181 protein-coding genes, 2 tRNA genes and 1 pseudogene (1 of these 184 running past the window's edge) are annotated in these 174669 nt (G+C 53.6%); 105 read left to right on the plus strand and 79 right to left on the minus strand.

The genetic code is table 11. From position 1 onward, the window contains the following. The 3 genes in view from fliM to AC8GFP_RS07915 are tightly spaced (at most 25 nt apart) and all read right to left on the minus strand, a layout consistent with a single transcriptional unit that may run on beyond the window. Positions 1-92: the beginning of a flagellar motor switch protein FliM gene (gene fliM, locus AC8GFP_RS07905; RefSeq protein ID WP_506611961.1), read on the minus strand. The gene continues 907 nt to the left of window position 1, outside the view; only the first 92 of its 999 coding nucleotides appear in the window; its start codon is at positions 90-92; its stop codon lies beyond the left edge, outside the window. Positions 93-97: 5 nt separating this feature from the next. Further along, positions 98-679: a flagellar basal body-associated FliL family protein gene (locus AC8GFP_RS07910; protein ID WP_506611963.1), complete on the minus strand. Its 582-nt coding sequence runs from the start codon at positions 677-679 to the stop codon at positions 98-100. Positions 680-704: 25 nt separating this feature from the next. Then, entirely contained in the window at positions 705-2348 is a 1644-nt protein-coding gene (locus AC8GFP_RS07915) for a flagellar hook-length control protein FliK (protein ID WP_506611965.1), read from the minus strand. Between the two features lie 226 nt (positions 2349-2574). On the opposite strand from AC8GFP_RS07915, the gene flhA reads away from it, so the two are divergent. From flhA to AC8GFP_RS07955, 8 genes are all read left to right on the plus strand, one after another. Next, on the plus strand, positions 2575-4680 hold the full coding sequence (flhA, locus tag AC8GFP_RS07920; protein ID WP_506611967.1) for a flagellar biosynthesis protein FlhA: 2106 nt from the start codon (positions 2575-2577) through the stop codon (positions 4678-4680). Between the two features lie 31 nt (positions 4681-4711). Further along, the gene (locus tag AC8GFP_RS07925) at positions 4712-6136 is read left to right on the plus strand and encodes a hypothetical protein (RefSeq protein ID WP_506611968.1); all 1425 of its coding nucleotides are present in this window, start codon (positions 4712-4714) and stop codon (positions 6134-6136) included. Continuing rightward, complete coding sequence (locus AC8GFP_RS07930) at positions 6129-6956, plus strand: MinD/ParA family protein (protein WP_506611971.1); 828 nt, start codon at positions 6129-6131, stop codon at positions 6954-6956. The genes AC8GFP_RS07925 and AC8GFP_RS07930 overlap by 8 nt, the downstream gene beginning before the upstream one ends. Beyond that, positions 6953-7705, plus strand: coding sequence for an RNA polymerase sigma factor FliA (gene fliA / locus AC8GFP_RS07935; RefSeq protein ID WP_506611972.1), 753 nt, complete (start codon positions 6953-6955; stop codon positions 7703-7705). Before AC8GFP_RS07930 ends, fliA begins: the two co-directional genes overlap by 4 nt. Continuing rightward, positions 7702-8523, plus strand: coding sequence for a hypothetical protein (locus AC8GFP_RS07940; protein ID WP_506611974.1), 822 nt, complete (start codon positions 7702-7704; stop codon positions 8521-8523). Before fliA ends, AC8GFP_RS07940 begins: the two co-directional genes overlap by 4 nt. Positions 8524-8614: 91 nt before the next feature. Beyond that, on the plus strand, positions 8615-9034 hold the full coding sequence (gene fliS, locus AC8GFP_RS07945) for a flagellar export chaperone FliS (RefSeq protein WP_506611976.1): 420 nt from the start codon (positions 8615-8617) through the stop codon (positions 9032-9034). 104 nt (positions 9035-9138) lie between these two features. After that, entirely contained in the window at positions 9139-9999 is an 861-nt protein-coding gene (locus AC8GFP_RS07950) for a motility-associated protein (protein WP_506611978.1), read from the plus strand. A gap of 2 nt (positions 10000-10001) precedes the next feature. Then, entirely contained in the window at positions 10002-11105 is a 1104-nt protein-coding gene (locus AC8GFP_RS07955) for a flagellar motor protein MotB (RefSeq protein WP_506611981.1), read from the plus strand. A 35-nt stretch (positions 11106-11140) separates the two neighbouring features. On the opposite strand, the gene AC8GFP_RS07960 is transcribed toward AC8GFP_RS07955, so the two are convergent. After that, positions 11141-12274 carry a sigma-54 interaction domain-containing protein gene (locus AC8GFP_RS07960; RefSeq protein WP_506611983.1) on the minus strand — a complete coding sequence of 378 codons (1134 nt, stop codon included), beginning with the start codon at positions 12272-12274 and terminating at the stop codon, positions 11141-11143. Between the two features lie 176 nt (positions 12275-12450). Here AC8GFP_RS07960 and AC8GFP_RS07965 point away from each other — a divergent pair, with 176 nt between their 5' ends. Genes AC8GFP_RS07965 through AC8GFP_RS07985 form a run of 5 tightly spaced genes read left to right on the plus strand, consistent with a single transcriptional unit; the run spans position 12451 to position 16233 of the window. Beyond that, the gene (locus AC8GFP_RS07965; protein ID WP_506611985.1) at positions 12451-12996 is read left to right on the plus strand and encodes an LPP20 family lipoprotein; all 546 of its coding nucleotides are present in this window, start codon (positions 12451-12453) and stop codon (positions 12994-12996) included. A gap of 26 nt (positions 12997-13022) precedes the next feature. Further along, positions 13023-14075, plus strand: coding sequence for a hypothetical protein (locus AC8GFP_RS07970; protein ID WP_506611987.1), 1053 nt, complete (start codon positions 13023-13025; stop codon positions 14073-14075). A gap of 17 nt (positions 14076-14092) precedes the next feature. Continuing rightward, the gene (locus AC8GFP_RS07975) at positions 14093-14737 is read left to right on the plus strand and encodes a type IV pilus assembly protein FimV (protein WP_506611989.1); all 645 of its coding nucleotides are present in this window, start codon (positions 14093-14095) and stop codon (positions 14735-14737) included. A 38-nt stretch (positions 14738-14775) separates the two neighbouring features. Further along, positions 14776-15903, plus strand: coding sequence for a hypothetical protein (locus AC8GFP_RS07980; RefSeq protein WP_506611990.1), 1128 nt, complete (start codon positions 14776-14778; stop codon positions 15901-15903). A gap of 12 nt (positions 15904-15915) precedes the next feature. After that, positions 15916-16233 carry an EscU/YscU/HrcU family type III secretion system export apparatus switch protein gene (locus AC8GFP_RS07985; protein ID WP_506611992.1) on the plus strand — a complete coding sequence of 106 codons (318 nt, stop codon included), beginning with the start codon at positions 15916-15918 and terminating at the stop codon, positions 16231-16233. On the opposite strand, the gene AC8GFP_RS07990 is transcribed toward AC8GFP_RS07985, so the two are convergent. From AC8GFP_RS07990 to flgA, 3 genes are all read right to left on the minus strand, one after another. Beyond that, the gene (locus AC8GFP_RS07990) at positions 16210-16632 is read right to left on the minus strand and encodes a hypothetical protein (RefSeq protein WP_506611995.1); all 423 of its coding nucleotides are present in this window, start codon (positions 16630-16632) and stop codon (positions 16210-16212) included. The genes AC8GFP_RS07985 and AC8GFP_RS07990 overlap by 24 nt on opposite strands. 8 nt (positions 16633-16640) lie before the next feature. Then, on the minus strand, positions 16641-16958 hold the full coding sequence (gene flgM / locus AC8GFP_RS07995; protein WP_506611997.1) for a flagellar biosynthesis anti-sigma factor FlgM: 318 nt from the start codon (positions 16956-16958) through the stop codon (positions 16641-16643). Between the two features lie 134 nt (positions 16959-17092). Beyond that, positions 17093-17977 carry a flagellar basal body P-ring formation chaperone FlgA gene (gene flgA, locus AC8GFP_RS08000; RefSeq protein ID WP_506611999.1) on the minus strand — a complete coding sequence of 295 codons (885 nt, stop codon included), beginning with the start codon at positions 17975-17977 and terminating at the stop codon, positions 17093-17095. A gap of 82 nt (positions 17978-18059) precedes the next feature. Here flgA and AC8GFP_RS08005 point away from each other — a divergent pair, with 82 nt between their 5' ends. The 13 genes from AC8GFP_RS08005 to fliD all read left to right on the plus strand — a co-directional run bounded on the left by AC8GFP_RS08005 (position 18060) and on the right by fliD (position 35220). Next, positions 18060-19121, plus strand: coding sequence for a LysM peptidoglycan-binding domain-containing protein (locus AC8GFP_RS08005; RefSeq protein ID WP_506612001.1), 1062 nt, complete (start codon positions 18060-18062; stop codon positions 19119-19121). Between the two features lie 183 nt (positions 19122-19304). Further along, on the plus strand, positions 19305-19688 hold the full coding sequence (flgB, locus tag AC8GFP_RS08010) for a flagellar basal body rod protein FlgB (RefSeq protein WP_506612004.1): 384 nt from the start codon (positions 19305-19307) through the stop codon (positions 19686-19688). Positions 19689-19691: 3 nt separating this feature from the next. Then, on the plus strand, positions 19692-20120 hold the full coding sequence (gene flgC, locus AC8GFP_RS08015) for a flagellar basal body rod protein FlgC (RefSeq protein ID WP_506612006.1): 429 nt from the start codon (positions 19692-19694) through the stop codon (positions 20118-20120). 19 nt (positions 20121-20139) lie between these two features. Further along, positions 20140-20838, plus strand: a complete 699-nt coding sequence (locus AC8GFP_RS08020) for a flagellar hook assembly protein FlgD (protein ID WP_506612008.1) — start codon at positions 20140-20142, stop codon at positions 20836-20838. 38 nt (positions 20839-20876) lie between these two features. Next, positions 20877-25079, plus strand: coding sequence for a flagellar hook-basal body complex protein (locus AC8GFP_RS08025; protein ID WP_506612010.1), 4203 nt, complete (start codon positions 20877-20879; stop codon positions 25077-25079). A gap of 22 nt (positions 25080-25101) precedes the next feature. Then, positions 25102-25866 carry a flagellar basal body rod C-terminal domain-containing protein gene (locus AC8GFP_RS08030; RefSeq protein ID WP_506612013.1) on the plus strand — a complete coding sequence of 255 codons (765 nt, stop codon included), beginning with the start codon at positions 25102-25104 and terminating at the stop codon, positions 25864-25866. A 48-nt stretch (positions 25867-25914) separates the two neighbouring features. Further along, on the plus strand, positions 25915-26700 hold the full coding sequence (gene flgG, locus AC8GFP_RS08035; protein WP_506612015.1) for a flagellar basal-body rod protein FlgG: 786 nt from the start codon (positions 25915-25917) through the stop codon (positions 26698-26700). 15 nt (positions 26701-26715) lie between these two features. Beyond that, positions 26716-27402 carry a flagellar basal body L-ring protein FlgH gene (locus tag AC8GFP_RS08040; RefSeq protein WP_506612017.1) on the plus strand — a complete coding sequence of 229 codons (687 nt, stop codon included), beginning with the start codon at positions 26716-26718 and terminating at the stop codon, positions 27400-27402. A 16-nt stretch (positions 27403-27418) separates the two neighbouring features. Then, positions 27419-28552 carry a flagellar basal body P-ring protein FlgI gene (locus AC8GFP_RS08045; protein WP_506612019.1) on the plus strand — a complete coding sequence of 378 codons (1134 nt, stop codon included), beginning with the start codon at positions 27419-27421 and terminating at the stop codon, positions 28550-28552. Between the two features lie 6 nt (positions 28553-28558). Then, a complete protein-coding gene (locus AC8GFP_RS08050; RefSeq protein WP_506612021.1) occupies positions 28559-29077 on the plus strand; it encodes a rod-binding protein in 519 nt (172 codons plus the stop codon). Beyond that, on the plus strand, positions 29074-32139 hold the full coding sequence (gene flgK / locus AC8GFP_RS08055; protein WP_506612023.1) for a flagellar hook-associated protein FlgK: 3066 nt from the start codon (positions 29074-29076) through the stop codon (positions 32137-32139). Before AC8GFP_RS08050 ends, flgK begins: the two co-directional genes overlap by 4 nt. Positions 32140-32154: 15 nt before the next feature. Continuing rightward, positions 32155-33084, plus strand: a complete 930-nt coding sequence (flgL, locus tag AC8GFP_RS08060) for a flagellar hook-associated protein FlgL (RefSeq protein WP_506612025.1) — start codon at positions 32155-32157, stop codon at positions 33082-33084. Positions 33085-33141: 57 nt separating this feature from the next. Further along, on the plus strand, positions 33142-35220 hold the full coding sequence (gene fliD / locus AC8GFP_RS08065) for a flagellar filament capping protein FliD (RefSeq protein ID WP_506612027.1): 2079 nt from the start codon (positions 33142-33144) through the stop codon (positions 35218-35220). Positions 35221-35225: 5 nt separating this feature from the next. Here the strand turns inward: fliD and AC8GFP_RS08070 are convergent, their stop codons facing one another. Both AC8GFP_RS08070 and AC8GFP_RS08075 read right to left on the minus strand, forming a co-directional pair. Beyond that, positions 35226-35444 carry a hypothetical protein gene (locus AC8GFP_RS08070; protein WP_506612029.1) on the minus strand — a complete coding sequence of 73 codons (219 nt, stop codon included), beginning with the start codon at positions 35442-35444 and terminating at the stop codon, positions 35226-35228. A gap of 95 nt (positions 35445-35539) precedes the next feature. Continuing rightward, positions 35540-37603, minus strand: coding sequence for a flagellin N-terminal helical domain-containing protein (locus AC8GFP_RS08075; protein ID WP_506612031.1), 2064 nt, complete (start codon positions 37601-37603; stop codon positions 35540-35542). 324 nt (positions 37604-37927) lie between these two features. Here AC8GFP_RS08075 and AC8GFP_RS08080 point away from each other — a divergent pair, with 324 nt between their 5' ends. The 3 genes from AC8GFP_RS08080 to AC8GFP_RS08090 all read left to right on the plus strand — a co-directional run bounded on the left by AC8GFP_RS08080 (position 37928) and on the right by AC8GFP_RS08090 (position 42141). After that, positions 37928-38284, plus strand: a complete 357-nt coding sequence (locus tag AC8GFP_RS08080) for a flagellar protein FlaG (protein WP_506612033.1) — start codon at positions 37928-37930, stop codon at positions 38282-38284. 106 nt (positions 38285-38390) lie between these two features. Then, positions 38391-40484 (plus strand): flagellin N-terminal helical domain-containing protein, encoded by a 2094-nt coding sequence (locus tag AC8GFP_RS08085; RefSeq protein ID WP_506612035.1) that lies wholly within the window; start codon positions 38391-38393, stop codon positions 40482-40484. A 55-nt stretch (positions 40485-40539) separates the two neighbouring features. Next, on the plus strand, positions 40540-42141 hold the full coding sequence (locus AC8GFP_RS08090) for a tetratricopeptide repeat protein (protein WP_506612037.1): 1602 nt from the start codon (positions 40540-40542) through the stop codon (positions 42139-42141). Here AC8GFP_RS08090 and AC8GFP_RS08095 read toward each other — a convergent pair. The 4 genes from AC8GFP_RS08095 to pseB are packed head-to-tail and all read right to left on the minus strand — an operon-like array spanning position 42134 to position 46034. Beyond that, entirely contained in the window at positions 42134-43438 is a 1305-nt protein-coding gene (locus AC8GFP_RS08095) for an aminotransferase class III-fold pyridoxal phosphate-dependent enzyme (protein ID WP_506612039.1), read from the minus strand. The two genes, AC8GFP_RS08090 and AC8GFP_RS08095, sit on opposite strands and share 8 nt — an antisense overlap. Positions 43439-43474: 36 nt before the next feature. Further along, the gene (locus AC8GFP_RS08100) at positions 43475-44347 is read right to left on the minus strand and encodes an aldo/keto reductase (RefSeq protein WP_506612041.1); all 873 of its coding nucleotides are present in this window, start codon (positions 44345-44347) and stop codon (positions 43475-43477) included. A gap of 2 nt (positions 44348-44349) precedes the next feature. Then, the gene (locus tag AC8GFP_RS08105) at positions 44350-44997 is read right to left on the minus strand and encodes a class I SAM-dependent methyltransferase (protein WP_506612043.1); all 648 of its coding nucleotides are present in this window, start codon (positions 44995-44997) and stop codon (positions 44350-44352) included. 8 nt (positions 44998-45005) lie between these two features. Further along, a complete protein-coding gene (gene pseB, locus AC8GFP_RS08110) occupies positions 45006-46034 on the minus strand; it encodes a UDP-N-acetylglucosamine 4,6-dehydratase (inverting) (RefSeq protein WP_506612045.1) in 1029 nt (342 codons plus the stop codon). Between the two features lie 140 nt (positions 46035-46174). On the opposite strand from pseB, the gene pseC reads away from it, so the two are divergent. From pseC to AC8GFP_RS08150, 8 genes are read left to right on the plus strand one after another with little or no spacing between them, the layout of a single operon-like run. Continuing rightward, positions 46175-47383: a UDP-4-amino-4,6-dideoxy-N-acetyl-beta-L-altrosamine transaminase gene (gene pseC / locus AC8GFP_RS08115; RefSeq protein WP_506612047.1), complete on the plus strand. Its 1209-nt coding sequence runs from the start codon at positions 46175-46177 to the stop codon at positions 47381-47383. Continuing rightward, positions 47380-48066 carry a pseudaminic acid cytidylyltransferase gene (gene pseF / locus AC8GFP_RS08120; protein ID WP_506612049.1) on the plus strand — a complete coding sequence of 229 codons (687 nt, stop codon included), beginning with the start codon at positions 47380-47382 and terminating at the stop codon, positions 48064-48066. The genes pseC and pseF overlap by 4 nt, the downstream gene beginning before the upstream one ends. 5 nt (positions 48067-48071) lie before the next feature. Further along, on the plus strand, positions 48072-49790 hold the full coding sequence (pseG, locus tag AC8GFP_RS08125) for a UDP-2,4-diacetamido-2,4,6-trideoxy-beta-L-altropyranose hydrolase (protein WP_506612051.1): 1719 nt from the start codon (positions 48072-48074) through the stop codon (positions 49788-49790). A gap of 10 nt (positions 49791-49800) precedes the next feature. Next, positions 49801-50838, plus strand: coding sequence for a pseudaminic acid synthase (pseI, locus tag AC8GFP_RS08130; RefSeq protein ID WP_506612053.1), 1038 nt, complete (start codon positions 49801-49803; stop codon positions 50836-50838). Next, the gene (locus AC8GFP_RS08135) at positions 50838-51854 is read left to right on the plus strand and encodes a Gfo/Idh/MocA family protein (RefSeq protein ID WP_506612055.1); all 1017 of its coding nucleotides are present in this window, start codon (positions 50838-50840) and stop codon (positions 51852-51854) included. The genes pseI and AC8GFP_RS08135 overlap by 1 nt, the downstream gene beginning before the upstream one ends. After that, positions 51851-53134 carry a DegT/DnrJ/EryC1/StrS family aminotransferase gene (locus tag AC8GFP_RS08140; protein ID WP_506612057.1) on the plus strand — a complete coding sequence of 428 codons (1284 nt, stop codon included), beginning with the start codon at positions 51851-51853 and terminating at the stop codon, positions 53132-53134. The genes AC8GFP_RS08135 and AC8GFP_RS08140 overlap by 4 nt, the downstream gene beginning before the upstream one ends. Further along, positions 53127-53681 (plus strand): GNAT family N-acetyltransferase, encoded by a 555-nt coding sequence (locus tag AC8GFP_RS08145; protein WP_506612059.1) that lies wholly within the window; start codon positions 53127-53129, stop codon positions 53679-53681. Before AC8GFP_RS08140 ends, AC8GFP_RS08145 begins: the two co-directional genes overlap by 8 nt. A 2-nt stretch (positions 53682-53683) precedes the next feature. Continuing rightward, on the plus strand, positions 53684-54601 hold the full coding sequence (locus AC8GFP_RS08150) for a hypothetical protein (RefSeq protein WP_506612061.1): 918 nt from the start codon (positions 53684-53686) through the stop codon (positions 54599-54601). Between the two features lie 15 nt (positions 54602-54616). Here AC8GFP_RS08150 and AC8GFP_RS08155 read toward each other — a convergent pair whose 3' ends face one another. Then, positions 54617-55855, minus strand: coding sequence for a type II toxin-antitoxin system HipA family toxin (locus AC8GFP_RS08155; protein WP_506612063.1), 1239 nt, complete (start codon positions 55853-55855; stop codon positions 54617-54619). Next, on the minus strand, positions 55852-56142 hold the full coding sequence (locus tag AC8GFP_RS08160) for a helix-turn-helix domain-containing protein (RefSeq protein WP_506612065.1): 291 nt from the start codon (positions 56140-56142) through the stop codon (positions 55852-55854). Before AC8GFP_RS08160 ends, AC8GFP_RS08155 begins: the two co-directional genes overlap by 4 nt. Before the next feature lie 246 nt (positions 56143-56388). Here AC8GFP_RS08160 and AC8GFP_RS08165 point away from each other — a divergent pair, with 246 nt between their 5' ends. The 12 genes from AC8GFP_RS08165 to AC8GFP_RS08220 all read left to right on the plus strand — a co-directional run bounded on the left by AC8GFP_RS08165 (position 56389) and on the right by AC8GFP_RS08220 (position 70427). Beyond that, positions 56389-56853: a tetratricopeptide repeat protein gene (locus AC8GFP_RS08165; protein ID WP_506612067.1), complete on the plus strand. Its 465-nt coding sequence runs from the start codon at positions 56389-56391 to the stop codon at positions 56851-56853. Continuing rightward, the gene (locus tag AC8GFP_RS08170; protein WP_506612068.1) at positions 56816-57043 is read left to right on the plus strand and encodes a hypothetical protein; all 228 of its coding nucleotides are present in this window, start codon (positions 56816-56818) and stop codon (positions 57041-57043) included. Before AC8GFP_RS08165 ends, AC8GFP_RS08170 begins: the two co-directional genes overlap by 38 nt. After that, the gene (locus tag AC8GFP_RS08175) at positions 57044-61360 is read left to right on the plus strand and encodes a flagellin N-terminal helical domain-containing protein (RefSeq protein ID WP_506612070.1); all 4317 of its coding nucleotides are present in this window, start codon (positions 57044-57046) and stop codon (positions 61358-61360) included. Between the two features lie 6 nt (positions 61361-61366). Further along, positions 61367-61615, plus strand: a complete 249-nt coding sequence (locus AC8GFP_RS08180; RefSeq protein WP_506612072.1) for a hypothetical protein — start codon at positions 61367-61369, stop codon at positions 61613-61615. 194 nt (positions 61616-61809) lie between these two features. After that, positions 61810-63258 (plus strand): sigma-54 interaction domain-containing protein, encoded by a 1449-nt coding sequence (locus AC8GFP_RS08185; protein WP_506612074.1) that lies wholly within the window; start codon positions 61810-61812, stop codon positions 63256-63258. A 16-nt stretch (positions 63259-63274) separates the two neighbouring features. Next, the gene (gene fliE / locus AC8GFP_RS08190; RefSeq protein WP_506612076.1) at positions 63275-63637 is read left to right on the plus strand and encodes a flagellar hook-basal body complex protein FliE; all 363 of its coding nucleotides are present in this window, start codon (positions 63275-63277) and stop codon (positions 63635-63637) included. Between the two features lie 16 nt (positions 63638-63653). Then, positions 63654-65774: a flagellar basal-body MS-ring/collar protein FliF gene (gene fliF, locus AC8GFP_RS08195; protein ID WP_506612078.1), complete on the plus strand. Its 2121-nt coding sequence runs from the start codon at positions 63654-63656 to the stop codon at positions 65772-65774. Positions 65775-65801: 27 nt separating this feature from the next. Next, positions 65802-66839: a flagellar motor switch protein FliG gene (fliG, locus tag AC8GFP_RS08200; RefSeq protein WP_506612080.1), complete on the plus strand. Its 1038-nt coding sequence runs from the start codon at positions 65802-65804 to the stop codon at positions 66837-66839. Next, positions 66832-68016 carry a FliH/SctL family protein gene (locus AC8GFP_RS08205; protein WP_506612082.1) on the plus strand — a complete coding sequence of 395 codons (1185 nt, stop codon included), beginning with the start codon at positions 66832-66834 and terminating at the stop codon, positions 68014-68016. Before fliG ends, AC8GFP_RS08205 begins: the two co-directional genes overlap by 8 nt. Beyond that, entirely contained in the window at positions 68009-68650 is a 642-nt protein-coding gene (locus AC8GFP_RS08210) for a hypothetical protein (RefSeq protein WP_506612084.1), read from the plus strand. Before AC8GFP_RS08205 ends, AC8GFP_RS08210 begins: the two co-directional genes overlap by 8 nt. Then, positions 68650-69969, plus strand: coding sequence for a FliI/YscN family ATPase (locus AC8GFP_RS08215; RefSeq protein ID WP_506612086.1), 1320 nt, complete (start codon positions 68650-68652; stop codon positions 69967-69969). Before AC8GFP_RS08210 ends, AC8GFP_RS08215 begins: the two co-directional genes overlap by 1 nt. A gap of 17 nt (positions 69970-69986) precedes the next feature. Continuing rightward, the gene (locus AC8GFP_RS08220) at positions 69987-70427 is read left to right on the plus strand and encodes a flagellar export protein FliJ (RefSeq protein WP_506612088.1); all 441 of its coding nucleotides are present in this window, start codon (positions 69987-69989) and stop codon (positions 70425-70427) included. On the opposite strand, the gene AC8GFP_RS08225 is transcribed toward AC8GFP_RS08220, so the two are convergent. Both AC8GFP_RS08225 and AC8GFP_RS08230 read right to left on the minus strand, forming a co-directional pair. Next, the gene (locus AC8GFP_RS08225; protein WP_506612090.1) at positions 70417-71235 is read right to left on the minus strand and encodes a hypothetical protein; all 819 of its coding nucleotides are present in this window, start codon (positions 71233-71235) and stop codon (positions 70417-70419) included. The genes AC8GFP_RS08220 and AC8GFP_RS08225 overlap by 11 nt on opposite strands. After that, positions 71219-71632: a surface-adhesin E family protein gene (locus AC8GFP_RS08230; RefSeq protein ID WP_506612092.1), complete on the minus strand. Its 414-nt coding sequence runs from the start codon at positions 71630-71632 to the stop codon at positions 71219-71221. The genes AC8GFP_RS08225 and AC8GFP_RS08230 overlap by 17 nt, the downstream gene beginning before the upstream one ends. 68 nt (positions 71633-71700) lie before the next feature. Between AC8GFP_RS08230 and AC8GFP_RS08235 the strand changes: the two genes are divergently transcribed. The 8 genes from AC8GFP_RS08235 to AC8GFP_RS08270 all read left to right on the plus strand — a co-directional run bounded on the left by AC8GFP_RS08235 (position 71701) and on the right by AC8GFP_RS08270 (position 78154). Further along, positions 71701-71961 (plus strand): flagellar biosynthetic protein FliO, encoded by a 261-nt coding sequence (locus AC8GFP_RS08235; protein WP_506612094.1) that lies wholly within the window; start codon positions 71701-71703, stop codon positions 71959-71961. A 22-nt stretch (positions 71962-71983) separates the two neighbouring features. Beyond that, the gene (fliP, locus tag AC8GFP_RS08240; protein WP_506612095.1) at positions 71984-72700 is read left to right on the plus strand and encodes a flagellar type III secretion system pore protein FliP; all 717 of its coding nucleotides are present in this window, start codon (positions 71984-71986) and stop codon (positions 72698-72700) included. A gap of 9 nt (positions 72701-72709) precedes the next feature. Beyond that, complete coding sequence (gene fliQ / locus AC8GFP_RS08245; protein WP_506612097.1) at positions 72710-72979, plus strand: flagellar biosynthesis protein FliQ; 270 nt, start codon at positions 72710-72712, stop codon at positions 72977-72979. Between the two features lie 3 nt (positions 72980-72982). After that, positions 72983-73753 (plus strand): flagellar biosynthetic protein FliR, encoded by a 771-nt coding sequence (gene fliR, locus AC8GFP_RS08250; RefSeq protein ID WP_506612099.1) that lies wholly within the window; start codon positions 72983-72985, stop codon positions 73751-73753. Between the two features lie 4 nt (positions 73754-73757). Then, entirely contained in the window at positions 73758-74903 is a 1146-nt protein-coding gene (flhB, locus tag AC8GFP_RS08255; RefSeq protein WP_506612101.1) for a flagellar biosynthesis protein FlhB, read from the plus strand. Positions 74904-74920: 17 nt separating this feature from the next. Beyond that, the gene (locus AC8GFP_RS08260) at positions 74921-76375 is read left to right on the plus strand and encodes an SPOR domain-containing protein (RefSeq protein WP_506612103.1); all 1455 of its coding nucleotides are present in this window, start codon (positions 74921-74923) and stop codon (positions 76373-76375) included. A 61-nt stretch (positions 76376-76436) separates the two neighbouring features. Beyond that, on the plus strand, positions 76437-76940 hold the full coding sequence (locus AC8GFP_RS08265) for a hypothetical protein (RefSeq protein WP_506612105.1): 504 nt from the start codon (positions 76437-76439) through the stop codon (positions 76938-76940). Between the two features lie 11 nt (positions 76941-76951). Next, on the plus strand, positions 76952-78154 hold the full coding sequence (locus tag AC8GFP_RS08270) for a hypothetical protein (RefSeq protein WP_506612107.1): 1203 nt from the start codon (positions 76952-76954) through the stop codon (positions 78152-78154). 5 nt (positions 78155-78159) lie between these two features. Here the strand turns inward: AC8GFP_RS08270 and AC8GFP_RS08275 are convergent, their stop codons facing one another. Genes AC8GFP_RS08275 through AC8GFP_RS08285 form a run of 3 tightly spaced genes read right to left on the minus strand, consistent with a single transcriptional unit; the run spans position 78160 to position 81296 of the window. Further along, positions 78160-79782, minus strand: coding sequence for an FMN-binding glutamate synthase family protein (locus AC8GFP_RS08275; RefSeq protein WP_506612109.1), 1623 nt, complete (start codon positions 79780-79782; stop codon positions 78160-78162). 38 nt (positions 79783-79820) lie between these two features. After that, complete coding sequence (locus AC8GFP_RS08280; protein ID WP_506612111.1) at positions 79821-80354, minus strand: hypothetical protein; 534 nt, start codon at positions 80352-80354, stop codon at positions 79821-79823. A 15-nt stretch (positions 80355-80369) separates the two neighbouring features. Further along, entirely contained in the window at positions 80370-81296 is a 927-nt protein-coding gene (locus AC8GFP_RS08285; protein ID WP_506612112.1) for a ParA family protein, read from the minus strand. A gap of 220 nt (positions 81297-81516) precedes the next feature. Between AC8GFP_RS08285 and AC8GFP_RS08290 the strand changes: the two genes are divergently transcribed. Next, positions 81517-81936 carry an RNA-binding S4 domain-containing protein gene (locus AC8GFP_RS08290; protein WP_506612114.1) on the plus strand — a complete coding sequence of 140 codons (420 nt, stop codon included), beginning with the start codon at positions 81517-81519 and terminating at the stop codon, positions 81934-81936. A 15-nt stretch (positions 81937-81951) separates the two neighbouring features. Beyond that, entirely contained in the window at positions 81952-84522 is a 2571-nt protein-coding gene (locus AC8GFP_RS08295; protein ID WP_506612116.1) for an ABC transporter permease, read from the plus strand. A 46-nt stretch (positions 84523-84568) separates the two neighbouring features. On the opposite strand, the gene AC8GFP_RS08300 is transcribed toward AC8GFP_RS08295, so the two are convergent. Both AC8GFP_RS08300 and radC read right to left on the minus strand, forming a co-directional pair. Beyond that, on the minus strand, positions 84569-85207 hold the full coding sequence (locus AC8GFP_RS08300) for a Smr/MutS family protein (RefSeq protein ID WP_506612117.1): 639 nt from the start codon (positions 85205-85207) through the stop codon (positions 84569-84571). Positions 85208-85244: 37 nt separating this feature from the next. Continuing rightward, positions 85245-85922, minus strand: a complete 678-nt coding sequence (gene radC, locus AC8GFP_RS08305; protein ID WP_506612119.1) for a RadC family protein — start codon at positions 85920-85922, stop codon at positions 85245-85247. Positions 85923-86059: 137 nt separating this feature from the next. Between radC and AC8GFP_RS08310 the strand changes: the two genes are divergently transcribed. The 5 genes from AC8GFP_RS08310 (at position 86060) to AC8GFP_RS08330 (ending at position 89665) form a co-directional block, all read left to right on the plus strand. After that, entirely contained in the window at positions 86060-86509 is a 450-nt protein-coding gene (locus AC8GFP_RS08310) for an FKBP-type peptidyl-prolyl cis-trans isomerase (RefSeq protein ID WP_506612121.1), read from the plus strand. Next, positions 86509-87453, plus strand: a complete 945-nt coding sequence (gene ispH / locus AC8GFP_RS08315) for a 4-hydroxy-3-methylbut-2-enyl diphosphate reductase (RefSeq protein ID WP_506612123.1) — start codon at positions 86509-86511, stop codon at positions 87451-87453. Before AC8GFP_RS08310 ends, ispH begins: the two co-directional genes overlap by 1 nt. Positions 87454-87473: 20 nt before the next feature. Continuing rightward, positions 87474-88787: a serine--tRNA ligase gene (gene serS / locus AC8GFP_RS08320; RefSeq protein ID WP_506612125.1), complete on the plus strand. Its 1314-nt coding sequence runs from the start codon at positions 87474-87476 to the stop codon at positions 88785-88787. A gap of 28 nt (positions 88788-88815) precedes the next feature. Continuing rightward, positions 88816-88907, plus strand: a tRNA-Ser gene (locus AC8GFP_RS08325). A 164-nt stretch (positions 88908-89071) separates the two neighbouring features. Beyond that, the gene (locus tag AC8GFP_RS08330; protein ID WP_506612127.1) at positions 89072-89665 is read left to right on the plus strand and encodes a hypothetical protein; all 594 of its coding nucleotides are present in this window, start codon (positions 89072-89074) and stop codon (positions 89663-89665) included. Between the two features lie 129 nt (positions 89666-89794). Here the strand turns inward: AC8GFP_RS08330 and AC8GFP_RS08335 are convergent, their stop codons facing one another. Beyond that, entirely contained in the window at positions 89795-90076 is a 282-nt protein-coding gene (locus tag AC8GFP_RS08335) for a helix-turn-helix domain-containing protein (protein ID WP_506612129.1), read from the minus strand. A gap of 319 nt (positions 90077-90395) precedes the next feature. On the opposite strand from AC8GFP_RS08335, the gene AC8GFP_RS08340 reads away from it, so the two are divergent. Next, entirely contained in the window at positions 90396-90605 is a 210-nt protein-coding gene (locus tag AC8GFP_RS08340; RefSeq protein ID WP_506612132.1) for a hypothetical protein, read from the plus strand. 2 nt (positions 90606-90607) lie between these two features. On the opposite strand, the gene AC8GFP_RS08345 is transcribed toward AC8GFP_RS08340, so the two are convergent. The 11 genes from AC8GFP_RS08345 to AC8GFP_RS08395 form a co-directional block, all read right to left on the minus strand. Continuing rightward, entirely contained in the window at positions 90608-91033 is a 426-nt protein-coding gene (locus tag AC8GFP_RS08345; RefSeq protein WP_506612134.1) for a hypothetical protein, read from the minus strand. A gap of 41 nt (positions 91034-91074) precedes the next feature. After that, positions 91075-92025 carry a ParB N-terminal domain-containing protein gene (locus AC8GFP_RS08350; RefSeq protein WP_506612136.1) on the minus strand — a complete coding sequence of 317 codons (951 nt, stop codon included), beginning with the start codon at positions 92023-92025 and terminating at the stop codon, positions 91075-91077. A gap of 102 nt (positions 92026-92127) precedes the next feature. Further along, entirely contained in the window at positions 92128-92655 is a 528-nt protein-coding gene (locus AC8GFP_RS08355; RefSeq protein ID WP_506612138.1) for a hypothetical protein, read from the minus strand. Further along, on the minus strand, positions 92652-92858 hold the full coding sequence (locus tag AC8GFP_RS08360) for a helix-turn-helix transcriptional regulator (protein WP_506612140.1): 207 nt from the start codon (positions 92856-92858) through the stop codon (positions 92652-92654). Before AC8GFP_RS08360 ends, AC8GFP_RS08355 begins: the two co-directional genes overlap by 4 nt. 130 nt (positions 92859-92988) lie before the next feature. Next, the gene (locus tag AC8GFP_RS08365; RefSeq protein ID WP_506612142.1) at positions 92989-93456 is read right to left on the minus strand and encodes a hypothetical protein; all 468 of its coding nucleotides are present in this window, start codon (positions 93454-93456) and stop codon (positions 92989-92991) included. Beyond that, positions 93453-94763 carry a tyrosine-type recombinase/integrase gene (locus tag AC8GFP_RS08370; RefSeq protein ID WP_506612144.1) on the minus strand — a complete coding sequence of 437 codons (1311 nt, stop codon included), beginning with the start codon at positions 94761-94763 and terminating at the stop codon, positions 93453-93455. Before AC8GFP_RS08370 ends, AC8GFP_RS08365 begins: the two co-directional genes overlap by 4 nt. 395 nt (positions 94764-95158) lie before the next feature. Continuing rightward, entirely contained in the window at positions 95159-95644 is a 486-nt protein-coding gene (locus tag AC8GFP_RS08375) for a DUF6194 family protein (RefSeq protein ID WP_506612146.1), read from the minus strand. 83 nt (positions 95645-95727) lie between these two features. Next, positions 95728-96816, minus strand: coding sequence for an alpha/beta hydrolase family protein (locus AC8GFP_RS08380; protein ID WP_506612148.1), 1089 nt, complete (start codon positions 96814-96816; stop codon positions 95728-95730). Next, positions 96813-97022, minus strand: coding sequence for a hypothetical protein (locus AC8GFP_RS08385; RefSeq protein WP_506612150.1), 210 nt, complete (start codon positions 97020-97022; stop codon positions 96813-96815). Before AC8GFP_RS08385 ends, AC8GFP_RS08380 begins: the two co-directional genes overlap by 4 nt. 70 nt (positions 97023-97092) lie before the next feature. Beyond that, on the minus strand, positions 97093-97908 hold the full coding sequence (locus tag AC8GFP_RS08390) for an SDR family NAD(P)-dependent oxidoreductase (protein WP_506612152.1): 816 nt from the start codon (positions 97906-97908) through the stop codon (positions 97093-97095). Between the two features lie 111 nt (positions 97909-98019). After that, complete coding sequence (locus AC8GFP_RS08395; protein WP_506612154.1) at positions 98020-98484, minus strand: DUF2141 domain-containing protein; 465 nt, start codon at positions 98482-98484, stop codon at positions 98020-98022. A 96-nt stretch (positions 98485-98580) separates the two neighbouring features. Between AC8GFP_RS08395 and AC8GFP_RS08400 the strand changes: the two genes are divergently transcribed. The 5 genes and pseudogenes from AC8GFP_RS08400 to AC8GFP_RS08420 all read left to right on the plus strand — a co-directional run bounded on the left by AC8GFP_RS08400 (position 98581) and on the right by AC8GFP_RS08420 (position 100818). Continuing rightward, complete coding sequence (locus AC8GFP_RS08400; protein ID WP_506612156.1) at positions 98581-99258, plus strand: TetR/AcrR family transcriptional regulator; 678 nt, start codon at positions 98581-98583, stop codon at positions 99256-99258. A 3-nt stretch (positions 99259-99261) separates the two neighbouring features. Then, a complete protein-coding gene (locus tag AC8GFP_RS08405) occupies positions 99262-99870 on the plus strand; it encodes a glutathione S-transferase family protein (RefSeq protein ID WP_506612158.1) in 609 nt (202 codons plus the stop codon). Positions 99871-100015: 145 nt separating this feature from the next. After that, a pseudogene (locus AC8GFP_RS08410) lies at positions 100016-100129 on the plus strand (glucose 1-dehydrogenase); the annotation flags it as partial. 5 nt (positions 100130-100134) lie between these two features. After that, positions 100135-100503 carry an NAD(P)H-binding protein gene (locus tag AC8GFP_RS08415; protein WP_506612160.1) on the plus strand — a complete coding sequence of 123 codons (369 nt, stop codon included), beginning with the start codon at positions 100135-100137 and terminating at the stop codon, positions 100501-100503. 9 nt (positions 100504-100512) lie between these two features. Then, positions 100513-100818 (plus strand): HigA family addiction module antitoxin, encoded by a 306-nt coding sequence (locus AC8GFP_RS08420; RefSeq protein ID WP_506612162.1) that lies wholly within the window; start codon positions 100513-100515, stop codon positions 100816-100818. Position 100819: 1 nt separating this feature from the next. On the opposite strand, the gene AC8GFP_RS08425 is transcribed toward AC8GFP_RS08420, so the two are convergent. The 4 genes from AC8GFP_RS08425 to AC8GFP_RS08440 form a co-directional block, all read right to left on the minus strand. Next, positions 100820-101281, minus strand: coding sequence for a hypothetical protein (locus tag AC8GFP_RS08425; RefSeq protein ID WP_506612164.1), 462 nt, complete (start codon positions 101279-101281; stop codon positions 100820-100822). Next, positions 101278-101946, minus strand: a complete 669-nt coding sequence (locus AC8GFP_RS08430; protein WP_506612166.1) for an SOS response-associated peptidase — start codon at positions 101944-101946, stop codon at positions 101278-101280. Before AC8GFP_RS08430 ends, AC8GFP_RS08425 begins: the two co-directional genes overlap by 4 nt. A gap of 40 nt (positions 101947-101986) precedes the next feature. Next, a complete protein-coding gene (locus AC8GFP_RS08435) occupies positions 101987-102133 on the minus strand; it encodes a hypothetical protein (protein WP_506612168.1) in 147 nt (48 codons plus the stop codon). A 288-nt stretch (positions 102134-102421) separates the two neighbouring features. Then, complete coding sequence (locus AC8GFP_RS08440; RefSeq protein WP_506612170.1) at positions 102422-103273, minus strand: MipA/OmpV family protein; 852 nt, start codon at positions 103271-103273, stop codon at positions 102422-102424. Between the two features lie 292 nt (positions 103274-103565). Here AC8GFP_RS08440 and AC8GFP_RS08445 point away from each other — a divergent pair, with 292 nt between their 5' ends. Further along, on the plus strand, positions 103566-105359 hold the full coding sequence (locus AC8GFP_RS08445; RefSeq protein ID WP_506612172.1) for an NAD(P)/FAD-dependent oxidoreductase: 1794 nt from the start codon (positions 103566-103568) through the stop codon (positions 105357-105359). 44 nt (positions 105360-105403) lie between these two features. Here AC8GFP_RS08445 and AC8GFP_RS08450 read toward each other — a convergent pair whose 3' ends face one another. Further along, positions 105404-105673 (minus strand): hypothetical protein, encoded by a 270-nt coding sequence (locus tag AC8GFP_RS08450; RefSeq protein ID WP_506612174.1) that lies wholly within the window; start codon positions 105671-105673, stop codon positions 105404-105406. Positions 105674-105759: 86 nt separating this feature from the next. Next, positions 105760-106221 (minus strand): SixA phosphatase family protein, encoded by a 462-nt coding sequence (locus AC8GFP_RS08455; RefSeq protein ID WP_506612176.1) that lies wholly within the window; start codon positions 106219-106221, stop codon positions 105760-105762. Positions 106222-106375: 154 nt separating this feature from the next. On the opposite strand from AC8GFP_RS08455, the gene AC8GFP_RS08460 reads away from it, so the two are divergent. Beyond that, positions 106376-107695: a UDP-glucose dehydrogenase family protein gene (locus tag AC8GFP_RS08460; protein WP_506612178.1), complete on the plus strand. Its 1320-nt coding sequence runs from the start codon at positions 106376-106378 to the stop codon at positions 107693-107695. Positions 107696-107722: 27 nt separating this feature from the next. Here the strand turns inward: AC8GFP_RS08460 and ppk2 are convergent, their stop codons facing one another. Together ppk2 and AC8GFP_RS08470 are read right to left on the minus strand one after the other, a co-directional pair. Then, complete coding sequence (ppk2, locus tag AC8GFP_RS08465) at positions 107723-108640, minus strand: polyphosphate kinase 2 (protein ID WP_506612180.1); 918 nt, start codon at positions 108638-108640, stop codon at positions 107723-107725. 29 nt (positions 108641-108669) lie between these two features. After that, a complete protein-coding gene (locus AC8GFP_RS08470; RefSeq protein ID WP_506612182.1) occupies positions 108670-109896 on the minus strand; it encodes a glycosyltransferase family 4 protein in 1227 nt (408 codons plus the stop codon). 110 nt (positions 109897-110006) lie between these two features. On the opposite strand from AC8GFP_RS08470, the gene AC8GFP_RS08475 reads away from it, so the two are divergent. Next, on the plus strand, positions 110007-110618 hold the full coding sequence (locus tag AC8GFP_RS08475; RefSeq protein WP_506612184.1) for a hypothetical protein: 612 nt from the start codon (positions 110007-110009) through the stop codon (positions 110616-110618). On the opposite strand, the gene AC8GFP_RS08480 is transcribed toward AC8GFP_RS08475, so the two are convergent. Further along, a complete protein-coding gene (locus AC8GFP_RS08480) occupies positions 110615-112285 on the minus strand; it encodes an aminotransferase class III-fold pyridoxal phosphate-dependent enzyme (RefSeq protein WP_506612186.1) in 1671 nt (556 codons plus the stop codon). The genes AC8GFP_RS08475 and AC8GFP_RS08480 overlap by 4 nt on opposite strands. 51 nt (positions 112286-112336) lie before the next feature. Between AC8GFP_RS08480 and asd the strand changes: the two genes are divergently transcribed. Then, positions 112337-113206 carry an archaetidylserine decarboxylase gene (gene asd, locus AC8GFP_RS08485; protein WP_506612188.1) on the plus strand — a complete coding sequence of 290 codons (870 nt, stop codon included), beginning with the start codon at positions 112337-112339 and terminating at the stop codon, positions 113204-113206. Here asd and lplT read toward each other — a convergent pair. After that, positions 113193-114443 carry a lysophospholipid transporter LplT gene (lplT, locus tag AC8GFP_RS08490; protein WP_506612190.1) on the minus strand — a complete coding sequence of 417 codons (1251 nt, stop codon included), beginning with the start codon at positions 114441-114443 and terminating at the stop codon, positions 113193-113195. The genes asd and lplT overlap by 14 nt on opposite strands. Positions 114444-114448: 5 nt before the next feature. Further along, the gene (locus AC8GFP_RS08495; protein ID WP_506612192.1) at positions 114449-115318 is read right to left on the minus strand and encodes a UDP-2,3-diacylglucosamine diphosphatase; all 870 of its coding nucleotides are present in this window, start codon (positions 115316-115318) and stop codon (positions 114449-114451) included. 95 nt (positions 115319-115413) lie between these two features. On the opposite strand from AC8GFP_RS08495, the gene AC8GFP_RS08500 reads away from it, so the two are divergent. From AC8GFP_RS08500 to AC8GFP_RS08510, 3 genes are all read left to right on the plus strand, one after another. Beyond that, entirely contained in the window at positions 115414-116205 is a 792-nt protein-coding gene (locus AC8GFP_RS08500) for a hydroxyacylglutathione hydrolase (protein WP_506612194.1), read from the plus strand. A gap of 76 nt (positions 116206-116281) precedes the next feature. Next, positions 116282-117196, plus strand: coding sequence for a sensor histidine kinase (locus tag AC8GFP_RS08505; protein ID WP_506612196.1), 915 nt, complete (start codon positions 116282-116284; stop codon positions 117194-117196). Further along, positions 117193-117837, plus strand: coding sequence for a response regulator transcription factor (locus tag AC8GFP_RS08510; protein WP_506612198.1), 645 nt, complete (start codon positions 117193-117195; stop codon positions 117835-117837). Before AC8GFP_RS08505 ends, AC8GFP_RS08510 begins: the two co-directional genes overlap by 4 nt. A gap of 82 nt (positions 117838-117919) precedes the next feature. Here the strand turns inward: AC8GFP_RS08510 and AC8GFP_RS08515 are convergent, their stop codons facing one another. Beyond that, positions 117920-120271: a TonB-dependent receptor gene (locus AC8GFP_RS08515; RefSeq protein WP_506612200.1), complete on the minus strand. Its 2352-nt coding sequence runs from the start codon at positions 120269-120271 to the stop codon at positions 117920-117922. A gap of 266 nt (positions 120272-120537) precedes the next feature. On the opposite strand from AC8GFP_RS08515, the gene AC8GFP_RS08520 reads away from it, so the two are divergent. Both AC8GFP_RS08520 and AC8GFP_RS08525 read left to right on the plus strand, forming a co-directional pair. Then, positions 120538-120999, plus strand: a complete 462-nt coding sequence (locus AC8GFP_RS08520; RefSeq protein ID WP_506612202.1) for a (2Fe-2S)-binding protein — start codon at positions 120538-120540, stop codon at positions 120997-120999. 21 nt (positions 121000-121020) lie between these two features. Then, complete coding sequence (locus AC8GFP_RS08525; RefSeq protein WP_506612203.1) at positions 121021-123159, plus strand: xanthine dehydrogenase family protein molybdopterin-binding subunit; 2139 nt, start codon at positions 121021-121023, stop codon at positions 123157-123159. A 205-nt stretch (positions 123160-123364) separates the two neighbouring features. On the opposite strand, the gene AC8GFP_RS08530 is transcribed toward AC8GFP_RS08525, so the two are convergent. The 7 genes from AC8GFP_RS08530 to AC8GFP_RS08560 all read right to left on the minus strand — a co-directional run bounded on the left by AC8GFP_RS08530 (position 123365) and on the right by AC8GFP_RS08560 (position 129523). Then, positions 123365-124513 carry a transporter substrate-binding domain-containing protein gene (locus AC8GFP_RS08530; RefSeq protein WP_506612205.1) on the minus strand — a complete coding sequence of 383 codons (1149 nt, stop codon included), beginning with the start codon at positions 124511-124513 and terminating at the stop codon, positions 123365-123367. A gap of 193 nt (positions 124514-124706) precedes the next feature. Then, on the minus strand, positions 124707-126383 hold the full coding sequence (locus tag AC8GFP_RS08535; protein WP_506612207.1) for a PQQ-dependent dehydrogenase, methanol/ethanol family: 1677 nt from the start codon (positions 126381-126383) through the stop codon (positions 124707-124709). Between the two features lie 209 nt (positions 126384-126592). Next, positions 126593-127309 (minus strand): hypothetical protein, encoded by a 717-nt coding sequence (locus tag AC8GFP_RS08540; protein WP_506612209.1) that lies wholly within the window; start codon positions 127307-127309, stop codon positions 126593-126595. A 2-nt stretch (positions 127310-127311) separates the two neighbouring features. Next, positions 127312-127809: a hypothetical protein gene (locus AC8GFP_RS08545; RefSeq protein WP_506612211.1), complete on the minus strand. Its 498-nt coding sequence runs from the start codon at positions 127807-127809 to the stop codon at positions 127312-127314. 1 nt (position 127810) lies between these two features. Then, positions 127811-128440 (minus strand): DUF2135 domain-containing protein, encoded by a 630-nt coding sequence (locus AC8GFP_RS08550; protein ID WP_506612212.1) that lies wholly within the window; start codon positions 128438-128440, stop codon positions 127811-127813. 15 nt (positions 128441-128455) lie between these two features. Then, positions 128456-129136, minus strand: coding sequence for a hypothetical protein (locus AC8GFP_RS08555; protein WP_506612214.1), 681 nt, complete (start codon positions 129134-129136; stop codon positions 128456-128458). A gap of 132 nt (positions 129137-129268) precedes the next feature. Next, positions 129269-129523: a hypothetical protein gene (locus tag AC8GFP_RS08560; RefSeq protein WP_506612331.1), complete on the minus strand. Its 255-nt coding sequence runs from the start codon at positions 129521-129523 to the stop codon at positions 129269-129271. Between AC8GFP_RS08560 and AC8GFP_RS08565 the strand changes: the two genes are divergently transcribed. The 3 genes from AC8GFP_RS08565 (at position 129501) to AC8GFP_RS08575 (ending at position 133045) form a co-directional block, all read left to right on the plus strand. Beyond that, a complete protein-coding gene (locus AC8GFP_RS08565) occupies positions 129501-131468 on the plus strand; it encodes a TonB-dependent receptor family protein (RefSeq protein WP_506612317.1) in 1968 nt (655 codons plus the stop codon). The two genes, AC8GFP_RS08560 and AC8GFP_RS08565, sit on opposite strands and share 23 nt — an antisense overlap. A gap of 96 nt (positions 131469-131564) precedes the next feature. After that, complete coding sequence (locus AC8GFP_RS08570; protein WP_506612216.1) at positions 131565-132515, plus strand: beta-propeller fold lactonase family protein; 951 nt, start codon at positions 131565-131567, stop codon at positions 132513-132515. After that, entirely contained in the window at positions 132512-133045 is a 534-nt protein-coding gene (locus AC8GFP_RS08575; RefSeq protein WP_506612218.1) for a cytochrome b, read from the plus strand. Before AC8GFP_RS08570 ends, AC8GFP_RS08575 begins: the two co-directional genes overlap by 4 nt. 69 nt (positions 133046-133114) lie before the next feature. Here the strand turns inward: AC8GFP_RS08575 and AC8GFP_RS08580 are convergent, their stop codons facing one another. After that, entirely contained in the window at positions 133115-134752 is a 1638-nt protein-coding gene (locus AC8GFP_RS08580; RefSeq protein ID WP_506612319.1) for a rhodanese homology domain-containing protein, read from the minus strand. Between the two features lie 866 nt (positions 134753-135618). Between AC8GFP_RS08580 and AC8GFP_RS08585 the strand changes: the two genes are divergently transcribed. Further along, a complete protein-coding gene (locus tag AC8GFP_RS08585; RefSeq protein WP_506612220.1) occupies positions 135619-136464 on the plus strand; it encodes a shikimate dehydrogenase in 846 nt (281 codons plus the stop codon). 3 nt (positions 136465-136467) lie between these two features. Here AC8GFP_RS08585 and soxA read toward each other — a convergent pair whose 3' ends face one another. The 7 genes from soxA to AC8GFP_RS08620 form a co-directional block, all read right to left on the minus strand. After that, complete coding sequence (gene soxA, locus AC8GFP_RS08590) at positions 136468-137253, minus strand: sulfur oxidation c-type cytochrome SoxA (protein WP_506612222.1); 786 nt, start codon at positions 137251-137253, stop codon at positions 136468-136470. Continuing rightward, on the minus strand, positions 137250-137600 hold the full coding sequence (locus tag AC8GFP_RS08595; protein WP_506612224.1) for a thiosulfate oxidation carrier complex protein SoxZ: 351 nt from the start codon (positions 137598-137600) through the stop codon (positions 137250-137252). The genes soxA and AC8GFP_RS08595 overlap by 4 nt, the downstream gene beginning before the upstream one ends. After that, positions 137597-138124: a thiosulfate oxidation carrier protein SoxY gene (locus AC8GFP_RS08600; RefSeq protein WP_506612226.1), complete on the minus strand. Its 528-nt coding sequence runs from the start codon at positions 138122-138124 to the stop codon at positions 137597-137599. The genes AC8GFP_RS08595 and AC8GFP_RS08600 overlap by 4 nt, the downstream gene beginning before the upstream one ends. Positions 138125-138133: 9 nt before the next feature. Continuing rightward, on the minus strand, positions 138134-138472 hold the full coding sequence (gene soxX, locus AC8GFP_RS08605) for a sulfur oxidation c-type cytochrome SoxX (RefSeq protein WP_506612227.1): 339 nt from the start codon (positions 138470-138472) through the stop codon (positions 138134-138136). 70 nt (positions 138473-138542) lie between these two features. Continuing rightward, the gene (gene lipP1, locus AC8GFP_RS08610; protein WP_506612229.1) at positions 138543-139466 is read right to left on the minus strand and encodes a LipP1 family hormone-sensitive lipase; all 924 of its coding nucleotides are present in this window, start codon (positions 139464-139466) and stop codon (positions 138543-138545) included. 8 nt (positions 139467-139474) lie between these two features. After that, positions 139475-140299: a metal-dependent hydrolase gene (locus AC8GFP_RS08615; protein WP_506612231.1), complete on the minus strand. Its 825-nt coding sequence runs from the start codon at positions 140297-140299 to the stop codon at positions 139475-139477. Between the two features lie 4 nt (positions 140300-140303). Continuing rightward, the gene (locus AC8GFP_RS08620) at positions 140304-140741 is read right to left on the minus strand and encodes a hypothetical protein (protein WP_506612233.1); all 438 of its coding nucleotides are present in this window, start codon (positions 140739-140741) and stop codon (positions 140304-140306) included. Positions 140742-140880: 139 nt separating this feature from the next. Between AC8GFP_RS08620 and AC8GFP_RS08625 the strand changes: the two genes are divergently transcribed. Beyond that, complete coding sequence (locus tag AC8GFP_RS08625) at positions 140881-141414, plus strand: pentapeptide repeat-containing protein (protein WP_506612234.1); 534 nt, start codon at positions 140881-140883, stop codon at positions 141412-141414. Between the two features lie 6 nt (positions 141415-141420). Here AC8GFP_RS08625 and AC8GFP_RS08630 read toward each other — a convergent pair whose 3' ends face one another. From AC8GFP_RS08630 to AC8GFP_RS08650, 5 genes are all read right to left on the minus strand, one after another. Then, positions 141421-141690, minus strand: coding sequence for a helix-turn-helix domain-containing protein (locus tag AC8GFP_RS08630; protein ID WP_506612236.1), 270 nt, complete (start codon positions 141688-141690; stop codon positions 141421-141423). A gap of 28 nt (positions 141691-141718) precedes the next feature. Further along, the gene (locus tag AC8GFP_RS08635; RefSeq protein WP_506612238.1) at positions 141719-141907 is read right to left on the minus strand and encodes a type II toxin-antitoxin system RelE/ParE family toxin; all 189 of its coding nucleotides are present in this window, start codon (positions 141905-141907) and stop codon (positions 141719-141721) included. 177 nt (positions 141908-142084) lie between these two features. Next, complete coding sequence (locus AC8GFP_RS08640; RefSeq protein ID WP_506612240.1) at positions 142085-142840, minus strand: TerC family protein; 756 nt, start codon at positions 142838-142840, stop codon at positions 142085-142087. A gap of 15 nt (positions 142841-142855) precedes the next feature. After that, positions 142856-143515 carry a phosphatase PAP2 family protein gene (locus tag AC8GFP_RS08645; protein ID WP_506612243.1) on the minus strand — a complete coding sequence of 220 codons (660 nt, stop codon included), beginning with the start codon at positions 143513-143515 and terminating at the stop codon, positions 142856-142858. Positions 143516-143547: 32 nt separating this feature from the next. After that, positions 143548-144354, minus strand: a complete 807-nt coding sequence (locus AC8GFP_RS08650; protein WP_506612245.1) for a phosphatase PAP2 family protein — start codon at positions 144352-144354, stop codon at positions 143548-143550. Positions 144355-144454: 100 nt separating this feature from the next. Between AC8GFP_RS08650 and AC8GFP_RS08655 the strand changes: the two genes are divergently transcribed. Next, positions 144455-144874, plus strand: coding sequence for an SET domain-containing protein-lysine N-methyltransferase (locus tag AC8GFP_RS08655; protein ID WP_506612247.1), 420 nt, complete (start codon positions 144455-144457; stop codon positions 144872-144874). A gap of 56 nt (positions 144875-144930) precedes the next feature. Here AC8GFP_RS08655 and AC8GFP_RS08660 read toward each other — a convergent pair whose 3' ends face one another. The 5 genes from AC8GFP_RS08660 to AC8GFP_RS08680 form a co-directional block, all read right to left on the minus strand. Beyond that, the gene (locus AC8GFP_RS08660; RefSeq protein ID WP_506612248.1) at positions 144931-145842 is read right to left on the minus strand and encodes a hypothetical protein; all 912 of its coding nucleotides are present in this window, start codon (positions 145840-145842) and stop codon (positions 144931-144933) included. Continuing rightward, positions 145839-146159 (minus strand): hypothetical protein, encoded by a 321-nt coding sequence (locus tag AC8GFP_RS08665; protein WP_506612249.1) that lies wholly within the window; start codon positions 146157-146159, stop codon positions 145839-145841. Before AC8GFP_RS08665 ends, AC8GFP_RS08660 begins: the two co-directional genes overlap by 4 nt. Before the next feature lie 280 nt (positions 146160-146439). Continuing rightward, positions 146440-147600: an efflux RND transporter periplasmic adaptor subunit gene (locus AC8GFP_RS08670; protein ID WP_506612251.1), complete on the minus strand. Its 1161-nt coding sequence runs from the start codon at positions 147598-147600 to the stop codon at positions 146440-146442. Beyond that, on the minus strand, positions 147593-150787 hold the full coding sequence (locus AC8GFP_RS08675; RefSeq protein WP_506612321.1) for an efflux RND transporter permease subunit: 3195 nt from the start codon (positions 150785-150787) through the stop codon (positions 147593-147595). Before AC8GFP_RS08675 ends, AC8GFP_RS08670 begins: the two co-directional genes overlap by 8 nt. Positions 150788-150872: 85 nt before the next feature. Beyond that, positions 150873-151835, minus strand: coding sequence for a PaaX family transcriptional regulator (locus AC8GFP_RS08680; RefSeq protein ID WP_506612252.1), 963 nt, complete (start codon positions 151833-151835; stop codon positions 150873-150875). Between the two features lie 107 nt (positions 151836-151942). Here AC8GFP_RS08680 and paaA point away from each other — a divergent pair, with 107 nt between their 5' ends. The 7 genes from paaA to AC8GFP_RS08715 all read left to right on the plus strand — a co-directional run bounded on the left by paaA (position 151943) and on the right by AC8GFP_RS08715 (position 158924). Continuing rightward, positions 151943-152977, plus strand: a complete 1035-nt coding sequence (gene paaA, locus AC8GFP_RS08685) for a 1,2-phenylacetyl-CoA epoxidase subunit PaaA (RefSeq protein WP_506612254.1) — start codon at positions 151943-151945, stop codon at positions 152975-152977. 17 nt (positions 152978-152994) lie between these two features. Next, the gene (gene paaB, locus AC8GFP_RS08690; protein WP_506612323.1) at positions 152995-153276 is read left to right on the plus strand and encodes a 1,2-phenylacetyl-CoA epoxidase subunit PaaB; all 282 of its coding nucleotides are present in this window, start codon (positions 152995-152997) and stop codon (positions 153274-153276) included. Between the two features lie 5 nt (positions 153277-153281). Further along, positions 153282-154070 carry a 1,2-phenylacetyl-CoA epoxidase subunit PaaC gene (gene paaC / locus AC8GFP_RS08695; RefSeq protein WP_506612325.1) on the plus strand — a complete coding sequence of 263 codons (789 nt, stop codon included), beginning with the start codon at positions 153282-153284 and terminating at the stop codon, positions 154068-154070. 14 nt (positions 154071-154084) lie between these two features. Further along, a complete protein-coding gene (paaD, locus tag AC8GFP_RS08700) occupies positions 154085-154687 on the plus strand; it encodes a 1,2-phenylacetyl-CoA epoxidase subunit PaaD (protein ID WP_506612327.1) in 603 nt (200 codons plus the stop codon). Between the two features lies 1 nt (position 154688). After that, positions 154689-155777, plus strand: coding sequence for a 1,2-phenylacetyl-CoA epoxidase subunit PaaE (gene paaE / locus AC8GFP_RS08705; protein WP_506612255.1), 1089 nt, complete (start codon positions 154689-154691; stop codon positions 155775-155777). Between the two features lie 12 nt (positions 155778-155789). Then, the gene (gene paaZ, locus AC8GFP_RS08710; protein ID WP_506612257.1) at positions 155790-157835 is read left to right on the plus strand and encodes a phenylacetic acid degradation bifunctional protein PaaZ; all 2046 of its coding nucleotides are present in this window, start codon (positions 155790-155792) and stop codon (positions 157833-157835) included. 129 nt (positions 157836-157964) lie between these two features. Beyond that, positions 157965-158924, plus strand: coding sequence for a hypothetical protein (locus AC8GFP_RS08715; RefSeq protein WP_506612259.1), 960 nt, complete (start codon positions 157965-157967; stop codon positions 158922-158924). A gap of 6 nt (positions 158925-158930) precedes the next feature. Here the strand turns inward: AC8GFP_RS08715 and AC8GFP_RS08720 are convergent, their stop codons facing one another. The 5 genes from AC8GFP_RS08720 to relB form a co-directional block, all read right to left on the minus strand. Further along, complete coding sequence (locus AC8GFP_RS08720) at positions 158931-159506, minus strand: TMEM165/GDT1 family protein (protein WP_506612329.1); 576 nt, start codon at positions 159504-159506, stop codon at positions 158931-158933. 108 nt (positions 159507-159614) lie between these two features. After that, positions 159615-159691 (minus strand) — tRNA-Met (locus AC8GFP_RS08725). Positions 159692-159918: 227 nt separating this feature from the next. Then, positions 159919-160386, minus strand: a complete 468-nt coding sequence (locus AC8GFP_RS08730) for a hypothetical protein (RefSeq protein ID WP_506612261.1) — start codon at positions 160384-160386, stop codon at positions 159919-159921. Positions 160387-160780: 394 nt separating this feature from the next. Beyond that, complete coding sequence (locus AC8GFP_RS08735) at positions 160781-161053, minus strand: type II toxin-antitoxin system RelE family toxin (RefSeq protein WP_506612263.1); 273 nt, start codon at positions 161051-161053, stop codon at positions 160781-160783. Continuing rightward, positions 161037-161261 (minus strand): type II toxin-antitoxin system RelB family antitoxin, encoded by a 225-nt coding sequence (gene relB, locus AC8GFP_RS08740; protein ID WP_506612265.1) that lies wholly within the window; start codon positions 161259-161261, stop codon positions 161037-161039. The genes AC8GFP_RS08735 and relB overlap by 17 nt, the downstream gene beginning before the upstream one ends. A 286-nt stretch (positions 161262-161547) precedes the next feature. Between relB and AC8GFP_RS08745 the strand changes: the two genes are divergently transcribed. Both AC8GFP_RS08745 and AC8GFP_RS08750 read left to right on the plus strand, forming a co-directional pair. Next, a complete protein-coding gene (locus AC8GFP_RS08745; protein WP_506612266.1) occupies positions 161548-161907 on the plus strand; it encodes a MerR family transcriptional regulator in 360 nt (119 codons plus the stop codon). Beyond that, positions 161904-162308 carry a PaaI family thioesterase gene (locus tag AC8GFP_RS08750; protein ID WP_506612268.1) on the plus strand — a complete coding sequence of 135 codons (405 nt, stop codon included), beginning with the start codon at positions 161904-161906 and terminating at the stop codon, positions 162306-162308. The genes AC8GFP_RS08745 and AC8GFP_RS08750 overlap by 4 nt, the downstream gene beginning before the upstream one ends. Positions 162309-162336: 28 nt before the next feature. Here the strand turns inward: AC8GFP_RS08750 and AC8GFP_RS08755 are convergent, their stop codons facing one another. Beyond that, positions 162337-162948, minus strand: a complete 612-nt coding sequence (locus AC8GFP_RS08755; RefSeq protein ID WP_506612270.1) for an outer membrane beta-barrel protein — start codon at positions 162946-162948, stop codon at positions 162337-162339. A gap of 363 nt (positions 162949-163311) precedes the next feature. On the opposite strand from AC8GFP_RS08755, the gene AC8GFP_RS08760 reads away from it, so the two are divergent. From AC8GFP_RS08760 to AC8GFP_RS08785, 6 genes are all read left to right on the plus strand, one after another. Further along, positions 163312-163779: a DUF4188 domain-containing protein gene (locus tag AC8GFP_RS08760; RefSeq protein WP_506612272.1), complete on the plus strand. Its 468-nt coding sequence runs from the start codon at positions 163312-163314 to the stop codon at positions 163777-163779. Positions 163780-163994: 215 nt separating this feature from the next. Next, positions 163995-165041 carry a DMT family transporter gene (locus AC8GFP_RS08765; RefSeq protein ID WP_506612274.1) on the plus strand — a complete coding sequence of 349 codons (1047 nt, stop codon included), beginning with the start codon at positions 163995-163997 and terminating at the stop codon, positions 165039-165041. Between the two features lie 22 nt (positions 165042-165063). Further along, positions 165064-165432, plus strand: coding sequence for a hypothetical protein (locus AC8GFP_RS08770; RefSeq protein WP_506612276.1), 369 nt, complete (start codon positions 165064-165066; stop codon positions 165430-165432). 55 nt (positions 165433-165487) lie between these two features. After that, the gene (locus AC8GFP_RS08775) at positions 165488-166273 is read left to right on the plus strand and encodes a HupE/UreJ family protein (RefSeq protein WP_506612278.1); all 786 of its coding nucleotides are present in this window, start codon (positions 165488-165490) and stop codon (positions 166271-166273) included. Between the two features lie 15 nt (positions 166274-166288). Next, positions 166289-166639, plus strand: a complete 351-nt coding sequence (locus tag AC8GFP_RS08780; protein WP_506612280.1) for a DUF6488 family protein — start codon at positions 166289-166291, stop codon at positions 166637-166639. Between the two features lie 510 nt (positions 166640-167149). Beyond that, on the plus strand, positions 167150-167650 hold the full coding sequence (locus AC8GFP_RS08785; protein WP_506612282.1) for a DUF6803 family protein: 501 nt from the start codon (positions 167150-167152) through the stop codon (positions 167648-167650). Positions 167651-168294: 644 nt separating this feature from the next. On the opposite strand, the gene AC8GFP_RS08790 is transcribed toward AC8GFP_RS08785, so the two are convergent. Then, positions 168295-168732, minus strand: coding sequence for a DUF6641 family protein (locus AC8GFP_RS08790; protein ID WP_506612284.1), 438 nt, complete (start codon positions 168730-168732; stop codon positions 168295-168297). Between the two features lie 888 nt (positions 168733-169620). Here AC8GFP_RS08790 and AC8GFP_RS08795 point away from each other — a divergent pair. Further along, positions 169621-170556 (plus strand): tyrosine-type recombinase/integrase, encoded by a 936-nt coding sequence (locus AC8GFP_RS08795; RefSeq protein ID WP_506612285.1) that lies wholly within the window; start codon positions 169621-169623, stop codon positions 170554-170556. A gap of 147 nt (positions 170557-170703) precedes the next feature. On the opposite strand, the gene AC8GFP_RS08800 is transcribed toward AC8GFP_RS08795, so the two are convergent. After that, the gene (locus AC8GFP_RS08800; protein ID WP_506612287.1) at positions 170704-171546 is read right to left on the minus strand and encodes a hypothetical protein; all 843 of its coding nucleotides are present in this window, start codon (positions 171544-171546) and stop codon (positions 170704-170706) included. 203 nt (positions 171547-171749) lie between these two features. Here AC8GFP_RS08800 and AC8GFP_RS08805 point away from each other — a divergent pair, with 203 nt between their 5' ends. The 4 genes from AC8GFP_RS08805 to AC8GFP_RS08820 all read left to right on the plus strand — a co-directional run. Then, positions 171750-172580, plus strand: a complete 831-nt coding sequence (locus AC8GFP_RS08805; RefSeq protein WP_506612289.1) for a hypothetical protein — start codon at positions 171750-171752, stop codon at positions 172578-172580. A 123-nt stretch (positions 172581-172703) separates the two neighbouring features. Beyond that, the gene (locus tag AC8GFP_RS08810; RefSeq protein ID WP_506612291.1) at positions 172704-173453 is read left to right on the plus strand and encodes a hypothetical protein; all 750 of its coding nucleotides are present in this window, start codon (positions 172704-172706) and stop codon (positions 173451-173453) included. 2 nt (positions 173454-173455) lie between these two features. Beyond that, entirely contained in the window at positions 173456-174037 is a 582-nt protein-coding gene (locus tag AC8GFP_RS08815) for a hypothetical protein (RefSeq protein ID WP_506612293.1), read from the plus strand. A 377-nt stretch (positions 174038-174414) separates the two neighbouring features. After that, on the plus strand, positions 174415-174669 hold a 255-nt coding region (locus AC8GFP_RS08820; protein ID WP_506611397.1), incomplete at its 3' end, for a transposase.

Below are 174669 nucleotides of genomic sequence, written 5' to 3' on the forward strand. Positions count from 1 at the left end.
AAGCCCGTGTCCGTTTCGATGGAGCCGTCTTTCAGCCCTTCAGACAGGGCCGCCAGCTCTTCATCGCTGAGTAAATTTTGACGTGTTGCCATGTGCCTTACTGCATCACAAACGAAGTGAACATGACTTCTTCAATGCCACCGAAGTCTTCGTATTCTTCAAGCATGGCATTCATCACATCTTTGAGCCTGAGCGCCAGTTCCTTGCGGAACTCGGGCTTGGTTGTTTCAGCTTCGGTGGTTTGACGCATCACATCCAACATCGCCGAGCGCAGTGCAAACTCGTGTTTTTTGATGTTGTCAAACACGCGGGTGTCGTAGTGGGTCATGACGGCCATTTGCACCACCATGACTTTTTTCGAGCCGGTGATGTTGGTCATCAGTTCTTTGTCGATCTGAAAATAGTTTTTCTCAAAACGCGTGGCTTCGGGGGCTTCTTTTTTCAGCTTGGCAGGCGCTTCGTCTTTGGCCTTGGTGGCCGCAGCTTCAAGCTCTTCCAATTTGTCCATCGCGGCCAGTTCGGCTTTTTTCTCGTAAAAACCCGAGAAGTACAAAGTGCCAAAAGCCACCGACACCATGACCACTATTGCGCCAACGACGGCGCCCAGGATCAAGAGAATCGGTTTTTTCTTTTTCGGCTCTTCCGTGCCTTCTTCTGGTGCTGCTGCTTCTGTTGCCATGGGGTACTCCTGTTTCTCTCAGTGTTCAAGCGTAAGTGTCAAATTGCAAACTGTTGCTGTGCCTTGGTCTGACCGACCCAAGGGCTTCGGTCACCGAATCGCCTTCCAGTTTGGCATGATTGTCGCCGCCTTGGCGACTGTTGCCAGATTGACCAGATGCTTGGCCTTGTTGTTGACCTTGTCCTACCAAAACGGATGCATTGTTCATGCCAAGTTGACCTAAAGCTTCTTTCAAGCGTTGGCTGCCGTTTTGAATCAGTTCTTGTGTCAGGCTGGTGTCGGCATTGAACTGTGCGGTCAATTTGCCATCGCGCATCTCCAACTGCACATCAACCAAGCCCAAACTGGCGGGTTTCAAGGCAAATTTCATTTTCCATTCGCCAGCATTGAGTTTTTCATGCATGCGGCCTGCCAGTTCAGTGGCCAGTTTTTCGCTCAGCTTGTCAAAGGTTTGGGCCATGTCGGGGTTGTTGACAAAAGCGGCTGCTGCTTTGCTGGCGGCATTGGCGCTGGCTGAAGAGCCTGAGCTGCCTGAGCCCAAGCCATGGCTGTCTGCGCTGGTGTCCAGTGCGTTCAGTGCATCAAATTCAGTTTTCAGTGTTTCGATGTCTTCGGCCCGCAGTTGGGTGTCCATCATCGACAACACCGCCAAGGTGCTGACCGGTGCTGCTGTGGCAGCCATGACATTGGCTGGCGATGTGCCGGTTGCCACCTGCATGTTCAAGATGTCCACGGTTTTGATGGCGTTGGCCACTTGGTCCTGCGCATCCAATGGCATCTCTACTTTCATCGCTTGAAAGTCAGCGGTGGATACGGCAACTTGGGTCAGCGCTTGCTGGGGCAGTTGAGGCGATTGGGTTGCAAGGGCTGTCAGCTCCAGCGGCTTGGCTGGGGCGCTCACGGTGGGCAGGCCGCTCATGGCCAGCATTTGCTGGGTAGAAACAGCCGGTGCGGACTGCGCATTGGCTTGAACGGATGGGCCAAACAAGGCCTGTACCTGTTCAGGGTCCAAGCCCATCGCCAAAGCGAAATCACTCAGGCTTTTCTCATCCGGCGGGGTGTTCGCCACGGTGATGATATGGATGCTGGAACTCAGCGGAATGGTGGTCAATTCTTCAGTGATGACCGCCTGTTCTGCGCCAGGCTCCGTTGCCGCCAAGACGGCTTGCTCAGTCAAACCTGTGTCGGTTGCTGCCAATGGGTTGCTGTGGGCGTCTGTGGGGCCCGTATCTTGCGTGTCTATAGAAATGGCTGCTGATTCGGCGTTGGCCTCCTCGGTTGCCGCACGTTGATGGCTTTGTGCCTCTTGACGCGCACTGGCATCGCTTCGTGCTTTGGCATGCCGCTGGCTGGCATCCTCGGATTGGACGTTGCTGCGGTCAGCGGCCGCTTTGTCTTGCTGCCGATCTGCGGCTTTATCTTGCTGCCGATCGGCTGCAACGGCATGCCGATCTGCCGGCGGCAAGGCTTTGGGCAAAGGGGCAGCGGCAATCTCTTGCCGCTGGTTGTTTTTCAGGGCGCGCACTTGGTGGCGCAAAAAGGCTGCAAAGTCCTCGCCCGACAAAGTGCCTGCAGGCAGGCGCAATGCGGCTGTACCAGAGGGGCTGACCTCGGGTGCGGTGTTGGCAGCGGCCTGATTCAGGCCTGTGTTCAAGGCAGATAAGTTCATATCCGTTGTGTGCTTCCCATTAAAGACAGGCTACTTAAGCAATTTCCGTGACAGGTCAAGCCTTGCCGCTGACCTGGTCATTGGAACGCTGGCAGGCCATCCAAACCTTGGGGGTTGAGGCCTCCACAGATTCAAACTGGCACATCCATTGCTTGATCATTCTGACGGCGCTGAAAAGCGCATTGATTTGAAACCTTAACGTAACAAAAAACGCGACAAAACAACCATGAGCACCTTAACCCTGTCAACGATTCGACAGAACTTGGCAAAGTTTGACTACACCGGCCTGGGCATTCCAGTCCTGGTGTTGTTGATCATGGCCATGTTGGTGCTGCCTTTATCGCCCGTTTTATTGGACTTTTTGTTTACTTTCAACATCGTGATCAGCTTGGTGATCATCATGATTGCCATTGGAACCCGCAAACCTCTGGAGTTTTCGTCTTTCCCAACGGTGTTGTTGTTTGCCACCATGTTGCGCTTGGCCTTGAACGTGGCCTCAACCCGGATCATCTTGGTCGATGGCCACACCGGTCATGAAGCAGCTGGCAAGGTGGTGGCCGCCTTTGGCGAGTTTGTGATCGCTGGTAACTATGTGGTGGGCTTCATCATCTTTGCTATTTTGATGATCATCAACTTCATCGTGGTGACCAAGGGTGCAGGCCGCGTCTCTGAAGTGAACGCTCGTTTCACCTTGGACGCCATGCCTGGCAAACAAATGTCCATCGATGCCGATTTGAATGCGGGTGTGATTGACCAGCCCACGGCCAAAAAGCGCCGCGAAGAGCTCTCACAAGAATCCGATTTCTTTGGCGCCATGGACGGTGCCTCTAAGTTTGTCAGTGGTGATGCCATTGCAGGTTTGCTGATTCTGCTGATCAACTTGGTCGGCGGATTGGCCATTGGCGTGGTGCAACACGACTTGTCTGTCACTGAAGCAGGCAAGATTTACACCCTGCTCACCATTGGTGACGGACTGGTGTCGCAAATTCCGGCACTGTTGCTGTCGTTGGCCACCGCCATCATCGTCACCCGCGTCACCACTTCCGAGTCCATTTCCGAGCAAGCGGGCACCCAGCTTGCCAATCCATCCGCCTTGTTCATATCGGCCATCATCTTGACCATTCTGGGCTTGGTGCCCGGCATGCCCTATTTGATGTTCATCACCTTGGCCGCTGCTACTGCCGGTCTGGGCCTGATGGTGATTCGCAGTGAAGTGGAAGAAGAAGCCACCCAAGAAGCGGTGGCACAAGCCGCAGCCACCTCCGAGGCCACCAAAGATCTGGACTGGGACGATGTGGACCAAGTCGATTTGATTGGTTTAGAGATTGGCTACGGCTTGATTCCGTTGGTCAACCAAGACACTGGCGGCGAATTGATGAGCCGCGTCAAAGGCGTGCGTAAAAAATTGTCGGCCGAGTTGGGCTTTTTGGTTCAGCCCGTTCGCATTCGCGACGACTTGAACATCGATCCGGACTCCTACAACATCGTGCTCAAGGGCGTGGTGCGGGGCAAAGGCGAAATCAAAGTGGGTCGTGAATTGGCCATCAACCCCGGCCAGGTGTATGGTGAGTTGCAAGGCATCCCCACCCGCGAACCAGCCTTTGGACTGGAAGCCGTCTGGATTGAATCCTCACAACGCGATGTGGCCCGCACCTTGGGTTACACCGTGGTGGACGCCAGCACGGCGATTGCCACCCACTTGAACAAAGTGCTGCGCGAAAACTCGGCCGACTTGCTCAGCCACGATGAAGTGCAACAACTGTTGGACAAACTGTCGGCCAAATCACCCAAGCTCGTAGAAGAGTTGGTGCCTGGCAAATTGGCCTTGGGCATCGTGACCCGCGTGTTGCAACAGTTGTTGGGCGAGGGTGTCTCGATTCGCGACATGCGCTCCATCGTTGAAACCCTCACCGAAGCCAGCGCCCGCAGCACCGACCCTGAGCAACTGGCCGCTTATGTGCGCCCCAAATTAGGCCGCATGATCATGCAAAGCTTGGTGGACGAGTCCAGCAATTTGTCGGTCATGACCTTGGAGCCGGGTTTAGAGCAACTGCTGCACAACGTGTTGCAGCAAAGCCAACCGGGCCAACCGGTGGTGCTGGAACCCAGCTTGGCAGAAAACTTGTTCAATGCTTTGCGCGTCGGCGCACGTGAAATGGAAGAAGAGGGCCATGCTGCCGTGTTGGTGGTGTCGCCCTTGATTCGCGGTTGGTTGTCTAAAGCGGTGCGTTTTCGCGTCAGCGATTTGACCGTGCTGTCGTACAGCGAAATTCCAGATGACCAAGCCGTCAAGGTGATTCACACTGTGAACGCCATGAACCGCAACGGATAACCACAACAATTTTTGACCTGCGAGAAACAACATGGAACTCAAACGAATCATTGCACGCGATACACGTGCCGCCAATCAAAAAGCGGTGGCCCTGTATGGTCCCGACGTGCTCGTCATCTCCAGCAGCAAGGTGCGCGGTCAAACCGAATTGATTGTGGCGGTCGACGTTCCCCCCATCAGCCTAGAGGCAGCGGTGGCTGAAGCGTTTGTGCCCACCGAGAAAAAATATGCGCTGCCCAAAGAAAGCAGCACCGATGAAATCGTCATCAGCAAAACCACCGCCAGCTTTGGTGAGGTGATGGAAGAGACGATGACGCGTCAAAAACGCTCGGGCCAAGACAAAACCAGCCTGCCAGAAGGCTTTGTGTCTGCCGCTGTTTTGAAATCCAAAGCCAAAGCCGAGTCGGCGCCAGAGGCCGCCTCCATTGAAGTCAAGCATGCCCCTGCCCCCGTCGCAGTGGACCCTGTGGCTGTTCAGGCGGCGCAAGAAGAGCGGGACAGCTTGCGTGGGCGTGAAATTGTGGAACTGGTGCGCGAGGAACTCGCCAGCTTGCGCAAAGAATTCAAGCTCAGCCAGCAAATGGCTTGGCAAGGTGCTGGACTCTCACGCAGCTTGCATCCCTTGCGCAATGCTTTGCAAGATGCCGCCATTCCGGTGGCCTTGCGGGCCTTGTTGATTGACAGCATTCAGAGTTTTGAAGATGTAGAGCCCGCCATCGAGGAAATTCGCCGCCAATTGGTGCATTCAATGCAGCACAGCAGCGTGGGTGTGCCAGAGTCAGGTTTGCACGTGTTGGCGGGGCCATCAGGTGCCGGCAAGTCTTTGATGGTGGCGCGTTTGGCCCAACATGCCAGCGTGAACTTGGGCGCCGAGCAAGTGGCGGTCATCAGCTACAGCGATCAGCGTGCAGGTGCTTGGAACCAAACCCAGTTGTTGAGCGCACAGTCGGGCGTGGATTGTTTCCGCGCCACCAATGCCACCACCTTGAAACTGTTGTTGGAAGAACATGGCCAACGCAAGTTCATCATCATTGACACCCCTGGTGTTCAAATGATCGAACGTGTGGCTGAAATCTCCAACATCTCGGCTGCCGCCCAATTCCATGTGGTGATTCCAGCCGATGCCTCGCAATCTTCTTTGCGCCGCTTGCTCTCGACGCCACAGATACAGTGGCAAAGCCTGATGATCAGCAAAATGGACGAGTCCACCCAACCGTGGTCCCTCATTCAAGTGCTGACCGAAGGCCATGTGGGCGTGAGTGCTGCCAGCAGAGGCGAACGCCTGGGTGAATGGAGCCGTCAACTGCAAATGGATGAACTGGTGAACTTGGCGCTGCACAACCTGTCTTTGGGTGCCGGCGACGCGGCCCACGAAGACATGCGCAGCACCATGGCCATGACTTCAGCCAGAATCACCCGATTGGCATCCCAACAAGCAGGGGCACTGAATGACTAAACACAAAACCACCGAAGTGATCGGTATCGCCAGTGGCAAGGGCGGCGTGGGTAAAACCACGGTGTCCATCAACCTGGCGGTGGCGCTGGCGCAGCGCGGTCACGACGTGATGTTGTTCGACGCCGACTTGGGCCTGGCCAATGCCCAGATTGCCCTGGGCGCCCGCGCCGAATACAACCTCAGTCATTTCTTGGCGGGCCAAAAAACCTTGGCCGAAATCACCTTGAAAACACGACAAGGCATTCAACTCATACCCGGTGCTTCGGGCATGCAAGAGTTGGCAGCGCTCAGCCAAGTGCAAGCGGCCAGCATCGTGCAAGCCTTCAGCGACCTGAGCAAAGACATTGATTACCTGATTGTCGATGTGGCCGCCGGAATTTCTCCCTCCGTACTGGCTTTCTTGGGTGCATGCCAGCGCCGCTTCATCGTGGTGCAAGACGATCCGTCGTCCATTGCCGATGCTTACGGCACCATCAAGGTGTTGTCCCAAGAGATGCAACTGGATGAAATTTATTTGCTGCCCAACATGGTCGACACCCAAACCCAGGGCTGGAAGCTGTATCAACGCTTGAACGATGTGTGCGTGCGGTTTCTCAACGAATCCATCCATTACCTGACCGCCATCGAGCGGGATGAAATGGTTTTGACCGCTTTGAAGAAATACCAATCCGTCATGGAGTTGGCCCCTGGCACTGCAGCCGCACGTGACTTTCGCCGTCTGGCGGAGTTGTGTACCCAGCTTAGACCGATTGACCACCCCTCCGGTGGCTTGCAATTTTTCATGGAGCGGTTGCTGCAAAGCAAATCGGATGAAGCATGAGAACACTTTCACCCATCAAGATGTACCAACAAGCCCGCCCCCAAGGCGAAGAGTTGGTGTTGGCCCATCTGGGCTTGGTCAAGCGGGTGGCCCTGCATTTGAAAGCCCGGGTTCCAGCCTACATGGAATTGGATGAACTCATTCAAGTGGGCATGATGGGTTTGCTGGAAGCCTCGCGTGTGTTTGATGCCAGCAAAGGCGTGGATTTTGAAAACTTCGCGCACAGCCGTGTGCGCGGTGCCATGCTCGACGAAGTCCGTCGACTGTCATTCTTGCCACGTTCGGCGGTGGCATTCAACAAATCCCACAACGAAACCTTGCATGCTTTGTCCTCCGAGTTGGGCCGTGCGCCCACCCAGACTGAAATGGCCGAGTACATGGGCAAAGATTTGGAAGATTTTCAAAAAGAGCGTGGCAAAGCCCGCCGTTTTGAAACTTATTCGCTTGAAGTCGTCACTGAAGAAGTGATGAGCATTGCCGATGATGCCTCCAGACAACCGGATGTGATGGTGGAAGAGGCCGAGTTCATGCAGGCGGTCACCGATGCGATTGCCGACTTGCCCGAGCGCGAACAGTTGGTGATGCAACTCTATTACGTGGAAGAGTTGAATTTAAAAGAGATCGGCGAGGTCTTGGAAGTCAGCGAGTCCCGCATCAGTCAAATTTTGTCCTCGGTGGTCAAGAAATTGCGCGGACAGCTGCAAGTCGAACGTGAGCCCGTGTCCAAACCAAGCAGGAGGGTTGCATGAGTAGCTTTTTCCAACTTTTCATGGCCTGGGGCCTGTTGTTGGTCTTTGTCTTGGTGCTCTATGTGGTTGACAAAGTCAATGTCATTTACGCGGGTTATGCCAGTCCTGATCTGCCCAAAACCTATAACGATGGTTTGTTTGGCGAACTCAGCGGCAAGACCCTTTGGGACGCCATGAGTGGCTTGCCCGTGCCGGGCATGGACGCCAAAACCGTCACCAACTTGAAGCCGCATTACGAGCCCGTGCTGCGTCAGCACATCGAACAAGTGTTCATGGAAGGCTACACGCATAGCCGCGCCGGAACTGCTGGTGTGCCCACCAACAACCGCATCATCCCCACACCGCGCGGCTCTTTGGAGTCTTGGTTGCCGATGCACCATTTGGCCAGCATTTACCAAGCGGGCGTGGACTTTGCCGCCAAAAATCCGGATGAAGAATTGCGCATTCAACAGTCTTTGGATCAAGTCACCTCCATGATTTACGCGCGATTGGGCTTGGACCTGACAGAAGCTTACTCAGCCACCTTGATGCTTCATACCGACGAGGATGAGGCTGACAGTGCATTGCCACCATCGGAAGAGGCTTTGGCTGTTGCGCCAGTTGCATTGCCGCCGGTGGCACCAGTTGCGCAACCAGTCGCTCAACCAGTCGCTCAACCAGTCGCAGCACCTGTGGCCACAGTCAGCGCGCCTATGGCTGCCGTCGCCGAACCATTGCCAGAACCTTCGGCACTGCAACCGGATTTATCGGCGCTGCAAAACGCTCAGCCGGTCATGAGTTCAGCCGCTGCCGATGAAAACAAAGCGGTTCCTGCTTAAAACAACATTGACAAACATGGTCTGCTCTCAAGTTCAAGCGCATCACGCCGAATCAATCAGGGTCAACGATTAATTTCAGGAGCCTTTGATCATGCGAGCCAACCACCGAGCCATTGAAAGCTATGGACAAGTCAAAGTCAGCACCGGCGCTTCACAAGCGAACAACGTCGAGCTGATTCAAATGCTGTTTGATGGTTTGATTGAAAGTTTGTCAACCGCCAAGGGTCATATTCAACACAACAATGTCAGCGAAAAATCAAAAGCCATTGCCCGCGCCAGCCGCATTGTGTTGGGTCTGCAAGGTGCCTTGGACTTTGAAAAGGGTGGCGATTTGGCCGCCAACTTGAATGAACTTTATAACTACGTGACACGCCGTTTGTTGCACGTAAATGCACGCAACGATTTGCAGGCCTTGGAAGAAATCCATAGCCTGATGATGGAAATTCGCAGCGCATGGGAAACTGTGCCAGCCTTGATCCCACGGCCTGCAGTTGTTGCAGCCGTCAACTGAAGTTCTAGACACCAAAGGGTCTATTGATTCGGTTACGCTTGTGGGATAGATAGAAAGCATGGGGCCTCCTCGGACGCCACATGCTTTAACACTTGGAGTAGAAAATGGGAGCAGTAGGTCTAGTCGTTTTGTTCGCTTGCGTCTTTGGCGTGTACATCGTCCACGGCGGCGATATGGCCCCCATTATTGCAGCGGCTCCCTTCGAATTTATCTCCATTTTCGGTGCGGCCGTTGGTGCGGCCCTCATTGGCAACAGCAAGGCAGGTGTCGGCACTGGTTTTGCAGCAGCGGGCAAGGTTTTCAAAGGCCCCAAGTACCACAAAGAAGATTACTTGGCGATTATTTTGGTGGTCTCCAAAATATTGAAAACGCTCAAGGCCGAAGGTGCTGTGGCCCTCGAGCCGCACATCGAAAACCCCGAGTCCAGCGCCATCTTCGCGGAATACCCGCCCATCTTGCAAGACCATGCCCTGCTTGACATGATTTGCGACACCATCCGTTTGATGGTGGTGTCCTCTGGCAACTTGAGTCCTTATGCGGTGGAAGATGTGATGACTGCTTCCATCAAAAACCACCAACACCATGAAGGCATGAATGCCACGTTCTGGGCCTCTATGGAGGGCGCTTTGCCTGCCTTGGGCATTGTGGCTTGCGTGTTGGGTGTGGTGAAAACCATGGGTGCGATTGACCAACCACCTCCTGTGCTGGGCGCACTGATTGGTTCAGCCCTGGTCGGTACCTTCATGGGCGTGTTGTTGGCCTACGGTATTGCAGGTCCTTTTGCCATTCGCATTGCCCAGGTGGTTGAAGAAGACGGTGAAATTTTCAAGTGCGTGCAGCAACTCATCGTGGCCAACTTGCATGGTCACCCCATGCCCTTGGTGATTGAGGCAGCCCGATCGGTGATCAACCACCACAACAAACCATCCTTTGGTGAAATTTTTGACGGCATGCGAGGCAAGTAACCATGGCTGAGGAACAAGCCGCCAAGGAAGACCCTGCTGCTGCTGCAGCTGCAGCTGGCGCCGATGCTGCGCCGGATGCGCCACCAGACGCACCCCCTCCGGCTGAAGGGGCCCCGCCTGCGGCTGAAGGTCTTGCGCCGGTCATCATCATCAAGAAAATTGAAGATGGCCATGGCGGCGCCCACGGTGGCGCTTGGAAAATTGCGCTGGCCGACATGATGACCGCCATGATGGCGTTCTTCTTGTTGATGTGGCTGTTGGGCGCGTCCAATGCCGACCAACGCAAAAGCATTGCCGACTATTTCAAACCCACTTCGCACAGTTTGGTGCCCGTTGGTCAATTGGCTGGCTCCAACGGTGTCTTGGGTGGTCGCTCCATCATCGACCCCGATGCCTTTCCCTATGCAGCGCGTCAAACCGGTTTGCTTGAGCGTTTGACGCCCAAATCCGAAGGCGGCCCCAACCCCGACACCGACCCCGGCCCTGAAAATGAAAACGAGGCCAATGACCCATCCAAAGGCGGCAAAGGCGAAGGCCTGGGCTCCGGCGAGGGCGGTCAAGGCGAGGGTGGTAGCGACCCCGACAAATTGAGCAAAGCCGAGCGCAAAGCCATTGCAGAGCAGCAAGACAAAGAAAACTTTGAAAAACTCGAGCAAGAAATCAAAGAGAAATTGTCAGAGAACAAAAAGTTTGAATCGCTGAAAGACAAAGTGGCCATCAGCCGTGACCAAGAAGGCTTGCGCATCGAGATCATCGATAACGCCGACTTTGCGATGTTCCCAAGTGGCAATGCTGGCATGCAAGGCAAAGCGGCAGCGTTGATCAGCGAGGTTGCGGCTTCGTTGGCAGACATGCCCAACAAAGTGGCCATTCGTGGACACACCGATGCCGTGCCTTTCCAAAATCAGCAAGGTCGCAACAACTGGTCCTTGTCGGCAGAGCGGGCGGAAGCCACACGTCAAATTTTGCAAAGAAACGGTATCAAGGAAGAGCGCTTCAAGCGGATTGAAGGGGTTGCCGACACCGATCCGTTCAATCCCAAAGATAAATTTGACCCGCGCAACCGCCGCATGAGCATCACGGTGCTCAATCAAGAGACCAAGTAAGCGAAGAATCGGCCGGTTCTAATTTCTGACCAGGATCAGGCGGTACGCAGTTCGTATTTGTTGATCTTTTCAATCAACGTGGTGCGTTGCAAGTTCAGCAGTTTGGCTGTGCGAGAGACATTGCCTTGTGAGCGCTCCAAGGCCTGTTCAATGATGTTGCGCTCTATTTCAGCCAGGCGGTCCTTCAAAGAAATGCCTTCTGGTGGCAAATGCGGCATACCTTGCGCGAGCATGATGATGCTCTCGATCTCATTGTCTTGCGGCTCGGGTTGGTTGGGCAACAAGTCTTCAGACATCCCACCAGCGTGCGCCATTTCAGCCAACACCTCTGGCGGTGGCGTCATCTCTTGCGGAAACACCACGGGACCACTGCGGGCCAACATCTCGGCTTGAACTGGCACCAAACCTTTGGGCAATAAGTTGGCCGGAATGGCACGCAAGTCGAGCATTTGACCGGCGTACAAAGTGCTGAAGCGGTCCATCAAATTGCACAACTCGCGCACATTGCCCGGCCAGGGGTAGGCCACCAAGGCGTCTAAAAAATCGGGTGAAAAGCGAACCGCTTGGCCTTTGGGGAGTTTGTAGTGCTCGGCATAAAAGCGCAGCAGCTCGGCGATGTCTTCGGGTCGCTCGCGCAATGGGGGGGTGACCACGGGCAACACGTTAAGCCGATAGTACAAGTCCTCGCGGAATCTGCCGGCTTGAATTTCCGCTTCTAAATCACGGTGTGTGGCGGCAATGACACGAACATCGATGGGTATTTGACGGGTCGAGCCCACTGGGTCGATCACCCGCTCTTGCAGCACCCGCAACAACTTGACCTGCATGTCCAAGGACATGTCGCCAATTTCATCCAAAAAGATGGTGCCACCATGGGCCAACTCGAAGCGACCGATGCGATCGGCAACTGCGCCTGTGAAAGAACCTTTGCGGTGGCCGAAAAGTTCACTTTCGAGTAATTCTTTGGGGATGGCAGAGCAATTAATGGGTACGAAAGTGCCGCCTACGCGGTCGGATTGCTCATGCAAAGAACGCGCGAGCAACTCTTTGCCCGTGCCGCTTTCACCGGTGATCAGCACCGTGGCGTTGGAGTTGGAAATGGTGGTCACCAAACGACGCAATGCGTTGGCGATCGGACTCGAACCAATGAAAAAGGAAGGCGAATTCATGCTTGGGTCATTGTCGCCGAAGGGCTTGAATCGGCAAGCCGTCAAAAGTATTCGACTGCACAGGTCTATGGGCTTAAAGAAGTTGGTGCAGTGGTCGATTCTTCGCATGTACCCCATGAAGCACAGCTTGTTTGGATGAGCCGGGCAAGCATGCTTCACATCGAGAGGAAATCACCATGATTCAACGTTTTGTTTTGACCGCCCTGGCCCTGGGCTCACTGACCGCCTGCGAGGCGATGCGACCCTATGCCGCCGCACCGGCTCCTGTTGTTGCCGTGGCTGCGCCTTCGACCGCCAGCATCAACAAGGCGGCACCCAGCAATGCGCCTGAACCTGCGCCAGCGTCCATGATCACCCCGATGATGGACAAGCGTGAAACCTATGTGGCCACCGGCTATGCCGTCATCAGCGTGCAAAACCATAAAAATCCCGCACAGCAACGCCTGTTGGCCATTCGCGCCTCCAAATTGGACGCCTACCGCGCCCTGACCGAACAGGTCTATGGCCAGCAATTGGATGCCAACACCACCGTGGCAGACATGACGGTGATGAACGACACCTTTCGCACCCGTGTGGAAGGCGTGATTTATGGTGCCCAACTCGTGAGCATCACGCCCGTGGGTGATGACACCTATGAAACCACCATGTCCTTGGATCGCAATGCCGTGCAGGACTTGCGCATGTTGTACCTGACACAGATTGCCACACGCGCTTCACGTTGATGTGTTTGATTGAAAGTTGCTGCATCATGTTCAAGCGCTCAAGTTGGTATGGTTTGTTGTTAGGCGTCGCCCTGGCGGGTGTCAGCCTGAGTGCGCAAGCAGACCCCATGAGTGCGGAAGACCGCTTGGAAGCGATTCGCCAGTCCTTGCTGCAGCATTCCATGAAAGGCCCCACTGAAGTTCGGTCGGCGGCTTTCATTGACGGCTCTGGCGTGTTGCGTGAAGCCAGCAGTTTTGTAACAGGCATGGAGGTGCGCGGCATTCGCGTCTTGGCTTATGGTCGCGACATGGATGATGTGCAAATGGACAGCAAGCCCTTGCCCATGGGCGGCTGCAAAACACCGACCAAAGCGGGTGCTTGGCATCAAATGAGCTGGCAATTGCGTTATGCGCCCCAACTGCCGGTGGCCTTTCAATTTGAAGCGCAACAAGTTGCTCAGTCGATCAAACAACAAGCATTCAGGGTGTCCCAACAGTCGAGCCTGTGGCGCTTGATGGATCGGCAATCACCAGCCGACAGTTACGAGCAATTGTTGGTGGGGCAGGGTGAGCAACATGTTCCATGGCAGCTCATCGTCAGCATTTCGCCCAGCATGGCTGCAGGTTTGCCCCGTGTCAGTGCTTACGATGTGCGTTGGGAATTGCGCAGCAAAGCCCAAGGTGCAAGCTTGTTTGTGGGCGAACAAAAAATCAACATCGACCAACCCCGGCAAGTGCCCATTTCGTCCAAGCCCTTGTCAGCCGTGGTGCTGGCACAAGTGCAAGCCGCCGTGGTCGGTTTTGTGCAAGGCATGGAGCGGGAGTTGTCATGCCGGGTGCCGCAATTTGATGTGCTGAAACTGCGCAGCGATACGGTACGCATTGCGGGTGGCGCCGCCAGTGGCCTCAAAGTAGGCGCTCAGATGGTGTTGACGGACCGGCAGCAGTTGCCTTCTCGCGCTTTGGAACCCAAAGCGTTCGACAGTTTGGCCATGGCCGAAGTGGTCCAAGTCAGCGATTTCTATGCAGAATTGAAAATCAAAACTGCTCACAAAATGTCCGGTCATGGCCACTGGGTGGCCATCCCGCACACACCCTGAATTTCCGAGGAGTCACCATGAAGATCCAACCCGCCCGTTTTGCTGTTTCCTTGGCGTTGCTGCAAGCTTTGACCCTTGCTGCTTGGGCGCAAGAGCCGTCCAAGCAACCGCCTTTGGAGATGCCCAAAGCCTTGACCCAACTCGACACCCTCAAACCCGAGCCAAGCAAAGCAGAAACCGCCAAAATGCCTGCCGAGGACAAAGACAAGCCCAAAGCGATGGCGGCCAAAAAACCCAAGGTCGAAAACGCAGTCAATCCCATGGCAGACCTGGTGGTCATGGCCGAAATGGGTCAGTACAAAGTCAAGGCAGGTGACACGCTGGACCGCGTCATTCAAAAGTTTTATGCCAGCACACCGTTGCGCAGCGATGTTTTGCGCAACGCCTTGGTGCAAAACAACCCGCAAGCCTTCGTCAAAGGCAATCCCAAGACCTTGCTTGCAGGTGCCCAACTGATGTTGCCCGAACCGGCTGAACTGATCAAAAAAATCATGCCTTCGTTGCTGACAGACAGCGCCTCCGCCATGGCCGCAGCAAACACTGCCAACACGGCAACCGTCACGGCTGCCAATGTGTTGCCACATGGCGGTGCTGCAGCTCACCAAGCAGGGCACAATCCGGGACCTGAGATCAACAAGCGCAACTGGGTGCGTTACCCCTGATTTAGCGTTGCTTGTGGCGGCGCCAAAGGACTCCTTTCATGATCGGTGCCGAAATTGTCTCCGCCGCCAATCGGGTCACGCCCATCCACCCAGAGACGCGTCCCATGTGGGTGCAAACCCAAGTGGCGCAACAACTGGGTTTGCGCGATGGACAAGTCGTGCAAGCCATGGTCGAGGTGCGCGACAAACGGGTTCGGCTTTGGGTCAAAGATTTCTTTTTTGAACTGCCCAATGGCTGGGTGCTCAAAGACGGTGACAAGCCTTTTTTAAGAGCCAGCCATTCACCCGCTGGATGGGGCTTTTTGATCCAGTCCTATCCGCCTGGACAAACCTCCAGTGCATCGCCAGCGTCTGCCAGCTTTGGTTTGAAGAACATGGATTGGCAGGGCATAGAGCCCCGCAATGCCACCACCTTGGGCATGTTGTTGACGCAGCCCACGGGCTTTGCAAGCGTTGCGAAATTGCTCAATGACATGAGCCTGGGTTTGTGGGGACGCCAAACCGAGTTGAATGGCATGGTCTATCGACTGCTGCAGCAGCGCATGTTCATGGCGCAGATCAATCCCAGCATGCTCAAGAAAGCCGTCATGGGCCAAGCCCGCAGCATCGAAAACATGCTTTTGAATGCGCAAGCGCCGGTAGATGACCCCAAAACCATCATGAAGCAGATCTTGGCCTTGATGCAACAAGGCACGCTTGAAGGCGTTGATCAAGAGCAAGGCAGAGAACTGGAGCAGGCCATCCGCGAGATCGAGTCGGCCCAAGCGCAAAGCGCACAAAAGTCATTGGGCGGGGAACTGTCTTTGCATGTCTTGTTGCCCTTCGTGGACGCCGAGCCTGTTGAACTGCATTTCCAACGACCCGCCCGCAAGCCGGGACAGGAGGAACCCCCGCTCAGCGTTGACATCCATTCGCGCAGTCGATTGCTCGGCGAGATTTGGCTCAACACCCTGATCTCCAAATCAACCAGTGTGGATTTGGTCATGTGGGCGTTGCGGGCTGATGTGGCCGCTGTGGCCAGGCAACGCTCCGGTGAACTGGGCTTGGAGTTGGGAGCCGCTGGTTTGAATTTGCAGTCTTTTCAAATCTTCAATGCGCCACGCCCGCTGGTGCGTGCCAGTGAAGTCTCGGGCACCCGCGGCTCGGTCATCGATGCACGAGCCTGACAAACCATGCCCATGAAAACACCTTTAGAAGCCGTCGCCCTGGAATATGGGCATTTGAAAACACCGAAAGTCGTTGCCAAGGGCCAGTCCGAGCTGGCGCTGCGCATCATCAACGAGGCCAAAAAACAAGGGATTTATGTCGCCGAAGACCCGCAATTGTTGGCCTTGCTCAGCAAGCTGGATGTGGGCGATGAAATCACGCAAGACATGTACACCGCGGTGGCGGTGATTTTGTCGTGGGTGTATTGGCTCAAGGGCATGCAGCCCGGCGATGAAAAGCAAGCGGGCGGCACAGCGCCCACCGCGTCAAGCTTCGGTAAAGCCTCTTAAGCGACGCAGTCGCTTGATTTGACCCAGGCGGTCGTAGACCTCCACCGGGCTGGTGGGGTCGTTCACATTCAAACTCTCGAGGGCGCCACGGATGGCGTCGAGTTTGCGCAGGATGAGGATTTCATTGCGGCGGTGCATGTCGCGGCAGCTCATCATGCGGGTGCGAAATTCATTCCAGTGCGGTCCCAATTTGTCGGCGTCATCCGGTTGCTGCACGCCGGTGAGGCGGCCCAATTCGCTCAGCAGGTGGTTTTTTTCACCCAGTAGCAGCTCGAACTGATCCAAGTCTTGAACCTTGAGCGCATTGAACTCGTGTTCAAGCACTTCTTCCAAACGATCGACCAAGCCATGGGCTTGTTCCACAGATTCGGGGGTATCCAAAACAGTCGTTGACGTCATGGCTCAGTTCAACCTTGGATCATTTTTTCCAGGGACACAAAATTCTCGGCAATTTGACGAGGATTGACCGGGTAGTTGCCGCTTTGAATGGCGGCCTTGATGGCATCCACTTTGGCGCGGTCAAAACCAGGTTGGTCATCGATGCGTTGCTTCACATTGCTGAGGTTCACGGAATCGGCTCCTTGAGGCTTGGCGGGGGCTTTGGCCTCGATCGGCTGCTCGGGTTTGCTGGCAACCGGTTTTTTATCCAGTTTGTCCAGGGTTGTGCGATTGGCTGCCACAGAGTGGGCCACACGGGATTGAGAGGAAGAGATGGGATCTGCCATGATGGGTCCTTTAATGACTGAGCACTGGTCGCAATTTTCTTTGCGTTATCGTCAGTATCGACCCCAAGTCTTGAGACTTGAGGGCTTTACCGGAAAAAATTTCAAACTTTAAATGAATCATTTTGAATTCATTCTCACAAACCGCGTGCCATGTTCACACCTGTGACCACAGCTGTCAAAGATCGACCGGATTCCGGGTTTTTCAAGCGGATTTGATCACCTAACAGCCCATCTTGTTGGGCCTCGGCTTTCACGGTGATGACAAAACCTTTGCCTTCGCCCACAGCCACCGTCACTTGCTGACCGCGCTTGACCATGGTGGTGGGTTTCAAGTCTTGTAATTTCAGCGGTGTGTTGGCGGGCAAATCACGCAACAACTCGGTGTTGACCAATTCACGCTCGTCATTGACATAGCGTGTTTCATGGGCCGCCACACTTTGCTCGACCGGCTTGAACATGCCAGGTTGCATGGTCGTGCCACGTTTGAGGGATTGGGTGGATACCCACACCAAGCGGGTGACGCTGTTGTTGGCGCCGCCGGTGGCCAGCTGCGCGCCGATGCCAGAGCGGACTTGCACCATGACGAAATGCTGCCAAACAGGTTGGGCGCAACGCGCACGCACGCTTTGTTTGTTGCCAAACGGTTGGTCAAACAAGATGACCTCGGTGCATGCTGAGAATTTGATGCGGCTGTCCATCGGCACGATGTTCACCAGCGGCGCGTCAACTTTGTAGTTGTCGATCACGAATTGCTTGGCACCTTGCTCAATCGCGCTCCAAGCCGGGTTGGCTGGCGTGCTTTGGGCCCAAGCTGCACCCCAGGCACTGGCCATCAGCAAGCCAAAGGCCACCAGTTTCTTGAAACCAGTTTGTTGCATTCTTTTTGAAGTTCGGCACAGCATTTGCAAGATGTTCTCCAAGGGTGTGGATGTTTTGACGTTTTGAGCGTCATGCCCATACCCGATGCAACTTTGATGCCAACCCTTTTTGACCACCACCGAGCGCAAAATGAACTTCAATATTGATCCAAAGGCACTCGTCAAAACCACATTTGTACATCCAAATGACAGTAACGTTGTTGCGCGTTCTCAAACTGGCAGCATGCCTGCACGCGTGGGCTTTGCCCAAACCTTGGCGCAGTTGCAACACAAGCCTGGTGTCAATTCCTCGACGATTTTGAATCCCAAGGTGCCCAGCTTGGCGGTGCAAGACGGCGACACCCTCAGCAGCATTGTGAAAAACCACATGGAGGCCCTGGGTCGCCCGGTCGACAACGCCCAGGCGTTGCGTTTGTCGCAAGACTTGGCCAAAGCCAACGGCATCAGCAACCCAGACCGCATTTTCCCAGGTCAACGCCTGAACATGAGTGCTTTGAATGAATTCATGGCTGCAGAAGCAACTCAAAAGTTAGCAAAAGCACCGCCAGCGGCCCACTCTGCCTTGGCCATGAATTCAGCCGCACAAGCGCGCAACCTGAACCTGTCACGTCCATCTTTGGCCACGGGGCAACACCCCGTGCTTGAAAAAACCTTGGACCGGGCCGTGGCCAAGGGGTTCATACCGCCCCAAGAACGCCAGTTGGTGTTTGAAAAGATTGTCAGCATGTCACGCACCTATCAGTTTGCGCCCGACGACTTTGCCCGCATGACCTTGATGGAAAGCGATGGCATGAACCCCAAGGCCACCAACAACCGTTGTCACGGCATCATCCAATTCTGTGATGGCCCAGACCGTGGCGCAGCCAGTGCAGGCTTTGGCCACAACCCCAAGGCCATCTTGGGCCACAGCGTTTTGCAGCAACTCGACATGGTGGGCAAGTATTTCGATGAGACGGGTTTGCGGCGCATGGGCCCCACCAGCTTGGACGACCTGTACCTGACGGTGCTCACGCCTGCAGCGCGCAACATCAAATCCCCGGACGCGAACTTGAACATCGCGGGCACACAAGCCAAGCAGTTGTATGTCAACCGCGATAAAAGCGCACCCATTACCCGCAACTCGATCATGCAAGGGCTTTACCAAAATGCCATTGAACGTTTGAGCAAGCATGAGCATGCGCAAACCTTGGCACAGGCTAAAAACAGCCAAGCCCCGCAAGAGGCCTCTCAACGCGCTCAGGCGCTGCGCGTGAGCGCTTATTTGAACCAAGACTATTTGCGCTAAGCGGCAAAGCTTTGCCGATGGACCGAGCTGGCGGACATGTTTTGCCGCTGAGTTCAGTTTGAGCGCGGTGCTAAGTATTCAGTCCTTGGTGGCACACAAATTGCAAGTATCGACCGCAGGCTCCACAACTTGAGAGCTTGGTGTCGTGAAAACGGCGATTTCTACCAACCGAGGAGGTGTGTCATGAACTTATTTGCTGGAGCATTTGGCATTCACGAGCGAGCCCTCGGCGTGCGCAGTCAACGCTTGGAGGTGTTGTCTCGCAACATTGCCAATGCCGACACGCCCAATTACAAAGCGGAAGAGCTGGACTTCAAAGCCATGCTCAAGGAAACCACCCGCGAATATTTATCAGCCACGAATGCCAAGCATTACGCGGCGATCGAAGAGCAACCCGATAACGGACAACGCTACCGCGTGCCTTTCAACAGCTCTTTTGATGGCAACACCGTCGAGATCAATGTGGAACAAGCCCAGTTCGGTCAAGCCGCAGCTGACTATCAGACCACCTTGAACTTCCTGGAAAACCGCATCAGCGGCATCCGCAAAGCCTTGAAAGGGGAATAACCGATGAGAACCCTTGACAGCGTATTTGGTATTGCAGGCACCGCGCTGAATGCGCAAACCGTGCGCCTCAATACCACCGCCTCCAACTTGGCCAATGCCACCACTGTTGCGAAATCCGAGGGCGAAGCCTTTCGTGCTAAGCGCACCGTGTTCAAGGCCTTGGTGAAAGAAGAAATGACCAACGCCGGTTTTCAATACCAAGGTGGCGTGAAAGTGGACCAGGTGGTGGACGACCCCACACCGATTCGCAGCATTTACGACCCCGGCAACCCGTCTGCCGACGAGAACGGCTATGTGTATTTGTCCAACGTGAACGAAATGCAAGAGATGGTCGAAATGATGGCCGCTTCACGTTCCTACCAAAACAATGTGGAAGTGGTGAACACCGCTCGTCAATTGATGATGCGCACCATTGAAATCACCAAATCCTGATACCTGAAAGCAGATTGACATGGCCACAGCATCCCCCGCCAGAGCGCCTTTGCCCAACGGCATCGTCAGCTACGAAGACTACATCGCCAAAAACAAAGTCAAAGCACCGTCCAACACCATGGACCAAGGCGCATTTCTGACCTTGTTCACCACCCAACTGAAAAACCAAAACCCTTTGGACCCCGTGAAAAACGAGGCCTTTGTGGCGCAGCTGGCGCAGTTCTCGCAACTTGAAGCCACCACGGCGATGAAAAACAGCATGGAGGCCATGGCGCAAAGCCTGCAGGGCGACAAGATGTTGGCTGGTGCCTCCATGATTGGCCGCAAAGTGGCCGTGCCCAACGGTCCCTTGGTGCTCTTGGGCGGTCAGCCTATTGATGCGACCGTGGACTTGCCCACCGGCGCTGATGGCGTGCAAATGCAAATCTTGAACGACAAAGGCCAAGTGGTGCGCAAACAAATTTTCGGCGCACAAATGGCCGGTGCCATGAAATTGTCATGGGATGGCATGAACGATGGCGGCGCTGCCATGCCCGATGGCACTTACAGCATGCAAGTGCTCATCAGTGCGCAGGGCAAAGCCATGCAACCCGTGGTCAACACCTTGTCCACAGTGCGCAGTGTCAGCAATGCCGGTACAGGTGACAACACCTGGCTGTTGGAAGTCGATGGCGGCAAGAGCGTCAGCCTCACCGATGTCAAACGCATCGCTTATTGATACAGCAGCAGAACGAAATTCAACGGAGCAACTAGACCATGTCCTTTTTTACCTCACTCACCGGTTTGAATGCAGCCACTGCACAGCTGGGCGTCACGTCCAACAACATTGCCAACGCGAGTACCGTTGGCTTCAAACGCAGTCGTGCCGACTTTGGCGACATTTTTGCCACCTCGCCTTTGCAAAAAGCGACATCCACGATTGGTCAGGGTGTGTCTTTGAAGCGCGTGACCCAAGAGTTTGGGCAGGGCAATATGAACTTCTCGTCCAACACCTTGGACTTGGCTATTTCAGGCGATGGTTTCTTTCCTTTGAAATCAGCCGACGGCTTTCAAGACATCTTCACGCGAAACGGCTCGTTCATGATGAACGACCAATACAACGTGGTGAACTCGGCGGGACAGCGTTTGATGGCGGCGTCGGTTGACTCGACCGGTAAAGCCAACTTGAACGACTTGAACGTGTTGACGATTCCGCAAAAAACCACCGGCATGGCCAAAGAAACGTCCTTGGTGCAACTGGGTCTGAACTTTCCTGCTGATGCGCAGGTGGTGACGCAATCTTTCAACCGAAACGACCCCGCGTCCTACAACAAGAGCACTGCGCTCACCGTGTATGACAAGGGTGGCAATGGTTACTTGGCCACGGTGTACTACGCCAAAACACAGAACGCGAGTCAGGCCGACCCCAACAACAAATGGCAAACCTATGTGTATGTGGGTGAAACGTTGGTGGCTGCTGCCTTGCAACAGGCCACCGATCCGGCCAGCGGCGAAAAAATGTATGTCAACAAATACGGCCAGCTCAAACCTGAGAGCGAAGTGGGCGACTTGCTGGTCAACGCCAAAACCCAAAAATTCTCCTTGAACCAGCTGACCGATCAACGCGCTTCCGAGCCTGCCACGGTGCAAGGCGGCAAAGCGCCCCGTTTGAGCACCTTGGAAGGCATTGATTTCAGCACCCTGCAACCCAGTCAGTTGAAAGACTTGTTTGAGATTGACGTGGATGGCAGCGGCACCCCTTTGAGCGTGGGATTGGACCATTTGGCGGGCACGCCGTTGCGCTTGTCGGGCACTGAAATCGCCAAGGAATTCACCAATGTCTTGAATCGTAAATTTGGTGACGAGCGCTTTTTCAACTTTGCCGGTCAACAAACGTTTCAAGTGACCGCCAGCAATGCCGATGGCACTTTGACACAAAACCGCACCATTCAATTGGATGCGGATGACATGACCTACGAGCAAGTGGTCAACAAAATCAACAGCCAGCTCAGCGGTAGCAGCAATGTTTTGTCGAACGTGGCTTTCAGTGCATCCCCTTCACCCGGTGAGTTCAAGGGCTACACCATGACGATTGATGGGCAGGTTGTTTCGAATCAGATTGACTTGGGCACCACGCTCAGCACCAAACCGATGGAAGACTTGGCCACCAAGTTGCAAAGCCGTATCCAGTTGGACTTGCAACAACGCTTGGGGTACACGCCTGAAGCCGCTGGCAAAGTCACGGTGAATGTGCAAAACGGCAATGAGGTGCGTGTCACCGATGCTGGCGGCGCCGAGATTTCCAACTTCGTGCTGCGCAGCATCAGCACGGGCGCACAGAATCTGATTGAGAACCAAAAATCTTTGAATGGTGTGACCTTGACTGAAATTGGCGACTACACCTCGCTGACCATGACCTTGGACGGCGACCCGATCACGGTCGACCTGAGCGATTCCGACCCCAGCGACTTGGATGTCTTCGCCCAAGAATTGCAAGACAAGGCCCAAGCCAAGTTGGTGGAAATGGGTTGGTCCACGTTTGAAGCGGCCCAGGTCACGATTGCCACGGATCCCAATCTGGCAGGTCACTTGATTGTGAAAGATGTGGGTGGCCACCAAATCAACGCCTTGGCGCTGACAGCCAAAACAGGCTTGACAGGGCCAACAGTGACCAGCAACGAGTCCAAAACAACCCTTGCCAGCATTGAATTTGCTGAAGAACCGATTGACAGTGAACCCCTGCTGAGCCATTTCAAGAGCATCACTTTTGCCATCAATGATGGCACCACGGAAACAGACACCATCACCTTGGACAGCAGCAAATTTCCAAGCTTGACCGGCATTGATCCTGCACCCAGCTATGCCACCTTCGATCCAACCAACGCTGACCACTTGGATTTGTTTGCCGCAGACATTCAAACAGCGGTTCGTGCTGCCTCCACCAAAGGCGCAGCCGTCAGCATCACCTGGGATCGCAACACCAATGCCTTGGTGGCGAAAGAGCCCAGTGGCAAGTTCATCAGTGCGCTGACTTTGGAAGCCAACACCACCACCGTCGGTGGCAGCACCGGCTACCCCAGCCTGATCAAAGGCGGCGCTGTGGTTCAGCAAGACATGGTGCAAGACGCCGATGGCAACATCCTCACACCCAGTTCATACACCTTGTCGAATGTCTCGTTCCCCTTGGGCACCACGCCAACCGGCAGAGAGTTCAAGTCCTTTGACATGACCTTGGATGATGGCACCACCTTGAGCAGCGTGAGCTTGGGTGAATTGACCTTGTCCAGCATCCCGATCAACGATTTGGCGAACCGGCTGCAAGAAAAAATCCGCAGCACCTTGCAAGACACCGACCCCACGGTTTATACCGATGAGCGTGTGGCCAAAATCACCGTCAGCGTGATCAACGGCAAAGACCTCAAGATCATTGACAGCAGCGGCACCAACATCACCAATTTCAGCTTGACAGCCGATGCCACCACGGCCTCGAAAGTCTCCACGGGCTCACGGAATTTCTTGATCGAGGCACTGCCTGCAGACAACATGGTCACGGCCAGTTACGACCCCGTGTCGCAGCAGTTCAGCTTTGTGCCCGTGTTGGGCAACTCGATCACCTTGTCGGGCCTGAACAACCAGTTGGGCATCACCACCCCCATTACCCAAGAGGTTGGCAGCGATGGCCTGACTTTGTCGGGTTCACCTTCGATCACCAACAACTACATCCGTCCGTTGAAATTGCAGCGTTACGGCATGAAGGTCGAATACGACACGGTGAACGAACGCTTCATTTTCAAATCTGGCACAACCGGCGACACCTCCAGCATCAAAATCGGCAACCCCAGCACCTATGCTTCAGAACGCTTGGGCTTGGCTGCTGATGGCGACTACGAAGTCAAACCTTCCACCTTGGCTGTTCGCGGCATCTATTCTGAACCTGCGGTCATGAATGGCTCGCCATTGGGCATCAACGCCAACAACAACTTCAGCGTCAACCTGACCAACAACAAATTCGTAGTCTCGGTCGATGATGTCAAGGGCACGGTGTATTTGGAACCGAAAGAAACCTACACGATCGATAGTTTTGTGCAGGCTTTGCAAAACGGCATCAACCGCTTGGCCGGGCCGTCTGATCAACCTGGTTTGACCGGTTCGATGGTTTCAGGTGTGCGCGTGTCTTATGACACCAGCACCAACAGCTTGAAATTCACCACCGGCACAGCCTCCACCAATTCTTTTATCAAGGTTTCAGGCGACAGCCAGTGGGGCTTGGCCAACGTGGATGGCGGCCGTGGCAACACATCAAGCTGGATCAAACCAACGCAGTACACACAAACCGTCAATGGCGTGGCCGTGGCCATGTACATCGACGAGTTTGGCAAGGAAACCTTCAGCCCAGATGGCTTCAAGAACCTGCCCGAATGGTCGCCGATCTTCTTGGAAAAAGGCGAATTGACCTTTGACACCGGCGGTAACTTGGTCTCGCCCAAGCAGGGTTCGCAGTTGGACACGGTGTACCTGCCTGATGGTAAGGGTGCTTTGACCATCAACATCAACTATTCCAAATCAACCCAGTTCTCTTCACCCTACGCGGTGTTGTCACAGTCGCAAGACGGTGCGCCTGAAGGTGACTTGGTGGGCTTGTCGGTGGGTGACGATGGTTTGGTCAACGCGTCTTACTCCAACGGTGCCCAAAAATCATTGGGCAAGGTGGTCTTGGTCAACTTCTCCAACCCGACGGGTTTGCGCCAGATTGGTGACACCAGCTACTACAAATCAGCCACATCCGGTGCGGCCAAGTACGGCGAAGCCGGTTCAGCCGGTTTCGGTACGGTGCGCTCCGGTGCCACCGAGCGTGCCAACGTCGACTTGACGCAAGAGTTGGTGGACTTGATCACGGAGCAGCGGAACTTCCAGGCCAATGCCAAGGCGATTGAGACCAGCACCACCATGACCCAATCCATTATCCAAATCAGAGCGTAAAGCTCCTCCTTAGAGAATCGACATGGATCGTCTAGCCTTTAATGCATCTGCCGCCATCACTGAAATGCGATTGGCTCGTCAAAACCTGGCCAATGACATGGCCAATATTGCAACCAACGGTTTCAAGCGCTCTTACGAGGTGTCGATGAAGGCCTTCAAGGCCGAGGGCGAGGGTTTTGACTCTAATTTCCAACCGCAAGCAGCCCATTTGGACTTCATCAAGATGACACCCGGGCCGTTGATGGCCACGGGCCGCGATCTGGACATCATGATGAACGACCAAACCGTCTTGGGCGTGCGCTCGCCCAATGGTGAACTGGCTTTCACCCGTCGTGGCGACTTGCACCTGTCAATAAATGGTGAGTTGCAGACCGGCAACGGCCATCCGGTGATGGGTGAGGGCAACACGCCCATCACGATCCCGCCTGGCTCCAAAGTCGAGATTGCCCAAGATGGCGGTGTTTATGCCACCGATACGAGTCAACCTGGCGTACAACAAGCCGAATTGGTTGCTACTTTGTTACTCAGAGATGCCAGTCAAACCCTGATGACACGCCGCGAAGACGGCCTGTTCAAAGTGCACGATAAACCGACAGGCTCGGATTTTGCTACTGGTCCTGTACGGACATCAGTGACCGCGCAAGCGCTGGAAGGCAGCAATGTCAATCCAGCCGATGTGATGGTGAAACTGATTGAGCAGTCCCGCATGTTTGAACAACAGGTGCGCATGGTCAAGACCAGTCATGACAACGATCAGTCTGGCGCTTCCATGATGAAGCTGAGTTGAGCCACAGCAGGCGGTGATTTTTTGATGAATTGAAACAGAGGTGAATTGATGGATGCAGCATTGTGGGTAGCCAAGACCGGCTTGGACGCGCAGCAAACGCGCATGAACGTCATCTCCAACAACTTGGCCAACGTCAGCACCACGGGCTTCAAGCGTGATCGCGCGGTGTTCGAGGACTTACTTTACCAAAACATCCGCCAAGCGGGTGGTCAAACCACGGCCAATACCCAATCACCAACGGGTTTGATGCTGGGCACAGGTACCAAAGTGGTGGCCACTGAGAAGCTGCATATTCAAGGCAATTTGATCAACAGTCAAAACCCTTTGGACGTGGCCATCATGGGCGACGGCTTTTTTCAAATCCAGCAACAAGACGGCACCATCGCGTACACACGTGACGGCGCTTTCAAACTGACCGGCACCGGCCAGTTGGTCACCTCCACTGGTTTCTTCTTGGAACCGCAAATCACCATTCCAGGCAATGCTTCTTCACTCACCGTTGGCCGTGATGGCACGGTGTCGGTTGAGCTGGTCGCTGGCGGTGGTCAGCAGGTGCTGGGCCAAATTCAGATCGCCAAGTTCGTCAACCCAAGTGGCTTGAAGCCGCTGGGCAACAACTTGTTGGCCGCCACGGCCTCCAGCGGACCGGTGCAGTTGCTGCAACCCGGCACGGTGGGTGCAGGTGTGTTGAACCAAGGCTCGTTGGAAGCCTCCAACGTGAATGTGGTGGAAGAAATGGTCAACATGATCGAGACCCAACGCGCCTACGAAATCAATTCCAAGTCGATCGAATCGGTCGATGGCATGTTGAAGTATTTGAACCAAAACCTCTAATTCATTGAGACTGCCATGAAAAAATCTTTCTTGATCTTGTTCGTTCTGTTGGGCTTGCAAGCTTGTGCCAACAACCCCAACCCCGTGATGGCGCCGCTCACACCGTCGCCCGACTTTGCGCCGGTTTACCCTCTGGCCAATGAGCAATCACGCCCAGCCACCGGCGGCATTTATGGCAACCGTCAAAGCGATGCCTGGTTTGGTCGCGGTCGCAATTACCAAGTTGGCGATTTGGTCACCGTGCTTTTGAACGAGTCGACCCAAGCCGCCCGCAGCCAAAAAACAGATGTCAGCCGTGAAGCTTCGAACACGGCAGTACCCGCAGGCGTGGCTGCACGTGTTGAAAAAGCCATTCCCCTGTTGAGTGGCATCAATTTGAACGAATCGACAACGGCCAGCAGTGGCCAAGGCTCCGCCGACCAAAAAGCCAGCTTGAGTGGATCGGTCACGGTCACCGTGATTGAAATTTTGGCCAACGGCAATTTGGTGGTGCGTGGCGAAAAGAAACTCGGCTTGTCAGAAGGCACGGAAGTGATTCAGGTGTCAGGCGTGATTCGTCCCCAAGACATTGGACCCAATGGCACGGTGCAATCCTTGCGCTTGGCCAATGCCCAAATTTCCTACCGTGGTTCTGGTGAATTGGCCGCAGCCAGCAAACCAGGCTGGGGTACCTCAGGCCTGCTGAAATTCTGGCCTTTCTAACCCTGGACAAGTGCACATGACAACCCCTCGTTTCAAAACTGTCTTGATGGCCTTGGCATTCGCCACGGCCATGCCTGCTTGGGCCGACCGCGTGAAAGACCTGGCCACCGTGGCAGCTCAGCGCTCCAACCAATTGATTGGTTTTGGTTTGGTGGTCGGTTTGCAAGGCACGGGTGACGATGCCTCGGTGCCGTTCACCACGCAAAGCATGAAAGCCATGCTGGCGCAAATGGGGGTCCGCATTGACGGCCCTTTGTCGGACTTTGAACAAGCCGCTTCTGCCAGTCGAATCGATATCAAAAACGCGGCTGCCGTGATGGTGACCGCAGATTTGCCGGGCTTTGCCAAGCCAGGGCAGCGTATTGATGTGAATGTGTCGGCGATTGGCAAGGCCACGAATTTGCGCGGCGGCAATTTGATTCTCACGGCCATGCGCGGCGTGGATGGCGAAATTTACGCGCTGGCGCAAGGTGCACTCACGGCCACGGGCATCGACGCGGCAGCAGCCGGTTCGAAAGTGGCGATTGGTGTGCCCACAGCAGGTCGCATTCCCAGTGGCGCGATTGTCGAGCGCATGGTGGAAACACCTTTTGAAAAATCTGAATTTCTGGTGCTGAACCTGCGCGACAACGATTTCTCCACCAGCAGCGCCATTGTTTCAGCGATCAATTCAAAATTTGGTCCAGACGTGGCGCAAGCTGTTGATGGCACATCGATATCGGTACGAGCACCTGAAAACTTGAATCAACGTGTGGCCTTCATGGGCATGTTGGAAAACATCGAGGTCACACCGGCTGAGCCGAATGCTCGCGTGGTCATCAATTCGCGCACCGGCACGGTGGTGATCAACCGCGCCGTGCGTGTCACAGCAGCTGCCGTGTCACACGGCACGATTTCAGTGGCCATCACGGCCACCAACGAGGTGTCGCAACCCAATCCCTTGTCGCAAGGTCAAACGGTCGAAGTGCAAAACGCCGACATTGCGGTAACCGAGCCGAAGAACCCGATGTTCTTGTTCAAACCAGGGGTGGACTTGCGTGACATCGTCGACGCGGTCAACCAAGTCGGTGCCAGTCCCTCGGCCTTGATTGCCATCTTGGAAGCTTTGAAAAGCTCCGGCAGCTTGCGGGCTGAACTCGTCATCATCTAAACCACCATGAGCGACTACATCAACACCAGCAGCGCGAGGTCCTACACGGACTTTTCGGCGCTGGGCGAATTGCGCGGCAAAGCCCAGCGCAATGAAGCCGGTGCTTTGCGTGAGTCGGCCGAACAGTTCGAAGCCTTGTTCATTCAAATGATGCTCAAGTCGATGCGAGACGCCTCGAATGTCATGAAAAGTGACATGTTTCAGTCGAATGCTTTGGAAACATTCCAAGGCATGTACGACAAAGAAATTTCCATGCAAATGGCCAAGCGCAACGCCTTGGGCTTTGCCGATGTGGTGGTCAAGCAAATGACGGCCAACCAAGCCACACCCAGCACCGCCGACATGTTGGCCGTGCGCGAAGGCAGCAAGTCCTTGATTCCTGCCGGTATGCCATTGCACAAGCCGGTGTTGCCCATCAGTTTGCAACCCAAGGTGCAAGACGCCATGGCCTTGCCCAAACAAATCATCAAACCCTTGCCCATCCACAACAGCATTCAGTTGCCATCCACCAGGAGTGAGCCATGAGTGCCATGTTGGGCATCAGCAGTACAGCCGTTGCTGCTTATCAACGTGCCTTGGGCACGGTCAGTAACAACATTGCCAACGTGAGCACCGAAGGGTATTCGCGTCAAACATCCACGCTGCAACAAAGCGCACCGTCCAAGCAAGCCAATATGTACTTGGGCACGGGCGTGCTGTTCACCGCTGTCAAGCGGGCTTTCGACACCTTTGCCGAAAGCAACCTGCGCAACAGCAACACCGACTTGGCCACACAAGAGCCCTTGGTGAACTATTCGCAACGGGTGATGGACATCATGGGTGACAAGAGCGTGGGCCTGAGCTCCGCGCTGGATACGTTTTTTGATGCCGCACGCAGTTTGTCAGTTGATCCAGCATCCACGGTCATGCGCACCAGCTTCATCCGCTCCAGCGAAGGCGTGGGTTCGCGTTTTGCCGAGTTGGCAGGCCAATTGAATTTGGTGTCAACGGAAACCCGCCAAGCCTTGGAGAGTGCGGCAGGCCAAATGAACACCCTGACCGAGCAACTGTCCTTGGTCAATCAACAGCTCACCAAATCCCCCACGCTCGAAGGGCAGTCTTCCGAGTTGCTGGACCGCCGTGATTTGTTGCTGCGGCAAATTTCAGAGTTCTCGCGCATCAAAACCAGCTTCACCAACAACGGCATCGTGTCGGTCAGTTTGGGCAACACCATGAAGCAAAGCTTGGTGGTGGACGGCTTGAAATCGCGTCCGATTGGTTTTGATCCGAATTCGGTCAGTCAATTGGACATGGTGATCGACCCTTACGGCAACACCGAGCCTTTGTCGGGTGCCAGCGGGGGTGAAATTGGCGGCTTGAACACGTTCATCAGCCAAGTGCTGGAACCCGCGCAAAAAAGCCTGGATTTTTTGGCGCAAACCTTTGTCAATGAAGTCAACACCATCCAGCGCGGTGGCATTGACGGTTATGGCCAAATTGGCGTGGATTTGCTGCGCATCGACCCCAATGCCGCATCAGCATCACTGGGCATCCGCGTGCTGTTGCAAGACCCGATGCGCGTGACCACTGGTGGCTTGTTCCGCGTCAGCGAGAACACCAACAACGCCAGCGATGTGCGGGCGCGGGTCAGTTTCGTGCCTTCAGAGATGCCGCTTGGCATCAGCAATCTGAATTTGATTGACAACCCCTTTACCAACAATCCGGTTGGTATTGAAGTGGGTGGTGGGCGCTTGTTTGCACCTGTCACGACCATTGCCACTGGCATCACGGAGCCCACGATTTACCTGGACAACGTCAAGCCAGGACAGCATTTGCAGTTGCTCACACGCGATGGTCGTCACCTGATTGGCACCAGTTTGTCGGAGGATGAGAAGTTCCAGATGTTGAATACCGACAACGGTTTCAACCCGGCACTGACCTACAGCGACGCCTACATGAACATGTCGGGCGAAAAGGGCTACTTGGACACCAATGTGTTTTATGGCACCAAGGCCAGTGTGTTGTATGAGCAGCAGTTCGACAAACTCGGTCAGCCCGACGATCCCACACCCGTGCCAGCTCAATTGGTCAGCAAACGCGTCGTGCCTATCGCTTCATCGACTGAATTGGTGGTGATCCCCAAAGGCGCGATCAAACTCAATGACATGGCTTTGGGCGAGTTGAAACTTGATGCCGATCAAACATTGGGCCCACAACAAGTTGCAGACTGGTTGAATGCGGGAGTTGACAGCAACCCCAGTTTCACCTCGGACAAGTCGTTATTACAAGCGTCCATGTCGGCCGCGGACTTGACCTTGAAGGTGCGCAACACGGATTTCTTTCCAGACGAAGGCGGTGTGATTCGCATCGGCGAGGAGCAAATTTATTTCACCGGCAAAGAGACAGATACCAACGGCAAAAAAACCATACTCACCGGCTTGATTCGGGGCTTCAATGGCACCAAAGCAGCCGCACACCTTGAGGCTGCGGATGTGCATGCCAATGACTTGAAGCATGCGGAAATTTTCAATGAAATCCGCTTGCCTTCGGCCTCACTTGATTTCCACAAAGAACTCACCATCAACGGTGTGGTGATTGGCAAGCTGCCTGTGGGCGCCAAGTTCCCCGCGCAATACAAAGACCTGCTGACTTTTGTGCAAGCCATTCAAATCAAGAGTGAAGCCACCGGCGTGACCGCGCGGTTGGCTGACAACGGTGACTTGATTTTAGAAAACGTGCTGGGTAAAGAGGGCGAATCGATTGAAATCGGCCCGTTGGACTCAGGCGGCAAGTCGTCCAACGCCCTGAGTTTGAACATCAGCGAAGGGTCGGAAAAGTTCCATGGCATGGTGCGCATGACGCGCCGCTTGGGTGACCCGACCAAGTCCGATATTCGACTGTCATTTGGCGAGTACGGCCCCGTCGATGCGCGTCAAACGGGCACACCCTTTGACCTCAGCTTGCTCGGCTTCAGAACCGCTGCCTACATTGAAGGCAAAGTGCCGGATGACTTGCTGGTGTTTGTCACCGGTCAAGGCAAAGCCACGATTGCCGCCAGCTTTGATGGCGAACCGATCGACCCCAAAGACAAACTGCGGGCGCAAAACCTGCAAATCAAATTCATCGAGCCCGACCGTTACGTCATCATGGATGGCAAAACCAACACCGAGTTGGTGAACCGCCGTTATGACAATACCGTTTTAGACCCGGTCATCAACTACCAGGGCTTGGCCATCAAGTTTTCACGCGCCCCCGATGTCGGCGATGTGTTCCAAGTGGATGGCAACAACGACGGTATTGGCAACAACGAAAACATGTTGGTCATGGCGGATTTGTCCCAACGAAAAATTGTGGGCAACAAAACCTTGGCAGAGAGTTACATCGATCAAGTCAATGACGTGGGCAATGCCGCGCAGCAAGCCCGCATCACGCAACAAGCCTTGACCGTGGTGAACGACCAAGCCAAAAGCGCACGTGACAAAGTTTCCGGTGTGAATTTGGATGACGAAGCAGCAGATTTGATTCGTTTTCAACAAGCCTACCAAGCGGCTGCCAAGGCGCTGCAAATTTCTGGTCAATTGTTTGATTCCATTGTGCAAATACGCTGATAAAGAGAGTTCCCCATGGTCATGAAAGTTTCTACCAGCATGTTTTTTGACAAGGCCAGCACCCAGCTGGGCAATGTCCAAGGCAGCTTGGCCAAAACCCAAGAACAGCTCTCGACTGGCAAGCAAATTACCAAGCCCAGCGACGAACCCGACAAAGCCTCGTTGGTGACGCGCTTGGAGTCTGAAATCGCCCGCCAAAAAAGCTACCAAGGCAACATCAAGTCGATGGAAACCCGCTTGTTGGGCGAAGAAACGGCTTTGAAGAACACCAGTGAAGTGATGTTTCGCATGAAAGAGTTGGCCGTCCAAGCCGCCAACGACACCTTGAGTGCCGCCGACCGCAAAACCATCTCGCTTGAATTGCATGAGTTGCGCAATCAAATTTTGAGCTTGGCCAATTCGCAAGACTCGAATGGCAATTACTTTTTTGCGGGCAGCCGTGTCAGCCAAGTGCCCTTTGGCCCAGATGCCAAGGGCGTGATTGTTTACAAGGGTGACCAAACCCGCATGGTGGTGGCCGTGGGCGACAACCGGCGCATGAACCTGAACATTCCCGGTTCCGATGCCTTTGGCAATGTGGTGCGCAGCGATGGCAAAGGCGGGCGGGTTGGTGTGGGTTTTTTCCAAGCCTTGAGTGACCTGATTGAAGCCGTCAAGGGCAGCAACCGGGTGGGCATCCAGCAAGGCATGGCCGAGATTGACCATTTGCAGCAAGGCATCAGTGACGCCGAAGCCCAAGTGGGCACCGACTTGAACGTGGTGGATTCGCAAAACAATGTGCTGGATGAAATCACACTGCGCCTGAAAACCACCATGTCCGACATCCAAGACTTGGACTACACCGAAGCCATCACCAAGATGAACAAGGACCAACTGGCCTTGGAAGCCGCGCAAAGCAGCTTTGCCAAGATTTCCAAACTCAGCTTGTTCAACTACATCAATTGATCAGCTCAAGTTTTCCTCCATTGATCCGATTCATTTGACGATTACCCCCTAAAGTCCATGGCCACCTCCGCAGTCAGCTCCAGCACCTCCACCGCCGCCACCACCGCGGCGGATGTGGCCGCTGCCAACAAGGCCAATGCGCAAAAAATCCTCACGTCTTTGAGCGCAGGCTCGGGCGTGGACGTGGCCTCGTTGGCGCAGAACTTGGTGAACGCCGAGAAGGTGCCGCAAGAGAACGCGATCAACGCGAAGATTGCCAAGAACGACAGCAAAGTCAGCGGCTTGTCGGCCGTCATGTTCATGATGTCCGAGCTCAAAACCGCGATGTCGGCTTTGAAAGACAAGGACAATTTCAATTCGCTGACCTTGGCCAATACCAACACCAGTGCGGTGAATGTGGTGGCCAGCACCTCAGCGGCGGCGGGCGACCATCAAATCGTGGTCAATGCCATTTCGCAAGCACAACGTAGTGTCAGTGGTTCATCGGCCTTGGCCACCACCTCTTTGAATGGCGGCAACAGTTTCGCGCTCACCCTGACGGGCAACAACACGGCCAGCGTGGGCACCACCATGTCCTATGGCACCTACACCGCTGCCATCACCGCGCCATCGTTTGGCACGGTGCCCTCGGTGAATGATTTCAAAAATTTTGCGGTCGTAGTGGACGGCAAAACCTTCAACATCACACCCACACCTGCAGCTGCCACCCTCAACGACCTGGCGATTGATTTGCAAAAGCAATTGCGTGTCCAGGACGGCAGCGCAGATTTGAGTGTGGTGTATGACGGCACCAGCATCAACATCACCTCGGCCACCAGCACGCGCGTGGTGTCCAACCCCGCTTTGTCCAAGTCCACCGTGGTGAATTTGGACAATGGTGCGAATGTGGGCATCGTGACCGACAGCACCATCACCGGTGCCAGCTTTGGCACGGTGCCCTCGGTCAACGACTTCAGCGCCTTCAACATCACCATTGGTGGCACGGTGCGCAGCATCTACCCGGCCCCCACCACGGCCAGCATGAGTGACTTGGCCGCCAACATCCAGTCGCAATTGCGCGCCTTGGACAGCACCAATGATATTTCGGTCACCTACAGCAGCAGCACTGGTTTGCAAGTCACCTCTGCTTCGGGCAAAACCCTGACCGGCATGGGCTTGGTCAAGAAAACATTTGACGACACGCCTGCGGGCGTGGTGGCCGCCATCAATGCATCCAACCGAGGTTACAAAGCCCAGTTGGTGAACGACGGCAGTGCCAATCCTTTCAAAGTCATGATCACCGGGGCCAATGGGGCCACTGAAGGTTTCAGCATCAGCAGTGATGATGCAAACGGCGTTTTTGGCGCGGGTTTCACCGTGCCCACGGGTTCGGCGGCAGCCGATGCCAGCGTCACCGTCAATGGCCTGACCTACACCCGCAAATCCAACACCATCACCGACATCGTGCCGGGCCTGACGCTGAACCTGAAAGCTGTCAGCACCACGCCCGCCAGCATCACCATGTCGCGCGATACCGCCGACCTGAAGGCCAAACTGACCGCCTTGGTGGTGGCTTACAACGACTTTGACAACATCATCAAAGAGACCACAAACCCCAAGTCGACGCTGGAAACCTACGGCACAACCTTGGTGGGCGACAGCACGGTGCGCATGGTGCGCTCGCAAATGCGCTCTTTGATTTTCAGCAACTCCAGCACCCCAGGCACCACCTACAAGTCGATGAGCCAACTCGGTTTCAGCTTGGACCAAACCGGCGTGTTGAGCCTGGATGAAGCCAAGTTGGATGCAGCATTGTTGAATGGCGTGGACGATATTGCCAAGATGTTCACCGGGGGCTACAACAAACTCAGCCCTTACACTAACTTGCCAGCCGGTATTGCAGGCGATGCGGTGCGCAAGCTGACGAATTTCTTGGCACCAACCGGCGTGTTGCTGACCAAGAGCGAGAACGCCAACACCGAGAACACCAAATACCGCGAGCGCTTAACCAAGCTTCAACTGCGCATGGATGCTTTGTTGGCCCGCTATCAAAAACAATTTGCCGCGATGGACAGCTTGGTGGGCAGCGTCAACAGCCAGAAGACCAGCTTGAAGTCCACCTTTGAAGGCATGATGGCCACCTACACCAACAAATAAGGCGTTTATTTCACGCGAATGATGCGCCAGCCGTGGTCCATTTTGCGAAAAACAAATTTGCGAGGCAGTTTGCGGGTGCGCAAAAAGTAATACGACAGCGCCCGCAAGCTGTGGGCTTTCTTCATGTCTTCACAAAAAATGCTGTCACCCACATCCAGGTTTTCAATGGTGAGGATGTTGCTGGTGAGTGCCAGCTGATTTAGTTCCAGTCGTTCGATGATCATGTGCGTCTGCCCAAGGGTGTCCCTTGGCAGAATCGGCACGACGCTTCAGTACTTGAGCCAGCTCTTGCTTATTTTTCTGCAAGAACCCTAAAGGTTTAAGAAATGTACTGTTTCAGCAAATAAGCAACCATGTCTTGTGAAATATTGGCCTGCGCCAGCATGGCCAAGGCCCCGTTTTGCTTGGTTTGCGCCACGGCCAAGGCCGTGGTTTCAGCTGCCAAGTCGTAGTCCATGATGTTGCCGTAGGCGGTGCTGGCGTTGGTGCTGAGGTTGCTCACATAGTCGGACTGGTAGCCCATGCGGTTGATTTGCGCACCCACAATGGCTTGGTAAGCCGACACCATGTCAATGGCATCAGCCAAGGTGGTGAGGGCGTTGCTGCCACCTGTGGCGGTGGAAATATTGAGGTCCGACACTTTGTAGTCGCCGGTGGTACCACCGTAAGTGCCTTCTCTGAAACCAATCGTCTGCAAGCTTGTGTTGCCGTTGGTGCCGGCAGCAATAGTGAAGGTCGAGTCCGAGGTCAGGGTGACGGTTGAACGGTACGTGGCCGCTGCGGCCGCTGTGGTGGCGGTGATGCCTGAAATACCAATGGTGGCGCCCACACCCTCGGTGGTGGCGATGGAAATATTGCGACCATCTGCCGCCGTCAAGGTCACGCCACTGCCGTTGTTGCTGGCGGTCACGCCAGTTTGCCCGGTGTAGGTGTTGAGCAAAGACACCACACCAGCGATGCTGGTGAATGAGCCACCAGCAATGGTTTTGCCATTCAAATAAATATTGGTAGCGGTGCCAGCCACAAAGCCCGTGCCCACCACCACGTTCGGGTTCACTGTGGCGGTCACACCAGTCAGAGTGGTTTGTCGGTTGATGGCGGCTGCCAAAGCAATCCCGCTGGCCACTTTGGTCGACGAGGTGGCAGTGGCGTCAGAGGCGGTGTCGTCTGATGAAAAACTCGCGCCAATCGCATAACCGTTGATGCTCATGTCGCCAGCGGTGATGGCCGTGGGCGCAGCAGTTGACACGCCCAAGTTTTTGCTGGCCACCTGGGCCACATTGGCCGAGTAGGTGCCCAAAGCCAAGTCGGCATTGGCCAAGGTGCCGTTGCTGGTGATGACGATGTTGCTTTGGTTCAGGCTGCGCAAGCTGTAAGTGCCTGCATAGGTGCCTTGAGCAGCCACGCCAGTGTTGGCAGCGGTCAGCGTGGTGTAGGACACGGTGATGTTGCGGCCATCGCTGGCGGTCAGGCTCACACCCAAGGCTGTGCTGAAGTTGTCCACGGCGGTCACGCCAGTTTGGCTGCTGTTGTTGTTGATAGCGGTCACCACGGCGGCGCGGTTGGTGGCGTAGTCGGTACCTGACAGCGTCACAGCAATCGCAGTGCCATTGATGGTGATGCTGCCCGTGGCGGCAGCTAAAGACGTCATGGTTGTGCCGCCCACGTTCGTGGTGCCCACGGTAGCCACCACATTGGTATCCCCCGAGACCAAATTGATGGCGGCTGCTTTGGCAATCGCACTGCCTGAGGCGAATAAATACGAGGCGCTGTCATAACTGGCTAATGATGTACCGACAGTTTTGCCGTTGATCACCAAGTCACCCGAGGCCAATGCTGTGGTGGAGGCACCCAAGGAGGTCAGGGCCAAGGCGTCCCCCGTACCCAAGGCCGAGGACAGCACCGAACCAAAGGTGAGGGTGGTGGTGTCACCTGCGTTGATGCCAGATTGCACGGTGAGTGTGGGCGTATCGCCATTCAGCAGGGAGGTGCCGTTGTAATAGGCGTTGTTGGCAATCGAATCGATGTCGGTCATGTAGGACGCAAACAGGGTTTGGTTGCTGGCCAAGGTAGCGCTGTTGGTGGAACTGGCGCTGGAGGTGGCCAGTGTTTTCATGGCCGACAGCAGGGTTTGAATCTCCTCCAGGGCCACATCCGCCACATTGACCGCAGAGATGCCATCGTTGATGTTGTCCACCGCTTTGGCGTAGGACGCAATCTTGGCAGCCCACTTGTTGGCAATGCCCAAGCCCACCGGATCGTCCTTGGCGCTGTTGACTTGCAACTGCGTACTGATGCGGGTGCTGGCCTGTGTATAGGCGTTGCTGGCCGTCTTGTAAGCCCCGGATGCAATCAATGCATTGATGTTGGTGTTGATGATCATGGCAAGACCTACCTGGTTGTGCAGCAAGAGCGGCAAGAATTTGCCGCTTTAGCGTTCTAGGCTAAGCCCTGGCCAGAAAAACTTGAGGGGGCTTTGCACTCTTTACACATTTGCCGCACCCAAAATAGATTCTTTTGAATTCAAAAAATCAGGTAATGAAAAAAAAGAACAGTCCATAAACCCATGAAAGCTCAAGCTTGGGCGATGCAAGCCGATTCATAGCTCGCTAGAAAAGCTTTTTACACAAAGCTCAAGTTTGCGCACTTCGTGCCGATATACAGGGTCATGGATAAGAGTCATTCGGCTCTTTCAGAAAGGCCCATCATGGTTTCACCAATCAATTCAGTTGCCAGCGCACCGCCCCAGGTGGTGAGTCGGCCTGCCCCCAGTGCGTCTCCTTCCGCAGCACCAGAGGCGGTTCAAGCCAAGTCCCATGTGCCAGTGGACATGGAGCGCATGAAACAAAACTTGGAAGTGACCATTGGTCGCTTGAACGAGCAAATGCGCGACGGTGGCCGCAATGTCACCTTCGCCATGGACGAGGCCTTGGGCCGACCCATTGTGGTGGTCCGCAAGGAAGACACCGGTGAAGTGATTCGCCAAATACCCAATGAAGTGATCGTGAAGGTTGCGCACAACATTGAAGCCCTCAAGGGCATGCTGATGAACAAAAAGATTTGATTTGTCAAATTTTTATTAAAGGTTTTTTTATTTACGCCGAATCATCAGCTATCAGGACAAGTTGTCTTGAAATGTTTCGGTCAATCCATCTTCAAGGAGTAACACCATGTCAGTGATCAATACCAACGTGAAAGCACTTGTCGCCCAAGAGTCCATGCGTTCCAGCAACCTGAGCATGAGCCAGGCCATGGAGCGTTTGTCTACAGGCAGCAAAATCAACAGCGCCAAAGACGATGCCGCCGGTTTGGCCATCACCAACCGCATGACTTCGCAAATTCGCGGCATGGCCAAGGCCATCGGCAACGTCAATGACGCTATCTCTATGTCTCAAACCGCTGAAGGCGCCATTGGCAACGTGGGCGACATTCTGCAACGCATGCGCGAACTGGCTGTGCAAGCTGGCACCGGCACCCTGAACGACAGCGATCGTTCTTCACTCCAATTGGAAGTTTCACAACTGAAGCAACAAATTGACGACATCGCATCCAAGACCAACCACAACAACATCAAGTTATTGGACGGTACCGCCCAAAACGTGGTGATTCAGACCGGTGTGAATTCTGGCGACACCATGAAAATTGGTTTTGAATCTATGCTAACAAAAGATATAGGCATGGGTGACCGTGCAAGTTTATCTTCAATTGGCGGACTTGCCGCTACAAGAACCGCTTTTAGTGAAAGCGATTTGTATTTGAATGGCGTTGCTGTAGGTGCTTCTGTAGCAATTGACGATCCTGCAACTGCCTCAGCTGCAAGTGCAACTGCAAAAGTAGCTGCTATCAATCGAGTTGCCCATTTAAGTGGTGTCTATGCAAAGGTAGATCAGACAGTTGCTGCTGGCACAACAATGGTTGCTGCTGCCTTAGCAACTGGAGGAGTTACTATTAATGATGTTGCATCTGATGCTTTTTCAACAACGGCAGATGCTTCAGCGTCACGAAAAATGGTCGTCGATGCTATCAACGCAAAAACAGGGCAGCACGGCGTAACTGCCGTTGACACAGGCGATATCAATACTGGCATTACGCTAATTGCAAAGGATGGAAGAAACATTACGGTTGCATTTACTGGAGCAGCAACATCTGCAGCAACTGGTGTCTTAGCGCAAACTAGTGCAGTTGGAAGCTATAGTCTCTATACTTTGGATGGACGTGATATCAATATTGATACTGGTAGCGGACCTAATTCAATGCAAGCTGCAAGTGGTTTGATTGCTGGAACCTATAAATCAAATATTGCTCAAACAGTCTCCGCTGCGCGAGACAGAACATTGGTAGCTGCTCCATCGGCAAGTAATATTGGCTTGCTGGATGGCAGCGCAATGATCATCAACGACATTGCTATAGGCGCTGCACTGATCACTGACGATACATCCTCTGACACTACTGCAGCCGGATCAACCAGATCGTCCAGTGCCATTGCCATTGCAGCCGCAATCAATCGATCTTCTGCCAAAACAGGTGTTACTGCATCCGCAGTTCCCAATATCGTACGGGGCGAAGGGTTTACTGCGGCAACTGCAGTAACTCTCAACATTAACAATGTTTCTATTGCAGCTACTGCTGTTACACGCGATGGAGTTATTGATGCAATCAATGACTATTCTGCCAAAACTGGTGTGACAGCCTCGGCTTGGGGAACCGGAATTCAATTAACAGCAGCCGATGGTCGCAACATAGCTGTGGCAGTTACAGCAGGCACAGTTGCTAATGCTGGCTTGACTGGAATAACATCTGCTGTAACAGCTGCAGCTGCAGTAGTGTTTACATCTCAAGTAAAATTAAGTTCAGATAATAGCTTTAACGTGCGTGCTGGATCGACTGGTGCTGCTAACTTAGCCCTACTTGGATTTACCCAAGGTACTTTCGGGGGAACTGACAATGGTTTGAAAGTCAATCAACTTGATGTGTCAACCATCTCAGGTGCAACACAAGCAATCACAGCAATTGATGCAGCCATCAACTCTGCGTCTGCTGCCCAAGCTAAGTCAGGTGCAATCAACAACCGTTTGGATTCCATCATTAACAACTTGACTGAAGGATCAAAAAATATGCAGGCTTCACGCAGCCGCATCTTGGATACTGATTACGCTACTGAAACCACCAACTTGGCCAAGCAGCAGATCATTCAACAGGCTGCAACTGCAATGTTGGCTCAAGCTAACCAATCTTCTCAATCCATTCTCTCTTTGCTGAAATAATAGATTGAGTTAGCATGTAAGGGATGCATGGCCATATGCCATGCATCCCTTTTTTATGTCCATCAATAAACAACTGTTAAAAGCTCAAAAATACTTAAGAACTGGCTCTTATATCAAAGCCATTGAAATACTGAATAAGTATTTAAAGACAAGTCCTGAAGAAATATCTGCTCTCATGCTAAGAGGTGAAGCATTTCTTCGAGGAGAACAATTCGAATCAGCATTGACAGATTATGCAAAAGTTATTGAGAGAGATAATAAAAATATTCTTGCTCTCAACAATTTTAGTATAGCTCTTATAAGATGTAATAAATATAATGATGCTAAAGAAATAATTGCTTATGTTCATGAATTAGACCCTAATAATTTTCCGGCATACATTAACTCAGGTAATATTCATCAAGCGCTAGGTGAATATAAAGAAGCTATTAATTCGGCTATGAGCGCTGTCCAGCAAGATCCCAAATCTTCGCTTGCGTATGTGAATTTAGGAAGCGCCCTGGGCGGAATTAGATTATTCCAGGAGGCAAAGCAAGCGTTTTTGATGGCTAATTTTTATGATCCAAAAAATATTTACATAAAAATAAATTTAGCCCAAATTGAGGAAAAACTTGGAAATATCAAAGACGCCAAATTGATGTACGAGCAAATTCTCCAATTGAATTATTTAACTCCTCTGGAATCTAATTTAGTAAAATATTATCTTTCTTATATTTATCTTGCTCTTGGACAGCTTAAACAAGGATGGGATTTTTATGAATATGGATTTTCAAAATTATTACCTCCGGATGCATGTAGATCAAGACGAGTATTTTCTCAACCTGCGTGGACCGGGAATGCAGATGAAAGAAAACCGATATTGGTTTGGCGAGAGCAAGGTGTAGGGGACGAGATTTTATTCAGCACATGCTTAGGCGATATGCATGATTTAAATTTGAATATTATTTTAGAGTGTGATCCTAGATTAGTTGCTATCTATCAAAGAACTTACCCAAAGTTTAGGGTTCGCAAAGAATCAATGAACACTGACTTTACGCCACAATTCGATGACTTCGATTATCAAATTGCAATAGGATCTTTGCCAAGGTATTTCAGAAGAAATATTGGAAATTTTGACACAAAACCTTATTTGTGGAAGCCATTACCTGAATCCGTTTCTCTTGTGAAGGTGAGATTAGCCCCATACAAGCACAAAATTCTTATTGGAATATGTTGGCGAAGCGCCAAATTATCCATAGAACGTAATTTAAACTATACAGCTCTTCAGGATTGGACTAGTCTACTCAGTAATCCAAATTATCAGTTTGTCAATCTTTTGCATGGAGATTGTGAAGCTGAAATAAATGCAATAGAAAATTCATTAAATATTCAAATTCTAAGATGGAGCGATATCAATTTAAAAGATGATTTAGAAACCGTACTTGCGCTAACGAGTGAATTAGATTGCGTTGTTTCAATTGGCTCTGCAGTGAGTGTGATTGCAGCATCTGCTGGCGTAAATACCTTGGTGTTGCTACAAAGATCTTGGGTATTACTAGGAAATTCAGAAAATTATCCTTGGTATCCAAATGTTAGAGCATTTACTGTTGAGGTGAATGAGCATGTAGGAATCAATATTAAAAGTCTGGATTCATACATCGTTAAAAAGTCTAATTGAGTCTTTTGAATCCACTCTGACAAATAGGACTATGCAATAACTTCATTGGATCAAAACCATCTTCGCATTGTTTGATAAGTACAAAAATTCTATCTAGATGATTCATATAAGTGTCAATGATTTTTGGTGAGTGATCAATACATGCATAGATTGAATTACTAGCCAAAAATCCCTTAGCCAGCATTTCTTGAGTTATCAATGTTTTATAGATTAAGTTATTTGAGCTTACAAATGAAAACCCAGTAAGTGCAGGTAGTCCCCAATGAGAAATTTTTATCGAATGCTTATCAGCAAGTTCTTGCCAACCTGATCTAATAAGTTTTCCAGTCTCAGTCACTTTAGTCCAAGATTCTAAGCGCTCCATGATTTCAAGCGTTTTAAGTGCGGCTGAGGGTCCAATTCTCTCTGTCCAAAAAGTACTGCTGATAAAAGTGGATTGTGCTGAATCCATAACTTCCCGTTTGCCAATAACTGCAGTAATTCCATAGCCATTGCCAAGTGCCTTACCAAAAATGGCTATATCTGGTTCTACATCATACTTTTTATGCAAACCTCCAAAAGTTTCGCGGAATCCAGAAGTGCATTCATCAAATACAAGAACTATGCCTTTAGAAGTAGCTAGATTTCGTACTTTCTTCAAGAAATCATTTTCAGGACCAGTATTTCTAGACACTTCCATTTTGATAACACCAATTTCTTGGGTATTCACCAGATCATTGAGTTGATCAAAATTATTATAATCAAAAGGTAAGACTGTATTTAATAATCCTCTAGGCACACCTTTAGGTGATAAACCTGGCAATAAATGTCCGTCTAAATTTGACTCATGATTTAAATTTGCTGAAAGATACCAGTCGTGCCATCCATGGTATCCACAAATTGCAACTTTATCTCTTCCACTTGCAGCTCTAGCTATTCGAATTGCGATTGCATTTGCTTCACCACCAGACCTTGCAAATTTAACCATATCTGCCCATGGATGAATTTCAATTAATTTTTCAGCAAGATAGACTTCCTCGGGACAATTTAAAGTGGACATATTTCCGTTTGAAACTACATATTGAACAGCAGCATCAACTTCAGGATGTCCATAACCCAATATATTGGTGCCTACGCCCATGAGACTCATATCTATATATTCACGTCCATCCAGATCCCAAACTTTACATCCTTTTGCTTTGCTAAAATAAGCAGGCCAAATATCAGGTAAAAACATTTCTGACTTTTTAGAAAGAAGCATGTTTCCACCCGGAATGAGTGTTTTTGCTTTCCTCCAAAGATCTTGTCCTGAATTCATTATTTCACCTTTTAAGGAGTGTAAAAAATTATTTTATTAAAATGAAAACCATTTTGATGGGTTAATTAAATCAAGATCTTCACATTCAATATCTGGGTATGATTGAATGTTTTTATCATTAAAGGCGGCCTGATTAATTTCAATTAATTGTTCTGTATTCTCAATGCCAACAACAACTCGATCTATCTCTGCAAAAGATAATGGAAACTGAATAGCAGATTGTAAAAGCGATACTGAATTATTTGAGCACCACTTCGAGGCTTCATTCCACAACGGATTCCATTTTGAAAATTGAGTAGGTCGATTACACTCATTCATCAATAGAAGACCTTGTAAGAATACAGATCTTGTATGCACTTCATATTTTTCATCTTTGAGACGATTTAAAAAACCTGTATTTAAAAGACGTCTATCAATTAAGTTAAAGGGTGATTGAATCAAGTCAAACTTGTATAAATCCAAGATTTTTTCAAGTGTATCAAATGAATTTATTGATATTCCGATTTTCAAAATCTTACCAGAATCCTTTAGAGTTCGTAAAGCATTATAGATTAATGGCCCATTGATTCCCAATAAGTCTTCAGGAGAATGGAGCAATAACCCATATATATTTGAAACTTTTAATCTTTGCAATGAAGATTGAAAATGATTGAAAACCCATGATTTTATGTCGTCAAATTGACTTGGAAGCTTAGGAATTTTAGTGATAATTTTAAAATTTGATAGATTATTTTGTCCAAGTTTACTTTCACTATCCTTATAATTGATTGCAGTATCTAAAGTATCAATGCCAAATTTAGCGGCAGTTTTTAAAATAGATATTATTTCTTCCGGCGATACTATTCCCGATTGGTTTGAGATGCCATACTTCATTCCAAACTGAACAGTACCCAGTGCAATTTTATTCATAATTAAAAACTTGAATTTTTTCTAATAGTAGATATTGATATCCAGTTATTTTTAATGTCATTATAACTATGCTGTTCATGATCAATGATTTTATGATTAGTGCATTCATAGAAAGGATGCCATGTGAAAATAGAACGATAATCCATTTTAAAAGTCTTCAAGCCTTCTAAATGATGATAATCATTAGAGGTAAAATTTGAGTTGTAAAAATCTTGAATTATTATCCATCCTGGATTTTTGCAAACTCTATCAGCTTCTGCTGCAATTTTAAATAAGTCATCTCTATCACACAAGTACAAGCAAAAGCCGAATACTATGATATCAAATGAATTTCTATCAAAGGGTAACAAGTCGGCAGTTCCTTGCCTCACTTGTAATCCATTACTCATTGCAACTTCAACTGCTTGTTTTGACGGTTCGATGCCATAACATGTTGCATTTGTATTTTTCTGTAACCAATCTAAACGATATCCATTTCCGCATCCTATTTCCAGAATATTTAATTGTCTATTAACTTCAATTTTCTGAATTGATAATAACTCTTGAATGATCAAATCCTTTTCAAGCATTTTATTTTTTAAAATCACTTGATTCCTTAGATGCCATGCATCACCTTCAGTTTCTAAAAATATTTGTTTTTGTTTAATCATTTTAAAATTTATACAGGCTCAAATTCTGGATTCATGTGCATCTTGATCAGCGATCTGATTTGCGCAACGCTTAAAAAATCTGGATTACTTCCCGATTCATAAGCAAACCCTGTAGGCACAGGTCGCGCTTTCAAAGCCTGCAAGTATTCATTCATTTTGTGCTGAATGCCTGCACCCAAAATGGCGTAATAACCGCCCAGGTCAATCGTGTTCGGACTGTCGCTGCTGGTGATCATTTCTTCGTGAAGCTTTTCACCCGGGCGAATACCGACAATCTCTTGTTTGCAATTGGGTCCAATGGCTTCAGCCACATCGCCAATGCGGTAGGAAGGAATTTTCGGTACCAAAATTTCGCCACCCAAGGCATGCTCCAAAGCCCAAAAAACCATTTCCACGCCTTCTTCCAACGGAATATTAAAACGCGTCATGGCCGAATCGGTGATCGGCAAAACGCCAGTTTTGGCTTTGTTCATGAAAAAGGGAATCACCGAGCCCCTTGAGCCCATCACGTTCCCATAGCGCACCACCGAAAACCGCAAATCGCGTTCGCCTTTGAAATTGTTGGCCGCAATGAACAGCTTGTCGCTACAAAGTTTTGTAGCGCCATACAAATTGATGGGGGCGGCAGCTTTGTCGGTGGACAAGGCCACCACGCGGCGCACGCCTTTGTCCAGGCAAGCCTCAATCACGTTTTGAGCGCCCATTACATTGGTTTTGATGAACTCGAAGGGGTTGTACTCCGCGGCTGGCACTTGCTTCAAAGCAGCGGCATGCACCACGGTGTCAATGCCTTCCATGGCGCGGGCCAAGCGGCCAGGGTCGCGCACATCGCCAATAAAGAAACGCAGGGCAGGGTATTTGTCCTGGGGAAATTCTTGCTGCATTTCAAACTGTTTCAGCTCGTCGCGGCTGTACACCACCAAGCGTTTGATCTTGGGGCAATGGTCCAGCACCGATTTGACAAAGGCTTTGCCAAAAGAGCCCGTGCCCCCGGTGATCAAAATAGATTGGTCGCAAATATCCACTGACTGATGCATGGCGAAACCGCCGGAAAGCCGACGTCCATAAGGAAAGATGAACTGATAAAGCAGAAGTCATGCCATCTGCCTTGTGCTGGTATGCAAATTGCATCGACTTTGTCAGTGCCGGTAATTTGACGGCGTTCTTTGGATACATCATGAGCCAAGCAAACATCATTCCTTACGGCAGGCAAGCCATCTCTGAAGCTGATATTCAGGCGGTGGTGGATGTTCTGCGCTCGGACTTTCTGACCCAAGGACCGGTGGTGCCTGCTTTCGAGCAAGCGGTGGCAAGTTATTGCCACGCTCGGCATGGTGTTGCCACATCGAACGCCACAGCCGCTCTGCACATAGCTTGCTTGGCGCTGGGTTTGGGCCCGGGCGATTGGCTGTGGACCAGCCCCATCACCTTCGTGGCATCGGCCAACTGTGGTTTGTACTGTGGTGCTCAGGTGGATTTTGTGGATATTGACCCGCTTACCTTCAACATGAGTCCAGTGGCTCTAGAGAAAAAACTCGTTGCCGCCAAACTACAAGGCAAGCTGCCCAAATTGGTGGTGCCCGTGCACATGTGCGGCCAGCCCTGCGACATGGCGGCCATCCATGCGCTGTCTTTGAAGTTTGGATTCAAGATCATTGAAGACGCCTCTCACGCCATTGGCGCCAAGCACCAAGGCGAGCCCGTGGGCAATTGCCGCTATTCAGACATCACGGTGTTCAGCTTTCACCCAGTGAAGATCATCACCACAGCAGAAGGTGGACTGGCAGTGACGAACCACGACGCATTGGCACAGAAGATGAATCTTTTGCGCAGCCACGGGATCAGCAGCACGCCCATTGACATGGCCCCCCGCCCTACAGACGAGATTTGGAATTACCAACAGATTGACTTGGGCTTCAACTACCGCATGACCGAAATGCAAGCGGCATTGGGTTTGAGCCAGTTGCAAAAGTTAGATGAGTTTGTATCTACCAGACAAGCCATTGCCCGCTATTACGACCATGCATTGTCGGGTGTGGAGATTCAAACCCCTTGGCAGCACCCCGATACGCTTTCAAGCTTTCATCTGTACCCGATTCAAGTCACCGCCACATCAGGCATCAGCCAACAAGCGCTTTACCAGGCACTGACCGAGGCCGGTGTGAAGGTGAACCTTCATTACATCCCTGTGTATTTGCAACCCTACTACGCGCGTCTGGGCTTCAAGCACGGCTACTGTCCGCATGCTGAAGACTATTTCAAGTCGAGCATGAGCATTCCGGTGTATGCCAGCATGACCGAAGCGCAACAACAACGGGTGGTCGATTTGATTCAAAGCCTGTGCCATGCCAAGGTGGTCAAGCGCGTGGCGGGAGCTGCGGTATGAACATCGCCATCATTCCTGCACGCGGCGGCAGCAAACGCATTCCGCGCAAAAACATCAAGGCGTTCTGTGGTCAGCCCATGATCGCTTATGCCATCAAAGCAGCCCAAGCTTCAGGCTTGTTCGCGCGTGTGGTTGTGTCAACCGATGATTCAGAAATTCAAAGCATTGCCAACAGCTTGGGTGCTGAAACACCGTTCATCAGACCCGCTGAACTGGCCAACGATTTCACGGCCACCGTGCCTGTGGTGGCACATGCCATACAAGCCTGTGAAGCTTTGGGTTGGCAGTTTGAAAATGTCTGTTGCATTTATCCTGGTGTGCCCTTCATTGAGGTCAATGACTTGACAGGGGCGTTTGCAAAATTGATGGAGGGTGAATCAGATTATTGTTTTCCGGTGACAGAATTTCCAGTTCCAGTTCAGCAAGCTTTAAGAAAGCAAAATAATGGACAAATGCAATTAATTTCGCCTGAGAATGAATTAATGCGTACCCAAGACTTGGAAGTTACTTACTTTGATGCGGGCCAGTTTTACTGGGGCAGAAAAAATGCTTGGCTGACCAATAACCGTATCCTCAGCAAAGGCGTGGGCTATGAGATTCCCAGTTGGCGCGTGGTCGATATTGACACCCCGGCAGATTGGGAGCGCGCTGAACGTCTGGCAGCCAGCTTGAAAGCGTATTGACCACCATGAAGCCGTTGCGCATTGTTTTCAGGACAGATGCCAATCAGCAGATTGGTACCGGCCATTTCATGCGCTGCTTGACCTTGGCTGATGAAATAAGCCGAAGTGCTGCTGACATTAGCTTTGTGTCCAGAGCATTGCCACTGCATTTGAAGCAGATGCTGACAGAGCGTCGTTTCGATTGCATTGCATTGCCGGAAACCGAAGATACGCAAGAAACAGATGAATTGCCACATGCGGCATGGCTGGGAACCAGCCAAGTGAAAGATGCCGATCAAACCATGTCAGCGCTGGGCGCAGGCTCCTGGGATTGGCTGGTGGTGGACCACTACGCCTTAGACCATCGGTTTGAAAAACCTCTTCGTGCAGTGTGTCAACACGTCATGGTCATCGACGATTTGGCTGACCGCGTGCACGACTGCGATGTATTGCTGGATCAAAATTTTTACCAAGACCAAGCATTGCGATACCTTGACAAAGTGCCAGCGCATTGCCGTCTCTTGCTGGGTCCGAGTTTTGCACTGCTGCGTCCTGAATTCAAAGCCATGCGGGAGAAGGTGCAAATCAGAACCGGCAAGGTGAACAACATCTTGGTGTTTTTTGGCGGGGTGGATGCAGACAACCTCACGGGCCAGGTGTTGGACGTCCTCATCAAATTGAACTTGGGTGTTCAAGTGAATGTGGTGATAGGCCAGCAGCACCCGCAAAAAGAAAACATTCATCAATTGTGTGAACAACACAGCTACAACTGCCATGTTCAAACCAATCAAATGGCCAGCCTAATGGCAGAGGCAGATTTGGCCATCGGTGCGGGTGGATCAAGTCATTGGGAAAGGTGTTGCTTAGGCCTACCGTCTATTGCTGTGGCGACTGCTGCAAATCAAATACCAATTACAGACGCTTTAAGTCAATTAGGGGGGTGCTTATCTTTAGGAGAAATTCAAAACACAACTTTGAAAAAAATAAAGGAAAGTTTGTTGTTTTTCCTTGAATCCTCCGTGGAGTGTGAAAAATATTCAAAGTCTGCGTTTAAGTTGGTTGATGGAAATGGTGTGCTTAGAGTCTCTCAAGAATTAATGAATCGAATGAAAATTGATATATTGATTTCCGATCCAGATCATCCAATCATGAGCTATTTGAAAAATTTTAAATCAAGGCAAGCAAAAATAAACATTGTGCATTCCTCGCAAGATTTGACCGGCGGATTTATTTTGTTTCTGATTTCTTGCACTGAAATTTTGCGTTCAGAGATAACAAAAAAATACAAGCATTCATTAGTTCTTCATGCTAGTGATTTGCCAAAAGGACGAGGTTGGTCACCACACGTATGGAATGTATTGGAGGGAAATAACCTACTGACATTAAGTTTGATTGAAGCGCATGAAAAAGTTGATCAAGGACCAATTTGGCTGAAGGAGCACATTGCACTTGAAGGTCATGAGTTATTTGATGAAATCAATGACAAATTATTTCAAGCTGAAATAAAATTGATGGCTGAGGCAATTGATAAAGCCAATGTCATTGCCCCAAAAAGTCAAACTGATGTTGCAAGTAACTACTATCCTAAAAGAACACCAGATGACAGTAGGTTGAACATTAATCAAAGTTTAATTGATCAATTCAACTTGTTGAGGATTTCTGATAAGGATAGATATCCTGCGTTTTTCGAGCATCTTGGCCATAAATATATTGTGAAAATTGAAAAGGCTGATAATGCATCTTAATGATCGTTTTATGATATTTGACCGAATGGTCGGAAATTCTCATCCACCATTTGTGATTGCTGAAATGTCCGGCAACCACAACCAGTCGCTCGAGCGTGCGCTGGAAATCGTCGAGGCCGCTGCTAAAACCGGGGCCCATGCGCTAAAGATTCAAACCTACACGCCCGACACCATGACCTTGGATCTGGACGAGCGTGAGTTTCACATCAGCGACCCGAAAAGCCTGTGGGCGGGTACATCGCTTTACAAGTTGTATGGCCAAGCCTTCACACCGTGGGAATGGCATGAAGCCATTTTCAAACGCGCCAAAGAACTGGACATCATCGCTTTCAGCACCCCGTTTGATGCCACATCTGTGGACTTTCTCGAGTCCCTGGATGTGCCTTGCTACAAGATCGCTTCCTTTGAAAACACCGACCTGCCTTTGATCCGCAAAGTGGCCGCCACCGGCAAGCCCATGATCATCTCCACCGGCATGGCCAATATTGCTGAACTCGACGACACGGTGCGTGCCGCCCGTCAAGCCGGATGCCAAGATCTGGTGCTGTTGAAATGCACTAGCACTTACCCAGCCACCGCAGACAACACCAACATCTTGACCATTCCCCATATGCGTGAATTGTTTGGCTGTGAGGTGGGCTTGTCAGACCACACCATGGGTGTGGGGGTCTCTGTGGCCAGCGTGGCCTTGGGGGCCACCGTGATTGAAAAACATTTCACACTCAACCGCGCCGATGGAGGTGTGGACAGCAGTTTCTCCATGGAACCGGCCGAAATGGCGCAGTTGGTGGTGGAAACAGAACGTGCATGGCAAGCTTTGGGCCGGGTGGCCTATGGGCCGACAGCAGCCGAAGAAAAATCCATTGTCTTTAGACGCTCGCTGTATGTGGTGAAAGACCTGCAAGCGGGTGAGAAGTTGACGGCAGACAATGTCCGCGCCATTCGCCCAGGCTTGGGTTTGCCCACCAAATACCTCGAGCAGGTGTTGGGAAAAACTGTGAGGCAATCTGTGGCACGCGGCACGGCGCTCAGCTGGGACATGATGTGATGAGCACCAAGTTCAAAGTCTTGCTCATCGGCTGCGGCAACATGGCCGGCGGCTACGACCTGCTTCAGCCAGAAGATGCAATGCCTTTGGCCCATGCCAAGGCATTTGCAAAACACGGTGGTTTTGCTGTGTCGGCTTGTGTAGATCCAGATGCCGCCAAACGTGCTGCCTTTCAACAGCGCTGGCAAGTGCCCGCTGGCTTTGCCAGTGTGCAAGAAGTGGCAGCAGCGGGTGGTCAATTCGACGTGATCAGTATTTGCTCGCCCACGCATGCCCATGCTGCAGATATTCAATCGGCCTTGGCGCTGAAGCCCAAACTGATCTTTTGTGAAAAACCCGTCACGTCCCAGCTGCAAAAAAGCCAACACGCGGTACAAGCCTGTGCAGACCAGCACGTGTTGCTGGTGGTGAACTACAGCAGACGGTGGGCGCCGCAAGTGGCCCAGCTCAAGACCGAGTTGGCCCAAGGCCACTGGGGCGCTGTGCGGTCTGTGTCTGCGGTGTACAACAAAGGAATTCTGAACAACGGTAGCCACATGATGGATTTGTTGTTGGCCTTGTTTGGGCCTTTGCACATTGCCAGCGTGGGTCAAGCTGTGGATGATTTCTTTTCTGATGACCCAACGATAGACGTTACTTTGCTTAACGAGCAGGGCTTACCCATTCAGCTGAATGTGGCCCACGCGCAAGACTATGCGTTGTTTGAAATGCAGATCGTGACCGAAAAGGGCGTGATCACCATGGAAGACGGTGGCGCACGTTGGCGCTTTCGCACAGCTTCACCCAGCGCCCAACTGCCGGGCTACAACTTCTTAAACCACGGTGAATGGCTCGCGCCCCAAGGTTCACCTGCTTTGCAAAACGCCGTGGCCAACCTGCACGATGCCTTGACACAAGGCGCTGCGTTGGCTTGTACCGGCCATCATGCTTTACAAGCGCAAAGCTTGTGTGAACAAATTCAACTACAGGCTGTGGCCAAGTGGCCTCAACCCCAAGACAAACGAGAAGCCGCATGAACTCCAAACTGGCCCTGCTTGGTGGTCCCGCCACCATCACCCAAAGCTTCAAGCACTACAACCCGATTGGTGAGGAGGAAGTGCAGGCCGCCAAAGAAGTGATTGAAAGCGGTGTCCTATCTCAGTTCATTGGTGCATGGCACCCCGACTTTTTGGGCGGGCCGAAAGTGAAAGAGTTTGAAGCCTTGTGCGCCAAGCACTTTGGTGTCAAGCACGCTATCACGGTCAACTCTTGGACCAGTGGGCTGATTGCCGCTGTCGGTGCCATTGGCATTCAACCCGGCGACGAAGTGATCGTGCCGCCTTGGACCATGTGCGCCAGTGCCACGGCCATCTTGCACTGGAACGCCATTCCGGTGTTCGCTGACATTGACCCGCAGACCTATTGCATCAGCCCGGCATCCATTGAAGCCAACATCACGCCCTACACCAAGGCCATCATGGCAGTGGATATTTTTGGGCAGTCGGCCGACATGGAAGCCATCATGGCGATTGCCAAACGCCATGGTTTGAAAGTAATTTCAGACACAGCCCAAGCACCTGGTGCGCTTTACAAAGGCCAGCACGCCGGTACCTTGGCCGATGTGGGCGGCTTCAGTTTGAACTACCACAAGCACATCCACACGGGCGAGGGCGGCATCTTGGTCACCAACGATGATGAGATTGCGCAACGCCTGCAACTGATTCGCAACCATGCCGAAGCCGTGGTGCAAGGCATGGGCATGACCGACCTGACCAACATGGTGGGCTACAACTTTCGATTGGGTGAAATTGAATGCGCCATGGGCATCAGCCAACTCAAAAAGCTGGGGCATTTTGTCGATGGTCGCCAGCATGTGGCCGATCGTTTCAACCAAGCACTGTCAAGCCTGCCCGGTTTGACCACGCCCTATGTGATGCCTGACAGCACCCATGTTTATTACGTGTACCCCATGTTGCTGGACACGGCCCGCTTGGGCGTGAAACGCGAGACCTTGATCCAGGCTTTGCAAGCTGAAGGTGTTACTGGCTTGGGTGGCGGCTACCAAAACGTCCACCTGTTGCCCATGTTTCAAAAGAAAATTGCATATGGTTCACATGGTTTTCCTTGGACCTCGGACATTTGCAAACGCGAGGTGAGCTATGCCAAAGGCATTTGTCCTGTGGCCGAACAATTCCACGACGAAAGCTACATGGGCTTTGCCATGTGCCTGCACGACTTGCGTGACGCCGATGTGGATTTGATTGCGCAAGCGTTTCACAAAGTGTGGAACAACTTGTCGAAACTTGAACATGTCTGATTTGAAAGTTTCCTTGCCGCAGGTGCTGGAAAGTGAGCGATTGCGCATGCGGGCTTTCACACCTGAGGATATTCAAGCCAACTATGTGGCTTGGCTGAACGACCCTCAAGTTGTGCAGTTCAGCAACCAACGATTTCTAAAGCACACAACGTCCTCCTGTCGTCATTATTTGGACAGCTTTACAAATACTGCCAATCGATTTTTAGCCATTGAAGACAAGCTGACCCAAGCGTTGATAGGCACCCTCACCATGTACATCAACCCACACCATCAAACGGCTGATGTGGGCATCCTGATTGGCAACACAAACCATTGGGGCAAAGGGTATGGCTACGAAGCTTTTGCCTTGGCAGTGGAGTCGTTGCTGAAGACCAAGTTGCGCAAAGTCACTGCGGGCGCCATGGCTTGCAATCTGGGCATGGTCAAAGTGATGGAAAAGTGCGGCATGACACTGGAAGCCACCCGAAAAGCACACGAAATGTTGGACGGACAAGCCGTCGACCTTTTGTATTTCGCTAAGTTTTCAAAGTCATTTGAAGGCCCCTAAGCTTGTCTCAATCCATTCCACTGCCCACCACGCTGCTGTCTCCCGTTGCTGTGGTTTGTCACGATGCCGGTGCAGCGCACTTGGTGTTGGCGTGGTTGAGGCATTGGTCTGAAGCGGGTCTTTTGGACCACCACCATTTCAAGATGGTCTTGCAAGGTCCCGCTGAAAAAGCGTGGTATCACCATCCTGTGCCATTGCCGCATGTGGTGTTGCACAACTCTTTGAACGCCATCGAGGGTTGTCACTGTGTCCTCACCGGCACCGGTTGGGCCAGCAACCTCGAACACCAAGCCCGGCAAACAGCGCAATCCTTGGGCATTCAAAGCATCGCTGTCATCGACCACTGGGTTAACTATGCGATGCGCTTTGAACGCGATGGTGTGGTGGTTTTGCCCACGCAAATATGGGTGGCTGATGAGGCCGCTGCACGCTTGGCCCAAGCGCAGTTTGAAGGTGTGCCCGTTTTAGAGCTGCCCAATGTTTATTTGCAGCAATTGGTGCAGCACATTCCGCCAGTGCCTGCGGGTTGCCGCCACCTGCTGTTCGTGTTGGAGCCGGTGCGCAACGACTGGGGCAGGGGCGTGCAGGGTGAGTTTCAAGCCCTGGATTTTTTAGTGCAGCATTTGGCGCAAGTAGTGGGCCACGGTCCCGTGCAGATCACACTGCGGCCTCATCCTTCAGACCCGCCAGACAAATACACCGCCTGGATACAAGCGCAGGGGTCTTTAGATATCCAATTAGACCAGCAGATGGATTTGAATCAATCCATTGCACAAGCCCGCTGGGTGGTGGGCGTGGAGTCCTTCGCTTTGGTGGTGGCCGCTGCCGCTGGGCGGGAAACCTTCAGCGCTTTGCCGCCGTGGGCGCATCGTTGCCGCCTGCCCATTCAGGGCTTGGTTCATATGCAAGATTTGGTCTGAGTTTCAGGTGCGCATTCACCGCCTGATGAAGGCTCGAGCCGTTAATTCAATATCAGCCTTTGCAATCCCAGTGTGGCTTGCTAATTCTCTCCAACAACTGGTGACTTCCAACACCTCATCCACCACTTGTTGCGCAAGAGATGCAGTCAGCCCATAAAAACCTGCTGTCGCCAAGACTGTTTCAATTTGGGGCAAGTGATCCGTCGCATCAATATTCAAAACATGGTCAGCCTTGTCCGAACTTGGATTGACATCAAAGGCCGGTGCCAAACGCCAGCCAGTGGCCGCCAATACAAAGCCGTGGTTGCGCAGATGGTCATCTCTATTGCCAACCGCCACATTGAATACAACGCGTCGAAATAGCTGGGCCAAGTCTTTGGCTGAATGAGCGCCATCACTTTGCGTTCGAAGAAATTGGGCCATTTCCAAGTAACTGCTGCCTTCACTTTGGTCTTTTTTCAGCAGTGTCATGGCCGAGGCATAAAACCGCCTCTTGCCGCCTGCTCGGTCAAAGCGCTTCGTGCAGAAAGTGTGAAAGTCGTTATTCAAGCGCAGTAGTCGGGCCTCAGGCACATCAATACCCGCTTTTGTCGCCATTTGATGCGTGACGAACTCCCACGCGCCCACATCCCGGTCATCGTCACGCGCTGGAAATTTGGCGATCCATAAAGAGCCATCTTTTTCTGTGAAGTTGGCTTTTGGCCTGGCCCCGCCAAGGGATGCGCCTGGTGCAACCAACACCGACAACCATTTACGCAGGGCATCCAAATCATCAATCTGGCGATGACTGAGTTGATAAGCGACCGCTTCCAGATCTCTCAGAGTAGACATTGGCGGTGCAGCCAAGACGTCATTGCTCAAAAATTCTGGCGTTCCAGGAATTCGGATGCGCAAGCCACCTTGGCGTGTCAGGTCTTGAACGCCTAAAAAGTAGTCCCAACCATAAAGCGTGCGTGCATTTCTTTGTTCATCTTTCGCTTGAAGCGCCTCACGACGCTTCATCAAGGTTTGGCCCCAGCGGTCAGGCGATGAATCTAAAAAAATGCCGAAGTTGCCAAGTTCAGGCTTTGGGAAAAAGGGTGCATCATCCAGTGATAAATCTGGATCTAAAGCAAAGGCGCTGGGTTGATCTAGCCAATCGCGGTTGTAATGAAAACGAATTTGCCCTCTGTCGTGGCCCAGTGTGCCAACAAGGCATGGTTCGGCCAAGTCGCAATCCAGCCAGACTTCAAGCAAGTTTGTGTGCAGGCTCATCGTCGCAAATCCAAATCTTGCAGTTTTCGGCCCAACCTATCGTCTGCAGCCAAATGTCGAATATCACCATCCAATCCCAGTACAGCCAAAACGCGCACATAGGTGCCAAGCGTGGCCCCCGCATCACCTTTCTCAACCTTGTAAAGCGATGTTCTGGAAATCCCTGCACGCTGGGCCACCACCATGCTGCTCAGTTTGCGGCGCAATCGGGCAAGCTTGAGCCGCTCACCCAGTTCGGAGAGATTTTGTTGTTCTTGTGGGTAGACCACGGGCGGCTTCTTTGGCATAAAGCTATTATGGACAATAAATTGAATAAATGTCCATAATAGAGATAAAAATAGAATCTAACTCGTGGTGTGAGATGATAATTTTGAGTCCCCCAACCCCCACCGGCAAACCCCTGCACCCATGCAAAACCACCCTAAGTCCTTGATTTACATAAAGTAAATACTGGCACTACTCTTGCTTCATCGGATGCATCTGCCGCTTCTTAACCGCTGTGGCCATTTTTCCGACACCAACAGGAGTTTTTCATGTCTCTCATCCAAGAATTGTTGAACCAAGCCCAAGTGGGCGGCTTTTTGCAAACCGAACACATCAAGCGTTTCACCCCCGGTGAGATCCGCGAAGCCATCCAGTCGTTGGTGGCCACCGAGCAATTGGATTTGGCCTACGCCTTGGGCGCCGCCGGCATGAGCATTCATCCCCACAGCGAAGACATGCTGGCCATCAACGGCTTGCTGGCCCTGATTCAGCAAGACTGGGACATGGCGGTGGAAATGCTGCAAGAACTCATGGACATCCAAGGGGACAACACCCAGCCCTTCACGTATGTGATGTTGGTGCGCGCACTGCGCTGCAACCTGGACCCTGCAAAAGCATTGCAAGTCGCCCGCAAAGGCCTCAAGGCCTACCCCGAGCAGCTTGAACTCGTGGCTGAAAGTCTTTCTTTGGAAGACTATGCCGACCTGGTGGGCGAAAGCTCGCAAATCCAATAAGAAAGTACCTGCGGCAATGCGGCAATTCCTTTCCTCTGATGCAACAAATGTTGCCACTGCGGCAACAAACAGCGGCAAAACAGTTGAAAACACAGGCTTTTTTCAAATTCAAAGAATGAAATTGAAATTGGCACAAGGATTGCTTAATCAGTTGCATAGCATTATTGACCTCACTGGTCAGGAGAAGTAAATGGCAGTCATCAACACCAACGTCAAGGCACTGTTTTCGCAAGCGGCGCTCAAGTCGACTGAGCGCAGTCAAACTATTGCGATGCAACAGTTGTCGACCGGTAAACGGATCAATTCCGCCCGTGACGATGCCGCTGGCATGGCCATCTCAACGCGCATGACGCACCAGATTCGCAGTTTGAATCAGGCCGTGCGCAATGCGGGTGACGCCATTTCCCTGATTCAAACCGCTGAGGGCGCGACCAACGAAATCACGGACATGATGCAACGCATGCGTGAGTTGGCCATCCAGGCAGTCAACGACACCAATGAAAATGCTCAGCGCAGTTACTTGGATTTGGAATTCCAGCAACTCAAGCAGCAGATTGTTCAAATTGCAGAAGCGACTGAATGGAACGGTTTTCCTGTGCTCAGCGGGTCTGCTGGAGAACGTGTGGGCGAGATGCCTTTGTTCAAAGTCACCTCGGAAAATCAATTTGGCACGGTTTTCATCGACCCCACCACCTCACGCACGGTTGGCGGAAGTGATGCAGGAGAACGCCAAACCATCACACTCAGCAGCACCAACACCACATTCGCCAGCGGCACCATCAAAGTCGGCGGCGTCGATGTGGTGATTGATGCCACAGTGCAAAACACCACCGATCTGATTGCCGCCAAAATTCAGCAAACACTCAGCAACAACAGCGCTTTCAATTCCTCCTCTGGCCGTTCAGTTTCGGTGGTTGGCAGTGTCATCACGGTGACCTACGCAGCCGGTGAGGGCGACGTGTCAGCCATTTCCACCGATTTCAGCGCCATTACGGCCGCGTCTGGTCTCGCCATGGCCGTGGCCAGCACACGAGATGCTTTGGCCAGTGGTGTCGAACAGTTCAAAGACAACGGCGCTTTCCTTAAAAGTGGCGCTCTGAGCATGAACGTCAACACCTCGGGCGCGGTGACCGCATCGTTCCTGACTGAAAAGGGCGAAACAATCAACATGTCCGGTGTGTTCAACAACACAGCGGTGAATGAAACCTCCGCCGTCACCTTCAACGCCATGACAGCGGGTCAAACCATCACCTTGGGTGGCCTGACCTACACGGCCGGCTCAACAGGTGCAACGGCCGCCGAAGTGGCCACAGACTTTGCCTCGCGTGCCAATGGCTATGCAGGCACAGGCGGCACAGGGCCTGCCAAAGGAACTTTCAGCGGTACCCTGAGTGGCTTTGCCTCGGGTGCCGTGTCAACCAGTACCACGGTCACTTTCACAAGTGCCACCACAGGCACCAACGTCACCAATTTGTCCGTCACAGGCTCAGGTGCATTGCCCACGGTCGTGGTGACCAATGGTGCACCAGCCAGTTCCGTCACATTCATCAAAACAAGTGGCTCGAACGCGCAAGTGATCTCGGACGACATGGTCTATGAGTTCAAGAAGTCAGATGGCACGGCTGTGAGTTTGAATGGCCGCGCGTTTGAATACCATGTGGATGTTGCAGGCAGCATTCCTTCATTGCGAGCTGGCGATTTGAAAATCAACGGCATTGATATTGGCGCCTCTTATGCCACCGACGATTCGGTCTCGCCTGCCAACAATGCGGCCGGCAGTGCCATCGCCAAGGCCGCTGCCATCAACCGAAAAGCTGTTTCCACCGGGGTGACCCGTGGTGAAACACAATCCTTGACCTTCAGTGGCACACCCTCACCCGGGACCGTGATGGTCGCAGGTGTGAGCGTCTCACTGGATGCCATGGACACCACGTCGGCCTCTGCTACAGCCAAAATTGCTGCTGCTTTGCAAGCCAGCCCTTTGTTTGGCGAGCCGACAGGACGCATGGTGACCTACATCCCAGGCAATTCCTCGCTCACCATCACTTACGCTGCGGCCGAAGGCAATGTGGCGCCCACCAATGTGCAAATGGGTTCGACCAATCTGGTGGGTTTGGTCGACACCATCGGTGAATACTTTGTGGCCAATGAGGGCACAGGCGTGTTTGCCAAGGTGAATGAAAACATGATGAGCGGTGCGGCCATGTCAGGCACCTCGGTGCTCAATGGGGTGGTGTTTGTCAATGGCTTCGCCAGCGCCAACATCACCACGGTCTTGAACAACCCGCGTGAAACCCGCATGGCTGTGGCCAAGGCGATCAACCTCATCAGTGACAAGACCGGCGTCAAAGCCATTGACACTGGCTCAGATACCAAGGGCATCACTTTGTTGGCTGCCGATGGCCGCAACATCGAGGTGAGCTTTGAAACATCGGCCAATGCCGAAGACTTTGGCGCACGCATCGGTATGCGCCAAGGTGTGCAGTCCAGCACGATTTCGTTGCAATCGAAAATCCCAACTCCCGTGGTCTTGACCTCCGACAGCACCGGTGACATCACCCGAGCCGGCTTGGTGCAAGGTAACTTCACCCGCAACCAAGCCGTTGCCAACACGGTGGTGCGTCCCATTGTGAATCCAGCTGTCGCGCAAGTTGACAGCGTCACTTTCACGACCAACCCCACAGCCGGTGATATTTATTACGTCACAGTCAACGGCACCACGTTTGAATACACCGCAGTCACAGGTGCAACCAATTTAACCCCGCAAAAGGTGCGTGATGAATTGATCACCAAGATCAACGCCAACACCGACTTGACCGTGACGGCCAAGGCAGGGCGCAACATAGGTGAAATTTTGTTGGAGTCGGACACCCCGGGCACCAGCTTCACCTTGTCGGTGTCCAAGAGCAGCGGTGCGACAAGCACCGTGTCCACGGTCAATGTGGTTGAAAACGCCAAGGCCGACTTCAAACCCTTGGGCAAAGACGACCTGATGATCAACGGTGTGAAAATCCGTCCCACCACCAGTGCGGATGACGAGTTTTCAGATTCACCCGCTACCAGCAATGATCGCAGTGCCAGTGCCATCGCCATTGCCAACGCCATCAACGCTCAAACCCCCATCACCGCCGTTCGCGCTCAGGCCAAAGGCCCTGAGATCAAAGGCTCGGTCACCCAAACCAGCTTGCCAGTGCTGGCCACACCCACGCTGCAGTCCTTGTATTTGAATGGCGTCGAGGTGCAAGTCGAGTTCGTGCAAAACGAAACCGGCACGGCCAGACGCACCAAGGTGGTTGAGGCCATCAATCAGCGCTCTGGGCAACATGGCGTGACCGCCACAGACAACGGCAACGGTGTCAGCTTGGTTTCTGACGGCCGCAACACGTCGGTGTGGTTCAACTCGAACGTCAAAGACTTGTCGGCCGCCAATTTCGGTTTGGACCAAGGCGGTGCGGTCAAGCAAGTCTCACGCATCAACATCGCAGGCACAGTGGCCGTCACCGATTCCGCATCCGTCGTGATCAATGGCGTCACCATCACTTCTGCCAATGCCTCGGCTACAACCGCAGCCTCATTGGCAACTGCTTTAGAGACCGCCATCAATGCAGCCATCACGGCAGGCACCATCAAAAATGTGAGTGTTTCCCGCACCGCTGGCGTGCTGGACATCACCTCCAGCGTGGCTGGTTCGCCCTTCGAACTGCTTGGTGCAAAGGTCATCAACAGTTCGGTTGCCACCGCTGCCACCATGGCTTTGGACACCGTCACTGCCAATGATTTTGGCAACACCCAGATCACCGGTATTCGTGACGCCACCGCCACCAGCACCACCGCACGCACGCTTTACGGCACGGTCAGCATGATTGCGCAAGCTCCGCAAATGCCTGGCTTGCCCGTGCCCATCGGCGCCCCCCCTTCAGAGCTGGAGAAACTCCTTCGCGCCAATGGCAAACCGTTTGTCGTGAGCGCCGGTGACGACGGTTTTGGGGTCAACAGCAATTTCTCTGTGCTGGGCTTTCAAGAAGGCACTTTTGGCGGCCGTTCCAGCTCCGACATGGATCCCCCCAAAGTCGGGCGACTGGCTTTCCAAGTCGGCGCATCTTCCAACCAGCTGATCACGATTGATTTGGCTGACTTTGGCAAGGGTGGTCCCATCACCGGTGAGATCACGGGCGACGTCGATTTGAATGTCGAGTCCCGCTCGGTGCGCATCAACACCCGCGAAGGTGCCAGTGCGGTGCTGTCCAAATTGGATGCCGCCATGGACCAAGTCAATGCCACCCGCGCCACCATGGGTGCGGTGATGAACCGCCTAGAACATGTCATCAGCAATTTGTCCAACGTGTCCATGAACATGTCTGCGTCACGCAGCCAAATCGAAGATGCCGACTACGCTTCTGCATCCACCGAATTGGCGAAGAACCAGATCATGCAGCAAGCAGGCACAGCGGTGCTGGCCCAAGCCAACACCAGCCAACAGTCTGTGCTGAAGCTCTTGGGTGGTTGATGAACCATGGGGGCTGAACCGTCCATCAAATCGCCCGACTGCTGGCAATGCAGACACTTTGCCATCAGTTGGGACACGCGCAACCCCTACAGTTGCAAGTTGATGGGCTTTAAAAGCCGCATGATTCCTTCTTTCGAGGTGTTTCGCGCCGATGGCCACCCTTGCCGTGGTTTCATGGCCAAAGTCATACCGATGCAAAACCTCACGGTTGTCGATAGGCCTAAAACCGTCAGTCGGCTCTCAAAATACGTTTGAATCGGGTTGTTTCGATCTGTCGAAATGCCGACTTCATCCCTCTTAAGTACCGATTTATGGGTTAAATACCCTCTTAATATCGGTTAAAAGTACTCAATAAATAAGCTGGCACATGCATTGCTTATCAACCACACCTTTGTTACTGGTTGATCAATGTGAAACCTACCACTGTTAACGCCCTTCAAGCCGTCTGGTTGGACCCTTTCAGTCCACTGGGTGAGTCCGAGCGAACTCAGCTGAGTGCTTATGGCATTGAACTCAATGCCATCAACACCCTGGGCGACCTGACCTTGGCCTTGCGTCGCGCCCATGTGCTGGTGATCCGTTTGGGTGACAGCGCAGAACTGCTGCGTGAAGTGCAAACCCTGATCGGCCAGCTCGGCTTCAATGTCCCTGTGGTCTGCCGCGTCGAGCGTCGCCGCATGGAAGTGGCGGTGGACGCCATGCGTTACGGCGCTTTGCATGTGCTGCCAACCGACGAGTGGAGCGAAGATGCTTGGCGCTTGGCCACCGAAAGCCTGAATACTGACAAGAACAAACCCCGCAGTTATGTGTTCGTGGACCCGATCAGCCAACACCTGTTGGCCCTGGCCCAACGCGTGGCGCAAACCGAAGTCACGGCTTTGTTGGTTGGCCCCACCGGAGCCGGTAAAGAAGTCTTGGCCCGCGTGCTGCACGAATCCTCCAACCGCGCCAAAGGCCCATTCGTGGCCTTGAACTGCGCGGCCTTGCCCGAACACCTGATTGAAGACATGTTGTTCGGCCATGAAAAAGGCGCGTTCACGGGCGCCCACAAAGACCACAAAGGCTTGTTTGAACAAGCCCATGGCGGCACCGTGTTTCTGGATGAAATTGGCGAGATGCCGATTCACTTGCAAGCCAAGTTGTTGCGCGTGTTGCAAGAGAAAAAACTCAACCGTTTGGGTGGCGAAGCCTCCATCGATTTGGATGTGCGGGTGATTGCCGCCACCAACAAAGATTTGCGCCAAGCCATCGAAGCGCGTGAATTCCGCGAAGACCTGTACTTTCGCATCAGCACCTTCCGCCTGCGCATCCAGCCTTTGCGCGAACGCCCAGGCGACGTCATTCCTTTGGTGTTGCAGTCTTTGTCGCGCCATGCAAAAGGCAACGTGCCTTTGAGCCTGAGCGCCGATGCGCAAGTGCTGCTGCAGCAGTACCCTTGGCCGGGCAATGTGCGTGAACTTGAAAACGTGGTGCAACGCGCCGTGGTTTTGTGCAATGGCCGTGTTGTGACACCGGCGCACCTGATGTTCGATGAAACCCAAGGCGACGCCGATTTTGAATACGCCGCGTCTGCAGCCCTGCCAGCATCGATGTCGTCGCCGTCCAGCCCTGTGGCTGACAGCCTGGCCGTGCCGGTGGAACCAACCGCATTGTGCGAATTTGCCACGCCTTCTGCCGACAGCTTCACCGTGCCAATGCACAGCGAAGTCCATCTCAACCCGCCAGCTGATTTGTTTTCAGCGGTGAAGGCCAGCGAACACCAAGTCATTTTGGCTGCCATTCAAGCCAGCGACAGCCGCGTCGAAGCCGCCAAAAAATTAGGCATCAGCCCCCGCACCCTGCGCTACAAGTTGGCGCAGTTGCGCGAACGTGGCATGGACATGGCCATTGCGGCTTGATTGAGGAGCAACGACCATGATCGACAGCATTTCTGGCAACAGCGTCAACTCGATGATGGAGACCATCCGCGCCTACCAGCAAAAAGCCGCTGGTGGTGTAGACCAACTGAAGATTCAGGCGCCTCAGGTTCAAGACCTGCAAGCGCCCAAGGTCGAACTGCCCAATTTCACCGAGTCGGTGAAGAACCTGCTCGACAAAGTCAATGAAACACAAGTCAAGTCCAGCAATTTACAAGAAGCCTACCAACGAGGCGAAGACGTGCCCCTGACCGATGTGGTCTTGGGCATGCAGAAATCCTCCCTGGCGTTTGAAGCGACCTTGCAGGTCCGCAACAAAGTGCTGCGGGCGTATGAAGAAATCATGAACATGCCGGTTTAACTTTTAAGAGAACACCATGGCCACCGCAAGCGCAACACTCAATACCCCTGCCGGTCTCAGCAACAACGCTGTCACCACCACAGACTCGGACAACGCACCGCGCTCCAGCAGCAATGCCATGGTGCCGCGCCCCGTTGGCAACTCTGCATTGACCGACCCCATGGGCATGATCCGCGACATGGTGCGTCAGCCCTCGGTGCGCAAAGTCTTGCCCATCATCGTCATCTTGATGGTGGTGGCCGCATTTGGCTTGGCCTCCATGTCGATGAAAACGCCGCCCATGCGAGCGCTCACGATGATGCTGCCAGAAGCCGACAAACAACTCGCCATCGAGACCTTGAAAACCGGCAATTTCGCGCCTGAGATTGACAACAACACCGGTCAAATCATGGTGCCCGCTGACAAGTACCAAGAAGCCCGCATGCTGTTGGCTTCCAAAGGTTTGCCCCGCACCGAAGTGCAGGGCATGGAAACCTTGAAAGACATGCCTGCCATGACCACCAGTCAGTTCATGGAACAAGTTCGCTACAACAATGCGATGGAGCAAGAGCTGGCCAAAACCATCTCGCAAATCGCCGGTATCCGCAGTGCCCGGGTGCACTTGGCTGCCCCCAAACAAAGCGTCTTCGTGCGTGACCGCGTGCCCACCAAGGCCTCGGTCATCATCACACGCGCCCCTGGCAAGCAAGTGTCTTCCGCCAATGTGCAAGCCATCATCTCTTTGGTGGCTTCCAGCGTTCCTTACCTCGCGCCAGAAAACGTGTCGGTGGTGGACAACTTCGGCACCTTGATGAACGACATGCTGGGTGAGGCCCCACTGGGTTTGACTGGCGCACAGCTGCAGCAAAAGCAGCAAATGGAAGACCTCTACCGCACCCGCTTGGTGCAACTCTTGGCCCCCATTGTTGGTGAGGCCAATGTGAGCGCCCAAGTGAGTTTGCAACTCGATTTCACGCAAGAAGAAATCACCACAGAAGACTTCGACCAAGCTGACAAGGGTCCCAAAACCCGTTCGGAGTTGTATGTGGAAGACCGCAACACTTTCAAGGATGCGATCGGTATTCCAGGCTCGCTCTCCAACACCCCACCGAACCCACCGCAAAACCCTGCGGCCACTGACGCCACACCGGCTGACCCGAACAAGGGCGTGAGTGAAAAAGGCGTGCAAGTGGTGGCCCGCAGCACCAAGAACTATGAGTTGGACCGTGCCGTGCGCCACACCAAGAGCGCCATGGGCAATATTCAAAAACTGGGCGTTGGTGTGCTGATCAACGAGCGCCCAATTCCACCTGGCACCAAAGTGGATCCACCAGCTGATGGCGCGCCTGCACCCACCACCATCCCCTACACCCAAGAAGAACTCGACCGTTTGAACCAATTGGTGCGTGGCGCCGTGGGCTTCAATGACCAACGTGGCGACATCGTCACCGTGGTGGCCACCCGATTCGAGACACCTGCGGACCCGGATGCTGTGCCTTGGTACAAAGACGAAGCCTTGGCCTCCTTGGTCAACAGCGGTGTGATTGCGGTCTTGTTCCTGTTGTTCGTGCTGTTTGTGGTGCGACCCATGATTCAGAAAATGATGAAGCCCGAGGTCGACCCAGCTGCTTTGGCCGCCGCCGCCTTGGCCGCTGCATCCGCCGAAGCCGCCACCGCCGAGAAGATCCGTGCCGAGCGCATAGCGGCTGCCGAAGCCGAGGCCGCTGCCCGTGTGGTGGCCGAACGTGCCGCCCGTGAAGAAGCTGAAGAAAAAGCCCGCCGTGAAGCCGAAGCGATTGCCGAAGCCGAGAGACTGGCCGCTGAGGAACTGGCCCGTGAGGCGAAAATGGCTGAAGAGGCCGCTGCTGCCGAATCCACCAAAATGGCCGAGGAAGAGGCGGCCCGCGAAGCCGAACGCCTGGCCGCCATGGAGCTGCAAGCTGAAGGCGGCGGTGAGGAAGTGCAACTGGAAGAAGGCGAATCGCTGGACGACCTCAAAGCACGCATGGGCAAACTCAAACCGAAGAAACAATCGATCCCTTCTGATTTGCTCAACAATGCCAACTCTTACGATGACAAAGTCGCCTTGATTCGCATGATCGTGTCCGACAACTCTGGCCGCGTTGCCAGCGTGATGCGCGGCATGATTGAATCTTGATGACATCCAAGCGACCAAGGACAACAAATGGCTGACAACGACACCATCCAATGGACCCCCGAGCTGCGTGCCGAAATGGACGCCATGACCTCCACCCAACGCGCTGCCGTGCTGATGCTGCTGCTGGGTGAAGAGCAAGCCGCAGAAATTGTGAAATACCTCAGTCCCAAGGAAGTGCAAGCGCTGGGTGCGGCCATGGTGCAAGCCTCGAGCTTGTCGCAAAACGCGGTGAACGTGGTGCTCGACCAGTTCGTCGACATGCTGAAAAAACAAAACAGCGTGGGCCTGGGCGGCTCCGACTATGTAGACCGCGTCATGCGTTTGGCGCTGGGCGAAGACAAAGCCAACTCGGTGTTGAACCGCATCATGCCGGGACAAGGCACCAAAGGCTTGGACATCCTCAGCTGGATGGACCCACGTTCCATCGCCGAGATGATTCGCACCGAACACCCGCAAGTGATTGCCATCATTTTGTCCATCTTGGACACCAATGTGGCCGCCGATGTCTTGGTGTATTTGCCCCCCGAGGTGCGCCCCGAAGCGATTCAGCGTGTGGCCGCCATGGACACGGTGCAGCCCTCGGCCATGGCTGAACTCGAGCAAATCATGAAGCAACAGTTTGCCAAGAGTTCGTCCTCCAAGTCGTCCAGTTTCGGTGGTATCAAGGCGGCTGCGGCCATCATGAACAAAACCAAAACCGATTTGGAGCGCTCGGTCATGGATGGTTTGGAAGAAATCGATGTCGACTTGATGATGAAGATTCAAGATCAGATGTTCACCTTCGACAACCTGGTCACCGTGGACAACAAAGGCATTCAAGTGCTCATGCGCAATGTCGAACCTGATCAACTCATGGTGGCGCTCAAAGGCGCACCCGATGAAGTGTTGGCGCGGTTCTTGGACAACATGTCCGAACGTGCCCGTGGCATGTTCAAAGACGACATGGACGCCCGTGGTCCGGTGCGTGTGGCCGATGTGGAAGACGCACAGAAGAAGATCATGCGCTTGGCTCGCAAGTTGTCAGATACCGGCGAATTGATCTTGGGCGGAGCCGACTTTGTTTAACCTTGACCCCAAGCCAACTGCGCCCCGCCATTGGCTGGACGACACTTGGCTCAATTCTTCCTCGCGTCCGATTCAAAACTTCGGCGAGTTCGATTGGGACCAGGTGCCCAAGATGGACTACACCAAGGCTTTGTTTCGGCAACTCGCCACACCTGAAAGTGCCAAGGTGTTTGACGATGCGCAAGACTTTGTGCTGGAAACATTTGGCAAGCTGCCCAAGATTGCGGTCACAAGCGACGAAGAAATCGTCATCGACGCCAAGCTGTTGGAAGACGTCCCGCTCAGCCTGGAAGAAGTTGCGCCCGCGCCTCGCCCCCCCTTGCCCTTGCCCGAACTGGCAAACCCCGCATGGCTGCAAACGCCTGAGAGTTTTTGGTCGCCACCCGAGGCCGACACCTTGGCTGGGTTGCCGTTTGATGCCAACGCCGCCCCTGAATTGGACTCGGCTGCATTGGCTGCTGCGCGTGAAGCCTCGCAAGCGCAAGGCCATGCCGAAGGCCTGCAACTGGGCCTGAGCCAAGGCCATGAACAAGGCTTGGCCGAAGGCTTGAAGGCGGGCCATGCCCAAGCGATTGAAGACGCCAAAGCGCAAGCCCGCGCAGACATGCAAGCAGCCTTGGATGCGGCCAAAGCGCAGGCCAGCGAAACCTTGAATGAACAACTCAAGGTCTTGCAAACTTTGAATGAAAAACTCACCAGTTTCAGTGACAACCCCAACGCCTTGTTCGAGCCGGTCAAACGCTTGGCGGTGCACATCAGCGAGCAACTGGTGCTGGCTGAATTGAATTTGTCTGGCCAAGCCATCGAGCGTTTGGTGCAACGCTGTTTGGATGAACTTGACATGCATGGCCAGTCGCCCATCGTGATCGAACTCAATCCGCAAGACAAAGCCCGCTTGCAAGACATCAATGCCGAGGTGTTGAAAAACATGCAACTGCTGGCTGTGCCCAGTTTGCACCCTGGCAGTGTGCGCTTGGTGGTCAATGACACCCAAATTGAAGACCTGATCGAACACAGGTTGCAAACCATGGCCAACCGCTTGCTGAACCAGCCGGAACTGTGGCGCGAGCAATCCGCCTTCTTCCGTCAACCTTTGGCGCAACGCGATGGTCAAGTCGAAGATGTGCCACAACGCATGATGTATGACGAGCCGCCCCACGAGGATGACCATGATTGATTTCGCCAATATCGCCTTCCGAACCGTGATGAGCTTGGCCTTTTTGGCCTTTGTCGTGCGTCCCCTGCTCATGTCCATGGTGCGCAAAGAGCCCAACACCTTGGAGCTGGAAGAAATGGCCCAGCTGGCCGTGAACTCTGCCTTCAAATCACAGTTCAACAGCTACTACGCTTCGCGCCCGCAAAAACTGCCAGCACCTGAAAAGCTGGTGATTGATGTGCAGGCCACGCCTGTTGGTGAAGTCGATCAAGCGCACACGCCCTTGGTGCCCCTCACAGAAGAAGAACTGGCCGCCTTGGCGCAATTTGATGTGGATGAGGCTGAACGGGTGCGGGGCCACGAAGAAGAGATGGCACGCCGCGCCACACTGGCTGCTGAAGAAGCAGCCCGCAAAGCGGATGAAGCGGCTCAGCGCTTGGCCTTGGAAGCAGCTGGCGATGAAGACGAAGAAGAAGACGAAGGCCTCAAGAAGATGCGCGACAGCATGAAGAAAGAGAAGAAGAAACCCACCATTCCGGCCGAGCTGCTGGCGGGCAACAGCTACGAAGACAAGCTGATGATCGTGCGTTTGGTGACCGAGCAAGAACAAAACCGGGTGGCCAATGCCATTCGTTCGATGATTCAAATCCAATGATGGATTTCGCTGCCGACATCGAAGCCACCCTGCCCGATTTGCGCACACCTCAGCCGCAGCGCAGCGGCACCTTGGTGCGCCTGGTGGGCATGACCTTGGAAGCCCGAGGCGTCATGGCACCCTTGGGTGCTTGCTGCGAAGTGGTCGGTCAAACCGGCCACCGGGTTGAAGCCGAGGTGGTCGGCTTCAACGACAAAGTCTTGTTCCTCATGCCCTTCACCGAGCCCACCGGTGTCGGTCCAGGCGACATGGTGCGTGTGCTCAGCCATTCATCGCTGGTCAAACTCGGGCCCGAACTCTTGGGGCGGGTGATTGACGGCCGTTGCCAACCCTTGGACGGCAAGCCCGACCCGGGTTGCAAAGAACTCCTCAGCCTGTTGGGCCGCCCGATCAACCCGATGGAGCGCGGACCCATCAACAAAATTTTGGACGTGGGTGTCAAAGCCATCAACGGCGTGTTGACGCTGGGACGCGGTCAGCGCTTGGGGCTGGTGGCTGGTTCAGGCGTGGGCAAAAGTGTGCTCTTGGGCATGTTGACCCGCTTCACCAAAGCCGATGTGGTGGTGATTGGTCTGATTGGCGAACGTGGCCGCGAGGTGCAAGCCTTCATCCAAGAGTCTTTGGGTGAAGAAGGCTTGGCCAAATCGGTGGTGGTGGCCGCACCGGCCAATGTGTCACCCGTGTTGCGTTTGAAAGCCACGCACCTCACCCATGTGATTGCCGAGTATTTCCGCGACCAAGGCAAAGACGTGCTGATGCTGTGCGACAGCCTGACCCGCGTGGCCCATGCGCAGCGCGAAATTGGGTTGGCGATTGGCGAGCCGCCCACCGCCAAAGGCTATCCGCCATCGGTTTTCGCTTTGCTGCCGAATTTGATTGAACGCGGTGGTGTCGGGCGTCATGGCCACGGCTCCATCACCGCCATCTACACCGTGTTGGCCGAAGGCGATGACGCCGCCGATCCGATTGTTGACATCGCCCGCGCCTCGTTGGATGGCCAAGTCATGTTGTCGCGCAAACTGGCCGACTCGGCGCATTACCCCGCCATCGATTTGACCGGTTCTATTTCGCGCTTGATGCAATCGCTGCTCAGCAATGAGGATATGAAGTCGGCCAATAAATTACGCCGCCTCTGGTCCATCTACCAACAAAACGTCGACTTGGTGCAAGTAGGCGCTTATGAAAGCGGTTCCAACCCCGAGTTGGATGAGGCCATTCGCTTGAACGACCGCATCGTGAGTTTTTTGCGCCAAGACATGCACATCAGCCAAGACTATGAAACCACGCGACAGCAGTTGCGTGAGTTGCTCAGCCAATGACACGGAAGACCTGACCCATGAAACCCCGCAGTTGTTGGTCTGTGCTGGTGAAAAAAGCCAAAGACGATGAAGAGCTGGCGCAGCAAGCGCAAGTCGAAGCCCGCAAACGGGTCGAGCATTTGCAAGCCAGTCGCCAGCGCATGGACGACTTGTTGAACGATTACAAACGCCGCGCTTTGGAAAACCAAAGCAAGTTGCACAGCATGGCGGACGCCACCAACAACCGGCAATTCATGTTGCATTTGCAAGAACTGGTGAACCGGGTGGACAAAGACCTGGTGGCTGCCTTGGCCGCTTACGATCGCGCCAAAATGGCCTTGCTGCAAGCCACACATCAGCGCATGAAAATGGAAACCATGCAAGACAAAGATTTGGAAGTGGTGCAGCAGTGGCAGCGCAAACGCGAGCAAAAAGAAATGGACACCTTGGGGCTGACGCTCTACAACCTCAAGGCTTGACCCACGCGGCTTGCAGCCAGTGCCAGTAGTGCGGCTTGAAGGCCCAAGGGATCATGGTGCAGCTTGTGTTCACGGCAAACACCGTTTGGGTGGCGTGGTCATGCCAAACCCCCTTGGCATTCAATCGGCCCAGCACCGCTTGGGCTGCATCGGCATGGTCCATCACCACAGCATCCAACCTGACTTGGGCTTGCTCCTGCGGCAAGTCATCCAACCGCGTCCAGGTCACGGGATGGTAAGACGGCACGGGCAAGTCGGCGTCGATCGGGCCTGAATACACATCATGCAAACTGCCCCAGGCCCGGCCCTTGAGCATGGATTTGAGCTGGGCCAGTTGACGCTCGGCCATGTCCTCATCGCCCAAGCGAAACCCCACCTGACCCAAGACATTGTCAAACCACAAGCAGGCCTGGGGGTGGGTTTTCAAAAGAGCGGGCAAATGGGCAATCGCATCCTTGCGGTGGTAGTGCACCGCCATGCCTGCAGCTTTGAGCGCACGGCCGTGCCGCAGTCCAAACAGCAAGGGCACCAAGGGGTCGATGTCATACACATCAATCCGCTTGAAGCGCAGCAACCAAGGGGTGGGCAGCATCCATCCCGCGCTGCAACCGATCAGCAGCAATTCGGTTTGCGTGGGTTGAACCTGCGCTAAAAATTGGGCGATCAGTTCACGCGTGGGCATCCAACGCTGCAAGGAACGAACGGCATGCACATGCCAATTCAGGCCACCGGTGCCACCGGCATTGGCCAAGTCGCGCAGCCAAACCGACAAGCCGCCAAGCTGAGGCAAGTCAATGTTGCGGTTCACAAAGCGACTTCATGATGTTGAACACGGGCGAATTCGGCGGCGGTGCACGCCATTGGTCAAACACGCCTTCTCTGGAGAGCTGTTCGCCGGTCAGCTTGGGACCACTGTAAAAAGCCAAGGACCGGGTGCGCACTTGCCGGTTGCTGCAATTCATCTCTATCAATGCCTTGGTGGACCAATAGGGTTTGCCCAAGCTGTTGCGCTGGACCTTGCGGTAATCAAGCATCGTCCAAACCGTGACCAGATCGGCTTGGCGCGCAATCGAGCTGCGGTCAATCCCGTACTCGACATCGTCCGACAGGCCGGTGGCGGTCCAGTTGGCTGCAAGCACCGGGGTGGCACCGAGTGTGATCAGCAGCCAAAACTGCCATTTCACCAATTTCACAAAAAATTCCATTTTTCAATCTCGCGCGATAGATAATGCAGCTCATGCCAAACTATGACTGGGCTCAGTACTCTCTCAGTATGACACTCGTCTTGTTGCTGTTGGCGGCGGTCCTGTGGTGGCTGTCGCGTCGCAACAAGGGCTTTCTCCTCCCCGCAGCGCAGCGTCGCATCCAAATTCTAGAGGCCTATCCCATGGGGTTGCGGCACAAGCTGCTTTTGGTGCAAGTCGATTCCCAGCGCTTGCTGCTGTCGGTCACTTCCAACGACATTCAAACACTGCATGCTTGGCTTGCAGATCCCCCTCCTCAAGAAGAACAGGGTGCTCAACGTGCGCAATAAATACTTTTGGTTGCCTGTCCTCATGCTGCTGGCATTTTGGCTGCCCGACCTGGCTATGGCCCAAGGCTTGCCCATGGTCACGGTCAACAGTGGCAAAGGCGGACAGCAATACAGCCTGACCCTGCAACTGCTGGGGCTCATGACGGTGCTCACGCTGCTGCCGTCCTTGTTGCTGATGATGACTTCTTTTGTGCGCATCATCATCGTGCTGTCCATCCTGCGACAAGCTTTGGGCACGGGTCAAACACCGCCCAACACCGTGCTGGTGGGCTTGGCCTTGTTCCTCACCTTTTTCATCATGACACCGGTGTTTGACGAGGTTTACACCAATGCGATTGCGCCGTACATGAACGGCACCATGCCTTTTGAGCGAGCCTTGGCCACCGCCGAGGTGCCGGTGCGCAACTTCATGATGTTGCAAACCCGCGAAGACGACATTGCCATGTTCATGCAAATTGCCCAGCGCAAAGAAATCGCCAGTGCGGATGAAGTGCCTTTCACCACCTTGGTGCCTGCCTTTCTCACCTCGGAGTTGAAAAGCGCCTTCATGATTGGCTTCATGGTTTACATCCCGTTTGTGGTGATCGACCTGATCGTGGCCAGCGTGTTGATGTCCATGGGCATGATGATGCTCTCACCCATGATCATCTCCATGCCCTTCAAGCTGATGTTGTTTGTGTTGGTCGATGGCTGGACCCTGCTCATGGGTTCACTGGCATCGAGCTTTATCTTCAAATAAGGAGTCCAGATGGATACCGCCATGGTGGTTGATTTGGCGCGACAAGCGCTGTGGATAACGATGTTGATTTCGGCCCCCATGTTGCTGGTGGCTTTGGGGGTGGGTTTGATCATTGGTATTTTTCAAGCTGCCACCTCCATCAACGAACAAACCCTGAGCTTCATCCCCAAGCTATTGGCCTTGGGCCTCACCGCTGCGGTGTTTGGCGGCTGGATGATCAATTCCTTGGTGGACTACACCAAGGTGTTGTATGGCCGCATCCCCGGGCTGTTTGGTTGAGCCATGAACATTGAGATGCTGAATTTGCTGGACAGGTTTTACGCCCTGATCTGGCCCATGCTTCGCATCTCGGCTTTTTTGGCGTTTGCGTCCATTTTTTCCATCCGCGCGGTCAATCTGCGCATCCGCATTGCCATTGGATTGGTGTTGACCATTTTTCTTTCCATGCAACTGGAAGTGCCCAAGATTGACCCGGCCACCGCCGAGGGCTTGAAAGAAATTTTCAACCAACTCTTCATTGGTTTTGCCATGGCCTTGCTGATGCAATTGGCGACAGCGGGCATTGTCTTGGCCGGTCAAGCGGTGTCGGGCTCGATGGGCTTGTCCATGGCCAACATGATCGACCCCACCTTGGGCAACGTGCCCGTGGTGTCGCAGTTTTTCACCATCATCGGCACCTTGGTGTTCTTGTCCATCGGTGGCCACCTGATCGTGTTTGCCGTCTTGTTGGAGTCCTTCACCTTGTTCCCGATTGGGAAAAGCCTGATGACCCAAGACGTGCTGGGCAAGATGACAGCCTGGGGCGCCATGATGTTTGTCTCGGCCTTGCTCATCTCACTGCCGGTGGTCATCACGCTGCTGTTTGTGAACATTGGTGTGGGCTTTGTCACCCGCGCCGCCCCCAGTTTGCAGTTGTTCTCGGTGGGCTTGCCCGCTATTTTGTTGTCGGGCTTTGTCATTTTGTGGATGGCCGTGCCCAGCATCATCAACCGCATCAGTTGGCTGTGGGTGCAAACCTTCAGCCAAATGCGTGGCATGTTGATCGGAGGCTAGCAGCATGGCTGACGACTCCTCAGAACGGACCGAAGAACCGACGGAGCAACGGCTGAGAAAGGCCCGTGAAGAAGGGCAGGTGGCGCGTTCGGTCGAGTTGTCCACGGCCGCCATCTTGGTGGCGGCCACTTTGTTTTTCAGCTTGTCGGGCAGTTATTTGTTTCACCGACTCGGCGCTTTGTTCATCAACCAATTGCAATTCGACCGCAAAGTGATGGACAAAGCCGAACTGCTGCCAGCGATTTTTTTCCAGTCGATCATCGATGGCTTTGTGATGATCTTGCCCATCATGGTGTTGTTGGCGGTGGTGGCCTTGCTGTCGACCGTGATGAGCGGGGGTTTGATTTTTTCACCCAAGATGATGCTGCCCAAATTCAGCAAGCTCGATCCGATGGCGGGCTTGGCGCGGATGTTCGGCTTGAAGGCACTGATTGAATTGTGCAAAACCTTTCTCAAGTTTTTGGTCATCAGTCTCATCTTGTGGATGGCCATCACCAACAACATTGAAGACCTGGTGACACTCAACCGCATGGACTTGGGCACGGCCATCAGCCATGCTGGCACCATGATTTTGGACGCCTGTTTTTGGATGAGCATGGGCTTGGTCGTCATCGCCATCGCCGACGTGCCCTTGCAGCACTACCAGGTGAACAAAAAACTCAAGATGACGCGCCAGGAAATCAAGGACGAGATGAAAAACGCCGAGGGTCGTCCCGAGGTGAAAGCCACCATCCGCCGTCGGCAACGCGAGATGGCCAACAACCGCATGATGGACAACGTGAAAGATGCCGATGTCGTCATCACCAACCCACAGCATTTCGCCGTTGCCCTGAGCTACGACCCCAACTCTGACGGCGCACCGACCCTGGTGGCCAAGGGTACTGACGAATTGGCCAAGCGCATTCGCGAACGCGCCAAAGAAAACAATGTCTATATTTTTGAGGCCCCCGATCTGGCCCGTGCCCTGTACTTCACCACCAAACTTGACCACCCCATCCATGAAGGCCTCTACCATGTGGTGGCGCAAGTCATTGCCTATGTGTTCAGCTTGAATCAAAGCTACGCGCCAGGTGAGGGCTTGGTCAAGCCGACACTGCGCATCCCTGACAATATGCGCTATGACGAAAATGGTTTTCTTTTCCAGCAATGACGCGATGACGGTATGCCATGAGTGACTTCTACCAAAGCCCTGCGGACAAACTGCGCTTTGAAATCTTGCTCAAGTCGCTGCGCGAGGGGCGATTGAACCTGGCCATCTTGGGCGAAGACGAGGTGGCCTTGGCGCATTACGGTCGGCGCATTTTTCAGCACTTGCGCGAGCAGGGCGAGGAGCATGTCGAGCTGTGGACCTCGGCCGACTCGGACAAATTGGTCGATCGCTTCAACGACATCTTGTCGCAAATGACCTTGGACCAGGCGCTGGACAAAACCAACAAGTCCATCCCCAAGCGCTACATGATCTTCCCCGACACGCAAGGCATCCAAGACTTTGAATTGCAATTGCTGGCGCGTTTGGTCAATGGCTTTCCAGCCAGCAACATCAACCTGATTTTGCTGATCAACAGTGGCAGCTATTACGAGAAAAAACTCTCGGCCTTTGGCAAGAACCTGCTGCAATGGGTGTTGGAGTCGGAGGAGCCGCAAGCGCCTGCGCCGTCCAATGCACAAGCCCACAAGCCCTTGGCCAACGCCAATTTCACCTTGCCCCCGGCCCCCGCCAAGCCGCTGGAAATTGGCGATTTGCTGCCTCCGGCTGACCACTTGGACTTGTCCAGCGACCCGGTGATGGGTGCGGTGGTGCCCGGCGCTGGCGACGGGCCCAGTGGCGAAGAACTCGCCCAAGCCTGGGAAGCGCCTGCCAAAAAGGGCATCGGCGGCAAAATCGCTGGGGCGATGTTGGCGGCTTTGTTGCTGAGCTTTGGCGCCTTGGGCTACATCTACCATGAGGAAGTGTTGGCGGAATGGGTCAAGTTGCAAACCTATTTGGCCGGTCCCAGCAAATCGCCGCCCTTGTCCACCTTGCCCGTGGTCGCGCCCACTCCACCGCCATCCACTGTTGGCATGTCTTCGAGCAACACCCCCACGCCTTTGAAGCCAGCGGATGCCGTGAGCACCGACAAAGGCGAAGCGGTGGTCGCCCCTGTTGTGGCGCCTGTTGCTGCCCCCAAGCCGCCCGATGTCAGCACCGACAAAGCGGTTGTCACAGCGGCAGAAAAAGGACCCGATCCATCCGCAGACAAACCGACTGAGAAACCGACTGTGAAGGCGGCAGAAAAAGCCGCCGAAAAACCTGCAGAGAAAGCGGCAGAAAAAGCCGCGAATTCAAGCCGGCAAGCCGACGATATTGCTTGGATCAAACAGCTGCAAGATGACGCTTGGGTGATGCAGCATGGCGCGTTTGACAGCTTGGCCGAAGCCCGCACTTTTCAATCCAGTGCCTTGGGCTACAAGGCGGGGCAGGTGTTTTTCACCCAGCGCAAGGGCAGCAAACCTTATTTCATTTTGATCACTGGGCCTTATGCTGAAAAAGCCCAAGCCGAAAACCTGATGCGGCAAAACCCGCCTTTGGCCAAAGCTTGGCTGCGGTCTGCCAAGTCGTTAAAGATTCAGTTTCAGGATTAAGCTTCCTTCAATTGATCAAGATGTCCTTTAAAGGGTCGATTCCAATGCTTGGAGAAACACCATGAGCCAAGACCCCCCTTTTTCAGATGATCCCTTGCCCGGCTTGGAGCCCCAAGCCAAGACCCCTGGCGCGGCCACCGGCGCCAGTGACGATGCTGTGCCTGCATGGGAGGAAGCGTCACTGCACGACCCGGATCTGAAGCCCCAAAGCAGCTATGGCCGTTCGGACCCTGCTTCCATGGCCGCGGTGCAAACCGCCGAGCTGGCCCATCCTGAGTTGCGTCAGGCCCAGACCGATGCTTTGGGTGCGCCTGATTTGCGCCCCAGCCCAGGTCACAGCTTGCAGGACTTCAGCCAAGCGACCCCCGGTCCAGCACCAGCGGGCGCAAATTTATCCAATGTTGACCCGCATTTAGCCCATTTGACTCAAGTTGGACTGGTTGCCGCCGATCAATGGGAGGAGCAAATCAAGCCCCGGATTGACCAATTGCACTCGGACATCGACTTGGTGAACGAGCAACTGGATCAGCTGGACAAAGCCAAACGAAAAATCAAGAAATCCTGAGGACCCAGACCATGGCGCAAGACAAGCAAACAGCAGAAGCCTCCGATGACGGCGACTTCCTGCCCGAGCCGCCTGCGCCCATGGTGGTAGAGGAGTCGGGTGACGCCTTGGCCGAAGGCATCGAGGCCCTGCAAGCCCAAAGCTTGGACTCCACAGAGGTGTCTCGTCAATTGGAAGACCTGACCGGCGTCGTGCTCAGCTCTGCCGAGGTATCCACCCGCTCGGCCGAGGTGGCTGCCAACATCAGCCACGAAATGCGCGAGGTGATGAAGATTGTCACTTCTGCCAACGACCGCAACATCCTGCATTCACGCGTCATCCTGATTGGCCTGTTGGCCTTTTTGATGATCGCCGTGGGCACCTTCTTTGCCATCTCCACCCGCTTGCAACAAAACATCCGCCAGTTGGACGCCTTGTCTTTGGCTGTGGGCAAGCGCGTGGTCGAGCTCGATGCCACCTTGGCCACCTTTGGTGACGCCACCCGTGGTTTGGGTGACACCACCGAAAAGCTCGACAGCATGGAAGAGCGTCAAATCAAATTGAACGAGACAGTGGAAGTCAAGCTCGAGGACATGGGCAAGTTGTTCACCAAACTGCCTGAGCAAATTTCTGGGCAGGTCAATGGCCAGTCTGAAAAAGCGTTGGACGCCAAGCTGCTGGCCTTGAACAAGAGCATTCAAGCCTTGGAAGCCAAGGTTCAAACCCTGGCCAACAAACCTGCACCTGCAGCACCTGCGTCAGTCAACAACCAAAAAGAAGTTTTGGCTGAAATTCAAAAGCTGAAGAAAGACTTGGAAGCGGCCAATGCGAACGCCGCCAAGGCGGCCAAAGAAGCCAGCAAAGAAGCGGCCAAAGAACGCGATAAAGCAGGCGAGTACAAGCAACCCCCGCTGCTGTTGCCGGGAGCCGAGAAACCTCCAGCCCCCAAACCGGACCCCAAAGCGGCCGCTGCCAAAGCCAAAGCGGCGGCGGATGCCAAAGCTGCAGCGGAAGCCAAAGCGGCTGCTGAAGCCAAAGCGGCAGCGGATGCCAAAGCTGCAGCGGATGCCAAAGCCTTGGCGGCTGCCAAAGCCGCTGCCGATGCTGCTCGCGCGGCCGCTGAGGCCAGAGCCGCTGCCGAGGCCAGAGCTGCTGCCCAACCGCCGGCCTTGCCACCACGCGCCGCGCCGAAAGAAGACCGGGTCATTTACCCCCGACCTGCCAGCGAAAACTGAGGTTTTCAGCCCAGCGAAAAGGTTTCAGGGCTGGCCTTGGTCCAATAAGTTTTGAACGGCTCGGGCAGCTTGCCCAAGGTTTCTTTCAACAACACCCCTTTGCCCAAGCTTGGATAGACATCGGCCAGCGTTTGGGTGTCGGTGTTGTTGACGCGGCGCTGGATGTGATCGAGTTTCAAGTCTTGCGGCGAATGCAAGCCCGCCGATTGCAACAACTCTTGCAATGCAATCAAAGTATTTTGTTGAAAGTGCATCACGCGCTCGGCCTTGCTGGGCACCACCAGCGCGATTTGCCGTTGCGGGTCTTGGGTGGTCACGCCGGTGGGGCATTCGCCGGTGTGGCAGGTCTGGGCTTGAATGCAGCCCAAGGCGAACATGAAGCCACGTGCGCTGTTGCACCAATCGGCGCCAAGGGCCAAGGTGCGGGCCATGTCAAAGCTGCTGATGATTTTGCCGCTGGCGCCAAGGCGAATTTGATCCCGTAAGCCCACCCCCACCAAGGTGTTGTGGACCAAGCGCAAACCATCTTTCATCGGCATGCCCATGTTGTCAGACAACTCCAGCGGGGCGGCACCAGTGCCGCCTTCGGCACCGTCCACCACGATGAAGTCGGGCAGTATCTTGGTGGCCAACATGGCCTTGACGATGGCGAAGAATTCCCAGGGGTGGCCAATGCAGAGTTTGAAACCCACCGGTTTGAACTGGCTGAGTTCGCGCAGCGCCTGTACAAATTCCAACAACTCGATCGGGTTGCCAAAACTGCTGTGGGCTGCTGGTGACACGCAATCGGCACCCAGAGGCACGCCGCGTGCCTCGGCGATTTCTGGCGTGACTTTCGCCGCAGGCAAGACACCACCGTGGCCAGGTTTGGCACCTTGGCTGAGCTTGATCTCGATCATCTTCACTTGGGGAAGACGTGCGTTGTCCACAAAATGACTCGGGCTGAATTTGCCCTCGTCGTCGCGGCAACCGAAATAGCCCGAACCAATTTCCCAAATCAAATCGCCGCCGTGGATGCGGTGGTAGCGCGAGATGGATCCTTCACCGGTGTCGTGGGCGAAGCCCCCCTTTTGAGCGCCCTGGTTCAACGCCATGATGGCATTTGCACTGAGTGCGCCAAAACTCATGGCCGACACATTCAACAAGCTGATGTCATAGGGCTGCGTGCAAGCCGAGGTGCCGACTTTCACGCGAAAGTTGTGGTCGGCAATGACGCTGGGCGCCATCGAATGGTTGAGCCATTCGCGGCCATTGCTGTCGAGGTCTTGCAAGGTGCCAAAGGGTCTTTTGTCCGATTGACCTTTGGCGCGGGCATACACCAGGCTGCGCTGTGCACGGGAAAAGGGCGCAGCTTCGTTGTCGGATTCGATGAAATACTGGCGAATTTCTGGCCGGATGAATTCCAGCAAAAAACGCATGTGGCCAAGGATCGGGTAGTTGCGCAACACCGCATGGTGCTGTTGCAGCAAGTCGTGCACACCGATGGCGCTGAGGGCGGCAAACAACAAAAACCACAGCAAGCCTTGGCCGGAAGCCAGCAAGACCAGCAAGGTGAAAACCAGCCCACCCAAGGCCAAGAAAAACGTGGTGTAGCGAACTGGAAATTGAATCTTGCTGAGGTCGGGCATGGACGAGGTCTCCTGTTTGGCCGGACCTCTCGCGGAGGTCAGGTGGGCGTGTTGCGCAGCTTGGACGACAGCCGCGCTTGTGCCAGCGAGGATACTTCAGCCCGAAGACGGGCCATGGACAGCTGCTGATCCGAGGCGCGTTGGATTTCTTGCAGGTCCTGCAAGATGGTGTTGCGCAGTTTGTCCAGCTCTTCGTCAATCGAAGACAGACGGCGGCGCAACTCGCGTTGCTGGCTCATGCGCTGACTCAGCACGTTGACGCTGGTGGCAATGATTTTCCAGTTGTGCGCCAACTCGTCTTGTGGCGGTTGGTTCAATTGCTCAAACAACTCGCCCAGCAAAGGGTCTTGCAACACTTCTTCTGGCTTGGGCTGTGCATCTTCACGCACAGCGTCGGCCAAGGCTTGCAAAGATTGCGCGTGCTGCTGCGACTGTTGCTCATCAAACGGCGGCTGAGACATGGTTTGCATGTCGCTGGCATGTTGCTCGGTGAAGTTGTGCACCGAGGCCCAGCCCATGCCGGGGTCGTATTGCTTCAAGCCCTTGAAGGCCAAGAAATTTTCTTCAGACATGGTGGTCATCCTGGCTTAGAGCTTGGCCGAACTGCCACGGGCCAGGCGCTTGAGGAATTCAGGAATGCCCATTTGCGCCAGCGAACGTGAATTGACAACGGCTTCGTTGTCCTCGGCGATTTTGCGTTGGCGGTACCGGCCCAACACGGAGAATTGTGAACCGCTGCCGACGGTGTCGAGCACGCTGGATTTGCTGGGTGTGAGCGGCACGCGGTGGCTGCTGCTGTCGCGCTCGGTGAGCTTGACCGGCACGGGCTGGCGCGGCTGGTTGGCCTGCGCCATGCGGATTTCACGCGCGGCGCAAATCGCTTCGCCAAACTCGCGGAAAGACTCACCGCCCATGTCACGCGCGTCCATCAGGTAGCCGCGCTCGAACAAATCACGCGCCGACTGCGCTTCCAAGATGGGCGGGGCCAGCATGAAGCTCACGGGGAAGCGCTGCTTGGTGAACACGTCCGAGTTGAGTTGTTCATTCAGCACGCGGGTCGGGCAGACCACCAGCATCGGGCGGCGTGCCGTGGCCGAGTCGAACACCCAACGGTTGCGACTCAAGAAGCCGGAGGTGGCGGCCAATTCAATTTCGGACACCGAGGTGGGCACCAGCACCATGTCGAATTCAAACATCAACTCGCCGGCCAAAGAATCGGACCACGTGAGGTCACAGACCAAGATGTCGCATTCGCTGGCAGCGCGGCGCATTTGCAAACGCGCTTCGAAGATGGGGCGGTTGCCGCCTTGGTCCACTGGCAAAGACAGGTGCTGCACCACCGCGCCCACATTGGGGGCTTGGTTCAGCCAGGTGCTGGAGGAGCCGTGCGGGTCCCAGTCAATCAAAGTCACCCCCAGTCCAAGGGTGCGGCTCAGGTAAGCCACCAAATTGGCGGACAAGGTGCTCTTGCCAACGCCACCTTTTTGACTGGTGACCAAAATTTTGAAAGCCATCTTCTGCTCCTGAAAATGCAGCGGTGTCGAGTCTCTTGGCTTCTGGCGAACCCAGAAACCAATCGAAGAAAATCTCGTAAGGGGGGATGGATATTAGCTTTTTTGCCGTAGGTGTCAAATCTGACAGAAACTCATATGTTGTTTTACGGCGACTTGGCCACGCAGGGTTTTGTCCCGAAGCGGGAACTGCATACTTAAAAGTTAAGCCAAAATGGCCGCAATGGATAAATTGCGCATCGACAAATGGCTGTGGGCGGCTCGGTTTTACAAAACCCGCTCCTTGGCCACAGATGAAATCAACAAAGGCCGTATCGCGGTCAACGACCAGGTGGTCAAGCCCGCGCGGGAGCTGAAAGTGGGTGACAGCGTGGCCATGCGGCGCGAAGGCCAGGTGCGTACCGTGCTGGTTCAGGCGCTCAGCGATGTGCGCGGCCCAGCGCCCAAGGCCCAGCTGCTTTATGCCGAAACCCCCGACAGCTTGCAAGCCCGCGAGGCCTTTTCGCAGCAGCGCCGCTTCGCCCGTGAGCCTGCGCAAAGCATTGAACATGGTCGTCCCACCAAGCGGGATCGCCGCGACTTGCAAGAGGTGCGCCACGGTTGGAATGACCGCTGGAGCGCATCCCTGGACCCGTCATCTTGATTTGAAAGCAGCTGTATGAAACTCTTGGCGATGGCTTGGCGTGCGTTGTGGCGTGATGCCCGCGCGGGTGAATTGCGTTTGTTGTGGGTGGCGGTCAGTCTGGGGGTGGCCGCGCTCACCTCGGTGGGCTATTTGGCCGATCGGATTGAAGGTGGTTTGCAGCGCGACGCCCGCCAACTCTTGGGCGGGGATGCTGTCTTGGCCAGCGACCACCCGCTTGCACCGGAGGTCACCACCAAGATCCAGGCCTTGGGTTTGCAATCTGCGGCCACCTTGAGCTTTCCCACCATGGCGCGAAGCAGCGAAGACCAAGGCGGCAACAGCCGCTTGGTGGCGCTCAAAGTGGTGTCCGACGGTTACCCGCTGCGCGGGCGTTTGCAAATCCTGCCACCTGCGGATGCCCCGGTGCCCAAGGCCGCGCTCGAGCCCGCCTTGAACAATGGCACGCCCTACGACCGGCCCGGCATGACCACCGACCGGTTGCCGCAACAGGGCGAGGTGTGGGCCGAACCGGCCTTGCTGGAAGCTTTGGAAGTCAAGCCGGGTGATGACTTGCAGCTTGGTGAGCGCACGCTGCGCATCACCGAAGTGCTGATGGGTGAGCCGGATCGGGGTGCCGGTTTCATGAACTTTGCGCCACGCGTCATGATGAACCAAGCCGACCTTGAAGCCACCCAGCTGGTGCAACCGGCCAGCCGGCTCAACTGGCGCTTGGCCGTGGTGGGCCAGCCGCGCCAAGTGGCCGCCTTCACCCAATGGGCCGAGGTCTATGTCAAGCAGCCAGAGGTTCGCGGGGTGCGCTTGGAGACCTTGGACGCCGGGCGGCCTGAGATGCGCCAAACCCTGGACCGCGCCGAGAAGTTTTTGCACCTGGTGGCCTTGTTGGCCGCGCTCTTGAGTGCGGTGGCGGTGGCCTTGGCGGCGCGGGGTTTTGCGGCGCGGCATTTGGACGACTGCGCCATGCTGCGGGTCTTGGGTCAAAGTCAGCGCGAGATTTTGAGCGTGTATGTGTTGGAGTTCTTCACGGTCGGCATCTTGGCCAGTTTGCTCGGACTGGTGCTGGGCTACAGCCTGCACCAGGTGTTTGTTCATTTGCTGGCGGGGTTGGTCGATACGGCCTTGCCTGCACCCAGCTGGCAGCCGTTTTGGCAAGGCTTGGGTGCGGGCCTGACTTTGTTGTTGGCGTTTGGTTTGCCCCCCATCTTGCAACTGGCCCAGGTGCCTGCGCTGCGCGTGATTCGGCGCGACTTGGGTCCGATTCGCCCTGCCTCTTTGGCGGTCATGGGCTTGGGCTTGATTGGCTTTGGCATTTTGTTGTTGTCGGCCAGCCGCGATCTGTGGCTGGGGCTGATGGTGGTCGGCGGCTTTGCGGGTGCGGCGCTGGTGTTTGCTGGCATGGCCTGGCTGGCAGTTTGGGCATTGCGCCAAAGTGTGGCCTTGTCACAAGTGCCGACTTGGTTGCGCATGGCCACCAGGCAAATCAGCTCGCGCCCGGGCTACACCGTGGTGCAAGTGAGCGCTTTGTCGGTGGGGCTGCTGGCGCTCATGCTGTTGGTGCTGTTGCGCACCGACTTGGTCGACAGCTGGCGCAATGCCACACCGGCCGATGCGCCCAACCGCTTTGTCATCAATATCCAACCCGACCAATCGGCCGATTTCTTGCAGCACCTGAACGACGCTGGTGTGGCCAAGCTGGACTGGTACCCGATGATTCGCGGGCGCTTGATCGCGGTCAATGGTCAATTGGTGAGCCCCGACAGTTACACCGAGGACCGGGCACAACGCTTGGTAGACCGCGAATTCAACATCTCGCATTCGGCCAGTGCGCCCGCGCACAACCAAATCTTGCAAGGCCAATGGACGCCGGAAGAGCCCAACGCCATCAGCATGGAAGAGGGTATTGCCAAAACCCTGAACCTGAAATTGGGCGACATGGTGCGGTTTGAGATTTCCGGCCAGCCCTACGACGCCAAGATCACCTCGGTGCGGCGTGTCGATTGGACCTCGATGCGCGCCAATTTCTTTGCCATCTACCCGGTGTCCAAGATTCCAGATGTGCCCATGACCTACATCGCCGCTTACCGTGCGCCCACCCAAACCGGCTTTGACAATGGCTTGGTCAACCGTTTCCCCAACATCACCAATGTGGACATGGGCGCCACCATCAACCAGGTGCAAAAAGTGCTGGGCCAGGTGATTGGCGCGGTCGAGTTTTTGTTTGGCTTCACCCTGGCAGCGGGCCTGGTGGTGCTGTTGGCAGCGGTCACGGCCACACGTGAAGAACGCGCCCGCGAGTACGCGGTGCTGCGGGCCTTGGGTGCGGGCAACCAGCTGCTGCGGCAGGTGCAAACCGCCGAGTTGCTGGGTGTGGGGGCGTTGTCAGGCGCCTTGGCGGCGGTGGTGGCCATGGCCATGGGCTGGGGCTTGGCCCGTTATGTGTTTGAGTTCAGTTGGCAGGCCTCGCCGTGGGTGCTGTTGCTGGGTATCGCGGTGGGTGCGGTGCTGGCTTGGGGCGCGGGCTGGTGGGGACTGCGCGAGGTGCTGCGCCGACCGGTGGTGCAGACTTTGCGGCAGGCGGCGCAATGACCAATTGGGGTCAGATTCCAATTAATTAATTGGAATCTGACCCCAATTAGCTGAGCAAGACCACCAAGGCCCCGGCGCCGCCCTCCGAGCCCTTGGCTTGGACGAAGGCGAGCACCTCGTTTTTCTGCACCAGCCAGCGCTGCACCTTGGACTTCAAGACCGGGGTTTTGCCAGGCGAGCCCAAGCCCTTGCCGTGCACCACCCGCACACAGCGCCATCCGCGTTTGTGGGCATCGCGGATGAACTGCCCCAGCGCTTCTCGCGCCTCGTCGCTGCGCAGCCCGTGCAAATCAATTTGCCCCTGCAAACTCCAATGCCCTTTGCGCAGTTTTTGCGTCACATCGGTGCCGATGCCGCTGCGCCGGTAGCTGAGCTCGTCGTCGGTGTCGAGCAGGGTGGAGACGTCAAAGTCGTCGCTGAGGCTTTCGCGCAGCACGTTGTCGTCATCCAGCATTTGCTGCAAGGCCAGGGGTTTGGCGGGCTCGCCGGACAAGGACACGCGGGGCGCATGCGAGAGCGGCTTGACCGCGCCCACGGCCCGCTTGAACAAATGGCGCTCGGCCTGGGCGGCTTTCTCAAGGCGCTCGCGCTCCGCTTTCTCGGCGGCGGCCCGAGCGGCGTCGGCTTCCAACTGGGCTTTGATGGCCGCCAAGTCTTTCAAGCTGCGGGCCTTCACCACAGCCATGCCCTCCACGCGGCCAAGTCGTTCAGGCGGGCAGCTTTCACCACGGGCTCTGCTCCGCCATCGACCAGGTTTGCCCTTGGCCAACGATGATGTGGTCCAGCACTTTCACGTCCACCATGCCCAAGGCGGCTTGCAAGCTGCGGGTGAGGGTGGTGTCAGCGCTGGACGGGCGCACCAAACCGCTGGGGTGGTTGTGGCTGAAGATGACCGCCGACGCGCCCACTTCCAGGGCCAACTTGACCACTTCGCGCGGGTACACCGAGGTTTGGTTGATCGTGCCCTTGAACATTTCGGCAAAGCGCAGCAAGCGGTTTTGCCCATCGAGGAACAGCACGGCGAACACCTCGTGGTCTCGCGTGCCCAACTGCAGTTGCAGGAAATGCTGCACCGTGTCGGGGTTGCCCATGGCGTCGCGCTGCCGCATTTTTTGCAACTGCACCCGGCGCGACAACTCCAGCACGGCCATCAGTTGCGCTCGCCGCGCCGAGCCGCCCAAGCCTTTGCGGGTTTGCAAGGCTGCCGAGGGCGCTTGCAGCAAACCGGCCAAGCCATCGAACTGATCGAGCAGGGACTGCGCCAGTTGCAACACGTTTTGCCCGGGCAGGCCGCTGCCCAACATGACGGCCAGCAACTCGGCGTCGGTCAGCGCCTGGCTGCCCATGGCAAGCAGTTTTTCGCGCGGGCGGGTTTGTTTGGGGATGTCGAGCAAGTGCATGGCGACCAACGAAGGGGATGAATCAAATGAACTGGGTGCAATGATCGCTGTTTCTGGCGGTCGTTTTGGTGTTCTGTCACCCGCTTTTTGGTGATCCTTGGCCCTTTCTACAATAGAACCAGTTTACAAAGCAGCGCATGACAGCCCCCAACACGATCCAACCTGGTTCATTCCTCACCTTGCATTACCGCTTGAGCGGGCCGCAGGGCGACATCATCAACACCTTTGGTGGGCCGCCTGCCACTTTGTCCTTGGGCAATGCCGAGTTGTCACCGGCCATCGAAGCGCGTTTGCTGGGCTTGGCCGAGGGCGCACACACCACCTTGCAGTTGGCCGCAGGTGAGGCTTTTGGCGAGCGCAACCCCGAGATGCTGCAATGGGTGCCGCGCCAAGTGTTGGCCAAATTTGGCGAGCCCGATGCGGTGTACCAAGTGGGCGAGGTGCTGGCCTTTTCAGCGCCTGAGAACACTGGCAATTACGCCGGTGCCGTTTGCCAAGTGGCTGATGACGCCGTCTTGTTCGATTTCAACCATCCATTAGCGGGCCACGCGGTCAGCATGGAAGTTCAAGTAATAGGCGTGCTCTGATGACGATGCAACCCAACTCCGAAATCATCATGGCCGAGCCGCGCGGTTTTTGCGCGGGCGTGGACCGCGCCATCGACATCGTCGAACATGCGTTGCAAAAATTTGGCTCACCCATTTATGTGCGCCACGAAATCGTGCACAACACCCATGTGGTGGACGACCTGCGCTCGCGCGGTGCCATCTTCATCGAAGACCTGAACGACGTACCCGAAGGCGCCACCTTGGTGTTCAGCGCCCACGGCGTGCCCAAAGAGGTCGAGTATGAGGCCGAGCGTCGCGGCTTTCGCGTGTTTGACGCCACCTGTCCGCTGGTCACCAAGGTGCATGTGGAAGTGGCCAAGCTGCACAAAGAAGGCTACGAGTTCATCATGATTGGCCACAAAGGCCACCCCGAAGTGGAAGGCACCATGGGCCAGCTGCCCTCGGGCATCCATTTGGTGGAAGACGCCGACGACGTGTTGAAAGTGCAACCCACACAAACCAAAAAACTGGCCGTGGTGACGCAAACCACCCTGAGTGTGGACGATGCGGCGCACATCATGGCGGCGGTGAAAGCGCGTTTCCCGCAAGTGCGCGAACCCAAGCAGCAAGACATTTGCTACGCCACCCAAAACCGCCAAGACGCCATCAAGCTGCTCAGCCCGCAGGTGGATGTGGTCATCGTGGTGGGCAGCCCCACCAGTTCCAACAGCAACCGCTTGCGCGATGTGGCCGCCAAGTACGGCACCCCCAGTTACATGGTGGACCACGCCGGTGAATTGCAAGCCGAGTGGTTGGCCGGTGCCAGCAAGATTGGCCTGACCGCCGGTGCGTCTGCGCCCGATGTGTTGGTGCAGCAAGTGGTGAGCCGCTTGCGCGAGCTCGGCGCTGTGTCGGTGCGCACCCTCGATGGTGTGCAAGAAACTGTGAAATTTCCGCTGCCCAAAGGGCTGCGCCACGATTGATTTTTTGAAGACTTTTTCTCATGCTTGACATCACCCTTCTTCGCCGCGATTTGCCCCAAGTGCTGGCGCGTTTGCAAAGCCGCAAAAACCCGCAAGTGTTTTTGAACGAAGCCGCGTTCACCGCCCTCGAGAACGAACGCAAAACATTGCAAACCCGCACCGAGGAATTGCAGGCCCAGCGCAACAGCTTGTCCAAGCAAATTGGCATGCTCAAGGGCAAGGGCGAATCCGCCGACGCGGTGATGGCCGAAGTGGGCCAACTCAAAACCGAACTCGATGCCTCTGCTGTGCGTTTGGACGTGTTGCAAACCGAGTTGCAAAACCTGTTGCTGGCCGTGCCTAATTTGCCGCAAGAAGGCGTGCCCATTGGCGCGGATGAACATGGGAATGTGGAGTTGCGCCGCTGGAGCCCCAGTGGCACCGAGCCCACGCCTTTGGGCTTTGAGGCCAAAGACCATGTGGCGCTGGGCGAACCGCTGGGCTTGGATTTCGAGATGGGCGTCAAGCTCTCGGGCTCGCGCTTCACCGTGATGAAGGGGCCCATGGCCCGCCTGCACCGGGCGCTGGCGCAGTTCATGTTGGATGTGCAAACCCAAGAGCACGGTTACACCGAGTGCTACACGCCCTACATCGTCAACCTTGACAGTTTGCGTGGCACAGGCCAACTGCCCAAGTTTGAAGAAGATTTGTTCGCCGCGAAAAAAGGCGGGCAAGACGGCGAGAGCGACGGCCAAGCGCTGTACTTGATTCCCACCAGCGAAGTGCCCTTGACCAACATGGTGCGCGACACCGTGGTCCCTGAGGGCGATTTGCCCATCAAGCTGACCGCACACACGCCGTGTTTCCGTTCGGAAGCGGGCAGCCATGGCCGCGACACGCGCGGCATGATTCGCCAGCACCAGTTTGACAAAGTGGAGATGGTGCAAATCGTGCACCCCGAGAAAAGCAACGAGGCGCTGGAAGAGATGACACGCCACGCCGAAGCCATTTTGCAAAAGCTGGGCTTGCCCTACCGCGTGATGGCGCTGTGCACCGGCGACATGGGTTTTGGTGCAGCCCGCACCCACGACTTGGAAGTGTGGCTGCCCGCGCAAAACACCTACCGCGAGATCAGCTCGGTGTCCAATTGCGAAGCGTTTCAATCACGCCGCATGCAAGCGCGTTTTAAAAATGCGCAAGGCAAAAACGAATTGGTGCACACCTTGAACGGCTCGGGCTTGGCCGTGGGCCGCACCCTGGTGGCGGTGCTGGAAAACTACCAACAAGCCGACGGCAGTGTGCGCGTGCCTGATGCACTGCAAGCCTACATGGGTGGCTTGAAAGTGCTGACTTAGAATTCTTTTTGTATTTTCAGCAAGACCCGGAAAGATGGCAGAGTGGTCGAATGCACCGGATTCGAAATCCGGCGTACAGGTTTACCTGTACCGAGGGTTCGAATCCCTCTCTTTCCGCCAGCAAGTCAATGTTTATGGCTCTCTCAAGGTTTTTTTGTAACTGGCATACCATAAAACATATCAATATATTACTTCATGCGCTTAGAACAAATGCTATCTCTTGCGTATTTCAACAACGGAATCTGGCTTGCTTTGCCAATAGATCTCCAAATCATCCATCTTTGATGGATAAAGAACCACGGGATAAGATGCCCAAAAATAAAAGGGACATCAATATGAGTAGGATTTCAGCATGCTTCATTTCGTTTGGAATACTGTTCCTTATGACTGCCTGTTCGAGCACAAATACAAGCTTGAGGGCAAAGGAAAAACAATATAGTCAGGAGCAAATCAATGAGTCTTTCAACACACTCACCAGATGCACGGATTTAGCTAAGAATGCAAAAATCAAAGCTAACTGTTTTTTGGACTTCTATTACCGAACGGACGAAATACTGATTGACTCAGATCCTGACAAGGTACCGTCGTTAAACGCGGCTAGAAAATTTTATACGCTGTATACCAATATCGCAATTGGGAAAACTGATCAACGTTTAGAGTCAAGCGAGGTACTGAAAGTTACGACGGAATTGAAAGCTGAATTGAGTCGATCAAGGGAAGATGCAAGACGTCAATCAAATATGGAATTTGCCGCAGATCAACAACGAAGAATGCAGATGATGCAAGAAGCCGCAAGGCTTCTGAGTACACCGCAGCCTAAAACTTTGACTTGTAATCCACAACCAAATGGGGTTGGTACATATTGTGTTGAAAATTAAACCCAACTTAACCCCGAATAAATCTACTGCTGATACATACTGACCTAATGTCTCGAGTCATGACCGATTTTTCTTGATACGTTCTCAATACTATCTCTGTAACTCAAGGGATAGCAAGCACAAGACCTTTCAATTCATTAATCCAACAGCACGGTCAACAAGAGTGCCCGGAGAGACTGATAAAGCTTTGGCAAGTCGCAGTATTAAAACCAAATTCGGAATGTGCTCGCCCCGCTCAATCTTGCCCATATGCGAGCGTTCAACCATAGCTGCACTAGCAAGTTCTTCTTGAGATAGCCCAGCTTGTAGCCGCATCTCACGAACTGCTGAACCAAATGCAAGTGCTGGTGCTGGATCAAAAGATTTGGCACCTTTAGGTCTACCTGCTGACGGTTTTCGCTTCTCCTGCATTGACAGGAGCTTCTCAAGATGAGAGACTTTAAACCACGTTAAATTTAACCCTTTATCTATGAAGCCAGATACTCTTCATCTGAATGTAAATCACAGTGAAATTGATTCATGGATTACTCAGCGACAACTCATTGATAGATTTAAAGTTGTATTTTTTTATTCACTAACTTTGATTGTTATGTTCGGCTGTAGCACTGGAACGAAATCTCTGCACGTCGAACATTGTCTAAGAACAACAGAGAAAGCTTCAGGCGCTAGGTGGAGATGCCTGGACAATGCACGCGTCAAAGATCAACATGATCGTGTAAGAGAGCGGCAGATGGCTGAAATGGAAGAACTGAGGGACACTTGTGATAAATATGGATTCAAACGGGGTACAACTGAGTTTTCAAATTGTTTACAGCAAGCAGCATCACAGAAAAAGATGGATGATGCATTAATGATGCAAGCGAATGAACTCAATAGACAAAATCAAGAACGGCAGATGAGAAAAACCCAGTGTTACGCTTCTGGAAGACTGGACTGCTAGAGCTATTTCCCTATCGAATTTTGTGATGAACCCACCACAGAATGACTTGTTAGCCGAGATTCGGATTGTTTCTTAATCTTTATAGCTTGAAGGATTTCATCAAATATACCTAGATTATTTTGGTTTGCAAATGGATGCATGTCATTACCACCAACTTGCATGCGCATCAATTTAGGAACGTGAAATTCCAAGAGAGATTGAAACATATCAAATGCCTTGGCAGGATTAGGCTTAACAAGGTACTCGAAGGACTCTGAGCCATCCTTCGCTCGTCTAACTACAGTTACACCGTCCGCTACAGCATCAATCCATTTGGAAAGCTTGTGACTGTTCCCTTCCAGAAGTTGGCAAATAGCCTCACGGGTGTCGGATGTAACCTTGTTTGGTGTGCCAGCTCGCCTTCCGCCAGTCTTATATCCGTGCGCCATGTAATTCTCTAACTTTGTCTACTTTTGAAATCCTTAAAACTTTATACGTTTGGTCTCAATGAATCAGTAAATTTTTCCCGTTCCATGACCTCTTTGGTTAGAGCGATATGACCTCGCGAAGCTGTTAAATCTTTCAATTGTTTTGAAAGCCTATCGTTCTTTAGCTGCTCCTTCTTACAAAGTCTAATTGCCTCATTTTTCTCATGCATAAGCCCATGCAGTCGAACCCCCAATTGAGCATTAAGGTAGTTGAGGCGTTTGACCTCTTCATGCGCGGTAGATAAAGCGTCATCAGACTCTAACAACTTGTACATCAACTCTTGGTCAGCCTGAAATGCAAGTTCGTTAGCCTTTAGCTCTTCCTCATCAGGGACTGCATCAAGACATAAATTCTCAGGTGAGTTTGGGTGATGTGCCCCATTTTGTTCATGTTCAAATTCATTAGTCGTAGTAATCGGATTAGTAACTTCATAATTGATTCTCTTCAACGCAGAGCGATCTCTTGCTTCCTGCTGCCTTTTTTTTGCTTCTGGATCGCGGAGACTTTGGATAAAAGGAGCTGACAAGCCGCAAAATTTGGACATTTGGTAATTGCTCCAACCTTGAAATGCTGGGTGCTCAAGTACTTTTAATCCAATTGCTCGTTTAGTTATGAGGCTGCGCCGCACTCCGTGAGTTCCATTTGCCGCCAATGCTAAAAGTTGAGCATCAGCTTGTGATCCTGAAATGAAACTGACATTCATATACAAATACCCAAGTTGCTTGAATGCTGCTAGTCGGTGAAAGCCATCTGTTAACCAATAGAACTCTCCATCGAATACAGCTTCAATCGGAGGAAATTCGGCACTGTCCTTCATTGCATCCAAGTACTCCTGTACAACCACATTGTCAATACTCGTGCGGTACTGAGTGCCTCCATCAGTTCGTATTAAATTTATTGCAATCTCCTCAACTTTACGAGGTGATTTGTTGATTTCTTCAATCGAAGCCATTCCACTTTCCTTTCAAATGTTGTTTCACCATAGGTATATGAATCAAGGGACTCAATGACCCTTGTTTCCAGCCACCCAACCGACCCATAAGGCCCCGCTGGATCAGTTCTTAGGGCACACGGCGGAAAATGTCACTTGATCAATCAACCCTTCAAAACCGTGGTCGACCATGTATCCAAGCCATCCCTCGTCACGATATGGCTTGATTTCAAACTGTTGACCCAACCCCTTGGTTGTTCGAGCCATTTCATTCAAGATTAGATTGAATGATTTGTGAGACATGTCAGGAGGCTTTTGAAGGGCCAAATGAGCGTGGGGATGATTCCCGTATGGCCCATTGCCCAAAAAAGCAACTGAAGCGATCCTGAAGCCTTTGCGCTTTTGTCCGTGTTTGTAGATCCGTCGATTGATTCGGTTAAGAAAGAGGCGGCATCGACGGGCAACTTCTGGCTTGCTGATTCCATGGACGCTTTTTGGGCGTTGCATGGTCAGTGTGACAGCATGAGTCCAGTTAGCTAATCCAGAAAGCCATCTTAATTTTTGAGAGCGCTGTTTGAAACTTGATGAGGGTTCGAAAACCGGGCATTGCAAATTTTCCAGATGGTGGTGGATGGTGCTCGGTACATTCATTTCTGAGACCTTGAGGCTTCAGCTTCAGCAAGCCACACATCAATCTCAATACACTTCCAAGCCAATATTGAATTACCAAGTTTGACTGGTTTTGGGAACGCCCCCTTCTTCACCAACCGCCAAATCGTTGATGTTGAAAATGGGAGGTAACCGGGTTTTCCGGGCTTGGTTGCGAGTTGGTTTAGACGGATGTAATGTTGCATGTGAAATCACCACTGAGCAGAAAGAATCAGTACTCTGCCAGTGAATAAATTCAACGACGAAAAATTACACCCCAACCTGTAAAAAAACCCTGTAATAAATCCTATTCGAATTAATTTACTTTCTAAAAGTTCATCTTTCGTTGGAGTCCAGTGCTTTGTAATATTGGACACGCAGAGCTTCACTTTGATTCGGTATGCCGCCAAGAAGCAAAAGCCATGGCTCCTTATTCGCAAGTATTTTGCAAGCGTAGTTGACTCCGTGTGATGGGTCAGTGGGGATAACGATTTGATCGACTGACTTCCGCAGAAGGATTCTGTTTTGCTTTGTCCATTTCATTTTTCTTCCGACTGATTTGGGTTCTGGATAGTGCAATTGTGCAAGTTTGAGCGAAAGGTAAAACCACATGTTTGGCTCGTCATCAAGTCCAAATGCGTGCGCCAAAGCTCTGAGCTTTAATTTTTCTAACTCTCTACGAGCGAACTGTTCAGTTGAATATTCGAGCGCAGTGTTTGCCAGTGCAGTGCTGATCGGCTCTCTACTGAATTGAATTTGCGATTTACCATTTTCATCGCGGTTCATATCAATCAAATCTGTCATAACTGCTTCCTTCTGATGCTCGTCACATTTCCAGTGCTGTCGCGGTTTGCAATATTCAAATACGTTGCCCATTCATTCATCAATTGCCGTCGCTTTTCCAAAAGGTCAGTCCTTTCATAAGCTTTTTTAACGGAATCACTGACTGTGTGACCAGAGGCGATCTTTCGCATGTCATCAGGATAATTCGTGAGATCAGCCGCCCAGTCCCGGAATGTGCTTCTAAAACCATGCGGCACAGCAACAACTGGTAATTCACCTCGTTGAAGCATTCCTCGCATAAGTTGGCTCAGAGCCATATCTGAAAGTGATTTGCCAGTTGGACTTGCAAAAACAATATTTGTTCCAACCATTAATGGTAGCGACTTCAAAAGCTTTATCGCCTGTTGTTGGAGCGGAACCCTGTGTTCTTGTCGTGCCTTAGTGTGTTCAGCTGGAATAACCCAAAGCTTCCTATCCAGATCGAATTCAGACCATTCAGCCATCCTGACTGAACCCGAACGAACGGCAGTAAGTATCAAGAACTCCAGAGCTTTGGCACTAATACTATCGTTTTTGCGCAGATTGAGCATGAAATCCCCCATCATTACGTAAGGTACGGCAGGGTGGTGCTCAACCTTTTGCAGTCGCTTGGGGGAGGGTAGTTGTGTGTCGAGGTAACCTGTCCACTGTGCGGGGTTGTTTCCATTTCGATACTCATTGACTGTTGCGAAATCCAAAACGGTTTTGATGCGCCCCAGTAGTCTCTTCGCGGTTTCGGTTTTAACAAACCACATCTTTCCTGTCTGACCGTCTGCTGTAGTGGTTTCCTGTTCCAAAACGTTTTTCACGTCTCGCATGGCAATGTCTGAGACCAGCATATTTCCGATCAAAGGGTAAGCGTAGGCTTCAAGGGTGGCAGGCCACTGCTTTCGGTGTTTGTCGTTGGTGTAGTCACTGGCATGCGCTTCCATATAAGCGACGGCGCATTCGCGAAAGGTTTTGTTCTTTGAGGCCGCCAAAAGCAATGCACTGCGCTCTGCACGCTTTTTGGTCTTGAGATTCACCCCTTGTTTGGCCTCCACGACCAACTTCTTGGCATGCTCACGTGCTTCGGAAAGTGAAACCTGCGGGTATGGGCCAAGCCCAATGGGTTGACGCTGATCACCAACCTTGACACGCAAGATCCAAGATCTGGGAATTTGTGCGCCTTCCTTGGCAGGGTTACGCACCTGTAGCAGCAGTCCAGCTACGCCACCAACTGCGTGCCAACCAACTCGAGTAATGCGTCTGACTTGAAGATCGGTGAGAGGTTTGGCTATTTTCGGCATTTCATCCTACATACCAATAAATGTGACATTGAATGGTAGCAGTTGCCAATGATTGGAGCAAGCTTTTTAGGCTGAACCCTTGTGAATATTGGATTTATGACGGAAATTGGCCATGATTAAAATAATTTTATGGCGGCCTCTCTTTCCGCCAAGCAAAGTTTCTTCAAATCTTCAATCTTTCAACCGCAGCCGACAAGCTGTTGATCTGATTGACTTTTCCTCAGTCAGCCCCTGACCAGAGGTTGAAGAAAGTCCCGTCACATCGGGTCTTAAGCGCGATTGAGACGCTGTTCTGCTCAGAGCCCCCTACCGAGCGAGTTCGAAAAAAAGCCATTTGGAACGATCGATTACTCGATTTTTCTGTAACCCCCTTTTGCCGTACTGCCGAGAAAAAGTCAGGAGCTTTTGCTGGAAGAACAAGTCAGCGTGCCTGTACTTGTTCGGTTGATGAATTTGGCAACAGCCAGGCCGTATGCCTCTAAGAGCAAGGGCTTGACGTCCTCGAATGTGGTGGCGCTCGGGTTGAGGACAGCAACCCAGGACATCCAGCCATAAACCGGATGAGGAAACAATCGATCAAGCGACGCGAAATCGTGTCCCGTATCGACGACTCCTCCGGCATGAGGTCGGGATGGCTGCTGTCCAAATAAAGATCGATACGTCAACTTGGAAATACCGATGTTCAAGCGAAAAACTTCGGATCGATCCAGGTTGGACGCCCGGTCGTTTGGGCCATTTTTCTCCTTGATTGTTACAAAGTAGATACCTCGTAGGAGTTTTCGATGGGGGTTGTAAAAGAAGGAGGTCTCGCCCCAGGCCTTAACAATGTGAATATCAGCGAAGGCGCTCTCGATGTACTCGGTGATTGAAACAACATCCATAGGGTTTTCAAGCCATTTGCATGGTTATTTTGAGCAAGGAATCAAGTTGCACGATCATCTATAGCAAGATCAGTCGCCATCCGTCACTTCCACTGCGAGTGCATCGACGTGTCCCGGCTTGTGAACCGATCCAGGAGATCTTGGTGACGATAGGCCCATTGAGATAGGCCTTGCTGCACCGAATTGACATCTGACTGCGCAGCAGGATATGCCCCCAGTGCTGGCTGATCAGTCATACTTTCCGTGCGAAGCGGTGGATGACCAAGGTACAGCGAGCGACGTAAAAAGATCGTGCAAAGTTCCTTGGTAGCGGCTTTTATTCGAGCACTGGTCTCGGGTCCGCTGCGCGTGGTTCGGTCGGTGAATATGCTGTGACCACCTGTGTTGTACACCACCAGTGTTCTCTGAGATTGGGCCATGGCGTCAAAGATGGCGATCCGGTCTTCGACCGTACTTCGGTAGCCGGGCAGGTTGATGGTGTCCTCGAGACTGGTGATGTGCAGCGTTGGCAAGCTCACTGTGCCAAGCACCTGACGCGCAGGACCCTGTCCGATCAATGGCGGTGCCGAAATGAGGATGGCGGCCTTGATCCGTCTGTCCCTGAGGTCGGCCAAGTTTGGATTGCCGGTAGTCACCTGCGCGCCGGCAACCAGCATGGCCGTGTTCGCCCCATAGGAGTGACCGGCAACTGCGATGCTTGAGGTATTGAACAACGGACCCTGATCGAAGGAGAGGATATGGTTCAGGACAAAACGCAAATCCAGTACCCTGGCCAGTGCTTCGGACTCGTGCGCCGCTGCCTGTAGGCGTTGTAGAAGTTCAAACGGGTTACCTCGCCACACACTGTTGTCACTGCCGACATGTTGCGGATGCAGGCTGGCCATGCCGGCATTGGACCAATGGCGGGCGAGGTAGCTGTAGCCCATGCGCGAGCCGCCCAGGCCGTGCGAGAAGACGATCAAAGGAACCGGGTGTTCAGGTCTGGCCTGTTGGGGGAGGTAAAGGCGTGAGGGGACGGGCCTTTGTCTAACGGTGTCAAACAGTTCCAGGTCCAGGATGCGATGACCCTGTGCAGGAGATGCCATTGCCCCAACTGCAGGAGTTGTTGCTGCGAGGCCGACTGCACCGGTCGCAAAACCCAGAGAACGGGTGAGGAATTCGCGGCGTTTCATGGGATCTTATTTTCGGCTGCACGCCTGGCCAGCCAAGGTCGGATCCACATGAGCAGGCCCGCACCGGCCACCGTTGGAAACACGCCCCACTGAATGATGGCTACAAATGTTGCATGCTCCCGCAAGGGGCTGGCATACACGAAGGCACCCAGGACAGGCGTGGTTGCCAGATGCAAATTGCGAAGCAGGCGATGAGACAGTTTCATGGCAAACACCTGGTAAATTGATTCATCCCTGTAAGCGGATTGGATAGGCGGCGAGATGAGGAAAGTGAGATCAAGTCAAGCTGGACTTCACGGGTACTGGCCGCAGCATGCGCTTGGAGATTGCAGCGACCATCGTCCGGGGTGCAAGACGGTTGCCCAAAATCATGAGTCTGTTGGTCGTGCCAACGACGTGCGTCAAACCGCCACGAACCATCAGATCAACGCCTGCTTGCGCAACTTTACGAGGATCGGTACGACCCTCTAGGCGAAAAAAATGACCCCTATCGATTTGCTGAGGGTCAACGTTATTGAAAAAAGCCGTATCGGTAGGCCCAGGAGCAAGGCAGCTCACACTGACGCCGAAGTCTTCCATTTCTTTCGCAAGCGCCTCGGAAAAATTCAGAACGAATGCCTTCGATGCGCCGTAGGCCGCAAAATAGGGTGTTGGCTGGAAAGCCGCCGTTGAGGCGACGTTCAGAATGCGGCCTGCTCTTCGCTGTTTCATTTTTGCGCCGAATATTTGGCAAAGCTCGGCAACCGTCACCACATTCAGTTGTAGCATTTGCCTGAGTTTTTCGGGTTCAAGATTGACATGCTCATCTAGAAGGCCAAACCCGGCGTTGTTGATCAGGATATCGATCTGAAACTGCTGTGAATCGCAGTATCCAACCAAGTGATTTGCAGCTCGTGGCAAGCTGAGATCAAGCGCATGAACAACAATGTCTGCGCCAGTTTTTTGCCTAAGTTCAGTGGCGATTTCTTCCAACCTATCGTTACTTCGACTGACCATTATCAGGCGATATTTTTGTGCAGCGAGTATTCGTGCCATTTCTAGACCGATGCCGCTACTAGCGCCGGTCAGCAAGATAGTCTTTGGATGTTTCATATGCACTCTCAAAAAGTTGGTTAGGCTGAACAATTTTGAAATTTGTTTTTCTATGCATCGATGTTTCTATATACAAACAACATTTTTTCGACCTGGTTTATTTTTTGAAATTTAGTATCTGAGGTTTACTTGTAGTGTTTTGCTCTCATTTGCACCAAATGTAAAAATCGATTCATTCCACTTTGGTTCTGAAAGGGCGTATGTTTTATTGTTCGAGACACCATACCCTTCGCTCGGGACACCAACAAAGTTCTTATCAAGTTTTCCGTTGCCGTTCTCGTCGTGCACGATGGCTATCGCATAGGTACCAGGCTCAACATTTGAAAAGCTGCAGCTGGTATTTGGACCTGTAATCGGTACGCGAAGAGTCACAATACCTTCGCCATCTGGAAAGTCTGCGGCTTTGGTGAATAGGCGGCAGTTGAGCGTGCCTCGAGTATTTTTAAATCCTGAGACCTCGATTAGAACGTTCGACGGGGACTCAGAAAACGCCGGAGGGGCATAGAAAGCCACTACAAGCGCAATCGAGGAAAGACGGGAAAAATCATTTAGGTAGTCACGGCAAGTTCGGCGCATCGTTTATCTCCTATGTAACGATCAAGTTGTTCAGTCGGCTTTTTATCTTTGCGCTGTCAAGTTTAACGGGATTATTTGACACTGTCAACATTGATCTTGACGTTGTCAGCATTTAGGGTTATCTTTCAAACTATGAAGACAACAAACCATCCCGCCGAAGAGCATTCTTACCATCATGGCAACCTCTTTTCGGCGCTGCTCGATTCAGCCGAACAAGAGTTGATTGAGCGCGGCATTGAAGGTTTTTCGCTGCGTGGCGTCGCCAAACGAGTAAACGTTAGCCACGCAGCGCCAGCGCATCACTTCGGCGATGCGAACGGGCTTCTGACTGCATTGGCCGCAAGAGGGTTTGAGCGATTTATTCAGCGCCAGCGGGATTTCCGACGGCGTGCACCTGCAGATCCGCGTGCTCAGTTAGAAGCGTCAGGGGTGGGGTATGTTGTTTTTGCCCTGGAAAATCCGGCGATATTTCGATTAATGTTTTCCTCTGATCGTCCCGACTTTAACGACTCTAATCTTCAGCAAGTTGCCGAGTCCGCTTTCGAGGGGTTGGTCAAACATGTCAGGGCCGTCACCGAAGATAAAAGTTCGCCCAAACAAGATAGCGCCATGATGCTCGACGTTGCTGCTGCGTGGGCTGCTGCGCACGGGTTGGCGGATTTATTAGTAGCGGGTCGACTTGATGAGCTTAGGTCGATTGCACCTAGAACCCGAGACAGACGAATAGCAGCCATTATTGGTCGCGCTATTTCTTTTTTACCCAATCGGAGGTAGTCCATGATTTTTTACGATCTCACTGCAGGAATGCACCCCCGGCGCGTGCGCATCTTCATGGCTGAAAAAGGTATTTCGATCGAGCGACGCGAAGTTGATGCCGCCGGCGGCGCTAATGCACAGCCGGATTTCCTGCGGCTCAACCCCCTGGGCAAGTTGCCCGTACTCGAGCTAGATGACGGCAGCGGCATTGCCGAGTCCCTGGCGATTTGTCGTTATTTGGAGGCATTGCACCCGCAGCCATCGCTGATGGGGCGAACACCTCAGACCGCAGCCCACACCGAGATGTGGACGCTGCGCATGGACCATGAGTTGTCACAGCCCATCGCGCTGGCATTTTTGCACAGCAGTGACTTTTACCGCGGGCGCGTCGAGCAGGTGCCCGAAGTCGCCACTTGGGCGCGTGGCCGGGCCTTGCAAACCATGGCTTGGCTCGATAGGGAACTGGCCGAGCGCAGCCACATCGCCGGCGACGACTACAGCATGGCCGACATCGTCGCCCAGTGCGCCTGCGTGCTGGGCAAGGCGGTGGGTTTGCGAATCCCGTCAGAAAGGACACACCTGTCGCGCTGGTTTGCGCAGGTCTCGGCCCGACCCACGGCCCGGGCATGAGGCCTTGGCGAAGGAGAACGCCATGTCTGGACACGGAGTCTGTTGTGTGATCGGCGCCGGTGACGCCACAGGTTCCGCGGTGGCCCGGCGCTTCGCCAGGGAGGGCTACACCGTGTGCGTGGCGCGGCGCACAGAGGCGGGCCCTGAGGGCATCTTGAACCCGGGCCATATCGCAGAGGCCTACTGGTGGTTGCACAGCCAGCCCCGTGACGCCTGGACTTTCGAACTCGACCTGCGTCCATCGATTGAAAGGTGGTAGTGGCCATGTCGCGAATAGCGGTGTTCGGTGCTACGGGTCTCACGGGTGGACTGGTCGTCAAGCATGCGCTCGATCAGGGACACCAGGTCGTCGCCCTGGTGCGCGACCCTGGAAGGATGACGTTCAAACATCCGAATCTGCTTGTGATGAATGGAAGCCCTACATCTTTGGTCGACGTCGAGCGCTGTGTGCAGGGTACCGATGCCATTGGCATTGCAAAAACACCTGATGCCCTGAATTTGCCAGGGTTTGATTTTCATGGACTGCAAGGCAAACCAAAACGGTACAGCGTGCATGTCAATGGGCCTTGGTGCATTACCTTTGAGTGGCAAGGCGAGAACGCTTTCAAACTTGATTTAGAGAATTACCATTAGGAGCGAATGATGCGTCAACGTGCACCGACCCACCCCGGGGCCATCCTCCGTGAAGATGTGTTGCCCAACTTGCCCGGCATGTCTGTCAGTTCCTTCGCAAGAAAGTTGGGCGTTTCACGCCAAACTTTGCATGCCGTTTTGGCAGAGCGCAGTGGTGTTTCCGTCGAAATGGCCTTGCGCTTGGGCGTCCTTCTGGGCAACGGCGCTCAGCTTTGGCTGGACATGCAAACACAATATGACCTCTGGCACGCGCAAGCCAAGTTGAAAGCTGAATTGGGGCAAATGAAGAGACTAGAGAAGCTGGTCATGGCGTGAATCAGGGCTTGGTGAGGTGCCGACGCGAAAAGAGCAAGGGGATGCCGAACATCAGCCCAGTTGCTGTATTGAGCAGCACATTACCCCAGACACCATGAGCGATTGAAAACGCCGTGTCGATGACGAACCAACCAGCCAATGGCATCGCAATCATGTTCCAAGCCTGCAGCCGACCCTCGAGGAACGGACCCCTGGCCAGCATGATGATGCAGATCATCCAGCCAGCCATCACGGCACCGATGATGCCGTTGGCAAACCAGATGTAGCCCTGCACCGGGTGAGGCACTTCAACTGGGCTGGAAAACTGGTTGTAATAAACCAGATTGAAGATGGATTCCCCAAGGTTGGGTGCAACCAGCAAGGTCAAACTCAGGACGATGACGACTGTTGCCGCACCTTGGATGAGGCGTGACCAGAGAAGCAGCGCCGGGTCGCTTGTTGTCTCAATGTGCTCAACGGTCATGACGCCTCCTTCACTTCATAGCGAGTCACCTTTGCCACGGCCGACATTGTGACCAATTCAGGCATGTCTCGCCAATGCATCATCGCCTGCGCCTCGTCTGGCGTGGCACCCAGCCACGCATCAAATTGCGCGGTGGCCAACACCAATGGCGTGCGTTTTTCGTCGCCCGGTTTGTGAAACTGTTTCATCACCGGGTGTGTATCCGCATTCACCGTCAGCATGGAAAAGCTCGTCACCAACTCGCCAGATGCAGGGTCGGTCCAGGTGTCCCAAAGGCTGGCGATGCCAAAGGGTTCTTGCGAGGCCACAGCAATTTGCCAACGTTGTGCTTTGCCACTGCCATAGTGCGGCTCGAAAAAGTTGTCTAGCAGCACGATGCCATAACGGCGTTGCCGCCACGGTGTGCGGTAGCTGGGTTTGCTGGCCACAGTTTCTGCACGGGCGTTGTAGGTGTGGCGGCTGATCTTGTCGTCTTTGGCCCAAGCGGGCATCAAGCCAAAGCGGGCCAGGCCGCAAGCCACCCGCCCCGCGCTGTGGCTCTTGACCACCAGCGGTGCGACGTAGCCAGGGTAGGCCTCGGGCGGGTAGGGTGCTGTTGGCAAATCCACCTTCAAGTGCTCTTTCACCCAAGGCTTGTTGCGCGTGGCGGTGAAGTTGGTGCACATGGTGCGCAGGACTTTAGGTCAAGGTCACGGTTGACTTCAATCAATCAGCCCGCGAACCTGGCTTGTGCTTGCCAAACAAACCTTCTGTGTGCTCATTGATGAGTTCATAAGCGCCGAAGTAAAGACTGGAATCCGGATTGTTGGCGCAGTAGTTGTCCATCCATGCATAAACTTGTTGGAGTGACATGCCATCTTTGAAGTTCCAGAATGGAATTTGTCGTCCTGCGCTGAGACCATCCAACAAGCCGATCAAGTGGCTCTCTGCCAATTTGGCCCCCTTGTCTTTTTTGCCCATTGTCCATGTCACGCAAGTGATATCGGAGGCCACCATCACGGGTTCAGCTTGACTCCATCCAGGAAAGCTGATGGCCCAACATAAAAAAAAGATGGATGAATGTTTTTGCATTTTCTTGGTCAGTGAAGTTGATTCAGAGGGTAGAGGGTACAGGCGGTGGGGTGGATGGACCACTCAAGATCAATCCACCACCGTTTGGGCCGATCTGCCCAAGGTCCAAACAGCCCCCAAGCCCAGCGAAGTGCCCTGGTCTTTCAGGTGCAAGGGGCTGCTGCTGTTGCGGCCTTGGCCGGCCCAATCGGTGCGGGTGAAAGCAAACATTCGCAGGTCTTTGTTGAATTGATGGGACAAGGTGAGTTGAACGCGGGGTGTGATCAAACCCGCCTTGGCGTCATAGGCACTTCGGGCAGGCGTTGCAAAGGCCGACGGTACGCCATACAGGTACTGGTTGAATCGTTGATCGCCATAAAAAGCACCGACACTGCCAGAGAAACCCCAGCCACTGCCCAGATGACGATGGTCATAGGTGAGCTTGGGTTCCAGGGCCAAGCCTCGGTAGTTCACACCACTTTCGATTTCAAAAACGCCACGCAAAGGCACTTCCAAACGCACCACCGAACCAGGGCTGGGTCGCGCCAAATTCAGCTTGACGCGCGGACCGAACTCGAACAAAAACCCCAGGGTCGGCATGCCTTCACGCACTTGTACATCGTCGCTCGAAGCGCGTAACGAGCCACCGAGCCCGATATCGAATTCAGCAAATTGATTTTTGGCAACACGAGCCCCCAATGTGCCGCCACCTGCACGCCAGACGGGGCCGCGGTAGATCAGCCAAGGCAAGGGCAGTACGCGACTGACGTCATCAGCAGCACCGGGGTAGGCCGGTCCGGTGAGTCCAAAAGCAGCAATGCCTGCCTCCCACAAATGCTTTTGCGGGCCCTCTAGATCAGCCTCAGATTGCGCATGACTCAGGGTCCATCCAGACGCACAAAAAGCGGCGAAAGATAACAAACAAACTTTTAGCAAACGCATGGAACTGTCTCATTCAAACTGTGGGTGCGCGATGACAAAAAATCAGCCAGATATCGCGGGTGCATCATAAGCTGTCCCTCTTTGACTGACGGCAATTCAGGGCTTCTTCATGCTGCGCGAGCGTTGTTGGCCGGTGTCTTGACTTGGCGCCTTGAAGCAGGGGGCATCAAGCAGCAAAGGGTTTACACCGTATTGACAGTGGATCTTCAAAAGCAGAACCTTCGTATCCCATTTGAGCCCATGGGGTTCATCGTCAAACAGACCCATCCTCTTTTCACAGAAAGGCACTTGTATGAGCAGTTCTCCATCTCAGCAAGCCTCTGCTTGGCTTACTTCGTTTGAAAAAGCCTTGGCCAGCGGCCAACCCGCCGAAGTCACATCGCTGTTTGAGGCCGATTGTTATTGGCGCGATTTGGTCTCGTTCACCTGGAACATTTGCACCCAAGAGGGTCATGCGGCTGTGGCTGACATGTTGTCCGCCTGCTTGAAAGATGTGAAGCCTTCGCACTTTGCATTGCAAGGCGAGGCCACCGAAGCCGATGGTGTGGTGGACGCTTGGTTCACGTTTGAAACGGGTGTGGCACGCGGCTTGGGCCATTTGCGCTTGAAAGGCGGCAAAGCCTGGACGCTGCTCACCACCATGACCGAGCTCAAAGGCTTTGAAGAGAAAAAGGGCAATCACCGTGTCAAAGGCGCCGAGCACGGTGCGCACAAGCACCGCCAAAGTTGGCTGGAGTTGCGCCAAGAAGAACAAGCCAGCTTGGGCTACACCGAACAACCGTATGTGTTGATCATCGGTGGCGGCCAAGGCGGCATCATGCTGGCCGCGCGTTTGCGCCGCCTCGGCGTGCCCACCATCGTGGTGGAAAAAAATGCACGCCCCGGCGACAGCTGGCGCAACCGTTACAAAACCCTGTGTTTGCACGACCCGGTCTGGTACGACCACTTGCCCTATTTGCCCTTCCCCGATGACTGGCCGGTGTTTGCGCCCAAAGACAAAATCGGCGACTGGCTAGAGATGTACACCAAGATCATGGAGATCAACTACTGGGGTTCCACCACAGCCAAAAAAGCCCACTTCAACGAGACCAAAGGCGAATGGGAAGTCGAGCTAGAACGCGAAGGCCGGGCCATCACCGTGCGGCCCAAGCAACTGGTGTTCGCACTGGGCGTGTCGGGCTACCCCAATGTGCCCAAAATCACGGGTGCCGAAACCTTCCAAGGCGACCAACACCATTCCAGCAAACACCCTGGCCCCGACAGTTGCAAGGGCAAGAAGGTGGTGGTGCTGGGCTCCAACAATTCGGCCCACGATATTTGCGCCGCGCTCTGGGAAAACGACATCGATGTCACCATGGTCCAACGCAGCAGCACCCACATCGCGCCCTCTGATGCATTGATGGAGTTGGCACTGGGCGGCTTGTACAGCGAAGAGGCGGTCAAGAGTGGCATCGACCACCACAAAGCCGATCTGGTGTTTGCCAGCGTGCCCTACAAAATCATGCACAGCTTCCACATTCCTGTTTACGCGGAAATGAAAAAGCGCGAAGCCAGTTTGTATGGTCGGCTTGAAAAGGCGGGCTTCATGCTTGACTTTGGTGACGACGATTCGGGCTTGTTCATGAAGTACTTGCGCCGAGGCTCGGGCTACTACATCGATGTGGGTGCCAGCGAGTTGGTGGCCAATGGCAGCATCAAGCTCAAAAGCCATAACAACATCGAACGCATCAACCCCAAGTCGGTCACACTCACCGATGGCACCGAGTTGCCTGCCGATGTCTTGGTGTATGCCACGGGCTATGGCTCGATGAACCACTGGTTGGCCGATTTGGTGTCACCCGAAGTGGCCGACAAAGTGGGCAAGGTTTGGGGCTTGGGGTCCAGCACCACCAAAGACCCAGGTCCTTGGGAAGGTGAGTTGCGCAACATGTGGAAACCCACCAACCAACAACAACTGTGGATTCACGGCGGCAACTTGCACCAAAGCCGCCATTACTCACAGTTTTTGTCTTTGCAACTCAAGGCGCGTTATGAAGGCTTGAAAACGCCTGTGTACGCACAAGCCAAGGTGCATCACGTGCGTTGATTGACAATGTCTCTCAAAGGCCTCTGTTCAAGCAGAGGCTTTTTTTATGGTTTGTCAGTGGGGTTGGTCTGCAAACGGCTGGCTTGGTAAGAGATATCAAACACCTTGGCCTTACCGATGTAGAACCGGTCCAGACGCCAATCTTTCAGCACTTCCATGGCCAAATCAAAGTCTTTGGCATTCAAGGCGTAGAGCGTTTGCATCGGGAAAGCTTGCTCGGTTTCCAACGACAAAATCAGTTTGGCAAAGGTCTGTCCAACTTCAGATTTTGGATCGGCTTCGATGATTTTTTTGACTTGCTTGATGGAGCGCATAGGAATCTTTGATGAACGATTGGGTTGGTTATTGTCGTTGTTTACCCACCAAAACATTGTGACAGATCAATGTCAGTTGCATGACTTCAAAGCAATTCGGGGGACTGAACTGTCAACAAACTGACTTGTGGAATGCCTTCTTTCAGCTTATAGCGAAGCCACCAAACTGACCCCTTTTTGATCATCATTTCGTGCGCAGGAAGCCCCAACAAATGGCTGACCAACTGGCCAATCAAGGGTTGGTGGGACACCATCACGATGGTGGCTTTGGCCGTGGGCCATTGGGCCAATTCCAAGGCGTGCTCCACCGTGCCTTGGGGTGCAATCTCGTCGCGCAATTTGAATTTACGCCCTAAAGGCAAGACAGTTTGCTGGGTGCGCACCGTGGGGCTGCACAACACCTTGGCACCATCGGGCAACTGCCGCTCAAGCCATTGCGCCATGCGCGCGGCTTGGCGTTCACCGCGATGCGTGAGTGGGCGCTCGGCGTCGGTCAGACCCTCTTCAATAGGAATGGCTTCGGCATGACGCCACAAGATCAAGTCCATGTTCACATCCATCTGGCATTACATCCGCTTGACTTTGCCGCATTCATTTGACAATTAAATGACAGACAAAGCATTTTTTCATTGAAATTTCATGCGATTGACACTGAATTGAAACAAGCCCTTCCTAGCATCAGACAACTTTCAAAGAGGTGCTATGAATATTGCCGTGTTTGGAACTGGTTATGTAGGTTTGGTGCAAGGTGCCATTTTGGCAGACGCAGGACATCAAGTGGTCTGCGTTGATATTGATGAACATAAATTAGACCGGTTGCGCAAGGGCGACATTCCCATCTTTGAACCTGGCTTGGAGCCGATTGTGAAATCCAATCATGCTGAACAGCGTTTGGATTTCACTTCCGATGCGGCAAAAGCCATTGTGAACTCAGACTTTTTGTTCATTGCGGTAGGCACGCCACCCGATGAAGATGGCAGCGCAGACTTGAAGCATGTGTTGGCAGTGGCCAAAACCATTGCCACCCACATGCAGCGCTACTGCGTGATCGTCAACAAATCGACGGTGCCTGTGGGTACGGCCGATCAAGTCACCAAGGTGGTTCAGCAAACGTTGAAGGCCAGAGGCGTGAACATTGAATTTGACGTGGTGTCCAACCCCGAGTTTTTGAAAGAAGGCGCGGCTGTTGCCGATTGCCAGCGCCCAGACCGCATCGTCATTGGCACCAGCAGTACCCGCGCCGAAAAAATGCTGCGTGAACTCTACGAGCCGTTCAACCGCAACCACGAAAAAATCATCGTCATGGATGTGCGCAGTGCCGAGCTCACCAAGTACGCGGCCAACTGCATGCTGGCCACCAAAATCAGTTTCATGAATGAAATGGCCAACTTGGCCGAACGGGTGGGCGCAGACATTGAATCGGTGCGCTTAGGCATCGGCAGCGATCAACGCATTGGCTACCACTTTATTTATGCAGGTGCTGGTTATGGCGGCAGTTGCTTTCCCAAAGATGTCAGCGCCCTGGTGAAGACAGCACAGGGCATGGGCTTTGAGCCGCTTATCTTGCATGCCGTGGAAGCCCGCAACCAAGCGCAAAAGCATGTCATCTTCAACAAAGTCAAGGCCTACTTCAAAGGTGACTTGAAGGACAAAACCATTGCGCTGTGGGGATTGGCTTTCAAGCCCAATACCGATGACATGCGCGAAGCGCCCAGCCGGGTGTTGATGGAGGCTTTGTGGGCCGAAGGCGCCAAAGTGCAAGCCTATGACCCAGCAGCCATGGAAGAAGCTCAACACCTGTATGGCAACAAAGCAGTTTTGCTTCTGGCAGGCACCAAGGAGGCCGCATTGAACAACGCTGACGTGTTGGTCATCATGACCGAGTGGCGACAGTTCAAAGCACCCAATTTGGATGTCATCAAACAAGCCCTCAAGTCACCCGCCATCTTTGACGGGCGCAATTTGTTCGAGCCCGCCCGCATGAAAGAACGCGGCATCGACTACTTTGGCATCGGTCGCTGAGCTGCTGCGGCCCCAGCGTTTCTGGGGTCAGTATTTTTCTGGCACGTACATCTCTGCAGGCACGGGGTGGCGGCTGTAATCGGGGTTGCGCACCCGGGCTGGCAAGCTGATGTCCGCGTGGGGCACTTCCTCGTAGGGCATGAGTGACAGCAAGTGGTCGATGCAATTCAAGCGGGCCTTCTTCTTGTCCACGGCTTGCACGACCCACCAAGGGGCTTCGGGAATGTGGGTGCGCTCGATCATGGTTTCTTTGGCCCGTGTGTAGGCCTCCCAGCGACGGCGGCTTTCCAAGTCCATGGGACTGAGTTTCCATTGCTTTAAAGGGTCGTGAATACGCCCCAAGAAGCGGGCGTGCTGCTCGTCGTCCGTGATAGAAAACCAATACTTCACCAGCTTGATGCCACTGCGCACCAGCATCTTTTCAAATTCGGGCACGGTGCGGAAAAACTCTTCGTACTCGTCGTCATTGCAAAAACCCATGACGCGCTCGACACCCGCACGGTTGTACCAACTGCGGTCGAACAATACAATTTCACCCGCTGCTGGCAGGTGCGCGGTGTAGCGCTGGAAGTACCACTGGGTGCGTTCACGGTCGTTGGGTGCGGGCAGGGCGGCCACACGGCAAATACGCGGGTTCAAGCGCTGCGTGATGCGTTTGATGGCGCCCCCTTTGCCAGCGGCATCACGGCCTTCAAAAATAATCACCACCTTGGACTTGCTGGCCACCACCCAGTCTTGCAGCTTCACCAACTCGCCTTGTAATTTCAGCAAGGTTTTGAAGTACTGCAGCCGCTCTCCCTTGAGGGTTTGGACATCTTGGTCACTGCCGGGATCCAGATCGTCAAATTCCATTTCCAACTCTTCATCCAAGCTGTCAAGCATGTCCTCCCGGATGCGCAGCATCTGGGCTTGATCAATCACTTCGGATTTGTCGTTGGTGGGCATGGTGTTTTCCGATTCAAAGTGGAGCGTGTTCAGGCGCTGGCCATGGGAAAGCCCAAACTGAAGGACGCCGTGTGCTGATGCATGACCAAGTGAAAGACACCTTCTGTCCGTTCAACGATCATGCGCCAACTCAGGGCACGTGCGCTGGCGCACGCTTGAAGGGACACATGCTGCATCAGTTCTTTGTTGTTCAGCAGGGCCTGCACACCCATTTCAAAATCAACCTCAGAGTGCGTTCGAGCAAGCATGCCATTGACGCCACTTTGAATCAATTCACCAGCAGCGGCATGGTCAAACGCCACCACGGCCAAACCCGATGCCATGGCCTCCAGCGTGACATTGCCAAAAGTTTCAGTCTGACTGGCAAACGCAAAAATATCTGCACTGGCATAGTGCGATGCCAATGACGCGCCAGTTTGAAAGCCTGCAAAGATCACATCGGGGTGGGCTTTTTCCAAGCCGTCGCGCATCGGACCGTCACCAACCAACACCAGCTTGATGTCTTTGTGCTGTCGCTTGAGATTCTGATAAGTCTGAATGACCAGCTTGATATTCTTTTCAGGTGCCAAGCGTCCGACATACAACAAAACGCGCGTATCTTCATCTGCGCCCCATGCTTGCCGCAACGAAGCGCTGCGGTGCGACGGCGAGAAAGTCTCGGTGTCAACACCTCTGGGCACCACCGATAAATGCCTGAACCCGGCATGGCTGAGTTCATCTTGCAGCTGTGCGGTGGGCACCATGGTGGCTTGCGCAGCGTTGTGGAATTTTTTCAAATAAGCCATGATCGCGCCACTCAACCATCCAATGCCGTAGTGCTGACTGTAGGCATGGAAGTTGGTTCTAAAGTCGGTGCTGATGGGCAGTTTTAATTTCTTGGCTACTTGCAGTGCCGACCAACCCAAGGGGCCTTCGGTGGCAATGTGAACAATGTCGGGGCGTTGATGCGACCACAAACGGGTGAGTGCTCTTTTGGCAGGCAAGCCCATTCGCAATTGCTTGTAAAAAGGGATGGACAAACCCTTGACCAAAATCTCTCGGTACCGATCTTTGGTGATGGCGGTATCGTTGGCTTGCTGCCTGGGTCGAATCAACCACAAGACATGGCCATTTTGCTCAAGGCCTTCGACAATTTTGGAGAGGGTGTGGGCGACACCGTTGATATCCGGAGGATAGGTTTCTGTCACTACCGCAATGTTCATGTGCGGTCGATGGGTGCCAATCCGCTCTACTTGAATATCAGCATCTTTATTCATGCCATGACTATGAACTGCAATTGCAACAGTTTCATGACAATTTGAATGTCATGAAATTTTCATGTGAAAACGTGACATTTCAGTGGCACCTTTCACTCACAGGAGATTTCATGCGTCAACTTTTGCAGACCCTTCAAACGCAACGCTGGGACGACCACCGCTATTACCACCACAGCCGCGTCAACCAAGCCTTGCATTTGATCAGTGCCATTTCCTTTTTGGTGGCCTATGTTTACTTGTTCATCGATCCCGTGGTGTCGGCCTTGATTGCATGGTTGATTTCGATGACCACTCGCCAGATTGGCCACTTTTTCTTCGAACCCAAAGGCTTTGACGAAGTAAACCAAGCCACCCACGAGTACAAGGAAGAAATCAAGGTCGGCTACAACTTGAACCGCAAAATCGTTTTGCTCAGCATCTGCGCGGCCATCCCCGTGGTGGCCTATTGGATGCCGCAGTATTTGGCTTGGGCTGTGCCAGAGGCTTACGAAGACACACCGGTTCGCATGACCGCCATGGCTTGGTTGTTTTTAGGTGTCGCTGGTTTGTTGTTTCGCGTGTTGCAACTTTGGAAGCAAGAAAGCTTGACGGCTGGTTTGGCATGGGCGTTCAAAATCATCACCGACCCGTTCCATGACATCAAGCTTTACTACAAGTCACCTTTGCATTTGATGCGTGGTGAATGGATCGATCCCATGGACCACGTTGGTCATCAGCATTAAGCCCACCGCAGCCGCAACATTTCTTTCAGCACTTGCCGACGGATGTTGCGGTTGTTTTGATGTTCTGGGGTCCACCACCAACCATCTTCTTGCATGCGCTGCGCGGCTTTGATGAAGCGTTGGGTGAACAGCTCAAAGGTGGTGTCATCAAATTCAAAATTGAAAATCATGCGGCCCGACCCCACCCAACTGAGTGCAATGCCTTGTTCCCGCAAATAGTATTGAAGCATCCAGTTATAGCGGCTGGGCACATCAAACAGCACCGACCACACGGTTTCCATGCCAGCCACATGCACAGGCAACTGAGCAGTCTGCAAGGCGGCATTCAGACTGTCTTTGCGCGATTGCCAAACCACAGTGGCTTGCTTGTATTGGGCTCTCACCTCGGGTGTTTGCAAACGGTGCAAAAACACATTCATGGTTGCCATCACATACGGGTGTGCATTGAAAGTGCCTCGCGCAAAACAAATATCCCCTGGCTTGTCTTCGCTAAACCGCTTCATCCATTGGGTCTTGCCACACACCACACCCACCGGCAAACCGCCGCCCAAGGTTTTGCCGTAAGTCACCATGTCGGCGCGGACGTCAAAGTATTCTTGCGCGCCGCCCGGTGCCAAGCGAAAGCCCAGAAACACCTCGTCCAAAATCAAGGCGATGCCTTTCTCGGTGCAGACCTCGCGCAGTTGGGCCAACCACGTTTTGTAAGCGGCTTTGTCGTAGTGCACTTGTCGTCCACCATCGACCAAGGTCGAGTCGGTGGGCGCGGCCTTGTTCACATGCATGGCTTGCAAAGGATTGACCAACACGCAGGCAATGTCTGTGCGGTTGCGCAGCACGCGCAAGGTGTTGGGGTGCATTTCATTCAATGTCAGGGTGTCGGAAGAAGGTGGCATCGGGTTGCCCGGCCCCGGCTGCACGTCATCCCACCAACCGTGATAAGCGCCAGTGAAGCGCACAATTTTGCGTTTCTTGCTGTGGTATCTGGCCAAGCGCACGGCTTGCATCACGGCCTCGGTGCCCGACATGTGAAACGACACCTCGTCTTGACCGGAAATGGCGCAAAGTTGCTGCACGTTGTCCAGCACGCAGGGGTGGTAAGAGCCCAAGACGGGCCCGAGTTTGGCGGCCCTGTCGGCTCCTTCTTGGATGCAGCTTTTGTAAAAGTCCATGCCAAACAAATTCACGCCATACGAGCCTGTGACGTCGATGAACTGGTTGCCGTCCAAATCGGTCAACCACACGCCCTGGCTTTCTCGCCAAAAGCTACCTGTCTTGATGTGCTGCGCCAACACGCTGCGAAATTGAAACGGCACACGGTATTGGCTGATCAATTGCAAGTCCGACACCATGGGCTTGGTGGCGTCTGTTTGCGCCAAGGTTTGCGGGCTGCGCGACTGCAACTGTGCGCCCAGATTTTGCAAGGCATGGCGTCTTTGCATGGCCACCGATGCAGGGGCACCATCAATGTCAAACCATTGGTCGCGGTTGTAGCTGTAGCCCGGGATCCACTTGGCCACGCGTTTGGCCATGCGCAAATGGCCGCCGAGCGAAGGGTGCTTGGCCAACGACAGCTGCAAGCGTTGGGTGACTTTCATCAGCAAGTTGATACCGACCAAGGCGGCAAGCCCCCAGGTGCCCACAACCAAAAGCGTTTCAAAACCGTCCATGTTGGTGACCTCTTTTTCGAAAACTCCTTTGTATGACGCCAGGATGAAAAAATGATGACTATTCGACAACTCTTTCAAAAAATAGGTGCCCATGAGGACCTGAACTTCTTGCTCACCAACCGGATTCCGCGCATCACACTGACGCATGTCATGGGCTGGTTCAGCCAAATTCGCACCCCTTGGGTGAAAAATGCGTCCATCGCGGTTTGGCAATTGATCGCCGATTTGGACTTGTCAGAAGCCAAGAAATCAAACTTTGACAGCTTGCATGACTGCTTCATCCGCGAGTTGAAGGAGGGTGCCAGACCGATTCACCCGGACCCGCAAGTGTTCACCAGTCCTTGTGACGGCATCATTGGGGCCATGGGCCGGGTAGAGGATGGCAAGCTGTATCAGGCCAAAGGCTTCCCCTACACCCTGACTGATTTACTGGGCGACGAGGTTGTCAAAACACCTTGGGTCGATGGCCTCTACCTCACCATCCGCATCACCTCTTCCATGTACCACCGCTTTCATGCCCCCTTCGATGGCCGACTGACGCATGTCAAGTATTTTTCAGGCGACACCTGGAACGTGAACCCGGTGGCCTTGGCGCGGGTGGAGAAGTTGTTTTGCAAAAACGAACGTGCTTTGTTGAACTTGGAGATTGGCCCGCAAGCCTATCCCGTGGCCTTGGTGCCGGTGGCAGCCGTGTTGGTGGCCAGCATTCGGCTGCATGCCATCGACACCTTGCTGCACACCCGTTACAAAGGTCCGCACGACATTCCTTGCAATGCATCCTTTGCGAAAGGCGAAGAAATGGGTTGGTTTGAACATGGCTCGACCATCTTGGTTTTCGTGCCCAAGTCCTTCGAATTCGTGCCCGAACTCACCACCGGCCAAGGGATTCAAATGGGGCAGGCTTTGTTCAAGCTGCCTTAACCACAGGCAGCGATGGCCGCACGTATTTCCAATACCGCCATTGCACGGCGGCCATGCCCAAGAACACCGCAGCGCCCAACAACCAGCTCACATCCACCACGCTGATGCCTGCATGAAGCAAGCCGCTGTAGATGCCCATCATGACCAAGATGTTGGTGTTTTCATTCACGTTTTGAACTGAAATCGAGCGGCCAGCGGTCAGCAACTGTGCGCCCCGGTGTTGCAGCATGGCATTCATGGGCACCACAAAAAATCCGCCCACCAAGCCCAGCACAAAGGTGAGTGCCATGGCCACTTCAGTGCTTTGCACCCAAGCCATCAGGGGCAAGAGTGCACCCAATAACATGCCCACCATCAAGACCTTTGGCGCTTGTTGCAATGACACCGTGCGTGCTGCCAATGCCGCACCGGCAATCACACCCAAAGCTGTAGCGCCTTGCAAGTACGCCGCTTGCTCCAAGCTCAAGTGCAAGACCGCTTGTGCCCAAGCCAAGACCAGCAATTGCAAGGTGGCACCCACGCCCCAAAACAAGGTGGTGACCGACAGGCTGATGCTGCCCAAAGGGTCTCGCCAAAGCTTCAGATGGTCTTGCTTGAAGCGTTGCCAAACAGCCATGACATGCCATGCATGGGATGGATAGCGGACTCCGCTGTCTGGGATCAAGCGGTTGAGCCAAGCCGCCAGTCCATACAGCAAGAGCACAGCAGCCAACGAGGCATTGAAGCGACTGCCTGAACCCAGCCAAAGGTTCAAGTCGGCGTAAAAAGACCAGCCTTGTAAACGTTCAGCCACCAGCAGCCCACCCAGCATCACGCCAAACAAAGCTGCACAAACAGTGCTCACCTCAATCCAACCATTGGCACGAACCAATTGTTCAGCGGGGGTGAGTTCTGTGATCAGTCCGTATTTGGCAGGCGCATAAATGGCCGCCCCCAAACCTGCCAAGCCAAAAGCCAACATGGGCGGCACACCGACCACCATGCCCATGCAAGCCATGGCCTTGATGCCGTTGGCCCACATCATGACGCTGCGTTTCGGCCAAGTGTCGGCCCAAGCACCTACCCAAGGGCCGAGCACGACATACGAGAGGGTGAACATCAGCTTGAGCAAGGGAATCCAAAACACCGCATACCCCTGCTCGGCTAGCAACGCCATGGCCAACAGCAACAAAGCGTTGTCCGCCAATGCCGAGACAAACTGCGCAGCCAACAGGCTGGCAATGCCTGGCGCGGCCATGGGCTTCAAGAGACGGTGTTGGCGATACTGGCGGCGATGGGGCTGGGCGAGACCACCGGTTTGACCACGGGTGTTCGGGCTTCAATCACCGCTGGTTTGAAGTCCAACAACTGGTTCCAAAAAACCAACTCCAGCTTGCCGTCCGTGTGTTCGACCAAGGCCGATCGGCTTTCCACCCAGTCGCCATCGTTGCAATAAAGGACGCCGTCGATATCGCGCATTTCAGCGCGGTGGATATGCCCACACACCACACCTTGGTAGCCGCGCTTGCGGGCCTCGTGGGCCACGGCTTTTTCAAAGTCGGCGACAAAGTTCAGGGCTTTCTTCACCTTGCCTTTGAGGAAGGCGGACAAAGACCAATAAGGCAAACCCATGCGGGCACGAACCCGGTTGAAATGGCGATTCAAGCGCAGCGTTAATTCATACAAGCTGTCGCCCACATAAGCCAGCCATTTGGCGTATTTCACCACCGGGTCAAAGTAGTCGCCATGAATCAACCACAAACGGCGGCCATCAGCCATGGTGTGCGTGGCTTCTTCCATCACTTGCACGCCACCGAAATGGTGGTCTGCAAAGTCGCGGGCGAATTCATCGTGGTTGCCTGGGATGTAGACCACATGGCAGCCTTTGCGAACGCGCTTTAAGATTTTTTGCACCACATCGTTGTGCGCTTGTGGCCAGAACCACTTGCGGCGCAGTTGCCAGCCATCGACGATATCGCCCACCAAATACAGGTGATCGCTGGTGTGGGATTTGAGAAAGGCCAGCAGTTCTTCGGCTTGGCACCCGGGGGTGCCCAAGTGCAAATCTGAAATGAAGACGGCTCTGTAATGCATCGATTCCTCTTTTTGAAATAGAGTTGTTGTGGATTGCATGAAGTCAAGCGTAAGTGGCTAATGTGACTGTCTGATGAAACCCGTGTCTTTCAAAGCGACAATGACTTCATCGCTGATCACTAAGAGGCTGTTGCATGATCGTCAAACAAATTTGGACCGCCAACCCCTACCGCAATTTCAACTACCTTGTGGCCTGCGCTGAAACCGGTGAAGCCTTGGCCATCGACCCGCTGGACAGCGACAAGTGTTTGAAAGCCGCCAAAGACGAAGGCTGGGACATCACCCAAATCTTGAACACCCACGAGCACCATGACCACATTGGTGGCAACGATGCGGTGGTGGCCGCCACCGGTGCCAAGGTGTTGGCCCATGCCAAAGCCGGGGGCAGCATTCCTGGCATGTTTCGTGGGCTGATGGCCGGTGACATCATCAAGGTGGGCAAGACGGTGGAGCTGGAAGCCTTGGACACCCCCGGGCACACCATGTGCCACATTTGCTTGTGTGCCCACACCGATCAACCCGCCTTGTTTTCAGGGGACACCTTGTTCAATGCAGGCGCTGGCAACTGCCACAACGGCGGCAACGCGCAAGCGCTCTACAACACCTTCGCGCAGCAATTCAACAAGCTGCCAGCCAATACCCGCATTTACCCCGGCCACGATTACATTGAAAACAACCTGCGTTTCACCTTGGACCGCGAGCCCGACAACCAAGCCGCCCAAAGTTTGCTCAATCAAGTCCGTGGTCAAAACTTGGAAGCACCCCTGGTCACCACTTTGGCGCAAGAGCGCGAGGTCAACACTTTTTTCCGCTTGGGTCAAGCCAGTCTCATTGACACATTGCGTCAAGCCTTCCCAGACTTGCCCGCCCAACCGGATGAAGAAACCGTGTTTGTGAAACTGCGTGAACTGCGCAACACTTGGTGAGCCTTCTTGATTTGCAACCCACCCCTGGCGCTGGTTGCTTCAGCCCTGATGAATCGCTTGTTCTTAAAATGCCCAGATGAAATTCAATAAAGCACAAACCGATTTGCTATGGGTCGCGGCCTGTCTGTTGCTGTATGTTTTTCTGGCATTTGAATTTGAATTTTCCGAGCAGATTTTTCATTTCACCCAAAGCTACGAGCGCCTGCAACTGGATGAAATGCCATTGGCCTTGCTCATCCTCGGCATGGGGCTGGCTTGGTATTCCTGGCGCCGATCCCAGGAAGCCAAACAAGAAGTCCAAGAACGGATTCGCTCTGAATCCAAGGTGCAAGAACTGCTGAGCCACAACAGTGATTTGGCGCAACGTTTGTTCACGGCCCAAGAAGACGAGCGGCGTGCATTGGCGCGTGAGTTGCACGATGAAATGGGGCAAACATGCACGGCCATCCGGACCGAGGCGGCGGTCTTGGCGGGCGGTCAGCTCACCCCAGCAGCCGTCCTGGATTCGGCACAGCGCATCGCGGACAGCGCCCAAGCACTTTCATGGCTGACAAGGGATTTGTTGCAGCGTTTGCGTCCTGCGGTCTTGGACAGCATGGGTTTGGCCGATGCCTTGTCGATCCATTGCGAGCAATGGCAAACCAGCAATGGGGTCGTCTGCACATTCGAGTCTCAGGCGTTGCCAGCGCATTTGGATGACTATGTGTGCGTGACGATTTACCGCTTGTTGCAAGAGAGTTTGACGAATGTGGCCAAACACGCCAACGCCACGCGGGTCGAGGTGCAATTGAGCTTGCTCGCCCCACATGGCTTGGCATTGCGTGTGCATGACAATGGCCAAGGCATGCACGACCCCATGGCCCACCATGCTGGCTTTGGTTTGCTGGGCATGCGCGAGCGGGCATTGAGCTTGGGCGGCCGACTGCATTTGCAAAGTGCGTTGGGTCATGGTTTCTTGGTGTTGGTTGAACTGCCACTGGAGGCCACATGATTCGAGTTCTTTTGGTAGACGACCACCCGGTGGTGCGCTCGGGTTATTTGCGTTTGTTGTCGCAAGACCCGGAGATTCAAGTGGTGGCCGAAGCCAGCACCGCCGACGAGGGCTACCAAGCTTTCGGCGCCCATTCGCCGGATGTGACCATCACCGATTTGTCCATGCCCGGCGTCGGCGGCTTGGGATTGTTGCAAAAAATACTGGCCCGGGATGCCTCTGCTCGTGTATTGGTGTGCAGCATGTACGACTCGGTGCAGGTGGTGCAACGCGCGATGCAAACAGGGGCCAAGGGCTTTGTGTCCAAAAACGCGCAACCCGAAGAATTGGTGCGGGCAGTGCATGCGGTGCATGCGGGGCGTGTGTTCAACATGGACCATTTGAAGCAGCAAGAGGGCAGCCTTGCCGCGGATGACGAGGTGCAGCGCATTGCCAGCTTAACGGCCCGCGAGTTTGAAACCTTCAGACTGTTGGCACAAGGCCAAAGCGTTGCTGAATGCGCAGCGGCCCTGCACCTGAGCCAAAAAACCATCTCCAACCACCAGACCCAAATCAAAGAAAAATTGCAGGTGGCCACCTTGGCTGCCATGGTGCATTTGGCGCAACGCCACCATGTGATTGACAGCCCAGCCGACCTCTGAGGGCGTAAAAAAACCTCCACGGTCGCCCGTGGAGGTTGAAGCCACCGAAGCTAAGGTGGCGTGTTAGTTGTGTTTTAGCTTGTTAGAACTGGTAGCGCAAACCCACCAAGTAGCTGCGGGGAGCGCCGGGGGCGACGAATTTAGAAAGAGTTTGTGCAGTTGTTTCGCCACCATCGACTGCGAAATTGTTCTCACCAATCATGCCGTAGGTTTCGTAACGGGTGTCCAGCACGTTGTTGATCTTGGCAAACAAGGTCAGGCCTTTTTGCAGTTGGTAGTTGGCTTTCAGGTTCAACAAGGTGTGGCCTTTGATGGTTGCGTCTCCTCGCGCATCATCTGCATCTTCTCCAATTTGTCCATCCTCATTGCCTTGGGTGATCAAGCTAGAGCTGTAGTGCATTCCAGCACCCAAGCTCAGTTGTGGTGTGGCTTGCCATTCCATGTTCAGCTTCAGGGTGTGCAAGGGCAGGCCGGGCAAGCGCATGCCTGGGGTGATGTCCATTTCGCGTTCGCCCGCTTGCAGTTCAGCCTCAGCCTCATAGGTTGCTTTCAAGTAGCTGTAACTGGTGTTCATGCGCACCGTGCCCCAGGATTTACTGGCGCTGACATCCACCCCTTGGTGTCTGGTTTTATCGAAGTTGTTGAAGTAGCCCAGTCCCGGCCTGCCACTGGCGATGAACAAAATATCGTCCTTGTTGTCGGTTTGGTAAACAGACACGGCCAGGTTGTAGTCCTGGCTGTTTTTCCAACGCAGACCACCTTCAATGGTTTGAGCCACCACTTGTTTCAAATACGGGTCGGCTTGCAAACCAGTGGGCAGTTGACAAGGGTAGTTTTTGTCGGCACAACCCAATTCAATCACCGTGGGTGCGCGGTTGCTTTGGGCCCAATTGCCAAACACGGTCAGGTTGTTGCTGAGTTGATGCGTCAGGCCAAAAGAGGGGTTGAGTTTGCGGTAGGTGAATTCTTCTTTGGCGAGTTCAGCGCCAACGCCATCCGTATAGCGGGTGATGGTGTTGTCAACGACCGTATGGTTGTAGCGAGCAGCTGCTGTGAAGTAAGTGGTTTCGTTCATTTTGAACGTGTCGGCCAGATACACGCCAAAAGCAGTGGCGCCACCTTTCACACCGGCTGTGGGTGCGTCTGCTGCTTCACAATCGGAAACCCCACGCGTTTCACTGATGGCACATTCTTCCTCAGCTGAAGCGGCGTAACTGCTGCGGCTCATGTCCAAAGTGGCACCAGTGGTGATTTGGTGGGCATCCAACAACTTGGTCATGTTGACACTGGCACCGTAGCTGGTTTGCGATGTTCTGGAATGGCGGAGTTCGCCTTCAGCTGCTCCTGTGCCTGCTTGATAAGTCCCATCATCTCCGAAGTCATCTTCTGGGTCCTCAATCCCATCGCCATCCACATCAATTTCCGGATTCCACTCCACATCCCCACCCAACCGTTTTTGCTTGCCACTGCGCACATACGCCGTGGCCGCCAACTCGGTGTTGGCATCCAACACACGTTGCAAATTGAAAGTCAGCAAGCTGGTGTTGTTTTGGGTTTCGTCGGGGTGGCTGTAAACCGCAGACCGGCTGCGTTCATACAACCCATTCACGGGTGCCTCTGTTCCTTCTTCGCCATAGTTGGTACTGGGTGTCAAACCATTGCCCACCAATTTGCTGGTGCCGTACAAGAAGGACACGTCCCAGTTGCTGTCCTCTTGGCTGCGGCCCATCTTCACAAAAATGTTTTGCAATTCGCCGTTGGAGTGATCGCGCCAACCTTTTTCGTCAAACGCGGTGGCGGCCACAAACCGGTGCCAACCGTCACTCGACTTGCTGCCGTGCGTCAGGTCCACTTTGGCACGACCAAAACTGCCCAAGCTCAAGCCGAGTTCATTGCCTTGCGTGGTCAGGCCCGACTTGGTTGTGAAGGCCAAGGCCCCGCCCAAAGTGTTCAAACCATAAATCGGGTTGGAGCCGGGCACCAGGGTCACGCTCTCAAAGGCGGCCTCGGGCAGCATGTCCCAATTGACCACATCGCCAAACGGTTCGTTGACACGCACACCATCCATGTAGACCGACAAACCTTGCGCTGCCCCCAAAATGGCAGAGGCGCGTGAACCGCGGTAGGTCACGTCGGCTTGGTAAGGGCTGCCTTGGATGTCGTTCACGTTCACGCCATTCAAGTTCTCATTCATGAACTCTGAAATGTTCAAGGTGTTGCCCGCTTTGAAGGTCTCGCTGTTGAGGCTTTGCACCTCGTAGGGCAATTTGTTTTTTTCGATGCCAATGCCGGGCAGGGGTGAGGTGTTGACCACCTGCACTTCTTTCAAACTGCCGCCTTCAGCAGCCTGCTGCGCTCTGCTGGCCATTGGCCAAAGCAAGATAAGCACCGCACAAGCGGTCAGGGATCGGGCAAAGGGGATGTTGTTGATCATGGTCAATTCACGTGAGGTTGCAGGAAAGTCTGGCAATGTAGGCAGGTCAGCCCCGTGTTGATAGGGAAATATTCCTAGTCATGGGCCTCTCAGGGAAAGTCAGCAGGTAGATTCCCTTGGTTATGTCCTGTTGCTGCAACCTAGGCGACTTGGAGTGTCTCAAAAAGAGAATTTGAGCAGTCAAACAAGGGCTTTCCCTTATATAGGCCGTGCTGGACTTCATTAATATGACCCATGTCCCGCATCCCTCAATCAAGGAAGTATCTATGAGCCTTCAATTCAAAGTCAACGGCAAAGCCGTTCAGTCCAACTCCGAGGCCGACACGCCTTTGCTTTGGGTCATTCGTGATGAACTCGGCATGACCGGCACCAAGTTCGGTTGTGGCGCTGCCCTGTGCGGTGCTTGCACCGTGCATGTCAACGGTGAAGCCGTGCGTTCATGCCAAACACAAGTTGGCAATGTGGCTGGCTCTAGCGTCAGCACCATTGAAAGCCTGGGTTCTGGTTCACACCCACTGCAAAAAGCCTGGGTCAAGCACCAAGTGCCCCAGTGCGGCTACTGCCAGTCTGGTCAGCTCATGAGCGCTGCCGCGCTGTTGAGAACCAACAAGAACCCAAGCGACGCAGACATTGATGCAGCCATGGCTGGCAATCTGTGCCGTTGCGGTACTTACACACGAATCCGTGCTGCTGTCAAAGATGCCGCATCCATGATGCGCGCTGCTTAATTTCAAAGGAAATACATCATGATGAGCACACAATCAAACCGTCGCGACTTCCTCAAGACAACCACCATCACCACCTCTGGCCTGATCATGGGCGTGGTCTTGCCAGGTACCGTTCGTGAAACCATGGCCGCTGGCACATTGCACACCCCCAATGCATGGGTGCACATTGCCGACGACAACAGCATCACCCTCATCTCTGCTCGTTCAGAAATGGGTCAAGGCGTGTACACCTCCATGCCCATGTTGATCGCTGAAGAACTCAACGTCGATGTCACCAGAGTCAACGTGGCTGCTGCTCCCCCCGGAGCCCAGTACGCCAACGCTTTCTTGGGCGCCATGATCACGGGTGGTTCCACCTCTGTTCGTGAAGGCTGGGAAAAGCTGCGTATCGCTGGTGCACAAGTGCGCGAAATGTTGGTCGCTGCTGCTGCTGCAGAGTGGGGCGTTCCTGCCTCTTCTGTCAAAGCCGACAACGGCATGCTGATTGGCCCCGGCGGCAAGAAAGCCACCTACGGTCAAATGGCTGAAGCTGCTTCCAAGCAGCCCGTGCCAGAAAAACCATTCATCAAAGCACCCAAAGACTTCCGCGTCGTGGGCAAGCGCATTCCCCGTACCGACATCGCTGCCAAAGTCAACGGCACTGCACAGTTTGGTATCGACGTTCGCCTGCCTGGCATGGTTTACGCCAGCTTGGAGCAGTGCCCCGTGATCGGTGGCACCGTCAAGAGCCTGGACAGCGCTGCTGCCAAAGCCATGCCTGGCGTGGTTGACGTGGTGCAAATCCCTGACGGCGTGGCTGTTGTGGCCAGCTCCTACTGGGCTGCTGTCAAGGCACGTCGTGCTCTGAAAATCGAATGGGACATGGGCCCAGGTGCTGCTGTCAGCACTGCCAGCATGATCAATGGAACCATGGAAGCCGCTCAGAATGGCAAAGTCATTGCTGTGCAGCCTCCCGTTGGTGATGCCAAGTCTGCAATTGCCAATTCAGCCAAACAAATCAGCGCGACTTACATCACGCCTTTGTTGTCACACTCACCCCTGGAACCCATGAACTTCACCGCCCACGTCACTGCTGGCAAGGCGCTGCTGATCGGTGGCTCACAGTTCCAACAAGGTGCACAGGGTGCAACTGCCGCAGCTTTGGGTCTCAAGCCCGAAGATGTGGACGTGCAAACCACCTTCTTGGGTGGTGGTTTTGGTCGCCGTATCGAACTCGACAACGTGGTCCAAGCTGCTCAAATTTCCAAAGCAGTCAAGCTGCCTGTCAAGTTGGTCTGGTCTCGTGAAGATGACATGACCCATGACTTCTATAGCCCCATGGCCGTCAACCAACTGACTGCTGGCATGGATGCCAATGGCAAGCCCACCGGTATTCACCACCGTGTCACTTCCCAGTCCATCACACAACGTGCGTTTGGTCTGCCAAAAGACACACTCGATCCTTTCATGGTCGAGTACGCTGTGGCGCCTTATGGCATCCCCAACAGCCAACACGATTTGGTGATCCATGATGCTGGTTTGCGCGTCGGTTACTACCGCGCCGTGAGCCACAAGCAAAACTGCTACGCCAACGAGTGTTTCATGGACGAAATGGCCAAGGCCGCTGGCAAAGACCCTGTCGACTACCGCCTGTCTTTGTTGGCCGACAAACCACGTCACGCCAATGCACTCAAGCAAGCTGTTGACAAGTCTGGCTACAGAAAAGGCGCCCCCAAAGGTCGCGCTTTTGGTGTCGCTGTGATGGACGGTTATGACGCTTACTTGGCTGTCATCTCTGAAATCAGCTTGGGCGCAGACGGTGAAGTTCGTGTTCACAAAGTGACTGCTGCTGTCGATTTGGGCGTGATTGTCAACCCTGAGATCGTTGAACAACAAATCCAGTCCAGCATCATCATGGCCATGGCCACGGCGCTGAAGCACTCCATCACGGTCGAAGGCGGCAAGGTTCAACAAGCCAACTTCAACACCTATCCGCTGGTTCGTACCAACGAATCACCAGATATCAACATCGTGTTGATCAAGAGCACCGAAAAGCCTGGCGGTATCGGCGAGCCTTTCATGGCTGCAACCGTGCCTTCATTGGCCAACGCTGTTGCCAACCTGACTGGCAAGCGTATTCGTACATTGCCACTCACTGGCAAAACGATCCAAGAAGCCTGATCCTCCTGGCGCTGACCAGTTCAGCGCTTGGTTGTTCAGCAGAAAAGAGCGGGCTTGCCCGCTCTTTTTTTTACGTCCACAAAAAACCGCTGACATCAACGCTGCCAATCACAACATCCTTGCAAGTCTTGGTGAGCCGTTGCAGACGCAATGGAACAGCCCATGAAAAAGCCACCCGAAGGTGGCTTTGGGGGGAGATGAAGAATTACTTCTTCACCACCTGCTCGTCCAGGAATCGAATGATGTCTTCGATTTCTTTTTCTGGCAGGATGCCGCCCCACTTGGGCATGCCGTACTCGATGCGGCCATTGACAATCGTGTCATAGGTCACTTTTTTCCAGTTTTCGTTGTAACGAATGACCAGCTTGCGCAAGTCCCGTTCTTGCACCGGACTGGCACCATTGTTGGCATGGCAATGCGAGCATTTGTTGTTGAAATTGGAGCGGACCTCGGCGGTGTCGTAGGGACCGGAGGCATCAGCCATCAGCCATTCACGTTGCTGGGTTGTGGCAGTCACTTTGACGAAGCCAGACTTCTGGGTCAACACTGGTGTTTTGCTGATGTGCTTGTTGGCACTGTTCAACAACAACGGTGCTTGAGAAGGAAAGCCATATTTTTTGGCGAGTTGGTCGATGTCAGGCTTGAGCTCATTCAAGGCTTTGTTGATTTGATCCTTCAACTCGGGCTTGTCTTTGGAGACTGCGATGGCCACCTGACCACCCAAGCCTTCGCCAGAGATGGGCAGCACCTGCCAACGGTTTTGATGCAAGGATTGGTTGTCAAAGCCTGCACTGGGGCCCCACAGCATGGCCAAGTCAATCTCACCCTTTTCCAAGGCGGCAAAGGCTTGTTCTTGGCTGCGAAAGGTGGTCCATTGGTAACCGGTGCCGGAGCTGGCAAGCAAGATGGCAGGTGGCGAACCAAACAACACGCCCACCCGTTTGCCCTTGAGGTCTGACAGGCCGGTGTATGTTTGACCCTTGGGGCCAACCAAGGCATAGCTCAGGCTCATGAAAGCATTGCTTTTGACCAGGCCTCTGACGCGGTACTCGGCATCAGCAGGCAGGGCAAAGTAGGCGTCACAGCCGTCCATGGTGTTGCGCAAGGCACGTCGTTGGTTGAAAGACAACCACCAGACATATTCAACAGGGCTGCCCAAGCGTTGGCCGACTTTTTCAGCCAACTCGATGTACAAACCTTTTTCAGGACCTTCAGACTTGCTAAAGGGCAGGTTGTCAGGATCAGAACAGACGCGCAGGGTGTCTGCTGAGGCGAAGGGCGTGGTCAATGCAGACACCGCCAATGCAGCCAAGCTCAGACGAAGACTGAGCGCTCTGTTGAACGACTTGGACATGAAAAAATCTCCTATGGTTTTTGAAAATACGCTGGAAATACTGTGGTGTGTTGGCACTTCATCCATGCTTAGGATGCGACCACAATATTTTCAGCGTACACCCTTAACGCAGGGTTACAAAGCTCAGATGACTTGAAAAAAAGACACCGCCCGTAGGCGGTGTCTGGTTCAAATCAGATCACGAAAGAATCGATCAGTCCAAAGTGAACACGAACAAAGTGCCGCCTTCAGGGCTGGCTGCAACCATTTTCTCGCCGATCTTGCCGAAGAAAGCAGGCATGGATTGTGTGCGACCAGAGGTCACAGCAACATACTGCTTGCCATCCAAGGTGTAGCTGATGGGTGCGGCGCTGATGCCTGAACCAGTGTTGAACTTCCACAGTTCTTTACCAGTCTTGGCGTCATGTGCACGGAAGGTACCTCTGATGTCGCCAGCAAAGACCAAACCGGTGGTGGTGGTCATGGTGCCGCCATTGAAAGGCAGGTCATCCTTGATGAACCAAACTTCTTTTTGAGCCACGGGGTCCCAAGCTTTCAAACCGCCCAAGTAGCCGCCAGGACCAGGCTTGTCCAAGTCGAAGTTCACGCCCAAGTAGAACTGGCCGCGCTTGTACTCTTCTTGAATGCCTTCCAAGTCCATACACAAGTTCATGGTGGGGATGTACACCAGACCAGTTTTGGGGTTGTAAGACATGGGCATCCAGTTTTTACCGCCAACCAAGTTGGGGCAAATGTCTTTGGCCCACTTCTTCAGGCGAGGACGCTTTTCATTGTTAGCAGCTTCGATGGGCATGCCAGTTTTCAGGTCAATGCCAGTGGCCCAGTTGGTGGGCACAAAGTTCTTGGCTGAAATCAGTTTGCCATTGGCGCGGTCGATCACGTAGAAGAAACCGTTGCGGTTGGCTTGCATGATGACTGGCACTTTTTTGCCGTCAACAGGCAGGTCAGCGAACACGAGTTCGTTCACGCCGTCATAGTCCCATGCGTCATGGGGTGTGAACTGGTAGTGCCACACGATGTTGCCGGTGTCGGGGTTCATCGCGATGACAGAAGCGGTGTACAAGTTGGTGAACTTGCCGATGTCGCTGGAGTCATTGCCACGAACAACGGCTGTCCAAGGACCAGGGTTGCTGGTGCCGTAGTAAACCAAGTTCAATTTGGGATCATAAGAACCCACGTTCCAAGCGGCGCCGCCACCTGTTTTGCCGGTGTCACCCTTCCAGGTGTCGGCATTCTTTTCGTTGCCAACGGGCACGGTGTGGGTGCGCCACACTTCTTTACCAGTGGCTTGGTCCAAAGCAACCAAAGCACCACGCACGCCGTATTCACCGCCACCGAAGCCGGTGATGATCACGTTTTTAGCAACGACGGGAGGTGAAGTGATGACGGAACCTTGGGTGTAGTCCACCACGGTTTGGGTCCACATTTCTTTGCCGGATTTGGCATCCAGGGCAGTGACTTTGGCATCCAAACGACCGACAAAGATCTTGCCATCGTTGTAGGCCACGCCACGGTTGTTCACGTCACAGCAAGCGTATTGCTCGACGCCCTTGGGCATCTCGGGAGACCATTTCCAGCGAACTTCACCGGTTTTGGCATTGACAGCAAACACGTTTTTAGGACCGAAAGAAGAGGTCACATACAAAGTGTCGCCAACCAAAATGGGGCTGGACTCTTGTGAACGGTTGGATCCCAATTGCAGAGCCCATTTCACATTGAGTTTGCTCACGTTGGCGGGGGTAATTTGGCTGCCTTGGCTGAAGCGCTGATTACCGTTATCGCCACCGTAGACAGGCCAGCTTTGTGCGCTGGCCAGCGATGCGGCGCCAAGGGCGGCAGCAAACGCTACGGATTTCATCAAAAGTTTCATAAAAAATTCCTTCAGGGTTTAACAAAGGGAACACAACTAACCCTTCAATTCTGATGGACTTGTATAAGAGTGCGCCTAGAGATAACCCTAGTCAACAACTAAGAATTGTTGAATTTCTCAAAACGAGACAAGGACCTGAACGCGTGTCTAGGGCAATTCGCTGCCCCTGCGTAAGCTGTTGTTGGTCTGCTGTCAATCTCTTGTCAGCATCAATCAAGCTTGATCAATTTCATGCGCATCACACCACCTTGCAGCAGTTTGGAGGTGGTGGGTTCGACCCGCTCCACTTGTGCAAGACCGACACCAGGGCAGTACCACTCCTGCTGTATCAAGTGGTTGGGTTTGAATGCAAAAGCATCATCACTCCAAAGCAAGATATCGAGCTTGCCTTCAACACGTGCACAGCCTTTGAAGCGACCCACGGGCGTCTCTAGAGCGACATCCAATTCCATGACGGTGAAGGTGATGGGTAACTTTTGGTACTTGGGCAAATAGCGAAAGTCGGCGGGTTGTTCATTGCGTCGACGCAAGATGTAAGGCACCGTGGTGGTGATCCAAGATGCGCCCACAGTGAGTGGGTTGGGCAGCACAACCGTTTCTTCCTCGTCCATCACCGCGCGTTCTTTCAAGGGCGATTTCATGGCCACTCGGCTGATGCTTTGTTGGGTGTTGCGCAACCAGTACTCATGTCCCATGTTGCTGCGCCGTATCCAAGCCGTGCTGCCATCACTGAATTCTGCGCTGCCCAGATTTTTCATCTGCATGGTGTATTTCACCGTCTTCGCATCGGGGGCGTCGTACACCGTTTCAATTTGATAGGTCCAAGCCTGGCCCTTGACCAAAGGAAACAAGGGGTTTTCAGAGGACGGTTTGTCGCAACCGCTGAGCAACAGCAAACCCAACAAAGAACAAGTGGTGAGGCGCATGATTATTTTTCCGGCACGTGGGGTGTTGGCAGGTCCATGATTTTGACTTCTTGCTCGTCATTGCCGGGCTTGAGCCAACCAGAGCCTTTGCCATCGCCAGGGCGGGCTTCGGCGGTGCCCATTTGGTTGACACCATCGCGGCCTTTGCGCATGCCCTCCACAATCATTTCATGCACGGGGCGGCTGTAAGGCAATTTGTAGGCGCGTGGCTGCAACACCCCTTTGCCCTCTTCGATGGGTGTGATCCAGAGGTACAAAGCGCCATCGAATTTGGGGCGCGGTTCATCAACGATGGCGGCAATCATCACAAATTTTTCAGGCAACGCGTCGGTGCTGGGGATGCCCAACAAGGAATGCACGCTGGCATAGCCCCAAAAGTAAAAACCGGTGACGCCCACAGCCAGCAAGCCCTTGAGCCAATTGGGCCATTTGGAAAACACCAGGGCCAAGGCAAGCAGCAAAGCAAAAAGAACAAAAACGATGATGAAGGTAAGAGTCATGTCAATACGCGCTCATGAGAGATTTAGGAATGGTGTTGATGTTGTCCGTGCCACCGCCGGGTGTGACGGTGAAGCGAGCCATGGTGACTTCTTTGCCGCGTGCTTCCAAGGTGGATTGCCCGTAAAAAATCACTTCGGCTTTGGGATTGACCTTGATGATGGACAGCGTGGCCTCCACGGGTTTGCCAGCGCGAGGGTCGCTGGCATCAATGTCTTTGGCATCGTAATAACTGGCATTGACCACGTATTCTCCTGGCACGATGCTGCGAATGGTGACCACTTCTTGTCGCAAGGGGTTCACCACCTTTTTACCATTGATCAGGATGGTGTTGTTCGAGGTGCCGCGGTCATCGCGGTCCAAGTGCATCAGGTCGGCTTCTCGGTTGCGAAACCAAACACTTTCGCCAGACGGGCCTTGCACCCATAAATCAATGTCGTTGGGGTCCATGTCTGGCCACGACAAGGTGATGATGAACTCGGCTTTGGCGGGGATGTCGCCCGACTTGTTCGCTTTGGGATTCATGGCCAAGAGGGCGATGATGAAACAAAAGACGAAGGCGATCAGCATGTTGAACAACATGTCGTAGAAGGGATCGACCTCAGGCTCGCGGGCGAAACGGTTTTTGCGCATGGCTGTGAGGTCGCCTTAGCGACCGATGCGCAGTCCGTGGCGTTGCGCTTGCGCCACCAGTTCATCAGCGAACCGGTCCATGCGCGTGAGTTGCAGTCCCAACAAAATATTGCCAACTAATCCGACCATGGTGGTGAGCAAGGCCACGCCCAAACCCGATGTGAGGTTGCGCAGCAAGTCTTGCGCTTGGTTGGGATCGAAATTTTGAATTTGACCGATTTGCATGGCCAACACCGAGAAGCCGATCACCTTGCCCAACAAGCCCAACTTGAGTTGCACCCCATTGACCCACCACGCGGTGGTGTGCGGCGCATGGGTTTTGTCCATCAACAGGTCCAGGGGCGCACCGCTGTCTTGCGGGTTGGCTGCCAAGGCATTCCAGTACTCGCCAGCCCAGCCTGGGCAACTGAGCAAACCTTCGTAGCCTTTGGCCACCGCTTGTTGCAACAACGCGCGTTGCTTGGCCAATTCTTTAGAGCGCACACCACACCACATGGTGGAGACTGCAAACACGATGATGATGATCAGGGTGATACCGGTAGGGTCCGAGGCGATCAGCAAATGCCAAACCCCTTTGATGCCCAAAAGCCAAGTGGAAAAGATGAACAAGCCCACCAGCACCAGCCATTCAAACCAAAGTGGCTCGACGTCCCAGTGGGGGTTTTTATTTTTGAGACGTGAGAAAAAAGACTTCAAGTCAGGCCGCCTAAGCAAATTAATAATTTTTGTAACAGGGCTTGAACCTCTTGGGGGTAGGGATCGGCCGTGCGAGTGCGGCGAATAATAACTGACAGAACCTCAAGATTTTTGCTAGATGAAAAGTGAGGGTCATTCCAAAGCAGTTTCAGACCCACGCAAAGCAACTTCGTAGACTCTTGGGCTTTGCCCATTGGGCGTGCCTTTAATTTTGCAGAGAGTTTTTATGTTGAAAAAATACGCCGCTATTCCTTTTGCTGTGATGTGCTTGACCAGCCAACTGGCCTTTGCCGAAGAAACCAAAAGCTTGTCCTCCGTGGTGATCACGGCCACCAAAACAGAACAAGACAGTTTTGATTTGCCCATGTCAATCGACAAGGTGAGCAAGGAACAAATTCAAGACGGCCAATTGCGCATGACCTTGTCTGAAAGCCTGGCCCGTGTGCCCGGCATCACAGCGCAAAACCGCACACAGATGGCCCAAGACCCACAAATTTCTTCACGCGGTTTTGGTGCGCGTTCGGCGTTTGGTGTGCGTGGTATCCGCGTGTATGTGGACGGCATTCCGCTCTCTATGCCCGACGGCATTGGCAACCCCGGCAGCGTGGACTTGGGCATGATGGAGTCCATCGAAGTGATGCGCGGCCCTTTCTCCGCCATGTATGGCAATTCGTCGGGTGGTGTGATTCAGATGTTCACCGAGAACGCACCCAAGACACCCGAAGTTTCTGGTGACTTGTTGGCTGGTAGCTATGGCACTTACACCCAATCGGTGAAAGCAGCAGGCGCTACCTCTGGCGTGGACTATGTGTTGGGCTATTCGAATTTCAAGTCGGATGGTTACCGTGAACAAAGCGCCAGTACCAAAAAGCAAGCCACTGCCAAACTCAAAACCACAATCGGTGACGATTCGAAGTTGACCACCTTGCTGAGTTGGTTTGATCAAGATGCCAAAGATCCAGGGGGCCTGCTTGTTTCTGAAGCAAGGACTGCAGCATCGCCTACATCCAAAACAGTGAATTCAAGGGTCGCCAGAGGCAACACTCAAATCGGCATCAATTTTGAAAAATCATTGAATGCAACGAACACATTGAACCTGTTGGCTTATGCAGGGCAGCGTGACAACAACCAAATTTTGTATGTGGCAAATATCCCTACATACAACAGTCGCGCCAGTGTGATTGACAGGGACTTCATGGGTACCGAATTGCGCTGGTCGCACAAGGGGCAGGTTTCTGACATGCCTTATTCGATCTCCAGCGGAGTGACCTATTCACAAATGGTGGATGACCGGAAGGACATCAACGCGGACAGTGGTGTTGCTCGCGCAGCAATTACTGCCAACTTCAACCGTAATGAAAAACAAACAGCGACGACATCTGATCAATATGTCCAAGGAAGTCTGACGGTCACCCCTCAAATTGATCTACATGCTGGAGTTCGGAGAACAAACCTCAGCTTGAAATTCGAAGACGAATTGGTAGGAACATCCACCCAGTGTTCAACAGCAGCAACTGTCAGGCTTTGCGACACCAGTGGCAGCGTTCGTTACACCAAAACAACTCCAGTTATTGGCGGCATCTACAAGCTAAATCCTGCGGTGAATTTATACGTGAATGCTGGCCAAGCCTTTGAGACACCAACTTTGGTTGAATCATCTTTCTCAAATGCAACTACTGGTATTGGTCCCAACCTGACTTTGAAACCAAGCACCAGCAACAATTACGAAGCTGGAGTCAAAGCATTTTTAGACGACAACACCAAGGTCAATGCAACTGTTTTTCAAGTGGACACAAAAAATGAAATCATCGTGAACTCCACTGTAAGCGGCAGAACCAGCTACCAAAACGGAAAGTCCACAAAGCGAACTGGCACAGAGCTGTCTATAGATGCCTTGTTGCCAATGAACTTTTCAGCCTATGCCTCTTACACATTGCTAGACGCAACTTTCAATGAAAATTTCAGCACAACAGTCCTGAAAGGCAATCGCATTCCCGGAACCTATAAAACCCAGGCATTTGCTGAACTGGCTTGGTCTTACCCTGTGTGGGGCTTTCAAACAGCTTTGAATTTGGTGAATAGCAGTTCAGTGGAAGTCGATGATGCAAATACAGCTGGCACTGCAGCTGCGGGCTACACCATTTTTAATTTGCGTGCGAGCTTGAATCAAAAATCTGGCCCTTGGAGCACCACCGAATACATCACGTTGAACAACTTGACAGATGTGAAATACATTGGATCAATCAAAGTCAATGACAGTAATTCAAGAAGTTACGAACCCGCCGCCCCCTTCAACTGGATCCTGGGCGTGAAAGCAGCCTACAAGTTCTAAGACTTGCACCAGGCCTCGGGATCATTTCCCGAGGCCTTTTTTCTAGCCTGTTCTAAGATGCGTGTTTTGATTTGCACTACCTTCGAGGTTTGACCAATGAAATTCTTTACACCTTTTGCAGCACTCGCCTTGTCTGCGCTCACCATGTCCGCGCCAGCCTGGAGCCAAGCCCGCGCTTACGCCACCAATGAAGGCGCAGGCACGGTGTCGGTCATTGACATGGAAACGGACACGGTGTTGTCCACCATCGAAACCGGTGGGAAGCCACGCGGTTTGGCGGTATGCAAGGGCAGCAAGAAAATTTATGTGTCCGAACAAAACGCGGAAGAGTTGTGGCAAATCGACCCGGTCAGCGGCAAGATTGAAAAACGCGCCAAGCTGGGCGAGTCACCCGAGGCGGTGTACTGCTCGCCCAAGGGCGACTTGCTGGGCGTTGCCAATGAGGGCAACAACAGCATCAGCTTCGTCAGCGTCAAAACCATGAAGGTGCTGTTCTCCATTCCCGTGAACGGCAAAAACCCCGAGCATGGCGTCTTCAGCCCAGACGGCAAATTCATGCTGGTGTCTGCCGAAGAGGCGGACCAGGTTGACATCCTGGACATTCAAAAACGCAAGCAAGTTGGTTCCATCAAAGTCGGTCTGCGTCCGCGTGGCATTGCCTTCACCCCCGATGGCAGCAAAGCTTTTGTTGCCGTGGAAACGGACAGTTTGCTGGTGGCCATTGACGTGAAAGAGCTCAAAGTGATCGGCCAACTGGCGGTGGGCAAGCGCACCTCGGGCGTGGCCGTGTCCCCTGATGGCGCTTTTGTGTACGCCACCAACGGTGGTGACGCCAACGTCTCTGTTGTTCGCACCGACACCTTCGAATGGGTTGAGAACATCGCCATTGGCCAACGTCCTTGGAACATGGCTTTCAATGCAGATGGCAGCAAGCTGTATGTGGCTGCTGGCCGCAGCCATGCCGTCAGCGTGGTGGACATTGCCACCCGCCAGATGGTGAAAGAAATCCCCACGGGCAGACTGCCCTGGGGTGTGGTCATTCAATGACGCAAGAGCGGTACAACCGTGTATTGATTGCGCTGCATTGGTTGTTGGCGCTGGCGCTGATTGGACAGTTTGGCTTGGGTCTGTGGATGGAGGAAATCCCCAAAGACCCACCAGGCATGCGGGCCTACTGGTTCAACTTGCACAAGTCCATCGGCCTGCTGATTGTTTTGTTTGTCCTGTGGCGCATGGCTTGGCGTCTCACCCATGCGGTTCCGGCGTTGAACAACACCCCCGCTTGGCAAGCCAAAGTGGCCAAGCTCACGCATGGCGTCATGTATGTGTTGATGTTGCTGATACCCGTGTCTGGATTTTTGGGCTCCAGCTTTTCACAGTATCCGGTGAAATTCTTTGGCCTGATCTTGCCCCGTTTATGGGAGCCTCAGCCTGTCTTCAAAGACTTCTTGTCTGAAGTGCATGAATTCTCCGCTTTGACCTTGGCTGCCTTCGTGGTGTTGCATGTGCTGGCCGTTATCTGGCACACCGTGGTCAAGAAGGACGGCTTGTTGAACCGGATGCGCTGGGGTGCCTGAAAAAGGCGGCATAGACCACCATGTTGATGGCCAAGCCTTGGCTGTCCAGTGCCGTCAAGTCTTTGGGAACTAAATCACCTTGAAGTGGTGTGTGCCATCGCGGCGCAGTTGTTCCACCAAACCGTATTCCCAATCCAGGTAAGCCTGCATGGCTTCCGTGGGGTTGTTGGTGCCTTCATAGGGGCGGCGGTAGCGGTCGATGCGCGGGCTGGCCACGTACGACTCGCCTTGCTGGGTGCTGAAGCCTTGCGCCATCCATGCGGCATTGCCACCGGGCAACCACAGCACTTCCACACCAGGGCGCACCAGCGGTTTGAGTTCGGCCACGGCATAACGTGAAGCGCGGCCATCGGCGCAGGTGAGCACATAGCGGTTGGCCTTGTGTACCCGCGTGAAGTCTTGTGCCATTTGCGAACGCAACAACCACCACGCACCGGGGATGTGACGCTTCACATAGGTGGCGCTGTCACCCACATCGATCACCATGCTCAGGTTGCTGCGGTTGGCCAACCATTCTTTCAAGGTGGCCGGGTCCACCTCGGGCACTGGCTCGAGGGTGTCGGGCAGTTGGTGCTGATGGGGTGTGTCAGTGTGGGACAAGTCTTGTGGCTTCACATCTTTCAACACGGCCACTTCCCAGCCCATTTGCGCCAACCAAGACGCGGTGAGTGAAGCCCGCACACCATCGTCGTCATACACCACCAAGCGGGCGCCGCGCACACCCACATGGTGATCGGTTTCTTGCACCAGCTGACCACCTGGGGCGCTGATAGCGTGAGGCCAATGCCCGAGGGCGTATTCCTCGGGTGTGCGCACATCCAACAAATAGGTGTTGCGTGTGCTGTCTGCTTGCCATTGGGCCAGGGTGTCGCGGTCAATGCGTTGCACACCCGCGCGGAACAACAAGGCCAAGGCGGTGGCCGCCGATTTGCTTTTGTCGGCGTCACTCACCGGGCCAAAGCGTCGGTCGGCTTTGTGCTCCAACTCGAGGCCAGCCAAGGTCCAGCCGATGGTGCCGTTGCGCAAAGCGCACACCGGGTTGGGGATGCCTGCATTGATGAGCGACTGCGCACCAATGATGCTGCGTGTGCGGCCCGCGCAATTGACCACGATGCGGGTGGTGGCGCTGGGTGCCAATGAGCGTGCCCGCAGCACCAACTCGCCACCGGGCACGCTGATGGAGCCGGGGATGCTCATGGTTTGGTATTCGTCAAACCGGCGGGCATCGAGCACCACCATGTCCGAGCCGCGTTCGAGCAGCGCGTTGACTTCGTGCGCCGAGAAAGAAGGGGTTTTGCGTTGCGACTCGACCAACTCGCCAAAGGCTTTGCTGGGCACGTTGACATCGCGGAACAACTCGCCGCCACCAGCGGCCCAACCGGCCAAGCCATTCAGCAACACGCTCACTTGCGAGTATCCCAATCGTTCAAACACGGCCACAGCACGCACGGCCAAACCTTCGCCGTTGTCGATCAACACCATGGGTGTGTTCAAGCGCGGAATGCGCGTCAGCGCATCGCACTCGATGCGGCCATAGGGCAGGTTGATGGCAAACAGCGGATGGCTTTGCGCATACGGGTCTTCCTCGCGCACATCCACCAAAGCGATTTCTTCTTTTTGCAGCAAGGCTTGGCGCACTTGCAAGTAGGTGGTGACGGGATAGGGATGGCCCGAGTCGGTTTGTACTTCGGGCGCTGGTACTTCCACCGAAGGGCTTGGCGTTGCAGCGATCACTTCTGGCGCTGCAACCTGGACAGGGGCGACGCGCTCTGGCAATGCAGCAGCGCTCGGTGTTGGCGTTGGGTGGGGGGCCGCAGCGGCGGGCGCAGGAGGTGCAGCAGCAGGCGAAGCAGCGGGCATCCGCAGGTTGCCGACAGGTGGCGGACTGGTCCACAAGGCTTCTTTTTGCTCACCGAGCAACATGACATTGCTGTAGCCCGAGACGAAGCTGGTGCGGCTGCCGTCTTCGCGGTAACTGTGGCGTTCAATCTTGCCAATGTTGCCGCCATACACATGGATGCTGATTGACACTTGGTCGGGCAAGGCATTCCACACTTTGTGCACGTCACCAATGCGGGGCGACACGGCTTCGATGTCACCCGGCAACATGTCCACTTGAAAACCCGCTGGCACCCAACGGCCATCGGACATGCGGCTGTAAGGCTGACAAGACTCCGAGCCGCGCAACATGCCCACCAAGCCCCACACCGTGTGGTCGTGCACCGGTGTGGCTTGTCCTGGGCCCCAGACAAAGCTCACCACCGAGAAGCGGTCTTGCGGGTCGGCATAAAGCAAAAATTGTTGGTAGTGCTGGGGATGGGGCTGCGCCAAGTCGGGGCTGAGCCAATCGTCATTGCGCAGCAAAGGGTAGAGCAGATGCTTGCCCTGGGACAACAGCTCTTGCTCGGGCGGTGCGCTGTCCACCAAGCGCGTGAGGTCGGCTAAAAATTGATGAAGGCGGGCGGTGTTGAGAGGCTGAACAGCTTGCATCGTGGGTGTCGGAAAAGGCTGGCCCATTGTTTCACAGGATGACGCCCTTTCGCCAGATTTTCGAAGCTATGCTTGAGGGCATCATGACCACTTCTTCTTCCTCTTTCGTGATGGCTGGCGTGATGGGTTGGCCCATCACGCATTCACGCTCGCCTCTGATTCACAGCCATTGGATCGCCGAGCACGGCCTGCATGGCGTTTACTTGCCCTTGCCGGTCAACCCGCTGCGTTTGCCCGAAGCCTTGGCGGGTTTGTCTGCGCTGGGTTTTGCCGGTTGCAACCTCACCTTGCCGCACAAAGTGCAGGCGCTGGAGTGCCTCAGCGACATGGACGACGTGGCGCGGCAAATTGGCGCGGTCAACACCGTGGTGGTGCAACCCGATGGCAGCTTGCGCGGCACCAACACCGATGCCTTTGGGTATATCCAAAGCCTGCGCGAAGCACAGCCCTCATGGCAAGCCAGTGCAGGCCCCGCAGTGGTCTTGGGTGCAGGAGGCGCCGCCCGTGCGGTGGTGTGGGCGCTGGCCGATGCAGGGGCCACAGAGATTCGCTTGCTCAACCGCAGTTTGGACAAAGCGCAGGCCATGGCCGCTGAGTTTGGGGCACCCGTGAAAGCGCTGCCTTGGGATCAACGGCATGAGGCCTTGGCTGATGCAGCCTTGGTGGTCAACACCACCACACAGGGCATGCAAGGCCAGCCAGCCCTGGAGATTCACTTGGACGCCTTGCCCCAGCATGCCTTGGTGTCGGACATTGTGTACACGCCTTTGCAAACCGATTTGTTGTTGCGTGCCCAGGCGCGTGGCAACCCCACAGTGGGTGGCTTGGGCATGTTGTTGCACCAGGCGCGGCCCGCTTTTGCCGCATGGTTTGGCGTCATGCCCGAGGTCACACCTGCTTTGTGGCAAAAGGTGTTGGCCTCGTTCTAAGGCTTATTTGCGCACCGCAGGCACCTCGATGGGCAGGCCTTGCGCCCGCCACATCAAATACAGGTTGAGGTTGCGCATGTCTTGGTGGCCCCAAGGCGGCACCTCGGCTTTCACGCTGGCATAGCAAAACCGCAAACGCCGCTCGAGTGAGGCCATGTACTGCCAATCCAGGCGAAAGATGGGATAGCCGTTGGGGTGGCCTTGGCTGAGTTTGTCGTTGTACAAACGCTGGCCGTAGTGTTGGTCATGGCATTGGGTGCAAGACAGGTTCATCTGACCTTGCCGCGCCATGTAGAGCTTTTGCCCTGCTTCAAAATGTTTTTTGGCGGGGCCATCAATGTTCACCAAGATGGGCATGCCTTTGGAAGCACCCGTCACATGCAAGGTGATGGCCAACAACTCGTCCGATTCCGGTAGCCAATTGATGGCCTTTTGCTGTTTGGAGCGGCAATTTCGAATCCGGTCTTCCAGGTTGAACAACTTGCCTGTGGCCTTGTCAATGACGGGGTAGCGCGTGGCCGCGCCTTTCATGCTTTCATTCGCGTCGCCATGGCAAGAAGCGCAGCTTTTGTTGTTGCTCCCAGTCACTTGCTTCCACAACTGAGCGCCTTTGTCGATGGCATGGGCGCTGGGGCTGGCGAAATCATCATCGAGCTGCAAACCACGCACCTCGGGGCTGGAGAACTCCAAACCCGACTTGAGTTGATCCAAGGGGATATTGCGTTGCTGAGCCGAAACGTTGCTCCACATCAAGCCCATGGCCAAAGACCAAATCAGTAGAGATTTCATGGCTTGGGCGCACTTGAACTGTTGGCCAACTGCACCACCAAGGGGTGGCGCATCTCACCAATGTTGGCCTTGTCATCGACCCAGCGGAAGTACAACTCGCCGGACTTGACAGCGCGCAAATAAAACTCGAACAAAGGGTTGGCGGCAATGCCGGTGGTGGGCTCGGCGCGAAACACCTCTTGGTTGTTCAAGGTGCAACTGAGTTGGCGAATCACATTGCGCTTGATGAGGACGCCGTCAATGTCGCGCAAAAAGCCGCTGTCCATGGGGTGGTTCACCAACAGGCGAAGCTTGAACACATCGCCTTCAACGATGCGAGGGGGCAGTTGCAAACGTGCGCTGCTCATGTGCCGTTGTCCACACAGGCGGCTTCGGTGACCGCGACTTCCTGGGTTTGGTAGCGAAAGGTGCCGTCTGAAAAACGGGCCAAGGCCACCACCATTTGGGTGCCCGACAAACGCACCCGGGTGTTGATTTCTGCTCTTCCATTCCAAGGCCCCAAGACAAAAAGACACATGAGAGGGACCGGGTTGCGTTGCGACACCAGGTAGATGTGACTGACATGGGACGCCTCGGTCATGGGGCTGTCCACCTTCAGGTGCAAAGGCACCAGGTGTCCGTTGTCGGCCAAGGTTGGCAAGGTCAAGCTGATACCGCCTTGAGTCAGGGGCTGATTGACAACAAAGGGCTTGACCATTTCCTCAAAGGTGCGCAAGCGCGACTCGGCCAAGCCACTCAGGGTGAGTTTGTCAACCTGTGCCAAAGCATCAGCGCCCAGCCACAAACCACTGGCAGCCACCGAGACTTGGGCGCAGCTGTTTAAAAAAGTTCTGCGAGAGAACAGGTCGTCTGGGTCAGGCAAGGCGTTCAATGGCTGTCCTCAAGGTGTTTTAAGCAAATAGATGATGATGTCTTCAAGCGCTTGCTCGGTGAGCACCGTCTTGCCCTTCAGGGGCTTGGCGACATTTTGCAAGCCCTTGGTGCTGAAGTAAGCGGGCATGAAGGTTTGCGGGTTGAGAACGCGCGGGTCGGCAATGCGCTGGCGCAAAGCTTCAGCCGAGAGGCGTTCGCCAACACCGACCAGACTGGGACCCATGTTGCCACCGTCTTTGAAGCCAGGAACCATGTGACAAAGAAGGCAGCCCGTGTCTTGCCGGTTCAGCAACAGTTTGCGTCCCCGCTCGACATCGGCAGTGGCAGCGGATTTGGTGGCAGGCATGCCTTCATTTGCATGCGCCATGCTGCACAAGAGGCCTACACAAACAATCAAAAATCGCATCAGAAAAAGCTCATTTCAAATAGCGTTTCAAGGCTTCAGCGCACACGCCCACAGCAGCATGCGACTCGCGCAAGACCCGGCCCATGGTGATGAAGCCGTGGATTTGCCGCTCGAAGCAAATGTATTCAGTGGCCACACCGGCCGCAGCCATCGCATCGGCATACAGCAAGCCTTCATCGCGCAACGGGTCAAAGCCTGCGGTCAAGACAAGCGCGGGGGGCAGCTTGGCAAGGTTTGGGGCTTTCAAAGGCGAAGCCCGCCAGTCGTGGCGGTCTGCCGTGTTGGACAGGTAATGGTCCATGAACCAGTGCATGGCCGCAGCCGTGAGCAAGTAACCCTGGCCATTGGCGTGGTAGCTGGGCGTGTCGGGGTACATGAGGGTGGCAGGGTAAATGAGCAATTGAAACGCTGGTGGCTGGGCACTGTCACGCGAGCCCAAACACACGGCTGCAGCCAAATTGCCGCCAGCACTGTCGCCACCCACGGCCACGCGAGCCGGATCGATGTGCAAGCTGGCAGCGTTGTCCACCACCCAGTGAAATGCATGCAAGGCATCGTCATAAGCGGCCGGGAAGGGGTGCTCGGGTGCCAAACGGTAGTCCACCGAAAACACGGCGCAACCGCTGGCATCACACAACTGACGGCACAGCACATCGTGGGTGTCGATGTTGCCAATCACCCAACCACCGCCGTGGTAGTAAACCAAAGCAGGCAACACTTGTTTGGCCGACACACCCATGGGCCGGTATTCGCGCACCGCGCCAAAGGACAAAGCATGGTCTTTGCAGACCGAGGTGGGCAGCGGGTCGGGTTGCGTGAGGGCTTTGCGCACCAAGTAGTAATCTCGCGCTTCCAGCACGGGCAGCGCGTTGAGCTCCGGCACGCCACGGTCTTTCATGAGTTGCAACAGGGCTTGGGCTTGCGGGTCGAGCATGGCGATCCTTAAGTGGTGCTGCCCACACGGGCATAGGCATTTTCATGGCTTTGCAGCCATGACCGCGACAGGCTGTCGTCGTCTTGTTGAGGATGAAAGTCGGGGCGGAAATAACGCCGCCACATGGCATAGGAAGAGCGGAACAAGCCTTCTTTGCTGAATAAAAACACCCAGGCGCTGCGCCAGGTGCTGAGCTTGAACAAGCTGCCGTCATGCCACAGGTTGTTGGTGGTTTGACGCAGCAAATCTGACAGCAAATACCAGGTGGTCAGGCGCATCCAGCGCAAGCGCCAGTGCTCATCGCCTTGCAAGGCCTGGTAGATGTCAAAGGCGGTACAGCGGTGTTCGCTTTCTTCGCTGGCATGCCAATGCCAAAGGGTTTGCAAGCGAGGCTCGGCCTGAGCCAAAAAAACAGGGTTGGACAGCAGCCAATGGGCCAAGACCGCAGTGAAATGTTCCGTGGCAGCAGTGGCAGCGACACCATGGCGCACATTCATTTGCTCGACCTTGGCAATGCGCTTGAGCGCACGGGGTGCCCAATGGTTCACTTGGCCCTGGTTTTCCAAGTGCTGGTTGAACAGTTGGTGCAAACGACGGTGCGTGGCTTCTTGACCAATGAAGCCTTTGAGTTCATCGGCAAATTGAATTTGCTGCTCAGGGCTGAGTTCTTTTTGGGCGCGGCGCAGGCTGTCGATGAAGAACTGCTCACCCACGGGAAAGCTCATGGACAAGGCATTCATGAAGGCCGAGGTGAAGGCATCACCGCCATTCCAGCGCACCGCAATGGGGGCTTGTAAATCGATCAGCAATTGACGAACGACAAGTTGGCTCATGGCATTAACTCTTTGGCAATTGACAAGGACCAGTGACCAGCAGTTTCAATTCTCGGCCATAGCGTTTGACATCTTTCATGGCTTTCAAATAAACCGGCTGGCGCATGATTTTGATTTCGGTTTCTTCTTTGCTTTGCACATTTTTGCGACGCACCCAAATACTGGTGTCTGAGGTCAGGTCTTGGCCTTCGAACTCCGGGGTGATGATGGTGTTGGCAAACATGTTGTAGAGCTTGGGGCCTTCCATTTTGATATACAAATGGTTGCCAATGGAGGAAATGTCAATGGTGACGGTGGCTGGGTCGAGCACGATTTTCTCCAGCTCAGGGAATTTGCCCTGCACGTCACAGGTCAGGGTGTAGGCACCCGCAGGCCCCATGGTCGCCAGCAAGAGCACACACAAGCTGGCACGTGCACGGGCGCAAAAAGGGGTGAATTTCATCGGCAAGGGCTGCATTCAGAGTCTTTCAACGAATCACATCTTCGCATGCCAGGGCCTTGCTCGGCTTGCAACACCCTCAAAACAGGGGGCTTGACTTGGTTATTATGGAAAGGCGTTTCTCATTTCAAGGACCTTTGCCGTGGCTATTGCTGTTGACTCACACACCCTTCGACGTTTGGCTTGCACGGCTGCTTTGCTTGGCCTGCCCTGGTCGGCCACGGCCTTTGACGCAAACAAATTCGAAGATTTCAAAACCACCAATGTGTGCAAGTACTGCGACCTGACCGACGCTCCGATGAGCGGGCGGGACATGCGCGGCGCCGACTTCCAAAACGCCAATTTGTCCGGTGCCGTGATGAGCAAGTCCAACATGGGCGAGCGCCCCATGGAAAAGCGTACTTTGGTCACCAACTTTGAAGACGCCAATTTGCGCCGCGCCGATTTCAGCGGGGCCAACCTGCACCTGGCCAACTTCACCAACGCCTATTTGCGCGACGCCAACCTGACAGGTGCGGACTTGAGCGACGCTGTGCTGTCAAAGGCCAACCTGAAGGGAGCGGTGCTCAATGGCGCCAACCTCAAAGGGGCCAAGTTGGACGACGCCAAACTAGATGAGGCCAAGTTTTGCAAAACCACCATGCCCGATGGCGCGGTGAACGACTCCGGTTGTTGAGTCACTTCAAATCACTGTTTGCAGGCCTTTGCGCTCGATCAAGGACAAGAGTTTGAGACTGGGCCCACTCGGTTGCTTGTCGCCAATCTCCCATTTTTGAACTGTTGACAAACTGGTGTTGAGCACAGCAGCCAATACAGCTTGACTGATGCTGGACTTTTCACGCAATGCTTTGATTTGTGAAGGCGTCATGCAGGTCACATTCAGATTTGAAAATTCTTTGAATTGACGCATGTTTTTTTTGCTGACCTTGAGCGCACGGTCCAAGCCAGACATGCTGGCTTGCATTTCTTGAATGATTCGACTAGGTGCTTTCGGGTTTGATTTCACAGAGCTCTCCAGCTTCAATAGCCATAGACAATTCGGCCAGTTGTGCATCGACCAAGCCCGATTGAATTTCCTGGATGGCTTTGATCAATGACTGATCGCCCATACCTGTTTTTCGTTGCCATTTTGAAAATGTTTTGGTGGTGAATATGCGTGCAGCGGTCATTAAATATACCACCAGGTGATGATGTTGAGGGTTCATTTCTCAACGCAATCATCACCAAATACCCCGCAAAAGTGCTTATCTGCGCATTACAAAATCATCGATAAGAACTCCATTCATGGGAATGCAGGGCGCTTTTCATGCGGCGCCTCTGCCATGAAGGGCTATGGCGTCAAGCCCTTATGAATCGTCTTCGCCCGGCATCTGCGCTGGGCGCAGTTGCACGGAAGGGGTCCGTTTCTTTCTGAAACGGATGTTGAGCATCTCAACGCCAAAGGCAAAGGCCATGCCGAAGTAGATGTAGCCCTTGGGCACATGGTGGCCAAAGCCTTCGGCCACCAGCACCACACCCACCACCACCAAAAAGCTCAGGGCCAGCATTTTGATGGAGGGGTGCGCATCGACAAACTCGCCAATGGCTTTGGCGAACAACATCATCAAGGCCAAGGAAATGACCACAGCCGCGATCATGATGCGCACATCGTCCACCATACCCACCGCGGTGATGATCGAGTCAAGGGAGAACACCAAATCGATCAGCATGATTTGCACGATGATGGCCATGAAGCTGACTTTGGCTTTGATATCAGCGGGCGCCTCGTCGCCTTCCAAGGAGTGGTGAATCTCGCCCGTGCTTTTCCAGATGAGGAACAAGCCTCCAATCAGCAGGATCAAGTCTCTGCCTGAAAACGCTTGATCAAAAACGCTGAACAAAGGTTCAACCAAGCCAATGATGATGGACAACAGCAAAAGCAAACCGATGCGCATGAACATGGCCATGAACAAGCCGATGCGGCGAGCCATTTCTTGCTTGGCTTTGGGCAGCTTGCTGACCAAAATTGAGATGAAGATGATGTTGTCAATGCCCAGCACCAACTCGAGAATGGTGAGGGTGGCCAAGGCGACCCACATATGAGGCTGTGTCAATAGTTCCATGGTGCTTCCAACAATCTATAAATGCAATGAACGAATACGCCGCAACCGAGAATGTAACCAAATATGGCGGATGGCTTGGTAGAGCAGCCAAATGACCCAGCCTGCAAACACCACATCGCTTAAATAATGGCCGCCTTGGGCGATGCGCATCCAGCCCAGGCCGCTGCCCGCGAAGACACCCAGCATGATCCACTGCTGGCGCTTGCGCCTCGGCGCCCACATACCCCAAACCATGAGGGCAAAGCCGCCTGCTGCATGCCCGCTGACGAAAGAGCAATTCAAATCACAGCCTTGTGCAAATTCGAACAGGGGTTTGCCGATTGAGGGACCACCAAAAGCTTGTGTTTGTTCGGGGCGGGCGCGACCCACATGGTCTTTCAAGGCCCAGTCCACCACCACACCGATGCCCAGCACCATCATCAAGGCCCAGCTCATGCTTCGCCTGCGCCAACGCGCATTAACCCAATCAGGTTTGCGCCAAACCGCCACCAAGACGAGCAAACTGGCGACAAACAAAATTTGATTGAGCAAAGGCGCCAGTTGATAGACCAGTGTCAGCCACTCGATGCGTTTGGCAGGAAACCCTGGCAAGGTGGGGTCGAAATAATGCTGACTGACTTGGTTGTCCAACTCAGGGCGCAGCGCAAAAAGCGCCATGCTGAGCAGCAAAGACATGACGACCCAGACCCAAGTTGGCTGGCGCGGTGTCATGAGGCTTCGCGACGCAAACAAATCCAGCGGTTCATGGCACCGGCGATGCCCACAGTGGCTATCAAATCAAAAGCCAATCGTGCGGCCTCGGTGTCGGTTTTGGCCTTGAACAAGTACAGGACTAAACCCAATTCGACCAGCAGCAAGACCAATTGAAAGGGCTTTGTTTGCAACCGAGGCGACCAGGGTGATCGCTGCTCCCAAGTCACGGCCAGCAAGGCCACCATGATGCCCAGACCACTGCCAACCAAAATATCGGCAGGCCAATGGGCACCCACCACCACCCGTGACAACGCGATCAACACACCCAAGACCACCAGCGCCATCCACAACGGCCGCCGATGCTTGAAATGGCGCGTCATGTACATGGCCAATGCAATGGTGGCTGCAATCGTCATGGCGTGGCCAGAGGGCATGGCGTTGGACCCTGCGGCGGGTGTGCCAATGGGTTTGAGCAAACTGGGCTCCAATGCGCCCAAGGGGCGTGGCACACCAGCCCAGTTTTTCAGCAAAGGTGACAGCAGTGAGCCAAGCAAGAAACTCTTCAACACCACCGCACTTGTCAGAGGCGCAAATTGCGCTGCCACGATCAACAGCAAAAAGGCCGCCCCCCCTTCACCAAATTGGGTGAGGAAAGACCACAGGGCAGCAGGCCCTGTTTCGCTGGCGTGGACCAGCAACAACCAAGCTTGGTTCCAGGGAGAATTGAAAACAACCAAGCCCACCAGCACCAGCAACAAAGAAAGCATCCAAGCAGCTTTAGGGGTGCGCTGACTGGGCGCGGTGTCGGGTAGAAGATTCATGCCTTGGATTCTAAGCAGGCTTGCACGGCGTCCCTTGGGGCATGGCGTGAGGAGAAGCGATTCGTTATAGTCCCACCCCCCCCCTGTCAGGAGATGCGGCATGTTGAATACCAAAAAGAAAATCATCGACCACTTGGATAACGAGGTTTACTGCCGCCTGGGCGTGTCTCCCATCCATGGCATTGGCGTGTTTGCCTTGCGTGACATTCCCAAGGGCGTGAATCCGTTGAAGAGCTATGTTCGCTTCAAGGAAATCGATGTCGCCAAGCAAGACATCAAGCACCTGCCCAAAGGGGTGCGCGAGCAAATCGACACCTTTTGCTATTACGACCGGAAAAAGGTCAGCATTCCGCGCTTGGGTCTGAACACATTTGACATGGCGATCTACCTCAACCATTCCAAGAAACCCAATTTGCGCTTCAAAAAAGCAGGCGTTTTGATCGCTTTGCGTGATGTCAAAAAAGGCGAAGAAATGTTCATCGACTACGACATCAGTTTCGGCGAGAAGCACAAGTTCTAAAACAAACAAGCCGCTGATCAAGCGGCTTGTTTGATTGGGGCAGGGCTTGTGACTGCTTAGCCAGCCATCGCCAGTTCATCCTGCAGATGCTGCTGGTGTTGCTCTGGGTGGCGATAGATCTGGTTCAACTCGTGCGGTTTGAAGTCCACGATCAGCGGTGAAGTGGGGTCGGTGGCCAAGGGATGGTCAGCATCGATCAGGGCCATGGCGTAGATGGGCTCGTAGTCGGTGACAAACAAAGCTTTGTAGCCATAGTCGTCCACGGGGCCCAAGTTGTAATAGCGCAAGCCGTTTTTGGCGGCCCAGCGGCAAGCTTGCAAACAAGCGTAAATGCCAGGTGATTTGTTCTTGAAATCACGGTTCCATTGGCAGAAGCTGCCGTATAGCTGGTTGTACTGAGGCAAGATGATGGAGACATCGGTGAAGACCAGTTCGCCTTCATTCGAGTGCACTTGCAAGATAAGCACATCGAGGTGGCGTACGTAGTCGACAAAGCCTTCCACCTCGCGATCATCGATGTAGTAGTTGGCAAAGTGCTCGCCACCCATCTCGAACATGTCTTCCACCGTCAGGTCTTTGCCAGCCACCACTTTCTCGGTGTAGGTGAAGTGCTTGTATTGCTTGTCGAGTTCGCGGAATTTGCGTTCGCGTCGCGCTTCTTGCCAAAAGCTGTCGGCAAAGCAATCCACCAAACCATATTTGTCGTTGATGGGCACGCCGTAGGGGCTGTCGGGGGGCAGGGCATAGACCACGAAGGGCCGGGGTGCAAAGTTCAGCATCTCGTCCGAGACGTTGATGTAGGGGCACAGGGCGTCCCAGCGGGTGGTGTAGTAAAGAATGTCGTTGTGCTCGCTCTCTACCAAGAGGTTGTCTTCGGTCCAACTTTGGTATCCCACTTCGTGCACCACCGGGCCGGGTGGCGCGGTGAAGGAATTCGAAGGTTTGAATTGATAGAGCGTGCCATTCATGTTGTTGCCTTTTTATGCAAGCTTTTTTTGCTTGTTTTTTTATTATTGGAATTGGCAGTGCTGTGTATTTTCTTCAGGTCGAAGTACATCTTGTCTACTGCGTGGTTGTTTTTCAAAAACGCTGGATCTTTTTTTTCCAGCTGCAATATAACTTGTTGTGCGCTGTGCAAATGCAAACTGGCGTCGCTGCCTGCATCTTGCAAACTGTCGATGTAAGGGTCCATCAAAGGACAGTCGGCATCAAAATAAAAACTTTTGTTTTTTGGGTTGTAGCTCAGTGGGTAGAGTTTGCATCCAAAGGGTTTGTCCTCGCCCATCGTGCAACCTTGTGGACCCAAGTGTGTGCATTGTTGTTCTATGCATACGCTGCCCAAGCGCTGCTGCTCCACAGCGGTCAAGGTGATTTCAAGAGGTGGGTACCCTTCCTCGATGTGGCAGCATCGTTGGCATTGGGCACAGTGGTCAAACAACACGCGTGGGCTCCTGTGAAACAAAGCCTGGGTGCTGCTTGCTGTTCAATAAAACTGTAGTGTTGGACATCAAGCTCAGCAATGGTTTAAATAATTATGAACGTATTTGACATATTGCGTCAAGAAATCATTTTTTATTTTGAACCACGGCCACGTTCACCAAGTCACCTTGCATCACACCATCGGGTGGATTTTCAATCACGCGATCGGTGCTCTCAAGACCCGATAAAAGTTCGAGTCGAACACCATGGTCTTTGGCCACCACCACCGACTTGATGACAACCTTGTTATCTGCATTCACGGTGGCCACTTGCAGACCTGTTTTGCTGAAGATCAAAGCACTTGGTGGGATATTGAGATGCTTGGTTTGCGCAGGCATGTCAAAGCTGACCTGCGCATAACCGCCGGGCAACAACCTGCCCTGCTTGTTGTCGGCGGCGAGTTGCACCAACATGCTGCCCGAACCGGCTTGAATGGCCTGGGCCATCGACTGCACTTTGGCCGTGAACACTTGGCCAGGCATTTCTGGCACCGTGAAGCTCGCCTGACTGCCTGTTTGGATGGCGGTCACTTGGTTTTGTGGCACCTGAACGTACAAACGCAGTCGACGTACATCGGACACCACAAACAACTCGGTGCCGGGTGCGCCACCCACATTCACCAAAGCACCGATATCGGTGTTGCGTGCCGTCACCACGCCATCAAAGGGTGCGGTGATGCGGCTGAAATTTTTCATGGCTTGCAAACGGTTCACATTGGCTTGCGAAGCGTTCACCATGGCTTGTTTGGCCCGCAAGTCGCCCATTTTTTCTTCCACCGCTTGGGCCGAAACAAAGTTGGTGGCTTGCAATGACTGCCAACGCTTGGCGGTGTTTTCGGACAATGCCGCATTGGCTTGGGTGATGGCCAACTCGGCTTTGGCTTGCAGGATTTGCTGGTCTACATCGGGGGTGTCGATCTCGGCCAACAACTGACCCGCTTTCACGGAGGTGCCAATGTCCGCTTTCCAGGTTTTCAAGTAGCCGCTGATGCGAGCGTACAAAGGCGCTTTTGAATAGGCTTCGATGCGTCCGGGCAAGTCCATGCTGGGCGAGGCGGGCGACACGGCTGGGGTGATGATGTTGACAGTGCGCACGGATTGCTTGTCGGCCACCGCCTTGAGTTGCTGGTTGTCGGCGCTGCGGTCGAGCAAACCCTGAGCCAAAACGTAGGCGGCCACCAAGCCCAGGATGAGCAACACCGTCCATAGTTTGCTGCGCGAAAAAACGGGGGGACGGGGATCAAGCATGAAGGACTCCGGGATTCAAAGAAGGGGTAGCCTTGCGACGGCCGTGCACCATGCTGAACAACAAGGGCACCAAGACCAAAGTAGCCACAGTGGCAAACAACAGGCCGCCAATGACCGCGCGGCCCAAGGGCGCGTTTTGTTCGCCGCCTTCACCCAGGCCCAAGGCCATGGGCACCATGCCCATCATCATCGCCAAAGCGGTCATGAGCACGGGGCGAAAACGCACAAAGCCTGCGTCCAGCGCTGCAGCCACTGCATCGCCGAGCTGGTCCAAGCGTTCACGCGCAAAGCTGATCACCAACACACTGTTGGCGGTGGCCACGCCCATGCACATGATGGCCCCGGTGAGTGCCGGTACCGAGAGCGTGGTGCGGGTGGCAAACAAGATCCACACAATACCGGCCAAGGCCGCGGGCAAGGCGCTGATGATCACCAGTGGGTCACGCCAGGATTGGAAATTGACGACGATCACAAAGTAAATCAAGACCACCGCGCCCAACAAACCCCACAGCAATCCCGAGAAGGCTTTTTCCATGGTGCGCACCTGGCCCAGCATGACCACTTTGCTGCCCTTGGGTTGCTGCGCTTGCGTTTCATGGATGACGCGCTGAATGGCTTTGGAGACGGTGCCCAAATCCAGGCCTTGGGTGGCGGCATGAATTTGCACCATGGGCTGGATGTCGTACTGACTGACCAAGGCGCTTTTCGCCGTGCGGTTGAAACTCGCCACACTGCCCAAGACTTGCTGAGAATTGGCGTTGGCCGGACTGATTGGGACGTTGGCCAAATCATTCAAAGAATCAATGTTGTATTGCGGGGTTTGTATCACCACGGGGTAAGACACACCATTGGCAGGATTGAGCCAAAAAGTGGGTGCGACCTGGCTGCTGCCCGCCAAATTCACCACCATGTTGTTGGTGACATCTCGCGCGGTGATGCCCATGTTTTGTGCTTGCGTGCGGTCTAGATTCACCTCAAACACGGGGCTTCTGGCCGATTGTTGAATGCGAGCGTCGGCCACGCCCGGGATGCGGCGGATTTCTTTCAACAACAGATTGGCGTAGTCAAAGTTGGCGGCCAAGTCGTTGCCGCGAATTTGAATGTCAATCGGTGCTGGCGCACCAAAGTTCAAGATCTGGCTGACGATGTCGGCAGGCGGAAAAGAGAACACCGTGTCAGGGAAGGCCACGGGCAGTTGCTCGCGCAGCGCTTTGACGTAGTCCGCCGTGGGCGCGTGGTTGGGGCTCAGTGCGATTTGAATGTCGCCATCTTGCGAACCCACCACACCGGTGTTGTTGTAGATCAGATTGATATAGCTGGGCGGCAAACCGATGTTGTCCACCATGGTGGTGATGTCGTGGGCCGGAATCACTTGCCGAATGTGCGCTTGAATGTTGGCAAAGCGGGCGGCGGTTTCTTCCACCCGGGTGCCCACCGGCACCCGCGCATGGATCAAGATTTGACCGCCGTCCACATCGGGAAAGAAGTTGCTGCCCAAAAAAGGCAGCAAGCCAAACGAGCCCAGCACCACGGCTGCAAAGCCCACAGACACTTTGCCACGGTGCTGCAGTGCCGCTTGCAACACGTTTTTATAGCCAGCGCGAACGGCTTCAAAACGGGCTTCAAAGCCGCGCTGAAACGCCATGATCGGGTTGCGGGTGCGGGGCTGTGTGCTGTTCAAGCCATGCATGTCGGTGTGGGGTGCATGTGGCTTCAACAAAAACAGCGCCATGGTCGGCACCAAGGTGCGTGACAAAAAGAAGGACCAGACCATGGCCAACATCACCGCGATGGCCATGGGCACAAACAAAAAGCGCGACACGCCCTCGAGGAAAAACATGGGCACAAACACAATGCAAATACACAGCAAGGACACAAAAGCGGGGGTGACGATTTGCGCCGCGCCATCCATGATGGCTTGCTCCACGCCTTTGCCTTGCTCTAAGTGCCAGTTGATGTTTTCGATGGTGACCGTGGCGTCATCGACCAAGATGCCCACGGCCAGCGCCAAGCCGCCCAAGGTCATGATGTTCAAGGTCTCACCCAAGGCATACAGGCCCACGATGGCGCCCATGATGGACAGTGGAATCGACACGGCAATGATCAGCGTCGAGCGCCAACTGCCCAGGAACAGAAAAATCATCAAGCTGGTGAGCGCCGCCGCGATCACACCTTCCAAGGCCACGCCTTTGATGGCTGCACGCACAAACACCGATTGGTCGTTGATCGGCTGAATCGTCAAATTGGGCGGCAAGGACGCTTTGATGTCTTGCAATTTTTCGCGCACACCATCGACGATGGCCAAGGTCGAGGTGCTGCCGTTTTTCAACACCGACATCAACACCGAACGGTTGCCGTCCACATGCACCACATTGGTTTGCGGGGCATTGCCATCGTGCACATGGGCCACATCGCGGATGTAGACCATGGCCCCATTCACCGACTTGATCGGCAGGTTGTCCAAGTCTTTCAAATCGGTGGCGGCGTTGTTCAGGCTGATGGTGTATTCGTAGCTGCCCATTTTTTGGGTGCCCACCGGGATGATGATGTTTTGCGCGGCCAAGGCATTGGTCACGTCTTGCGTGGACAAGCCTCGCGCTTGCAAGGCACTCGGGTTCAAATCCAGTTGCACCAAACGCGATTTGCCACCATAGGGAAACGGCACGGCCGCACCCGGCACGGTCACCAAGGGGCTGCGCACTTGTGTGAGCGCCAGGTCGGCCAGATTTTGCTCGGTCAGGCCCTTGCCCGCCAAGGCCAGTTGCAATATCGGGACGGTGGAAGCGTTGTAGTTGATGATGATGGGCGGCTGGGTGCCCGGCGGCATTTGGCGCACCATGAACTGCGATACCGAGGTGACCTGCGCATTGGCCACCGCGATGTTCACGCCGGGCTGGAAAAAGATTTTGACAATGCCCACGCCGTTGTACGAGTTGGCCTCGATGTGTTCGATGTCGTTCACCGTGGTGGTGAGGACGCGTTGAAACGAGGTGGTGATGCGACCAGCCATTTGATCGGGCGGCAAGCCGGTGTAAGACCAGGCCACAGCAATCACCGGAATGCGAATTTCAGGAAAGATGTCGGTGGGGGTTTTGAAAGCCGCCAGCGGCCCCAAGATGAGTAGCAACAAGGCCATGACCACAAAGGTGTAGGGTCGTTTCAGGGCCACGCCCACCACGTTAGTCAACATCAGACGCCTTTGTACTTTTATTCACACGACAACAAAAACAAACACGCTTTCATCCAAAGCGTGCAGGGCATTATCGGTATTTTCAAACGGCCTGCGCGGTTCTGTTTTTCAGCACTTGGGCATCGGCACTCGGGGTCACGTCACCGGCCACCATCAAGTGCAAATCCAAGTGCCGCTCCGAGGCAGGCAACAAAAGGGCATACAGGCTTTTGAACAGCGCACGTGCTTTCGAGCCCAACCAACGCGCGGGCAACAAACTCGGTGGCAGCATCGGGTCGCGCAACAGCAAACGTCGAAAGTCATGCACCAACAAGACCCGCAACCAAAACGCTTGTTCATCGGTGCAGGCCTTGGTCTTGTGTTTTTTGCACCAGCGCTCAATGCCTTCGTAGGTGCCAACGAAGTGGCCGTAGTTGCGGTCGAGCTCGTTCAAATACCAAGCGGTTTTCACCACCTTGGCGGGTGCGTCCAACACACTGCCGGTGGGCGGCTTGCCAACCAGGGTGATCAAGCGGCCTTCCCACGCACCCAAACCGCCGATGCGCAAGTTGGTCATGACGCTGCTCAAGTCAGCGCTGGGGTGGATGAAGCATTGGTGGTTGATTTGCCCAAAGCCTTGCCAATAAAGGGCACGACGTAAAGGCTCCAGCGCCGTGGGGCTGTGGTTGCCCGTGACGATGATGCTGCGCCACTGCTTGTCCCAAGCTGCTGGTTGCGCGGCGTAAATGTGGCGCGAGGCTTCTTCCACCCGGCTGCGCCCGGTGCGGCTGAGCGCGTAGTTGCTGCGGTTGCCCACCGCTTTGGCTTGCAGCCAATCTTCTTGCACCAGCCGAAAGCAAGCCGTGCGGATCAGCCGCTCGTTCACTTGCAGCGGTGCCAACAGCTGGATCAGGCTGCCCATGGCCGCCACGCCGCCGCGCGGGTACAGGGCGTCGCCAAACACTGACACGATGAGCGGACCGGCTTGCTGGCGCGGCTGATCTTGCCAGCTGCGCAGGCGTTTGGGGATGGGGTTGGAAAGGCCTGGTTTTGAGGGGTTGGTCATATGGGTATTGGGTTTCAAACGTTTTTATGATACAGAAAAACAGATTTTCGCTGAAATTATGTATCACCGTGCTAATCTGCGCCTTCTTCTAGTGGAGCCCAGCCGCCATGTACACCCAGTCTTTCAACGTGCCCGATGGGGCCGCAACCGCCAAACCCGTGGCCGCGGTGCCCACTGCCGCTCAGCAGCAAGTGCTGGACGCCGCCCAAATCAAGTTTGACGCCGTCATTGATGCCGACGGCAAGATCGAGCCCAAAGATTGGATGCCCGACGCTTACCGCAAAACTTTGGTGCGCCAAATCAGCCAGCACGCCCACAGTGAAATTGTCGGCATGCTGCCCGAGGGCAACTGGATCAGCCGCGCCCCGAGCCTCAAGCGCAAAGCGATTCTGATTGCCAAGGTGCAAGACGAGGGCGGCCATGGCCTGTACCTGTACAGCGCCGCCGAAACCCTGGGCACCAGCCGCGACCAAATGCTGGACGCGCTGCACACCGGCCGCGCCAAGTACAGCTCGATCTTCAACTACCCCACGCTCACCTGGGCCGATGTCGGTGTCATCGGTTGGCTGGTCGACGGCGCGGCCATCATGAACCAGATTCCGCTGTGCCGCTGCTCGTATGGCCCCTACGCCCGTGCCATGGTGCGGGTTTGCAAGGAAGAAAGTTTTCACCAACGCCAAGGCTTTGAAGCCTTGCTGGCCATGATGCAAGGCACCGCCGCGCAACAAGCCATGGTGCAAGACGCGGTGAACCGCTGGTGGTGGAAATGCCTGGCCATGTTTGGCCCGCCCGACAGCGACAGCCCCAACAGCGTGCAAGGCATGCGCTGGGGCATCAAGCGCATCTCTAATGACGACCTGCGGCAAAAATTTGTGGACGCCACCGTGCCGCAAGCCCAGGTCTTGGGCGTGAGCTTGCCCGACCCCGACCTGAAATGGAACGAAGAACGTGGCCACCACGACTACGGCCAGATTGATTGGGACGAGTTTTGGGCCACGGTGAACGGCAACGGCCCGTGCAACAAAGAACGCTTGGCCACGCGGGTGAAAGCCCACGAAGACGGCCAATGGGTGCGCGAAGCCGCTTTGGCCCACGCGCAGAAAAAAGCCGCTCGCCAAGCTGCACAACAGGAGGCCGCATGAGCGATCAAGCACCCGCCATGAAAGAGTGGCCGCTGTGGGAAGTGTTTGTGCGCAGCAAACAAGGCCTGGAGCACAAACATTGCGGCAGCTTGCACGCAGCCGACGCACAGCAAGCCTTGCACATGGCGCGGGACGTTTATACGCGCCGCCAAGAAGGCGTGAGCATTTGGGTGTTGCCGTCAGCCGCCATCACGGCCAGCGACCCCGAAGACAAAGACACCTTGTTCGAGCCTGCGCGTGACAAGGTGTACCGCCATCCCACCTTCTTTGTGATTCCGGACGAAGTGGGGCACATGTGAGCGCGGTGGTTTCAACAGATGCAGCCGCCTTGGTGCTGCACCTGGCCGACAACGCGCTGATCTTGGCGCAACGCAATGCCGAGTGGTGTGGGCACGGGCCCATTCTGGAAGAAGACTTGGCGCTGGCCAACAACGCCTTGGATTTGATGGGCCAAGCGCGTTTGCTCTACCAACATGTGGCGGCGCTGCGTCAAGACGGCAGCGATGAAGACCGCTTGGCGTATTTTCGCGATGCGTACGAATTCAAAAACCACACGCTGTTGGAGTTGCCGCATTCCACCGCACTGGCACCCACGGCCAGTGGCGACCGTGACTACGCCGTCACCATCGTGCGCAATTTTTTGTACAGCAGCTTCATGGTGTTGGTGTGGGACGCTTTGCAACACGCCAACGACCCGCAGCTGGCAGCGATTGCCAGCAAGTCGCGCAAAGAGGCGCTCTACCATGTGCAACATGCACAAGATTGGCTGATTCGTTTTGGCGATGGCACCCTAGAGTCGCACCAGAAAGCGCAAGCTGCCTTGAACCATTTGATGCCCTACACCCAAGCGTTTTGGTTGTTGGGCGAGGCTGAAGCAGCGGCTTTGCAACATCTTGGCGTGGCGCACTTCAGCAGCTTGCAAAACGCCTGGCAAACCCAAGTGACCAGTGTCGTGGCAGAGGCCACACTTGCTATGCCAGCCGATGGCGGCTTTGTGCCGCAAGGCCATGCGGGTGTGCATTCCGAGCACTTGGGATTTTTGTTGGCCGAAATGCAAAGCCTGGCCCGTGCCCATCCGGATGGCGTGTGGTGAGTCTGTTGCCAGCCGTGAACCCGCACGGGCCACTCGATTTGCCGGATGCCGACCATCCGCACCATGCGCTGTGGCTGTTGCTGGAAAACGTGTGCGACCCTGAAATCCCGGTGGTGTCTTTGCGCGAGATGGGTGTGCTGCGCGACATCCGCGAGAGCGCCCAAGGTTTGCAAGTCATCATCACGCCCACCTACAGCGGATGCCCGGCCATGACGCAAATGCACGACGATGTGCAAGCCGCCTTGGCCGCAGCGGGTGTGCAAGCGCAGGTCTTGACACAACTCGCACCAGCGTGGTCCACCGATTGGTTGACCGATGAGGCAAGAGAAAAACTCAGGCGTTATGGCATTGCGCCGCCGAATGGCAATGCATCGCTGCATGGAAGTGCATCGCTGCACGGCCATGCATCTCAAACTGCTGAGGGTGCTGGCAGGGGCGGTGTTGTTTCCAACGTGGTGCTTTTCAGCCGCAGCACCTCACGCACAGACGATGTGGCCTGCCCGCAATGCAACTCCAGCAACACCACCGAGGTGTCGCGCTTTGGCTCGACCGCCTGCAAAGCCATGTACCGCTGTTTGGACTGCATGGAACCCTTCGACTATTTCAAACCGTATTGACATGAACACTTCCACCCGTTTCCATGCCTTGACCGTGGCCGCCGTGCGCCCCGAAGCAGGCGAGGCCGTGGTCATTCGATTCGCGGTGCCTGAGGCATTGCGCGATGCATTTGCTTTTCAGCCCGGGCAGTTCATCACGCTGCGTGCCGATGTGAATGGCGCGGATGTGCGCCGCAGTTATTCCATTTGCAGCACGCCGCAGTGGCTGGCGCAATCCGGCTTCGTGGAAGTGGGTGTGCGTGTGGTGCCCGATGGTGTGTTTTCCAACTGGTTGGCCACGCATGTGAAGGCAGGCAGCAGCTTGCAAGTGATGCCGCCCGATGGGCGCTTCGTGTCCAAGCAGCCCAAAGCGATTCACCGTGTGGGGTTTGCGGCGGGCTCGGGCATCACCCCCATTCTGTCCATCATGCTGCACAGCCTGCAAACCCAAGCGCACAGCAAATTTTCATTGGTGTATGGCAACAAAAACATGGCCTCGGTCATGTTCAACGAAACCTTGCAAGACTTGAAAGACCGCTACCCGGATCGCGTCACCTTGGTGCATGTGTTGTCGCGTCAATCGCAAGAAGCCGATTTGCTGGAGGGGCGGATTGACACCGCCAAAGTGCAGCGCTTGCTGTCAAGTTTGTTGCCGGCGAAAAGCATGGACGAGGTTTTTGTGTGCGGCCCCGAAGGCATGATTGAAACCACCTGCCAAGCTTTGATGGACGCTGGTGTGCCTGCCAACCGTGTGCATGCCGAACGCTTTGCGTCTGCCTCAACACCCGCCTCACCTCGCCAAGCCAACATCGCCAGCAAGCACACAGAGCCAGCCGTGGCGCTCACCCTGGTGCTTGATGGCAAAACGCATCACTTGCGCATGAATGCGGATGAACGCATCTTGGATGTTGCCTTGACGGCGGGCCTGGACTTGCCGCATTCCTGCAAGGGCGGTGTGTGTTGCACCTGCCGCGCCAAAGTCACGCAAGGCAGCGTGGCCATGGAGAAAAATTTCACACTGGAAGCATGGGAAACCGCGCAAGGCTTTGTGCTGTCGTGCCAGTCCAAGCCCACCAGCGCCGCCGTGACCCTGAGTTTTGATGAACGTTAAACAAAGACACCTATGACACACACCCTTCAAAGTTACATCGCTGGCCAATGGCTGGGCCAGCAATCTGCACAAACTTTGCGCAGCGCCATCAACGGTCAAACCGTGGCCACCACCCATGCCGAAGCCATTGATTTTGAGAGCGCGGTGCACCATGCACGCAGCGTGGGTTTGAACAACCTTATGGCCATGGATTTTCAAGAACGTGCCCAACGCTTGAAAGCCTTGGCCAAGTACTTGATGGACCACAAAGAAACTTTGTATGCCATCTCAGCGCATACCGGGGCCACGAAAGCCGACAGTTGGATTGACATCGATGGCGGTGCTGGCACTTTGTATGCGTATGCAGGCATGGGCAGCAACGAACTGCCTTCGGGCAATGTGATCCATGAAGGCCCTGCGTTTTCATTGGGCAAAAAAGGCGGCTTTGCGGGTACACACATCTTGGTGCCGCGCGGTGGAGTGGCAGTGCACATCAACGCCTTCAACTTCCCCGTGTGGGGCTTGTTGGAAAAATTCGCACCCAGCTTTTTGGCAGGCATGCCTTGCATTGGCAAGCCCGCCACCGCCACCAGTTACCTCACCGAAGCCGCAGTGCGTTTGATGTTGGATTCGGGCTTGTTGCCTGAGGGCAGTTTGCAATTGGTGATTGGCGGCACCGGCGATTTGCTCGACAGACTCGACGTGTCCGATGTCGTCACCTTCACGGGCTCGGCAGACACGGCTGCCAAGTTGCGGGTGCATCCCAACTTGGTGAAGAACAGCATTCCATTCAATGCCGAAGCCGATTCGCTCAACTGCGCCATCCTCGGCCCCGATGTCAGCCCGGATGACGAAGAGTTCGATCTTTTTGTGAAAGAAGTGGCGAAAGAAATCACCACCAAAGCAGGCCAAAAATGCACCGCCATCCGCCGCGCCATCGTGCCTGCCAAACACCTGGATGCCGTTGCTGAAAAGCTCATTGCGCGATTGTCGAAAACCGTGGTCGGTGACCCGTCTGTGGAAGGTGTGCGCATGGGCGCATTGGCCTCCCATGCACAACGCGATGACGTGGCTGACAAAGTGGCCTTGCTGAAACAACACGCCAAATTGTTGTTGGGTGGCAGCGCCGATGTGAAACTGGTGGGCGAGGGCGTGGACCAAGGGGCCTTCTTCGCACCCACCGTGTTGGTCTGTGACAAACCCCTCAGCACCTCGTCCGTACATGATGTGGAAGCCTTTGGCCCGGTCAGCACCTTGATGCCTTACGCGGATGTGGAAGAAGCCTTGGCGATTGCCAAGTTGGGCAAAGGCAGTTTGGTGGGCAGCTTGATCACGCGCGACCCCGCCGTGGCTGTGAAAGTGGTGCATGCGGCGGCGGCGTGGCATGGCCGCATGTTGATCTTGGACCGCGAAGCCGCGGTGGAATCCACAGGCCACGGCTCGCCCTTGCCGCAACTCAAACACGGCGGCCCTGGCCGCGCAGGCGGTGGCGAAGAGTTGGGTGGTTTGCGGGCGGTCACGCACTACATGCAGCGCACGGCGTTGCAAGGCTCACCCAGCATGTTGGCCGCCATCACCGGCGAATTCATGCGTGGTGCCAAAGTGAACGACACCCACTTGCACCCGTTCAGAAGTTATTTTGAAGAACTGCAAATTGGCGACTCCTTGTTGACCCACAGACGCACCGTGACCGAAGCGGATGTGGTGAACTTCGGCGGCATTTCGGGTGACTATTTCTACATGCACTTTGATGAAGAAGCCGCCAAAAACTCCGCCTTTGGCAAACGCATCGCGCATGGTTATTTCGTGTTGTCTGCGGCGGCGGGTTTGTTCGTGTCACCCGCCGTGGGCCCGGTCTTGGCCAACTACGGTTTGGACACCTTGCGCTTTGTGAAGCCGGTGGGCATTGGCGACACCATCCAAGCGCGGCTCACTGCGAAACGCAAAATCGACCGCCGCAAACGCGACGCCAACGGCGTGGGCCAAGGCGTGGTGGCTTGGGACGTGGAAGTCACCAACCAATTGGGTGAGGTGGTGGCCAGCTATGACATCTTGACCTTGGTGGCCAAAAAGACCTGAAGCGAGGCCCATGCTTTGGCGCTGGGTCAGACCAGCCTAAAGCCTTGGTACCGTGGGCAGGTAAGCCATTCGTACAACAAATCCCCCTTGTTCGCACGCTGGGAGCCATAAGCCTTTAAAGTGTTGCGGATGAAAAACCTCGCTGCTTTTTTACTCTGCTGTGTCCAAGGGCTGGCTTTTGCGCAAGACATGCCGCCACTCAAGAGCTGGGTTGACCAACACCCACAGTGGCGCGACAACAAAACCGAATTGGCCTACCTGTCGAACCGGTGTGCCAGTGCTTTTGATTTGGTTGGCAACCATTTCGCTGTTCATGCTGCACTGGATGAACAGCTTCGCAGTGCCAATATCTTTCTCAACCACAGCGATACCTATGTTCGGATTGGTTATTTTTTAACCATCAAACAAGGTTCTTCTGAAACCCAAGCGCTGGAGAACTACAACTTCATCAACAGCACCTATGCCAAGTGGATGAAAGACAACTTGGCGAACACGGGCGATGTCATGCAAGCGCCGTTGAGTGATGATGTGGAGTTGTGTTTGTTGCATTACCGCGCGGTTCAGATCATGGCTCGCGAGTTGGAGCTGGAATTCGCCACCAACAAACCTGCCACACCCGACATGATTCAAAACGTTGATAAAAAGTTGGACATGGCGGTTTTGCAAATCATTTGGACCTTCATCAAAACAGAGACTGCTGGGCCTTCAGACTTTCCGATGCCGCAAGTGGTGGTGGACGCCAGCTTGCCGCTGAACGCCCGTATGGTGTTTCAATACCCTTCGAATGACCAGCCCAACAACACATTGCAAATAGGCGTGTCACCGCGCACCTTGAGCGCTTGGAGTCGTGGCATGGTGAGTTGGGCCGCTGGGCACGAGCTGACCCACTATGCTTTTTTGATGCGCGACAACGGCTGGGTTCGGCAAGACAAATACCAAAGCAACACCAAGCACCACTGCAACCCCGATTTCATTCGCCTGACCACCTCCATTGCAGATTTGATTTCAGATGAACTCACCAATGGCAAAGACCGCTTGCGCATGTACTCCGAGGTGTTTCGCAGTTGCTCTCGGCACCCCGAGCAATAAGCGGTTTTAGAAAAAGTTTTTGCCAACGCCCAAGAGCGTGGCCACGCCCAGCACTGCAAATATCGCCGCTGCGATGGTGTGCACCAAACGCATGGGGATTTTGTCAGCCAGTTTGTTACCCACAAACACGGCGGGCACATCGGCAATCAGCATGCCCAAGGTGGTGCCCACCACCACCATCAGCGGCATGGCATAGTGCGCCGCCAAGGCGACGGTGGCGATTTGGGTTTTGTCACCCATCTCCGCCAAAAAGAAGGTGACGAAGGTGGCACCAAACACGCCCAGCTTGTGCGCCACTTCGGTTTCTTCTTCTTCAATTTTGTCGGGTATCAAGGTCCACACGGCCATGCCAATGAAGGACGCGCCCAACAACCAACGCAAGATGGACGGGTCCACCGCGTTGGTGATGTACGCACCCAAGGCACCGGCCAAGCCGTGGTTCAGAATGGTGGCCACCAAAATGCCCGCGATGATGGGCAGTGGTTTTTTGAAACGTGCGGCCAAGATGAAGGCCAGCAATTGGGTTTTGTCGCCAATCTCGGCCAGTGCCACCACACCGGTGGACACCAATAAAGCTTGCAAGGTTTGGGAGGAGAAGGAAAGGTATTCCAAGAGCGCTTTCAAAGGGCGATGGACGAGCCGAGAATGTTCATTGAAAAAGCCCTTGATGCGGACATCAAGGGCTTGATTTGGTGGCGCTTCACGGATTCGAACCGCGGACCTGTGGATTATGATTCCATCGCTCTAACCGACTGAGCTAAAGCGCCGAGCCGCAAATTATAGCGAGACTACGGTCTGGTCTATTGGGTAGTTTTTCAATGCAGCTTCAGCTTTGATTTTTCATTGACTGCCAGCACCCATGACAGCTGTGGTGACAGCAACACCAGAGGTCGTTGATATGCTGCTACTTGAACTGGTGCTGTTGGATCCAGCACCTCCGCCACCGCAAGCAACCAGCAACAGAGTCAATAAGAAGAATGAGATTTTCATGGCATCAAATCTTTTGGCAAACGCCAACTGTGTCGTTGTCAATAAATTGAATCAAATATGTATTTTTGCCATTCACAGGCAATACTTGAAATGATGGAAAGTGACCTGCGGTACCTGCTTTTTGAGAAACCAAAGCAGCACCCTCAAAATAGCCACCACTTACTTCAAACTCATAAGACATTGCTTCTAGTTTGGCTCCTTTAGGGTAATTTACAGTGTCAACTAGCTCAAGTTTATTGATTGATCCCACAATTGTTTTGTTGTCAAAGTTGATGATGCCCATGCCATCCAATGCTTGATCTCCGCTGGGCGTAACGCCTTTGCGAGTCATGTACATCGCAATACCGCATGAACCTGAAAGGGTAGGAGTGGACACCACAGCATTTGAAGTAGGTGTGAACGTGGACAAGCTTGCGCCCACGGCAAGTGCAATAGCTACAGAAGAAATATAAATGGGAAGTTTGAATTGCACGTTAGGTCCTTGGGTTGAAATAAGCAAACCCATTGTCATAGACAAGCTTCATTTATCAAAGTCCCAAAAATAGCTCATTTCAATCAGATATGTAAATAAATTTGATATGCAATGGCTTCTGAATGAATTTATTGCTGATAAACATCAGGCTGAATGAGGTCGCTGCAATAAGTGCATGTGAAAACTTAACTCGCGAGGCGATTAGTGGAAATGATTGACAGTTGAAATCTATATTGGATGTCGTTTCTTATGACTCTTACCCTGCGTCCAGCAACAGCTCGGTTGATCAGATGTCGGGTGAACCGACACTTCAGCATCAGGGTCTGAAGTTGATTGGCCGTGGTTGCTGGTTGGCTTTAATGAAAGTATTCCACGACGAAGTCAAGCCTACAAGTCAGCGCCTATATATTTCCTTGCGGTTACCAACCCGCAAGACCAAGATCACCAGTCGATCATCTTCTATGCTGGCAATGATTCTGATGTCACCCAATCGGTATTTCCAGAAGTCACCAAGCTCAGAACCTTTCAGGGCTTGACCAATACTCCTTGGATCTTTGACGCTTTGAAGTCTGGTTCTTAGAAACTGTATGACTCTGCGAGCTACTTGAGGGTCTAGTTTGCCAAGCTCTTTCTTGGCGGCTTCATCAATTTCAATTTGCCAAGCCAAGCTCTTGCTCCACAGCACTCAAGCTGTAAGTTTTGCTTTTGCCATTGCGAACTTTGGCAAGTCGCTTTTCTGCAAGATAGAGATCTTCCAGATCAGCCAAATGTTCAAGAATGGCCTCACGGGCGTAAAAACTCTTGGTGCGCCCAGTGGCTTTGGCTAACTTGTCAAGACGGGACTCGATATCTTCGGGAAGTCTCAGGGCTAACATGCACGTCTCCTAATTTGCTATACAAGTATATTTTGAATGCTTGAGCAAGGCAAATGAATCTATGGAGTTATCAAAACTCACATTCGACACCGTGCGGGGCAGGGTTGACACGAAGGAGGGGTGGTAAGGGGTGTCGTGTAAAACGACACTATGGTGTGGGGTTGGTATTGGTGGGTGAGGTCATGACGAGATGGGATTGCCACCATCAAATGAATTACTAGAAATGTCACATGTGTGTCACTGTTGTGAACGTTAGCGTAATGCTAATGTTGATAGACTTTTTTACATGAAAATTTCTGAGTTAGCCAAGAGAACAAATATTTCAACGCATCGCCTGCGACGGTATGAGGCGTTGGGGTTAATTAAATCAACCCGCTCAAAAAATAGCTATCGTGAATTTAGCGAAAGTGTTGTGCGTGAGGCTATTTTTATTAGTATGTCAAGGGAATGTGGATTCTCAATAAATTCAATAACTGATTACTTGCCAAGATTTAGAGCTGGAACTTTGACAGCTAAAGAAATGATAGAGGCAATAAGGCAAAGAATAAAAGAAGTAAATGAAGCTATCAATACTCAATTGGATCTTAGAACAAAACTTGAGGATCATATTGAATGGTTTAACAACAAAGCAAGGAAATCAAAATGAATGATAAAAAAGAATTTATTGAATCAATCAACTCAATGGCGGAATTCAATAAATGGTGCGGAATTAGTGTGTTGAGTGCTACTGAAGGCGCTGTTGAAATTCAAATTGAGTGGCGCAAAGAAATGGGGCAGTACTCAGGCTTTCTTCATGCAGGACTGATAGGTACTTTGATTGATACGGCTTGTGGATTTGCGGCGGCAACTATGGCAAGTTCAAATTTACTTGCTTCTAACTTTTCTGTAAATTGCTTACGTCCTGCTACTGGGGAGAAATTTATTGCCAGAGCTAGAGTCGTTAAACCAGGCAAACAACAATTTTTCACATCGTGTGATTTATTTTCAGTAACTGGTACTGAAGAAAAATTAGTAGCTAATGGTGAAACGTTATTGTGTGTTGTGTAACAGCGTCCAGTAACGGGACTGTGAATGATCAAAACTTCTTCGCCCAGCCCAATGTGATCATGCTCAAGTTGGGTGCAATGGCAGCGCCACTCTTGAAGCTGGCAAATTCTTTTTTATTGGTTGGCAGGCTTGCCCACTCAAGAGTGATCAAGTTGTCTTGCATGAATGTGTATCTGTATCCAAAGCCATAGCCTACGGATGAGAAATTGGGGGATGGCGACTTCACACCATCGGGGTCTGTTTTCATGTTGGTCCAGATCAGTTTGGCATATAAAAATCTGTTGTCCGTCAAATACATTCCAGGAGCAGCATAAAAGCCCCATTTGATTTTTTGGTCAATCTTTTCAGTGCCTTTGGTGAACACTGTGACATCAGTCCCGGTACTACCCTTCAGGTAATAGTCAATGTCATAAGTGCCACCAAGAAGCACAGAGTATTTGTCATTCAAGGGAAGTTCATATCCAGCATGAAGAATCACACTGGAGCCAGAGCCAAAGTTTTCAGTGGCAGTGGTCGTTTTCACTGACATGGTTTCATAGCTGGCGTCCACACCTATGTAGAACCCGCTGTGATTGTTTTCTGCATGGGCTGCAAAGTTAAACAGCATAAGGGGCGCAATTAGACTGAGTGGATATTTCATAATAAATTTCGCAAAGTGTATGGATCGACAAATTCTATCAATTTGGCTTGTAAATTGATCACGACACTTGCACGGCTTCCAGTAACGGGACGACTGATGGTGACGGTTCAGTCCGACCCTAAAGATACAGAATTGAAAACGCGTACAGGTCAAGCAGTGTGAAGTCTGCGTCCAGCGACGGCTCGGTTGAGAGATGTCGGTTTAACCCTTCCTTGTGCAGCTGGATAAAACACCCAGCAGAGGTCAAGCTGTGTGATGGATGCGTCACGCTTCAGTTGGATTGATTGATGCGGGTTCAATCCAGCAGGGTTATCTAAGTAGGTTTCTAAATGTAGTAATGTTGATGTGTCGATTGGAGGACATATGATTTACAAAGACCGAATGACAGCACGGATGGATGGTGATTTTGTCGTCTTCCTAATTGGGATGCGTATCAACAAGCCACTGGCATTTCACAAGTACTTGCCTGTGCTGAATGCGATGCCCAAGATGCTGACAGAGCTTTATACAAAACCAGAGTTGGGTTTGATACACCACGAGATGTGGTTTTCACGAACGATCATTTTGGTTCAATATTGGCGTTCAATGGAACTACTCATTGATTACGCAAAAAACAAAGACTCCGCCCATTTGCCAGCTTGGCAAGCATTCAACAAAGCTGTTGGCACGGATGGTAGCGTAGGCATATGGCACGAAACATACAAAGCAGGTCAGGGCACCTATGAAAATGTCTACGCCAATATGCCAGCCTTTGGTTTGGGTAAAGCTGGAACTTTGGTAGAAGCTAAGGGTGAGTTGAAGTCAGCGACCGATCGCTTTGCAAGCAAATAGTTGAAATACCATTATTCTTACAAATGGACAGTACTTCATGCTGAAGATAGGCAGTGGGATGGCAGCGTACGGCGACGGGACGATCAATAGATGTCGGGTGAACCGACACTACGGCAGCAGGGTAGCTGATTTCCTTTCTCAGGACATTAGCAGTACCTATTTCATTATCATGATGGTTATTTCGAAAAAAACTGTTAGGCATTGAGAATCTTCAGATGAACCGCTCTGGTGTTGTATTTGCATTATTGGCAGCATTCTTATTTGGTGCCAGTACACCCCTTGCCAAACTACTGATTGGCGACGTCCCGCCTGTGTTGCTAGGCGGCTTGCTCTACTTGGGGAGCGGTGTTGGTTTGAGTGTTTATAGACTTGTACGTGACAAATCATGGCATGCATCGGGCATGCAGGCTGGCGAATGGAAATGGCTCGCAGGTGCCATATTCTTCGGGGGAGTGCTGGGACCAGTTGCCCTGATGTATGGCTTGATCAGCACCTCGGGATCAACGGCTTCTTTAATGCTGAATTTGGAATCGGTGTTGACTGCAGTTATTGCTTGGGTCGTCTTCAAAGAAAACGCAGACAAGCGTATCGTTTTGGGAATGTTGGCTATCGTATTGGGTGGTGTTGTACTTACATTTCAACCTGACACGAAAGAAAGTGGTTCTTCATTGTTGGGCTTGTCAGCCATTGCCTTGGCATGCACATGCTGGGCAATAGACAACAATTTGACACGAAAGGTATCCGCCTCAGACCCAGTGTTCATAGCCAGCACCAAAGGTTTATTGGCTGGTATTGTGAATTGCACCATCGCTTTATTGATGGGCATGCAATTCCCAGAAATCCAAACAACTGTGGTCGCAATGACGCTGGGTTTGTGTGGTTATGGCATCAGTCTGGTGTTATTTGTCCTGGCACTCAGAGGGCTAGGTGCTGCCAGGACAGGCGCTTACTTTTCTACAGCGCCATTCATTGGTTCAGCGGTGGCACTGGTGTTTATGGGTGAAAGTGCCAGTACTGCTTTTTGGTTAGCTTCAGTGCTAATGGGACTGGGGGTTTGGTTGCACATCTCAGAAGTTCATGAGCATGAACATACTCACGAAGTGCTTGAGCATTCACATGCACACTCACATGATGAGCACCATCAACATGATCATTCTGATGGCGAAGTGTTCAGCGACAACCATGTTCACTGGCACAGGCATACAGCACTGAAACACAAGCATCCTCATTACCCTGACATTCATCATCAGCATTCCCATTGACTATCGTGCCAGGGAGTATTGGATGAATTTACAATTAGCGATGATCAGAAAAACCCGAGCGATCTTTTCGTTGCTTTTGTGCTTGAATTTATTTGCCATCAGTCTGTATGGCTGCCTGATCAACTTTGCAGACAACTTGCATATGATGACGACCCACCAAGTTGCCATTGACCATCATCACCATGACTCATTTTCATTACATATCGATCATGACGATGTCAATATGGTTCATCAACATACGGTTGATTATGTTCAAAATATCGCGGTGCTGGTTGATAACAACTTATCGACACCTCTCTTGAAAGTTAGCAGAGTTCATTTGCCTCAAATTGAACAACCTGCTTCTGCCCTTATCGAGGGTCCATTCAGACCCCCGCAATTGCCCGCTTGATCTCGAGTCCAGATGAGCAATTTGCCGTCTGTTTATTGATTTCAAAAGGGTCGTTATGAAATTGAACTTTTCATTCATGAAGGGCGGTTTACTGCTCTTACTGATGCCATTGCTTGCGTTTGCACATGGCATCAGCGAAGCGGACAAGCAACGGATGTTGGATGGCGGCTATATGCAGTATGTGGGACTGGGTGCCAGTCACATGCTCACAGGCTACGACCACTTGCTGTTTTTGCTGGGCGTGGTGTTTTTCTTAAGCACTTTCAAAGACATTGTGAAGTTTGTGACTGCCTTTACTGTGGGTCACTGCATCACCTTGGTTTTTGCAACCTTTTTCCATATCACTTGGAACTTTTGGTTGGTTGACGCCATCATTGCAGTCAGTGTGATCTACAAAGGTTTTGACAACAACGGCGGTTTTCAGAAGCATTTCAATATGTCTTCACCGAACCTGCTTGGCATGGTTTTCGCCTTTGGCTTGTTACACGGCTTTGGCTTATCCACTCGTTTGCAGCAACTTCCACTTGGTGAAGATTCGTGGCAAATGTTGCTTCGCATCCTGAGCTTCAATGTAGGTGTTGAGCTTGGACAAATTGCCGCACTGATTGTCATGGTGGGTGTACTTGCAATATTCAGAAAATCAAAGTCTTTTTTGCGATTCAGCTATTTTGCAAATTTGGGATTGATTGCAGCAGGCATATACCTGTTGTTTGTTCAATTGCATGGTTACCAGCACGACACAAACGCAGAGCTTTTCCGATTCCCTGTTCAAGAGCATATTCATATCCACGAGGATATGGAAATTCAAAATGCAACAACTTCACCTCGAAATTCACTTTAATTCAAAGGAAAAAACATGAAAAATATTATTCAGATCTTGACATTGGTGTTAGCCATCACATCTTCTCAATCAGTCATGGCGGGTGGTGGTGAGGATTGCCACTTTCACGGTAGCAAGCCGGCAGCCAAAGAGACAGTTCTCAAGTGTGCCGATCAGCGAGTTGAAAAATTGATTGCTCGCGGCAAGCTAGATGCCGGTTGGAAAGCCATCACTCCTGAATCCATCGCTCCAATCGATGGGGAAAAAGGCAAAGAATGGAAAATCGTCATTAAAAACCCAACTGCCTCTGACAAGACAAAGGCAACTTTGTATTTGTTTTTTGCTGAAAATGGTAACTTCATTGCAGCGAATCACACAGGAAAGTAAGTAGCATTGAAACCAGGACAACTAGGGCGAAAGTTGCCCTGGTTTGTTTGAGTTAGGTTTAAGAATTCAATAGGAGGTAATTTGCTCTCAATATGGACAGAATAAGTTGGTGTCCACTAGAATGGCTTATGCGTATGTGGTGCTTGACATTGTGTTTTAGTTTGATCAGTGGTTTATTCCACGCATCTGCCATGCCATTGGAATCCTTGTCAACGTCACCAGTTGGGTCTATGACTGCTGAAAGCCACACGGCATGCCACGAAGCACAAGACACCAGCCACCAAAAATCTTGTCATATCACTGGTCATTTGTGTTGCCTAGGCTTCACCACATTAGCAAGCCACAAGCCGCAATCTGCATTGCATTTGAATCACACGTGGAATCCAGTTTTTCGAACATTGCTTCTTCAAGAACATCCATTCAAGCAGTTCAAACCTCCCAAGCGTCCTTTCCAAATCTAAAAAAACATCTTGCCCCTTTGAGGGCTGTTATCTTTGATTGGAGAATTTGATGAACATGACGCATTACATGGAGTTGTTGGCTGTCAACCAACCTTGGAACTTATTGATATTCATGGCCATTCCGATAGTGCTGGCGGAAACGCTGGCCATCAGCGAGTTGTATCTGCTGTCCACACGCAACTACACGGGCTGGGTCAATAGCTTGAACCGCATGGCAGGAATCACTGTGGGTTTGTATTTCATCGGGGTGATTGTGTATCTGATGAAAACCGCCGTGTTGCCCATCACCCAAGCAGGAGAGTGGCGAACCATCATTGATGTGATTGCGGTGGGCACTTATTTGATTGGCGGCCTGCCACTCATCTACATCGCTTTTCAGGAATTAGGATGGGTCAACACAAAAGCGACAGATGAGTCCAAGCGTCATACACATGCCATTTGTGTGGCATTGTTTTTGGTGTTCGGACATATCGCAATGATTGCTGGCATGTTAGATCCCTCATTGCTAGGCTATGTGCCTGAAGGCATGTCAGAGATGCACAACCATTGACAGTTTGAAGTTCGGAAATGGTGTCTTATCTCAAGACACCATTTCTTGTTTAAGGCAACCATTTCCACTATGCCTGTCGTGACCAAGCTTGAGGTTTTGCTGTCGCAGCAGTATTTGCCACAAAAGCCCCGCTTTTCGGCACGATAGACGAATTTGCCGTTGTGGTAGTTGTCACAGGCATTCGGGGGGCAAGTGCTTGCTGACGCTGGGCTAGGCTCTGAGCCTGTGGGTTGGCAGCTGGGGGTTGACTGGGCTTGGCGCTGGGGTTCTCTGGGGGTGGGGCTTTCTTGGGTGGGGGTGTCTTGGGGGAGGGCATGGGTGCAGCTGATCTGCTTTTGCCTTTGCGACCACCCCGAGGTTTCAGCTTGGCCTTGGCTGCTTTGGCCTGCTCAGCTTGTGCTTGTTGCTGACGCTGGGTTTCAATGGCCTGCCAAACACTGTCACTGACCAAGCGCCACAAGGCCATTTGATCTTCGGCACTGGCAATTTCATTGATACGCATCCCCGACTCCTTTTCTTTTATTTATCAGAAAAGTACTCAGGGCATATTCAAAAACCTAGGCCGTGCGGTTCCAGCCCGGGTTCCGGGTGTCGGTTCAACCGACACTGCGTGAACAGGCCTGAATTTCAATCAGGCCTGATGTTTACTTGCCAAAGCCCTCCCGCAGCTTGTTGCTGGCAGACTCAATTTGGGTGTCAAGCTCTCCGGCTTCCACTGCCCGCTTGAGCAGCTCCAAAGTGGGAATCAAGTCTGTTTGTGCAGCAACTTCTATGGTGCTTTTGCCCTTGGCAATCTCAACCACCTTCGCACCATATCTGACATTCAGTGCAATCTTGCCGTTGTCCCCATTCCACCACCAAGCGCGAACACGCTTGGGCAGCTCGATGCTGCGACGCAAGCCATCTTGATCTGTCACAGTGCGAAAGCGTGTGGTGGTGAATTCTTTGCCTTCCAAGTGGGCTTGTGCCAGTTGGATCTGCTCCCACAATTTCTTGCACAGCTTGTTGCGGCGCTGTGCTGCGGGATTCATCACCTGTGACTTTTTGCTGGTACTCAGCTTGAGAGTTGCGATTGTGCTCATGTCATTTGCTCCTTGTTTGTTAATGACAAAAACAACTTTAGTTTCGACCAGCATTTCTGGGCAACCACGATGTCATGGAAACCCGAAAGACCTCTGGGACTTTGCCCAAAATCACATAAAAATCACCAGATTTTCAATAGCTTTTATTTGGTTCAGCTAAATAAACATGACAGGCAAATCAAAGAACTGGATTTGTGCTGCCATTTATTACTACCGAAACAAAGAGCCGCGTCACTCAGTCGTACTTGACGCCCTAGACCTGGACATTGGTGTTCGCAGGGACGGAAATTCTGAGCGGTAGCAGAGACTTGTTGTCACTACCCGTTGAGGATGCTGTTGGGAGTTGCTGACCAATTGACACAAGAATCTATTCAAGCACCAAGGTGATGGACTCAATGTCCATGCACCACGAGCAAGCCCTGCCTACACAGCAACTTGCAAACCCTGCGGCCAGTTGGCACTTCGGCTGTCGCAGACTGTTGCGTTTCATTAGCAGCACATAAAAGGAGACCGCGAAACCGCCCTTGCCTAATTAGGTTGTGCTGAAGTGCTGTGGTAACGAACTCAGCGAAAGAGTGTTGCCCAAAAAACTGAGCCTGTGTGCACAAGGCTCAGTGTGGGTTGAATCTAGCGAAAGCCCTTGAACACCAGTCACAGTTTCAAGCATCAACACAATATCAAATTAAATTGACAATTCAAACTCTAGTATCAAATAGGAAATAAATGTGCTGAAACAAATCCTTGAGCGATCAGCGAAAAGGGATTTGTGAAAGCACAAGCGAGCTGCAAGGCTCGCTATCAATACACCATGAATGGATTCAGCAATTTTACAAATGGCATCGTGCGAGTTCAGTTATGTAACCTCAGGAGTGGTTAAAAATCACCACCATGAAAAGTCAAGTACTGGGTGCTAATTTTTCGCAGCTGAAAAAATTATCAATGCAGACCCCATTTGGGCAAACAGCAGCTGGGTCAAATCAGCCCTACAGCGCAAGATCGCTTGAGCCCAGCACCCCGAGCTACCCAGCTGATCAAAAACTGCTTGTAGGGCTGCTAAATACATCGTGGCGTAACAGCCACGAGTTATCCACAGACGCTCATACTAAAACCACATCAAATCGTGATTTCATGAGGTTCTTGCGTAACGCATTGATTTCATTGACCCGAAGTTGTTTCGGGTTTCAGGTTGTCCAGACCATATCAAAGAAAACAAACTGTAGCTCTGTATTTATTACTTTTAGGAGCACTGAAATGAAACAAGCAAAAACACTCACAGCTGCTGAATTGCGCCGTGTAACTGATTCCATAGCCACAAGAGCACATGCAGCCCGCAACAGAGCCATGCTGATGATGACCCATTTGGCAGGACTTCGCGTGGGAGAAGTTGCCCAACTCACTTGGACGGATGTGATCAACGCAGAAGGGCGGGTGCGCGAGGAGGTACGTTTGAATGCCGATCAGACCAAGGGCAGACATCCACGCACTGTTTACATCAGTCCCAAGCTGCAAAAGGAATTACAAACCTATGCCAGTTCAATCAAGCAGCGCGAAGACTCAGCTGCGTTCTTTTACACCCAGAAACACCCACGCAGAGGCTTTACGCCCAACACATTGGCTCAGCACTTCTTGAACATGTATCGCGTGGCTGGCATTGACGGTGCCAGTAGCCACAGTGGTCGCAGGACGTTTGCAACTTCGCTCAGCAGCCGAGGAGCCAGCATCAGGGTGCTGATGAAAATCCTAGGACACCGCAACATATCGACCACTATCGGATATGTGGATGCCAGCGACGACATGCTGCGCCGTGCGGTTGAGTTGGTGTAAAACTCGCAGCGTCACTCAAGACTCAACATCACAAGGGGCACAACACCAAGTGTCGGTTCGCCCGACACTTGATGACGGGGGGCAGCCCTTATGCTGTCCGGACTCCAATTGGCGGACTTGCAATCCACCAGCCCAAACAAGCACGGGTCAGAACAACAGGCCTTGGTGCTTGAATGATGGTTCTGCTGACACCATGCCCACCGCACCAGTACACCGTATTACCTGACTTCTGGCGTACATGGACTCCTCCAATGAGTGGGAAGTTAGATGTGGCAATAAGTCCACGGCTTGCAACTCAAGGCATTGCTGATCATTGGACAAGGCCTCTTTGCAGGGAAACTTGTCGATGGCGGCATATTCAGAAATGTTTGCCGCCCATGCTCTGTGCCGAACCACCATGGCCACTAACAATCGTCGCTCATGATCTTGGCTGGAGTTCATGCGTCGACCCGTGGGCTCGACCTTGCCAATGAATCTGTCAACCAGCATGGCCTCTGCACCCAATCGCCAAAGTTCTGCCTCGGGGTAGTTTTTAATCAGGTAGGCAAGGTAGACATCACGCCAGAGGTTTTTCTGCACCACTGGCGTCAATCGCACGCCTAGGTGATCTTCACTGTCTGCCCTGACTTTGACAGCTGACGGCACCATGGAGGCAATCATGGCCAAAAGCTCCAGCTGCGGCATGGCATTACGTCCATACGGAAAGCGGATAAACAAATCCGACTGATGCCCGACCATAAGCGTTTGAGCAGAGACTATCTCCGGCATTCGGCTCGGAGCTTTGATGCGCACACTGCCTGCACCTGCCACCCAGTCCTCAAAACTGGTTTGGTGTACATCACGGTACTTGTTGACACAGGCAAGCACTTTTGCACCGTGCCGGTTTAGCTTGATGCTCTTACTGCCCAAGCTACGCAGGCTGTGCAAGCTGCCTGCTGCGTAACTGGGGCTCAAGCGCAGGTAGTTATAGAAAAGTCGCGCGGAGGTCATTGCAGCGACCCAATGCCGTTTGGTTGACCGAGCAAGCCCAGTCAGGAGAGTTGCCACCATTGCCAATACCCCTTTCACAGATTTACTAACTTTTTTCGTTAACCCTTTTTGTATGTATTCACGGGCTGTACCAAAAGCTGAAATCGGGGGGTGGCCATCATGGTGATTGCCGCACTTTCAATTCACATTTTTTGGAGAACTTCATGAGTGATCAAACCCAAGCCACCGAAGCAACAGCTTTGGCTGCGGCAGTTCCAGCAGTGGAACGACCCAGCACATTTGCCATAAATATCGGCAATCTTTTGACAAAAGGCAACCCCGAGCAATCTATTGGCGAAGCCATAGACACGCTGGTAACACAGCGTGTTGAATGGGAGAGCAACGAGCTGGCATCGGCCAACGATGGCCTTTACGCCCTCTTGCAGCACTGCTATTCGCTTAACAACGCCATGTCCGGCACGGGAGTTGCGGCCAAAGGTCTCAAAAAAGGGCTGGCTAACTACATTGACACCAAGGGGCTCAAGTTCACAGATGCCACGCCCTTGATCACAAAAATCGTCAAATGCGTCTTTGGCGTAGACCGCCGCCGCGTCAGTGCCTACGCCTCTGCTCTCAAAGTGGCCATTGCAGAAAAAAAACAAGTAATGGAACTGCCAAAGTTTTTTCGGGACAACGGAGGCATCGAGGAAGTCCGCCGCAGCAGCACCGCCAAGCCCAAATCCGTCAAAGACAAAGCAGCTTTGGGCCGCTCTGTGCTGGAAGGTGATGTCTTGGCCACTGTGTCAGGCGATTCGCTAAACGCCAACTATTCCACCGAAAGCCTTGAAGAAGGAGTGGTGCTGCTGGCCACACGAGAGGACGATGGCACTTTTGCTGTGCGCAAGGTTGTGCAAAACAAATCGGTGATCAATAGCGCATTGGCAACCTTTGCCAGTGTCGGCGCAGAGCAAGAAAAAGCTCGCGTGCTGCAACAAGAGCAAGACGCAATGGACGAGCAACGGGCAGCGGCACGAGCAGCTTTGAAGGCAGCTTAAACAAATTCCTGCAACAGATCTGACTAACTACCTATTCAGTTAAATGCACAGATAAATGTCTTCAACCCTTGAGTGATCACGCCAGCGTGGTCACTCCCTTTTTTAATTGATGGAGATTGCACCATGTCACTAACCAGCATTAACTCAGTCAAAGTCATTGCACCACGATGTCTGAACGACTTTGCACTGCAACAAAACAGTCGCTTCAAATTGGAAAGCATCTTGGATGCCACACTGTCATTTCCTGACAACGGCGTCAACGGCATCGTCTTGCACGGACTTTATGGCACTGGAAAAACCACTATGGCCAATTTGTTGCCCGGCTTGATTGAGACCGCCAAATCAGACCCAAATGCGCATGCAATACCCATTGGCGATTTGTCAGACACCACAAATCCCGCGCAAAGCTACCACCCCTGCATCCAAGGTCAAAACGGTGTGGGCTTGATCAACAGCATCCAAAACGCCACCAGCTTTGTGTCATGGAACACCAGTGGACTGCACTATGTGATCTTGGATGAAGTGGATTTGCTGACCGATGCAGCCAAGGCTTCTTTCAAGGCTTTGATGAACCGAACCAATGTGGCGTTCATCATGACCACCAACCACTTGAATGAAGTTGACCCAGGGGTGCAAAACCGCAGTGTGCTGGTTGACATGAATGCGCCACCGGCACAGCACTGGCGTCCCATTCTTCGTCGTATCTACACCCAGTCAGGATTGGTGGCACCACCAGACGCAACGTTGGACCAAGTAGTGCAAGCTGGTAGAGGTTCGGCAAGGTCAATATTTAGCGATGTGGTCATGAGCGCCAACCAAGCTCGTAAAGCTGGCCAATCCAATGTAATCAAAATTTCAAATATCCGGAGCTGATCATGAAATACCCACAAGGCTATATTTTTTTAAAAGACAAAACAAAGCTTCCGCCAATGGAAGTGCTTGAGAAAAGATTTCCAGCAGGCGCTGACATTTATGTTCGGGGGGTCAGCAAAGCATCCAAAGTCTTAGATGACCGAATTGTTTTACTTGAAGAGCTGCATCGTTACGCGATGAAGAAAAGCGATTACCAGATGCAAAGTGTCGTCTTTTGTGGCACTGGGGTAAGCGATTTCTTTTTGATGTCCAATTCAAGCAATATTCTGAAAGTTTATTGGATTGACTCATCTGAGCAGGCAAAGCAGATCAAACAATTGTCAAGTTACATAAACTGCGCGACGCAATTGGATCTACACATTACCAATGTGCGGGAAATCTACAGCACATTGACAAACTACATTTACTCAAAAACAGGTCACACATTGACTGGCGATGCGGATATTGAACGATTCTTTTCTGGTCGAGACTGGGGCGCTACCACCGAGGCAGAAATCCACATCCGCCAAATCGCCAAGAACGAAACACGTGCCGGTGTGCTGCGACGCTTTGACCTAGAAAACGAAGCGGAAACATTGCCCTAATTTATTTTGTTAACCACTTTTGGAAATCTTGTTGGCTTTCGTTGGATGGTTGTAAATTCACCAGAGCCCAAGATTTCCAGACCACTTGAAAATGGCAGCCCAATTTTTTCCCACGCAAATACCCGGTTCAAGCAAGCCCAACAGCAGGTTGAAGCTAAACACCCAAGGCGTCTCGCGCCATCGGCACAGAAATTGACTACTTACTGCGGCGATTTGACTCGCTGCATGAGCTGGCTAAGGCTCAGTAAAGAATACAAAAGGCATCCAAATTAAATTGGGTGGATTCAAGCACGAAGTGCAACTTTGATTAACTAATGGTTAGGTGGCTGAGAATGTTTAGCATTCAAAGCTTCTTGACCTGGCAGTCGAAGTTGCTTATGACCTACAAACACCTCAGCCAAGCTGAAAGATATCAGATTCATGCCCTTATGAAAGCCGGACACGATCAGTCTCAAATAGCCAAACTGCTGGACCGGCACAAGTCCACCATCAGTCGGGAGTTGAGCCGCAACACTGGCTCTCGAGGTTACCGCCCCAAGCAGGCTTGTGAGATGTCTGCTGATCGAGCGCAGAACAGCCGTAACGCCAATACGGTGCCAGCTTGGGTGAATGACCAAGCGCAGTTGCTGCTG

Origin of the sequence: Limnohabitans simekii (SeqCode) (assembly GCF_965234735.1) — a bacterium.
GTDB classification, from domain to species: Bacteria; Pseudomonadota; Gammaproteobacteria; order Burkholderiales; family Burkholderiaceae_C; genus Limnohabitans; species Limnohabitans simekii.

Excerpts from the sequence above, each read along its gene's own strand:
- AC8GFP_RS07910 (WP_506611963.1), bottom strand. The coding sequence starts at position 679 with ATGGCAACAGAAGCAGCAGCACCAGAAGAAGGCACGGAAGAGCCGAAA.
- AC8GFP_RS07915 (WP_506611965.1), bottom strand. The coding sequence starts at position 2,348 with ATGAACTTATCTGCCTTGAACACAGGCCTGAATCAGGCCGCTGCCAAC.
- flhA (WP_506611967.1), top strand. The coding sequence starts at position 2,575 with ATGAGCACCTTAACCCTGTCAACGATTCGACAGAACTTGGCAAAGTTT.
- AC8GFP_RS07925 (WP_506611968.1), top strand. The coding sequence starts at position 4,712 with ATGGAACTCAAACGAATCATTGCACGCGATACACGTGCCGCCAATCAA.
- AC8GFP_RS07930 (WP_506611971.1), top strand. The coding sequence starts at position 6,129 with ATGACTAAACACAAAACCACCGAAGTGATCGGTATCGCCAGTGGCAAG.
- fliA (WP_506611972.1), top strand. The coding sequence starts at position 6,953 with ATGAGAACACTTTCACCCATCAAGATGTACCAACAAGCCCGCCCCCAA.
- AC8GFP_RS07940 (WP_506611974.1), top strand. The coding sequence starts at position 7,702 with ATGAGTAGCTTTTTCCAACTTTTCATGGCCTGGGGCCTGTTGTTGGTC.
- fliS (WP_506611976.1), top strand. The coding sequence starts at position 8,615 with ATGCGAGCCAACCACCGAGCCATTGAAAGCTATGGACAAGTCAAAGTC.
- AC8GFP_RS07950 (WP_506611978.1), top strand. The coding sequence starts at position 9,139 with ATGGGAGCAGTAGGTCTAGTCGTTTTGTTCGCTTGCGTCTTTGGCGTG.
- AC8GFP_RS07955 (WP_506611981.1), top strand. The coding sequence starts at position 10,002 with ATGGCTGAGGAACAAGCCGCCAAGGAAGACCCTGCTGCTGCTGCAGCT.
- AC8GFP_RS07960 (WP_506611983.1), bottom strand. The coding sequence starts at position 12,274 with ATGAATTCGCCTTCCTTTTTCATTGGTTCGAGTCCGATCGCCAACGCA.
- AC8GFP_RS07965 (WP_506611985.1), top strand. The coding sequence starts at position 12,451 with ATGATTCAACGTTTTGTTTTGACCGCCCTGGCCCTGGGCTCACTGACC.
- AC8GFP_RS07970 (WP_506611987.1), top strand. The coding sequence starts at position 13,023 with ATGTTCAAGCGCTCAAGTTGGTATGGTTTGTTGTTAGGCGTCGCCCTG.
- AC8GFP_RS07975 (WP_506611989.1), top strand. The coding sequence starts at position 14,093 with ATGAAGATCCAACCCGCCCGTTTTGCTGTTTCCTTGGCGTTGCTGCAA.
- AC8GFP_RS07980 (WP_506611990.1), top strand. The coding sequence starts at position 14,776 with ATGATCGGTGCCGAAATTGTCTCCGCCGCCAATCGGGTCACGCCCATC.
- AC8GFP_RS07985 (WP_506611992.1), top strand. The coding sequence starts at position 15,916 with ATGAAAACACCTTTAGAAGCCGTCGCCCTGGAATATGGGCATTTGAAA.
- AC8GFP_RS07990 (WP_506611995.1), bottom strand. The coding sequence starts at position 16,632 with ATGACGTCAACGACTGTTTTGGATACCCCCGAATCTGTGGAACAAGCC.
- flgM (WP_506611997.1), bottom strand. The coding sequence starts at position 16,958 with ATGGCAGATCCCATCTCTTCCTCTCAATCCCGTGTGGCCCACTCTGTG.
- AC8GFP_RS08005 (WP_506612001.1), top strand. The coding sequence starts at position 18,060 with ATGCCTGCACGCGTGGGCTTTGCCCAAACCTTGGCGCAGTTGCAACAC.
- flgB (WP_506612004.1), top strand. The coding sequence starts at position 19,305 with ATGAACTTATTTGCTGGAGCATTTGGCATTCACGAGCGAGCCCTCGGC.
- flgC (WP_506612006.1), top strand. The coding sequence starts at position 19,692 with ATGAGAACCCTTGACAGCGTATTTGGTATTGCAGGCACCGCGCTGAAT.
- AC8GFP_RS08020 (WP_506612008.1), top strand. The coding sequence starts at position 20,140 with ATGGCCACAGCATCCCCCGCCAGAGCGCCTTTGCCCAACGGCATCGTC.
- AC8GFP_RS08025 (WP_506612010.1), top strand. The coding sequence starts at position 20,877 with ATGTCCTTTTTTACCTCACTCACCGGTTTGAATGCAGCCACTGCACAG.
- AC8GFP_RS08030 (WP_506612013.1), top strand. The coding sequence starts at position 25,102 with ATGGATCGTCTAGCCTTTAATGCATCTGCCGCCATCACTGAAATGCGA.
- flgG (WP_506612015.1), top strand. The coding sequence starts at position 25,915 with ATGGATGCAGCATTGTGGGTAGCCAAGACCGGCTTGGACGCGCAGCAA.
- AC8GFP_RS08040 (WP_506612017.1), top strand. The coding sequence starts at position 26,716 with ATGAAAAAATCTTTCTTGATCTTGTTCGTTCTGTTGGGCTTGCAAGCT.
- AC8GFP_RS08045 (WP_506612019.1), top strand. The coding sequence starts at position 27,419 with ATGACAACCCCTCGTTTCAAAACTGTCTTGATGGCCTTGGCATTCGCC.
- AC8GFP_RS08050 (WP_506612021.1), top strand. The coding sequence starts at position 28,559 with ATGAGCGACTACATCAACACCAGCAGCGCGAGGTCCTACACGGACTTT.
- flgK (WP_506612023.1), top strand. The coding sequence starts at position 29,074 with ATGAGTGCCATGTTGGGCATCAGCAGTACAGCCGTTGCTGCTTATCAA.
- flgL (WP_506612025.1), top strand. The coding sequence starts at position 32,155 with ATGGTCATGAAAGTTTCTACCAGCATGTTTTTTGACAAGGCCAGCACC.
- fliD (WP_506612027.1), top strand. The coding sequence starts at position 33,142 with ATGGCCACCTCCGCAGTCAGCTCCAGCACCTCCACCGCCGCCACCACC.
- AC8GFP_RS08070 (WP_506612029.1), bottom strand. The coding sequence starts at position 35,444 with ATGATCATCGAACGACTGGAACTAAATCAGCTGGCACTCACCAGCAAC.
- AC8GFP_RS08075 (WP_506612031.1), bottom strand. The coding sequence starts at position 37,603 with ATGATCATCAACACCAACATCAATGCATTGATTGCATCCGGGGCTTAC.
- AC8GFP_RS08080 (WP_506612033.1), top strand. The coding sequence starts at position 37,928 with ATGGTTTCACCAATCAATTCAGTTGCCAGCGCACCGCCCCAGGTGGTG.
- AC8GFP_RS08085 (WP_506612035.1), top strand. The coding sequence starts at position 38,391 with ATGTCAGTGATCAATACCAACGTGAAAGCACTTGTCGCCCAAGAGTCC.
- AC8GFP_RS08090 (WP_506612037.1), top strand. The coding sequence starts at position 40,540 with ATGTCCATCAATAAACAACTGTTAAAAGCTCAAAAATACTTAAGAACT.
- AC8GFP_RS08095 (WP_506612039.1), bottom strand. The coding sequence starts at position 43,438 with ATGAATTCAGGACAAGATCTTTGGAGGAAAGCAAAAACACTCATTCCG.
- AC8GFP_RS08100 (WP_506612041.1), bottom strand. The coding sequence starts at position 44,347 with ATGAATAAAATTGCACTGGGTACTGTTCAGTTTGGAATGAAGTATGGC.
- AC8GFP_RS08105 (WP_506612043.1), bottom strand. The coding sequence starts at position 44,997 with ATGATTAAACAAAAACAAATATTTTTAGAAACTGAAGGTGATGCATGG.
- pseB (WP_506612045.1), bottom strand. The coding sequence starts at position 46,034 with ATGCATCAGTCAGTGGATATTTGCGACCAATCTATTTTGATCACCGGG.
- pseC (WP_506612047.1), top strand. The coding sequence starts at position 46,175 with ATGAGCCAAGCAAACATCATTCCTTACGGCAGGCAAGCCATCTCTGAA.
- pseF (WP_506612049.1), top strand. The coding sequence starts at position 47,380 with ATGAACATCGCCATCATTCCTGCACGCGGCGGCAGCAAACGCATTCCG.
- pseG (WP_506612051.1), top strand. The coding sequence starts at position 48,072 with ATGAAGCCGTTGCGCATTGTTTTCAGGACAGATGCCAATCAGCAGATT.
- pseI (WP_506612053.1), top strand. The coding sequence starts at position 49,801 with ATGATATTTGACCGAATGGTCGGAAATTCTCATCCACCATTTGTGATT.
- AC8GFP_RS08135 (WP_506612055.1), top strand. The coding sequence starts at position 50,838 with ATGAGCACCAAGTTCAAAGTCTTGCTCATCGGCTGCGGCAACATGGCC.
- AC8GFP_RS08140 (WP_506612057.1), top strand. The coding sequence starts at position 51,851 with ATGAACTCCAAACTGGCCCTGCTTGGTGGTCCCGCCACCATCACCCAA.
- AC8GFP_RS08145 (WP_506612059.1), top strand. The coding sequence starts at position 53,127 with ATGTCTGATTTGAAAGTTTCCTTGCCGCAGGTGCTGGAAAGTGAGCGA.
- AC8GFP_RS08155 (WP_506612063.1), bottom strand. The coding sequence starts at position 55,855 with ATGAGCCTGCACACAAACTTGCTTGAAGTCTGGCTGGATTGCGACTTG.
- AC8GFP_RS08160 (WP_506612065.1), bottom strand. The coding sequence starts at position 56,142 with ATGCCAAAGAAGCCGCCCGTGGTCTACCCACAAGAACAACAAAATCTC.
- AC8GFP_RS08165 (WP_506612067.1), top strand. The coding sequence starts at position 56,389 with ATGTCTCTCATCCAAGAATTGTTGAACCAAGCCCAAGTGGGCGGCTTT.
- AC8GFP_RS08170 (WP_506612068.1), top strand. The coding sequence starts at position 56,816 with ATGCCGACCTGGTGGGCGAAAGCTCGCAAATCCAATAAGAAAGTACCT.
- AC8GFP_RS08175 (WP_506612070.1), top strand. The coding sequence starts at position 57,044 with ATGGCAGTCATCAACACCAACGTCAAGGCACTGTTTTCGCAAGCGGCG.
- AC8GFP_RS08180 (WP_506612072.1), top strand. The coding sequence starts at position 61,367 with ATGGGGGCTGAACCGTCCATCAAATCGCCCGACTGCTGGCAATGCAGA.
- fliE (WP_506612076.1), top strand. The coding sequence starts at position 63,275 with ATGATCGACAGCATTTCTGGCAACAGCGTCAACTCGATGATGGAGACC.
- fliF (WP_506612078.1), top strand. The coding sequence starts at position 63,654 with ATGGCCACCGCAAGCGCAACACTCAATACCCCTGCCGGTCTCAGCAAC.
- fliG (WP_506612080.1), top strand. The coding sequence starts at position 65,802 with ATGGCTGACAACGACACCATCCAATGGACCCCCGAGCTGCGTGCCGAA.
- AC8GFP_RS08210 (WP_506612084.1), top strand. The coding sequence starts at position 68,009 with ATGATTGATTTCGCCAATATCGCCTTCCGAACCGTGATGAGCTTGGCC.
- AC8GFP_RS08215 (WP_506612086.1), top strand. The coding sequence starts at position 68,650 with ATGGATTTCGCTGCCGACATCGAAGCCACCCTGCCCGATTTGCGCACA.
- AC8GFP_RS08220 (WP_506612088.1), top strand. The coding sequence starts at position 69,987 with ATGAAACCCCGCAGTTGTTGGTCTGTGCTGGTGAAAAAAGCCAAAGAC.
- AC8GFP_RS08230 (WP_506612092.1), bottom strand. The coding sequence starts at position 71,632 with ATGGAATTTTTTGTGAAATTGGTGAAATGGCAGTTTTGGCTGCTGATC.
- AC8GFP_RS08235 (WP_506612094.1), top strand. The coding sequence starts at position 71,701 with ATGACACTCGTCTTGTTGCTGTTGGCGGCGGTCCTGTGGTGGCTGTCG.
- fliP (WP_506612095.1), top strand. The coding sequence starts at position 71,984 with ATGCTGCTGGCATTTTGGCTGCCCGACCTGGCTATGGCCCAAGGCTTG.
- fliQ (WP_506612097.1), top strand. The coding sequence starts at position 72,710 with ATGGATACCGCCATGGTGGTTGATTTGGCGCGACAAGCGCTGTGGATA.
- fliR (WP_506612099.1), top strand. The coding sequence starts at position 72,983 with ATGAACATTGAGATGCTGAATTTGCTGGACAGGTTTTACGCCCTGATC.
- flhB (WP_506612101.1), top strand. The coding sequence starts at position 73,758 with ATGGCTGACGACTCCTCAGAACGGACCGAAGAACCGACGGAGCAACGG.
- AC8GFP_RS08260 (WP_506612103.1), top strand. The coding sequence starts at position 74,921 with ATGAGTGACTTCTACCAAAGCCCTGCGGACAAACTGCGCTTTGAAATC.
- AC8GFP_RS08265 (WP_506612105.1), top strand. The coding sequence starts at position 76,437 with ATGAGCCAAGACCCCCCTTTTTCAGATGATCCCTTGCCCGGCTTGGAG.
- AC8GFP_RS08270 (WP_506612107.1), top strand. The coding sequence starts at position 76,952 with ATGGCGCAAGACAAGCAAACAGCAGAAGCCTCCGATGACGGCGACTTC.
- AC8GFP_RS08275 (WP_506612109.1), bottom strand. The coding sequence starts at position 79,782 with ATGCCCGACCTCAGCAAGATTCAATTTCCAGTTCGCTACACCACGTTT.
- AC8GFP_RS08280 (WP_506612111.1), bottom strand. The coding sequence starts at position 80,354 with ATGTCTGAAGAAAATTTCTTGGCCTTCAAGGGCTTGAAGCAATACGAC.
- AC8GFP_RS08285 (WP_506612112.1), bottom strand. The coding sequence starts at position 81,296 with ATGGCTTTCAAAATTTTGGTCACCAGTCAAAAAGGTGGCGTTGGCAAG.
- AC8GFP_RS08290 (WP_506612114.1), top strand. The coding sequence starts at position 81,517 with ATGGATAAATTGCGCATCGACAAATGGCTGTGGGCGGCTCGGTTTTAC.
- AC8GFP_RS08295 (WP_506612116.1), top strand. The coding sequence starts at position 81,952 with ATGAAACTCTTGGCGATGGCTTGGCGTGCGTTGTGGCGTGATGCCCGC.
- AC8GFP_RS08300 (WP_506612117.1), bottom strand. The coding sequence starts at position 85,207 with ATGGCTGTGGTGAAGGCCCGCAGCTTGAAAGACTTGGCGGCCATCAAA.
- radC (WP_506612119.1), bottom strand. The coding sequence starts at position 85,922 with ATGCACTTGCTCGACATCCCCAAACAAACCCGCCCGCGCGAAAAACTG.
- AC8GFP_RS08310 (WP_506612121.1), top strand. The coding sequence starts at position 86,060 with ATGACAGCCCCCAACACGATCCAACCTGGTTCATTCCTCACCTTGCAT.
- ispH (WP_506612123.1), top strand. The coding sequence starts at position 86,509 with ATGACGATGCAACCCAACTCCGAAATCATCATGGCCGAGCCGCGCGGT.
- serS (WP_506612125.1), top strand. The coding sequence starts at position 87,474 with ATGCTTGACATCACCCTTCTTCGCCGCGATTTGCCCCAAGTGCTGGCG.
- AC8GFP_RS08330 (WP_506612127.1), top strand. The coding sequence starts at position 89,072 with ATGGATAAAGAACCACGGGATAAGATGCCCAAAAATAAAAGGGACATC.
- AC8GFP_RS08335 (WP_506612129.1), bottom strand. The coding sequence starts at position 90,076 with ATGCAGGAGAAGCGAAAACCGTCAGCAGGTAGACCTAAAGGTGCCAAA.
- AC8GFP_RS08340 (WP_506612132.1), top strand. The coding sequence starts at position 90,396 with ATGGCTGAAATGGAAGAACTGAGGGACACTTGTGATAAATATGGATTC.
- AC8GFP_RS08345 (WP_506612134.1), bottom strand. The coding sequence starts at position 91,033 with ATGGCGCACGGATATAAGACTGGCGGAAGGCGAGCTGGCACACCAAAC.
- AC8GFP_RS08350 (WP_506612136.1), bottom strand. The coding sequence starts at position 92,025 with ATGGCTTCGATTGAAGAAATCAACAAATCACCTCGTAAAGTTGAGGAG.
- AC8GFP_RS08355 (WP_506612138.1), bottom strand. The coding sequence starts at position 92,655 with ATGAATGTACCGAGCACCATCCACCACCATCTGGAAAATTTGCAATGC.
- AC8GFP_RS08360 (WP_506612140.1), bottom strand. The coding sequence starts at position 92,858 with ATGCAACATTACATCCGTCTAAACCAACTCGCAACCAAGCCCGGAAAA.
- AC8GFP_RS08365 (WP_506612142.1), bottom strand. The coding sequence starts at position 93,456 with ATGACAGATTTGATTGATATGAACCGCGATGAAAATGGTAAATCGCAA.
- AC8GFP_RS08370 (WP_506612144.1), bottom strand. The coding sequence starts at position 94,763 with ATGCCGAAAATAGCCAAACCTCTCACCGATCTTCAAGTCAGACGCATT.
- AC8GFP_RS08375 (WP_506612146.1), bottom strand. The coding sequence starts at position 95,644 with ATGGATGTTGTTTCAATCACCGAGTACATCGAGAGCGCCTTCGCTGAT.
- AC8GFP_RS08380 (WP_506612148.1), bottom strand. The coding sequence starts at position 96,816 with ATGAAACGCCGCGAATTCCTCACCCGTTCTCTGGGTTTTGCGACCGGT.
- AC8GFP_RS08385 (WP_506612150.1), bottom strand. The coding sequence starts at position 97,022 with ATGAAACTGTCTCATCGCCTGCTTCGCAATTTGCATCTGGCAACCACG.
- AC8GFP_RS08390 (WP_506612152.1), bottom strand. The coding sequence starts at position 97,908 with ATGAAACATCCAAAGACTATCTTGCTGACCGGCGCTAGTAGCGGCATC.
- AC8GFP_RS08395 (WP_506612154.1), bottom strand. The coding sequence starts at position 98,484 with ATGCGCCGAACTTGCCGTGACTACCTAAATGATTTTTCCCGTCTTTCC.
- AC8GFP_RS08405 (WP_506612158.1), top strand. The coding sequence starts at position 99,262 with ATGATTTTTTACGATCTCACTGCAGGAATGCACCCCCGGCGCGTGCGC.
- AC8GFP_RS08415 (WP_506612160.1), top strand. The coding sequence starts at position 100,135 with ATGTCGCGAATAGCGGTGTTCGGTGCTACGGGTCTCACGGGTGGACTG.
- AC8GFP_RS08420 (WP_506612162.1), top strand. The coding sequence starts at position 100,513 with ATGCGTCAACGTGCACCGACCCACCCCGGGGCCATCCTCCGTGAAGAT.
- AC8GFP_RS08425 (WP_506612164.1), bottom strand. The coding sequence starts at position 101,281 with ATGACCGTTGAGCACATTGAGACAACAAGCGACCCGGCGCTGCTTCTC.
- AC8GFP_RS08430 (WP_506612166.1), bottom strand. The coding sequence starts at position 101,946 with ATGTGCACCAACTTCACCGCCACGCGCAACAAGCCTTGGGTGAAAGAG.
- AC8GFP_RS08435 (WP_506612168.1), bottom strand. The coding sequence starts at position 102,133 with ATGTCACTCCAACAAGTTTATGCATGGATGGACAACTACTGCGCCAAC.
- AC8GFP_RS08440 (WP_506612170.1), bottom strand. The coding sequence starts at position 103,273 with ATGCGTTTGCTAAAAGTTTGTTTGTTATCTTTCGCCGCTTTTTGTGCG.
- AC8GFP_RS08445 (WP_506612172.1), top strand. The coding sequence starts at position 103,566 with ATGAGCAGTTCTCCATCTCAGCAAGCCTCTGCTTGGCTTACTTCGTTT.
- AC8GFP_RS08450 (WP_506612174.1), bottom strand. The coding sequence starts at position 105,673 with ATGCGCTCCATCAAGCAAGTCAAAAAAATCATCGAAGCCGATCCAAAA.
- AC8GFP_RS08455 (WP_506612176.1), bottom strand. The coding sequence starts at position 106,221 with ATGGACTTGATCTTGTGGCGTCATGCCGAAGCCATTCCTATTGAAGAG.
- AC8GFP_RS08460 (WP_506612178.1), top strand. The coding sequence starts at position 106,376 with ATGAATATTGCCGTGTTTGGAACTGGTTATGTAGGTTTGGTGCAAGGT.
- ppk2 (WP_506612180.1), bottom strand. The coding sequence starts at position 108,640 with ATGCCCACCAACGACAAATCCGAAGTGATTGATCAAGCCCAGATGCTG.
- AC8GFP_RS08470 (WP_506612182.1), bottom strand. The coding sequence starts at position 109,896 with ATGAATAAAGATGCTGATATTCAAGTAGAGCGGATTGGCACCCATCGA.
- AC8GFP_RS08475 (WP_506612184.1), top strand. The coding sequence starts at position 110,007 with ATGCGTCAACTTTTGCAGACCCTTCAAACGCAACGCTGGGACGACCAC.
- AC8GFP_RS08480 (WP_506612186.1), bottom strand. The coding sequence starts at position 112,285 with ATGGACGGTTTTGAAACGCTTTTGGTTGTGGGCACCTGGGGGCTTGCC.
- asd (WP_506612188.1), top strand. The coding sequence starts at position 112,337 with ATGATGACTATTCGACAACTCTTTCAAAAAATAGGTGCCCATGAGGAC.
- lplT (WP_506612190.1), bottom strand. The coding sequence starts at position 114,443 with ATGGCCGCGCCAGGCATTGCCAGCCTGTTGGCTGCGCAGTTTGTCTCG.
- AC8GFP_RS08495 (WP_506612192.1), bottom strand. The coding sequence starts at position 115,318 with ATGCAATCCACAACAACTCTATTTCAAAAAGAGGAATCGATGCATTAC.
- AC8GFP_RS08500 (WP_506612194.1), top strand. The coding sequence starts at position 115,414 with ATGATCGTCAAACAAATTTGGACCGCCAACCCCTACCGCAATTTCAAC.
- AC8GFP_RS08505 (WP_506612196.1), top strand. The coding sequence starts at position 116,282 with ATGAAATTCAATAAAGCACAAACCGATTTGCTATGGGTCGCGGCCTGT.
- AC8GFP_RS08510 (WP_506612198.1), top strand. The coding sequence starts at position 117,193 with ATGATTCGAGTTCTTTTGGTAGACGACCACCCGGTGGTGCGCTCGGGT.
- AC8GFP_RS08515 (WP_506612200.1), bottom strand. The coding sequence starts at position 120,271 with ATGATCAACAACATCCCCTTTGCCCGATCCCTGACCGCTTGTGCGGTG.
- AC8GFP_RS08520 (WP_506612202.1), top strand. The coding sequence starts at position 120,538 with ATGAGCCTTCAATTCAAAGTCAACGGCAAAGCCGTTCAGTCCAACTCC.
- AC8GFP_RS08525 (WP_506612203.1), top strand. The coding sequence starts at position 121,021 with ATGAGCACACAATCAAACCGTCGCGACTTCCTCAAGACAACCACCATC.
- AC8GFP_RS08530 (WP_506612205.1), bottom strand. The coding sequence starts at position 124,513 with ATGTCCAAGTCGTTCAACAGAGCGCTCAGTCTTCGTCTGAGCTTGGCT.
- AC8GFP_RS08535 (WP_506612207.1), bottom strand. The coding sequence starts at position 126,383 with ATGAAACTTTTGATGAAATCCGTAGCGTTTGCTGCCGCCCTTGGCGCC.
- AC8GFP_RS08540 (WP_506612209.1), bottom strand. The coding sequence starts at position 127,309 with ATGCGCCTCACCACTTGTTCTTTGTTGGGTTTGCTGTTGCTCAGCGGT.
- AC8GFP_RS08545 (WP_506612211.1), bottom strand. The coding sequence starts at position 127,809 with ATGACTCTTACCTTCATCATCGTTTTTGTTCTTTTTGCTTTGCTGCTT.
- AC8GFP_RS08550 (WP_506612212.1), bottom strand. The coding sequence starts at position 128,440 with ATGCGCAAAAACCGTTTCGCCCGCGAGCCTGAGGTCGATCCCTTCTAC.
- AC8GFP_RS08565 (WP_506612317.1), top strand. The coding sequence starts at position 129,501 with ATGTCAATCGACAAGGTGAGCAAGGAACAAATTCAAGACGGCCAATTG.
- AC8GFP_RS08570 (WP_506612216.1), top strand. The coding sequence starts at position 131,565 with ATGAAATTCTTTACACCTTTTGCAGCACTCGCCTTGTCTGCGCTCACC.
- AC8GFP_RS08575 (WP_506612218.1), top strand. The coding sequence starts at position 132,512 with ATGACGCAAGAGCGGTACAACCGTGTATTGATTGCGCTGCATTGGTTG.
- AC8GFP_RS08585 (WP_506612220.1), top strand. The coding sequence starts at position 135,619 with ATGACCACTTCTTCTTCCTCTTTCGTGATGGCTGGCGTGATGGGTTGG.
- soxA (WP_506612222.1), bottom strand. The coding sequence starts at position 137,253 with ATGAAATCTCTACTGATTTGGTCTTTGGCCATGGGCTTGATGTGGAGC.
- AC8GFP_RS08595 (WP_506612224.1), bottom strand. The coding sequence starts at position 137,600 with ATGAGCAGCGCACGTTTGCAACTGCCCCCTCGCATCGTTGAAGGCGAT.
- soxX (WP_506612227.1), bottom strand. The coding sequence starts at position 138,472 with ATGCCTGCCACCAAATCCGCTGCCACTGCCGATGTCGAGCGGGGACGC.
- lipP1 (WP_506612229.1), bottom strand. The coding sequence starts at position 139,466 with ATGCTCGACCCGCAAGCCCAAGCCCTGTTGCAACTCATGAAAGACCGT.
- AC8GFP_RS08615 (WP_506612231.1), bottom strand. The coding sequence starts at position 140,299 with ATGAGCCAACTTGTCGTTCGTCAATTGCTGATCGATTTACAAGCCCCC.
- AC8GFP_RS08620 (WP_506612233.1), bottom strand. The coding sequence starts at position 140,741 with ATGAAATTCACCCCTTTTTGCGCCCGTGCACGTGCCAGCTTGTGTGTG.
- AC8GFP_RS08630 (WP_506612236.1), bottom strand. The coding sequence starts at position 141,690 with ATGTCTGGCTTGGACCGTGCGCTCAAGGTCAGCAAAAAAAACATGCGT.
- AC8GFP_RS08635 (WP_506612238.1), bottom strand. The coding sequence starts at position 141,907 with ATGACCGCTGCACGCATATTCACCACCAAAACATTTTCAAAATGGCAA.
- AC8GFP_RS08640 (WP_506612240.1), bottom strand. The coding sequence starts at position 142,840 with ATGGAACTATTGACACAGCCTCATATGTGGGTCGCCTTGGCCACCCTC.
- AC8GFP_RS08645 (WP_506612243.1), bottom strand. The coding sequence starts at position 143,515 with ATGTCTTTGCTGCTCAGCATGGCGCTTTTTGCGCTGCGCCCTGAGTTG.
- AC8GFP_RS08650 (WP_506612245.1), bottom strand. The coding sequence starts at position 144,354 with ATGAATCTTCTACCCGACACCGCGCCCAGTCAGCGCACCCCTAAAGCT.
- AC8GFP_RS08655 (WP_506612247.1), top strand. The coding sequence starts at position 144,455 with ATGTTGAATACCAAAAAGAAAATCATCGACCACTTGGATAACGAGGTT.
- AC8GFP_RS08660 (WP_506612248.1), bottom strand. The coding sequence starts at position 145,842 with ATGAATGGCACGCTCTATCAATTCAAACCTTCGAATTCCTTCACCGCG.
- AC8GFP_RS08665 (WP_506612249.1), bottom strand. The coding sequence starts at position 146,159 with ATGGGCGAGGACAAACCCTTTGGATGCAAACTCTACCCACTGAGCTAC.
- AC8GFP_RS08670 (WP_506612251.1), bottom strand. The coding sequence starts at position 147,600 with ATGCTTGATCCCCGTCCCCCCGTTTTTTCGCGCAGCAAACTATGGACG.
- AC8GFP_RS08680 (WP_506612252.1), bottom strand. The coding sequence starts at position 151,835 with ATGACCAACCCCTCAAAACCAGGCCTTTCCAACCCCATCCCCAAACGC.
- paaA (WP_506612254.1), top strand. The coding sequence starts at position 151,943 with ATGTACACCCAGTCTTTCAACGTGCCCGATGGGGCCGCAACCGCCAAA.
- paaB (WP_506612323.1), top strand. The coding sequence starts at position 152,995 with ATGAAAGAGTGGCCGCTGTGGGAAGTGTTTGTGCGCAGCAAACAAGGC.
- paaE (WP_506612255.1), top strand. The coding sequence starts at position 154,689 with ATGAACACTTCCACCCGTTTCCATGCCTTGACCGTGGCCGCCGTGCGC.
- paaZ (WP_506612257.1), top strand. The coding sequence starts at position 155,790 with ATGACACACACCCTTCAAAGTTACATCGCTGGCCAATGGCTGGGCCAG.
- AC8GFP_RS08715 (WP_506612259.1), top strand. The coding sequence starts at position 157,965 with ATGAAAAACCTCGCTGCTTTTTTACTCTGCTGTGTCCAAGGGCTGGCT.
- relB (WP_506612265.1), bottom strand. The coding sequence starts at position 161,261 with ATGTTAGCCCTGAGACTTCCCGAAGATATCGAGTCCCGTCTTGACAAG.
- AC8GFP_RS08745 (WP_506612266.1), top strand. The coding sequence starts at position 161,548 with ATGAAAATTTCTGAGTTAGCCAAGAGAACAAATATTTCAACGCATCGC.
- AC8GFP_RS08750 (WP_506612268.1), top strand. The coding sequence starts at position 161,904 with ATGAATGATAAAAAAGAATTTATTGAATCAATCAACTCAATGGCGGAA.
- AC8GFP_RS08755 (WP_506612270.1), bottom strand. The coding sequence starts at position 162,948 with ATGAAATATCCACTCAGTCTAATTGCGCCCCTTATGCTGTTTAACTTT.
- AC8GFP_RS08760 (WP_506612272.1), top strand. The coding sequence starts at position 163,312 with ATGATTTACAAAGACCGAATGACAGCACGGATGGATGGTGATTTTGTC.
- AC8GFP_RS08765 (WP_506612274.1), top strand. The coding sequence starts at position 163,995 with ATGAACCGCTCTGGTGTTGTATTTGCATTATTGGCAGCATTCTTATTT.
- AC8GFP_RS08770 (WP_506612276.1), top strand. The coding sequence starts at position 165,064 with ATGAATTTACAATTAGCGATGATCAGAAAAACCCGAGCGATCTTTTCG.
- AC8GFP_RS08775 (WP_506612278.1), top strand. The coding sequence starts at position 165,488 with ATGAAATTGAACTTTTCATTCATGAAGGGCGGTTTACTGCTCTTACTG.
- AC8GFP_RS08780 (WP_506612280.1), top strand. The coding sequence starts at position 166,289 with ATGAAAAATATTATTCAGATCTTGACATTGGTGTTAGCCATCACATCT.
- AC8GFP_RS08785 (WP_506612282.1), top strand. The coding sequence starts at position 167,150 with ATGAACATGACGCATTACATGGAGTTGTTGGCTGTCAACCAACCTTGG.
- AC8GFP_RS08790 (WP_506612284.1), bottom strand. The coding sequence starts at position 168,732 with ATGAGCACAATCGCAACTCTCAAGCTGAGTACCAGCAAAAAGTCACAG.
- AC8GFP_RS08795 (WP_506612285.1), top strand. The coding sequence starts at position 169,621 with ATGAAAAGTCAAGTACTGGGTGCTAATTTTTCGCAGCTGAAAAAATTA.
- AC8GFP_RS08800 (WP_506612287.1), bottom strand. The coding sequence starts at position 171,546 with ATGACCTCCGCGCGACTTTTCTATAACTACCTGCGCTTGAGCCCCAGT.
- AC8GFP_RS08805 (WP_506612289.1), top strand. The coding sequence starts at position 171,750 with ATGAGTGATCAAACCCAAGCCACCGAAGCAACAGCTTTGGCTGCGGCA.
- AC8GFP_RS08810 (WP_506612291.1), top strand. The coding sequence starts at position 172,704 with ATGTCACTAACCAGCATTAACTCAGTCAAAGTCATTGCACCACGATGT.
- AC8GFP_RS08815 (WP_506612293.1), top strand. The coding sequence starts at position 173,456 with ATGAAATACCCACAAGGCTATATTTTTTTAAAAGACAAAACAAAGCTT.